This window comes from Aurantiacibacter rhizosphaerae, from assembly GCF_009807005.1.
GTDB classification, from domain to species: domain Bacteria; phylum Pseudomonadota; class Alphaproteobacteria; order Sphingomonadales; family Sphingomonadaceae; genus Alteraurantiacibacter; species Alteraurantiacibacter rhizosphaerae.
In genome coordinates, this window is sequence record NZ_WUBR01000003.1 from 167,483 (window position 1) to 398,168 (window position 230,686).

A 230,686-nucleotide genomic window follows, 5' to 3' on the forward strand; every position below is an offset into this window, starting at 1 on the left:
CGATCTGACACGGCTATACGTCGGATCGGAAGGCACGCTTGGCATCATCGTCGAGATCACGCTTCGCCTGTATCCCATTCCCGAAGCGATTTCCGCCGCGGTGTGCAGCTTCGAAACGCTGGACGGAGCGGTGGATACCGTCGTCCAGTCCATCCAATGCGGCGTTCCGCTGGCGCGGGTCGAAATCCTCGACGCGTTGCAGATGAAGGCGGTCAACGCATGGTCCAAGATGGATTACCGCGAAGCGCCGACGCTGTTCTTCGAATTTCACGGCAGCGAAAGCTTCGTCGCCGAGCAGGTGGAGACGGTAAAATCCTTGGCGCAGGACAATGGTGGCGGTGAATTCGCCTGGTCGAACCTGCCGGAAGAGCGCAACAGACTGTGGCGCGCGCGGCACGAGGCCTATTATGCGGCGGTCAATCTGCGCAAGGGTGCGATCGGATGGGCCACCGATGTCTGCGTTCCGATGAGCCGGCTTGCCGAATGCATTCGCGAAACGCATGCCGAACTGGAGAAGAGCGCGATACCCGCCACGATCCTGGGGCATGTGGGCGATGGAAACTTTCACGTCGTTTTCTCCATCGACCCCGATGCGCCGGAGGAAATGGACGAGGTCGCCGCGATCAACCAGAAGATGGTGGAGCGTGCGCTGGCAATGGACGGCACCTGCACGGGCGAACATGGCGTGGGTCTGGGCAAGCAGAACTCGCTGGTTGCCGAACTTGGTGACGCGGTTGAACAGATGCGGATGATCAAGCGGGTTTTTGACCCGCAGAACATTCTCAATCCGGGAAAGATCTTCGCGCTGTGACCACCGTTACGGCGGTGGATGCGCGGCAATCTGCGGCAGGCGAGGACACACCGCCCGCGCCGTGGAAGGCGTTGCTGATCCTTCTCGTCCTCGCTGTTGCGATGGCGGTGGGCAATATACTGCTCGGCGTTTTCAGCGCGGTGCAGGAGCAGGCGAAGGCCGAACTCGGCTTCAGCGATTTTCAGATGAGCCTGCTGAATGGCCTTGCGGTATCCATTCCGCTGGCTGCATTTGCTATCCCGGTTGGTCTGCTGGTCGATCGCAGCGTGCGCGTGCGTCTGCTGTTCTGGACTGCGGTCGCCTGGACCATCGGCACGCTGCTGACCGCCTTTGCCTACAGCATGCCATTGCTGTTCTTCGCGCGCATGCTGGGCAGCGTGGGCGCGAATATTTCCACCACGATTGCTATCTCGCTTGCCGCAGACCTGTGCCTGCCGGAAAAGCGAGGCCGATCACTGCTGTTGCTGACCATTGGCAAATATGCAGGCGCTGGCCTAGCCTTCGCGCTTGGCGGGTGGCTGCTGGGTTATTTCATCGAGAGCGGCGGTCTGATCGGACTGGCTCCGTGGCGCAGCATCCATCTTGTGCTGGGCCTAGCCAGTCTTGGGATCGTAGCCGTGCTTGCATTCCTGCGAGAGCCGAAGCGCATGGAAACGCGCGTCGGGCCGCAGGCACCGCTGCGCGAGGTGTTCCGCGAATTGCTCAGCTACTGGCGCTTCCTCGTGCCGCTGTTCATGGGGCAGATCGGCGTGCTGATGGCGGATGCCGCGGCAACAGTGTGGGCGGCACCCGTGCTGGCGCGGTCCTATAACGTTACGCCGCAGGAATTTGCCGGATGGATGGGTGCGGTCATATTCGGGGCAGGCATCCTGGGCGCGATAATCGGAGGTATCGCGGCGGACGCCGGCCATCGGACGGGCAAGCGCGGGGGCATTCTCATCGCGGCCATCATCGGCTCGATCATTGCGCTGCCTGCCGTGCTGTTTCCCCTCGCGCCCGACACGACCATGTTCGCAATCGCCCTGTTCGTATTGCTGGCGGGCGGCACTGTTACCGGACTGGTAACGGCAACTGCGCTGGCGGTGCTTTTGCCGAACGAGCTTCGCGGGCTTTCGATCGGGACTTTCCTTGCCGTTGGCGGACTGATCGCCTTTGGCGCGGCGCCTACGCTGGTGACACTGGTCAGCGGATGGCTTGGCGGGGAGGACCAGCTGCCGATGGCGCTGGCGTTGGTGGGCGGCGTCGTCAGCACCTTGGGTTGCGCCGGCTTCATCATCGCCTATCGCACGGCGCCGCAGCCTATAAGATAGGTATTGCCGACCTATCTTATAGGTGATAGCTCTCCGTTCGGAGGAGAGATCGGCAATGAAGATCGAGATTCGTGTGTCTGAAGATATGGTCAGCTATATCGGCCAGGGGCCGTTCCCCGATGGTGAGCCCATGAAGGACACGGTTGTATTCGCATTCTTTGTCACCGGGCAGCAGGGATTGCCCTGGGTCGCCTATCGCGATGCGCCGGATCTGGATGGTCTGGAAGGCAGCCAGCTCGTCTTCATGGTTCGCGCCGAGGCTTGCCAGCGGGTCTTCTCCCGTTCGCGCGGCCCGTCGGCGAACTGGCACTTGCCCGAAGCACTGCACCGCGTCGCGCTGTCGATCACCGATTGCGAGGGGCAGGGCGAAGCGAGAAAGACCCTTCGCCTTGCGCGCAGCATCGAATTGCTGTGCCAATTGCATGCGCATCTGGATGCTGGCGATCTGGTGACTGTCGATTGCGATACCGATATCACGGCGCGGGAGATTGAAAGCATCGTGCGCGCGCGCCGCATCATCGATCAACGCTGGCGCGAAAAGCTGACCATCCCCCTGTTGGCGCGCGAAGTGGGCGTGAACCGCGACAAGCTGGTCCGCCGCTTCCGCGAGGTTTATGGAGAGACCATTCACAATGCGCTGAGCGAACGGCGCCTGGATGAAGCGCGAACGCTGCTGCTATCGAGCGATCTGCCCGTATCCAGCGTGGCGCATCGATGCTCCTACATGAGTAACGCCAGTTTCACCCGTGCTTTCAGCCGCCGTTTCGGGCTTGCGCCAACAGCATTGCGCCATCAGGGGATCGCGGCATGAACAATCCGCAGATCCGCGCCGAAAAGGGCGGCCTTGTCGCCTCCGCCACCGCTGCCGTTCGCGAGTACATCAGCGAACATGGCCTGAAGGTGGGCGATAATCTGCCCAGCGAAGGCAGTTTCGCAAGCGAGGTGGGCGTCAGCAGACCCGTGATGCGAGAGGCGTTCCACGCGCTGTCGGCACTGAAGGTGATCGATGTTGGCAATGGCCGTCGGGCACGCGTGGCGGCCATTGATGGCTCGGTGATGGGGTCTTCCATCAGCCACGCGATCAGCACGTCGCAGGTTAAACTTTCAGACGTCTGGGAAGTGCGCCGCACGCTGGAATTGCGCACCGCCGAATTGGCGGCAAATCGCCGCAGCGAGGAACAGGCCGATACGATCCTGTCCTCTGCACACGCGCTTTCGCTCAGCCGGGACGACCGATCACGCACCGCATCCGACACCCAGTTTCACCAGGCTATCGCACTGGCGAGCGGCAACCAGCTTTACTACCAGATCGTGCGTTCTTTCGAACAGATGATGGAAGTGGCGATCCCGAAAGCCTGGGCGGGCCGCAAGACCGAGGAAGAGCACAGCGAAACTCTGAGGCTGCACATGGCAGTTGCCGAAGCGATCGCGGATCAGCAGCCCGACAAGGCAAGACAGGCGATGGAGGCGCATTTCGCGCGCTCTATCGGAGATTTGTTTTCCAGGGACGCGTAGGGCCGCCCGGCTTCGCAGATGGCGAAGCGCAAATATGTGGCGGTTACTGGCCGCCCCACCACACCCAGATGAACAGTGCTGCCAGCACCCATTCGCCAACAGCGGCAATCAGAATGCCGCGACCGGCCCGGCGCGCGAGATATTCGAACAGGCCCAGGAAACCCAATATCGCGATCGCGCCCGCCATTACCAGACATACGGCCGAGCGGAAATCCGAAGGCGCTGCATCGCGCGCCAAGAAAAACACCAGCCCAAGGGCGAGGTAGACCACTCCGAGACGGCGAAACAGGATCACCGCGCCATCGCTGACCTCGATACCCCATTCGCGCAACATGCCTGCGCCGCCGAAGATGAAGCGCAGGCCCAGAAGGCTGCCGGCCACCGTCATCACCCAGGCCATAATGTGAAAAGTCATTGCCGCATTCCCCATCCAAGCCTGCAAGTATCAGGCGTAGTCGTACGCTAATGAACCATTTCGCTCAAGCGATCAACTCGCATGGGAAGCGGCGCTCAATCGGCGGGGGAGTTTACAGCACCTCGTCTTCATCCAGCATGGGGTCGGCAAAGGCGGCCTCTTCAAACTGGTTCAGCCTGCGCGCGGCGGTTTCCACCCTACGCACCTCTGCCACATGCATCAGCGCGTCACCCTGGTTGACGACGGGCAGGTTGGTCTTGCCGATGATCACGCCATCCATCTGCGCGCGTACCTTGAAATCCACATCGCCGAACGGGTCTGACACCATGCCCACAATTTCATCAGCCATCACCAGATCGCCGGCCTTCTTGCGGGTGCGGAAGATGCCGCCTTCGGGTGCGCGCAGCCAGCTAGACCGGCTGGATCGCACGGGATCGGCGGCAGGCTTCATACCTGCGGCAGGCGCGCTCATGCCCAGATGCGCCATCACGCGCATGATGCCCTTCACGCCCACGCGGATGGCAAACTCGTCAAACCGCAAGGCCTCGCCTGCTTCGTAAAGGAGGACATCGGTGCCTTCCTTCAGGGCGGTTTCGCGCAGCGTGCTTGGCCTGAGGGGCGCGGTCAATATCGCGGGCGCGCCAAAGGCCATGGCCAATTCCTCTGCCTTGGGCCGATCCTTGCAGATGCGGATTTGCGGCAGATTGGTGCGGTGAACGGCGGCAGAGTGCAAATCGATGCCGTAATCGCTGCGGCAGATGATTTCCCTGGTGAACACGCTGGCCAGTTGCGCGGCCAGCGATCCCGATGCCGATCCGGGGAAAGAGCGATTGAGATCGCGGCGATCAGGCAGGTAACGCTGGTGCTGCACAAATCCGAATACGTTCACCACCGGGATGCAGATCAACGTTCCTGACAGGGATCGTGCGCGCACCTTGCCCAGCAATCGGCGGATGATTTCCACCCCCACGATCTCATCCCCGTGCACGCCAGCGCTGACGAACAGCGTGGGGCCGGGCTTTGCCCCGTGCAGCACGCGGATCGGAAGCGATATTTCCGTATGGGTGGACAGCCTGCTGATCGGCAGTTCCACGGTCGCCATCTTGCCGCGCGGAATGGATCGATCGGCCAGGATAAAGGGATCGCGCGCTTCCTGCCCGGCACCTGCAGAAGTTGTGTTATCCCTTCCCACGGGTCTTCGTCTTTCCGGGCACAGCGTTTTCCTCGATGAACTTGATGATCATGCTGGCGATGTCCTTGTCCGTGGCGTTCTCGATACCCTCAAGGCCAGGTGACGAATTCACCTCCATGATCACCGGCCCGTGATTGGATCGCAGCAGGTCCACGCCGCAGACGTTCAGCCCCATCGCCTTGGCCGCACGTACCGCGGTGGAACGTTCTTCCGGCGTGATCTTGATAAGTTGCGCGGTGCCGCCGCGATGCAGATTGCTGCGAAATTCACCCTCGGCGCCTTGGCGTTTCATCGCCGCCACAACCTTGCCGCCCACCACCAGGCAACGGATGTCTGACCCGCCCGCTTCCTTGATGAACTCCTGCACCATGATGGCGATATTCGCGCCGCGGAAAGCCTCGATAATCGACGCCCCGCCTTTCAGCGTTTCGGCCAGCACCACGCCGATGCCCTGCGTGCCTTCCAGCAGCTTGATCACCACGGGCGGTCCATTTACCGCCTTGATGATTTCCTCCGCCGCCTTGGGATCGTTGGCATAGGATGTCAGCGGCAGTCCCAGCCCGTATTTCGCCATGATCTGCGTGGATCGCAGCTTGTCCCTACTGCGCCCGATGGCCACGCTTTCATTGAGGGGCCACACGCCGCCCATTTCAAACTGGCGCAGCACGGCAAGACCATAGGCCGTGATGGAGGCACCGATGCGCGGGATCACCGCGTCATATCCGCTCAGCGTTTCTCCCTTGTACATCACGGTGGGGCGATGGCTGGCGATATTCACGGTGCAGCGCGTGGTGTTGAGAATATCCAGCTCGTGCCCACGGGCCTCTGCGGCTTCTTTCATCCGCTTGTGCGAATAGAGATTCGGGTTGCGTGCAAGCATTGCGATCTTCATTCGAATTACTCCTGGTTCAAGCCTGGCGGCTTTTGATTTTGTGGGCGTCCGGCGTCTGCAGCCATGAGTGGCCGCTATCGACAAGGAAACGGCGCCGTAAAGAGGTGCGACCGATCAGCATCGGAAATTTCATCTCGGACCGGTCGGCAAGGCTGATGTCGGTGCGGATCTGCGTGTCACCGATTTGCAGCTGCGTCTTGATGACATAGCGGCTTTGCGTCTCTCCGTTTGAACTGGTGATGCCGCGAATATCGACGTGAACGGCTTCGCATTGATGACGAACGCCATCCCAATCGACGGCGAACTGGACGAAACGCTGCCCGTCCCGCTCAAATTCATCCAGCACATGGGCATGGAGCGACGATGTGCGCGCGCCGGTATCGATCTTGGCCGGGATGCCGGACAGTCCCAGCTCTGGCAGGCCGACAAGCTCGCGCCAGCCGACGACGGGTTTGGGCTTTATCTTACGAATGAATCGCGTCCTTCAGATGGCCGTGTTGCATCGGGGTGTTTTCTCGATTTGCGCCCCTTGTCGCACAATCCTTGCGCATCTTCCATGCGAGAGGGCATGGCGTGGCGATGTATCAGTTTGCGCGGGCAAGCACGCCCGAATTCTCTATGTGCCGCTATATGTCCGGCAGCGATTGCTCTGCAAAGCCCCAGCCGGACAACGTCTTGCTGCTGGCGCGGTCCTGCAGGCGTTTCGCATCGTCGATGGAGAAGGGCTGCGTGTTGTCCATCTTCTTCAACTCGTTCCAGCCGATCGGCACCGCCACGGGCGCGCCGGAGCGGGCGCGGGCGGAATAGGGCAGTACGGCGGTGCTGCCGCGCTGGTTGCGCAGCCAGTCGATGAAGATCTTACCCTTGCGCTTCGCCTTGCTCATGGTGGCGGTGAAGCGATCCGGCTCTGCAAGGCTCATCGCCTCGGCAAAGCGGCGGGAAAAATCCTTGTGCGCCTCCCATGAATGGCCCGGGACAAGCGGCACCACCACGTGCACGCCCTTGCCGCCAGACAGCATGGCAAAGCTGACCAGCCCGATATCGGAAAGCCGCGCCCTGATGTCGCGCGCGGCCGATTTCACATCGTCGAAGTCCAGCCCCTCGTCCGGGTCCAGATCGAACACCATGCGATCCGGCAGTTCCACGTCATCGGTTCTCGATCCCCAGCCGTGAAATTCGATCGTGCCCATCTGCACGCATTGCAGGATGCCGCGCGCATCCTCGATATAGAGGTAGTCCTCGGTCCCGCCGTCCTTCTCCTTGATCGGCACGCTGTGCACGCCATCGCCGAACGCGCCGCTATCGTGTTTCTGAAAGAAGCATTTCTTCGCTCTTCCCTGCGGACAGCGCACCAAGCTGGCAGGACGGCGCGCGGCGAACGGCAGCATGATCGGCGCGACGGCCTCGTAATAATCGGCCAGCTGCCCCTTGGTCTGACCGCTATCAGGAAAGACGACTCGGTCCCGGCTGGAGATCTTAACCTCCGCTTCCGCCTTCGGGGTGCTGGACGGTTTCTCCGGCTTCACGGCGCTGGCAGGCTTGTCCGCGCGCAGGCCTAGATAGCTGCCGTGACGGATGTTTCCGTCTGCTGTAAATTCGGCAAAGCCCACTTCGGCCACCAGCTTGGGCGTCAGCCATGTTACGCCGCGCGCATCGGCTTTTGTCACCTCGACGGGAGCAGTCTTGCGCTCAAGGCGCCGCATCTTGGCGGCCAGCGAATCCATTTCCTCCTCGGTAAAGCCGGTGCCCACGCGGCCTTTGTAAACCAGCTCGTCGCCCTCGTGCTGCGCCATCAGCAGGGAGGCGAAGGGACGGCCCTTGGCGGAGCTATCCTTCAAGCCGACGATCACGAATTCCTGCCGCCGGGTGCATTTCACCTTCACCCAGCTTTTTGATCGGGAATGGCGATAGGGTGCGTCCATCTTTTTCGAGATGATGCCCTCCTGTCCCGCGCTGCACATGGCGTCGAACAGCTTCTCGCCTGCGCCGATAACGTGATCCGCCAGATGAACAGGCGGCTCTGCGTTTGCCAGCAGTGCCTCCAACCTCTCCTTGCGCTCTATATTCGTAACCTTGGCCAGATCGTCCCTTGCAAGCTCCAGCAGATCGAAGGCGTGGAAGGCCAGCTTGTCGGATTTGGACTGGCTGCCGTGGCCGCGTTTCAGCACCTGTTGCAGGGTGGAGAAATCGGGATTGCCCTTCGCATCATAGGCGATGATCTCGCCATCTATCAGGCAGGCGGGCAGGTCCATCGCGGCGATAGCGTCTACCAGCGGTGCGAATTTCTCCGTCCAGTCCTTCCCGCTGCGGGTGTAGACGCGCACCTTGTCACCGCTGACCGCGATCATGGCGCGGTATCCGTCGAACTTTATCTCGTGCATCCAGCCATTGCCGGTGGGCACATCATCCACCAGCGTGGCGAGCTGCGGCTTGCGGAATTTGGGCAGCGCCGCCGATTTGCTTCTGCGGGCCGGTTTAGCCTTGGTGGCATTGCGGGCAGATGCCTTTTCCATCTGCGCAAGGAAGGCATCGTCCTTCTTGCCTGCCAGCGGATATTCGCCGTCCTTATCAGCCGCGATTTCGGCCATGGATCGACCGGTCAGCACGCTGGTGAGTTCGCGCTCGACCAGCGCGTCACCCCCTTCGGCATGCTCATCCTGCAATTTGCGCAGCAGCCAGTTCTCGCGCTTTTCGCCGGGCTTCTTCTTCAGACGGATCAGCAGCCATTCGCCCTTCATTCGCTCCCCTTCGAGGATGAAATGCAGATGGCCCTTGTCGATATCGCTGGCGCTCTTGCCCTTGATCGGAGCCCAGCGCCCGCGATCCCATAGCATGATGGTGCCACCACCATATTCGCCCTTGGGGATGGTCCCCTCGAATTCGGCATAGGACATGGGGTGGTCTTCGGTGCGCACCGCCAGCCGCTTTATATCGGGATCGGGGGAGGGTCCCTTGGTGACGGTCCAGCTTTTCAGCACCCCGTCTATCTCCAGCCGCAAGTCCCAGTGCAGCCGCGTTGCATCGTGTTTCTGGACGATGAAAAGGTCGCCGCTCTTGCTGCTTTGCGCCTTGCCCGATGGTTCGGGCGTCTTTTTGAAATCGCGCTTGGCGTTATAGGTTGCAAGCGGATCGTCGGCCTTGCGCTTGCTGGCCATGTCAGGCGGATTTCTTGCGCTTAGCTGCGGTTTTCTTCGCCGGCTTCTTCTCGCCGACGGATTTCTTCAGCGCGGCCATCAGGTCAATCACGTTGCCGCCCGAAGCGCTGTCAGGATCGTCGACATCCTCGATAATGGCTTTCTTGCTCTTGGACTTCGCTTTTTTGTCGATCAGCTTGCGCAACGCATCGGCATAGCGATCCTCAAACTCGCTGGCATCGAAGGGGGCGCTCCGGTCGTCGATCAGCGTTGTGGCAAGGTCGAGCAGTTCCTTCTTCGGCTTGCTCTCGTCGATTTCGCTGAAGAACTCCTGCCCCTTGCGAACCTCGTCGGCGTAGCGCAGCGTTTCCATCAGCAGGCCTTTCCCGCACGGCCGGATCGCCACCAGTTTCTCGCTGCCGCGCATCGACAATTGCCCCAGCGCCACCTTTTTCGACTTTCGCAGCGCCTCTCGCAACACGACGAAGGCCTCCTCGGCCAGGTCGTCCTTGGGCGCGATGTAATAGGGTTTTTCGAAGTAGAGCGGGTCAATCTCGCAAGTGTCGACGAACTGCACCAGCTCGAGCGTCTTCTTGCTCTCGATCTTTACGGCTTCGATCTCTTCTTCTTCCAGAAGCACGTATTCACCCTTGGAAATCTCGTATCCCTTGATGATCTCATCGCGATCGATGGGGCCGATGCCTTCCACCACCTTCTCGTATGAAACCCGCTTTCCGCTGGGTTCGTGGATCTGGTTGAAACGGATTTTCGCACCCGATTTGGATGCAGAAAAAACCTCCACCGGGATCGATACGAGGGCAAGCCTGATCTGACCCTGCCAATATGCACGTGCCGCCATTTCTCACCTCCGTTTGGACAATCAGCGTTTATCGCCGCATTTCGTTTCGCGCTCCACGGCAAAATGACCGTGGCAGTACCGGAACATCGCGCCTGCTTATCCGTTATTCGGGCAAAGGAGATTCACATGATTGGTAAGCTTATTGGCGCCGGCGTTGGCGCAGCACTCGGCAAGGAAACCCGCAAGATCGGTGGCCCGACCGGCGCAATTCTTGGCGCGGTCGCCGTTCCATTGGTAACCCGCCTGCGCATTCCGGCACTGCTGGCACTGGCCGGCGGCGGCTATCTGGCAAAGCGCTTGGCGGACAAGTCCACGGCGCCCGCTGCGCCGACGACGCCGACGACCCCAGCGGTCTGATAAAACACCATTGATTTCGAGAAGGGCGGTCCGTGTGGCCGCCCTTTTCATATGTGCGGCAATACTGCGCGGCGCGGCATCGGCCCGTTGAGAAGCGGAGGCTCTCGCTTGCACGCCGCGCCCCCTGTTCCTACGTCGGTTCCTCAATCAGCGAATCGAGACAATCCATGACCACCCATCGCACCCGCATGCTCATCATCGGCTCAGGCCCCGCAGGCTATTCCGCTGCCATTTACGGCGCGCGTGCGGGGATGGAGCCGATCGTCGTGCAGGGCCTGCAGCCCGGCGGCCAGCTGACCATCACCACCGACGTGGAGAACTATCCCGGCTTTGCCGACGTGATCCAGGGCCCGTGGCTGATGGAGCAGATGCAGAAGCAGGCAGAGCATGTTGGGACCCGCATGATGTGGGACACCATCGTGGACGTGGACATGGAAGGCGGATCGCCGTTCACCGCAACCGGTGACAGCGGCGATCAATATGTGGGCGATGTGCTGGTGATCGCCACCGGCGCGCAGGCAAAATGGCTTGGCGTTCCGGGGGAGCAGGAACTGGGCGGCAAGGGCGTGTCCGCCTGCGCCACGTGTGACGGGTTCTTCTATCGCGGCAAGAAGGTGGCCGTGATCGGCGGCGGCAACACCGCCGTGGAAGAGGCGCTGTACCTCACCAACCATTCCGACGATGTGACGTTGATCCACCGCCGTGATGAATTGCGCAGCGAGAAGATCCTGCAGGAACGCCTGTTCAAGTCCGACAAGATCTCCACCCTCTGGAACAAGTCGGTGGAGCGGTTTGTGGCGGGTGAAAACGGCGCGCTTGGCAAGCTGGAACTGGTGGACACGGTGACCGGCGAAAAGAGCGAGCTGGAAGTGGACGGCGCATTCGTTGCCATCGGCCACGCCCCTTCGACAGAGCTGTTCAAGGGCAAGCTGCCGATGGACGATGGCGGCTATCTGCTGGTGGAACCGGGCACGCCAAAAACAGAGATTCCCGGCGTGTTTGCCTGCGGCGACGTGATGGATCACACCTATCGCCAGGCGGTGACGGCGGCTGGCACCGGCTGCATGGCCGCGCTTGATGCCGAACGCTTCCTCGCCACGCTGGAGTTTGCCGAAAAGGAAGCCGAAGCGGCGGAATAATTCCGCAGCGAAAACCCGCGGCTAGAACGTCGGTTAGAACTGGGAAAAGTCGGGCGCGCGCTTTTCCATGAAGGCTGTGAAGGCCTCGCGCGCCTCTGCACTTTGCAGGCGCTGCGCGAAAATCTCGATCTCCGCTTCCATCTTGGCGGCCACGAGGCCGGGATCACGCATCAACGTCTTGCTGGCCTGAACCGCGCCCGGTGGTAGCGCCGCGATGCGGGCCGCAGCCTTTGCGACGCTTCCTTCAAGATCGGCGTTTGCCACAACCTCATTGGCCAGCCCGCACGCAAGCGCATCGCTGGCTTCCATCCGCTCTCCCATCGCCAACATCGCGAAGGCGCGCTGGTGGCCAATGGCAACGGGCAGCAGCAGGCTGGAGGCAGCCTCTGGCACCAGGCCCAGCGTGGTGAAAGGCGTGCTCAGCTTCGCGTCCTGCGCCAACACCACGTAATCGCAATGCAGCAGCATGGTGGTGCCGATGCCCACGGCATGACCTTGCACCCCTGCCAGCAGCGGCTTTGTAAAACTGCCGAGCAGGCGGATAAAGCGGAAGACATTCGCCTCTCCGACATTTCCCGATGATTTCAGAAAATCGCCGATGTCGTTGCCCGCGCAGAACAGGTCGCCCGCACCGCGGATGACGACTGCCCGAACGGCAGCGTCTCGTTCGGCGCTCTCCATGGCATCGGCCAGCGCGCCATACATTGCATCGGTGAGGGCATTCTTCTTGTCCGGCCGGTTCATCAGCAGCGTCAGCACGCCGCCATCCTGCGTGATATCTACAGTGCCGCTCATGCCCGTCTCCTATTCGTGATCGTGCCGCCCGAAATCGGGCCGTGCATCGTCCTGCCCCTGTTCCACGATCCGCCGCCGGATAGCACGGGTTTTCGAGAATTGGTCGAACATCATCTCGCCGTCGCCGGCCCTGATCGCCTCTCGCATCAATGCCAGATCGCCCAGAAAGCGATCAAGCATGTCGAGCACCGCGTCGCGGTTGTTCAGGAAAACATCGCGCCACATCACAGGGTCACTGGCGGCAATGCGGGTGAAATCGCGGAAACCACCGGCGGAATATTTGATCACCTCGCCCCGCGTCACCTCTTCCAGATCGCTGGCGGTGCCCACGATGGTGTAGGCGATGAGGTGGGGGATGTGGCTGGTTACGGCCAGCACCAGATCGTGATGCTTCGCATCCATGATCTCTACCGTCGATCCCAGACCCTGCCAGAACGACTTCAGATTGGCGATCTGGCCTTCTGCCGCGCCATCGGGCGGGGTGATGATGCACCAGCGCTGATGAAACAGGCTGGAAAAGCCTGCGTCCGGCCCGGATTCCTCCGTGCCCGCAACGGGGTGCGCGGGGATGATCGTGTGATCGGGCAGGGCCTTTGCCAGGCTTTGTGAGACACTCAGCTTGGAAGAACCGACGTCGCTGATAACCGCTTCTGGTAAAAGGCCGGGGGCAAAAGCCTTTGCCGCGGCATCCATCGCGCCCACGGGCACGCACAGGATGACGAGATCGGCATCGCGCACAGCCTCCACCGGGTCATCCGCGATGGTGCCGCACAGATTGCGCGCCCGCGCCCGCTCACGAACCGCAGGATCGGCATCGTAACCTGTGGTTTTCACATCGGGCAGGTGCGCTTCCACGGCCAAGCCGATGGACCCGCCCAGCAGCCCGAGGCCGATGATGGCAACATGCTGGAAGCTCATCGTGCGGCCTCACACAGTTGGCGCAGTGTCTCTGCAATTTCGGCCATCTGCCGGTCCGTTCCGATGGTGATGCGCAGCGCATGGGGCAGGCCCTGACTAGGGAGGTGCCGCACCGCATATCCCGCCTGCGCAATCCCGCGCAGCGCGGCATCGGCAGTCAGCGCGCCTTCGAAAAGCACCAGCAGGAAATTCGCTTCGCTCGGCAATGCGCGCAGGCCGTGATTGCCTAGCGCCTCTATCGCCGTGGCAAAGCGGGCGCGGGCGGCGGCGTTATGCGTGCGGCTGCTGTCTACGAAAGACTGGTCTTCCAGCGCCGCGATGGCCGTGCGTTGGCCGCTGGTGGTGACGTTGAACGGTCCGCGCAGGCGGTTCAGGGCATCCACCAGATGCGGCGCGCCGGTGCCCCAGCCAATCCGTTCCCCCGCAAGCCCATAAGCCTTCGAAAAGGTGCGCGTTACCAGCACGTTATCTTGCGTGGCGGCAAGTTCCAGCCCGCCATCGTCATCCGCGGCATCGACATATTCGGCATAGGCCTGATCCACCACCAACAGCACATCGGGTGCCAGCCCGGCATGCAGGCGCGCGACTTCTGCGCGGGGCAGGAATGTGCCCGTTGGGTTGTTGGGATTGTCCAGCAGCACCACTTTCGTGCGCGGGGTGACGCTGGCCAGCATGGCATCCACCGATGCAGCGTAATCGTGATCCTCGGCCAGAACGTGATCCGCCCCCACCTTTTGCGCCAGCAGCGGGTAAAGCGAGAAGGCGAAGCGCGAGAACAGGATCTCGTCACCGACGCCGGCAAAGGCCTGCACCGCGCAGTTCAGCAATTCGCCGGAGCCTGTGCCGCATACGATGCGCGCAGGGTCAATGCCGTGCACCTTGCCGATGGTTTCACGCAGCAGCGTGGCATCGGGATCGGGATAGCCTGCGGGCGAGGCCACCTCGGCTAGCGCGTCCATCGCCTTGGGCGAGCAACCCAGCGGGTTCTCGTTGGCGGAAAGCTTGACCAGCGGCTTGCCGTCGTCTCCCGCGCTCTTGCCCGGCACATAGGCGTGGATCGCCTCGATATAGGGCTTCATCTGCGGGCGGGAGCTTGGGGGCATGGTCGAAGTCTCGTCAGTTGCGAAAGCGCGCATAGCTGCCCTTTGCAGCGATTGACAGCCCGCGATTGACACGCGCGCAAGCGACGCCCAAGTCCGCAGGCCGAGATCATGGCCACAACAACCGCAATAGACTTCCGCACCCTCACGCTGGACGCGCCGTTGCCACTGGACAGCGGGCGCGCGCTGGCGGGTGTGGAAATGGCGTATGAAACCTATGGTGAACTGGCGGCGGACAAGTCCAACGCCGTGCTGGTGTGCCATGCGTTGACGGGGGACCAGTTCGTGGCGGGCACCAACCCCGTTACCGGCAAGCCCGGCTGGTGGGAACGCATGGTCGGCCCGGGCAAGCCGATCGACACGGATCGCTTCCACGTGATCTGCGCCAATGTGATCGGCAGTTGCCTTGGCTCCACCGGCCCTGCCAGCGCGGGTCCGGACGGGCAGCCCTATGCAATGGAATTCCCGGTCATCACCATTCGCGACATGGTGCGCGCGCAGATGGCCATGCTGGATGCGCTGGGCATCGGGCGGCTGCACGCCGTGGTGGGCGGATCGATGGGCGGGATGCAGGCCTTGTCCTGCGCGGCCAACTTCCCGGAACGCACGGACCGTGTGCTGGCCATTGCCACCACCGCGCGCCATTCCGCGCAGAACATCGCCTTTCACGAGATGGGGCGACAGGCCATCATGGCGGACCCTAACTGGCAGGGCGGCAATTATTACGCTGGCGAAACGCCTGCAAAGGGGCTGGCCGTGGCGCGCATGGCCGCGCACATCACCTACCTATCCGAAGAAGGGCTGACCGAGAAATTCGGCCGCCGCCTGCAGGACAGGGACGCCAAGAGCTTCGGCTTCGATGCCGATTTCCAGGTGGAAAGCTATCTGCGCTATCAGGGCCTCAGCTTCACCGATCGCTTCGATGCCAACAGCTATCTCTACATCACCCGCGCAATGGATTATTTCGATCTGGCGGAGGAGCATGGCGGATTGCTGGCCGATGCATTTCGCGGCGCGAAGGACACGCGTTTCTGCCTCGTCAGCTTCGACACAGACTGGCTTTATACCACTGCCGATATGCGCGAAGTGGTGCACGCGCTGAATGCCGTTGCGGCACCTGTCAGCTTTGTGGAACTCAGCGCACCATATGGCCACGACAGCTTCCTGCTGGATGTGCCAGCGCTGGACCGGGTGGTGAAGGGGTTCCTGGTATGAGCGCGCTGCGCCCCGATCTTGCCAAAATCGCCTATATGGTGCCCGCAAGTTCCCGCGTGCTGGATGTCGGCTGCGGGGAAGGGGACCTGATGGAAGTCCTGCAACTGCAAAAACAATGCGATGCGCGCGGGATGGAAATCGATGCCGAACAGGTGGCAAAGGCCGTTTCGCGCGGGCTTTCCGTGGTGCAGGGTGATGCCAATCGCGATCTTGCAGATTATCCCAATGGCGCGTTCGACGTTGCCGTGCTGAGCCAGACCCTGCAGACCGCGCAGCGCCCCGACTGGCTGCTGGAACAGCTTTTGCGCGTTGGGCGGGAGGCTTTTGTCAGCTTCCCCAATTTCGCCTATTGGCGCATGCGCCTGTCGCTGCTGCGCAATGGCCGTATGCCGATCTCTCGGCACCTGCCGGGCAGCTGGTATGAAACCGCCAATATCCACCATCTGACCATTGCCGATTTCCGCGAATTCCTGTCGCAGCGCGGGGTGAACATCAGTGGCAGCTGGTTTTTTGCCGATGGCCGGGAAATAGGCGGACGCAACGCAAACTGGCGCGCCGAACACGCAGTCTTCCAGTTGAGTCGTTAGCCCCTGTCGTTAAGCGGCGGCGCGTGCGCGCTCCCGTTCGCGTTCTGCCTGCCGCGCGGCTTCGCGGCCTGCCGATGGATCCCCATCCACGCAAACGCGATTGCGGCCGGAATTCTTCGCCAGGTAAAGCGCCATGTCAGCCGTTTGCAGGGCAACGCGCAGCGGGGTGAACCTGCCGTATGCAGCGATGCCGAAACTGGCGGTGATCACGTGATCGTCCGTCAGTTCTACCAGGCGCAGCGTCATCAATTCGCGGCGCAATTGCTCTGCGTGGCGGCGCGCCATCTCTACGTCTGCGCCCGGCAGCCAGATGGCAAACTCCTCCCCGCCGATGCGGGCAGGCTGGCCCATGCAATCCAGCAGGCTGGCAACCGCGCGGATCACCGCGTCGCCTGCCGCATGGCCGTACTGATCGTTGATGCGCTTGAAATTGTCGATATCGCAGATCACCAGTGAGCCACTGCCACGATCGGGCTGGTTTGCCATTGTCTCAAAGGCGCGGCGATTGGGCAGGTTCGTGAGGAAATCATGCTCCGCCCGCATGCGATAAAGGTGCAGGGAATCGGTCACCAGGCGGGTGATTGTCAGCAGCACGACCGCGGGCACTAAAATCGCGAACAGGAAGACGAGAATGTCCTGCAGATCCTGACGCGAAAAATCGGCAAATGGCACATCCCGTCCCACCAGCACCGGAAATACAGGAATGCGCAGGATATAGATCGCACTTACCAACGTAAGGGCGCAGATCAAGGCGGTATCAATCTGGTCCCCGCGCCTGCCTGCCCGCTGCACGGCGATGACGGCCCTCATCATCGCTGCGGCACCTGCAAGCTGGGACGGCAAGAATTGCAGCACATGCGGCACCGGCAGCTGCAGCAGCGCCAATGAGGTAAGGATCGCAGCGCCGCAAATGGCGAAAAATGTGCGGCTGGAGCGCCTCTGGCCGTAGGCGATACGCACCGACTCGCCGACGCAGACATAGGACAGCACAACTGTCGCCGTGGTCACCCACAGGTCTAGCTGGGTGATGCTGTTATCCTTCAGCGCCAGGCTTTCTATAATGCCGAACAACAGCGCTACGCCCATCCAGATCAGCGCCGCATGTCGTTGTAATGATGCACAGATTACGGCGCAGAATACGCACAGTCCTGCCACAAGTGCAGTCATCGCGAAGATTGCGCTCACGGTCATGATTAGGGGCGGCCTGGCAGTTGCATGGCCCACAGCCATAGAGACGCGAGGTAAAAACTCGTTAAATTCTAAAAATCTATTGCAATATTTCTTTTAGAACGCCGCGAGACCTGATCCCGCCAGTGCGGAAAGTGATATTGCCGGCAACATCCCCAGCAGGCTGGCCGAAAGAAATGCGCGGGCGCCGATCGGCGTGGCCGCGCAGCCAGCGGTGACGATCACGTTGGGAAGTCCGCCGATCCTTGCGCCCACCACATACAGCGGGCCGCGGCGTCCAAGATGATCCTGAATGCCATCCATGCGCGCGCCAAACCGACGGCGCAGGCGCGGCCCCAACCAGCGGCGGGAGGCGAGGAACAGCAAATGCGTGCCGATGGTGACGCCAAGTGCCACCACCAATATTCCGGCAATGCCAAGCACCAGACCGCTGAGGAACGACATGGTGTTCACCGCGCCGGGAACCGACATGGCAACCAGTGAGGCGGTGACCGCTGCGAGGATTGCGGGGAGTGCGAACGGGCCAGCCGGCATTGCTGCCAGGCTATCCAGCATGGCCATCGGAAAGATCGATGAAATCAGCGCGTCCACATAGAACTGACGCAGGTTCATGGTTCGGGTTCCCGATGCGACCGGATGTTGCGCAAAAGCGTTGCGCCGTTGCAACACTTGTCAGCGCGTGTCTGACCCATCGTTGACGCACAGCACGCTGTCTTCACGCGCCAGGCACCACAGGCTTAGGCCCGCCGCACGTGCACGGTCCACCGCCATGCTGGTGGGCAATGATATGGTGACAAGCCGCGTCGCGCCCGCGCGCACGGCCTTCTCCACGATCTCGTAAGAACACCGCGCGCTGGAGAGGATGTAGCCTTCGGCCGCATCCTGGGATGCATGCGCCATGGCGCCCACCAGCTTGTCCATCGCGTTATGCCGGCCAACATCTTCGCGGGCGTGCAGGATGGTGCCGTCCAGCGTGCAGAAGGCGGCGGCATGGGCAGCGCCTGTCTCACGGGTCAAAGGCTGGTGATCGCGCAAGGTGCCCAGCGCGGCGAAAATCGCTTGCGGGTCCAGCGTGTGATGCCGTGCAACCGGCGGCAGGGGCTTGCTGACCGCTTCAAGGTTCTCGATCCCGCACAAGCCGCAGCTTGATTCCGCCACTCGCGTGCGAACGCGATCGGTCAGTTTTTCTATGCCCAGCCCGGTCAATTGCGCTCGCGCGATCCAGCCATGCTCCACCTCCACCACGGCGATGTCGTCGATATCGGCGGGAGTTTTCGCCAGCCCTTCGGTCAGCGCAAAGCCGCGCGCGAAATCTTCCAGATCGTGCGGGCTGGCCATCATCACAGCATAGGAGAGGCCGTTATATTCCAGGGCAACAGGCACTTCAGGAACCCATGCCCGCTCCAAAGAGCGCGTGGTTCCGTCCGCCCCGAACTGTAGCGGCTTATCCGGCATCCGAATTGTGCAGCCCGCCCGCCTTGGAAAAATCGGTGGCGCGGGTTTGCGAACCGGGGTGCGCGCCTTGGGCCAGCTGCTCGATGGCTTGGGCGGCAATCGGGTCCAGCCCGCTGCGATCGCCGGTGAATATGCATTGCTTCATCCGCGGATCCCAGAAGCTTTCGATATGGTCTGCCGTGGCCAGCACCGCCTTGTCGTGCCCGATGGCGACGAAGTTCTTGGCGATCTGGTTGGCAAAGCGCGTCAGCGTTTCGAGCTGGCTCTTGCTCATTCCGCCGGCTCCATCGTGTCTTCACCCGCAATGCGGCGGCTGCGTTCGCTGAGTTCCTGGTAGTCTTCCTGCCAGTCCGTCGGCCCGTTGCTGGGCATCACCTGCACCGCCGTCACCTTGTATTCCGGGCAGTTGGTGGCCCAGTCGGAGTAATCGGTGGTGACGACGTTGGCCTGCGTCGCAGGGTGGTGGAAGGTGGTGTAGACAACGCCGGGTGCCACGCGATCGGTTACCTTCACACGCAGGGTCGTTTCGCCTGTGCGGCTGGCAAGCTTCGTCCAGTCGCCATCCTTCAGGCCGCGGTTTTCGGCATCTGCGGGGTGCATTTCCAGCAGGTCCTCCTCATGCCACACGGTGTTGGCCGTGCGCCGCGTCTGCGCGCCGACGTTATACTGGCTGAGGATGCGGCCCGTGGTCAGCAGCAGCGGGAAGCGCGGGCCGGTTTTCTCATCGGTGGGGACGTAATCCGTCACCACGAACAGGCCCTTGCCGCGCACGAAGCCTTCCATGTGCATCACGGGCGATCCATCCGGATGCGTCTCGTTCACCGGCCATTGCACGCTGCCGCGTTCCTGCAGCATGTCCCAGCTTACGCCGGCAAAGCTGCCGGTAAGGCGCGCGATTTCGTCCAGGATTTCGCTCGGATGCTCGTACTGCCACTCCGCGCCCAGCGCGTTGGCCAGCAACTGCGTGACTTCCCAGTCCTCATAGCCATTGGCCGGTTCCATCACCTTGCGCACCGGCTGGATGCGGCGCTCGGCATTGGTGAAGGTGCCGTTCTTCTCCAGGAAGGTGGAGCCGGGCAGGAAGACGTGGGCGTAATTCGCCGTCTCGTTCAGGAAGAGATCGTGCACGATCACGCAGTCCATCGCGGAAAGGCCATCGGCCACGTGCTGCGTGTTGGGATCGGATTGCAGGATATCCTCGCCCTGGATGTAGATCGCCTTGAAGGTGCCATCCACGGCGGCATCCAGCATGTTGTTGATGCGCAGGCCGGGGTTGGGATCGAGCGAAACGCCCCAGTCCTTCTCGAACATTTCACGCGTCACGCTATCGGACAGGTGTCGATAGCCGGGCAGTTCGTGCGGGAAGCTGCCCATGTCGCAGGCGCCCTGCACGTTGTTCTGGCCGCGCAGCGGGTTCACGCCCACACCCTTGCGGCCGATATTGCCGGTGACCATCGCCAGATTGGCAATCGCCATCACGGTGGATGAACCTTGCGAATGCTCTGTCACGCCAAGGCCGTAATAGATCGCGCCATTGCCGCCGGTGGCATAAAGCCGCGCGGCGGCGCGCAGATCGTCGGCAGGAACGCGGGTTACAGGCTCCAGCGTTTCGGGGCTGTGGCGTTCGTCGGAAACGAAGCGCGCCCATTCCTCATAGGCATCGACTTCGCAGCGTTCCTCGATGAACTTGCGGTTCTCCAGCCCCTCCGTAACGATGACATGCGCCATCGCGGTGAGCACGGCGACATTGGTGCCGGGCTGCAAGGGCAGGTGATGCGCGGCTTCCACATGCGGGGTGCGCACAAGATCAATCCGGCGCGGATCGATCACGATCAGCTTGGCACCTTCACGCAGGCGCTTTTTCAGGCGGCTGGCGAACACGGGGTGGCCGTCTGTCGGGTTGGCGCCGATAACCAGCGCCACATCGGTGTGCTGCACGCTGTCGAAATCCTGCGTGCCGGCACTGGTGCCGAACGTCGTCTTCAGGCCATAGCCTGTGGGCGAGTGACAAACGCGCGCGCAGGTATCGACATTGTTTGCGCCGAAAACGGAGCGGATCAGCTTCTGCACGAGGAAGGTTTCCTCGTTCGTGCAACGGCTGGAGGTAATGCCGCCCAGCGCGCCTGCGCCGTGCTGTTCCTTGATGCCCTTGATCTTGTTGCTGGTGAATTCCAGTGCCTCTTCCCAGGTCACTTCACGCCAGGGCTGATCGATGCTGTCGCGTACCATGGGCGATGTGATGCGATCCTGGTGGTTGGCATAGCCATAGGCGAAGCGGCCCTTCACACAGCTGTGGCCGCGATTGGCCTTGCCATCCTTGTAGGGCACCATGCGCACCAGCTGCTCTCCGCGCAGTTCGGCGCGGAAGGTGCAGCCCACGCCGCAATAGGCGCAGGTGGTAACGACGCTGCGTTCGGGCAGTCCGATTTCCTTGACGCTCTTTTCCTGCAGGGTGGCCGTGGGGCAGGCCTGCACGCAGGCGCCGCAGCTTACGCATTCGCTGGAGAGGAAGTTGTCTTCCTCCTGCCCGGCGGAAACCATGCTGGCAAAACCGCGCCCGTCGATGGTGAGGGCAAAGGTGCCCTGCACTTCGTTACAGGCGCGCACACAGCGCGAGCAGACGATGCACTTGCTGGCATCGAAGCTGAAATAGGGGTTGGACGTGTCCGTCGGCACTTCCAGGTGGTTTGCACCTTCGTAGCCGTAGCGCACATCGCGCAGGCCCACGGCTGCGGCCTCGTCCTGCAATTCGCAGTCGCCATTGGCGGAGCAGGTGAGGCAGTCCAGCGGGTGATCGGAGATATACAGCTCCATCACGCCCTTGCGCAGCTTTTCCAGCCGCGGGGTCTGCGTTTTTACCACCATGCCTTCGCTTACCGGCGTGGTGCAGCTGGCAGGCGTGCCACGCGCGCCCTCGATCTCTACCAGGCACAGGCGGCAGGAACCGAAGGATTTCACATTGTCGGTGGCGCACAGCTTGGGGATGTGGCCGCCTGTTTCGGTAGCGGCGCGCATCACGCTGGTGCCTGCGGGCACGGTGGTTTTGCGACCATCGATGGTCAGCGTGACCTGCTGTTTCGACTCCACTGCCGGAGTGCCGAAATCCTTAGGGGCTTCATATCCCATTACTATCGCTCCATCGCCGCAAGATCTGCGGGTGTGTTGATGTTTGCTGGCGCATCATCGCTCTTCACGGCCCGCGCCCTGGCGGCCTTTGCGAATGCGAGCATCGAATGGCGTCCTTCACTCTGGAGGATGGCCGAAACGACGGATGCGTTGTTGCTTTTCCAATGCCCGATAACGGGCTGCGTTTCAAGATAAGCCGGGGCCGGCGAAAGATCCGATAAGAGCGTTGCGGGCAGAGCGACAGAATCGACCCCGCAGGTCAGCACGCTGTCATAACCCTCGGCCTCGGCATGGCGCAGTGCACCGGCAATGCCGCCGAGTGGGCCCATGTCAGACCTTGGCCAGTCGGGAACGGTAGGGGCGGGTGCGGTCTCTCGCCCCACCACGATCACATCGTCGCAAAAGCCCGAAAGCGTCTCCACCGCGCGCGCGATCAGCGTGCGACCGTCGAGCTCGGCCAGCGCCTTGTCGGTGCCGAAACGAGAGGACTTGCCGCCTGCAAGGACCGCGCCCAAAATCATCCCGCGTTTTCCGGCAGGGCTTGTTCAACCAGTTCGGGGTTGCGGGTGAAATCTTCGGGCCATTGGCGCAGCGCGCTCATCACGGGGTAGGGCGTGAAGCCGCCCAGTGCGCAAAGCGAGCCGAACTTCATCGTTTCGCAAAGGTCTGTCAGCAGGCCGATTTCATCGCCTGCATCGCGGCCCTTGTCCTTTGGCGCGTTGTGCATTTGCGGGGCCAGCTCGATCCGGTCACGCTTGCGCCCGCCTTCGCGAATACGATCGAGAATTTCCACGCCGCGCACCGCGCCGATGCGGCAGGGCGTGCACTTGCCGCAGCTTTCGACAGAGCAGAACTCCATCGCAAAGCGCGCCATCTCCAGCATGTCTGCCGTATCGTCGAACACGGTGATGCCGCCGTGGCCGATCAGGGCTTCGGATGCAGTGAACTCTTCATAGTCGAACTGGATGTCGAACTGGTCTGGGTGAATGTAGGCACCCAGCGGGCCGCCAACCTGCACGGCCTTTACCGGGCGACCCGATGCCGTGCCGCCGCCGATCTGGTTGACCAGATCGTCCAGCGTCACGCCGAAGCCGACTTCGTAAAGGCCGCCGTGCTTGATATTGCCGGCCAACTGGATCGGCATGGTGCCGCGCGAACGGCCAAAGCCTGCATCCTTGTATTCGTCCGCCCCGCCTTCGTTCAGGATATGCGGCACGGCCTGCAGGCTGAGCACGTTGTTCACCACGGTGGGCTTGCCAAGGAAGCCTTCCAGCGCAGGCAGCGGCGGCTTGGCGCGCACTTCGCCGCGCTTGCCTTCCAGGCTGTTGAGCAGCGAGGTTTCCTCGCCGCAGACATAAGCGCCGGCACCCACGCGCACTTCGCATTTGAACGGCGCGATGATGTCTGTGCACAGTTCCAGTGCGGCGTTCAGCTTGCGGATGGCATCGGGATATTCGCTGCGCAGGTAGATATAGCCCTGTGTCGCGCCCACCGCCTCGCCAGCGATGGCCATGCCTTCGATAAGCGCGAAGGGATCGCCTTCCATCGCCATGCGATCGGCAAAGGTGCCGCTGTCGCCTTCGTCGGCATTGCACACGATGTATTTCTGCGGGCCTTCGGCTTTCATCACCGTGTCCCACTTGATGCCCGTGGGAAAACCTGCGCCGCCGCGGCCGCGCAGGCCGGAGTGCTTGACCTCTTCCACGATCTTTTCAGGTCCGATCTGGCGGGCACGCTTCAGGCCCGCCCAGCCGCCGGTCGCCTCGTAATCCTCAAGGCTGAGGGGGCGGGTCTTGCCAGCGCGCTTGAAGGTGATGCGCGTTTGCGTGGCGATGAAGGGATGATCCTCGATAACGCCGATGGACTTGTCGCTTGTGCCGTCCAGAATGGCATCGACGTCGTCCAGCGTGGCAGGGCCGAAGCCTTTTCCGTCGATTTCCACCATGGGCTCCAGCCAGTGCATGCCCCAGCTGGAGGTACGATGGACTTCGCAGCCCTTCTTCGCGAAAGCGTCTGCCAGCCTGTCTGCGCCGCCTGCGCGGGCAAGGGCATCGTCGGAAATGCGAACCAGCGTCATGCGTTTTCTACCAGGTTGGTGATCGCCTGTTCATCCAGGCGGATATGAAGGTCATCGCCCGTGCGCGCGGCGGGGCCGGCGCTGCACAGGCCAAGGCAATAGACGGTGGAGATGCGCACGCGCTCTCCGGCGGCGCTGCTGGCCGTGTCGATCAGCTTTTCCACGCCGCGCGCCTTGCACGCCTCCGCCCGGCAGATCTGCACGTGCGGCCGCGCATCAGGGGTGGGCAGGTAATCGTGATAGAAGGTGACAACGCCGTGCACGTCCGCGCGGCTGAGGTTCAGCCCCTTGGCGATCAGCGCCTCGCTTTCTGCATCCACGCAGCCAAGCTCTTCCTGCACATCGTTCAGGATCGGCAGCAGCGGGCCTTCGCGGTGGTGATGGCGGGCGATGATTTCGCCCAGGATTTCGCTATTGTCGCTCATGCTTTCAGCCTTTCAGCGTGCCATTTCACATGCTCTGCGATGAAGGTGCTGACGAAGAAGTAGGAGTGATCATACCCTTCCTGCATCACGATCTTCGCGTTCATGCCGGCTTCGCGCACCGCGTCTTCCAGCAGCCAGGTCTTCAGTTCATCGTCGAGGAAATTGTCTGCGCGGCCCTGTTCCACCAGCAGGTGATCGATCCGCGCGCCATCCTCGATAAGGGCGCAGGCATCATATTCGCGCCACGCATCACGATCATCGCCCAGATAGTTCGACAGCGCCTTTTCGCCCCACGGGCAATTCATCGGGCTGACGATGGGGGAGAACGCACTGGTGGAGCGGAAACGATCCGGGTTGCGCAACGATACCGTCAGCGCGCCGTGCCCGCCCATGGAATGGCCGGAGATGGACTGGCGATCCATGTCGACATCGAAGTTCTCCGCCACGAGAGCGGGCAGTTCTTCCTCGATATAGCGGCGCATCTGGAAATGCTGGGACCAGGGGGCCTGCGTAGCGTTGACATAGAAGCCCGCGCCTTGGCCGAAATCATAGGCTTCGTCATCGGGCACACCTTCTCCGCGCGGGGAGGTGTCGGGACAGATGAAGATCACGCCATGTTCGGCACATGCCTTGTGATAATGGCATTTGATCATCGCGTTTTCATGCGTGCAGGTAAGGCCGGAGAGCCACCACAGCACGGGCAGCTTCTCGCCCTCGCGATGCTCCGGTTGATAAACCGCGAAGGTCATCGGCGTGCCGGTGGACGTGCTCTCATGCTTGTAGACGCCCTGATTGCCGCCGAAGCACTTCGTTTCGCTGACGGTTTCGATAGTCATGCTTCCGCTCCCGTCATGCCACGCGCTTGAGAGCGCACAGCTTGTGACCGTCGGGATCGCGAAGGTAGGCGAGGTACAGCTTCACATCGCCCATCTGGCGCAGGCCCGGCGGGTCTTCGATTGCGGTGCCACCAGCCTTCACGCCGGCCGCGTGCCAGGCGTCGGCCTGCTCTTCACTCTCCATGGCAAAACCGATGGTGGATCCATTCGCCACGCTGGCCGCATCTCCGTCGATCGGCTTCGTCACCAGGAAGGATGCACCGTTGTGGACGTAATGAACACGACCCTTGGGATCGATACGGCCAGGCTCACCCCCGATCGCCGTGAACAGCGCGTCATAGAAGGTCTTCGATTTCTCAAGGTCGTTCGATCCGACCATCATGTGGCTGTACATTGTGTTCAGTCCTCAACATTCGTTGTGAAGGCGCAAAGCTTGTTGCCTACGGGATCGCGCAGATAAGCTCCGTATAGCTTGTTTTCGCCCATATCGCGGCGGCCCGGCGCGCCTTCGTCACTGCCGCCATTGGCAAGGCCCGCTGCGTGCCAGCTATTCACCTGATCCTGCGTATCGGCGGAAAGGCCGATCGTGCCACCGTTGGCAAAGGTCGCAGGCTCACCATTGCGGGGTGGCTGGACGGAGAAGAAGCCCGACTGGTACGATCCGTAATAGGACGCCTCACCCGACCTGCCGCCCTCGATGCCGATGGCCGCGAAGGTGGCATCGTAGAAGTGTGCCGAAGCCGCGGGATCGTCAGTGCCGACCACGATATGGGTGAACATGCTCATGCCTGAGCGATCAGGCGTTTTCGTTAGGAGCGAATGCGCAAATCTTGTTGCCATCGGGATCGCGCAGATAGGCGCCATACATCTGGCCGGGGCTGTTCTCGCGAATTCCGGGAGCACCTTCATCCGTGCCGCCATTGGCCAGACCAGCAGCGTGCCAGGCATTCACCTCGTCATAGCTCTTGGCTTTCAGGCCCAGCGTCGCGCCGTTGGAAGGGTTGGCGGTTTCGCCATTGGCGGGTTTGCCCACGGCAACGGCGCCGCCTTCGTTGGCGTAGATGGTGGCGTGCGGCAGTTCGTTCACCGGGTTCACGCCGATGGCGCCCATCGTGGCGTTGTAGAACTGGCGTGATTTTTCGACATCATTGGTGCCGAGAAATACGTGATTGAGCATGGTGAAAGTCCTCTCTCTTATGGGCGCGCAACATCGCAGACCGCATTGCGCGATTCTTCTGTTTCATCACATAGCCGAATTTTTCGGTCTTGTGAAAGAGTGAATGTCCCGAAGGCCGGTTTTAGCTTGGGCCAGCCTTCGGGAAATATGGAATGTGCCCGTCAGTAGACGACCACGGAGCGGATGCTTTCGCCCGAATGCATCAGGTCAAAGCCCTTGTTGATCTCTTCCAGGGTAAGCTGGTGGGTGATCATGGGATCGATGTCGATCTTGCCGTTCATGTACCAGTCCACGATCTTTGGCACATCGGTGCGGCCCTTGGCCCCGCCGAACGCGGTGCCGCGCCAGTTGCGGCCCGTCACAAGCTGGAAGGGGCGCGTCTCGATCGTCTTGCCGGCTTCCGCCACGCCGATGATGATGCTGGTACCCCATCCCTTGTGGCAGGATTCCAGCGCCTGACGCATCACATCGGTATTGCCGGTGCAGTCGAAGGTGTAGTCCGCCCCGCCATCCAGCATTTCCACCAGGTGCGCCACCACATCGCCGACCTCTTTCGGGTTGACGAAATCGGTCATGCCGAACTTCTCGCCCCATTCCTTCTTGGAATTGTTGATGTCGACGCCAACGATGCGATCCGCGCCTGCCATCTTCGCGCCCTGGATCACGTTCAGGCCAATACCGCCAAGGCCGAACACCACCACGTTATCACCCGGCTGAACCTTTGCCGTGTTGGTGACAGCGCCCACGCCCGTCGTCACGCCGCAGCCGATATAGCAGCTGGTTTCAAACGGTGCATCAGTCCGGATCTTGGCCACGGCGATTTCGGGCAGTACCGTGAAGTTGGAGAAGGTGGAGCAGCCCATGTAGTGGTAGATCGTCTCTCCCTTGTACGAGAAACGGCTGGTGCCGTCCGGCATCAGGCCCCTGCCCTGCGTTTCGCGAATGGCGCTGCACAGGTTGGTTTTGCCCGACAGACACATCTTACACTGGCGACATTCCGGCGTGTAGAGCGGGATCACGTGATCGTCCGGCTTCACGCTGGTGACGCCGGACCCAACCTCCCGCACGATGCCGGCGCCTTCGTGGCCCAGCACCGAAGGGAACAGTCCCTCGGAATCCAGGCCGTCCAGCGTGTAGGCATCCGTGTGGCAAATGCCGGTGGCCATGATTTCCACCAGCACTTCACCCTCTTTCGGGCCTTCGAGGTCAAGCTCGACAATTTCGAGCGGCTTCTTGGCTTCGAATGCAACGGCGGCACGGGTCTTCATCAGGCATTGTCCTTCGTCGGGATGGAATCAGTGGTTACAGGCGCGGCAACAAGATCGTCACCTTCACGCTCTGGCAGCATCAGGAACAGCACGAGCGAGACAATCGATCCCATCGCCATGATCGTTGATACCACCAGCAACTCGTCATTCCCCAGCCACGCGAACAGGGCGCCTGCGATAAGCGGACTGCCAGCTGCGCCGAAGCGACCGATGCCCAGCACGAAGCCGGTGCCCGTGGCGCGGGCATAGGCGGGGAAACCGCGCGCAAAGGCGGCGTAGTAGCCGCTGATCGCGGCATTGGTGAAGAAGCCGGTCAGCACCGTCGCCCACTGCCAGCCGCTGAGGCTATCGCGGCCAAAGCCGAATGAGACCACCATGACGGAACCGATCAGCAGCATCAGCGCAGTCGGCCACCTGATGCCAAAGCGCGCCATCACGAAGCCGAACAGCGCACTGCCGAGGAAACCGCCGACATTGGCGAAGGTCAGCACCGTTGCGGCCGTGCTGGGGGCATAGCCGGGCGGGTAGTCGGCCACGATCTGCACGGCGAATTTCAGGATATAATAGAAAGTGATGGTGTGGAACATGTAGCCGAACGCCAGCAGCAGCGTGACCGGGCGAAGCTGCGGGTTGGACAGGATGTCCGTTACCTTGGGCTTGTTCTCGTCCGTCGACATCGGCGGCAGCGCCTCGATCGGCGGCTTGCCGAATGCCGCCAGCGTCTTGTTGGTGCCTTCAAGATTGCCCTTGCCGGCCTGGTATGCAGCCGTTTCCGGCACCACCAGCATCACCACGGGGATCAGCGCCGCCGTTACGATGGCGCCAAAATCAAACACGCCGCGCCAGCCATAGGTATCCAGCAGCCATTCCGACGCGGCGATGCCGCCCAGGATAGCGCCCAGCGGATAGCCTGCGACGTAGATTGCAATCGCGGCCTTGCGCCATTTGCTGTTCGTGCTTTCCGCAGTCACGGCATTGGTGGCGGCCAGCATGCCGCCGATGCCGATGCCGGTGATGAAGCGAAAGATGATCAACGGGGTCACGCCATTGGCATGGCCAGCCATCCACATGCCGCCAGCCATCAGCAAAAGGCAGGCGATCATGGTGTTCTTGCGACCGAACTTGTCCGCCGCGCCGCCCAGCAGCACAGAGCCAAAGCCCATGCCAACCAGCTCTGCCGACAGCACGACGCCCAGCGCCGCACGCTCAATTCCCCATTCAGCCGAAATGCCCGGCGCGGCAAAGGCGCTGGAAAGCACATCGAACCCGTCGAGCGCATTGAGCAGCACCATGAGGACGACAACCGCCCATTGACGCCAGTTCATTTCGGTATTGTTGATCACGTTAATGGGGTTCGCGCCCCCACCTGCTGGTCCGGCCATATTGACTTTGTCCTCTCCTCGGAAAGCCCCTATTCGTGGATTCTTTCAAGCATTTCCACCAGTTTCTCGACTTCTTGCGGTGTGAAGCGGCCTTTTAGCCATGCCTCATGCTCCGCAATGCTATTTTTCGCCTGCTCCAGCGCTGCCTCGCCTTCGGGCGTAAGATGAAGCGCCTGCTTGCGCCCATCGCTGCTGGATCGCTCTCGCCGCAGATAGCCGCGCGCTTGCAGGCGATTGATAATCGTCATCGTCGTGGCCCGGTCCATCCGCAGCCGACCACCCAGCTCGATCTGCGCGACGCCGGGGTTTTCTCCCACCAGCCACAACACGCTGACCTGTTTCTGCGTCAGGTCCAGCCCCGTGAAGGTTTCCGTGAAATGGCGGTAGACCGCGCCGTGCGCCAGGCGGATGTGGAAGCCCACAATGCCATCAAGCTGCCCGAACTCCGGCGTGTCGTCTGCGTCGTTTCTGGCTTTTTCACTCATCAATACGGACTGGTCCAATGTGGCGCTCTGGTTTGGCTTGCGAATTTGTTAGTAGAGCATACAATTATCCGCAAGGAGAGGACAAAAATGGCACAGTTTCCAGATACCCCAAGTTTCACGGGGTTCAACAAGCCGAGCCGGATCGAGGCCGACATCGCCGATCTTCAGCACGAGGGAGAAATCCCTGCGGAACTGGATGGCGCATTCTTTCGCGTGCAGCCCGATCCGCAGTTTCCTCCGCGCATGCAGGATGACATTTCCTTCAACGGCGACGGGATGATCACGCGTTTTCACTTTCACGATGGCCAGTGCGACTTTCGCCAGCGCTGGGCGCAGACGGACAAATGGAAGCTGGAAAACGCGGCGGGCAAGGCGCTGTTCGGCGCCTATCGCAACCCCCTCACCGATGATGAAAGCGTGAAGGGCAAGGTGCGCGGCACCGCCAACACCAACGCCTTTCTCTATGGTGGGAAGCTATGGGCGCTGAAGGAAGATAGCCCCGCGCTGGTGATGGACCCGGCCACGATGGAAACGCAGGGTTACGAAACCTTCGACGGCAAGATGACCGGCGAGACTTTCACCGCGCATCCCAAGGTGGATCCCGAAACCGGCAACATGGTGGCCATAGGCTATGCCGCCAGCGGCCTGCACACCGATGATGTGACCTATTACGAGATCAATCCCGATGGCGAACTGGTGCGCGAGGAATGGTTCAAGGTGCCATACTATTGCATGATGCATGATTTCGCGATCACGCCCGATTACCTGGTGCTCCATATCGTGCCCAGCACCGGCAGCTGGGACCAGCTGGAACAGGGCAAGCCCGCCTTCATGTTCGACACCACGCGAGAAGTTTACCTGGGTATCATCCCCCGCCGCGACGGATTGCGTAACGAGGATATCCGCTGGTTCAAGCGTGATAACTGCTTTGCCAGCCACGTGATGAATGCCTGGCAGGATGGCACGAAGATCCATTTCGTGACGCCGGAATCGAAGAACAATTTCTTCCCCTTCTTCCCCGATATGCACGGGGCCGAGTTCAACCCTGCCGAAGCCATGACGAAGCTGACGCAGTGGACCGTGGACATGGCCAGCAATGGGGAAGATTTCGATTCCGTTGAAGTCCTGACCGATACCGTCAGCGAATTTCCGCGCATCGATGAGCGCTTCATCGGGCAGCAGAACCGCTACACCTGGGGCTTGGAAATGGACATGAGCCGCCCGATGGACGGCGAAGCGCGATCGGCTGGCGGTGCGCCCATGAACTGCCTGTTCCTGCGAGACATGGAGACAGGGGCGGAGCAGCATTGGTGGGCGGGGCCAAGCAGCACGCTGCAGGAACCTTGCTTCATCCCGCGCTCTGCCGATGCGCCCGAAGGCGATGGCTGGGTTGTGCAGGTCTGCAATCGCATTACCGAGCACCGCAGCGATCTGCTGGTGTTCGATGCCCTGGATATCGAGAAAGGCCCGATTGCGACGGTGCATCTGCCGTTTCGTTTGCGTTTCGGCCTGCATGGAAATTTCGCCCGCAGTGAAGATGTGGGCCTTGTAAAAGAGAAAGAAGCAGTATGATCCGCATGACTTTGACGGCGCTGTCCGCAGCAGCCGTGCTTGGCATGGCCTCTCCCGCAACAGCGCAGGATGCGGCCAGCGTGGCCGATACTCAGGCCGCGCCAAAGGAGGCCTGGCAGGAATGGGACGTGGCCGAAGGCTGCCGCGGCCTTGCTCCACTGGACGATGCGCCGCAGGGTGAGGCGCTGAACTATCGCGTTCCTTCGCCCGCCACCGTCGCCATGCGGCGCCAGTTGCTGAACCCGCAGGTGAATTCCTTCACCTTCCGGGAGGCTGACGAGGTATTTGCAAACCGCCCCGTTCCCGCTGCCGATGCGCCGCGCACCTGGACCGAAGCGGAAGGCTTCACCATGCCCGGCGATTATCAGAAGTTCGCCTACGATACCCACACCGATGCGCTGATGGTGGTGCGCGATGGCAAGATCCTGTTCGAGGATTACCGCAACCGCTTCGATCCCGAACAGCGGCACACCGGCTTCTCCATGTCGAAGACCATCATCGCCATGCTGGTGGGCCAGGCGCTGGACCGGGGCGAGATCGCCTCCATCGACGATCTGGCCACGGACTACTGGCCTGCGCTGAAAGGCGGCGGCTATGATGGCGTGACGATCCGCAACCTGCTGGAAATGCGATCCGGCGCGGATATCGAGGAACGCTACGATTTCGGGGATAACCCCAGCCTGGCGGGCTGCATCCACGATACCGCCATTGTGCTGAACCGCGCGCGCTTTGCCGATTTCGCCATCGATGTGGGACGCCGCAGCGCACCGGGTGCCGAATTCAACTACGCCACTCTGGATACCGCCGTCCTCGGGCGGATTCTGGAAGAGGTGAGCGGCAAGCCACTGGAGCAGATTACGCAGGAGCGTTTGTGGCAGCCTGTCGGCGCGCAGCGAGAGGCTTTCTGGCTGGCCGATGGACCGCCCGGCACCGGACGTGCATTGGCCGGCATGGGCTTCAACGCCACATTGCGCGATTTCGGCCTGCTGGGTCAGCTGTTGCTGGACAATGGCGTGGCGGACGGTGTGCAGGTGCTGCCCGAAGGATGGGTAAAGCAGATGACGACGATGCGCCCGCTCGATCCGGAAACCCCGTTTCCCGGCTACGCCTACCAGACCTGGAAACTGGGTGATGAGCCCGATGCGTATTCCGCCGTGGGCCTTGCCGGGCAGTATATCTATGTCCACCCGCAAACCCGCACGGTAATCGTGAAGCTGAGCCATTACCCGCCGGCGGCCGATCTGGCAGGCGAAGTGGCCGATTATTTCGCCATGGTGGCTAACACCCCAATGGAGAGCAGCGCGCCCTGACCTGCAGGCAATTGCCTGCAATATCGCGCTGGGACCGGCTGCTAATCCAGTTCCACGAAGGTGCCGCTATCGGCATCCCACGCGAATGCGCAGCCGGGTGGGGAATCGATCAGGTAAAGCCAGCCGTTGTTTGAATTGAGCACCTTGCCGAGGGCAATGTATTGCGGATGCGCATCAGCTTGCGCATCCGCATCAATGGCATCCTGCGTGCCGCGAATACGCCAGCCGCTGTCAGGGTAGGCATCACCCTCGCACGTCATGTCGGGCTCCTCGCGATAGAGGTAGTCGATATGGCTGCGGCCATCCAGCACGCACTGATCGACAAAGCACCTGTCCCAATATGTGCGAACTGCCGGAACGGTGACGCGGGGCCTGTCCTTGCGGAAGGCCGTGCCGATGGCGTGGGATAGCGGCACCGTAACGCGGTCACCCTCGCGGATCAGGGCCATGCTGGCCGGCTGATTGTCCAGCGTGCCGGTAACCATCCCATCCTGCACGGATTCGATCAGGACCCACATACGCTCCGCCGAATATTCGGGATCGCCCTCGGTCTGCCGGAAGATCAGCTTTATCCCGTCCCCCTGCTGCACCGCTGCCAGTTCATCGGCATGAGGCAGGAAGAAGGTGTAGGGGCTGGCCGCTGCAATCGGGCGCGGATCATTGATGGCAATCCCGGGTGGCAACATCAGATCAGTCATCGCGCCACCATAGCACCAACTGGTTGACGTTTTATCCTGTGTATGGCGTCTCTTCGCATCAAGAGAGAGGAGAGCTGCGATGATCCAGCCTGGATTGGAATTTGTCTACGAAGCGCATGGAGATCTGGAGCCGCCACGGCAGATTGGGGAAACCTATGACGGCAGCCGCCGCATCATTCCCATCATCGGCGGCGGGCGGGTGGAAGGCCCGAAAATTTCAGGCAGACTGGTGGGCAACTCCGCCGATTGGCAGCAGACCCGTAGTGATGGCGTAACCGTCGCAGATGCCCTTTATGCGATAGAGACGGACGATGGCGTGCTGATCCAGATCCGCAACCGGGGTCTGAGGCACGGCCCGCCCGAGGTGATGCAGCGGCTGGTTGCGGGCGAAGATGTCGATCCCTCGGAATATTATTTTCGCACCGTGCCGGAATTCATCGCGCCTGTTGGCGACTATGAATGGCTCAACCGGTCGATCTTCGTCTGCTCCGGCGCGCGATATGCCAATTCCATCAGACTGTGGGTGTGGCGTGTAACCTGATCGCCTGAAGGAGCAGTTCGAACAAAAACGGCGCGGGAGGGCAAACTTCCCGCCCCGTTTTGTTTTGGGCATAGAAAAAGGGCGGCCCTTTCGAGCCGCCCCCTTCTTTTCCGTTCGGAAAGTCCGGCGCGAGGCCGGAGTGTATTACCAGGTAACCTGGAAACCAGCGCGCGCGCCGACTTCGCCTTCGTCGAAGCCGATGCCGACACCGCCGGTGAAGGCGGCATTGTCGCTGATGCGGGCAGCAAAGCTGGCCGAACCGGCAACGCGGTCATTGTAGTAGCCAAAGCCACCGGCCAGGCCGAAGCTGTCGGTCGGCATCAGGACAGGCGATTCCATCGACAGTGCCATGGCGACACCTTCGTTGGCTTCACGAACGCCCTGCGCATTCTGCGATGCGAGGTCGAACAGCGTTGCCGTCTGGCCCTGCAGTGCGCCGATTGCCGAAGCGTTGGCAGCGATGTTGCCAGAGTTGACACCGATAGCCGCAGTGTTGGCCAGAACATCCGAGTTCAGCGCCAGGCCGGCAGTGCCAGCCGTGGTGGAGAGACCCAGAGTGCCGTTAGCGTCAGAGGTCACGAAAGTGATCGGACCTGCCTGCGAAGCGGTGCTGGCATCGAGGCTTGCAACAACGACCTGGCCGTCATTGGCGGCCACGGCGCCTGCGCCGATTGCTACCGAGTTTGCACCCGAAGCCACAGCAGCGTTACCCAGTGCGGTGGAGTTTACGCCGGTTGCATCGGTGTTTTCACCGATGGCCGTTGCACCCTGTGCCGTGGCAACAGCAAAGTGACCGAAGGCAGCCGAACGAGCGCCGCTTGCGGTTGCGCCGTAGCCGTATGCCGAGGCAGCAGCTGCCGAAGCGACCGACTGCGCACCCGTGGTAACGGAACGCGCACCGGAAGCCTGTGCATCGTTACCGATGGCGATGGAGCTGGAGCCGGATGCATCGGTGTTTTCACCAAGTGCGGTCGATTCAGCACCGCCAGCTACTGCGAAGTAACCCAGAGCCGTGGCGCGTTCGCCGGTTGCACTCGACTGATAGCCGATTGCGGTGGTTGCAGCCATGGTTGCCTCTGCACGAGCACCAAGTGCCGTGGAGAAGACGCCGGATGCATCGACATTCTCACCGATAGCCGTGGAACGTTCGCCCGAAGCCACTGCGAAGTAGCCAAGCGAGGTTGAGCGTTCGCCGGTGGAGCTGGACTGATAGCCAACTGCGGTGGTTGCAGCCATGGTCGCTTCCGAACGGGCACCAAGTGCCGTGGAGAAGACGCCGGATGCATCGACATTCTCACCGACAGCCGTAGCCAGCTCGCCCGAAGCTACAGCGAAGTAGCCAAGCGAGGTTGCACGTTCGCCGGTGGAGCTGGACTGGTAACCAACTGCGGTTGAAGCGCCGCCAGTGGCTTCGGCGCTGGCGCCAAGAGCCGTGGTGAACACGTCGGTTGCCTGCGCGTCGTTACCGGCTGCCAGCGAACCCTGGCCAGTTGCATCGACGTTTTCGCCAAGACCGGTGGAACGGTCGCCCGAAGCCACAGCGAAGTAACCAAGAGCGGTTGCACGATCGCCGGTTGCGCTCGATTCATAGCCGAGCGCAGTCGCTGCAGCAGACGTTGCTTCTGCGTTGCGACCAAGGGCAGAGGTGAACGCGCCGTTGGCGATTGCGCCATCACCCACAGCAACCGAACCGGTGCCGGAAGCTTCGGAGACGCGACCAACTGCAGTCGAGAAATCAGCAGAGGCGTCCGACTGCCAGCCGAAAGCCTGCGAGCCGAGGCCCGATGCGTTGGATTCTGCACCCACGGCGGTGGAGTGGAAGCCAGAGGAAACGGCGCTTTCGCCGATTGCCGTTGCATCTTCGTCAGTTGCCTGAGCGTTGAAGCCGACAGCAGTCGAAGTCAGAGCAGTTGCAGTGGCCGACTGGCCGTATGCACTGGACTGGAAGCCGCTGGCGGAAGCCTGACGGCCCGTTGCGGTCGACTGGTCACCGGTTGCAGAAGCCTGCCAGCCGAATGCCTGTGCACCAACGCCGGAAGCGACGGATTCTGCACCCACGGAGGTGGAGTGGAAGCCCGAAGCAACAGCAGTCTGGCCGATTGCTACGGCATCTTCATCGGATGCAACGGCATCGCGGCCGATTGCAACGGAGTCGAGGCCGCTTGCGCTTGCCTGGAAGCCGCCTGCGAACGACTGATCGCCTGAAGCGTCAGATGACTGGCCATATGCACTGGACTGGAAGCCGCTGGCGGAAGCCTGACGGCCCGTTGCGGTCGACTGGTCACCGGTTGCAGAAGCCTGCCAACCGAATGCCTGTGCACCAACGCCGGAAGCGATGGATTCTGCACCCACGGAGGTGGAGTGGAAGCCCGAAGCAACGGCGCTCTGACCGATGGCCACAGCATCTTCATCAAGTGCCTGCGCATTGTTACCGCTTGCTACGCTGTCTACGCCGGAAGCGTTGGCGTTGACGCCCGTTGCGGTCGCGCCGACAGCACTAGCGATAGAGCCCGCACCGAAAGCAGAGGCATTGTTTGCACTTGCCGATGCAGTTTCGCCGAAAGCGGACGAAGCATCGCCGGTAGCACTTGCTGCGCCGCCGAATGCGTTTGCACCACTTCCAGTTGCGGAGGAATTATCGCCGAAAGCATTCGACGCAAAATTTGTAGCAGTCGCGTTGATACCGAATGCGTTGGAGGAGCTGCCAGATGCCGTGGCGCCATTACCAACGGCTGTGGCGAAATCACCCGTGGCAGAGGCATCGGTGCCAACTGCGGTGGAGCTTAAACCCGTTGCCGTGGCGTTCGTACCGCAAGCAAGCGTATCGGTGCCGCCGCTGGTTGCGCCGCCGGTGGTGTCCACACCAGTGGTGGCGGTGCCATCATCGTTCGTGTCGAGCAGGCACTCTTCTGCAGAGGCAGCGTTCGGCGTCGCGCCGACCATTGCAACCGTAGCGATGGCAAGGCCCGAAGCGCCGAGGGCCATCATGGTTGCCTTGCCGAATGTATTGTCTGAACCCTGGGTTCGCGAATTACTCATTAATTCCTCCTGTTGATAGAACCGGGCCGAAATCCTGGGATTAAGACGAGCAGAAGGGGTTCGATTGTCCTGCAGACAGGCTCCCCAATTGCACGCCTTGATCCCCCGATCGCAGCGGTTGCCCGATTCTGGGCAGATGCCTTGCTAGTGGATTTTTAGAATTTTGCATGCCTTAAATGAAGAAAACCACAGAAAAAGTGTGGTATACGGGGGTATGAGATAGCGAAAATGTCCGGTTAATGGCGGTGAAAGGATGGTTACATTCGGGTGAACGATATCAATTGATACGCAAGTCAACCAATGTCGGCCCATCGCAATCGAAGCTCCAGCGAAGCGCCGCATCCAGATCGTCAATCGAATCAACCATGCGGGCAGAGACACCCTGGCCGCTCGCCAACTTCACGAAATCCAGCCCTGTAAGATCGCAGCCGGGAACGTGGTTCATGCCGAACTCGCCTGAAAACCCGGTCAATGCAGCATAGGCCGCATTGTTCATCACCAGAAAGCTGACCGGCAGATTTTCCTGAAACGCGGTGAACAATCCCTGGATCGTGTACATCGATGCCCCATCGCCCAGTATGGCGATCACCTTGTCATACTGCGCCATGGCAACACCCAGCGCGCCGGGGAGGGAGTAACCCAGCCCGCCGCTGGCGCATGTATAAAACCCGCCCTGGCGGGTAATGGGCAGCGTCCCGTGCTGCGAGCCGCGCGAAGTTGGGGATTCTTCCACGATAACAGAGCTTTCGGGGCGAAGCGCTGCAATCCGGGTGAGCACGTAGGCGGCAGACATCTCCGCCTCTGGCGTCAGCAATTTGTGCGTGGGGCCGGTATAATCGCGCTGGTTGGTCCGCTCTGCCAGCTGCGCCAGCCCTTCATTCACATCGCCCAGCACGCCGCCGCCGCCTGGCAGATTGGCGAGGTGCTGCGGATCGTCGGACAGCGCCATCAGCTTTGCGTGCGTCGGCCAGTGCGGACCTTCGCCCTCCACGTGATAGGTGAACACCGGCGCCCCGGCGACGAGGATCGCATCGAATGGGTCAAGCGCGTCGCGGATCTGATCGCGCCAGGCATTCAGGAAGCCGGCGAATTGCGGATGATCTTCCGGGAAGGTTTCGCGCGCGGCATAGGGCGCGGCAAACACGGCGCAGCCCGCTTTCTCTGCCAGCGCGATGGCGCAATGCCATCCATCGCAATTGGCGACGCCCGTTCCCAGCACCAGCGCCGGGCGCTCCGCCTCGTCCAGAAGGGTGGCGAGCCGTTCGATCCCGGTGGCGGAGGGGATGGTGAGCGCATCGATATCGGGCAGGCCCGGCATCTCGCATTCCCTGTCCCAGTCATCCACGGGGATGGATACGAACACCGGCCCCATCGGCGGGGTAAGCGCGGTGATGAAGGCGCGGATCAGGGCCAGCGGCACATCCTGCGCGCGGGCAGGCTCCACCGAGTATTTCACGTAAGGGCGCGGAAATTCGCTGGGCCTTTCGGCGTAGAGGAACGGGTCGAACGGCAGGATGGATCGCGCCTGCTGCCCTGCCGTCACCACGACGGGGGCGTTATTCTTCCACGCGGTGAACAGATTGCCCAGCGAATGTCCGGTGCCCGCTGCGCTGTGCAGGTTTACCAGTGCGGGCTTGCGGCCGGCGCGGGCGTAGCCATCGGCCATGCCCACCACCACCGCCTCGTTCAATCCCATCACATAGGGGAAGGGCAGGCCCTTCAGCATCGGCAGTTCGGTGGATCCGGGATTGCCGAACAATCGATCCACGCCGAAATGTTCGAACACTGCAAACGCAGCCTCACGCACCGTTACCATCGCTTCAAACCTCCTCACCGCCGCGCCGGGCACGATCCAGCACGCTGTCTTCGTCACGGCGATAGCGCAGCAGCACGATAACCAACAGCACAACGATGATCGGGGCGACCCAGTTGATGGTGATGATGGCGCTGGCCAGATCGCCGCCATTGCGATCAGACACGATGCCTACGACATAGGGGCCAAGGCCCTGGCCCAGCAGCGTCATGATGACGAGGTAGGTGGAAAAGATGATCCCACGCATGCGCGGCAGCACCAGCCCCAGCAGCAGGGTGTAGAGCGGCGGCAGCCACAAGGTCAGGATGATGCTGTAAACGGCATAGCGCAGATAGAAATCGGTGGTGGTCTCTGCGCTGAAGGTCCAGATGCCGAAGAACGGCGAGATGCCGAGCGACAACAATACCAGCACGATCATCCCCCGCCCGCCCAGCTTCTTGCCCAGAAAATCCGTCAGCGGCCCGGCCAGCAATGCGCCGATCGTTGCCAGCAATGCCGACAGCAGGCCGAACTGTACGCCAGCCTCTGCCGTCGTCAGGCCGAAATGGCGGATCAGCAGGGACGGGGTGAAACCCATGATACCGTAATTGATGGCGGTCTGCAGTCCGCCTGCCACCATCAGCATGATCAGCGACGGGTTCAGCGCCACGTGGAAGGTGGGCTTGTCCGTCAGCTTGAAGCTTTGAAACAGGTTGAGCACCACGAACGCGCCAAAGCCGAACACACCCCACTGCAACACATGCGGATTGAGCGAGAAGCTGCCGAAATCAAGCATGGGCCGCGGCGAGAAGACGCCGGTGACCGTTACCATGAAGGTGCAGAAGGTCAGGATCACCGCCAGCCCGCCAAGATTGATGAGCCATTGGCGGGCGCCTGCATCCCTGCGCCACAGGAAGAACCAATTGCTGCCCGGCGTCACCGCGCCCAGCACGCCAGCACTGGCCTTGAACGGGGCGGGGTCTTTCTTGCTGGTGATGCCCTCCATAGCGCCGCGCTCCGGCTCGCGCAGCTTGTAGATCAGGTAAGCCAGTGGAAAGCCGGGAAGGGAGGCGACGAGGAAGGCGAATTGCCAGCCGGAAAAGCCCAGCGGCGCGGCGGTACCGGATGGATAGCGCAGATCCCACCACTCCGCCACGATCCCGCCCAGCGCCATGGAAAGGCCCAGTCCCAGCGCAAGGCCAACGCCAAGGCCGCCCATGGCCAGGCCACGGCGGCTTTTGGGCAGGCTGTCGAACAGGATGGAATTGGCAGCGGGCTGCGTTGCGCCTTCGCCAATGCCCACGCCGATGCGAGAGATTGCCAGCAGGGTGAAACCTGATGCGAAGGCAGCAAGGCCCGCAAAGAAGGACCACGCCGCAAGGCAGATTGCCAGCAGCCTGGTGCGCACCCAGCCATCCACCAACCGGCCCAGCGGTAGGGAGAACAGCGCATAGAACAACGCGAACACCGTGCCATACAGCAGGCCCATCTCTGCATCGCCAATGCCCAGATCGGTGCGGATATCATGCGCCAGAATGGAAAGGATCTGCCGATCCAGCAGGCTCATCATCTGCGCCGATGACATCAGGACAATGGCATGCCAGCCATATTTACTGATGCGGTCACTGCCACTACCGCTGGATGGCGGCGCTGCAGGCGCGACCGGCGCGCCAGCGGCATTGCCTGCGGCGGGCGGCGCGGATTGGGGAGTATCGCTCACAGGCTGAACAATACCTCTGCATTGGTCTGGAAGAACTTGCGCTTTGCCGTGTCGCTGATGTCCATCGCGTCCAGCAGGCGCACCTCGTCGGGCACGTATTGGTAGGGATAGTCCATGGCATACAGCACGCGGTCTTCGCCCATCACCTCCATCATCAGCTTGATGCTGGCGGGGGAGGGCAGGCCGCTGTTGGTGCCCCACACATTGTTGCGCAGGTAATGATGCAGGCTGTGCTGCAGGGGTTTGAGCCGTTCATACCGCTGCGAACGTACACCGGCGTTGAACATGTAATTCAGCCGGTCGATCCAGAAGGGCAGGCCTTCCGCGCCATGGCCCAGCACAAGCTGGAGCGAGGGGTAGCGATCGAACACGCCCGTGGTCAGCAGGCGCAGCGCGTGGAAACTCGTTTCCATCGCAAAGCCGAAGATCGCCCCTTCAAGGCCTGCATCCACCATGGTGCCCACCATTTCATCGGGCGGGCCTTGGGGATGGATATACAGCGGGATGTCCATCTCTGCGCAGGTGCGCAGGATGGGATCGAATTGCTCTTCATCCAGGTAATGGCCGTGCGTGTGGCTGTTCACCTGCACACCGGCAAAGCCCAGCTCTTCCTTGCCGCGCTTCAGTTCTGCGGCCGACCATTCCGGGTCCTGCGGGCAGATCGCCGTCATGCCGATGAAGCGGTCAGGATACTTCTCGCACGCCGCGGCCAGGTGATCATTGGCACGGGCAGCGATGCCGCGCGCTTCCTCCACATCATGCAGCGATTGCACGCCGGGACTGGTCAGCGCCAGCACTGCCTTGTCGATACCGGCATCGTCCATCGCGGCAAGACGAAGCTCGCCAAGGTCCAGCAACCGCTCGCGAATGAATGTGGTGCGTTCGCTGGGGGAGGTTCCGTAGAAGCCCCATAGCGAAACGGTGCCCTTGTCGGCGCGGCCTTCCTTCACCAGCCGCAGGATGGCTTCCATCTGCTCCTGCGTGGCGAAGGCTTCCTCTGTCGCGATCCGCAAATAGCCATGCTGGCCGCCGGTCTTCAGTTCTTTCGTCATGCGCTTTTCCTCTCCCGTCAGGCGCGGATATCTATCCTTCGTGCACGGTCTTCACGACCATGCAGGCTTTCACGCCTTCCGGCCCGTCTTCGCTGCCGTGGCCAGACCATTGCACGCCCTGGAACGGTGCATCGGGCCCTGCAATCATGTGGCTGTTGATGCCCATCATGCCCACTTCCACCTCGTCCGCCAGGCGGCGCTGGCGCTGGGCATCATTGGTCCATGCATAACCCGCCAGGCCGTAGGGCAGGCGGTTCGCCTCGGCGATCATGTCGTCTTCGTTCTTGTACGGATTGATCAGCGCCAGCGGGCCGAAGGGTTCCTCGTTCATAACCTCTGCATCCAGCGGGATTTCAGAAAGCACGGTGGGCTGGAAGAAATAGCCCTGGTTGCCGATGCGTTCACCGCCGGTGTTCAGCGTGGCGCCCTTGGCCTTTGCATTGGCGACGAATTTCTCCATCGCATCCGGGCGGCGCGCATTGGCCATCGGGCCCATCTGCGTGCCATCTTCCAGTCCGTTGCCCACCTTGATGGCGCCCATGCGTTCGGCCATGCCATCACGGAATTTCTCGAACACATTTTCCTGCACGATGAAGCGGGTGGGCGAAACGCACACCTGCCCGGCATTGCGCGTCTTGCCCATGGAGGCGGTGGCCAGTGCCTTTTCCATATCGGCATCGTCGAACACCAGCACCGGACCGTGGCCGCCCAGTTCCATCGTCGTGCGGATCATGTTGTCCGCCGCCAGCTTGGCCAGATGCTTGCCCACCACGGTGGAGCCAGTGAAGGACAGTTTACGGATGATCGGGCTTGATAGCAGGTGGCGGCTCACCTCGTCCGGCACACCGAACACGGCCTGCGCCACTTCCTTTGGCAGCCCTGCATCATACAGGCATTGCAGGATGCCCAGCGCCGATGCGGGCGTTTCCTCGGCGCTTTTCAGGATGATGGAACAGCCCGCCGCAACGGCAGCGGCCAGCTTGCGGCTGGGATTGCCAATGGGGAAGTTCCACGGCGCGAAGGCGGCGATGGGGCCAACTGGTTCCCACCGCACCACGCTGCGCTGGCCAACGGGGCGCACCAGTTCACGGCCATACAGGCGCTGGCACTCGCCCGCGGCAAAATCGAACCATCCGGCAGATGCCATGCATTCGATCTTCGTTTCGGCCACCGGCTTACCCTCTTCCATCGTGGCGATGCGGGCCAGATCGTCTGCGCGTTCTCTGATCAGGGACGCTGCCTTGTGCAGCACGGCGGCGCGCTGCGTTGCCGGGGTGTAGCGCCAGATATTGTAGCCGCGCTGCGCCGTTTCCAGCGCGCGGTCCAGATCGCTGGCATCGGCCAGCGGCAATTCGGCCAGCGTTTCGCCGGTTACGGGATTGACGACATCGAAGGTGCGCCGGCCACCGCCAGACACCTGTTCGCCATCGATAACCATGTGGAGGGCGGGATATTGGGTCATTCTATCGCTCCGTCACCCCGGCGCGGGCCGGGGGGTGGTTTGGGTTTGCTGGGAAAATCCGTCCGTTGCTGGCTGATGCCGGACATCAGCCGCTTTGCCATTTCGCGGCGCAAATGCGCTTTTTACGTCAGCTCCCCAGCCTTGCCATGGTGGCGACAGGGGGTGCTTCGGACATTACGACTCTCCCAATTCGTATGTTATGCTTACAATTGCGGAGGCACGCGGATAGAGTCAACGAGATTGAGATGAGGGAGATGATTTTGCCTGTATATAACGCAAGCTATGCGCAGGACCGCGCCGAAATCGAAGACCTGATGGCGCGCTATCTGTTCGCCATGGACTGGAATGATTTTGACACTTACGCCGATTGCTTCACGCCCGATGGCGTCCTCGATTACGCCAAGGGCACCACGGTCGGGCGTGAGAATATCCGCGAGGAAGCCCGCGAGTTCAAGGAACGGGTGGGCACCATCTACAAGGATGTCGACGGCAATCCCGCCGTGTTGCGCCACCTGCTGACGCAAAGCGTGATCCGCATCGAGGGCGACCGCGCCTGGCACACCGGCATGTGGTTCGAGATGGCCAATGACGGCCCGAGAATGGACGATGGCGGACGGCTGACGCCCACCGTCGGCACTTTCGGCACTTATGAGGATGAGTTGGTGCGCGTGGATGGGGAATGGAAATTTTCCCGGCGCAACATCCGCAATGAATTTCTCGGCGGCCGTGAATCGTCAAAGGAAAATCCCGTCGCGGTGATGGATCGCAAGGCGGAAGGCGCAGGTTAAGGAAACGGCGTTTATGGGTGGCGGCATGATCCGTCTTGCAACCGCTCTCGCCCTGCTGGCCGCCCCCGTGATGGCCATTCCCGCCATCGCCGCCGCGCAAACCCCGCCGCCCCAGCTCAACCTGGATCAGCGCATGCTGCTGCGCTGTTCGGCGGCGTTCGCCATGATCAGCTTCGGGCAGGAGAACGGCAATGCCGAGGCCATGCAATATCCGACGATGGAAAAGCGCGGGCGCGAATTCTTCGTGCGGGCCTCTGCCAGGGTGATGGACGAGGCCGGGCTGGATCGCAGCCAGATCGAGGCGGCGCTTTCTGCAGAGGCGCAGGATCTGGTGGACACCAACACCTTGGAAGAGGTGATGCCAGCCTGCCTCACACTTTTGCCCGCAGAATAATTTTCGCCACGCGCCAGCGATGCTGGACCCCGATGCCTGCTTGCGGCATTAGCAACAGGTAAGCATGTGGCAACTCTATCACTTCCCCCTGTGCCCCTTCAGCCGCAAGGTGCAGCTGGTGCTTTCCGAGAAGAAAGTGCCCTTCACCCTGCAGCTTGCGTACCCGTGGGAAAATGACGACCAGTTCCATGCGCTGAACCCGGCGGGCAAGACCCCGGTTCTGCATAACCCGGAGAAAAGCCTGGTGCTGATGGATAGCCAGGCAATCTGCGAGTATTTCGAGGAAACCGAGAGCAAGAGCCCGATGATGCCCGGCTCTGCCGCTGCTCGCGCAGAAATCCGCCGCCTCACCGCGCTGTTCGACGGCGGGCTGTATGGCGATGTTACCGAACCGCTGATCTACGAGAAGATGAAGAAGCGCCTGATCCTGCGGCAATCGCCGGACAGTGGCACTTTGCGGGCTGCCATGCGGCTGACGCATGAACATCTCGATTATCTGGACTGGCTGATCGACAATCGCCGCTGGCTGGGCGGTGCGCAGTTGAGCCTGGCGGATTTCACCGCCGCAGCGCAGCTTTCCGTGATCGATTATCTGGGCGGCATAGACTGGTCCGGCCATGATCAGTCGCACGGCTGGTATCGCGTGATGAAAAGCCGCCCCAGCTTTGCCCCGCTGTTGAGCCAGAAGATGGTGGGCCTGCCCGCGCCAAGACATTATTCCGACGTAAATGCGTAGTTTGTTGGGCCCTCAAGCACCGGGCGCAGGCCGTGCGGCCTGCTTGGCTTTCCTCGCATAAGCTCGGACGCGCAGCCGCGCTTGCGGTCGCTTATCGCGACCGATCATCTCGCGTTGCCTTGAAGGATGGCCAAGAAACGGTCCGCGCCTAGCGGACTGCAAGGCCGACCGGCCGCCCGCAGGTGCCGCGCAGCGAAGCGGAGCGATTAGCACCGAGGACGAAGCCGCGGAGGCGGCTTCAAAAAACATACATTCAAACCCCCAGTGCCCGGCCTTGCGGTTCGAGGCTTGCGAACCGATATAGTTACGGAAAGCCAATCCTGCGCGAAAGATCGATCACATGGTGATCGCAAGGGCAATCGCCCGCCCGCAGGTGCCGCGCAGCGTAGCGGAGCGAACAGCACCGAGGACGCTCGTGCGGAGGCGCGAGCGAAAGGAAAGAAATGCCAGACAAGACCAACCTTACCGAAGCCGAATGGCGCGAGAAGCTGACGCCGGAGCAATATCGCGTGCTGCGCGAAGCCGGGACGGAACGTGCTTTCACCGGCAAGTATGAAAAGAACAAGGCGGAAGGCGAATATAAATGCGCCGGTTGCGGACAGCCCCTGTTTGAAAGCGATGCCAAGTATGACAGCGGTTCTGGCTGGCCCAGCTTCACCGCGCCGGCAGACCAGCAGGCTGTTGAAGTGAACAAGGATGAAAGCCACGGCATGGTGCGCACCGAAGTGGTGTGCAGCAATTGCGCGGGCCATCTGGGCCACGTTTTCCCGGACGGTCCCGGCCCGGAAGGCCTGCGATATTGCATCAATTCTGCCGCGCTGCAGTTCGAACCGGAGGATAAAGCGGGCGATTGAGCGTGTTGCCCGTTCACGCTGGATTATGAATGCCCTATGCATTCAGCTTCCGGATTGAATGACGCGCATTAACTGGCGCGCTAACGCAGGAATCTGACGGTTCATGGCCAGACGCGGGGGCAACGGCTCCAACAAAAGAGGAACCCGGTCGGCCCGCGCCGCATCGCAGGCGCGCGGTCGCGGCTATGGATCGGGCGGCTGGCAGGGCTTTCTCTGGCGCTGGACCAAGCGTCTGGCTCTCACTGGCGTGCTGGTGGCGGTGCTGGCCGTTATCGGCGTGGGCACGGCGGTATTCTTTGCCTCGCGATCCCTCCCTTCCTATGCCAGCCTGCGCGAAAGCCAGACCGGCCAGACCATTCTTGTGCGCGCCCGCGATGGCACGCAGATCGTGGAGCTCGGCCCCAGTTACGGGCAATGGCTATCGGCGGATGAAATCCCCGCGGTGATGAAACAGGCTATGGTTTCTGTTGAGGACCACCGCTTCAATTCGCATTTCGGCGTCGACCCGATGGGCCTTGCCCGCGCCGTGTTCAACGCCCTGTCGGAAGATCGGCAGGTCAGCGCCACATCCACCATTACGCAGCAGCTGGCGCGCAACGTCTTCCTCAATTCCAATCGCACGCTGGATCGCAAGGTGCGCGAAGCGATCCTGGCGATGGCGCTGGAATGGCGCTTCTCGAAAGAGCAGATCCTCGAGCTTTATCTCAACAAGGTGTATTTCGGCGGCGGCGCCTATGGCATCGATTCTGCCAGCCGCAAGTTCTTCAGCCATTCGGCCCGCGATCTCAGCCTGGAAGAAGCCGCGATTATTGCCGGGCTGGTGAAGGCGCCCAGCCGCTACTCCCCTACTGCCGATGTCGATGCCGCGGTCAGCCGCGCGAATGTGGTGGTGGCGCAGATGGTGAAATACGGCGGGCTTGACCCGGCAGTGGCGCGGCAGGTGAATGTGGACGCGGTGAAGCTGGCCCAGACGGAGGGGCAGAACTCCATCCGCTATTTCACCGATTGGGCCTTGCCCCAGCTGGACCTGCTGCTGCCCAACGGCACGTTCGAACCGATTGAGGTGTGGACCACGCTGGACGTGGGCATGCAGCGCGCGGCCACCACGGCCATAAAGTCCAACGTACCGGGCGAGGCGCAGGGTGCGCTGGTCAGCCTGGACCGGGACGGGGCGATTCTGGCGCTGGTGGGCGGCACCGATTACGTGACATCCAACTATAACCGCGCCACCGATGCGATGCGGCAGCCCGGTTCATCGTGGAAGCTGTTCGTTTATCTTGCCGCGCTGGAGGCTGGCTATACGCCGGATGACCGCGTGCAGGACGTGCCGGTTACGATCAACGACTGGAGCCCGCGCAATTCCGGCGGCACCTATGCTGGCGAAATCGACGTGCGGTCCGCCTTCGCCTATTCCAAGAACACCGTGGCTGCGCAGCTGGGTAACGAAGTGGGCTTCTCGAATGTTGCCAGCATGGCGCGCCGTTTCGGCATCACCACGCCGATCAGCACCTATCCTGCCATGGTGCTGGGCTCCTCCGAAGTGCGGCTCATAGACATGGTGCGCGCCTTTGCCGCGGTTTCCGCAGGCGGGCGATCGATTGAGCCCTATGGCATTTTGCGCGTGACCACCGCTGATGGCAGCGAGCTTTACCGCCACCGCGAAGGCCGCGCCTACACTCTCGTGCCCGATTACGTGGCGGCTGGCATTACGGACCTGTTGCAGACGGCGGTTGCCACCGGCACCGGGCGCGCGGCGCAGATCGGCCGGCCCGTGGCGGGCAAGACGGGCACCACCAGTTCCAACCGCGATGGCTATTTCGTGGGCTTTTCCAGCGGCATCACCACGGGCGTGTGGATGGGCCGGGACGATAATGGCCGCGTTGCCGCCTTGCAGGGCGGACGTGCGCCTGCGCAGGCTTTCGCCGCCTATATGCGCTATGCCGTGAAAGACAGGCCGGTGGAGGAATTCGATACCGATCTGAAGCTGCCGGAATGGCAGTTGGAGCCGGATGACGAGTATTATTACGGCGATAATGACGATTATTATTTCTACATCGACGAGCAGGGCAATCTTGTGGACCCCAGCGGCGATCAGGGCCGCTATGGCGAAGGCTTCGATGTTGAAGGAGAAGGGCCGAACGTGGTGCGCGATCCGCTTGATCCGCGCGGGATGCAGCCGCAGTCGCAATCGCAGTCGCAGTCGCAGCCAGCACCGTCTCCCACCCCGCGGCCTACTGCGCGAAGGGCTGAACCTCCGCAGGCGGCCAGCGACGATTTCCTGGAGCAGGCGACCGGCAGGGACCTGCCGCGCGACGATAGGCGGCAGAACAACCGCCCCGCACAGGGCGTGCTGAACGAACAGCGATAATCAGATTAGGGATGGGCCTGCTGTCAGGCTTTGGCGGCCAAGGTTGGGACCCCCCGGCAGGATTGGCTCTCAGGCCGTAGCCCTTGCACCATCACCGCAAATGAAACCGGCCTCTCCATCCATAGGACGAAGAGGCCGGATCAGTTTTAGTTGTCCATGAAGCGGACGGGCAGCGACTGTGTCGCACCCTGGCGTGAACGCACGCGCAGTAGCACGGCTTCGCGGCCATCGTCCTGCACATCCTGCAGCACGGATTCCAGATCCTCCACGCTGCTGATTGCGCGGCCATTGGCGGAAAGGATCATCACGCCGCGCGACAGGCCGCGACGCGCCGCATCCGATGTGGGCGCAACGGCCAGGATAGCCAGGCCCTTCGTATCGGCGGGCTGGCCCAGCTGCCGAGCGATCTGCGGCGTGATTTCCACGGCCTGGATGCCCAGCAGGCTTTCCATCACCCCGTTGCCCGCATCGGGCACGGGCGGCGTTGGCGCGTCTTCTTCATCGCCCTGGAACATATTCTGCTGCATCAGCTCTTCATCGCTGGGGCGGCGGCCCACGGTCAGGTTCACGCGGCTGCGCGAGCCATTGCGGATGTAGGTGAGGGGCACGGTGGTGCCCGGCTCGATATTGGCGACGATGCGCGACAGGGTGTTGTCGGGCGTAACGTCCTGACCATTGACCGAGATCACCACATCGCCCGCCTGAAGGCCGGCATCCTCGGCAGCTTCGCCGGGCTGAACGCCCTGCACCAGCTCGCCAATGCCATCCTCGATGCCCAGCGCCTCGGCAATATCCTCATCCACCGGCTGGATCTGCACGCCCAGATAGCCGCGCATGATCTCCTCGCCATTGATCAGTGCCTGCACGATGGGGGCAGCATCTTCTGCCGGAATGGCAAGGCCGATGCCCACGCTGCCGCCGGAGGGTGAGAGGATGGCATTGTTGATGCCGATAACATTGCCCTGCATATCGAACAGCGGGCCGCCGGAGTTGCCGCGGTTGATCGCGGCGTCGGTCTGGATGAAACGGTCAAACGCGCCGCCCTGCCCGGTGGAGCGGGATACGGCGGAAACGATGCCGCTGGTTACCGTGCCGCCAAGGCCGAAGGGGTTGCCGATGGCGATCACCCAGTCACCCACGCGCGCCTGCGCGCTGTCACCGAAGTTGACGAAGGGGAACGGCTCTGCGCGCTGGATTTTCAGCACGGCGAGATCCGAGCTTGGGTCCGTGCCGACAACCTCGGCGAGATATTCCGTGCCGTTGGGCAGGGTTACCGTCACCTCTTCAAGCTGCGCACGCTGATCTGGCGAGACAACGTGATTGTTGGTGACCACGTAGCCATCGGCAGAAACGATGAAGCCCGAACCCAGCGAAGTCGCCTCCCGCGTTTGCGGGCCACCGCCGCCGCGGCGACGGTTGAAGAACTGGCCGAAGGGCGTGCCTTCGAACGGGTTCTGCGCCTGCGGAATGGTGATGGACTGGCGGGTGGAGATGTTCACCACCGCCGGTTGCAGGGCTGCTGTCAGGTCAGCAAAGCTGGCGGGGGCACCGGCCACGGGCACGGTGTTCTGGATCTGGATACGATCGTTCTGCGCGACTTGCGCACCGGCGGGGTAGCCGGTCATCAGCGAGATTGCGGCCCCGCCTACAAGCAGGGCCGAAGTGATACCGTAGGAATAGCGCACTGGCTTCACGTCCTTTTATCCTTTGTCTTTTCGAGGCCCCTCTCATGCTGTTCGCACGAGGGCCCGATTTGGTTCCACCCCATTCGCAATATCCAGCGTAGAGCGGCTGAACACGCGTTTAACGACAACTGTAATCGACCCGCCGGCGGCGGATCAGTTACCACCCCCGCGGAACTGCCGCAGATATTCGTTGTCGGGGCTCATGATGATCGCGCTTTCACCGTCTCCTGATGAGAAGGTGGTGCGGTACGACTGCATGGCCCGGAAGAAATCGTAGAAGCCGGGGTCCTGGTTATAGGCCTCGGCATAGATCTGCGCGGCTTCCGCCTCGGATTCGGCGCGGATGATCTGCGCATCGCGGCGGCCGCCTGCACGGATCGTCTCGGCCTCTTCCTCACGGTCTGAACGCATGCGGTTGAAAGCAGCCTGAAGCGGCGTGCCCACGGGCAGGTCAGCCTGCTTGATCCGCACGTCCAATACCTGCGCCCCGTAATTGCGGGCCTCGTCATCCAGCGTGTCACGGATGTTGGTCATCGCATTGCCGCGTTCAGGGGTCAGCAGGCTGGCGAATGTGCGCCGGCCCAGTTCCTGCCGCAGTTCCGATGTCAGGATCGGTTCAAGCTGGTTGCGCAGCTGATCTTCACTACCGGCGCGCTGGACGAACAATACCGGATCGAAGATGCGATAGCGGGCATAGGCATTCACCTGCAGACGCTGCTGATCATTTGAGAGAACGGTCTCGTCCTCCATGTCCAGCGACAGGATGCGGCGATCCACCATCTGCACCCGTTCGATGATCGGGATGCGCCAGCTGACGCCGGCCCCTGTATCGGTAAAATCGGCAGCCGGATCGAAGCGGTTGATCACGCGCACCGGTTCACCTGTGCGGACCACGACGGCCTGCTGCGTTTCCGGAACGATGACGACAGAGCTGACGATCACAACCAGCAGCACGATCAGGGCGATGAAAACAGCTTTATAGCGCTCCCACATGTTACTGGCCCTCCGGCTGGGCAGGGCCGACGGTCAAGGTCGGGCCCTGGCTGGCGCGCGAACGGCGCTGCACTTCGGGAAGCGGCAGATACGGCGTTACGCCATCGGTTTCGATAATGGTCTTGTCGGTGTCGCGCAGGACGCCCTCCATTGTCTCGTAATAAAGCCTGCGCCGTGTCACTTCGGGGGCGAGGCGATATTGTGAGTAGATCTCGTTGAACTCGGCGGCACTACCTTGGGCAGAGGCCAGCAATTGCTGCTCGTACCGGCGTGCTTCGTTCAGGCTGCGCTCCCTATCCTGACGCGCGGCAAGCACATCGTTAAAGGCATCGATCACCTGCTGCGGCGCTTCTGTACGCGCGATGTCAACGCCCTGCACATTGATACCGGCCTGATAGGCATCGAGGATGGTCTGCATGCGAGCGCGCACGCGGATCTGCACCGTTTCACGTCCGGCACCTGACAGCACTGTGTCGAGATCGTTCTCTGCCACGGCGGCACGCATCGCCGCCTCTGCCACTTCGCGCAACGTCTCGTTGGGGTCTTCCAGCTCGAACTTGTACTGCACCAGATCCTTGATGTTCCAGCGCACCAGATAGGACAGGTCGACCAGGCTCTGGTCCCCTGTCAGGATCAGGTTTTCAGCGCCATCGCCAATCGTTTCACGGCGGATCTGGCTGACGTTCTCGATATCAACGGTTTGCAGCGGCCATGGTGCGGTAAACTCTGTACCGGGGTTGAGCGTGCGGTAATATTTGCCGCCCAGCCACGTCACCACGCCCTGTTCGCGCGGCTGCACGAAATGGATCGAGGTGGCGAAAATCCAGATGGCAAGGATCGCGACCAGCGCAATCGGGAACCAGCTGCCCCCGCCGGGACGCTGAGGAATGCGGAAGTTCGGCCCGCCGGGGCCACCGCCGCTGCGCCGCGGGCCTTCGGGACCGCGGTTCTTGAAGATGTCTTCTATATTGGCGCTGCGGCGCGGACGATCAGAACCGCCGCCCGATCCACCACCCGGCAGCCAGGGATTGCGCGGACCGCGCGGCGGCGGCGCATCATCGCCACTGCCATCGCTGCCCGGAACATCGCCGCCAGAACCCGATCCGCCGTCGTCCCCGCCATCGGAGCCGCCTGAGGGCTTGCCCCAGGGATTGCGCTTACCAGCCATTGCCAGGCCGAACCTTTCGAAAAACCCACCCATAAATGTCATGCCATTATCTATAGGAACGCTTTGCGCAAAAAACAGGGGGTTTGCAGCCAATATTGCTGACCTTGTGCGCAAGAGCGGCTAGCAGTCGCATCCATGAGCAGTGAAGCAGCAGTCAAATCCGCCATCCCGGCCGAACTTTCCGGCATGGTGCGGTCCGTCAAACTTGTGGACGGGGTCGCCACGATCGTGGCCGATGCCAGCGGCCTTGGCCGCAGCGCGGCCACGCAATTGCAGGGGGAGCTGGAACAGGCCGTGGGCGCGGTGGAAGGCGTGAACGAGGTTCGCGTGGCGCTGATGGCGGACAAGGTATCGCGCAAGATCATCGCCGTCGGCTCTGGCAAGGGCGGCGTGGGCAAATCCACGCTCACCACCAATATCGCGGTGGCGCTGGCGAACCAGGGTATGAAGGTGGGCGTGGTGGACGCCGATATCTACGGCCCTTCGCAGCCATTGTTGCTGGGCACCGCGAATGAAAAGGTCCGGGCAGAGGACAAGGTGCTGATCCCCACGCAAAGCGAATTTGGCGTGAAGGTGCTGTCGATGGGCCAGTTGATAGAGCAGGGCAAGGCGATTGCCTGGCGCGGCCCGATGGTGGGGCAGGCGTTGGCGCAGCTGATGGAAGCGGACTGGGGCGATACAGAGCTTCTGATCGTGGACCTGCCGCCGGGCACGGGCGATGTGCAGTTGACGATGCTGCAGAAGTTCAAGCCGGATGGCGCGGTGATCGTCTCCACCCCGCAGGACCTGGCCCTGATCGATGCAACGCGGGCGATAGACCTGTTCAGGCAGGCGCAGGTGCCAGTTGTGGGGCTGGTGGAGAATATGGCCGGCTATCTCTGCCCCGAATGCGGCGCTGTCAGCAATCCGTTCGGCCAGGGCGGGACGGAGGCCGCAGCGCAGGCCATGGGCGTGCCTTTCATGGGCCGTGTGCCACTTGCCATAGAGATCCGCGTGGCCAGCGATACCGGCCAGCCGCCTGCTGCCAATGATACGCAGCACGGCCCCTATTTCGCCGGGATCGCTGCGCAGCTTGGCGAATTTCTCGGCACGGTAAAGGGCTGAGCGGCATGCAGGTTTCGCGGCGCGGATTGCTGGCCGGGGCCGCGATTGGCGGCGGGCTGTTGATCGCCTGGAACCTGTCTCCGCGCAGCTTTGCCAACCCGCTGGCGGCGGGCGAGGGAGAGATCGTCGTCGATGCCTGGCTGAAGATTGCCAGCGACGGCGTGATCACCGTGGCCGTGCCGCAGCTGGAGATGGGGCAGGGCGTCACCACAGTGCTGCCGCAGATCGTGGCGATGGAGATGGGGGCGGACTGGCGGCAGGTGGCGGTGGAGCCTGCGCCCGTAAGCGGTGCCTATGCCAATGTCCCGCTGGCCGCCCATTGGGCGCCGCTGTGGGGCCCGCTGATCCCTGAACTGTCCGATGAACCAGACGATCTGCTGCTGCGCAACTGGGCGCAGGACAAACGCTTTACCGTCACGGCGGATGGCACCACGCTGGCTGCCTATGAACAGCCCTGCCGCGATGCCGGGGCCGCGGCGCGGGCCATGCTGGCCATGGCAGCAGGAGAGCGGTGGGACGTGCCGTGGGATCAGTGCCGCGCGGAAAACGGCGTGATCTACCACGATGAACACGCGGCCAGCTTTGCCGAACTGGCGATGGATGCAGCGCGGTTCGATCCGCCCGACCCGCCGCCGCTGAAACCCGAAGCCCCGTTCGAACCTGCGCCGATCGCGGGCATTGAGGGCACCGATATAGCACCCGCCTATCCCCGGCTGGACCTGCCATCCAAGGTGGACGGCAGCCACGTGTTTGCAGGCGATGTGCGATTGCCGGGCATGGTCTACGCCGCCATCCGGCATGGCCCGCAGAACAAATCCGAATTGCTGGAATTCGATGCCGGCCTGGCGCGCGGGCAACGCGGGCTGATCCAGCTGGTGCGGGGCAAGCGCTGGCTGGCGGCAATTGCCGATAACTGGTGGTCTGCCGAGCAGGCGCTGCAGGCCATCGCCCCGCGCTTTGCGGTGGAGCGGCCGGTGAACAGCCCTGCCATTGCAGAGGCGCTGGCCCGCCACCTGGACGATGGGCCGGGCACGGTATTCGAAACGCGCGGCACAGGGATCGATGGGTACACGCCCACCATGGCGCGCAAATATGATGTCTCACCCGGCGTCCATGCCACCATCGAGACCGCCACCGCCACTGCGCGCCTGCTGGACGGCACGCTGGAACTGTGGCTGCCGACCCAGGCGCCCGAATTCGCGCGCAGGGCGGCGGCTAAGGCGCTGGGTATCAGCGTGGGCAAGGTGGTGCTTTATCCCGTGTCCGCTGGCGGCAGTTTCGACAGGCGGCTGCAAAGCGAGATCGCCATTCAGGTCGCCTTGCTGGCAAGAGAGGCGGGGCGTCCGGTGCAGCTGACATGGTCACGCTGGCAGGAACAGGTCGCCAGCTTCCCGCGCCCGCCCGCCGCCGGATTGATGGCGGCAGAAACCGATAACGAAGGCAATATCCGCACCCTGCGCGCCCGCGTGGCCAGCCCGCCCACCATGCGTGAATTCGGCCGCCGCCTGTTCGATAACGAGGTGAGCTGGGCCGCTATCGACGGGCTGGAGGGGGAGGCGGATCCCTTCGCGGTGTCGGGCCTTGCCGGGCCATATGGCGTGCCCAATCTTTCCGTGGAGCATGCGCCCGTCACCGCCATGCTGCCCACCGCGCCCATGCGCGGGCAGGCCGATGGCTACACTTGTTTCATGCGCGAAAGCTTTATCGATGAATTGGCGGAAAGGTATTTTCGCGAACCGATGAGCTATCGCATCGCGATGCTGGGGCAGGATCCGGGCATGGCCGAATGCCTGCAACGCGCCGCGCGTCTGGCATCCTGGGATGGCGGCAGGCCCGGCAGCGGGCAGGGTATCGCCTGCCATCGCATGCATCTTGGCACGGCAACCGGACGCATCGCGCTGGTGGCAGAGGCCGGCGCGGGCGAAGGCGGCGTGCGCGCCCGGCGGCTGTTCGCTTGCGTCGACATTGGCCGCATCGTCAATCGCGACATTGCCCTGCAACAGATTGAGGGCGGGCTGGTTTTCGGCCTCGCCATGGCGCTGGGCTGCTCCACCGATTATTCCGACGGACTGCCCACGCATCAGCGCCTTTCCGCGCTGGCCATGCCCACTTTGGCCGATTGTCCGCAGATCAATATCGAGCTGGTGCAAAGCGATGCCGAACCATTCGATCCGGGCGAGATCGGCGTGCCGCCCGTGGCACCCGCGCTGGCCAATGCCTTTGCCAGTGCAACAGGGGTTCGCCTGCGCCGCCTTCCCCTGCTATCGGCGCTACCATGAACAGGAATAGGCCATGACCTGGCAGCCCCAGCAGCTTCCCGCAGACCACCCGCCCGTCAACAGCGGCAAGATCGGTGTGCTGATCGTCAATCTCGGCACGCCGGAGGCGGCAGAGACTGGCGCGGTGCGCCGTTACCTGGGAGAATTCCTGTCAGACCGGCGCGTGATCGAAATTCCGGCGATTGCCTGGCAACCGATCCTGCGCGGCATCATCCTGAATACGCGGCCAAAGAAAAGCGCGGCTGCCTATCGGGAGGTGTGGACGGACAAGGGATCGCCGCTGGCCGCCATCACCGCCGATCAGGCCGCTGGCCTGCAGGATCGACTGGGCGAGAGCGCGATGGTGGAATGGGGCATGCGCTATGGGGAGCCTTCGATCCCCCGGCAGTTGCAGAAACTGATGGATGCCGGGTGCGAGCGTATTCTGCTGGCCCCGCTCTATCCGCAATATTGCGCCGCCACCACGGCCACCGTGGTGGACAAGGCGGCGGAATGGCTGGGCGAGAAACGCTGGCAGGCCAGCCTGCGCACGCTGCCGCCATATCATGACGATCCTGCCTATATCGATGCGCTGGCCGCCGATATCAGCCGGCAGCTGGATGCGCTGGATTTCACGCCAGAAGTGCTGCTGCTGTCCTTCCACGGCATGCCGAAGCGCACGCTTGAACTGGGCGATCCCTATCACTGCCACTGCCGCAAGACGGCGCGCCTGCTGGAAGAGAAAATGGCGCGCAGTGATCTGCGCATGGTCACCACCTTCCAAAGCCGCTTTGGCCCGGCAAAATGGTTGACGCCTGCGACGGACACCACGCTGGAGGAAGAGGCGGCGAAAGGCACGAAGCGGCTGGCCATCGCGGCGCCGGGCTTCTCTGCCGATTGCCTGGAAACGCTGGAAGAGCTGGCGATTCGCGGCAAGGAGCAATTCATGGAAGCAGGGGGCGAACAATTTGCCACCTTATCCTGCCTCAACACCAGCGATGCGGGGATGACCATGCTGGAGGCGATCATCCGGCGCGAACTGGGTGGCTGGATCTAGAAATCGATGGCGATGCCGTCCTTCACCCAATCGCCGTAACGCGTGGGGCTGAGCTTTTCTTCCACTACGTTCGCCTCCGGCTTGGGCGGTGGATTGTTGCTCCAGTAGGCGGGCTTTTCAAAGCTTTCGGGTCGCTTGGTCGCTCTTTTCATAGTGCCGTGTAACATGGGCGCTCTGGCGCGAAGGTGCAACTGGCCCTAGGGGCATGTCATGGCCAAGACCCCCGGATTACTCCCGCGCCGCGCTGCGCTCAAAATGCTCGATGCCGTGCTGCGCCGTGGCGATACGCTGGAACAGGCGGGCGGGGCGGCCAATGGCCTCTCCAGCTTTTCCGACCGCGCACTGGCAAAGGCGCTGGCGAGCGAAGTGCTGCGCTGGCTGGTGGATCTGGATGCGCTGATCGACGGCGCCACGAAAAACCCGCTGCCCGATGATGCCAAGGCGCGCATGGTTCTGCGCATCATGCTGGCGGGCTGGCTGCGGCTGGAAACCCCGCCGCATGCCGTGGTTGCCACCGCGCTGCCATTGCTGGTGGGAGGGCCAAAGCGGCTGGCGCATGGCGTGTTCGCCACGCTGACGCGGGGGGAGGCGACCCTGCCCGATGTGCCCACCTTGCCGGAGGCTGTGACGCTGCGCTGGGGCGAAGGCACAAACTACGATCTTGGCGCGATTGCTGCCGGTATCGCCGCGCCGCCGCCGCTGGACCTGCGGCTGAAATCGCCCGAACTGACGGCGGAAATTGCCGAGCGTCTGCAGGCAACCAGCCTGGCACCAGGCCATCTGCGCCTGGCGCGCGGTGCGTCTGTCTCCGATCTTCCAGGATATGACGAGGGCAGCTGGTGGGTGCAGGATCTGGCCGCCACGATCCCGGCCAGCCTGCTGGGCACTGGCGACGGGCCAGAGGGACAGATGCGCGTGCTGGACATCGCCGCTGCGCCGGGTGGCAAGACGATGCAACTGGCCGCTGCGGGCTGGGACGTTACCGCACTCGATGTCCATCCCAAGCGCATGCTGCGCCTGCGGGAAAACCTTGCGCGCGTGGGCCTTTCCGCAAACACCGTGATTGCTGATGCGCTGGAGTGGGAGCCGGAGGAGAAATTCGACGCGATCCTGCTGGATGCGCCCTGCACGGCCACGGGCACCTGCCGCCGCCATCCCGAAGTGATCCACCGTATCTCGGAACGCCAGATTGCCGAGATGGCCACGCTGCAATCCGCCGTGCTAAAGCGCGCATCCGGCTGGCTGAAACCGGGCGGCACGCTGGTCTACGCCGTCTGCTCCATGGAGCAGGGCGAGGGTGAGGATATTGCCGCAAGTTGCACGCTGACGCCTGCACCGATCAGGGCAGAGGAGCTTCCCGCAGGCCTGCAGCCGCGCGGCGATGGCTGGCTGCGCACCGATCCCGGAATGCTGCCCGATGCAGATGGGCTGGACGGGTTTTTCATCGCTCGCTTCACGGCCTGAGAGGGTCGCTCTCTCGCCACAAGCTGCTTTGCGGATATGGTTAACAGCCGGCGGTCTTGCATGGCCCGCATTCCGGTCAGGCGCGCTTTCACCGTCAAGGTGGCGGGTTAACTCAACCTTGCTTTAGGTTTGCAAGCTCTGGCTCAAGACCGGGCGCGCCATCTAATTTTCACGGTTGCGAAAAAGTGACCCGCCCGTACCATTTCAACAATCGTCTTGTCGTTGCCCCGGAAGGCTGACGGACAGGACGATCTGACTATACAGGTCCGGGGCGCGCAGTTCTGAGCGCCCCGGACTGCTATAAATCGAACAGCCTAGCTCTTCACCTTGTCGGCAAAGCTCTTGCGCAGCTTCATCAGCTTGGGCGGGATCACGGCCATGCAATAGGGGTTTCGCTGGCCTTCGCCCTCCCAATATTCCTGGTGGTAATCCTCTGCCGGATACCATGTGCCGCTTTCGATCGTGGTCACGGCCTTGCCATCGTGGCTTTCGTTCCAGCGCGCGATGGCGGCTTCGGCCTCTGCCTTCTGTTCGTCTGACATCGGGAAGATCGCGCTGCGATATTGCGTGCCCACGTCGTTGCCCTGCCGGTTCAGCTGGCTGGGATCATGCGTGCCCATGAACATGTCGAGGATTTCGGGCAAGGTTACCGTGTCTGTATCGAAGGTGACCTTCACGCCCTCTGCATGGCCGGTGTTGCCGGTGCAGATTTCCTTGTAGGTCGGGTTCTCGGTGGTGCCGCCGATATATCCGCTTTCGACGCTTTCCACGCCGATCACATCCTTGAAAACCGCTTCGGTGCACCAGAAGCACCCGCCTGCGACAATTACTGTCTCGCTCATATTCAAAACTCCTTCTTGCCTCTAACGGCTTGCAGGCGAGATGGGGGCCCTAAGTCCGCTTGTCATCTCCCCCATGCATCCTAAAGTGCCGCAAAGATTTCATTCCGGGAGAAATATCAGTGCGTCTTACCAGTCATTTGGCCCCTCTTTTCGCCGTTGCAGCCTTCGCGGTTTCCGCGCCTGCGCTGGCCGAGCATCACATGGCGCCATCGCTGGAGGACGTGCTGGCGATGGACATGCGCGCCGACGATGCGCCGCGTGACGCATATCGCCATCCGGTTGAGACGCTGGAATTCTTCCAGGTGGAACCTGGCATGACGGTGGTGGAATACGGCCCCGGCGGCGGCTGGTACACCCGCGTGCTGGCCCCGTGGATCGCAGCGCACGGCACCTATTACGCTGTTGATGGCGATAGCGACCAGCGCAGCTTTTCCAGCCGGGCCGCTGAAGGTCGCACGAAAAGCTGGCCCGAAACCTTCCCTGGCGTGGCCGCCGGATGGACGGGCGTGGATGCTGACAAGATCGTGGCCTTTGAAAGCGACGAAGCGCCAGAGGGCGTGGCAGGGACGGTGGACCGCATACTGGTGTTCCGCGCACTGCATGGATTGCTGAACGGCAATCGCGCGGACAGCGAACTGCGCAACATGCGCAGCCTGCTGGCCGATGATGGCATGGTGGGCGTTGTGCAGCACCGCGCAAAAGCAGATGCGCCGTGGTCCTATGCCAATGGCTCCAACGGCTATCTGAAGCAGGACGATGTGGTGGCGCTGTTCGCGCTGAACGGGTTCGAGCTGGTCGACAGTTCGGAAGTAAACGCCAACCCGGACGATCCCGCCAATTGGGATGGCGGCGTGTGGACGCTGCCGCCGGTGCTGCGGTACGGCGAAGACGATCGCGCGCGCTATGATGCCATCGGTGAAAGTGACCGTATGACCCTATTGTTCAAAAAGGCCGACTGATGCGTATTCTCACCTCCCTTGCCGCCATCGCGATCGCGGCCTCCGCTCCCGCTTATGCCCAGCAGCAACAGCAACAGCAGGAGGAGGAATCCACCGGCCAGCAGATCTTGCGCGGCGTGCTGAATGTTCTGGGCGGCGGCCAGCAACAGAACCAGCCGCAGGCCCAGCCGCAAACCTTGCCCGTGCAAGGGCAGACCTCCAGCATCGACAGCGTGTTGCAGCATCCCCGCCGCGCGGAAGACCGTGCGCGCGACGCCTATCGCAATCCGGCGCAGACGCTGAACTTCTTCCGCGTGGAACCGGGCATGACCGTGGTGGATTATATGCCCGCTGGCGGCTGGTACTCGCGCGTGCTGATCCCCTATCTGGGGAGGGAGGGCAATTACATCGGCCTCAACCCTGAATTGCATCCCGAATTGACGGGGTATTGGGATATGTACCGCAATGCCTCCTCCCGCATTCCCGCCGATGCGCGGCAGTGGGTGGGGATGGACGGCGCGCGGGTCTACGGCCTCAACACCGATGACGATATGGCCAGCTTTGCCGGCAGTGCAGACCGTGTGCTGATCTTCCGCGAAGTGCACAACATGCGCCGTTTCGGCTGGTTTCACGATTCGATGATGGCCATCCGCACGCTGCTGAAGGACGATGGCCTTGTCGGCGTGGTGCAACACCGCGCCAGCCAGAACGCACCTGTCGAATACACCCTTGGCGACAATGGCTATCAGCGGCAGGAGGACGTGATCCGCCTGTTTGCCGCCTATGGCTTTGAACTGGTTTCCGCTGCGGAGATCAACGCCAACCCGCGCGATCCGGCCAATTGGAACGGCGGCGTGTGGAGCCTGCCGCCCAGCTATCGCGGCGCGGATGAAGGCAGCGCAGAGCGTGCCCGCCGGGCTGAAATCGGCGAGAGTGACAGGATGACGTTGCTGTTCCGCAAGGTGAATTGATGCGGGCGGCACTGGTTACGGCCAGCGCGCTGGTCCTCGCCGCCTGCACGCCTGAGGCTCAGCCGGTCGAGCCTGCCGCAACGGAGACGGCGTCGACTATGCCGCTGCCAGTCGTCGAAATCGAATCGGTTATGCAGGATAGCGCGACCGGCTGGAACGAGGGCGACATGGATCGCTTTCTGGCGATCTATTCCGATGCGCCGGACACCAGTTTCGTAGGTTCGGGCGGCCTGATGCGCGGCAAGGATGCGATGGAAGATCGCTACCGCGAAGCCTACGACTGGTCTCAGCCGGGCCCGGCCGAGCGGGGTGTGCTGACATTCGAAACCGAAGACATCCGCGCCCTTGGTGAACGCCACGCCCTTTACATCGGGCGGTACATCCTAACCTATCCCGATGGCCGCGAACCGGCAACGGGCTTCACCAGCCTAGTTTTCGCGCGCGAACCGGGCGGATGGAAGATCGTGGCAGACCATAGCTCGTAAATCCGGCGTTCAGCCACGAACGGCTTATTCCCCATGTGATATATTATAACATGGGGAATAAGCCGATGAAGATATTGCCGATTTGCCTGCTGACCAGCGCCCTCGCGCTCTCCGCCTGCGGGGATACCGTGTACGATCCGCGCGGCGTGGAAAAGGCCGAAACTCTGTTGTCGGTCAGCGCCAGCGGACAGGCCGATACCCGCCCTGACGAAGCACAATTCAGCGCAGGCGTGCAGAATTGGGCCAGCAATGCGGAGGCCGCATCGTCCGAAACGCAGGAAGACATCGCCGAAATAGTCGCCGCCCTGCGCGAATTGGGCATTGCAGAGGATGACATTCAAACCAGCGCCGTGAACGTCCAGCGGATCGACTGGGGAGACAGGCGCGGCCAGTTCCAGGCATCCAACACCCTCTCCGTCCGCGTGCGCGATATCGAAAAGGCCGGCGCTGCCGTTACCGCCGTGACGGGCGTGGGTGCTAATATCGTATCCGGCCCGGATCTGCGCATGTCCGATCCCGAAGCCGCCGCCAACACCGCCTATGCCAATGCCTATGCCGCGGCGATGTCTCGCGCAGAGGCCTATGCCGATGCCGCGGGCATGGAGGTCAGCCGCGTTCTCTACATTCGCGATGCGGGCGGACAGCAGGGCAATCGCTGGCTGGCAGGCGCGCAGGCCACCGCGATGGATGCGGCCATGCCTGCCCCGCCGGTCAGCGTGGCGCCGGTGGTCCGCACGCAGGCAGCGACAGCGCCGCAGAACGAGTCGGCCACGATCATGCCCGGCCAGACCACCAGCTCCGTCACCGTGCAGGTGGATTTCGCGCTGGTGGAGAAATAGTCCTCTTGTAGAGAAATCGGCAGGCCAGTAACGCCAGCAGCATGAGCACACTGACTGTCGCCGCGCTGCAACTGGCCCTTTCCCGCGAAGACGAGAGCGAGAATATCGCCGCCGTTTCCGATCTGGTGGCCGAGGCCGCAGGGCAGGGCGCGCAGGTGATCCTGCCGCCCGAACTGTTCTCCGGCCCCTATTTCTGCCGGGAGGAGAAGGACGAGTTTTTCGCCCTTGCCCGCCCCACGGCCGAGCACCCTTCCGTCATCGCCATGCAGGCGCTGGCAAAGAAGCTGGGCGTGGCCATCCCCACCAGCTTTTTCGAGCGGGACGAGCACCACTATTACAACACGCTGGCGATGATTGACGCCGATGGCGAGATCATGGGCACATACCGCAAAAGCCACATCCCGGATGGGCCGGGGTATGAGGAGAAATTCTATTTCCGCCCCGGCAATGACGGGTTCAAGGTGTGGGACGTGTTTGGCGCGCGCATCGGCATCGGCATCTGCTGGGATCAGTGGTATCCCGAAACCGCGCGTTGCCTGGCGCTGAAGGGCGCGCAGGTGCTGTTCTACCCCACCGCCATCGGTTCTGAACCCAAGGATGCGGAGATGGACACCAGCCGCATGTGGCGCCGCGCGATGATCGGCCATGCGGTGTCCAACTGCATGCCCGTGGTCGCCGCCAACCGCATTGGCCATGAAGGCAGCCAGGAGGAAGGCACCAGCTTTTACGGCCACAGCTTCATTGCCGATGAATGGGGCGACCTGCTGGCCGAATATGGCGCAGCGGAAACGGGCGTGCTGACGGCAAAGCTGGATCTGGCCGCCGCGCGCCAGCATCGCGCCAGCTGGGGCTTCTTCCGCGATCGCCGCCCGCAGCTTTACGGTCGCATTGCAGAGGACATTTGACCGGGCCGCATCACTATCTGATCGCGCTGGGCAGTAACCAGCGCATGGCCGGCGTGGGCGGACCGCGCGCCGTGCTGCATCACGCCATCGCCCTGATGGAGAAGGCAGGCTTTGTCATCGATGCGGTCGCGCCCATCATCGCCAGCCGACCCGTTGGCCCTTCGCAAAGGACCTATGCCAATGGTGCATTGGTGGCGACCACCGATCTTGTGCCGGAGCAGGCGCTGGCAGCCCTTCAGAAGATCGAGAGGGATTGCGGCAGGCAGCGCCGCGGCCAGCGCTGGCGCGCGCGCCCGCTGGACCTCGATATCGTGCTGTGGAGCGGCGGCGTATTCGATGCGCCAGAGCTGAAAATCCCCCACACACTGTTTCGCGAAAGGGACTTCGTCCTCGGCCCTGCAGCGGCCATCGCCCCCGATTGGCGGGACCCGTTGACGGGGCGCACGCTAAAACAACTCCATGCCCGCTTGACCCGCAACCGCCCCGCCCCTAGGTGAGCGCCCGCAGCCATTCGCGCTGTCACCCCGTGGGGGCCCTTAGCTCAGTCGGTAGAGCAACTGACTTTTAATCAGTAGGTCGCTGGTTCGAACCCAGCAGGGCTCACCACCTTATTTCCCGCCATCCTGCCCTTTTGCGGCAAACAGGAACACCGCCAGCCCCAGCGTTGTGATGGCGGCGGTAACGAAGAATGTCGCGCCGTAGCCGAAGCTTTCGATAACCTGGCCCGATGCCCCGGCCATGGTCGATCTTCCGAAATTCGGGATCGCCATCATAACAGCGAACTGGCTGGCCGCGACCGCCGGATTGCTCAGCATCATTCCCCACGCGATCATCAGGATGGTTATCAGGGTGACGGTGACGGTCTGCACGATGAAGATCGTCATGAAAATCGTATTGCCTTCCCATGCGGAAAAGGTTGTGCCAGCTATCAATGCGGCCACGATCAGGACGAGGCTGGCGACAACGGTCAGTCGAACGATGCCGCACCATTTGATGAGCAGGCCCGTAAACACGATCCCCAACAACCCGGCGCCTAGCATGACCGCCGAACCAAAGGTGCTGTAACCGTCGCTGGACCAGCCCAGCTCCTTCACCGCCAGGGTGGGGCCGACGCTTTCGATCTGTACCCATGTTACCATCATCAGGAAGAAAGCGAGGAGATAGACGACGATCCGCACCTTCGCCAGCGAGCCGACAACCGCCTTGAGCATCGGCCACCACCCGTCCTGCCGCAAGGCCTCACATTCGGCGGAGGGGGATCCGCTGGTCCACGGCATCAGCCGTTCGCCCGGACGCTCTCGAAACAGGCCTACGATGATGGACGGCACTGCCACAAGGATCGCAAAGGCGAATGCAGTCGCCGCCATGCCGCCGCTCAGGACAAGCTGCCCACCGATATAGCCGGTCACCGCGAAGCCGACGCCTTGCGAGCCCATCATGCATCCGTTGATCGCACCGCGTTCCTCTATTGGCACGAGATCGATGGTCATGCCGTCTACGGCAACATCGTTGAAGATCGCGCAAACGTTCAGCGCGAAACAGAAGCTGCCAAGCAGGGCAATTTCGCTGGCATCGGGGGCCGATATGGCAAGCATGATCAGCACGGCGACCATGGCGGCCTGTGCGAGCAGGATCCATGCCCGCCGCCGTCCCATCGGGCGATAGGCATAGCGGTCCATGAACAGGCCGGCCAAGGGCTTCATCGCCCAGGGCAGCGTTGCGAAGCCGATAAAAGCGCCCACTTCCAGCGCGCTGGCTCCGTTGGCCGCAAACCATGGCGGCAGGACGATCATGGACAGGCCGACCGGCACGCCCTGCATGAAATACAGGATCATCGTGGCGGCAAAGCGAAGTGGCTTGTTTTCGACCATCGATGGCCATGCGCGCTGCGCCCGGCCATCGATGGTCATTGCTGCGTTTTTCATCTGGAAGTCCCCCCAACTTCGTTGATGTGCGATAGCCGGGCCCAGTAACGGGCCCAGTGACGGGCCCAGTCACGAGCCTGGTGATCGGGGCGCATGCCCCCGCTTCCGCCGCGATCACCGGTCCGCACGGCTATCGGAGCCGGATTATTCTGGCTTCATCCTAAGCTCGCGCAGCAAATATTCTCCGGTGATTTCCCGCAGGTCGGGATAGACCGTGGCGGTAATTTCCTCGTTTTCCAGCTTGTTGGCCTCGCCCCATTCGCGCATGAAAGCTTCGTAGCGCGCCTTGTTCGGGGCAAGATCGGCCGTGTTGGCAAAGCGGACGACCAGTAGCAGGTTGAAATCGCCACTCGCGGGAAGGTCGCTGACGTAGATGGCGTAGCTTTCAATGTGCCCCATCTCCTTGCTCATCTCATTCGTGGTGACCCAGGTCTTGCGCAGGCCCTCCAGGTAATGGTCCATCATATTGGCGTTGACCTTCACGGTCGTGACGGATGAAACCGAGTCGCTCACCGTGTAATCGGTGTACGGCTCAAGCTGCGCCATTGCCGGTGTGGCGAAGCCGGCCAGTGCGATTGTCGTGACGATTTTTGCGAAATTCTTCATGGTTGCAGTCCCCCTGTTTCAGGGCTGGCTTGAGATCGTTCACACGATGTTGAAGCCGGCCTGCCAGCGGTATCGTTCACCTTCGCACCGGCTGTCCTTAAAGAATCCTGATGGAAATATGAGGTGTTTGAGAGTGCAGGAGAATTTCTGCAAATTGGCGTCACGCGGCGCGTGATCAACCTGCCTGGCTGTCCCATATGGCGCCCAGCGCGCTAACCATGTCATCCCCGGAAGGATCGCTGCCGAACCAGTAGATCATCCGGTCGACCAAAAACCGGAAGTCCGCCATCGTGTAATCGGGGGCAATGAGCCTGATCCGGTCGATCACGCGCCTCGCCTCGTCATCCCGTCCGGCAAAGGCCAGCGCGGCGGCCAGCGTCACCAGATTGAGGCTGTAATCGGGATTGCGCTCGTCACATTCACGATAGGCCGCGATAGCCGCATCGACATTGCCCAACCGTATTTCGCAATGCCCGCGATAATGCGCCCACACGGCATAGCGCGGATGATGCGGCGCGCGCGCCTCTGCCGTTTCGATCATCGCGAGACCTTCGCGATTGCCATGCAGCCAGCAGTGCTGCCAGCCAAGCACGGCCAGCGTGTGAGGGTTGTTGGGATCGCGCTCCACCGCGCGGGTAAGATTGCGCACCGCAAGACGAGCATTGCCCATCATGGTGGCGGTGATCCCCGCCGCGGCCAGCACATCAGGATCGTCCGGCGCGAAGGATATGGCGGTTTCCACGTGCCGCTTCGCCTGGGCAAAGGCCTGCGAAGGATTATCGTCGAACTTGCTGGTGACGTTCTGCGTCAATTGCACGGCCAGCGCCGCGTGCACGGCGGCATCATCGGGCTGCAAGGTCACGGCACGGTCCAGCAGCTGGACAATCTCCTGCGCCGTGGACCGGTTGTAGTTAAGCCGCAGGTTCTCCGCCCTTTGCACCAGTTGATAGGCGTTGAGCTGGAACTGGCGGCGGCTCTGCAATTCCCGGGCGTGGGACACGACCAGTGCACTTGCCGTAGATGTCGATACGTCGAGGACGATCTTGTCCTGCACTTCGAAAAATTGATCGAGCGTGCTTTCAATCCGCTCCGCCCAGACCTGCGTATTGCCCACCCCGTCCATCAGTGCCGTGCGCAGCTGAAATTCATCGCCGCGCCGTTGCAGCGATCCACTCACCACATAGCGCACCCCAAGGCTGGCGGCGATGTCGGGCAGGGATGCGCTGCCCTCGTCAATCGCGAGCGCCGAACTGTAGGCGGCCACGTGCAGCCGCGGCACGCGTGACAGCAGCATGGTGAGATCGCGGGTGATACCGTCGGCCAGAAAGGCATCTTCCGGCATGCCCGACATGTTCTGAAACGGCAGCACCCCTACCGAGAAATCGCCAGAGCATTGATAGCGGGGAAGCGCTTCACTGTCCTCGGCCCGGCGCTCTTGCCCAGCCTCGGATCGCCGGGTTTCGGCCACCAGCGCATAGCCGCGTTTCCAGATTGTGGTGATGTAGGGCGCGTTCGTTTTATCGGCATTGAAGATTGCGCGCAGTATCGAGATCGCGCGGGTCAGACTTTCATCCGCACCCGGATTGAAGAACCAGACATGTTCGATCAGCTGATCACGGGTCACGACCTTGCCTGCATGCTCGATCAGGAACATCAGGACGTCCATGATCAGCGGCTCGATCTGATGCGGCTTACCATCGCGCCAAATACAATTGCGATCGGGGTCGACGTTGAACGCGCCGACCATCCAATCCCCGCCCCCGCGAGCGGAATCAGTGTATTTACTGACTTCGGCTTTCAAAGAATGTCTCTCCCCCGATACATTCACTGATGATTGAAAAAGCGCCCCATGCTGCAAATTTTATTGCCGGGACAGGTTCGTCCTGCTCCGCGACATTTCCATCCGGTGTTTTGCGTAAAGCTTTCTTCCACAAATGCCGCCCTTGCGCAATCAGGGCGGGCTGACGCCGGCGGTCAGCTTCGTTGTGCGGCAAGCGCTTCCATCACGCGGGCCAGAGCCTGTCCGGCAGGGTCTTCTTCCTGCAGCAGGGCGTAGCTACCCGTAAGCCACAGCGCGCAGTGGCCATGCACCGTGGCAATCAGGGACCGCACGAGGCGGCGGGTGGAGGCGTCTTCGGGCTGCCCCAGCCAGCGCGTAACCTCTGCATCGACGATACCGGTCAGCTCTTCGCGCGCTGTCTCATCCGCCTTGGCAACCGCGTTGGTGCGGTCAATACGGTGGTCGTAAATCGCCATCCACGCGTTGCGGTTGCTGTCGGCAAAGGCGAAATAGGCGCGCACCAGGGCCGCGATCCGCGCGTCGCCATCGCCGGTTTCATCGGCAAGGGCGCTTTGCAGACAGGCGCTCCATTTGCGGAAGGTGTGGCTGTTGATCGCGATCAGATAGCCATCCAGCCCGCCGAACACATTATAGATGGTTCCCACGGAATAGCCTGCGCGCCGCGCGGCCTCCCTTGCAGAGAATTTGGCGAAGCCGCGTTCGGCCATCACTTCATGCCCGCGCGAAACCAGCAGGTCGTGAAGCTCATCAGGAGTGTGATCGGATCGCCGTCCCATACACGTCTGTTAACCGACAAATTGAACGTTGTCTAATTTTTAATTGAACATCGTTTAATTGTATGGGACTGTGTATTCGATTCGATAAGGGAAGGACTGTGGTGTTCAGCAATTTCGCAATCTCTGGCTGGGGCGCGTATCGTCCGCGCGGAGTGGTCACATCGGCGCAGCTTGATCTTCGGCATGGCCATGTTGCAGGCTGGACCGAAGGCGAATTCGGCATCGCATCGCGCCACGTTGCCGCCGCTGACGAGACGACATCGATGATGGCCGCAAGCGCCTGCCGCGCGGCGCTGGACTGCGCGGGGTGGGGCGATGCACTGCCCGATGTGATCATCGGTGGCTGCGGCGTCATGGAACAGCCGATCCCCTCCACCGCGGTGCTGGTGCAGGATCAGCTTGGGCTTGGCCGTTCGGGCGTGCCCTGTTTCGACGTCAACCAGACCTGCCTGTCCTTCGTTGCTGCGCTGGATGTGGCGGCAACCGGAATCTCGGCGGGTCGCTGGCAGCGTGCGCTGGTGTTCGCCAGCGATATCGCTTCGGCAGGGCTTGATCCGGCGGTTCCGAAAACCCGTTCCATCTTCGGAGACGGGGCAGCGGCTGTTGCGATTGAGGCCGCAACGGATGGCGCGCGCGGCATGTTGAGCTGCGCCACTGTCACTCACGGCGCGCATCACTCGCTTGCCCAATTGCGCGCAGGCGGCACAAGGTTGCGCGTCAGCGAAGGCTATGATGCGCTGGTCGCCGGATCGCGCTTCGAGATGGACGCCTTTGGAATATTCAAGGCGGCGGCCAAGGCGCTGCCCGGTGTGATAGACCGCGCACTGGCGGATGCCGGGGTGACGCGGGATGAGCTGGCCTGCGTCATCTGCCATCAGGCAAGCGCGCCGGGGGTGGAGCATGTGCAGCGCCTGTTTGCGCCGATTGGAGACCGGGTGATCAACCTGTTCTCTACCCACGGCAATCAGATCGCTGCCTCCATCCCCACCGTGCTGGCCCATGCGCTGGAAAGCGGCAAAGCCGGGCCGGGTGACGCGATCCTGCTGCTGGGCACGGCGGCGGGCATCAGCGCCACGGCCGTGGTGATCCGCCTGTGACGGCGCGGCGCATTCTCATCACCGGGGCGACCGGCGGCTTGGGCCATGCGCTGGTGCAAGAGGCCATGGGCCGCGGCGCCGTGGTGCGCGCTACCGGACGCCAGACAGGTGTGGGCGCGGGGCTGTCCGCGCTTGGCGCCCAATTCGTGCGATGCGATCTAACTGCGCCTGATGCGGATCTTGCTGCGCTGCTATCCGGCTGTGACAGCGTGATCCACGCCGCTGCGCTGTCTGCCAGCTGGGGGCGGGAGGCGGACTTCATCGCCGCCAATATCACGGCCACGCGGCGGCTGCTGGATGCGGCCCGCGTGGCGAGGGTGACGCGCTTCGTCTTCGTATCCTCCCCCAGCATATTCGCACAACTGGCCGATCAGGTTCAGATCGGCGAATATCATCCGCCTGCCGCCCGCCCGCTGAATGCCTATGCCCGCACGAAGCTTGCTGCAGAACGCATGGTGCTGGCCGCTTGTGACGAAAGGATGGCGACCTGCGCGATCCGCCCCCGCGCGCTTGTGGGGCAGGGCGACAGGGTGATCCTTCCGCGTCTTGCACAGCTTGCCAGCCGCAATCGCATGCCCTTGCCGCGCGGCGGGGCTGCGCTGATCGAGCTGACTGACCTGCGCGATGCGGCCTGGGCGATCTGCGAGGCAGAGGCGCGCACGCCTGCGCTTGGCGGACGGGCACTCAACATCTCCGGCGGCAAGCCGATTGCGGTGCGCGATCTGGCGCTGCGTCTGGCCGCCGCACTGGGGAAAAGTCCGCGCCTCGTTCCCGTTCCGCTGCTGCTGGCGCGGCAATTGGCGCATGTTGCGCAGACTGTCGCCAGTATCACGGGCGCGCAGCAGGAGCCTGTGCTGACCCGCTATACCCTGGCGACGCTCGCCTATTCACAAACCTTCGATCTTGCGCCCGCGCAGCGGCGGCTGGGTTATCAGCCGCAGCATGATGCGGTTGAAACCCTGCTTGGCGAAGCGCGGCGGATGGCGTCAGTGGGAGGCGCGGCATGATCCGTGTCGGCCTGCAATGGATTGCGCGCGGCGCGTGCACTCACCCAGAGGTGATGACAATCAGCGGCGGCAGTCTGTGCGCCGTGGAATTTCCGGCCATGGTCGGCGTGATCCGCCATCCCACCCGCGGGATGTTCCTGTTCGATACGGGCTATGACCCCGCCTTCATCGCCGCGACCCGGCCATTTCCTGAACGGCTTTACCGCTGGACCACGCCCGTGCGCATCGGTGAGGATGCAGAATGGCAGACCTGGCTTGCTGCACATGACATTGCTGAGAGCGAGATCGCGGGCACAATCATCTCGCACTTCCACGGCGATCACGTGGCAGGGCTGGGGAACCTTGCGCATGTGCCTGTGTACTGCGCGCGCGCGGGTCTTTCCCAGCTGCGCAGTTCGGGACGGTTTGCAAGGGTGAGGCGCGGGCTGCTGGCGGCGCTGGTGCCGCCTGAGGTGGATACGCAGGCGCGCTTTTTCGAAGATGCGCCCGCGTGCCAGCTTCCATCCGCCTTTGCGCCATTCAGGGAAGCGCGCGACATTCTTGGCGATGGCTCTCTGCTGGCGGTGGAGCTGCCCGGCCATTGCGCGGGCCATTGGGGCCTCGCCCTGATTACAGAGGCGGGGCAGCCTGTGCTGCTGGCGGCGGACGCGGTATGGTCTGGCCAGTCAATCACGCAGCATCGGCCCCCGCCGCGCATCACCACCGCGCTGCTGGGCGATACCCGACGCTATCGCCAGACTCTCGACCTTCTCAGCCGCGCGTCGAAGAATAATGGAGAGCTGGCAATCCTGCCCTCTCATTGTGCGGCCAGCGCAAGAAAATTCAGCGCAACCGGTGACAATGACGCAGGTTAGCCGGATCATCGCAGCATGGTGGCGCACGCGCCGCGCGATGCGTCGGTCTCCGGCGGCGCTGGCTGCGGGCCGCGCAAGGGCGTGGGCGGCGCTGCAACCTGCGCTGGCCCGCACACCTGCGTTGGCGAGTTTTACAGGTGGCGAGATAGAGGACTTTCCCATCACCGACATCGCCGATGTGCGCCGTGACTATGGCCTGTGGAACAGCCTTGGCCTGTCAGATGCCACACTGCGCGCCATGGCCAATGCTGCCGAGGACGGGGCGGCTGCTTCGCCGACCGCTCTTTCGGCAGGGTGGTCAACCGGTAGCAGCGGCGGGGCGCGCGGGCTTTTCGTGGCAAGCCCGGCAGAGCGCGCCGAATATATCGGCCAGAGCCTTGCCCGTCTGCTTCCCGCGCGCGCGATGTTGCGCCGCCAGCGAATTGCCCTTTACCTGAGGGCGGGCAACGCGCTTTACAGCGATGCTGGGCGCGGGCGGTTTGCCTTTCGTCACCTGCCGTTGGGCGCGCCGCTGGCAGAGACGATTGACGAACTTCAGGCCTTTGCGTCCACCATCCTGATCGCGCCGCCTCACCGCCTTATCGCGCTTGCCGAGGCAGGGGTGCGCCTGCCAGCCTTGCGCCACCTCTTCTGCGGCAGCGAGCCGATCAGCGCGGCGGAGCGCGCCTTTATTGCAGACCGGCTGGGACATGCCCCGCGCGCGATCTATCAGGCGACCGAGGGTTTTCTTGGCGCGGAATGCGCGCAGGGGCGGCTGCATCTCAACGATCATGTGCTGGCGATTGAGCTGGAGCCGGTGGCAGGCACGCCGGGAGTTCGCCCGATCATCACGGATTTGAAGCGCACCAGTCAGCCCGTCGTGCGCCTGCGTGGAGACGATTATCTGGAGCTTGATCCGCGTGTCTGCCCCTGCGGCTTTGCGGGCAGAGTAATCGCGCCTGTTGAGGGGCGGATCGCCGATATCTGGCCGGGCGAGGCAGGACCAGTCACCCCGCCGCAGATCGTCGCTGCGGTGGAGCGCCTGCTGGGCGCAGGGCACCGCTGGCAGGCGGTGGGCCGGACGGCGAAAGCAGTGCTGCGGGTTGCGCCGGAATGCCCGCCCGCGCTGGCAAGTGATGCCGCGGATGCGCTGTCTGCCTGCGTGGCAAGGCCTGTCACTGTGCAACAGGATTTGCCTGAATGGAGCGGACCGAAGCGGCGCAAGGTGATGTGGGCCGATGCATAGGCGCGTTCTCATCACCGGCGCACGCGCAGCCGCCGCGCTGGATCTGGCGCGCGACTTCAATGCTGCGGGTTGGCAGGTGCACTTGGCAGACAGTCGGCCGGTGCGCATGGCCCGCTGGTCATGCCTTGCGTTGCATCATCACGAATACCCGCCACCAATAGAACAGCGTGAGGCCTTTCGCGCCAGCATTCTTGCACTGATGGAAAGAGAAGTAATCGACCTTGTCGTGCCCACCTGTGAGGAGGTGTTCCATCTGGCCGCCCCTTCGCTCCACGCGCAGCTTGGCGCGCGGTTGTTCGCAACTGATCTGGCGAGGCTGCGACAGCTGCATGACAAGTTCGCCTTCGCCAGTGCCTGCCGGGAATGGGGCCTGCCAATTCCCGAAAGTCACCTGCTGACACACGCTACCGATGTCGCGCGTTTTGCCCCTGCGGCGCAGGACTGGGTGTTCAAGCCATGCTTCACCCGCTTCGGCAATGCCGCGCTGATCGGCCCCACCTCGCAGATGCTTGCGCAAATTGCACCCACGCCGGATGTGCCGTGGCTGGCGCAGCGGCGCGTATCGGGCGATGAAGCGTGTTTCTATGCCGTCGCGCATCGCGGAAAACTCGTGGCCTTTGCCGCCTACAAATCCGGCTGGCGACTGGATGGCGGGGCAAGCTATGCCTTTGAACCGCTTTGCGGTTCTCGCCAGCAGGCCTTGCGCGATATTGCCGAGCGGCTGGCGCTGCGCGCGGATATTCACGGCCAATTCGCCTGCGATGCTATTTTCGATGCCGCGGGGCAGCCGTTCCTGATCGAGTGCAATCCCCGCGCCACCAGCGGGGTTCACCTGCTGGCCGGCGATGGCGCGCTGGCCCGCGCTATCGGTGAAGGTGTCAGCTGCCCTGCGCAAAACTGCTGCCCGGCCTATCTTGGCCCGGCAATGCTGGCCTATGGCCTGCCCCATGCGCTGCGTCGGGCGCGGTTGGGGGAGTGGTTCAGGCTGCTTCGCAATGGACGCGATGCGATTGGCCGCGCGGGCGACCGCTTGCCAATGCTTGGTGCGGTGGCAGATGCCGCCGGGTTCTTCCGTGATGGCCGCAAGCATTCTATCTCCACCACCGCGGCCACCACCCGCGACATCGCCTGGAACGGAGAGGACCTGGACTGATGAGCTTTCCTTCCGCAGTGCGCGATGCCTGGCACATGGTTGCCCTGTCCCGCGACGTGGGTGCAGGCACAGTGCGCAAGGTGACACTGTGCGACACGCCCATCGCGCTGTTCCGCAATGATCGTGACCTCGGCGCCCTGATCGACCGCTGCCCCCATCGCAATTACCCACTATCGGAGGGGCGCGTTCATCGCGGCGCGCTGGAATGCCCGTACCACGGCTGGCGCTTTGCCCCGGACGGCGCGTGTGCCGCAGTGCCCGGCTGCGCGGTTGAAACGGCGGATGACACGCGCCTCAGGGCCGATGCGCTGCGAGTGGCGGAGAGGCATGGTGCGATCTTCGTGACACTGTCCGACACCGCGCCTGCAGAACCGCCTCTGCCGCCCGATTTCGGCAACCCCGATCTCGATCATTTCTGGTGGCAGCAGGGCACCTGGGAAGGCCGCGCGTTCGATGCCATCGAGAACGTGATGGACCCGTTCCACACCAACCATCTGCACCACGGCTTCATCCGCCGCCGGGACAGGCGATTGCCGGTTGATCTTGTGGTGACGAGCCACGGCGACGGGATCGACATGGCGATAGAGCAGACCCAGCCCGACCTCGGCCTGATGTCGCGCTTCCTTGAACGGGACCGGCAGCGCAGCGTTTCCCGATATTACCCGCCCACCACGGTGCAGGCCCGCTGGGAAGGGCAGACGCGGCTGACCCTGTGCGTGACGGCGATCTTCACGCCTGCAACGCAGACCACCTTCACGCCCTTTGCGCGCTTTTCCACGCCCAGGGGGCTTGCTCCCGGCTGGCTGAAACAGGCCGCGATCCGCATGTTTCTTGCCCCCGTGGTGGCGCAGGATCGCCGGGCGCTGGCGCTGCAGCACGGCGTGATTACGCGCTTTGGAAATCCGCAATTCACCTCCGGCCCCGGCGATATTCTCGGCAATCGCCTGCACCGATTGTGGCGGGGGGAGGTGCTGGAGCGCGGTCAGGATGCCAAGGTGCGCGCGCATCTTTAGCGCATTGTTCTGATCCAGCGGCCTTACATGGGCGCTCCGACAAAAATCCGCTCTTTTCACGCGCGGCGTCTGCTTCGTTCGTTGAAAACACTTTATAATCTTTTGCGCGGTAATACTGCATTTGCATCAAGGGCTTGTGCCTGCGAAGCAATTCGCTAGCACCCCGGTGCAATTGATTTCGCCTGTTGCTGGAAATTTTGGAGCGCTCGTCCCTTTTACAGGGCAACAACGGTGCCGCTCTCTGGAGAAGACATGACCGAGAAAGTCCTGGAAACCACACTCGAAGTTCTGAAGGAGGACGCCGAAGGCCTCCTGATGGAATGGATCGATCAGGCGGACGAAGACGGTGCCAAGCGCAGCGATCTTTTCTCCGAAAGAGAAGAGCGCGATCAGGCTGCCAGCATGCTGCGCGCATTCCGGCTGGGCGTGCGGGACACCTCTCGCGAGGGCGATTTTGACCTGCGTGACGAACACTGGGCCGATCTGCGTGGCATCCTTTCGGAAATCACGCATGAGCGGGTGGAGCGCGGCGTTCTTCCGGGCGAGATGGCCGCGCTTGTCCTTGCGCTGAAAACCCCGCTGTTCGGACGTTTGACGGATAAGCTGGTAGGCCAGCCGGATCGGTTGATCGAAGAAGTGCTGATCGTGTCTAAAGCGATTGATGCCTTCGCCCTCTACACCAACGAAGTGTTCATCGCAGAGCGTGAGCAGATTATCGAGCGCCAGCGTGACGAGATGCTGGAGCTTTCCACCCCGGTGGTGGAACTGTGGGACAAGGTTCTCACCCTGCCGCTGATCGGCACGCTGGACAGCATGCGCGCGCAGGAGGTGATGGAAAGCCTGCTGCAAGCCATCGTGGAGCGGCAGGCCGAGGTTGTAATCGTGGATATCACCGGCGTTAAGACGGTTGATACGCAAGTTGCGCAGCACCTGCTGCGTACGGCAGCCGCGGTGCGCCTGATGGGCGCGCGCTGCATCATCAGCGGTATCAGCCCCAAGATCGCGCAGACCATGGTGGAACTGGGCGTTGATGTTGGTGAAGTGCGCACGCGCTCTTCCATCAAGAACGCGCTGACCGATGCGCTGACGTCTGTCGGCGTGGCGATCCGGCCTATCGAGCGTAACCAGCGGTCCGGCGCATGAACGCGGCCGCAATCTATGCGGTCGAAGGCGTTCTCCTTGTCTCGATAACATCCGATATCACGGACAGTGACATTATCGAGCTGCAGGAACACCTTTCCAATCGCATCGCCGAAAGCGAGACGCGCGGCGTGGTGGTGGATATCTCCGCGCTGGAAATCGTCGATACCTTCGTTGGCCGCATCCTTGCGCAGCTGACGGCGATTGCGCGCCTGCTGGATGCGGAAACCTATGTGGTGGGAATGCGGCCTGCCGTGGCCATGACTCTTGTCGAGCTGGGCATGTACCTGCCTGACAATCACACGGCCCTTACGCTGGATCACGCGCTGGAAAAGATTCGCAGCGCAAGGTCGGCCAATGGCATTTCCCGGCGGGCGTAAAATCGCGACCATAGAATTGCGAACGGACCGGGATGTTTCCCGCGCACGTTCGCGTGTCAGCGATATCATGAAATCCAAGGGCAGCCGCGATCTGATGATCACCCGGTTCGTTACCGCCGTCAGCGAGATTGCGCGCAACGCCATCATCCATGGCCAAGGCGGGCGCATGTCCGTTTTCGAATTGCCCGATGCACGCCTGATCGGCGTGGAATGCGTGGACGAGGGGCAGGGCATCGACGACATCGAACTGGCGCTGGGCGATGGTTATTCCACCCGCAAGAACAGCCTGGGGCGCGGATTGGGGGGAGCCAAACGGCTCGCCAAGACTTTCACTATCACAAGCGCGCCCGGCAAGGGGACTGTCGTGCGCATGATAGGAATGTGCACCACGCGATGATCGGCTGGCTGAAAATTGAAGAATCGAGCGCGGTTGCAGAAGCCCGCCGTCGTGCGCGGCGCACGGCCAGTGCCCTTGGGTTCAATTCGACCAAGGTAGAGCATGTCGCTATCGTCGCTTCCGAGATTGCACAGAACGTCCTTCGCCATGGGGGCGGCGGCCTGTTGCTGGTGCAAGTGTTTGGCGCGCCTTCGCTGGAGCGGTTGCACCTGCTGGGCGTAGACACTGGCCCCGGCATCACGCGCGTCGATCGCATGCTGAAAGATGGCGAGACGACGAAGCGATCCATGGGCACTGGCCTTGGCGCGATCAAGCGATTGAGCGACCGCATTGATATAGACACTTCCCCGGCGGGCACGGTTGTCGCTGCCGAATTCTTAAGAACACCCATGCCGCCGAAAAGCGCGGCTGACCACGCGGGGCTGCGCATTGCCTATCCCGGCGAACGGCGCTGCGGCGATGCCATTGCCGTAAGATCGGGCGATGGCGTGTGCCTGTATCTGCTATGCGATGGGCTGGGCCACGGCCCGAATGCGGCCACTGCGGCAGATGCAGCGAAGCGGGCCTTCATGGCCGCTAAGGGCAGCGATCCATCGCGTTTGCTGATGGAAGTGGGCGAAGGGCTGGCCGGAACGCGCGGCGCGGTGGCCGCAGTGGTGGCGGTGAACCACACCGAAAAGCGCATGGATTACGCCGCTGTCGGAAATATCAGCACACTCGTCTGGCAGGATCGCAAGGTGCAGCGGCTGTCCGTGCGTGACGGCCTTTTGGGCGGGCGGGTCACCACCCCGCATTGCGAGACTATCACCCTGTCCGATGATGCCGTGATCGTGATGCACTCCGATGGATTGGCCACCATGCGCGGCCTTGCGGAAAGGGTAGCCCTGCTGGACCGCAGCGCACCTGTGATCGCCGCCCGATTGTTGAGCGATACCGAACGCAAGCGTGACGATGCCTCCATCATTGTGGCCCGATTGCATGCTGGAAGGACATTCTAGGATGGAAATCGTCAGCGTAAGGATCGGGGTAGAGGCGGATATTCCGCGGGTCCGGCAGGTAAGCGATGTGATCGCGCGCAGCTTCTCTTTTGAAAATTTTGCCCGAACCCGCATGATCACCGCCATCCTGGAAATCACCCGCAACGCCTTGCAGCATGGCAGGGGCGGCAGGGCGTATTTCCAGGCAGAGCGCAAGGCCGAACATACCTGGCTGAAAGTGGTGGTGGAAGACCAGGGAGACGGGCTTCCGGACGACAGCGTCTTTGTAAAAAGCAGGCGGCCTTTCCGGGCTAACCTTTCCCAATCGCGCGGCATGGGGCTGGGCCTCACAGGCGTGCAAAGCCTGGCCGACAGCTTTGATCTTAGATCCTCCAAGGAAGGCACTACGGCCGAGCTGGCATTCCAGACATCGGTGCCTGCCAGAGAGCTGGAAAGCCGGGTTGAGGATGTACGAGAGAAACTGGGCGACCTGAGCGCGACCGATCCCGTTGCAGAACTTTCGCGCCAGAACCGTGAACTGGCCGAGGCCATGGCGGAACGCGAACTGTTGATTGACGAGGTGCATCATCGCACGGGCAACAATCTGTCGCTCATCATCAGCTTCATCCAGCTGAGCAAGCGCAATGCCAAGGAAGAGGAAACGCGGGAGGCCATGGCCCAGCTTGAGGCCCGCGTTCATTCCGTCGCCAAGGTCCATCAGGAATTGCAGCGCGCCCATCTGGGCGAACGGATTTCGCTGTTGCCCCTGCTGGAAAATGTCGCGCGCCACGCGCAGGATGCCTTTTCCAACCCGGAATTCGACATCAGCATCTCCGTGTTTGGAGACAATGCCAATGTCGTTGGTGCAGCCGCCATTGATCTTGGCCTGATCGTGAACGAACTGGTCACCAATTCCTACAAGCATGCCTTTGCAGGGCGGCAGCAGGGCAAGGTGCAGATCGCGTTCGAGCGCGGCCCCGATGATGAATATTGGGAGCTTTCCGTGCAGGACGACGGTGGCGGCATTCCAGAGGACATGAAGCCGGAACGATCGGATTCGCTGGGCTGGCGTATGGTCCGGGCGATGGCCACGCGCCATGCTGGCAAGATTACCACAAGCGGTGAAAAGGGCTTCCGCACTTCCATCAAGTTCCCGCCGGAATTCGCCAGCGCGGGCAGGGATACTTCGGGCAGCGCCTCCTCTGCAGAGTAAAGCGCGCGGTCTTGCTCGCCTTTGCGGGCTGATCACCGCCGGAATGTTCCAAAATGGAAGACAATTCGGCACCTGCTTGCAATCCCGACTGTTATCGGCATCATTTGGTGCATGGGGGATTTTTCAAGAAAAGGCCTGCTTATAGGCTACGCAAGCGTCGTGCTTCTGTCGCTGGTTCCGTTTGTTGTTCTGGCAATTGCAAACGTGCCAATTGTCGATGTCGGTACGCCGCCATATGCGGTGTTTGCGATTGCGATTGCCGTGGTCCTGATCGTCCTTCGCCCGCTATGGCTTGTGGCACGCCTGCATCCCGAGCCCATTCGGCAACTGGGCAGGGATCTTCTCAACTATGCGCCCTGGCTCCTCACCTCCGGCATTACCCTTCTGGCCATAGCCGAAACGGTGGAGGGGGCGCTGTCGATCAAGCAGGCCATTCCCTACCTCAACCCCTTCTGGGCGGATGCTGCCCTGATACGGATCGACCGAATCCTGTTTTTCGGTCACGATGCCTGGCAGGCGACCCACGCCGTGCTCCCATCCGGCGGCACGCAGGTGATCGATTGGCTTTATGCCATCTGGCACCCCGTGAAAGTGGCATTCTGCATGGCCATGATCCTCTCTTTCGACAGGCGGCTACAGCTCCAGGCGGTGTTGAGTTTCCAACTGTCCTGGCTGCTGCTGGGGAATTTGACGGCCGTTTCGCTTTCCTCGGTTGGGCCGGTATTCTTCTCCCACTTCTGGGGCCGCGATGATTTCGCGCCGCTGATTGCGCAATTGCATGAAGGTAATGCCAGTCGCAATCTCTTCCGCCAGATATCTGCTGGAAGCGCAGGGCACGAATGCGTTTGCCGGAGGCATTTCTGCGATGCCATCCATGCATGTTGCCATCGCAGTGCTGGTTGCGCTTTTCCTGAAAGAGCGCCTGCCGTCCTTGCAATGGATCGGCTGGGTCTTTGCCGCGATCATGTATTTCGGATCGATCCACCTTGGCTACCACTACGCGACTGACGGCATTGTTTCGGCAGTGGGCGTCATATTTATCTGGAAGATGACGAGCCTGTATCTCGCGTGGCTGGCGCGCCTGTCGCCTGCGCCATCCAGCGGAACTGCGGATGCATTGGCGGCCAGGTAGCGGTAAGTATTCAGAATATCTAAAACTATGAAATTGCAGAAGTTTGGATGGCTGAAGGGTCTATTTCTTCAAACTTGCAAGATCGACTGAAAGATAGTTCTGCAATCGTAAAAAAATCATTCGAACAGACCCATAATCAATCCTGTGTGATGCTGTTGCAGGGGTGCCCGATTACGCGATCTTTGTATTTTGCTTTCAAGTTGTCTATCAGTTGCTTGGGGGCAAATAAAGTATGGCAACAGCTACGTTTTTCGTAATCAAGTCTGACCAGCTTATTGCGCTCAATTATCTGCCAGATGTGTGTCCTGTGCCCGTGTCAGCGGAGTGGATAGACCGCGGCACGGACCGCAACCTGTCGCCATCGCGGGTGGAGCAATTGCTGCGCACCTACCATCGCAAGGATCCATCCCCCAGCGTCCTCAGGCTGCGCGAAACCGCAGGAATCCGCGCCATCTTTGGCATCGAGCACGAAAGAAACCTGTTCGCGCGTGCCTTTGCAGATGCCTGCGCGCGGCAGGAGGCGGACCGGCAGCGGTTCCTGACAGCCATCTATCCCGCAATTGCCGACGCACAGCAGGCCGTGGATGCCTTGGTGAATGCGGGCGTGGATCAGGATGCGATCGCCATGCTGTGGAACGCGAACCGGTATATGGACCCAGATCTCGCCCTGCCGGCAGGGCACAGCAAGGGCAGGGTGATCGGCAATGTTTCAGCCGGTGGTCTGGCCGCTGCCGCACTGGGGACGGCGATACTCATCGTGCCGGGCATCGGCCCTGTGGCGGTTGCCGGTGCCGCCGTGGCTTCCGCCCTCAGCTCTGTCGCCACCGCCAGCGGGATTATCGGTGCAACAGGCGCCGCCATGGCCACCATGCTCAGCGACGATGATGTGGAGGATGTGGCCGCAAACCACCTGGAAGAGCAGCTGCGCCGCGGCCGGATATTCGTATCGGTCGACAAGGAGCGATGCGGTGTGACGAGTGACACGGTCGGCTGGCTGCTGGAAACAACAGGGGGATGGCTGGTTTAACAGACTGACACAGTGCGATTTGATGCAAGGTCTGCTCTGATAATTCATGCCTTCTAACCTGATCTTTACCAATAGTGCCAATAGTTACGGCATGACTTTCAAGCGACTGAACTTCATCCGACTGATCCTGCGATCCGCTGCTGTATTGCTGGCGCTGAACGAAATCCGCGGGCTGGTGCTGGCAGCGCCGGTTTTTTACGCAATGTATGAAGCGGGCGGTTCGCTGATGGCGATCTGGCTTGGGATTTCATCCCTTCTTGGCATTGCGCTCTCGGTGATAATCCCGATGTTCGCGCTCAAGAAGATAGAGGCGAAGCTGCAACCGGCCTCGACCTGATTATTCGCCGCAAATCATAGCGCCGTTCGACCGGCGCAAGTGGCGGCATCCAACCCTGCAAAAACTGGCTGCGATTCGCGATTCGATCACGGCAGTGAAAAGCCGAATCACGATTCGCTTTTGCCCACCCAGAACTGCTCCAGGCTGGAACACAATAAATCATGGTTACCGCGCCGTTAACCAACGGCGTTAGTTCTTTGCCAGAATAACTAATTGCAAATTGGAGATATTTTTTAACCGAATTAAGTTTCCTTGCTTTGGAAACCGATTCTCACGACGATTGTGTGGTCAGAGGGGGCAAGCACTCCGGACCAGAACTGAGCTGAGGTTTTAATTGAAACCATTAGCACAGGGGGCTGGTCGCAGGGGTTCTACCTCGGGCGTCGACGGTAACCGGAAATAGATGCTGGGCCGCCGGATAGAACAACTGAAAAGTGAGATGACTGATGAAAACTTTCCTGAAAAACTTCATTGCTGACGAAGCTGGCGCATCTGCTGCCGAATATGCCCTGATCATCGCCGTCGTCGGCGTTGGTATCGGTGCTGCGGCCCTTATTCTGGGCGCCAACGTTGAAGAGGCCATTGGTAACGCTGCAAACGACGTTAACGAATGTAACAATGCTTCTGGTGCTGCTGGTACGTGGTCCACTGCTTCGACTTGCTAATGTCGAGTTAAAAGCGGCCCCTGTGATAATTTGACTCGCAGGGGCCGCTTTAATGCTATAGTTTTAAGACTATCCACTTTCTGGGGGGAAAGTCATGGGGGCGCGAAATTTCGCCATTCTGGCGATTGCAATCGTACTTGGCGTTTTTGCCGTAATAATGGCCAATGCCTGGTTTTCCGGCGTTGAAGAACGTCAGGAACGCGTTGCAGAAGAACAGCAGTTAACGCGGATCGTGGTGGCAACGCAGCCACTTGAATTCGGTTCTGCGCTGACACCTGAAAATTTGCGGATGCAGAATTTTCCTGCCGGATCGGTTCCCGCAGGCGCTTTCAATTCCATTGAGGCTGCCATGCAGGGCGGCCGCGTGGCGCTTCGCCCGATCGTTCCGGGAGAACCGGTGCTGGCAGACAAGGTCAGCGGTTCAGGCGGCCGGGCGGTTCTTTCCACCCTGTTGCCCGATGGCATGCGCGCCGTCTCCATTCCCGTTTCCGCGGTCACCGGTGTTTCCGGCTTTGTGAGGCCGGGCGACATCGTCGACATCCTGTTGACGCGGCAAATTCCGGGCCTTGGGGCAACCCAGCAAGACCAGATGGTGGATATCGTTATGGAGGGCGTACAGGTCCTCGCTATCGACCAGATGGCCACGCAGGCCGAAGGGTCCGAAGCGCCGCAGGTTGGCAACACGGCCGTGGTGCAGGTGGATCAGTTCGGTGCCCAGAAACTGGTGCTGGCAAACCGCGTCGGACAGCTGAGCCTGGTCTTGCGCAATGTCGAGAACCAGGAGCCCGGCCCGATGCTGACGGTAACGTCGCGCGATCTGGGTGATCCCAGCATTTACCTGGCCGGACGCCAGACGCCGCCACCCGCCGACAGCCGTCCCGCACCGCAGATCGTTTATGCGCAAGCTCCGGCTCCCGCTCCGGCGGCAGCGCGGCCTGCGGCCCCGCCGCGTCCTTCCGGACCGAGCATGTCGGTCATTCGTGGCACCGACTCCACAGAATATCCCGTTGGCCGCCTGGGAGGGCAGTGAGATGCGCAATTTGAAAGCCCTGCTCGCCTTCGCCATGATGACGGCGACATTCTCCGCCACTCCGGCACTGGCGCAATATACCGACGATGGCGGGCTGCATGCCGGTGAACTGGTGGTTCCGGTGAACAAGAGCCAGGTCGTCACCGCGAACGATCGCATCGAGCGGGCGATGATCGGTAACGCCGAAATCGCCGATGTGCTGCCGATTTCGGATCGTTCGATCTATGTGCTGGGCAAATCGCTCGGCACCACCAGCCTGACTTTGTACGACCGGAACAACCGCGTGATTGCGGTGATGGATATCTCCGTCGGGCCAGATGTCGACGGCATGCGGCGCCAGCTGGACGAATTGATGCCTGGCCAGGCGATCGAGGTTGGCCTGTCCAACGGTTCGCTGGTGCTTTCGGGTTCCGTCAACGATGCCGGCGCGGCGGACCGTGCCATGCGCCTTGCCAGTGCCTTTGCCGGTGACAATGTCATCAATCTTCTGGGCATGGGCAGCAGCCAGCAGATCATGCTGGAAGTCCGCTTTGCCGAGGTCAGCCGCAATATTGGCGAATCCTTGGGCGTCAGCGGTTTTGGACTCAGCGATGGTGGCAAATTTGGCGCAGCCGTGGGCAATGGCGCCGGAGCCTTCCCCATCAACGAAGGGGCCACTTCCAGCCTTGAGTCCTTGCAACTCGGTTCAATCACCGATGCATTCGGCGTGTTTGGCGCACTGTTTGAACTGGGCGATGTCAGCGTGGAGGCGTATCTCGATACGCTGGAGCGCAACGGCATGTCGCGCACGCTGGCGGAACCGACGCTGGTTGCCCTGTCCGGCGAAAGTGCATCCTTCCTGGCGGGCGGAGAATTTCCTGTCCCCGTCTCGCAAAGCAATGGCACCGGCGACGGCGGCAATGCCATCACCGTTCTGTTCAAGCCCTTCGGCGTCAGCCTGGCCTTCACGCCCACCGTTCTTGGCAACGGCGTGATCAACCTGGTGGTAGAGCCGGAGGTCAGCTCGATCGATCCCAGCGCCTCTGTCACCATCAACGGGCTGACCGTTCCGGGTCTGCAGACGCGCCGGGCGCGAACCACGCTGGAAGTGCGCGATGGCGAAAGCTTTGCCATTGCCGGGCTGCTGCGTGACGAAACGCAGGCAACCACGAACCAGCTGCCGCTGCTTGGCTCCTTGCCGATCATCGGATCGCTGTTCCGCTCCACCAGCTATCAACGTGGTGAAACCGAATTGCTGATCGTGGTCACGCCGCGACTGGTGCAGCCGATCCGCCCGGATCAGGTGCGCCTGCCCACGGATCGCGTGCCGTCGCCCGATGTGGTGGACGTGCTGCTGAACGGCGATGTCTATCAGCCAAGAGAGCTGCCGGCAGCTTCGCCAACACTCGAAAGCAATGGATCGGAAGGCGCGGATTATGAATATTAAGCCACTCGCCACGCTCACCCTGTCAGCCAGTCTGCTGGCCGGTTGCGCAAGCACCTACAGCGCGCAGTCGGGCATTCTGGATCCGGAGGATTTCGGGGAAGCCAACCGGCAGACCTATGCCGCGATGATCGTGAACCCAGATCCTGTTTACACCGAACCGATGGAAACAAGCGCGCAATCCGCCGCTGATGCGGTGGAGCGCGTGCGTGAGCGCGAGGTCATCGTGACCACTGCCGAGGATACCACCTCGATCAGCGGCGGCGGCGGTGGCGGCGGAGGTCGTTAAGCGAGAACGAACCATGCCCCGACGATCTGCCTTTCTATCCGACGAACGTGGCGCTGTTGCAGCAACTTATGCGATTGCCATTACCGGACTGATCATCGTTGCTGGTGCGGCCTTTGATTACAACCGCGTGATGGCGCTCGATTCAGAGCTTCAGACAGCGGCAGACCATGCGGCGCTGGGCGCTGTTACGCAGCTGGACAAGAAGAACGGTGCCTGCGCCCGCGCCGGAAATGCGGCGGTAGAACTGCTGAGCAATATCACCCTGCTTTCCAACACCGATACCGGCAATACCATCACGGTAAACGGCGGCACCACCATCGGCATTAGTGATGACGCCTGCACGGATTTTACCGGCATCACCTTCTATCAGGACGAGAACAAGGTCAACGTCGCCACGACGGATGCGGAGGCCAAGTTCGTCGAGGTGAATGTGGATGTGCGCGCAGCGCGCTTTGCCTTTACCGCGATTGGCGGATTGCTGGGTGCCGATGCCGGGGGCAGGGCGATGGCAGGGATCGGTTCGGCCATCTGCAAGGTGCCGCCCCTGATGATGTGCAATCCGAACGAGTCGACGGACCCTGATTTCAACGTGGCCAATTACGTGGGCAAGGGCATTCGCCTGGTTGCCAATGTCAATGGCGGCGGCGGGGTCACGGCGGATGAAGAGGCAGGATCTTATGGCCCCGGCGTGTTCGGTTACCTTGAGACGGGCGCCGGAAGCGGGGCGATAAATACTGCCAAGACTCTTGGCCGTGCGGCGTTGCCCGGCGATTGCGTGTCTATCGAAGGCGCCGATGTGAAACCGGGTCAGCAGGTCAGCGTGCTAGATGCCCTGAACACCAGGTTCGGCATTTACGCCAATGGCCTGAACAACGCCTGCGGTACGAATAATGAACTGTGCCCGCCATCCGACAATGCACGTATCGACCTTCTCAATGCCATTCCCGGTGGTAGCGGTGGCGGTGGCGGTGGCGGTGGCGGTGGCGGCGGCGGCGGTGGTGGTGGTGGTGGTGGCGGTGGCCCGGCACCGAACTGCGCCATTCAGAATAACGGCTTTACCGTCGGCGATAATCCCTATCGCCCCATCTCGCCAACAGCGGACCTTGACGCCAGCGTTCCACTCGATCCGATGGGTTATCCGCGCGACAAGTGCCATGCCGTAAGCCAGGATGGCGTGTGCACCGGCAATGGCAACGCCCGCGTGGGTGACGGCAATTGGGATCGCAATGCCTATTACCGCTCCAACGGTTACGGCGCGATACCGGGAACATGGTCGAACTACGGCTATCCCGAATTGCTTAATCGCACTTTGCCAACGCGGTATCAGCAGTACCGCTATGAGTATGAAAACCGTGCAACGATGCTGGCCGCGCGCACGGTTCCGGGATACCGGCAACAGGGCACGCCGCTTTGCACGCCGCCGGCGGGCATTGCGCCGGGCAGTTCGCCCGATCGCCGCGTGCTCAGCATTGCTGTGATCAATTGCAACGCAGAAGAAGTCGGTGCCAGCACCACCGATGCCGACATCGGTGAGTTCGTGGATGTCTTCCTGGTGGAGCCGACCGCACGCCGCAGCTTCAACAGCACTCAATACACGCGCAACAGCGATGTCTATGTCGAGGTTATCGGACGCACCCTGATCGGTGGCGGCGGTGGTGGCGGTGGTGGCGCGCTGCAATCCGTGCGTCGAGACAAGCCCTACCTGGTCGAATGATGGCAGTGCTTCGCAATCTTCTTGGCGATACCCGTGCCGCTGCCGCTGCGGAGATGGCGCTGATCCTGCCCATGGCTTTCGTGCTGATCTTCACCACGATGGAAGGCGGCTATTACTTTCAGACAGAGCACAAGGCGATCAAATATGTGCGCGAAGGCGCGCGCTACGCCGCGCGTCAGAACTTTTCCAATTATGATTGTTCCGGTGGCGGTGCATTGGCCACAGGATCGGCAAACATGCAATCAGCCGTGCAGCAGGTTACGGTTTATGGCCGTCCGCTGGGGGCAAACGAAACCCCGCCGCGCGCCCGCATTGCCGATTGGCAAACCAGCGATGTGAACATCATCGTCACCTGCGATGCCGGTTATGGCACCGGCCTGTATGCAGGAACGCCCGATGTAAAGGCGCCGGTGGTGCTGGTGTCCACCCGGTTCGATTACACGCCGATCCTGGGCATGCTGGGCTTTGACATCAGGAATATCGACGTGGTCGCCCAGGCAGAAGCATCGGTGGCCGGGATATGATCGCGCTGCTGCGCCTTTGCCGCAATCAGCGGGCAAGCTCTGCCGCGGAATTCGCGCTGGTGCTGCCTGTATTCCTGCTGCTGCTTCTGGGTACGATCGACGTTGGCCGATACATGTGGAACGTCGGCCAGCTTGAAAAAGCCACGCAGATGGGCACGCGCTATGCCGTGGTGACGGATATGGTTGCCAGCGACCTGTTCGATTACAGCTTCGCCACCAGCGGCAATATCGAACAAGGCACAGTGGTGCCGCAATCAAGCTTTCCGGGCATCAGCTGTTCGTCCAACGGCACAGCCGTCAGCTGCACGTGCCTTTCCGGTGGAACCTGCGCCTTCGGCACGACGGCGGATGCGACAGCCTTTAACAGAATCGTGGACCGGATGGCCGTGCTCTATCGCGGGATTACGCCAGGCGATGTGACGGTGGACTATACATGGTCCGGCCTAGGCTATTCGGGCGATCCCAATGGCTCCGACGTCGATCCTATCGTCACCGTCAGGGTCAGCAATCAACAATTCAAACCGCTCACGCTTGGCACACTCCAGAATTTGGGGCTGCCAGGCACCAGCCATTCGTTGACTATGGAAGACGGTCAGGGATCGCTGGGGAACTAGGGCGGATAACGTGATGAAGGATATATTGAACCTCTCTGCCACAAAGGCCGTCGGCAAGGCGCCGAGAACCACCATCATCGCAAGCCCGATGTGGGTCGATGGGGCTGCCCCTGTCTCGTCCGCACTGGTCCGCGATCTGAAGATCCACGCGCTTGGCCCCGAAGAGGAGGTGAGCCGGGAGGAGCTGCGCGATTGCGAACTGCTGATCGTGGAGGTGGACGCAAATTATCACGCCTCGCTGGATCGGCTGGCCGCGATCAAGCGCATGCGGCCCGATCTGGCCATCATGGCGGCGGTGCAGAATGCCGATATGCCGCTGATGCGCACCTTGCTGCGCCATGGCGTTTCGGATGCGGTTGCCCTGCCGTTCGACAGTGAGGAGCTGACCTCCGAAATCATCAATATCGGTGCGCGGCTGGCGGAAAATACGCAGGTGCCGCTGGCGCCTTCCGTTTCCTTCGTGGGCGCGCTGGGCCGTTCGGGCACCACCGCCATCATGGTGCATCTGGCAAACGCCCTTGTGGCGCGCAGCGAGCATCCCATTCGCTGCTGCCTGATCGATCTTGATCTGCAATCGGGGCATCTTGCGGGCCACACCAATGTGGACACCAACCGTTCCATCCTGGGCCTTCTGGATGCGGAGGAGCGGGTGGATCAGGACATGATCCGCAACGTCGCCACCAAGAGCAAGGATGGCATCTACGTCATCCCCTCACCCCCGGAAATTCTCCCGATCGAACAGGTCGACACCGATCAGCTGCTGCGCATCGTGGAGCTGGCGCGGGCAGAGTTCGATCTGGTTTTCATTGATCTGCCGTCTGCATGGACAAGCTGGTCTCTTTCCGTCGCGGCGGAATCGGACAGCACGATAATGGTGGTGCGGCAGGATCTTGATCACCTGCGGCAGGCAAAACGGTGTTTCGGCCTGTTCCGCGAAGTCGGCATCCCAAACAACAAGGTGAAGGTGATCGTCAATCGCGCGACAAAGGGCATGTTCAAGAGCATTTCGCTGCAGGACGTGGCCGATACCGTGGGTTTTGAAGTCATGGCGGCGATCAGGGAAGATCGCGGCGAACTGTCGCACGCCATTGACGAGGGCAAGCTGGTGACAGCGATTTCGCGCCGCAATGTATTCGCGCAGGACATCGATGCCATTGCCGCGCGCTTTGAACAGGCAACAGGGGATGGCGGGCGATGAAGTGGTCACTGAAGAATTCTAATTCCGCATCAGCGCCAGCCCCGGCGGAAGATCTGCCGCCGGTGGTGGAGGAGCCAGGGGAAACAGCACCCCCGCCAGCACCAGCGAAGAAGACCGCCCATGCGCAAGTGGCCACGGGCCGCAGTGCCAACCGCATGCTGGATATCAAGGTGGGTATTCACCACGCCCTGCTTGATCGCATCAACCTCAGCTCGCTCGACAAGATTTCGCGCGAGGAACTGCGTAGCGGCATTGGTGAGATCGTTGCCGAACTGCTGATCGAAAAGGACGAGATCCTCAACCGCAACGAGCGCGAGGCACTGGTCAACGATGTGCTGGACGAATTGTTCGGCCTCGGCCCGCTTGAGCCGCTGCTGCAGGACGAGGATGTTACCGATATCCTGGTGAACGGGCCGAAGAACGTCTTCGTCGAACGGTTCGGCATGCTGGAAAAGGTGCGGACCGAATTCAAGGATGAGCGGCATCTGATGCGCATCATCCAGAAAATCGTTAGCGCGGTGGGTCGCCGGGTGGATGAAAGCTCTCCCTTCGTCGATGCGCGCCTGGCAGACGGATCGCGTGTGAACGCAATCGTGGCGCCGCTGGCAATCGATGGCTCGCTGCTGTCCATCCGCAAATTCGCGAAGAAGAAGATCGGTATAGAGCGGCTGGTGGAGCTGGGTTCCATGCCTGAACCCATGGCAGAGGTGCTGTCCGCCGTGGTGAAATCCCGGCGCAACGTCCTGATCTCGGGCGGCACCGGCTCCGGCAAGACGACCATGCTGAATGCCTTGTCCTCCTATATCGACAAGGATCACCGCATCGTGACGATCGAGGACAGTGCGGAGTTGCAATTGCAGCAGGACCATGTCGCGCGGCTGGAAACACGGCCCGCCAATATCGAGGGGCGCGGCGAGGTGACGCAGCGCGATCTGGTGAAGAACGCACTGCGCATGCGGCCTGATCGCATCATCGTGGGCGAAGTGCGCGCCGGTGAAGCCTTTGACATGCTGCAGGCGATGAACACCGGCCACGATGGATCGATGACCACCATCCACGCCAACACCGCACGCGATTCCCTGTCGCGGCTGGAACAGATGATCGGCATGAGCGGCATCGATATCACATCCAAGTCCAGCCGTGCGCAGATCGCCTCTGCCATCAATGTGGTGCTGCAGGTGGGCCGCCTGTCGGACGGGCGGCGCAAGGTTCTCAGCCTGTCGGAAATCACCGGCATGGAAGGCGATGTCGTCACCATGCAGGATATCTTCCAGTTCCGCATTCGCGACCGCACCGAAGACGGCAAGGTCATCGGAGATCACGAGGCCACCGGCATCAGGCCCAAATTCCTCGAACACGCGAAATCCGCAGGCATCAATCTGCCGGCAGAGCTTTTCCGCCCCGATTTGAGGATTTCGTAGAGATGCTCGACACATTCATCAGGATTGCACTGCTGCTGGCGATTTTCGCTTCGATCTTTCTGGTCAGCCAGCTGGCGCTGAATTTCTTCTGGAAACAGAACTCGCACAAGCGGGCGGTGAACAAGCGCCTCTCCATGATCAAGACCGGTATGGAGCGGGACCAGGTCGTCGCCATGCTGCGCAAAAACCAGCCGCAGGAGATGGAAAACCTGCCCGGCATCATCCGGCGGCCAGTTCTTTCGCTGCAACGAACCATCGCCAGTTCCGGCGTGCCGTTTACAATCATGCAGGTGCAGATGGCCATGGCCACGGCAGTGCTGGGCATCTTCGCCCTGCTGCTGCTGTTGATCGCCACCAGCGACGTTGTGGCATCAGCTGGCGTTCTGCTGATGGCAGTCGTGATGTCCTGCTGCATCGGCATTCTGCTGCCGGTGATGATATTGTCGATGATGGCAACGCGGCGCAGGCGGCGGGTGGAACAGCAGTTTCCCATTGCGCTGGACGTGTTCGTTCGGGCGCTCAAAGCCGGCCATCCCATCGCCTCCGCGCTCACCATTCTGACGCAGGAGATGGAAGATCCCATCGGCAGCGAATTTGGCCTGGTGTCGGATGAAATTTCCTATGGCGCCGACCTGACCGATGCCCTTACCGAGATGGCGGAACGCTGGGACCTTGATGATATCCGCATGTTCGTGGTGTCGCTTACCGTGCAGAACGAAACGGGCGGCAATCTGGCAGAGATCCTGGAAAATCTTTCCACCGTCATCCGTGCGCGCGCTTCGCTGTTCCTGAAGGTGCGGGCGCTGAGTTCGGAAGGCCGGATGACCGGCTGGCTGCTTACCGCCCTGCCGATTTTCGCCTTTGTCGGCATGTTCAGCGTGAACCCTGAATTCTATTTCAGTGTCGCGGAAGAACAGTCCTTCATAATCGGCTTCGTCGGGCTGATGGTGATGTACCTGCTGGGCTTCATCATGATCCGCAAAATGATCGACATAAAGGTCTGATATGCTGGAACAGATCCTCGCCAGCGCCATCCTGCGTTCCGCCCTGCTGATCGGGCTTTTCGTCCTCGTGGTGGTCGCCAGCTTTTCCGCCATGGCCTATTACAACAGGCGCAGCGCCATTCGCGGAGGCTTGCTGAAAATCCGCGACGATGTGGTGTTTGAAGAGCGTAAGCCGCCATCCCACAAGGAAGAAAATGCGTCGGCGTGGTCTAACATTGTCGATGCGGTGGAGCGGGCCGGGCTGCACCTTGGTGATAGCAAGGATCAACGCCTGAGAGAGCGGCTGGTGGCTGCGGGCTATACCTCGCCTTCCGCGCCCCGCGTCTATACTCTGGTGCGGCTGGCGCTCATCTTCGTTCTGCCGGGGCTGTATCTGCTGGTCGCGCTGACGAGGCCGGAGCCTCCCGGTTTTCTGGCGCTGTATATCTTCGGCTCCCTACTGGGGCTGATGGGTCTCTTTCTCCCGTCGCTTTTCGTGCAGGCCAAGGCAGACCGCCGGCGTGAGACGATCGTGAACGGTTTTCCCGATGCGCTGGACCTGATGCTGGTGTGCATGGAAGCAGGGCTGGGTGTGGAGGCCGCGATTGATCGCGTTGCGCGTGAGATGGCCTCCTCCCATCCGCTGGTTGCCACATTGCTGGGCACGGCGGTTCTGCAACTTCGCGCTGGCGCAACCCGGCAGGAGGCGTTTCGCCGCATGGCCGATGCCGCAGGCGTGGATGAAATCCGCAGCTTCACCACGCTTCTGGTGCAGTCGGACAAGCTGGGCACCTCGGTATCCTCCACACTGCGGGTTTATGCCGAGGAAATGCGAGAGAAACGCCGCATGCGTGCGGAAGAGAAAGCGCACAGGCTGCCCGTTTTGATATCCATACCGCTGGTGGTGTTCATGCTGCCGACGATGATCGGGGTCGTGATGCTGCCTGCTGCGATCCGAATGATGCGGGACATCTTCCCGATGATGACCGGCTGAAAAAGATAGGGGGATAGAAAATGCGTAAGGGATCACTCATCCTTGTGGTGGCGGCAGCGACAATGTCGCTGAGCGGATGCCAGCTGTTTTCACCGGGGCACGGCAATTCCTTGCAGGCCACGCAGACCCAGCCGGACATGGCCAGCTATTTCGATCAGCGCCTTGCCGATGGCAGGCGGCACCTGCAGGCCGGGCGGCTGTCCCATGCGATCACCGCGTACCGGCAGGCATCCTACAGCGCGGATCACACTGCCCGCGCGCATAACGGGCTGGCAATCGCGTTCGACAAGCTGGGCCGACGCGATCTGGCTGAACATTATTTCGCCTCCGCCATGGCGCTGGCCCCCGATGACGCGATGATCGCGCGCAACGTTGCCCGTTTCGATTCCTCCGCAGTGAATACCGATGAGGTAGAGATGGCCGTGCTCGCCGCGCAGCAGGCTGCGCCAAAGGCGGATTCATTCGATCAGGCAGGATCGATTGCGACAGATGGCGCGACAGCGCGCACGCATGGCCTAGTGCGAGCACGCGATGGCGGCATCGTACTGGGCGTGGCTGATTCCACTGCTCCGGTGGCGACAATGGCAGCGGCGTCTGTCAGGAAAGAAAGGCCTGCCGTGGTGCATGTGGGGCGCGCTGCTCCGGCCACACAGACTGCGCAGGCCAATGTCGAGGAGCGGGCTGGCTACCCTGTCAGGGTGCATATTGCAGAGGCGCCCGCCGAATATCCGGTGCGGGTGCAGATCGGCAAGAACTCTGGCCGTACAAGCGTGAAACTGGAAGATCGGCGCGGGCCGCCGAACGGGCGCACCACCACGATCCGCATTTCATCCCCGCGCGGATAAGGCATCGTGGAGCTTATTGGCGCTCTGGTCCTCGCCGCGTTCGCGTGCGTGGCGGCAATCTGGGACATTCGCAGCCGCAGGATACCCAACTGGCTGAACCTGTGTGTTCTGGTGGGCGGTATCATCATGATCGCGGTCAACTGGTCCACGGCTGAACCGCTATCCCACCTCATGCATTTTGGCCTGGCGCTGGCAGGAGCAATGCTGCTTTTCGCGCTGGGTCTCTGGGGCGGTGGCGATGCGAAGTTTTATGCCGCCACGGCAATTTGGTTCAGCCTCGGCAAGGCACTGACCTTCCTGATCGTGACAGCGGCAGCAGGCGCAATCGTCGTCATCGCCACCGGGCTGATTTCAACCGCGATGAAGAAGAAGGGTTGGCGCAAGGAAATCCCCTATGGCGTGGCCATAGCAACCGGCGCCATCGTGACCGCTTTCGTGTAAGCGCCGCCGCGTAGTCTTCCCTTTAATGCAGGTTCGGGCGCAGCCAGCGTTCGGCGGTTTCCACATCCATGGAGCGGCGCGCCGCGTAATCGGCTAGCTGGTCTTCCCCAATCCGCGCCACGCCGAAATACTGGCTGTCGGGATGGCCAAAGTAAAAGCCGCTCACCGCTGCCGTGGGAAGCATGGCCTGGCTTTCCGTCAGTGTAAGCCCCGCATTGGCATTTGCATCCAGCAGATCGAACAGCACGGGCTTCAGCGTGTGATCGGGGCATGCGGGATAGCCGGGGGCGGGGCGGATGCCTTTGTAATTCTCCCGGATCAAATCCTCGTTCGACAGCGCTTCTTGCGGGGCATAGCCCCACAGATCGGTGCGCACGTGCTGATGCACTCGCTCTGCCAGGGCTTCCGCGAAACGGTCTGCCAGTGCCTTCAACAGGATGTCGGAATAGTCGTCCGTATCCATTGCAAAGCGGGCAAGGTGGCGTTCAATGCCGTGGATGCCGACGGCGAAACCGCCGATCCAGTCGCCTTGCGGATCGATGAAGTCAGAAAGGCAGAAATTGGCGCGGTCGCGGCTTTTCTTCACCTGCTGGCGCAGGAACGGCAGCAGCGTGTCATCGTCCAGTACCACGTCATCCTCCACTGCCTTGCACGGCCAGAAGCCGCAGACGGCGCGCGCCGTCAGCCAGTTTTCATCGATGATGCGATCCAGCATATCCTGCGCATCGGCAAACAGGCTGCGCGCGCTTTCGCCCACCACCGGGTCCTGAAGGATGGCCGGATATGTGCCGGCCAGTTCCCACGCGCTGAAGAACGGCGTCCAGTCGATGGTTTCGCGAAGGTCCGCCAGGTCCCACGCGTCAAACACATGCACGCCCGGCTTTGCGGGCGCCGCGGGCTTCTGACTGAAATCGGCCATGAAGCGATTGGCGCGCGCATCGGCCAGCGGGTGCAGGGCGGAACCTGTCTTGCCCGCACGGCTGACGCGTACCTTTTCATGTTCCGCCGCGGTCTTTTCGACAAAGGCATCCTTCTGCGTGTCAGACAGCAAATTGCTGGCCACGCCCACGGCGCGGCTGGCATCCAGCACGTGGATCACCGGCCCATCATAGGCAGGATCGATGCGCAGCGCAGTGTGCACCTTGCTGGTGGTGGCCCCGCCGATCAGCAATGGCAGATCCATCTCGGCCCGCTGCATTTCCTGCGCTACCGTCACCATCTCATCCAGTGACGGGGTGATGAGGCCGGACAGGCCTATGATATCCGCGCCTTCCGCCTTCGCGGTTTCGATGATCTTCGTCCACGGCGTCATCACGCCAAGGTCGATCACCTCGTAACCATTGCACTGCAGCACCACGCCCACGATGTTCTTGCCGATATCGTGCACGTCGCCCTTCACCGTGGCCATCACGATCTTGCCCGCGCTGCGCGAATTCGCGGTCTTCTCTTCCTCGATAAACGGGATGAGATGGGCCACGGCCTTTTTCATCACGCGCGCCGATTTCACCACCTGCGGCAGGAACATCTTGCCCGATCCGAACAGGTCGCCAACCACGTTCATGCCGTCCATCAGCGGGCCTTCGATCACCTCGATCGTGCGCCCCTCGCGCGCGGCGATTTCCAGCCGCGCTTCCTCGGTATCGGCGACGACATGCGTGTCGATCCCCTTCACCAGCGCATGTTCCAGCCGCCGCGTTACGGGCCAGCCGCGCCATTCCGCCTCCTGCTTCTCATCCTCTCGCGATTTGCCGCGATAGCTTTCAGCCAGAGCGATCAGCCGCTCTGTTGCATCGGGGCGGCGGCACAGGATCACATCCTCGCACGCCTCGCGCAGTTGCGGGTCCAGCATGTCATACACGTCCAGCTGTCCGGCGTTGACGATGGCCATATCCAGCCCGGCGGGAATGGCGTGGAACAGGAAGACAGAGTGCATGGCGCGGCGCACCGTTTCATTGCCGCGAAAGCTGAAGGAGAGATTAGACAATCCGCCAGAGCAATGCACATGCGGGCACGCTTCGCGGATTTCCGCCACCGCCTCGATAAAATCCAGGGCATAGCGATCATGCTCTTCCATGCCCGTGGCAACGGCGAAGATATTGGGATCGAAGATGATGTCTTCAGCGGGAAATCCGGCCTCCGTCAGGATGCGATAGGCGCGGGAACAGATTTCGACCTTGCGCTCCTTCGTATCGGCCTGGCCGGTTTCGTCGAAAGCCATCACGACGACGGAAGCGCCGTAATCCATGCATTTCGTCGCCTGCTCCAGGAATTGCTCCTCACCTTCCTTCAGGCTGATGGAATTGACGATGGGCTTGCCCGACACGCATTTCAGCCCGGCTTCGATCACGTCCCACTTGGAACTGTCGATCATCGTGGGCACGCGGGCGATATCGGGTTCTGCGGCCAGCAGGCGCAGGAAGGTGGTCATTGCCTCCTCGGAATCCAGCAGCCCTTCATCCATGTTCACATCGATGATCTGCGCGCCGTTTTCCACCTGCTGCCGCGCAACCTCCACTGCCGCGGGGTAATCGCCTTCCAGGATCAGTTTCTTGAAGCGGGCGGATCCGGTGACATTGGTCCGCTCGCCAATATTGACGAAACGCGCCGTTGGCGCACCAATGGTCGCGGTGTCTTGATCGAGATTGCTCATGTCAGGCAGCTACCGTGAAGGGTTCAAGCCCTGCCAGCCGGGTGGCAGGTTGCACGTCCGGAATGGTGCGGGGGGCCACGCCGCGCACGGCATCGGCGATGGCGGCGATATGTTCGGGGGTGGAGCCGCAGCAGCCGCCAAGGATATTCGCATGTCCGCCCGTGGCCCAGCCGGACAGTTTCTGCGCCGTTGTTTCAGGAGGCTCGTCATACTCGCCAAGTTCATTGGGCAGGCCGGCGTTGGGGTAGGCCAGCACCAGGCTTTCGCTGATCTTGCCCAGTTCCTGCACATAGGGGCGCAATTGTTCCGCGCCAAAGGAACAGTTCAGCCCCACCGCCAGCGGCTTTGCATGGCGGACGGAATACCAGAACGCCTCCACCGTATGGCCGGAGAGATTGCGGCCTGAAAGGTCCGTCAACGTCATCGAAAGGGCAATAGGAATTTCCCGGCCCAGCTCGCGTTCCAGCGCGCGCACGGCGAAGATCGCGGCCTTGGCGTTCAGCGTGTCGAATATCGTCTCCACCAGGATCAGATCCGCGCCGCCTTCTATCAGGGCGGCGGCCTGATCGCGGTAGACATCGGCCAGGAAGTCAAAGCCGATTTCGCGATATCCGGGGTCCTCCACATTGGGGGACAGGGTCAGTGTCTTGTTGGTTGGCCCGATGGCGCCGGCCACGAAGCGCGGGTTGCCGTCTTTCTCTTCCGCCTCGTCCGCCGCCTGCCGGGCGATGCGGGCAGAGGCGAGGTTGATCTGTTGCACCATGTCCTGCGCTGCGTAATCGGCTTGGCTGATGCGATTGGCGGAGAAGGTATTGGTGGATACGATGTCCGATCCCGCATCCAGATATGCAGTGGTGATCGTACGGATGATATCGGGCCGGGTCAGGGCCAGAATATCATTGTTGCCCGCCTGCGATGCGGAGAGGCCAAGATCGCCTGCAAAATCGGCCTCGCCCAGCTTTTCCTGCTGGATCATGGTGCCAAAGGCGCCGTCGAACAACAGGATGCGTTTGGCGGCCTGCGCCAGCAATGTTTCGCGAATGCTCATGCCGCGGCCTCCACCCGGGCCGGAACGCGCAGGCCCATGAGGTGGCAGATCGCCTCGATCTGTTCGGCGCGGTTTAGCGTGTAGAAGTGAAATTCACGCATGCCGCCTTCGTAAAGCTTGCGGCACAGTTCGGCGGTCGTCGCGATGGACACCGCTTTTCGCGTTTCAGGGTGATCGTCCAGCCCTTCGAAAACCGCCTTCATCGGCGCGGGGATCTGCGCGCCGCATGCGCCGGCGAATTTGCAGGTTTGCGCGAAATTGGTGATCGGCAGGATGCCGGGCACGATCGGAGCATCGATGCCGGCGGCCACGGCGCGGTCCCGAAACCGCAGGCAGGCATCGGCAGAGAAGAAGAACTGCGTGATCGCGCGCGTTGCGCCTGCATCCAGCTTCCGCTTCAGATTGTCGAGATCGTGCTGCGCGCTTTGCGCGTCGGGATGCACTTCGGGATAGGCGGCCACGGAAATCTCGAAATCGGCAAGTTTGCGCAGGCCCGCCACAAGCTCCGCCGCATTGGCATAGCCTTGCGGATGCGCGGTGAACGGCTGGCCCGGTTCGCCTCCATCGCCGCGCAGGGCCACAATATGGCGGATACCTGAGGCGTGGAACTGCATGGCCATGTCATCCACCTGGTCCCGGCTGGCATCCACGCAGGTAAGATGCGCGGCGACGGGCGCAGAGCCTTCGTCCACCAGCTTGCGGATGGCGGCAAGGCTGCGTTCGCGGGTGGAGCCGCCTGCGCCATAGGTCATCGAAACGAAGGATGGCGCAAAGGCCGAAAGCCGCTGCGACGTGCGCGCCAGCAGGTTTTCCGCCTTGCTGGTGGCAGGCGGAAAATATTCGAACGATACGGCGATATCGCCCGGCATGGCGGCAATCGATCCCGGTGTGTCAGCCGCATTGGTCGAGGGCGTGAAACTGTTCATTACGCGAAGTCTTCCTGCAAGTTCGCGCGCTTTGTGCACTGCAAGATTACAGATATCAAGATATCTTTATATCAGCATGGCAAAGAGGTTCTGGTTACGATTGCACATATAATGAAACGCGCATAGGCGTGGTGCGATGAGGATCGAACCTGTCGTCAACGCCCTTGCGGACAGCACAAGGCTGCGCATCATGCGCCTGCTGGAACAGCTGGAACTGGCCGTGGGAGAGCTTGCCCACGTGCTGGGGCAAAGCCAGCCGCGCGTATCGCGCCATGTTGCGATCCTGTCTGACAGCGGGCTGGCGCAGCGTCGCCGCGAAGGCAGCTGGGCCTTTGTCCGCAAGGCCGTGTTCCTGCAATCTGACAATGCGATAAACGCCGCCGTAGCGCATCTGCTGGACGGGGCGGAGGCAGAGGATGCAGAATTTGCCGCGCAGTGCGCAGAGGATCGCCGCCGCCTCGCCGCGATCCGATCCATGCGGGAAGAAAGCGCGAAAGCATTCTTCGCCAGCCATGCGAATGAATGGGACCAGCTGCGCGCGCTACTCAGCCCGTCGGAGAATGTGGAAGCGGCCATGCTGGATGCGCTGGGTGATGCGCCGCTGGGTCGCCTGCTGGATATCGGCACGGGCACGGGCCGCATCGCGGAACTGCTGTCAGATCGTGCAGAGCACGTGGTGGGGCTGGATCGAAGCCCCGAAATGCTGCGTCTGGCAAGAGCGCGGCTGCAGCATCTTTCCGCCGCGCGGTGGGAATTGGTGCAGGGGGATTTCTATGCGCTGGGCTTTGTGGACGAGACTTTCGACACCGTCATCCTGCACCAGGTGCTGCATTATGCGCAGGAACCCGCCTACGCCATCAGGGAGGCCGCGCGCGTTTGCCGCAAGGGTGGGCGGCTGGTGATCGTGGATCTGGCCGCGCATGAGAACGATGATCTGCGCAAACGCCACGCCCATGTTCGCCTTGGCTTTGCGGAGGAACAGATGAAAGGCTTTCTGGCGGAAAATGGCCTTTCCTATGCCCTCCATTCCGCACTGGAGGGCGATGCGCTGACCACGAAGGTGTGGGTCGCGCAGAAAGACTGCTGATCGGCGCAGCCGATATGAGGATGCGAATTGAGCATTTCTGCCTAAGCGCCCTCGGACTATTTTGCACTTGCGAGCGTTGTTCACTTGCGCGAATGCTTCGCCATGCGAAGTCTGCTAGGTGCAACTACCTAAACCAATCAACACCTTGCGAAAACCATTCTTCGCGCATGGTCCGGCCAATCTAAGGTAACGAAATTTGACGCAGCACCAGTCACTCGAAGATGGCCGTTCCGGCAATCTACCGGCGCGGCGGGAGTTTTCCGACCTTTCCGAAGCGCGTGACCTTGGCAATGAACCGCGCGATCCCAGGAACGAGTTTTCACCCATCCCGACCAGCAGCATCTGGTCGATCATCTGGGCGCGCAAGCTGTGGCTGCTGGGCGCGGCGATTATCGGCCTTCTGCTGGCGCTGGGCTATTCCTTCCTGCAAACACCGCTGTACCGTTCCACCAGCACGATAGAGCTCAATGCCCCCACCGCGCCGGTTACGGCCAGCGGCTCCGGCGTGAACGAGACAGCTGCGCCGCCGCCGACGGATGAGGAATATCTGGATACGCAGGTTGGCATATTGCGCAGCCGCGCGCTGGCGGAACGCGTGGTGCAGGATCTTGAACTGGTTCCGCCTGCTGCAGATGGCCAGCCGCGCACCGTTGCAGCCATTGCCAGCGAGATTGCGGACGGCCTTTCTGTCGACACGACCGAAAACAGCCGGATCATCGAACTAAGCTACGTCTCGCCCGATGCGGGTCGGGCGGCGCACCTCGTGAACGGGTTTGCCAATTCCTACATCCAGCTGGCGCTGGACCGGAAGTATGATGCCACTGTCGCCGCGCGCGACTTTCTGGAAAAGCGGATAGATACCGTTCGTGAAGAGATGAACGGGGCAGAGCGGGACCTGGTGCGATATGCGCAGGCAAACGGCATCATCCTGCTGGGCGGCGAGGGCGGGGAAAGCGCCGGCAGCGGCAACAGCCTGACCGGCAATACGCTGACATCCATCAACGCAGCACTGGCCGAGGCGCAGCAGAAACGCATCACGGCAGAGCAGCGCTTTCGCCAGGCAAGCTCAATCGGTGAAACCAACACCAGCACCGCGGCCCTGCGGCAGGAACTGGCCAGCGTGAAGGCGGAATACGAGGAAAAGTCCACCTAGCTGCAGGAAAGCTTTCCTGAAATGGTGCGCCTCAAATCCCGCATCGATGAGCTGAACCGGCAGATATCTTCCGAAGCCGGTCGCTCTGTCGCGGCCCTGCGCGCGGAATATGAAGCCGCGCTGGCAGAGGAAAAATCGCTGCGTACCCGCGTCAATCAGCTCAGCTCTGCCGCGCTGAGCGAGCGCGGGGAATCCATTCAATATAATATCCTGCAACGCGAATTCGATACCAAGCGGGCCTTGTACGATGCGCTGATGGGCCGATACAACGAGATGAGCGTTGCCGCAGGTGTGGGTGCCGCGCAGGCGGCGATCGTGGATAGCGGGCAGGTTTCCGCGCAGCCCTATTCCCCCAACACCATCCTCAACGCGATCATTGGCATGTTGGCGGGCCTGCTGCTGGGCGCCATCGCGGCCATCGTGTGGGATCGCTTCACCAACACCATCAAGACCAAGGAAGACGTAAAGCAGAAGCTGAAGCTGACGGCTTTCGGGGCGATCCCGAAGAAGGACAAGAAGGTGGAGCTGAGCGACGAGCTGGCCGATCCGCATTCAGAGATCTACGAAGCCTATGCCCACCTGCGATCGACCTTGCAGCTTTCAACGATTGGCGGCTTCCCCAAGACGCTGCTTGTAACCAGCGCGAACCCCGAAGAGGGCAAGTCCACCACCAGTTACAGCCTGGCCGTGCAACTGGCGACGGTGGGCAAGCGCGTGCTGCTGATCGATGCGGACATGCGCAAACCCACATTCTCGGTCGATCAGTACCCCGATATCGGCCTTTCCAGCCTGCTGACGATCAGCGGCGTGCCCCGCGACCATATTCTGCAAACATCACAGCCCGGCCTGTTCCTGATGCCAAGCGGGCCGCATCCGGCCAATCCGGCAGACATTCTCGTGCCATCCCGGCTGAAGGGGATACTGACGGATCTGGCGCCGCATTTCGACATGATCGTGATCGATGCACCGCCTACGCTTGGCTTTGCCGATGCAATGCTGCTGGGTTCGGTTTGCGAAGGCACGCTGTTCGCCGTGGAAAGCGGCAAGACGCGGACGCGCGCCGCGCTGACGGCGGTCAATCAGTTACAAATGTCCGGTGTACGGCTGCTGGGCGCGGTGCTGACGAAGGCGGCGGTTTCAGCCGAGGAATACAGCTACAGCTATCGTTATTACCGACAGGCGGTGGCGGACAACAATCCGCGCCGCGCGCTGATAGAGGCGCTGTCCGATCGCGACGATCCGGACGGTGATTGGCACAAGGCTGACCTCTAGGGCCGATCTCTGTGGCCGACCTGTAACTCCCAACCCAAAGGCTGGGCGCAAACCTAGCCCGGCTGGTCGATGATGATCGTGGCGCTGGCTGCTTTTGGATCGCGCATGGTGCCGCGACGCCCGATTTCGCTCACCTTGCCATCTTTGATCGTCAGCACCCGGTCCGCCAGTGCCAGCATCGCGCGCCGATGCGATACGATGATGGTGGTGCAGCCGATCTGGCCCAGGCGATGCGCCTCAACGAAGGCGGCCTCGTCCTCCGGTGTGAAATGCGATGTCGCTTCATCCAGCACCAGTATGGATGGCTCTGCCAGCAGCGCGCGGGCGATTGCCAGACGCTGGCGCTGACTGCCGGACAGGGCTACGCCGCGATTCCCGATCTGCGTGCGGTATCCGTTGGGAAGCTGCATGATAAAGTCATGCGCCTGCGCCAGCTTGCAGGCACGCTGCACATCCGCTTGGGAAAAGCCGGACTGCCGCATCGTCAGATTATCGAGGACAGTGCCGTCCTGAAGCAGGGGATGCTGCGGCACATAGCCGATCTGACGCCGCAATTGCTGCAAATTCATCTGCGCGATGTCGCATCCGTCGATCTTGATGCGGCCATTACGCGGCTGATACAGTGCCAGCAGCAGGGCAAGGATCGTGCTTTTCCCGGCTCCATTCTCGCCCGCCAGCACCACGGTTTCGCCAGCCTCTATATCGAATTGCGCCCCGCGCAGCACCTCTTGCTGACCGGGATAGCCGAACCACACATTGCTGAAACTGATCCAGCCGGCGCACGAAGTTTCCAGCAAAGGCATGGCATATCCCGGCTCCGCTGCCTTGGCCAGAACGTGGTTCAGCCGCTCCAGCGATCCCCTGGCCATGCTGACCCGGCCCATGAAGCGCGATGATGTATGCATCGCATAAACCAGCAGCCCGACATACAGCACGAAGGTAAAGAACGCAGCCGGGTTCGCCTGCCCAATGCCCAGCCGCTGATGCGCCAACAGCAGGAGGAACAGGCTGCCCAGCCCGGCGATCAGCATGATTGCAGGGGTCAGGACGGCGATGACCTTGCGCCGGCGCAGCTTCAGGCGGCGCAGCTTCTCGATCACCTGGCGATAGCCGACAAGGGCGCTGTCTTCACTGGCGAAAGCCTTGGCCGCGGGAAGCATTTCCAGATTGCTCTCGGCTGCGGCGAACACCTCCGCCTCGGCGATCTGGATCTTGATGGAAAGCCCCCTAAGCTCACGCCCGATCAGCCTTTGCAGCATAAAGCACATGGGCAGCAGCACCATCGCCAGCAATGCCATCGCCTGATCGATCTGGAACAATGCCACCGCAGCACCGATGCCCGCCAGCAGCGCGGTGGGCGTGGCGGCGAGAAAGCGCGTCAGCAAGATGCCGAAAAGAGAGAATTCCGAGGTTAGCAGGGCCAGCAGATCACCCTGCTGCTTACGGTCGAGATAGGCCATGGGCAGGCGCTGCACATGGGCAAAGATATCGCCCTTGAACGCAGCTTCTATTCTAGTGCCAACGGCGGCGCTGGTTATCGCGCAGGCCATTTGCATGATGGCAAGAACGCATAGTCCCCCGGTCAGAAGCAGTGCGCTGGACAGGGCATTGCTGCCGTCTCCTGCCTGCGCCGCGCCCAGCAGTTCACCGAGCAACTGGCCAGTGATCCACGGCAGGGACAGTAAGGCGGCGGCGCAGGCCAGCGACAGGAATGCGACCAGCAGAAGCGACCCTCGATAGGGCCGCGCATAGGTCAGCAGCGCTTTGAATCCCATCGTAAGTCCCGCCAATACCCAGGCCAGGGCGCAAGGACTGCGCCGTGCCCGGTGATCTTGCGCCAGACTCAAGCAGATGATGATGGGGCGATCAAGCCGCGGGATTAATTATGGCGGGCCAATCCTCGGTTTAGAGGGCGACCAAAGTGGAGCGGGCTAGGCCACCATCTTCTGCGCAGTTTGCGCCACCTTTTCCGGGCGAACCGGTTTTCCGAGGAAGCAGGAATCCTTCAAATCCGGATGGCTGGCCTGCAGATCGCTGTATCCGGTCAGAAAGCAGAAGGGCACGCCATCGCGTTTCAGACGGGCGGCAAAGTCATAGGAATTCGTGCCATTGCCCAGGTTGATATCAAGGAAAGCTGCATCGGGGCGGTTTAGCGCGACATGCGCGTCAGCTTCCTCAACAGTGCAGAACGGGCCTGCAATCGCAAACCCTTCCGATTCCAGATGCTCTGCCAGGGCCAAGGCGACCATGAACTCGTCATCAAGCAATAATATGGTGGGGCTTGCGGTCATTATGCCGAGGGTCCGGCATCACTGCGCGACTGGAGCGGGAAAGATACCGTCCATTCAATGCCATCTTCGTTGAATGCCAAGTTTGCCCCCCCTTGAAGATCCGGACCGATAATCTTCTCCAACAACAATGATCCAAAACCGGTCTGGTTCCGCTCCGGCTCGCTTACCGGCGGGCCACCGTGTTCCTTCCATGTCATCACGACGGTGCTGCCATCCTCGACCTGCGTTGTCAGCGTGACCGTGCCCTTCTCGTTCGTCAGCGCACCGTGCTTTGCGGCATTGGTGGCAAGTTCGTGGAAGGCCAGCGTGAGTGAAAGCATTTGCTTGGATGTCAGAAGCGGATCATCGCCTTCCAGCCTTATGCGGCTGGATTCGTCTTCAATATAGGGCTCTATTTCCGACTTCAGCATCTGGCTGACGCGCGCGCCCTTCCAGTCTTCTGCAGTCAATAGATCATGCGTACGTGAAATGGCCTGCAGGCGATCGCGCAGGGTGGCGATGAAGCCTTCCAGATCGGTGGCCCGCCGGGATGAAAACTGCACGATGGCCAATGTGGTTGCCATTGAGTTTTTCACGCGGTGCTGCAGTTCGTGCAACAACAGATATTGCTGTTCCTGCGCCTCCTTGCGCGTGGTGATATCCTGCACCGTACCGAGGAAGGAGATCACCTTTCCAACATCGTCCATGCGCGGGCGGCCGTGAGCGGCTATCCAGCGCATCTCGCCATCGGCGCGGCAGACGCGGCATTCGAATTCCCAGTCCTCCCGCGCGCTGGCCGCCTTGTCGAAGGCATCCCGCACCAAGGCGCGATCATCGTCCAGAACATGATCCAGGAAGATATGCAGGTTCCATTCCTCGATCTTTTTGTCATATCCGAAGATCCTGTCATGCAGGAGCGAGGTTTCCGCGTTCTTATCATCGAGGCACAGCTCCCACGCGCCCAGTTCGCTGGTTTCCAGCGCGAAGTTCAGCCTGGCTTCGCTTTCCTCCAGATCGCGCTGCAGGGTCTTCTGCTCGGTGACTTCTGTAACGCAGCAGCCCACGGCGAAAACCTCGCCCTCTGCGCTCAGGACGGGGAAATAGTCGACCACCCAATCCCGCTCTATATCGGGTTGCGCAGGTGTGGTGCCATGCAATTGAATACCCAGCGCCGGCTTGCCAGTGGCGAGCACCTGCTTCTGGATATCGCGAATATCCTCGTCGATTTCGGGGAGGAGTTCGCCCTGCTTCTTGCCGATATGATCGGCGACCGGGAAACCGTTGATCTGTGCCAGCCGATCATTGATGCGCAGCCAGCGCAGATCCCTGTCCACCAGGCACAGGCCCACGGGCGTCGTGCGGTAAAGGGTTTCCAGCTCTGCATATTGCTTGGCCAGCATCTCGGCATTCTCGGCGATCTGCCTTTCGAACCGCTTGCGTTCGGTAATGTCGAAAAAGGTCAGTACGCAGCCATCGATCCGGTCGTCGGTACGACGATAGGGGCGGATGCGCATGAGGAATGTTTCCTCGGTCGCCTCTATCCGCACTTCGCGTTCCAACGGTTGCAGGGTTTCGGTAACCCGTGCGGCGTCTGCCTCCAGGTCATCATAGCTGACCTGCCATTTCAATTCGTTGATATTACGGCCGATATCCCGCTCCCGCACGCCGAACAGCCGCCGCGATGCCGGGGTATAGCGGCGCAGCTTCAGGTGCTGATCAAGGAAAACCGTTGCGATATCGGTGCTGTCGAAAAGGTTTTTCAAATCCGAATTGACGGCCAGCAACTGCCGGTTATTTTCGCTCAACTCGGCGTTGACGGTTTCCAGTTCCTCGTTGATCGATTGCAATTCCTCGCGCGAGGTTTCCAGCTCCTCGTTCGAGCTTTGCAGCTCCTCGTTCATCGACAACAGCTCTTCGTTGGAGCTTTTCAGTTCCTGTTCGGTCGTCTCGTAACTGGCCATGGTGCTGGACAATTGCTGTCGCACCGTGGTCAATTCGCGTTCGATCCAGTCGCGCTCCTCGTCACTGCGATCCGCGCTCGATCCTGTCAGTTTGGACGCATCCTGCATGCGCACAGGTTGCAGCGTGACCAGCAGGCTTCCTTCCGCAAAGGGCAGGGGCCGCGCCTCTACATCCACCACTTCCGGGTCGCCATCGGCTGACAGAACGACGTTGGGGGTGCAGCAAACCCGGCCCAGCTGCCGCGCCTCTGTAATCGTGTTGCGAACCGGCAAGCGCAGGTCGCGCATCAGGAACTGTTCGATCGCGGATGATGGCTGGCCCTGATTGGGGCTGATGTACCGGCTCATCGGTTCGGACAGATAGCTGATCTCGTCACTGGAGTTGATCACGGCAAAGGGTGCCGCGCTTTGCCGTGCGAAAAAGGTCAGCACCTGGTTTTCAAAACTGTGATCCAGCGTCACGGGCTGGGTTGGCGAAGGGGTTGCGGCCCTTCCCAGTCGCCGTTCGCGCCGCGTGCCGCCCATGGCCGACATCGGCAGCGAAGAAAACGCCGCGGGCTCCGCATCGTTGCGTTTGAAGAGCCGCGCTTCGCGATCGATGGTGTGGAAGAAGCGTTCCTGTTTTCCCAGCGATTCCGATGGGCCGATGAACAGGAAGCCGCCCTGTTTCAGCGCATAGTGGAAGCGCGGGAAGATCGTTTGCTGCACATCGGCGTTCAGATAGATCAGCAGGTTGCGACAGGATATCAGGTCCAGTCGGGAGAACGGCGGATCCTGCAGCAAATTATGCGGGGCAAAGATGCAGCGTTCGCGAAGCAGCGGCTTCACCTGGAATGCGCCGTCTTCCCCTGTAAAAAAGCGGTCGCGCCGCTCTGGCGAAATTTCCGCCACCTGGCTTGCGGGATATATCCCCTCCCGCGCATGGCGCAGCGCGGATGCATCGATATCCGTGCCGAAGATCTGCCACTGCCGATTGTCGCCAGTGGCTTCCATCGCTTCGGACAGCAGCATCGCGATCGTATAGGCTTCCTCCCCCGTTGAACAGCCGGGAACCCAGATGCGGAAGGCATCCTGGTCCCCGTCCAGCAGCGGCAGGATCGCCTCCTGGTTCAGCTTTGCAAAAGCCTCTTCATCGCGGAAGAAGCGGGTGACCCCGATCAGGAAATCCTGCAGCAGCAGGCCGCGCTCCTGCGGATCGTCGCGCAGCCGCTTCTTGAAATCACTCACGCTGACATCGCGTGTCACCATCATGCGGCGTTCTATGCGGCGGATCAGCGTGCCGGGCTTGTATTCGCTGAAATCCAGCCCGTCCTCATCATCCATCGCTTCCAGGATTTCGGGCAGACTGTCCGCAATATCCTCCCGAAGCTTGGCAGTGCCATCCACCGTCAGCACCTGATCGCGGTGGCGCACGATATCGATCAGGCGTTCGGGAATGCGGCGCGGCGGCAGGGTGAAATCAACGAGGCCCGTGGCCGCCGCACTATCCGGCATTCCGGGGAATTGCGCGCTGTCGCTTTTCTGCACGATGGCAAATCCGCCCGCCGCCTTCACCGCACGAACGCCCAGCGTGCCGTCGGTGCCGGTGCCGGACAGGATAACGGCAAAGGCCTGCGCGCCCTTGTCTTCCGCCAGCGATTCCAGGAACTTGTCTATCGGGGTGCGCAGGGCCTGTGACGGATCGCGATCATGCAGGTACAGTATGTCGTGCTGGGTCGTTACCCACGGGCCGGACGGCAGCACATAGATGGTGTCTGCCTGCGCCCTCATGCCATCTTCGATTTTCTTGATCGGCAGCTGGGTATGATTGGCCAGCAGCTGATCCATCATGGAGACGTGATCGGGCGAGAGATGCTGCACGATGACATAGGCGATGCCGCTGTTCGACGGAATCGCGCCCACCAGCTCGTTCAAAGCCTCCAGCCCGCCGGCAGATGCGCCTATGCCGACGATGGGAAGCCCGAGGTTCGCGTCTTCGTCGGATTCGCTCATAAACGTCCTAAAAAGCTGCCTGATGCAAGTTAAAGCAGGGCAAGGTCAGCAAAGTTCCGCAAAGTTCCGCTGAAAAAATCCGCCGAGTGCAAAATAATGGCGCCAGCGCGTGTATGTAATGGCGAAATCGTATCCCTGACGGACATCTATGTCGATACCGCATTACGACTGATGTCGTTCGCAGCCAGCCCGAAGCGACTTCGCCCTATTCGGCAGGCGTCACCATCGCCAGCAGGGCGAAACTGGCCAGCCAGTGAGAGCCCATGTAGTCACCATCCACCGCCTCTATCGAAGACGCAAAATGCCTTTCGGCGGATGCGCGCAGCCGCGCCGCGCGGGCATCATCGCCAAGGGCGCTGGCGATGGCGCGTAATGCCCATGCGCGGCTAAGGTTGAGCCCGTCCAGATGCGCCATCTTGCCGTCGCTGGGATCGGTTACGCGCACAGGGTTGCAGGCATCGTCCAGCCAGCCGCCTTCGGGCAGCACGCGGCCAAACCATGCCACGAAATCGTGCAGCGGCAATATGCGCTGCATCAGCAGGCTGACCGACAATATCGGCGAGAGGAACGAGTCCCCGCCAATGTCCCACCCGCTATATTCCGGCAGATCACGGAAATGGGCGATGGCGTAATCCGTGATCAGCTCGCGCAGGTCAGGATCGAAAACGCCCGCCCATTCCCGCGACAGGGTGAGCGCGAAGGCGGTGTTGAAATGCGTGCCGGTGGTGATCGGATGGGCCAGGCGCGGCAGGTAATCGTGAAAACCGGCGGCGAAATGGCGGGCCAGCGGCTCCAGCATGCTGGCCCATTCGCGGGCTTCATGGCGGCTGGCCTCCAAATGGAGATAGAGCAGCCAGGCCCAGCCATAGGGCCGCTCAAACCCGCGCGATTCCGGGCGCTGCGCATAGGCGAGTTCGGCAGCCAGCTTGTCAGCCGTGAAAGTCTCATTTGCCAGCGCATCGATTTGCGCAGCTTCCGGCATATCGGGGTGAAGGCGGCGCAGGGTCAGCAGCGTCCACCAGCTATGCACGCAGCTGTGCCAGTCGAAACTGCCGTAAAAGGCGGGGTGCAGTTCGCGCGGCGTCTGCGCATCGCCATCGCTGGCCATTACGTGATCCAGCTTGTTGGGATATTCCTGCCCCACATGGCCCAGCGCGGTGCGGGCAAAGCGGCGGGCGGCTGCCTCGTCCAGATGCCTCATGACGCGCTGCCATAGGCGCCGCCACCCGGCGTGCGGATCACGATCACGTCGCCCGGTTTCATGTCGGCAGCGCCCGTGGCGCCAAGGTTCAGCTGCGAGCCATCCTCGCGCATCACCAGCGTTTCACCGGGCAGGGCATCGCCGCCGCCTGCAATGCCGCGCGGTGCCACTGTGCGGCGATTGGCGAGAATTTGCGCCTGCATCGGTTGCAGGAAACGGATGACCCGCTCCACCCCTTCGCCGCCATGCCATTTTCCTTTCCCGCCAGAGCCGCTGCGAATGGCGAACCGCTCCACCTGCACGGGCAGGCGGGTTTCCAGCACCTCTGGATCGGTGAGGCGAGAATTGGTCATGTTGGTTTGAACAGCATCAGTGCCGTGGTGGCCGTCTCCCGCACCGGAGCCACCGGCGATCGTCTCGTAATATTGCCGCGTCTCGTCACCGAAAGTGAAGTTGTTCATCGTGCCTTGCGCCGGGGCCAGCGCGCCCAGCGCGGCGAAAATGGCATCGGTCACGACCTGGCTCGTCTCCACATTGCCCGCCACCACTGCGGCAGGCGGCTGGGGTGCCAGCATGGAGCCTTCGGGCACCACGATCTCTACCGGGCGCAAACAGCCATCGTTTAGCGGAATATCGTCGTCGATCAGGCAACGCAGGCAATACAGCACCGCGGCGCGCGTGATCGCGGCGGGCGCGTTGAAATTATTGCCAAGCTGGTCACTCGTGCCGGTGAAATCGAAGCGCGCCGTTTGCGCCTCTGCATCAATGTCGACTGACACGGAAACCTCCGCGCCATTGTCCATCGCATAGGTGAAGCTACCCGGCTTCAAGCATTGCACTAGCGTCCGCACGGCGGCCTCCCCATGATCCAGCGCGTGGCCCATATAGGCGTTCAGAACGTCGCGCCCATGCTCCTCTGCCGCATCGCCCAGCAGGTCTGACCCGCGGGCACAGGCGGCCAGTTGCGCCTTCAGGTCCGAAATATTGCGATCGGGGTTGCGGGCCGGGTATGCGCCAGCGGTCAGGGCCGCGCGCAGTTCCGCCTCGCAAAAGCGCCCCTCGTCCACCAGCAGCACATCGTCGAGGCGAATGCCTTCCTGCTCTATACTGGTGCTGTCCGGCGGCATGGAGCCGGGTGCGGTGCCGCCGATATCGGCATGGTGCCCGCGCGCCGCGACGAAGGCATCGGGCTGCGCGCTTTCGGCAGAAAGGAATGTCGGCACGATCACCGTCACATCGGGCAGGTGGGTGCCCCCGGCGTAGGGATCGTTGAGACAGTAAGCATCGCCGCGCCTTATGCCGCGCTCGCTGCCAGCGCGATTGTCCACGATGCGGCGGATGCTGGCGGACATGGAGCCCAGATGCACCGGGATGTGCGGCGCATTGGCGATCAGCGCACCTTCGCCATCGAATAGCGCGCAGGAGAAATCCAGCCGCTCCTTGATGTTCACGCTGCTGGCCGTGCTTTCCAGCACCACGCCCATCTCCTCCGCCACGGCCATGAACATGTTGTTGAAGATGGCGAGGCGGATGGGGTCGACATCAGTTCCCGCAGCCTGCGCATGTTCGCGCGGCGCGATGCGGGTGAGGATCAGCGATCCTTCCTCGGCCAGCGTGGCACGCCAGCCCGCCTCCACGATGGTGGTGGAACCTGTATCGGGGATCATCGCCGGGCCATCCAGATGGTCTCCGGGTGTCAGCGATCCGCGCTGCTGCACAGCGCTCTGCGTCGCCAGCCCGCCGCTGGTGCCGCGCCCCTCCACGCTCAGCGCTTCCAGCACGATGGGTGCATCCTCGTCAGACCAGCCGAAGCGGCGGCGGTGTTCTTCGCGGAAACGCGCGTCGGCATCATCGCCCAATGGCAGGTCCAGCGTGGTGTCGCTGCCCTCGAAACGCAGGCGCATGCGGGGGATGAGATCGACATGGTCCTCCGCAATGCCCTGCGCGATAAGATCTTGCCTCACCGTGTCTTGCAGGCTCGTCAGCGCTTGCGAATAATCCTGCGTCAGCGGGCGCACCACGCCTGCCTCTCGCATGGAAACCACCGGGGCAAGGCCGATGCCATAGGCGCTCAGCATGCCGGCCAGCGGGTGAACCAGCACGGTTTCGATGCCCAGTTCGTCCGCCACGCGGCAGGCGAATTGTCCGCCCGCGCCGCCAAAGCAGGCCAGCGCATGGGTGGTAACGTCATGGCCGCGTGCGGTGGAGATGGTGCGGATGGCGTTGGCCATCTCGTCCACGGCAAGGGTGAGGAAGCCTTCGGCCAGTTCCTCTGCGCTCATCGGTTCGGGAAGCTGCGCGATGATTGCGTCAATTCGCGCGCGCGATGCCGCGGGGTCCAGCGGTTGATCGCCTTCGGGGCCGAAGACCTTGGGAAACTGCGCGGGGTCGATCCGGCCCAGCACCAGGTTGCAATCGGTCACCGTCAGCGGGCCGCCCTTGCGATAGCAGGCGGGGCCGGGATCGGCGCCCGCGCTGGCCGGGCCAACGCGCAGGGATTGCCCGTCAAACCGGCATACAGAACCGCCGCCCGCCGCCACGGTGTGAACCTGCATCATGGGTGCGGCGATGCGGATGCCTGCCACCACGCTGTCTCCGGTACGCTCGTACTCGCCCGCATAGTGGCACACATCGGTGCTGGTGCCGCCCATGTCGAAGCCGATGAGCCGGTCATACCCCAGCGCCTGCGCCGTCTCCACCATGCCCACCACGCCGCCTGCCGGGCCGGACAGCACGGCATCCTTGCCGCGAAAAACGCGGGCATCGGCCAGCCCGCCGTTCGACTGCATGAAGCGCAGCGAGCCATGATCGGGCAGGCGCGCAGCGAGTTGATCGACATATTGGCGGATTACCGGCGACAGATAGGCATCCGCCACGCTGGTATCCCCGCGCGGCACCAGCTTGATAAGGGGGGACACCTCGTGACTGACGCTGACCTGGGTGAAGCCGATATCGCGGGCAATTGCGGCCAGCTTTGCCTCGTGTTCCTGATATTGCCAGCCGTGCATCAGCACGATGGCCAGCGCTTCGAAACCGTCGTCGCGCAGCGCCTGAAGATCGGCCCGCGCTGCATCCTCGTCCAGCGGCAGCAGCACCGTGCCATCGGCGCCCACGCGCTCTGCGATTTCGATGGTGCGGCTCTCCAGCCGTTCGGGCTTCACGATGTGGCGGGCGAAGATATCGGGCCGCGCCTGATTGCCGATCTTCAGCGCGTCTGCATGGCCCGCGGTGATGGCCAGCGCCACGCGTTCCCCCTGCCGTTCCAGCAGGGCATTGGTGGCAATGGTGGTGCCGATGCGCAGTTCGGCTATCGGCCCCGCGCCATGCTGCGCCATCAGCCGCCGCACGGCCTCGCTCGCCGCATCGGGATATTGTTCGGGATTGCTGGACAGCAGCTTTGCGGTGACGATTTCACCGGCGGGCGTCTGCGCCACGACATCGGTGAAAGTGCCGCCGCGATCAATGGCGAAGCGATAGGATGCGTTCATGCCAGCCTATCTAGGCGCGCTGCGCCCGCAAGCAAACGTCATCCATCTCGCAAGGCCTCGTCATAAATGGTGACGACGGGGAAATCGGGATTGCGGATCGTGCAGTCAATCAGGAACTGCTCCACGATATCGCGGCGGGGATCGGCTGCGGCGGGGCGGCGAAACAGCATCATCCTCCACATCACCAGCGGCATCAGCTCCACCACATATTTGCGCGCTTCGGGACGCAGCATGGTGTTGGAGAACGGCGCCACGGCAACGCCGCGTTCCAGCATGGCGCTCATCACATCATAATATTGCGAATGCCCCACGATCTTTCGCGGGCGAATACCGCTGCTTGCCAGCCAGGAACGCGAATCCCGCTCATGCTTGCTGCCCGCTGGCGGCAGCACGAATGGCAGTTCGCTCACTTCCTCGGCGGTAAGCGGAAGAGTCTTGCCCTTTGCGAGATCGCGGTGGCCGTAGATCCCGCCATCCACCAGCGCGAGCGATTTCAACTCGGCCGGTTCCTCATACCCGTCGCGAAGGTTGATCAGCGCAAAGTCGAACCCGCCTTTGCGCAGGATGCGCGCAATATCGGGCGTGGGGGGATGGGTTTCGAAATCCAGTTCTATCTGCGGGTAGGATGAAAAGAACCGATCCAGCTTCTGGCGGATATAGAAGTCGAACATGCCCTGGCCCACCAGCAGGCGCAGGGTGATCGGCCTCTCGATGTCTCCGCCGCTGCTCTTGTGCGCGGCCAGAACCTGCGCGGCGTGGGCAAAGTCCTCCAGATCCGTTTCGAACGCGCGCCCCTCCGGCGTCAGCACGGGTTTGCGGCCCGATTTCCTTTCGAACAGGGTGAGGCCAAGCTGTTCCTCCAGCACTTTCAGCTGGTTGCTGACGGATGCCTGCGAGATGCCCAGCTGTTCTGCACTTGTGCGAAAGCTGCTGGTCTCCGCCAGATGCGCGAAAATCTCCAGCTGGCGCAGTGTGAAAGGTAGACCTGAAATAATCACTCGCAACTAAAGCCATAATCGGCAGGTTATGGCAAGCTATCACATTGCGATGCGTTGCTTTTGCGCGCGCCGGGGCAGAAAATCGCTGCACAAAAATAAAAACCTTGAGGGAGGATATATGGTTTTGGGCAATGATGGCGCTCGTGCGCGTATCGTGAAGTACACCCTGGCAAGCGGAGCCAGCGCGCTGGCTCTGGCGCTTTCGGCAACCGCCACACTGGCGCAGGATGGCGCCGATCAGCAAGATGACCAGCCGATCATCGTTACAGGTTCGCGCATCCAGTCCGATGGTATGCAGGCCCCCGTTCCCGTCACCGTCGTCGGAGCGGAAGAGCTGGAGGCGCTGGCCCCCGGCGCGCTGATCAGCGGCGTTTCCGAGCTGCCGCAGTTCCTGGGTAATGAGACGCCCAACAGCGGCGGCGCCTATTTCTCCCGCTCCGGCTTTGGCACGCTGAACCTGCGCGGCCTTGGCATCAACCGCACGCTGACCTTGCTGAATGGCCGCCGCGTGCCGTCCAGCAGCGCCTTTGGCGGGGTGGATATCAACCTCTTCCCCGAAGCTGTGATCAGCTCTGTCGAAACCACCACCGGCGGCGCATCCGCGGCCTATGGGTCGGACGCCGTGGCAGGCGTGGTCAACTTCACCATCGACACCAACTTCACCGGGCTGGAACTGAGCGCACAGGCCGGCATCACCGATCGCGGCGATGGCGAGAATTACGAGATTTCCGGATCTTTCGGCACCGATTTTGCCGATGGGCGTGGCCAGCTGATCGTATCAGGCGGCTATTTCAAGCACGAGGGTATCTCCACCTACGAAGACCGTGACTGGTATCAGGCCGTCGGCACTTTCGGCAGCGGCACCAGCGACAACCCCTACCGCTTCGTGCCGAACACCGTTTCCGCCAATGCCAGCTTCGACGGGCGCATCTTCGCGCCCGGCACCGCGATCAACGGGCTGGAATTCAATCCCGATGGCAGCGTTGGCCCTTATCAACCCGGATCGGAAAGCCAGTTCCCCTTCGGCATTCCGCCTGCACGCACCGCAGGCGGCGGCAATGATGACCTGGGCGCGGAACTGCCCACGATCTATCCCGATCTGGAGCGGTACTCGGCCTTCGTCTATGGCGATTTCGAAATCAGCGACAGCTTCAAGGTTTTCGGCCAGTACATCTTCGGTCGTACCGAGCTGTTCCAGTACAATGTCATCCAGTCCAGCTTTGGCGGCACGCCAACCGCTCTTACCATCTTCCAGGATAACGCTTTCCTGCCGGATGACCTGCGGCAGACGATGATCGCCAACAATATCGACAGCTTCTCGCTGCGCCGTCGCGGCACGCTGAACGATGTGGGCGGCAACAGCCTGGACGATACCTTCACCCAGCATATCGGCACGGTCGGTTTTGAGTGGGATCTGGATACGGGCGGTTTCATGGATGGCTGGTCCGTCGACGGGTTCTACCAATATGGCCAGACGGAGCGCGAGTGGGGCCAGTTCGGCCTGCGGGTGGACCGCGTGTTCGCCGCGATCGATGCGGTGGATGATGGCACTGGCAACATCGTGTGCCGCACCTCGCTGTTTGGCGATGCCTTTCCGGGGTGTCAGCCGCTCAACCTGTTTGGCGAGGGCAATGCCTCGGCAGAGGCGGTGGATTACGTCACCGGGTTCGAGGCGGGCCAGAACATCAGCACGCCGCTGTTCTTTGCCGACGATGGCTTCGCCAGCGGGCGCAGCTATGACTACACCACTTCCGATCGCAAGCTGAACATCACCACCTTCGAACAGCAATTTGCCGAAATTTCCGCCGCGGGTGATATCGTGGACCTGTGGGCCGGGCCGATCGCCGGTGCATTCGGTGCATCCTACCGTCGGGATGAGGTGCTGCAGATCGTGCAGGACGTGACCAATCCGGCATCCAATTTCAGCAATCCAGATCCGCGCCCGGTCCTGTGTTCCGGCGCCGCGCCGGGCCTTCGCGGGGTGAGCGTGCCGGACTGTCTGAACACGGTCGGCGTGCAATATTCCAAGGTTTCCAACATCAAGGGCTCCTCCACCGTGTGGGAGGGTTTTGGCGAGGTGCTGCTGCCGCTGTACGACAGCGATAACTTCGGCCTCTTCGCCAACGCCGCCGTGCGATACGCGGATTATTCGGGATCGGGTGGGGTCTGGGCCTACAAGGGCGGCCTGGAAGCCGAGTTCGGCGATTTCCGCCTGCGCGGCACCTATTCGCGGGACGTTCGCGCGGGTAACCTGTCGGAGCGGTTCGATCGCACCGGCGGCTCTGCCACGATTACCGACGTGCGCGATGGCCAGACGGTAACGGTCACCATCTTCTCCGGCGGTAACCCGGCGGTGCAACCTGAGGAGGCCGATACCTACACCATCGGCGCGGTGTACCAGCCCAGCTTCGTGCCCGGCCTGTCACTGTCGCTGGATTATTACGACATCACCATCGATGGGGCCATCGGCCAGGTGGGCACGCAGGGCATCGTCAGCGGCTGCTTCAACGACAATGTGCAGTCCTTCTGTGATCTGATCACTGTGAACCCGAACACCGATGCGCTGGTGCTGGTGGGCGATATCTTCATCAATATCGATACTGCCACGGCGCGCGGCCTGGATTTCGAAGGCAGCTACGACACCGATGTATCGCTGTTCGGCGGGGACGAATCGCTCAATGCGCGGCTGTTCTCCGCATGGCTGTTCGAACGCACCGAAACCAATGGCGGGCAGACCTTCGATCTTGCTGGGCAGACCGGTGCACGGCAGATTTCCGGCACTTATGAAAGCCTGCCGGACTTCCGCGTGACGGCCAGCCTTGGCTATCGCAACGGCGGCCTCTCCACGCGGGTTGGCGTGCGCCACCTTGGTGAAGGCATCCAGGACGTGTGCGGATTGCAGGACGATGCCTATTGCCCGGCGGGCCAGCAGGTCTTCATCGAAGACAACAAGGTGGATGCGGTGACCTATGTCGACCTTCGACTGGGTTACGATTTCGAACTGGGCGATAGCGAGCTGGAAGTGTTCGGCACGGTTACCAACCTGTTCGATCAGGATCCGCCGCTGACGCCGTCCTACAGCCCGTTCCTCGGCTATTCGACGCAGCAAAACCCGGCCATCTATGACATTCTTGGCCGTCGCTATACGGTGGGCGTCAAACTGAAGATGTAGGCGGCTCACCACCGGGTTGCGGGGCCGGCTTACCTCCCTGGCGAACGGCCCCGCAGCTTTAAATTAGGATCGAATTGAAAAGGGTGCAAACGTGGCTGATACACTGGATTTCAATAAACTGACGCGGCGCGGCGCCATGGGCGTGGCAGGGGCTGCAACGCTGGCGGTAACGGTGCCGGGATTGGCGCACACGCCGGGTCGCAAGCCCAACTTCCTGTTCATCATGGCAGACGACCTGGGCTGGGCAGACCTGTCGTGTTACGGCAGGCAAGAGTATGAGACGCCGGTGCTGGACGGGCTGGCGGCGCAAGGACTGAAGTTCAACCACGGCTATGCCAATTCTGCCGTGTGCTCTGCCACCCGCGTCGGCCTGATAACCGGGCGCTACCAGTACCGCGTGCGTGTTGGGCTGGACGAACCGCTGCAGACGGCGGGTGTCGGGCTGGAGCCGGATCATCCCACGCTGCCATCGCTGCTGAAGGCGCAGGGCTATCACACCGCGCTGGTGGGGAAGTGGCACCTTGGCCTGCTGCCCGATTATGGCCCGCTGAAAAGCGGCTATGACGAATTCTGGGGCAATCGCGGCGGCGGGGTGGATTATTTCACCCACCGCGTGGCGGGCCAGGAAGACCTGTGGGATGGCGACGTGCTGATCGAGGAGGTCGGCTATTACACCGATATGCTGGCCGATCGCTCCATCGAATTTCTCGATGCGCGCGCGAAAGAGCCGGACACCCCATGGCTGTTGTCGCTCCACTTCACCGCGCCGCACTGGCCGTGGGAAGGCAACAATGCCGAAGGCCGCGCCGAAAGCGCCCGCATCGCAAGAGAGGGCAGCACCTTGGATGACGACCATCTCGACATCTACCATTACGATGGCGGCAGCCTGGAAACCTATGCCGAGATGGTGACCAGCCTCGATGCCAATATCGGCCGGGTTCTGGCGCGCATTGCGCAGCTGGGCATGGAACAGGATACGGTGGTGGTTTTCACCTCTGACAATGGCGGCGAACGCTTCAGCTACAACTGGCCTTTCACCGGCATCAAGACAGAGCTGCTGGAGGGCGGCATGCGCGTGCCCCTGATCGTGAAGTGGCCCGGACTGACCCTTCCCGGAACCGAGACGGACGTGCCCGCACTGTCGATGGATTTCCTGCCCACCTTCCTGGCGGCCGCAGGCGGTGCGCCGGATCCTGCCTATCCCGCAGACGGGAAGGACCTGCGCCCCGTGCTGGCGGGCGGCACCTTGCCGGAACGCACGCTGTACTGGCGCTTCGTCGCAAAGGATCAGAAGGCGGCCCGCCGCGGGGAATACAAATATCTCTCCATCAACGGCGAGGAATATCTCTTCAACGTGATCGAAGACCCGCGCGAACGCGCCAATTTGCGCGGCCGCATGCCAGAAAAATTCGCGGAGCTGAAATCGGCCTTCAACGACTGGAACTCCGGAATGTTGAGCTCGCCCGACGCCCGGACCTATCGCTTCACCCCGCGCGAACTGGCAGACCATTTCGGCTGGGACGGCTGAGGCCAGAGAGCCTGCTTCAATGCTAAGGAAAAACCCCGTAAGCCGCTGCGGCCTGCGGGGTTTTTTGCGCGTCAAAACAGCGCATGGCGGATTGGCGCAATCGGCCTGCCACGCTAGGGGGGCGGTGAAAGGGAAGTCCGATGGCCGCAACCGCCTATGGCACGAAAAAGCGCCTGAACTGGAAGCTGATCGTGCTGATCCTCCTGTTCCACCTCGCCGGGCTTTATGCCCTGGCGCGCCTGCTGGCGCCCGAATTTACGGCCAGCGTCATGGAACAGGCCACCTCCATCGTCACGGTTACTGTCTCTACTTACGAGGTAGAACCGCCGGAGGTGGAGCCGAGCATCGCCCCGCCGCAGCCGGACGAGGGCGCAGCGGCGGAGGCCGGGAAGGAGGCCGTTGCAAGAGAAGTGGTGGCCCCGCCGCAGCCTCTTCCACGTCCCAGCCCCGCGCCGCGCGCATCATCCACCGGCACGGCCAATACCTCTGGCGCTGCAGACAGCGGGGAGGGGACCGGCGCAGGCGGCGCGGGCGATGGCACCGGCAGCGGGCGCAGCGGATCGGGGCAGGGCGGTGCAGTGGCCGTCGGCCCATCCGTGGCATCGGGCGAGTTGAACGAGGCACGCGACTTCCCCATTCCCGAAGGCGGCAGGGGAACGCGCCTTGGCAAATCGGTGACCGTGCATTTCATCGTCACCACCGATGGCCGCGCGCGCAATTGCAGCGTCGCCAGTTCGGGCGTGGATGCCGCCACCACGGCGCGCGTCTGCCCGCTGGTGATGGAGCGCATCCGCTTCAACCCCGCAACCACGCGCGATGGCACTGCGGTGGAGGCGCGCTATGGCTACCGCGTCGATTTCAGGGCCCGGGGCTAGCAATAAGCTTGCGCTGGGCGGCTGAATTTCACACTGCGGGGGCAGCGGCGCACGCCTCTGGCCACGCAGCCGCAAGGCCAGGTTAGAGCAGTATCTGCCGCTGGTGACCGGCGCGGCAGAGCAATAGGAGCAGGTTTGATGGACGGCATGATCGCACAAACCATTCAGCTGGCGCTGGCGCCGGTTTTCGTGCTGGTGGCAATCGCCAGCATCATGAACCCGCTATCCGTGCGCCTGGGCCGGGTGGTGGATCGCAGCCGCGAATTGCAACGCCTGCATCCGGAAACGGAGGGCGAGGAGCACGACAATATCGTGCGAGAGGCAAGATCACTGGACCAGCGCATCGCCATCATCGGCCACGCGTTCCTGCTGCTGGTAACGTCCGGCCTGTTTATCGGTTTGACGGTGGTTCTGCTGTTTCTGGAAGAATTCGCCGGTATCGGGCTGACCGGGGTCGCCGCCGGGGCATTCATCATCGCGGTGTCGCTGTTGATGTGGGCCCTGCTGATGTTCCTGCGCGAAACGCGCGAGGCAACACGGGTGCTGCGCATCCCCGAAATGTACCTGGAAAAGGATCGTCAGCTTTAATCCGCCGGCGGTGCCAGCATCCGCTGCCCCTGCTCCCGGATGGCAGCATCGATCATCGGCTGCAGAAAGCCCAGCGCGGGCGGCAGCAGCATGTGGAAGATCACCTTGTCATCCTCCACATCGATATGCCCGGTAATCAGCTGACCCATCGCGTTGATCGACATGGTCATGCGATCTTCGCTGGGCCAGTTGGTCTGGATATCGGCCATACCACCGGGAATATTGTCACCGATCTTGTGGCTGTTTTCAGCAAGACGACGGCGCACTTCCTCGCGGCCAAGGTTGTGCGGGATTTCGATATCCATCAATTGTCCTTTTCGTGCGGTGGAGGAAGTGAAGCATCCTCTCCGCCATATTTGTAATCGAGGTAGCGGTTCTTGATCGCCAGATCATCCAGCGAACCTTCCGCCAATTGACGGGTAACGTGGTCTATTTCCTTGCTGATCTTGCCTAGGCTGTCGACAAGCTGCGCATCGGGAGACGAACCGGCGCGTTCTTCCCGGCGTAGGTTGTCGGGTATCTTGCGATAGGAATCAATGGTTTCGGGCAGATATTCGCCCACCAGCTTGCGTGTTTCGGCCGCTGCGGGATGTGCAGGATCGACATGCTCCAACTGCTTGCCCAGCGCATCCAGCTGGACGCCCAGATCGTCCACCAGCCGCACGGCGGGTGGGGGCAGGGCGGGGCGCTGGCCTTCCAGCCACAGCTCCGTGCGCTGCACCAGCTGCTTTGCATCCTGCGTGCGCGAGAGCGAGGCGCGGTCCGGGATGCGGACCTTGGGATAATTGGCAAAGATGAAGGCGGCGGCGATTATGGCGAAGAAAGCCACCATTACGCCGGCAAAGCCGATCCCGTTCAGGATCATGCCGGCAACGCTGGCCGCCATGAAGATGGCCAGCACCGCGGCACCGAAATAGCCCGCGCGCTTCAGCAGGTTTTTCGTCTTCACCTGCTTCGATCCGCGGCCGATGGAATTGCCGGACAACCGGTGCCGCCCGCCATTCTGATTGTCACGCAGCAGGGCGCGGCTTTCAGACAGGATGCGGTCGCTCTGGCGTGTGAGGTCTTCGGCCATCAGCCCTTCCCGCTCAACCTTCCCACTCAACCTTCCAGGCTCAGCAGGCCTGTGTTGTTCACCTGCGTTGCGGCCTGTGCCTGCCCTTCGGCACGGGCGATATAGCCGCGCGATTTCTCCACTTCGGAGGAGAGCGTGTCGACCGTCTGCTTCATGGAATCGAGCGCGCGCAGCTTGAAGCTGTCCACTTCGTCCATGGTGTCGTAGATATTCTGGAAGGCGCGTTGCAGCGTTTCCATGGGGATGGTGCTGCTGGCGGCCTGTTCGTGGATCTGCGCGGTGTTATCGCGCAGCATCTGGCCGGTGGAATCAATGATGCCCGCCGTCGTCTGGTTCAGCGCGGTGATCTGGCCCAGCACCAGCTTCTGGTTGGTCATCGCCTGCGCCACGGTTACGGCAGTGCGCAATGCGCCCACGGTGGTGGTGCTTGCGCGGTCCACGCCCTTCACCAGTTCCACATTGTTCTTCTTCACCAGGTCCAGCGCCAGATAGCCCTGCACGCTGACCGCCATCTGCGTCAGCAGATCCTGCGTGCGCTGGCGAACGTAGAACAGCGCGGTTTCGCGAATGGCCTTGGCCTTTTCAGGATCGGTGGCGTCCAGTTCTACCGCCTTCTCCTCCAGTTCGGAATCCAGCGTCTTGGCGATGTGGATCATCTGCTCCAGATTGCCCATCGCTTCCCACAGCTTCTGCCGCTCCACATCGATGGCGGCATTGTCCATCAGCAACTCGTCCTTGCCGCTGGATAGGCGCGCCAGAATTGACTGGATGTGCCCCTGGGCGGATGTGTAGCTGTCGAAATAGTTCTTCAGCTTATTGCCGAAGGGAATGATGCCGAGGAACTTGCGGCCCGTCATCTTGCCCTTGCGGCCGGGATCCAGATCCTCAACCGTGCGGCGAAGCTCGGTCAGGTCGGCACCCACGCCGCTTTCCTGATCCATCGCGCGCACCGGGCGATCCAGAAAACGGTTGGACATCTGGCTGGCGGCCATGATTTCCTTGCGGCCCATATTGGTGATCTGGTCCACCTTCTTGCCGAAATCGGGCGATTTCGCATCCAGCGCCACCAGCTCGTTCACGAAGCCATCGACCTTTTCCTGCAGCGCGCTCTTCTTCTCCTCGCTGACGGGCACCAGCCCGGCTGCCTGCGCAGGCGCCACGGTTGGCACCGGATCGGGCGGCGTCAGATCAAGAGCATTCGCTGTCTTGGTTGTGGTTTCGTTCGTGCTGGCCATTTGCCTTCAATTCCCTCTTTGCCTGTCTCGGCACATATTACTGTATTAGGCATGCAAGACACGCGTTTCAAGTTTTGCCGCCAATCTCGTTTTACGCTGGCGAGTTTCCGCGATAATGATGCGCAATGCAATCAGAACCCACTTCGGACGCTGCGGTATCTGCCTCTACCGCCCAGCCAGATAATTCTTCCACGACTTCCGCCCGACCCACGAGGGGATTTGCCGAGGTTCTGGCCACTTTTCGCGGCTGGTGGGGCCATGATGTTACCGGCACTGTGGATCAGATCGCGGTAATCGAAAAGCGGCGCAGCGAGGGGCAGCTTTCCGCGCGATACCTGCTGATGGTGTCGATGTCGGCAGGGATTGCCATCCTTGGCCTGCTGTTATCCTCTCCTGCGGTGGTGATCGGCGCCATGCTGCTGTCGCCGCTGATGGACCCGATCATGGGCGTGGGTTTCGCGCTTGCGACGGGCGATTTCAAATGGCTGCGGCAATCGGGCAAATCGCTGGCGATCGGCACGCTGTTCGCCATCGTGTTCTGCGCCCTGATCGTGGTGATCTCTCCGCTGCAGACCGTCACCAGCGAGATTGCCGCGCGCACCCGGCCCAACCTGTTTGATCTGGCGGTGGCCTTCTTTTCGGCCGTGGCGGGCGCCTATGCCATGATCCGCGGGCGAGAGGGCACGATCGTGGGCGTGGCCATCGCCACCGCCTTGATGCCGCCGCTGGCCGTGGTGGGCTTTGGCCTTGCGACCTTGAATGGCACGGTGTTCTGGGGCAGCCTGTTCCTGTTCATCACCAACCTTACCGCCATCGCGCTGACGGCAACGGCGATGGCGCGCATCTATGGCTTTTCCACCAGCCTTTCCGAAAAGCAGACGCAGTGGCAGGCGATCCTGATCTTTGCCGCTTTCGTGGCTCTCGCCATTCCGCTGTTCCTTTCCCTGCGGCAGATCGTGTGGGAATCGCAGGCGACCCGGCAGGCAAGCAATGTGGTGATGGAAGTTTTCGGCGGGCGCGCCACCGTCTCTCAATTGGAGCCGAGCTTCGAAACGGACCCGATGCAGGTAACCGCCACCGTGCTGACGCCGGAAATCATCGGTGATGCGGAAAGCAGGGCGCAGGCCTTGCTCAGCCGCCAGCTCGATCGACCCGTTGAGGTTTCGCTTACCCAGCTGCGCGTCGGCACCAGCGCACAAGCCGCGGAAGAAGCGCAATTGGCGCGGGCCCGCGCGCAGGAACGCGATGCGCTGGAACAGGCACGCAATATCGCGGACAGGCTCTCTCTGCTGGCAGGCGTGCCGGTGGAAGAGGTTACCGTGGATCGTGATCGGCGCCGCGCCCTGGTGACGGCAAAGCCGCTGGATGGCGCCACGATGGATGCCTATGCCGAACTGGAGCGCCGTATCGATGCGACGGAGCCTGAATGGGACATCCGCCTGACCCCGCCGGTGCGGCCTCTGCCGCCAATCACCTTCGAACAGGTGCCGGCCGAGGGGGATGAGCCTGCACGCTGGGCGATGACCGCGCAGGGCGCACGGGCAGTGGCGCTGGCCGCATGGGCGCAAAACCGCCTTGGCCTGCCGATCACGGTCAGCGGTTCTGCCGAAGCCGTTGCCATCGTGCGCAATGCCTTCTCCCACCACAACCTCTCCGTCACCACGCGGGAGAGCGGGAACGGCTATGCGCCGGTAACGGTTAGCTGGTCACCACAAGGGAGCGACTGATCCATGACTGACATGCCTGCCGAACTCACCGTCCTGGCGCTGGCGGGCATATTGCTGCTGGTGCACATCTTCACCGCCACCCATTTCAAGACCAAGCAATACGGCATCGAATGGAACATGGGCGCGCGTGATGAAAACACGCAGCCCCTGAACGAAATCGCCGGCCGGCTTGACCGGGCCCGCGGCAACTTCCTGGAAACCCTGCCGCTGGCAGTCATCGCGCTGGGCGGCGTGGTGCTGGCCGGCAAGGCGAGCGACCTTACCGCCACCGCCGCATGGGTGTGGCTGGGCGCGCGATTGGTATATCTGCCGCTGTACTGGGTAGGCGTGCCAAAGGTACGGACCTATGTCTGAGCCGTCAGCCTGCTGGCACTGCTGTTCGTGCTGGGCGTGTTGCTGCTGGGCTGAGGCCTAGGCCCTAGCTGAACGTCACGCAGCAACGTCGATCGGTTCGATCTCGCCCGATAGATACAGCTTCTTTGCCTTGGCCCTGCTCAGCTTGCCCGATGACGTGCGCGGCAGGGTGCGTGGAGGCACCAGTTCCACTACGCAGTTCATGCCGGTGACAGACCGAACCTTATCGGCGATCTGATCGCGCAGCTTCACCCGCTCATCGGGGTCAGACACGCGGCAATGCACCAGCACGGCGGGCGCTTCCTCGCCATTCTCCGTCTCGACAGAGAAGGCGGCGATATCGCCGTGGTTGAAGCCTGCCAGCTGTTCCACCGCCCATTCGATATCCTGCGGCCAATGGTTCTTGCCGTTGATGATGATCATGTCCTTGGCGCGGCCCACGATGAACAGGTAATCATCGGCCAGATAGCCCATGTCACCGGTGTCCAGCCAATCGCCCTTGCCATCATCGCTGGGCACCAGGCATTCCTTCGTCGCTTCCTCGTTACGGAAATAGGAATGCATGACGCTGGGGCCGCGGCACCAGACCTTGCCGATCTGGTGATCGCCCTTGGCCGCGCCGTTTTCGCCGCGGATTTCCACTTCCATGTCCTGCAACGGCTTCCCGCAGTTCACGATGGCGCGATAGCGGGCGGGGCGCGAAAGATCGCGGCGGGTACCGGAAAGGCGCTCCTCCTCGACCAGTTCTACGCGAATGCCTTCACCCGGCGGCATCACGGTGACGGCCAGCGTCGCCTCTGCCAGGCCATAGCTGGGGGTGAAGGCGCTCGCCTCGAACCCGGCATCGGCAAAGGCGTTGACGAAGTTCTGCATCACATCGGGCCGGATCATGTCCGCGCCATTGCCGGCGAGGCGCCAGCGCGACAGGTCGAAACGTTCGGCCACGTTGGTCTGGCTGGAAACGCGGCGCGCGCAAATGTCATAGCCAAAGGTGGGTGAATAGCTGAGCGTCTCACCCTTGTTCCGGCTGATCAGATCGAGCCATGCCAGCGGACGGCGGGCAAAATGCTCTGTCTTGAGGTAATCCACGCTTACCTGGTTGGCGATAAGCGACAGGAAGCAGCCCACCAGGCCCATGTCGTGATACCACGGCAGCCAGCTTACCACGCGGTCGTTATAGCCGATGTCCATGCTGTCTGCATGGCCGAACAGGTTGTGCAGCAAAGCCTTGTGCGTCACCGCCACCCCGGTGGGGAAACGGGTGGAGCCGCTGGAATATTGCAGATAGCAGATATCGTCCGGGCTGGCTTCGGGCAGGGTGACTTCTGCCGCGTCCATTTCAGCAAATGTGGCCCAGTCGATGCCCTTGCAGCCCTGCCGCTCTGCCGCGGCGGATGCCATTTCGGCGATCTCCGGCGGATAAAGCAGAACCTTGGGGTCGGAGCTTTGCAGCTGCACCGAAAGCTGGTCGATATAGCTTTCCTTGCCGCCAAATGTGGTGGGCAGGGGCAGCGGGACGGGCCAGGCCCCGGCATAGATGCAGGCGCAGAACAGGGCAGCGAACTCGGGGCCGGTTTCAGCCACCAGTGCCACGCGATCGTCCTTTCCAATGCCCATCGCGACAAGGCGATAGGCATCGTCAACCGCATCTTTACGCATTTCGGAATAGGGATAGACGCGCTGCAATGCGCCGCGCATATCGTGGAAGTTCAGGCCCTTTTCACTGCGCGCGGCATAATCGATCGCCTCGTTAAACGTGGCGAAATCGGATCTGCGCCGGGGCAGTGAACAGTCATTGGGCGTAGGTGTGAGGTCAGTCATAAGTGCTTTGGGTTACCCCTTATCGCGCGCGCTTGTGGCGCCTCCCGAATAGCAATCGCGGCGCCGACAATTGCATCGACACCGCGTCAATCTTTCCCATTTGACAGGAAGTGTGGCACGAATAAGGCCGATGGACCGCAATTCACAAGCGCGAAAACGCCCGAACCGGCAGAAAAAACCACTCGACGCAGAACGGTTCGAGGAGATGGCGCTCGCCTACGTGGCGCGTTTCGCTACCAGCGCCGCCAAGCTGGAGCGGTATTTGCAGCGAAAATTACGAGAGCGCGGCTGGCAGGAAGGCGTGGAGGAGCCGGACATTCCCGCCATGGTCAATCGCTATGTCGAACGCGGATATGTGGACGATGCCGTCTATGCCCGTGCCAAGGCGGGTGACCTGCTGCGGCGCGGCTATGGCGGACGGCGGGTGAAGCAGGCGCTGGGAGAGGCCGGCATCGGCGAAAGCGTGGCAGATGATGTCGCCCCCGCCGAACACACGGCCCGCACCGCCGCAGCGCATCTTGCGCGAAAGCGCCGCTTTGGCCCATTTGCTGTCGATCCCACTGACAGGGAAAAGCGCGAGAAACAGATTGCCGCGATGCTGCGGGCAGGCCACACGTTCGATCATGTTCGCGCCGTGCTGGATGCGAATGATGAGAACAGCGTAATTGAGTGGGTAGAGGAAGCCCGCGAGAAAACCGGAGACTGGGACGCATGATCACTTCGCGCAAATGGATGATGGCATTGGGCGCTGTTCTGGCAGGGGCGCTGGCCGCATGTTCGCCGCAAGCCGCAGAGCAGGTGCCCGAACCCACCGGCGGCACATTCTCCACGCATCCCGAATCAGGGCTGGAAGTGGTTCCAGTGACCGTGACGACCGATGATGCGACCCACACCTTCATGGCCGAAATGGCAGATACCGCAGAGGCGCAGCGCCGCGGCCTGATGTTCCGCACCGAAATGGGCGCGAACGAGGGGATGATCTTCCCCTATGACACGCCTGACAACCTCGGCTTCTGGATGCGCAACACCGTGCTGCCGCTGGATATCATCTTCATCGGCCCGGATAAGCGCATCCTGAATATCGCAGAAGGCGTGCCGTATAACGAAACCAGCGTCACCTCGGACGGGCTGGCCATCGCCGTGCTGGAACTGCACTGGGGCAGGGCCGAAGAACTGGGCATCGGGGCCGGCGATCTGGTGGAGTGGTAGGCAGCGCAGCCCGCCCCTACGCTGCGCACTGCAAACAGCAAGCGAATCAATCCAAGCCTATTGGCGATCCGCTTCGGAGGCGCTAATGGCGCGGGCATGAGTTTTCTTGGCAAGATCTTCACCTGGTGGAACGGTGCCACCATCGGCACCTCGCTGTGGTCCGCGCGCAATGGTGAGCACGTGGGCACCGATGCGCAGGGCAACACCTATTTCCGTTCCAAGAACGTGAAAGACGGCCAGCGTGAACGTCGCTGGGTGATCTACGAAGGCGCCAATGATGCCAGCCGCGTGCCATCCGAATGGCATGGCTGGCTGCACGGATCTTACGATGCCCTGCCGGAAAGCCACCTTCCCCCGTCGAAGATCTGGGAAGTGGATTACACCCCCAACGCCACAGGCAGCGACACGCGATACCTTCCCGCAGGCGCGCTGGAGCGCGGCGGAAAGCGCGCGGCCGCCACCGGCGATTACGAAGCCTGGACGCCGGACGCGTGAGGCTGGCCGTAGCCGCCCTGACGGCGCTGGTGCTTACGGGGTCGCTGGCAGGCTGCGACAAATCCGCGCCGGAGCCTGAAGCGCAGTCTACCGAGGTGCCGGAAGAACTGGTGAGCGAACCGATGCCCGACCTCGGCGATATCGAGGTGATCGGCACGCCGATGGAAGAACGCGTGGCCACCCTTGGCCTCATCAACAAGCGCAACAATATCTCGCGCGATATCGAGATCAGCCCCGGCGAATCGCGGCGTGTGGACGATGTGATCGTGCGCCTGTCCGCCTGTGAGCGCACCGCGCCGTGGGAAAGCCCGGCGGAAACCGGCGCTTTCGTGCAGGTGTTTGTCAACGATGTGCGCAATCCCGATCAGGACCCGGAATTCCTGCGCGTATTTTCAGGCTGGCTGTTCAAGAACTCGCCCAGCCTCAACGTGGTGGAACACCCGATCTACGATGTATGGGTGAAGGATTGCGCGATGAGCTTCCCTGGTGAGGAAGAAGACGCCGCCTGATTCACCAGGTCGATGGCTTGCGGCAGGCTGCACAGCGGCTGCGCCGCGCAGGCCCGCGCCAGCATTTCCTGATAATCATCGCGCGTAATCTCCACCGCGCCCAGGGAGGCGAGGTGCCCTGTCATGAACTGGCAATCCAGCAGCATGAAGCCCGCCCGCCGCATCAGCGCCACCAGCCACGCCAGCGCCACCTTGCTGGCATTATCCGCCCTGCTGAACATGCTTTCTCCGCAGAAAACCCGCTCGAACGAAACGCCGTAAAGGCCGCCCACCAGCCGATCATCCAGCCAGCATTCCACGGAATGGGCGTGCCCCTGCGCGTGAAGATTGTGATAGCTGGCGGCGATGGCATGGCTGATCCACGTGCCGCTGGTGCCTTCATCCGGGTCTGGTCGCGGCTGGGCGCAGGCTTCCACCACTGCCGGGAAATCGGCGTCCATCGTAATACGGTAACGATCCTGCTTCATCAGCTTTGCCAGCGATCGGGAGCAGTGAAAGCCATCCAGCGGCAAAATTGCCCTGCGCCGGGGCTCCACCCAGAAAACCTCATCATCATCGCGCGAATCGGCCATCGGGAAGATCCCTGTGCGATAGGCCAGCAACAGCACTTCGGGCGGAATCAGCTTCGGGGAGGGCGCGTGCATATCGCGGGCATAGCAAAGCTGCATGATTGCGTCGCTTGCGATTGTGCGTCTTGCCATCGCCAAAGCTTCGATATAGAGGGCGCGTTTCCTGCAGGGGTGTAGCTCAGTTGGTAGAGCATCGGTCTCCAAAACCGAGGGCCCACGGTTCGAGTCCGTGCACCCCTGCCATTTTTCTTCCATCGTCGCACTATCACGCCTTGCGGCCAAGTTGCTGTGCTTTCAGCAAGAATCTTTGCCTGGGTGGAAGGCGGTATTAACCGTCAAAATGCCTCTCGACTGAACTTGATGGGGAACCGGTTCACCGTTTCGAAGGTTTAAACCCCCAACTAGGCATTTTTCAGGAGTTGGACATGGCAAGATTATTCCGCAGCAGCCGCCCCGACAGCTGGAGCAGTCCGCGATCCTATTCGGACGCGACCTATCGCGCGATGTCGCACGGCAAGATCCTGCCAATGGAAGAGCCGGGCTTCTTCGCCAAGCTGTTCAACCGCTACTAGCTTACTGCTACTGGCCCACCGCTACTGGGGCGGATCAGACACAAAAAGGGGCCGGAGAGCATATGCTTTCCGGCCCCTTTTTGTTGCCCGGTCTCCGCAGCACCAGCGATTGGTGCAGCGAAGCTGAGGCCTGTTCCTATCAGTATTCCTCCGGCTCTTCCGGGGTTTCCGCTGTGTGAGTTGGGCCAGCGTCGCGCTCTCCGCGTGCCAGCTTGAACACCACGCCGGACAGCAGGGCAAGCGCCAGCAAGTTGGGCAGGGCCATGGCCGCGTTGGAAATATCGCCCATGCGCCATACCAGCGTCAGGTCCAGCGTGGAGCCCAGATAGATCACCACGCACCACAATACGCGCCAGATCATGTGCAGCACCTTTTCCCCTGCGCGGGAGGAGCCCGGCGTGCGATCATAGATGAAGGTGATCGCGCGCTCTCCGTAATAGCTCCACGTCAGCAGGGTGGTGAACACGAACAGGATCAGCGCGATACTGGCGATCAGCGTGCCAAGGGGAACGCCGATGATCTGGAAAGGAAACGCCGCGGCAAAGGCGCCGCTGGTCATGGCGAAGCCTTGAAGGTCAGAATTCCACGCATGGCGCACCACTTCGTCGCCAGCTGTAAAATTGCCTTCCACCGTCAGCATCACCAGCGCCGTCATGGTGCAGATCACGATGGTATCGATGAAAGTGCCCAGCATCGCCATGCGGCCCTGCTGCTGCGGATCGTTGGTTTGTGCCACGGCATGCGCGATCGGGGTGGAACCTTGCCCAGCCTCGTTCGAGAACAGGCCGCGTGCCACGCCGGCGCGGATGGCCAGCATGATCGCCGCACCGGCAAAGCCGCCGGTGGCTGCCTGCGGGTTGAACGCGCCATCAAAGATCAGGGCGAAGGTTTCCGGCAGGTCACCGAAGTTCAGGATAAGCGCGATCACGGCCATCAGGATGTATGCAGCGGCCATGAAGGGGATAACCTTCTCCGCCACGCTGCCGATAGACTTGATGCCGCCGATGATCACGATGAACACGAGGATCGCGGTCACCGCGCCGCCAACCCATTCCTCGATACCGAACAGTTCGTTCATGCCATCGGCAATGGCGTTGGCCTGGATGGAATTGCCCGTCACCAGCGCGCTGAACAGCGTGCCGATGCAGAACAGGATGGCGAGCCAGGTCCATTTCTTGCCCAGGCCCATCATGATGTAGGTCATCGGGCCGCCGCGATAGACGCCGTCCGATGTCGTTTCACGATACCGGATCGCCAGCGAACCCTCGGCAAAGGCCAGCGCCATGCCAATGAGCGCGGTGATCCACATCCAGAAGATCGCGCCCGGTCCGCCCAGTGCGATGGCGGTTGCAACGCCGGCAAGATTGCCCGTGCCCACCTGCCCGGAAAGTGCGGTGGAAAGCGCAGCGAAAGGCGAAATCTCGCCGCTGCCAGAACCCTTGCGACCGGCAAACAGCCCCTTGAAGGCGCTGCCCAGTTTGACGATGGGATAGAAGCGCAGGCCGATCATGATCCACATGCCGATACCCAGCAGAATCAACGTCATCGGCGGGATTGGCTGGCCGCCGATGGAAAGCCAGGCAAGCGGTTCTCCATTCCACGTGCCGCCCCAGATGAAATCCGAAATATTCGTTACCCTGTCGATCAGGCTGAACGATCCGTCTTGTGCTGCCACGTGGCGACCCCTTGCATGAATGCTTTCCCTTGAAGGCCAAGTGCTAATGCGCGCAGGGCCTGCTGCAAAGCCCTTATGTTGCATTTGTAACCGATCCGATGGCCTTTGGCTGATGCGGGGCAGGGTGCCGGAAGGGGGCGCCTGGCAACAAAGTGAGGCAAGTCTTGCCAATCCGGAAGCTGCGCCCTAAATAGCCAACCGTCTTCCGACATTGGAAACTTCGCAGCCCCTCCCGGACACACAGCCCGGGGCGGCGAGAAGCCCTACCCGGAAGAGACGTTACGAGTTTCATTGTTAAAAGAGCGACGGACCACCATGGCCGAACAGACACCCAAGGAAACCAAAGCAACGAAGTCCAAGACTTCGCCTGGCGAATTCATTCGCCAGGTGCGTTCGGAAACATCCAAGGTGGTGTGGCCCAGCCGCGAGGAGACGGTGCGCACCGCGATCTTCGTCTTCATCCTGGTGCTTATCCTGTCGCTGTTCTTCCTCGGCGTCGATTCGCTGTTCGGCGCGGTCGTTCGCTGGTTGCTGACGCTGCTGTAAAAAGCGCTCCGCAAGCCCCAAGGTTCAGGTTAGAAAAGAGAAGTTTCATGGCAGCCCGCTGGTACATCATCCATGCTTATTCCGGTTTCGAGAACAAGGTGCGCGACGCGATCCTTTCCGAAGCCGAACGCCTTGGCCTGTCCGAAGGCGTGGAAGAGGTGGAAGTGCCCACCGAAACCGTGACCGAGATCAAGCGCGGCAAGAAGGTTCAGACAGAACGCAAGTTCATGCCCGGCTATGTGCTGGCCAAGCTGAACATGACGGACGATGTCTATCACCTAGTGAAAAACACCCCGAAGGTGACGGGCTTTTTGGGTAACAACAACAAGCCGCAGGCCATTTCCGAAAAGGAAGCCGCGCGCTATTTCGGCGGCGTGGAAGAAGCCAAGTCCGCACCCAAGAAAGATATCCAGGTCGATTACGAAATCGGCGATCAGGTCAAGGTTCTGGAAGGCCCCTTCGCCAGCTTCAACGGCGTGGTGGAAGAGCTGGATTTCGACAAGGCCAAGGTCAAGGTTTCCGTATCCATTTTCGGCCGCGCAACGCCCGTGGAACTGGATTTCGAGCAGGTCGAACTGGTCAAGTAAAGCGCAGGCGGCGCTGCGCCGCCGCATTCTGCGGACCTGCATTTAGCTGGCATGCACCCAGTTGGGTGTCTGCCCAAGCATTGGCAGGACTATTTCTTAGACTTGCCCTTGCCCTTGCCCATGCCTTTGCCCTGCATCGCGGCAAGTTCGGCCTCGATGGCGCTTTCCTGTTCCAGCCGCGCGATTTCCTCATCGACATTGGCAGGCACAGGATCGGCCGCACGTGATGTGGTGAAGTCGATTCGCTGTTCCATTGCCTCTACGCGGTCCAGCCTCCCGTCTGCACGGGTGGGCCTCGACGGCGCGGTGCAAGCTTTCGCACTTGGCGCTGGCATTGCGTCCAGCCGAGCCAACGTGTCTTCCCGCTTGGCCTCAAGCTCTGCGATGGCGCTGTCGATCCGGGCAACTTCGGCGCGCGTTTCTTCGGCCTCGGCTTGCAGTTCGGCGGCCAGCTTGCGCTCGCTTTCGCGCGTCAGCAGGGCAGAACGCGCCAAATCCTGACGCCCCTTGTCCACGGCCAGTTTCGCCTTGCCGGTCCTTTCTTCGGCCACGTCAGCCTTGGCCTTCGCGGCAGCTTCCAACCGGTCTGCATCGCGGTGGGTTTTCGTGCGTTCACCTTGCAGGGCAACGAGTTCGTCCTCGATCTCGCTCCGCAGGAGCAGCATCAATTTGCGCGGGTCGGTCGCCTTGTCGAGCATGCTTTCCACATTGCTGCTGAGCAACTGGCCTGCGCGCCTTACCTGTCCGAACATCTGCACTGCTCCATTATTACCGTGCCTTGCCAATGGCATACAGGTCTTAAGGAATAGTGCCGGTCAGGCCCCTACCCCCCGTACAGGCCCAGCTTGCTGGCATAGGCGAGGCTCATCATGATCGTATCGACTGCGGCATGTGCGATGATGACGGCCCAAAGGTTTCCGCCGCAGCGATTGCGTATCCAGCCGAACAATAGGCCCACGCAGGCCGTTACCGCCATGCCGCCCATGCCCTGATAGGCGTGAGGCAGGCCGAACATCAGCGCCTGTACCACCAGCACCGCCCCGCTGCGCCCGCGCAGGCCGGGCAGGCGTTCCAGCCGATCCATCAGGAAGCCGCGATACAGCACTTCCTCTCCAAACCCGGCGGCGAAGATGGCGACGCCCACAACCCATAGCGCGAACAGCGCGGGGCTTTCGGTAACAAGCTCAAGGACAAAAGTCGGGTCCGGCGCGCCAAGGCCGATGGCTTCCGTCACCCATGCGCCCAGGGTGAAGATGGCGATGGTGCCGCCCGTGCCCAGCGCCGCCCAGCCAAGCGTGGCGCGCCAGTTTACGGGCGCCTCCAGCCGAAAAGCCTCCGCCACGCGGCCTTCACGCCGCAGCCATAGCCAGGCAACGAATATGCCGACGATGGCGCTGGCGATCACAGTGGACGCGACAAGGGCGGAGCCGAGCTGTGGCTGGGGCGCCCCGGCGCCGGGGTTCTGGGCCGCGGTCATCACCATGTCGATAATGGCCGGTATCGCGGGCAGGATGCTGGCCACGATATAGGCCGCCGCCACGGAGAAGAACTGCATGACGAAGCGGAACCAGCTGATCGGCGCCTTCACCCCTGAGAATGGGGGCGGGGGATCGTCACTGAAGATGCTGGCCTGCTTTTCCATTGTCTTTCCCCGCTGCGTTGCAAAGATGTGTCGCGCAGCGGGCCGCGATGCAAGCGGGACGCGCCAGTTTCCGACAGCGGTGTATTGATGCGGTACATCGGGGTGTCTTCCCCTCGATGTCGTATGCTGATGTAGGGACATGCGAACCGCGCGCTGAAGGCTTGCTTTTCGCCGCAAAGCAGCTATGTGCGCGCCTTCCCAGCTTCAGCTTGGAAATCCGCGCGGGAGCCGGTCTTCGGATCGGCGCTTTACCGCTTAACATGAGCCCTTGGTGCCTGCACCGGGGCGATAGTGAGAACAGGAGGCCACCATGGCCAAGAAGATCGAAGGTTACATCAACCTTCAGGTGCCAGCCGGCGCCGCCAACCCGTCCCCCCCGATCGGCCCTGCGCTGGGTCAGCGCGGCGTGAATATCATGGAATTCTGCAAGGCCTTCAACGCCGCCACGCAGGACATGGAAAAGAACGCCCCGATCCCCACCAAGATCACCGTCTACGCAGACCGTTCGTTCACCTTCGTGACGAAGACGCCGCCTGCAAGCTTCCTGATCAAGAAGGCGATGAAGATCAAATCCGGCTCCAAGGAACCGGGCAAGGACATCATCGGCTCCATCAAGAAGTCGCAGCTGGCCGAGATCGCTGAAACCAAGATGGCTGACCTTAACGCGAACGACGTTGACCAGGCCGTGAAGATCATCGCCGGTTCCGCCCGTTCGATGGGCATCGAAGTGGTGGAGGGCTAAGACCATGGCAAAGCAGACCAAGAAGCAGAAGCAGGTCGCACAGCTCGATAACGAGAAGCTGTACACCGTTGATGAAGCCATCGCCACGCTGCGCGAGCACAAGGCCAAGTTCGACGAAACCGTCGAAGTTGCCATGAACCTGGGCGTTGACCCGCGTCACGCAGACCAGATGGTGCGCGGCATGGTGTCGCTGCCGGGTGGCACGGGCAAGGACGTGAAGGTTGCCGTGTTCGCACGTGGCGACAATGCTGAGAAGGCCACTGCCGCCGGTGCCGACAAGGTTGGCGCCGAAGACCTGATGGAAGACATGCAGAACGGCAATCTGGATTATGACCGCGTGATCGCCACGCCGGACATGATGGGCGTTGTTGGCCGTCTGGGTAAGGTGCTGGGTCCCAAGGGCCTGATGCCGAACCCCAAGCTGGGCACCGTCACTCCCAACGTGGAACAGGCCGTGAAGGACGCCAAGGGCGGCCAGATCGAATTCCGCGTCGAGAAGATGGGCATCATCCACTCCGGCATCGGCAAGCTGTCGTTCTCCGACGACAAGCTGAAGGAAAACTTCGAAGCGATGACCCAGGCAATCGTGAAGGCGAAGCCGACGGGTGCCAAGGGCAAGTATGTGAAGAAGGTCTCCTTGACCTCCACCATGGGGCCCGGCCTGAAGATCGACCTTGCCGAGGTTGAAGGCGCCTGATCCAGGGCTAGCCTTTAAACGCGAATTTCGAGGGGCCGGGGAAGCAATTCTCCGGCCCTTTTTGCACGCGCCGCTGGCGTGGATTGGCGTTCAGGAAGCAGGTTCAGTGCTTCTTAGTGCCGGGAGGGCCCGCGCGGCCAAGCTATTGCTATCAGGCGCTTTCTTTTCCGCCTTTTCCAAAATCCGCAGAATTACTGATCCTGTTGGAAGTAAAGGCAGTATCTATTGTAATCATCTGAAACTTCTGTTCACATCACTTGTCGAGTCGGCGTGGCCACCGATGGTTCACGCGACCGCTTCAACAAAGGGGACGTTGATCATGAACCGCGCTTTCATCGCAAGACTTGCTGGCTCCATCTCGATAACCGCCGCTTCGGTCGCTCTTGCCCATTCCGCCCAGGCACAGGTGGTGACATCGGCGGGAGACTTGCGCGTGGTGGACGAATCCGGCGTTGTGGTGACGGATGGGATAGACCTTTTGCTGCCCCCGCCCGATGGCGCGTATGATAGTACGGTGGATGTCACCGGCGTTGGCCAGATGGTGACCAAGCCAGACCCCAATTCCTTTGCCATCGGCCTTTGCACCGGCACGCTGATCAACCCGCGCACCGTGATTTTCGCCGCGCACTGCGTCAACGATAACCCGGCCGAAAGCTATGGCGCGGCCAGTGGCGGCACGCCCATCAGCTTTGGCTTCAGCGCCAACAACCGCCCCGGCTTGATCGAGTGGATCGGCCTTGGCGCGTCCGAGCCGTTCCAGACCAACACCGATCTCAACATCTTCAATGTGGAGCAGATCTGGTACGATGAACGCTCCCTCGAACTGGGCTTCCTGGAAGCGGACGTGGCGCTGGCAACGCTGGATACCCATGCCGATGGTATCCCCACCTGGACCATGTTGTTCTCTCCCCTTACCGAGGAAACGCATGTCCTGATCAATGGCTATGGCCGCAACGGCACCGGTATCACCGGCTCTGCCAATGGCGTGGATTTCCGCCGCCGCATCGCGGAGAATGTCGTCTCGGTCCTCGGATCACTGGAGGATCGCAACGACTGGCTGTTTGGCGAAGGCGATTACGGCCTGCCGCAAAACCTTTACATGACCGATTTCGACAGCCCCGGCGGAGAGATCACCTACGACCCCGCCACCGGCAATTTCGACTTCGATGTGTTCAACGGCGGCGCCCTGCCGCGCGAAGGCTCTACCGCGGGCGGCGATTCGGGCGGGCCGCTGATTGCGGACGAGCTGTTCGATAAGCCGGTGATCCTGGGTGTATTGTCTGGCGGCTCCCGCTTTTTCGGCGCGCAGCCCTCTTCCAGCTATGGCACGCACAGCTTTTACCAGCCGCTGTTCATGTTCTGGGAATCCATCGTTGCCAACAACAGCTATGCCTATGTCAGCGCCAAGGCGGGCACGGCCAACTGGAGCAACCCGAACCACTGGGTGCAGACCATGGACCCCAACTATGCCATCGCGGTGAATGGAGAGCTGGAGAACGCGCTGCCCGGCTTCGAAGAACCCGGCGTAACAGGAGAGACGCCGCAGTTCGGCGAAATCTGCTTCCTTACGGATTGCACCGATCTGGCGGATGAAAGCGTGCCGCTGGACAGCAGCGGCCCCAACAGCGTTTATGTGCCCGGCGGCCCCGGCACCACGGGCTTTGTGCCCGATAACGTGGTGGGAGACCCGTCGCGCGGGATCAAGGCGCGCTATTACGAAGTCACGCTGGATGCGCCCGGCACCACGATCCTTTCGAATGATCGCACGATCGATCGACTCAACATCGGCGGACAGGCCGCGCTGCTGATCCGCAACAACGGCGATTTGTTCGTGTGGGGCGATTACACGCAAACCGGCGGGCTGCTGAATGTCGATGGCAATCTGCGTACCGGAGAAGCCTTCATCAACGCAGGCTTCCTCAGCGGATCGGGCACTTTCGATCCCACCTATCTCACCGTGGCACAGGGCATCATCGCCCCCGGCGATCTGGGCAAAGCGGGCACTTTGACGATTGCCGGCGATGTCATCCTCTCCAGCGCGGCCGTGACCATCTTCGACGTGTTCAAGAACAAGGCCGATAGCCTGGCCATCATCGGCGATGCCGACAATTCCGGCATCGCATCGCTTGGCGGCCTGGCCGTGTTCAACATTGGCACGGGTGGGCAGGCTCCGCGTTGGGGAGACAGCTTTACCGTCGTCACCGCCGAGGGCGGCGTGGATCGCGGTTTTGACGATATCGCGGCCACGGGTTCCGGCATTCTTTATCCCGAACTGACCTATGGCGATTTCGATGTGGTCGCGGAAATCAAGGCAGGCTCCTTCGTCAATTACCTGTCGAACAGCGGCGTCAGCGATCAATATGCGCTGGCTTTCGGCAGTGCTTTCGACAGCTTGCGCCTGTCCAACTATGCCGATCTTTCCGGCGTGTTCGGCGCGATAGACGTTATGGCGGTGAGCGATCTGACCGCCACCTTCAGCGCCAATTCGGTGTCTGCCACGGGCGATCTTTCCGTGTCTGATGAACGGCAGGGCAGCTATGTTCGCAATCTGGTGGGGGATCGTCTGTCGATGCTGGGCCAGCGGCAGAACGCAGGCCGCATCCACCTGTCCGGCTCCACCAGGGGCTTTACCAACAGCGACGATCTTTCGCCCGCTGCCGCATCGCAAATGTCCTTCGCCAGCAATTATCGCGGCGGCAGTCTGCAGGGCCTGGTGCTGCCCGACAACATCAGCGGCTTCATGTCCGTGGGATATGATCGCAAGAACGAGCTTGGCGGAGATGCGCAGCTGGATTCCAGCGGCACGTGGAACATGGCGATGGGCCTGGAAATGGCCGTGGACGGCAAGACGGTGGTAGGCTCTGCGCTGGGCTATTCTCGCGGGCAACGCCAGATGGCCGGCACGCTGGCTTCGCTGGATACCAACCAGCTGGCCCTTTACGGCAGCCACCAGCTTGGCGGCGGCATCTATGTTGGCGGGCAGGCATCGTTTGCCTTCACGAAGCTGGACGCCAGCAGCCGAATGGATGGAGTAGGAGCCAATTTCGCGGTCGACAGCAACACCGCATCCTACGCGGCCGATATCGAGCTGGGCTACAACCACCAGATGGGCGGCGTCACCGTAACGCCGCGCACGCGCATCGGTTATTCCAGCTACTCTGTCGACGGGTTCCAGGATCGGCGGGCGCAGTTCGCCATGGCAATCGACGGTGTTTCGCGCGCAGGCGTGGACTGGCGCACCGGCCTGAAGCTGAGCGGGGAAGAAGGCCTGGGCTTTGCCAGCGACTGGACCATCCAGCCTGAGATCCAGGCCGATTACGTGCACCGTCTCAGCGGCAACAGCACCAATATCGATCTGCATTTCCTGGAGGCAACCAATGTGAACCTGAACCTGCCGGTGAACCTGCACGATGCATCATATGGTGAACTGCGCGGCGGGGTGAATTTCACCAACGGCGCGGTGTCCATCGGTGCCGCCGTGGAGGCGCGCATGGCACAGGAATATTATCGCGACGATCGCGCGGTGGTGAACTTCAGCTTCAATTTCTGACGCTGCAGCCAGCAATGGCCACTACGAAAGGGGGGCGGGGAAACCTGCTCCCCTTTTTTATGGGCTGACGATCAGATGCCGCCGGGCGTGAAATCGCGGCCCGTTTCGGCCAGCGCTTCGCACAAGGTATCCACCGCGCTTTCCAGCACATCCCTGCTGGTGGAACGGATCACGAAATTCGCGCCGGTGCGCCCTTCGCGGAAGAAGGGATAGCTGCCGATCTGGCACCCCTCGTGCGCCTTTTCGACTTCGCGCAGGATCTCTGCCACTTCGCTTTCGGCGGTCCAGCAGCCCACCGTCTCCACCATCAGCGGCGCGCCGCCTTCCAGCTGCCCGGTCAACCCGTGCAGCATTTGCGCGGTGATTGCGGGCACTCCTGCCATCAGGAAGATATTGCCGTGGCGAATGCCGGGCGCGCCCGACATGGCATTGGGAATAAGGTCCGCCCCGTCCGGCACGCGCGCCATGCGCAGGCGCGCATCGTTCAGGCCGCCGGGCTTGTCCTTGTAATAATCCTCCAGCATGGCGCGGGCCTGCGGATGGATCACCACGTCCACTCCCAGAGCAGCGGCAATGGCGTCCACGGTGATATCGTCATGCGTGGGGCCGATACCGCCAGTGGTGAACAGGTAATCATATGCGGTCCGCAGGGCGTTTACCGCCCCGGCGATGGCATCCATGTCATCGGCCACCACGCGCACCTCTGCCAGGCGGATACCCTGCACCTGCAGCCAGCTGGCGATCTGCGCGATGTTCTTGTCGGCGGTGCGGCCAGACAGGATCTCGTCACCGATCACCACCAGACCGGCGGTCCAGACCTTTTCATTGTTCATGCTCATTCGGCTGCGATCTTCTCATGAGAGGAGGCAAAGGTGTCCTGCGTTGCCGGGGGAGCCTTGCGCATCTGCAGAACGCCATCGGCCACGGGGCGCTGGCGGAAATCGAAGCGGTCCTGAAGATAGTTGTGCGCCAGCGTCCACGGCCTTTCCGCCGCAACCTTGGGCATCATGCTCTTCGCGCGGTTGAGATAGCCTGATGTATAATCCCACGGCTCCACGGGTTCGGGCTCTTCTGACGGCAACAGCACAGGCTCGGCAATATCGGCACCGCGCTGGCTCATCGTGTTCAGCACCTCGCACGCATATTGCGCGTTGCAATCTGCCCGCAAGGTCCAGCTGGCATTGAGATAGCCGAACACGAAGCTGAGGTTGGGCAGGTTGGAGAACATGGTGCCGCGATAGAAATAGTGATCGGACCATTCCACCGGCGCCCCGTCCTTCGAAACCTCCACCTTGCCGGCCAGCGTCAGCCGCAGGCCTGTGGCCGTGATCACCACGTCGGCAGGCAGATATTCGCCCGATTGCAGCTTCACACCGCCCGCATCGAAACCGGCGATGTGATCGGTGACGACCTGCGCCTTTTCCGATTTGAGCGCCTCGAACAGATCGCCATCGGGCACCAGGCACAGGCGCTGTTTCCATGGGGTATAGGGCGGCTCGAAATGCTTGGGATCGTATTTTTCGCCAAGATGCTCTTGTGTCATGTTGCGCAGCATCTGGGACAGTTTTTCCGGTCTGTGGCGAGACAGGCTGAAGAAAAAGCTGCGCAATGCGATGTTTTTCCACCGGGTCAGGCGATAGGCGAGGGCTTCGGGAAACCAGCGCTGGAAACGCTTGTTCCACTTGTCCTGCCGAGGGCCTGCGCCCATCCACGTGGGCGTGCGCTGCAACATGGTGACGCTTTTCGCATCGTTAGCCATGGCAGGCACCAGCGTTACGGCGGTGGCGCCCGATCCGATGACCACCACGCGTTTTCCCGCGTGATCGAATTCCTCTGGCCAGAACTGCGGATGGATCACTTCGCCTGCAAACTGATCGATGCCGGTGATCTGCGCATCGTGCGGATTGTCATAATCGTAATACCCGCTGGCAAAATAGAGCCAGCGCGCCGTGGTGACAGTTTGCCCGCCATCGCTGCCCCGCGCGGTGATCGTCCATCGCGCGGTCAGCGTATCCCAGTCGGCAGACAGCACTTCCTGGTCAAAGCGGATGTGTTCGCGAATGCTGCGCTCATCCACGGTGCGATTGAGATATTCGAGGATGTTCTGCCCATCGGCAATGGAATCCTCATGCTTCCACGGCTGGAAGCTGAAGCCCAGCGTGTGCATATCTGAATCCGAACGCACGCCGGGATATCGGAACAGGTCCCAGGTGCCGCCGACCTGGCCGCGCCGCTCCAGGATCGTATAGCTTCGATCGGGGCACATCATGCCCAGATGCGCGGCCATGGAAATGCCAGAGATACCCGCTCCGATAATGCAGACGTCGATATCGGGTGGGTTCATGAGGCACGCTTTCTAGTTCGGATTATTTCCTGAACCTGTGAACATAGTGCGTGAAGGCGCATCGGCATAGTCACTGTCCGATGAACTGTTTCCCACCATGGCTGCGCGCGCGGCCTGCACCGTGTTGGCCAGCAGGCAGGCGATCGTCATCGGGCCAACGCCGCCGGGCACGGGGGTGACGGCGGCAGCGTGCTGCACCTCGTCAAACTTGATGTCGCCCACCAGCTTGGTCTTGCCGTCCTCTGTTTCCTGACGGGTGATGCCCACGTCGATCAGCACGGCTCCATCCTTTACCCAGTGGCCCTTCACCAGTTCCGGCGCGCCTGCCGCGGCAACGATCACGTCGGCCTTGCGGCAGATTTCGGGCAGGCCGTGGGTGTAGATATGGGTGACGGTGACGGTCGCCTCTGCATCCAGCAGCAAATTGGCCACGGGCTTGCCCACGATATTGGACTTGCCGATCACCACCACGTCCTTGCCGGTAAGATCGGGGATCACCGAATGGATCAGCATCATCACGCCCAGCGGGGTGCAGGGCACGATGCCGCCCGTGCCGGTGGACAATCGGCCCACGTTGACAGGGTGAAAGCCATCCACGTCCTTTTCAGGAGAGATGGAGCGCAGCACCAGCCGCGTATCGATATGGTCGGGCAGCGGCACCTGGCACAGGATGCCGTGCACGGCGCTATCCTTGTTCAGCGTATCGATCAGCGCCAGCAGATCGTCCTGCGAAGTGTCGGCGGGCAGGCGATGCTCGGTGGACTTGATGCCAACCTTTTCGCAGGCCTTGATCTTTCGCCGGACGTAAACCTCGCTGGCGGGATCTTCTCCCACCAGGATCACGGTCAGGCCGGGGGCAGGGTGCCCTGCCTCCACCAATGCGTCGACTTCGGCCTTGGTCGTCTCGTCCAGCTGGCGCGCGATTGCGCGGCCATCGATAATCTCTGCCATAACCCGGCAAAACTCCTGCTTATGTTATTCGAATACGACCGTGCGGTCGCCGTTCAGGAATACCCTGTCTTCCAGATGCGCGCGCACGGCCTTGGCCAGCACGCGGCGTTCCACGTCGCGCCCCTTGGCCACGAGATCGTCCGGGCTTTCGGTGTGGCTGACGTTTTCCACGTCCTGCGCGATGATCGGCCCCTCGTCCAGATCGTCCGTCACGTAATGGCTGGTGGCGCCAATCATCTTCACCCCGCGCTTGTAGGCCTGGTGATAGGGTTTGGCGCCCTTGAAGCCCGGCAGGAAGGAGTGGTGGATATTGATGCACATGCCGGAAAGATGTTTCGACATCTCGTCCGAAAAGATCTGCATATACCGCGCCAGCACCACCAGATCGGCACCCGTTTCCTTCACGATGCGGCGCACTTCGGCCTCTTGCTTGGGCTTCGTGTCCTTGGTGATGGGCAGGTGGTGATAGGGGATATCGCCAATCAGCGACGTGGTGAGCTTTTCGCGCGGGTGGTTGGAGATGATCGCGGGCACCTCCATGTTAATTTCGCCGATGCGCATGCGATACAAAAGGTCACCCAGGCAGTGATCGAACGCGCTCACCATCAGCACGACCTTGGGCACCCAGCCGGGTTCGCGCAGATCCCACTCCATCTCGAAATTCTCGGCGATGGAGGCGAAGGCTTCGCGCAAGGAACCGATATCATTGGCCTGCGGATCGAACACCAGCCGCATGAAAAAGCGGCCGGTGCGGCGATCCGAGAACTGCTGCGCTTCCTCGATAATGCAATCGCGATCCGCCGTGAACGCCGTCACCCGCGCGGAAATACCGGTGCGGATCGGGCAGGAAAGGCGGAGGGTCGCGGTGCTCATGACGGGTTCCTTGCTGATATGCCTCTTACTGATGCCGGGCGTCGTAATCATTGATCCATTCGGCAGACGCGGTCAGCGCGCCGAAGGGATAGAAATGCAGACGAACGCGGCCATGCCGCTCGGTCAGCTTTTCTTCAAGGTTGCCGACAAGTTTGTCCGGACCGGCCTTGCCCACCAGATTGGTGATCGAAACGCCGTATTTCTTCATCACGCTGGCGCTGGCACCCACGCCGCAACGCTTGGCAAAGCCCAGCAGCCGCTTGATACCGGCGGGGCCGGGCACGCCAAGGCGCACGGGCACATCGATGCCGCGTTCGCGCATATCGGCCAGCCATTCCACGATGGCATCATCGTCGAAAGCGAACTGCGTCACGACCAGCGGCACCATGCCATGGGCGGTGATGGCATCCAGCTTGCGCTGCATCCATACCCACAGATCATCACGAGAGACATTGGGGTGGCCTTCGGGATGGCCGCCCACGCCGATCACTTCATATCCGTATTTTTCCAGCAGGCCGGTCTCGATGATCTGCAGCGAATCCTCGAACGGGCCTTCCGGCTCCGGCGGGTCACCTGCGATCACGAAGATGCGTTTCGCCTGGGCGCGCTGGGCGGTTTCGCGAAGGTAGTAGTCCAGTTCCTCATGCGACTTGATGCGGCGCGCAGAGACGTGGGCAATGGGTTCGAAGCCCAGTTCGCGCACCACGCATGATGCCTCGATACGCTGCTCTATCTCTTCACCGGGCAGGAAGGTGACGGCGATCTGCGTATCCGGGCGGATCAGCGGCGCGGCTTCGCGCAGGCCATCGATTTCCTTGGCGGTCATTTCAAGCGAATAGCCGTCGACCATGTTGCCCATCGGCTTTTCCCAATTGGGATGGATCGCTGCGTAGGACATTGTCTGCTCTCCTCTCTGGCCGCGGGACCTTACTTGCACGGGGTCCACTGTCGGCAATGCGTGTTGATTGACAAACCCCCTAGCGCATGACGATAAATTCGTATAGACGAAATTTTCAAGAACGCGAAGAAATTGAGTGGATGCCGCCGAAATGCTGATGTTCCTGCCAGGCCTGATCTGCGATTCGCGCATGTATGCGCCGCAACAGTCCGCCTTCCCCGATGCAATCGTGGTGGATGGCTATGGCATGGCGGATTCGCTGGCAGAGATGGCGCGCATCGCGCTGGCGCAGGCGGATGAGCGCGGCGCTGAAAAGCTGGATGTGTTCGGCCATTCCATGGGCGGCCGCGTGGCGATGGAAGTCGTACGGCTGGCTCCGCACCGCGTGCGCAGGCTGGCGCTGGTATCCACCGGCATCCATCCGGTTGGAGAGAACGAACCTGCCAAGCGGGCAGAGCTGCAGAAGATCGGCTATGACAATGGCTTTGAAACCCTGGTGGACACCTGGCTGCCGCCGATGGTGGCTGATGCCAATCGTGACACGCCCGAATATGCGGTGATGCGCGAGATGTGCCTGTCCAAGGGGCAGGCCATGTTCGACGCGCAGATCAAGGCGCTGCTGGGCCGTCCGCCGTTCGATGATCTGCTGGCCCGGCTGACATGCCCCACGCTGGTGATGACGGGCGAACTGGATGCCTGGGCGCCGCCATCACAGCATGAAACCATCGCCAGCAAGCTTGCCAATTCGCACCTGGTGATCGTGCCGGGTGCCGGGCACATGATCCAGCTGGAAGCGCCCGATGCCGTGAACAGGGCCGTGTCGGACTGGCTGGCAATGCCCGCCGATGGCTGATTTCACCAAGAATTCTGTTTGAACAAACTTCCTTAGGAGAGGACCTGAAATATGAGTGACCAGAACCTTCAGCAAAAGCTGGACGCACAAGGCGACGTTGTCGAATTCCTGCGCAACCAGCAGGTTGGCCCCAATGCCTATCCCGGCGTTCCGGCCGAATATTCCAACTGGCGCAAGGAACAGAAGGGCTGGGCCGATACCTGCGTTCTGTTCAACCAGAGCTATCACATGGTGGAACTGTATGTCCGCGGCCCTGATGCCATGGCGCTGCTGGAATATACCGCAATCAACAGCTTCAAGAACTTTGCCGTCAACAAGGCGAAGCAATACGTGCCCGTCACGCCCGATGGCTATGTGATCGGCGACGTGATCCTGTTCTACCTCGACGAAAACGAATTCAGCCTGGTGGGTCGCGCCCCGGCAATCGAGTGGGTGGAATTCCACGCACAATATCCCAAGCCCGATGGCAGCAAGTGGGACGTAACCGTCGAACGTGACGAGCGTACCGCGATGCGCAGCGACGGTGTTCGCAAGAACTACCGCTTCCAGCTGCAGGGCCCCAACGCCATGAAGACGCTGGGAAAGGCGATGGGCCAGACCCCGCCTGACCTCAAGTTCTTCAACATGGCCCATATCGACATTGCCGGTAAGGATGTGATCGCCCTTCGCCACGGCATGGCCGGCCAGCCGGGTTACGAACTGTTTGGCCCATGGGAAGATTACAAGGCCGTGCATTCCGCACTGGTGGAAGCTGGCAAGGACTTCGGCCTGGAACTGGTGGGCGGCCGCGCCTATTCCTCCAACACCCTGGAATCCGGCTGGCTGCCTTCGCCGCTGCCGGCATTCTACACCGGCGACAGCCAGATGATGAAGGACTACCGCGCCTGGGCTTCGGGCAAGTCCTACGCCGGCATGTGCTCCATCGGCGGCAGCCACGTTCCCGACAGCATCGAGGGCTATTACCTCACGCCGTGGGACATCGGCTATGGCCACATCGTGAAGTTCGATCATGACTTCGTGGGCCGTGAAGCGCTGGAGAAGATGAAGGACCAGAAGCACAAGCAGAAGGTCACGCTGGCACTGGACGATGAAAGCGTCAGCCGTACCATGTCCTCCATGTTTGCCGAGGGTGGCCGTGCCAAGTACTTCGAATTCCCCAGCGCGGTTTATGCCATGCACCCCTTCGACACGGTGAAGAACGCCGATGGCAAGGAAATCGGCGTATCCACCTGGATTGGCTATTCGTCTAACGAGGGCAAGATGCTCAGCCTCGCCATGATCGATCCCGATGAGGTCGAAATGGGCAAGGAAGTCACGCTGGTGTGGGGTGAGCCCGACGGCGGCACCTCCAAGCCCACCGTGGAGCCGCATGAGCAGACTGAGATCAAGGCCATCATCAGCCCTGTTCCCTATTCCAATGTCGCCCGCACCGGCTATGCCGACAGCTGGCGTGCAACGGGCGTTGGTGCTAACGCCTGACACGAGGTTCCTTGGGAGAGGAGAAAGGGCGGCTCGCGCAAGCGGGTCGCCCTTTTGCTTGCGGGGAGGACGTATCTTGCGCCATGTGTGCCGCATGCCGATCCGATTGCTGATAGCCCTTTCCGCCCTGCTGCTTCCTGCCCCGCTGCTGGCCGAAGATAGTGATGCCACGCTGGAGGGGCACTGGGCCTTCCGTATCGACGAGGCGACGATCTTCGTCTTCGCGCTGGACGAGCAGGAGGCAGGCGGCTGGGAAGGCAGCTGGACCCGGCCCGAAACCATCACCAGCAATGGCACGGTGTTCCGCGATATGAGCGGGCAGGAAATTGTCGCTCCAATTGAAACCGCACTGCGGCGCAATGCGGTGCAGCTGACGTTTGCGGGGCCCAAGGCCGATGGGCGGCGCGATATCCTGCAGTTCCGCCAGACGGGCGAGAACGAGGCGCAGCTAAGCTATTACGGCATACCGGGCGATCCCTATCCGCTGATCCGGGTGCAAGCGGACACGGGGCTGGGGCCGTTCGATGAAGCGCGAATCTATGACCGTGACAATGCGATCACGCAGGCGGAATATGTTGCGCAGGCAGTGGAGCCAGAGCCGGTTGCGGAGGCCGAGCCGGAGATTGTTGCCGCTCCTGTTCTGGAGAGCGAGGCCGAGATGATGGCAGAGGTGGATTCCGAAGGCGAGGCTGAAGCGGCTCCGGAAAGCCCGCGTATAGGCGCCGATTTTCTCGACGGTATCTAGGGATGGGCGTTAGGCGAAGGGCCTAGCCGCCTTCAAGCAGCGCGGCAGATTTCTTCAATAGGTCGCGCACGCGCGCTTCGGTGGCGGCATCCGCCCGCACTTTTGGCATGGCGACGGAGATCGATCCCACGGGATTGCCGTCTATCATCACGACGCGCGCAATCCCTTCGATCCCGCGGGAGAATTCCTCGTTCGTGGTGGCAAAGCCGGTTTCGCGCGACTGGGCGATCTGCGCGCGCAGCGTGGCCTCGTCCGTCACCGTGTCGGGGGTGAAGTTTTCCCGCACGGTTTCGGCAAAATAGCGGTCCAGATCCTCTTCCGGCAGCGCGGCCAGCAGCACCTTGCCCGCCGCCAGCGCATGCATCGGCAGGCGTTGCCCGCTGGGCACGGAATAGCGCAGCGCCTGTTCGCTGCTCTCGGTGACGATAGCCTCTATCTCCCACCCTTCGCGGATAAAGAAACTAGTGGTTTCATCCAACTGCATGCGCAGCGTTCGCACCAGCGGGGCGGCGCGATCTCTCAACGTGTAATTGCCGCCCGTTGTCTGCAAACGCGCCAGACCCGGCCCGGCGGAATAGCGCCTGCCCTGCCGTTCCAGGTAATCACGTTCCACCAGGGTGGACAGCAGGTATGATAGGCTGGACACGGGGATGGCCAGCGCGGTGGCGATTTCCTGCGCTACCAGCGGGCGATCATGCGCCACGACATATTCGATGATGTCGAGCGTCCGCGTTGCCGATTTTACCTGGCTGTTCTGCGCTGGGTTCTTCGTGGTAGCCTCGGCCATACCCAAGCTATTTCATATATACGAAAATTACGCAAGAGTGAAAATGCGGGGCCTCAGCGTAGGTTTTCGTCCGCAATATCTGCGCCGTCTCGCAGGGCCTGCAGCTTCGCCCAGGCCACCTTCGGATCGATCTTGCCATATCCCGCAAAGGTGCCGAAACCGCAATCCGTGCTGGCGATCACCCGGTCCTTGCCCACGATATTGGCAAAGCGTTCGATACGCTGCGCGATCAGCTGCGGCGTTTCAACATAGTTGGAACAGGTATCCACCAGTCCGGGTGCCAGCACCTTCTCTGCGGGCAGATCAGCCTTGGCCCACACGGCCCATTCATGCTCGTGACGCGGATTGGCGGCTTCGAACAGGATCGTGGCTGGCCGCGCGGACAGCACGACATCGAGGATGGTTTCCAGCGGAATGTCGTGCGTGTGCGGGCCTTCGTAATTGCCCCAGCACACGTGCATACGCATCATCTCCGGCGCGATGTTGGCGGTCGCTTCGTTCAGGGCATCAACATTGGCGCGGATCGCGGAGAGGAATTCAGCCTCGCTCATATCCTGATAGCCCGTGTGGCGGCTCATCGCGAGGTCGGGGCAATCCAGCTGCAATTGCAAACCGGCATCCACGATCGTCTCGTATTCAGGCCGCATCGCGGCAGCCAGATCGGCCAGATATGCCTCATGCGTGGGATAATACTGGTTCGGCTGGAACGCCGTAATCAGACCGGGCGATGCGGAGTTCAGGAATGCGCCCACACCATTGCCCTCAGCCTCCAGCGCGGTTTTGAACCGGCGGATATCGTCATGCAGCGGCTGCAGGTTCACCAGTTCCACCTTGTCGATGGCGCTGGCGCGGGTGAATTCCTGGCTGCCCATGATGTGAGACAGCTTCTTTGCCAGTTCCGGCACCTCTGCCAGATCCTTCGCAGGCTTGCGCGGGGTGTGCCCGCCAAAGCCGGACAGACGTTCTATGATGTAGGTGGAATAGCCAACCTTGCCCAGTTCGCCATCGCTTACCACGGATACGCCCGCTGCCACCTGCTGGCGCACGGCCTGCGTCACGGCATCCTGCACCACACGGTCAAATTCTTCCGCGTCGTATGGTTCGCCCTTGTCACGTGCCAGCAGCAGGGGGACGAGATTGCGTGCGCGCGGCAGGCTGCCGACGTGGCTTGTCTTGATCACCTGGAATTCTCCCTAGGGAACGATGGCGCAGCCGACGCTGGCGATCTTTCCGTCTTTCATGTGGTAGTGAATGTACTGGCGCATTTCCTGCACCTCTCCGGCGGTAACCGGGAAAAACTGCTGCATGCCGCGCGAATCCAGCTCCTCTCGCGTCAAGTCCTTGATCCCTTCGAGGCGGATCAGGCCCTCCACCGCGACCAGCTCTGGCGAGGAGGCGAATTTCTCCACCGTCACGGTTTCGCGCACATATTTGTGCAGGAAGCTGTAGAATTCGCGCAGCTGCTCTCGCGTGCGGATTTCGATGCCGAAAAAGGCCATCTGCGGATTTTCGGCATAGAAATCGAACACCGCATCATAATCGCGCGCGTTGAAGGCGGCGGCGTAACGATCGTAATCTTCGCGGTTCATGCAAATCCCTCCATTGCCTCTCACCTTAACGATCGTTAGAATTCCTGCAACAGGAAGAGGAGAGGGTATGAGCCGCACGCCGCAAGAAGAGGCGAACCTGGCGCTGGTGGTGGCGATGTTCGAAAACGTGTTGGTGCCGCTCAATAGCGCCCGCGTGGATGAATACATCGCAGAGGATTACATCCAGCATCACCAGAACGTGGAGCCGGGACGAGAGGCGCTGAAAGGCTTTCTGGATTGGGCTGCAAGCCAGCCCGGAGAGGCCGAGCAGATTTTGCACCGCGCCTTCGTGGACGGCGATCACGTTACGCTGCATTATCACGTGATCCGGCATGACGGTGATCCCGGCTTCGCGGTGATGGACATCTTCCGTGTCGAGAACGGCAAGATCGCCGAGCATTGGGACGTGATGCAAGACATCAATCCCGATCGCCTCAACCCGCTGTCTCCATTCTGAGGGTCTGGCCATGAGATTTCAGAACAAGATCGTCCTCGTCCTTGGCGGCAATTCCGGTATGGGGCTGGCAGCGGCGCAAAGCTTTGCTGCGGAAGGCGCAAAGGTCCACCTGACGGGCCGCGATCAGCGAACCATCGACAGCGCCGTTGCCAGTATCGACGGCGCGACGGGGTACCAGTCCGACATTGCCGATCCTGCCGCCACGCAGGCGGTGGTGCAGGCGATCGAGGAGGCCGATGGCCGCATCGACGTGCTCTATATCAACGCCGGCGTTGGCGGCTTTGCCCCCTTGCGCGATATCACCGAGGATGCGTGGGATCACACCCATGCCATCAATCTGCGCGGCTGCGTGTTCGCATTGCAAAAGGCCGTGCGCATCATGGGGAAGGGCGGCTCTGTCGTCGTCACCGGCAGCATTGGTGCGCATGGCGCGCTGGAAGGCAATGGCGCCTATGCTGCGGCCAAGGCGGGCCTGTTCATGGCGATGAAGGTGTTTGCAAAGGAACTGGTGGCAGAGGGTATACGCGTCAACGTCGTCAGCCCCGGCCCCATCGATACCCCGCTGCTCTATCGCAATCCTGGCATGACCGATGATCAGGTGGCGGGCCTGAAGGACATGATGATTGCCAACATCCCGATGAAGCGCATGGGCGAGGCGGACGAGGTGGCGAAAGCCGTGCTGTTCCTTGCCAGCGATGATGCCAGCTTCATTTCGGGCGCCAACCTGTTCGTCGATGGCGGACTTATCGAACTGGGATAGACATGACCGACTTCAGCGACACAACGCCGTTTACCGCACCTTTCAGCGAACTGGACAATCCACGCATGGAGTTCGTGATGGAGGTGCGGCTGACCTTTCCGGAGGTTTATTCCATCACTCCGCATCCCAATGGCGGCATGCGCAGCGCGGTGCTGGTGAAGGGCGGCACGTTCGAAGGACCGCATCTGAAAGGCCACGCCGTTCCCGGATCAGGGGGCGATTACGCCTATTTCCGGCCTGACGATGTGGCTGTGTTCGATGCGCGTTATCTGCTGGAGGAAGATGATGGCACCATCATCCTGCTCCACAACAAGGGTTTTCTCTGGGGCCGCCAGCCTGACACCATGCAGCGCCTGCGCGACTGGGCCTTTGCCGATGGTGAGCCGGTGCCCCATCCCGAATACTATCTACGCGGAAACCCCACCTTCGAATGCGCGGTGGGCAAGCATGACTGGCTGACCAAGCATGTTTTCATCGGCGTGGGCGAGCGCAAGAGCGACGGCAATTGCCTGAGGTACTACGCGCTGACCTGATTCCATTGCATTTTCCCAGCCGTGCCCGACACTTAGCTGGAAAGTATTAGAGAATACGGCATTTGGTCTGTATAAGGGGCCACCGCGACCATTCGCTTTTGGCCGCAGACTGGGGTGCTGCAGCATGTACAGACTGGCTGGTTTCGATGTGCCCCGGCGCTTTGACGCGCCGATTGTCCGCGTGCTTGTGCAATGTCTGTTCGGCCTTGGTTGCACGCTGGCGATGATCGGCTTTCGCAGTTTCCTGGATGTGTGGGCGGCAACGGCGGGTCCTTTCGCGCTGGTTTATCCCACCGTTCTGATCGCCACGTTGTATGGCCATCTGAAGGCCGGCATCGTGACCTATGTCACCAGTTTCCTGTGGGCCTGGTATTTCGTGCTGCCGACCGTCCACGGCTTTACCTTCGAAGTTGCGACCGATCCTTCGCGCGTGGTGATAAATGGCGCCGCGGTGCTGGTGGTCATGCTGTTTGCCGAAAGCTTCCGCCGCGCGGTGGTGACGGCGATCGACCAGCGCGACGAGCAGATTGCACGTGCCACCATGCTGCAGCAGGAACTGGAGCATCGCACGAAGAACAATTTCGCATTGGCTGCCAGTCTGCTGGAAATGCAGAAGCGCCGCGAACAGCTTCCCGAAGTAATCTCTGCGCTGGAGCAGGCCATTGCCCGCATCCATTCCTTCTCCTCCGCCTATTCGAATCTGGCGCTGACGCAGGGTGAGGGGGCGATGGTGGCCATGCAGGATTATCTGGCCGACGTCGTTGACCGTGTTACGCGGGGAGCGTTCATGGACAATGTCAGGGTAGAGGTGGAGATCGATAGCGATACGCATCACATGCCCCGCGAAGTTGCCGTTGCCATTGGCCTCTTCACGAATGAGGCGCTGACCAATTGCGCCAAATACGCGTTCCCGAATGGGCGCGACGGGAATGTGAAGGTAAAGTTCACCGGCGCCAGCGATAACTGGTCCCTTGCAATCGATGATGATGGCATCGGCACCGCCGGGGTCAGCGCGGAATCAACCGGTATCGGGGAACGCCTGTTTGCCGCCTTCGCCCAGCAGGCAGGCGCGCAATACCACGTGGAAGCCACACCCAGCGGGCGCTCTCTCCGGCTTGCCAGCCAGGGACTGAACTAAGGCGCACCAGATCTATCGGCACCGTGCGGTGCCGCGATCACCCCTTGCGGCAGCTGTTCTCCAATTTAGCGCGGCTTACCCATGTACCATGAACCTGGCTGCGCAGCGGCCTGCCGGTTTTTATCGTGGCGATGGCACCGGCCTCGATATTGTCTGCTTCCACCACCCACAGCTCGCTAGAATAGTCGGACGGGTCGCCTGCGCCAGGAGGGCCGTTGGGCAGGTCTATCATGCACAGCAACCAGCCGCCGTGGCCTGCATCCGGCGATGGCACATGCGCGGGTTCGCTGATGGCGGCACCCGGCGGCGTTTCCATCATCGCCAGCTGGCCAGTGGTGGGATCGATCCGCAGCAGCGCGTTGAAATTGGCGCCCACCGGACCTCCCAGCATCGGCGGACCTTTCGCCTGCGGGTTCATGCTGAGATACCACGCTCGGCCATAAGGGCGGCCCTGCGCTGCATCCTCAACCCGGCACAAATCACCCGGAGGGCCAAGCGGCTGCTGCGCGATGGCCAGCTCATCCGCGCTCATGTCCACGCTCCACCGGGTCAGCGCGCCGCCGATTTCCTGCTGCGGGATATCGATGCCGCCCGCCTCGCGCATGAAGCCAAAGGCGTTGGTATCGCTGAGGCACAGGTCCACATGCACCGTGTCGCCATCCTCGAAGGCGTTTACCTCGTGAAAGCAGGATACGCCCTTAGGCCCCTCTATCCACACCATTTCCGATACGTCGCCATATCGGGGCATGATGCCAAGATAGCTGGGCTTGTCCTGGTGATGAGCCCAATGCGCGCCACCTTCCTTCAGCCGGTCCAGATCGGCCAGCGTGGGGAAGATCGGGAAAATCGCGTAATTCTCCGTGATCACGAAATCATGGATGGTGGAGCAATAGGGTTGATCGAACCATTGCTCCTTCACCAGATTGCCGTCCTTGTCCGCGATGCAATAGGCGACATCCAGGCTGCACAATCCGGCGGCCTGGTAACCGAAGAAGAACATCTCTCCCGTCTCCGGGTCGATGCGTGGATGGGCGGTGAAAGTCTCCGATTTCAGCTTGCCCTCATAATCCCAGCGCCCCTCTGTCGCCAGCGTGTGCGGGTTCACCTCGTATCCGCGCCCGTCCTCCTTGGTCATGAACAGGCGGCCTGCGTGCCAGACGGGGGTGGTGTTGGCGAGCGTGCGATCCATGCCTTCCGCCGCCGGATCATCGGTGAAGGGGTTGCGATAACGGCCAAACAGCGCGCGGCCCGCCTCCTTCTCCGCCAGATAGCGCTGGGTTTCGACATATTTGATGCTGAAATCCACCTTTCCACCGGCAAAGCTGAAGGCCGAGATCATGCCATCGTGGTTCAGCGCGATATCATCTTCGAACATGGGATCTTGCGCGTTATCGGGCACGGCGCGGAAGAAGGTGCCGTCAATTGCGGCAGGGATTTCTCCGTGAACTTCCAGGTCCTGCAACTTGTATTCTTGCTGCCGCGGAGTATTCGTGCCGATGAAATGGATGGTCTGCGGAAACGCGCCCATGATTTTTACCTCTTCCCGTGATTCTTGCGGTAACGCTAACGTTTGTTACAATGAGTGCAAGACCGCATCCAGGGTTTGAGGATCGAAGTGGGAGTATGCGGATGAGTGGAAAAGCCAGCCTTCACGGAAGCGAAACCGGCGAGGTGGTGCTGCTGCACCGCCTGCTGAAGCTGACGAATAGGCTGATGGCGCCATTCTCCACCCATCTTGCCCACCGATACAAGATCAGCGTGAACGAATTTCGCCTGTTGATGACGGTGGGCGCGCTGGGCCGCACCGCCAGTCACGAGGTGGCCGATCTGACGGGTGTGAACGCGATGAGCATCAGCCGCGCGGTGGCCACCCTGCAAAAGCACGGGCGCATCGTGGTGGAGCGGGACGAGAGCAACAAGCGCCGCAAGTGGCTGAGCCTGACCGACGAGGGAAAGCGCCTGTACGAGATCATGCGCCCGCAATCGGAAACCGTGGCGCATTACCTGTTCGGCAAGCTGGAGCCTACCGAACTGGAAGGCTTCGCCAGTATCGTGGAACGCCTTATAGAGCGGCTGGATGCAGAGGACGAGGATGGCAATTCCGTCTTCCTCGAACGCACGAAACCGGCGGAGTGAGCATGACCGAGGAACAGCGCCGCGCGATCGAGGCCGATGTAACGCGCCTGATCCATGAATATGTTTGGGCGAATGACGCGCAGGATTGGCAGCGGTGCGCAGCGCTCTACACCGAAGATGCCGTGTTCCGGCGGCCCAGCGGCGGTGATCCCGTGCTGGGGCGCGATGCGATCCTCGCCAGCTTCACCGCGCGTGCGCCCCGTGCTCAGCGGCACGTGATGGCCAATACGCTGGTTGACCTGGTGAGCGAGAGCGAGGCGAGGGCGAAATCGGTGATCGTGCTCTACATGGGCGATGCCAGCGATGATGGCCTGCCGGTGCAGGATGCCAAGTCTCCGCTGATCGGCACGTTTGAGGATCGCTGCGTGCTGACAGGCGATGGCTGGCGCTTTGCGGAGCGGACCGGCGGGCTGGATTTCCGGCCTTAGCCGACAGGCCTATCCGCCTGCGCTTCCACCACTTCGCGCCGTTTCAGCGCAGCAGGCACCAGCAGGGCAATTGCAACGCAGGCAAGGGCCGGTATCGCGGCGACGCCTAGGAAGTCTTTAGGCGCGACAGAGGTTGCGAGCATCCATCCCCCCAGTGGCGGACCGGCAAATGCCCCAAGCCGTGCCACCAGCACGCCTACGCCCACGGCGCTTGAAAGCATGCGGGCGGGGAACAGATATGCAGCCAGGCCCGGCAGCACCATGCCGCCTGCATTGGCCCCGCCAACGCCCACCATCAGCAGCAGCGTCCAGCGGGTCTGGTCTGGCGCCGTCAGCCAGATCGCCGCGAAGCTTGCTGCCATCGATCCGAACAGCAGCACTAGCGTCAGTCGCTTGTGCCAACGGTCCAGCAGCAGGCTGGCGGCAATGCCAATGCCAAGGCCCGCCAGATTGGCGACCCCTGTAACGCGCGCCGCGGCGTCCAAGGTCATGCCGGCACCCGGCAGCACCGTGGGCAGCCAGCTGTTCAGCAGGTAGAGATTGCACGCATTGAAGGCGAGCAGCGCGGCGAACACGGCAAAGGGAAAGACCCACGGCGATTTGAACAAGGCGAGTTGCGGCAGCGGCTCCTTCGCCGCTTTCTCCTCAGTACCTTCGGTATCGCCGAAGCCGGGTATGCCCGGATGGAGGATCGGCCAGAGTGCAATGGCGAGAATAATGGCGAAGGCACCGGGCACAAGGAACAGCCCCTCCCAGCCCAGCAGGTCCACGATTTCGGGGGCCAGCAGACCGGCCAGCGCAAGGCCGATGGGAATGCCGGCGGAAACCACCGCCATGATGGTTGCGCGCAGGCGCGGTGGCGCAAGCTCGGCGGACAAGGCGCTGACATTGGGCAGGCATGCGCCCAGCGCTAGACCGGTCAGCAATCGCCAGACAAGGAAGCCGGTAATGCTGGTAGCGCTGGCCGTGCCAAGCGTGGACAACCCCGTGACGAGGCAACCAAGCACGATAAGTGTGCGCCGCCCGAAACGATCACCCAAAGGTGCGATCAGCGCGCCGCCTGCGCCAAGCCCGATCAGCAGGGCAGTAAAGACCCAACCGAATCCGGCAGGATCGAGGCCCAACGCCCCCTCCAGCCGGGGTACGGCCAGCGCCATGGCGGCGATATCAAAGCCTTCCATGACGAAAATACCGCCCAGCAGGACGAGCGAGACAATGCTGCGGCCGTTCATGTGCGGTCCTCCGCAATCCGATCAGGCAACACGGTGCAATCCTTCCCCGCCCGACAATGCCTCGTCCCGCCCGTCCCACGGGCTTGGCATGCGATAGGGCACGGTGAGGAAATTGGCCTCCACCTGTTCAATCGCACCGTCGCGGATGCGGAAGGCTTCGGCCAGGTAATAGCTATGCGGGCGGCGCACCGGGCTGCTGGCTTTGGTGCCGTCGGTCAGCTCGTACTCTCCCAGCCTGCCCGAATGATCGATGAAGCCATAGGCCAGCACGATGCCGCGTTCGGTATCCACCAGTGGAAAGCGGCGGGCGCGCAGATCGTCATCATAGCGATACCAGCCCAGCGCGAACTGCTCCTCGCAGCCAAGACGCGCCACGGGCAGGGGGAAGTCTTCGTTATTGGTGGTCTGCACGCCGTTTTCCACGCGGTTGCAATGCGGCCAGAACTTCGTGTTGATCGTGCCGTCGTTGCGCTCGATCGTTTCGAAATAGCCATCGGCCACGCGCACCAGTTCTTCCCGGCTGGAACGCGCCTCGTCCGCCACCAGCGCCTCCATCACGCGCTTTCGATCAAATCGCTGCGGTCCGAAGGGGAAACCCTCGTCCTTGTTGCGCGCCACCACGGTTTCGATACCGACGATCTGATCGCCCGATATTTCCAGCCGGATGCAGGCCGGGTTCAGCGCATCTGTCTCCTCCACCGCGGTGAACACGGCCACCTGTCCGCGCGCGGCTTCGGCAAAGCGAAGATCGTAATCATGTTTCGCAGTGATCGTGTTCCACAGCCCATCGCCCACCGATAGCGCCACGTTATTCTCGGTGTTGAACGCATGCGGCGCTATTGGCGCGAGCGAGGGATCCTTCGTCGACAGCGCTGCCAGATAAGCGTCCAGCACGGTATAAAGATCACTACGAGACGCCACGGCCTTCTCCCTCACCCTCAATGCCACTGTTATAACAGGGGTCTCTTGACTCAAGGCCCTGCTAGCTGAAAAGTAACGATCGTTAAAGTCGCGTTGGCAGGCAAGGAGGCAGAACCCTTGCTCGCGGCGCGTGGGAGAGGAAGTATAGACTATGGCGGAAACACCGCTACCACCGGGATTATCGGCCATGCGGCTGGATGCCGCGCGCGTTGCGCTGGAGCAGGCATTGGGGGCATCGAAGGTTTTCTTCAAGCTTCTGGATCAGCGATCCTATCAGGACAAGTTCGCGGTGGACGATGCCGCGCACCATCCCGCCGGTGCCGTTGCGCCCGATACGGTGGAGGAAATTCAGGCGGTGGTGCAGATCGCCAATGAATACCGCCTGCCGATCTTCCCCATCGCGCGCGGAAAGAACCTGGGATACGGCGGCACTGCGCCCGTGCTGGCTGGCAGCGTGGTGCTCGATCTGTCGCGCATGAAGAAGATCGAGTTCGACGAGGAAATGGGCACCGTGCTGCTGGAGCCGGGCGTGGGTTTCTACGACCTCTACGATTACATCCAGCGCAACAACCTGCCCTACTGGCTATCCACCCCCGGCAACAGCTGGGGCAGCGTGATGGGCAACGCGCTGGATCGCGGCGTTGGCTACACGCCCTATGGCGAGCACACGAAGAACATCTGCGGGCTGGAGGTGGTGCTGGCCAATGGTGAGGTGGTGCGCACCGGCATGGGCGCTTTCACCGATGCGCCGACATGGCAGGCCTATCCCTTCGGCTTTGGTCCGGGTTGGGACCAGATGTTCGTACAGTCCAACTTCGGCATCGTCACCAAGATGGGCATGTGGCTGATGCCGGAGCCGGAAAGCCTGATGGGCATGGATGTCGAGTTTGACCGGCCCGAAGATCTGAAGGTGATGATCGATACCATCGCCCCGCTGCGCCGCGAACGCCTGCTGACCCAGTCACCTAGCATCGGCAACTGGATGCGCGCCGCCGCCGTGCTGACCACGCGCGACCAGTGGACCGACGAGCCGGGAGCGATTTCGGATTCGGTGATCGACGCGATCCGCAAGCAGTTCAACATCGGCTGGTGGGGCGTATCCCTGCGCCTTTACGGGCGGGAGGACGTGAACAAGGCGGCTTACAAGGTGCTGGAGGAGGCCATGGGCAATGCCGGGCCGATGGCGATCAAGCCCACCAGCTGGCGCAAGGGCGAGCCGCTGGAATATACCGGCTGGACAGGCACGCCGATGACCTTCCCGATGCAGAACGTGAACTGGTATGGCGGGCGCGGCGGGCACATCGGTTTCTCGCCCATCATCCCGCAGGATGGCGACAAGGCGCTGGCGCAGTTCCGCCGCACCTATGCGCGCTATCAGGAATACGGGATGGATTATCAGGGCAGCTTCGCGTTCGGCGAGCGGCACATGACCAATGTGAACGCGATGATCTTCAACAAGGACGATCCGCAGATGATGGCAAAGGTCGATCCGTTCTTCCGCACCTTGGTGGCCGATGCGAAGGAGCATGGTTACGGCGAATATCGCACCCATCTGGATTACATGGACCTCGTGGCAGACAGCTATGACTTTAACGGCGGATCGCTGAACCGGATGAACGAGGCGGTGAAGGACGCGCTCGACCCCAACGGCATTATCGCGCCGGGCAAGAGCGGTATCTGGGGCAGCGCCTACAGGCAGGAGCGGCAAGCGTGAGAGAGATCGGCATGAAACGCATCGGATTGATCGCAGGCGCCATGGCCCTGGCCGGATGCGCAGGGGTAGCACTGGCCCAGAGCGCGGCCGGCATTGACGACGAGACGGAAGCCGCCGCCGAAAGGCAAGGCGGCCCGCTGCCCATGCCGCAACCTGTCACCATGGCACAGCGGCCCAACGCGACGGGCGGAGAGGCGCTGTATGTCGAATATTGCGCCATGTGCCACACGGCCAACGGCATGGGCACGGGCCTTCTTGCCCGCCGCCGCGACGATGCCTTGCTGGAAGAGCGCGGCGATCTGGCCGCGGCCTTCGTGGTGGTGGCCGCGCGCAACGGCATCGGCAATATGCCCGCCATCCCGCGCGGCGAGGTTTCGGACGCTGACCTGCAGGCAATTGGCGAATATCTTGCCGCCGGTCCGCATGAGGTGACGCCATGAAAGTAACCCGCAGAGCCGTGATCGCCGGTGCCATAACTATTCCCGCCATCGCGGGGCTGGGCAGTTTTGCGCTTTCGCAGGGTAACGGCGGGCCGCTGGCCGGAGTCTACGATCCTGGCCTCCCTGCCGGAAAGCGCCTCGCCAGCATGCTGCGCGATGCGGGCCGCGGCGCGCGCGCGGTGGAGGGGGACCGTATCCGGCTGGCCCGCGAATTGTTTGCCGAAAAGCCCCCGCTGTTGGCGGGCGTAACGCGATCTGCCGATGCGCTGCTGTTTGCCGAAGTGGGGGCGGAAGAAGGCTATGACCTGAAGCTGGAACTGCGCGGCAACCGCCACGGCTGCTCCGGCAACAGCTGCTACGCGGAATGGAATCCGCTCAGCCGCCAGATGGTGGGCGCAGGGCCGGATTGGCTGGGCGCCTTTGCGGGCTTCGTCGCCAATCCCTCATCCCCCGTGCCGATGGATGGCGGCGCGGGTGACGAGGCGATGTCGACGGCCTGGCTGCTGGTGCGCCGCGCCTGATTCCTATTTGCGAATGATCAGCGAATCGGGCCGCTTGCGCGGTTTCCATTCGCCGTGGCCGGGGAAGCGTTCCAGCACCTTGCCATCCCACAAACGCACGATGCGGGTCTGGAAGCGCCATTTGCCGTCCTCGCCTTTCACCGCGTGATCGTCATACCAGCCGCAGAAGCGCAGTTCGTATGGCGGCTCGTCATGGCATTCGGTGACGAAAGCGAAACCGCGCATTTTCACGCTGCCATCATCTTGCGGGAAATACTGCACCTGCGTGACGTGGTGCTGGCGGCCGGGGAAGCCGGGGGCACCCGCATAATGCGCCATCAGGCCGCGAATCCCCTCGTGACCGCGCCAGATGTCCGGGTCTTCGAACACCTCCTCGCTCATCAGGCAGTCTTCGGTAAAACATTCCACCAGCCCATCGGCATCGCCTGTATCCAGCGCCCAGCTATAGGCGGCGATCAGGTCTTGCAGGCCAAGGCGGTCTTCAATCGAAATGGTCGTCATGATCTCTCCCTCATATTGCACCAATCGTAACAGTCGTTATGATGATCGCAAGCGGCCAGCAGCCAGAATGGGCCGCAAAAGGGAGAGTTTTGTGGCAAGAATCATCGTATCCGGCGCGTCCGGCCAGTTTGGCCACGCCGCCGCCTCGCAATTGCTGGACATGGGTGAGGATGTGATCGCCCTGTCGCGCAACACCGACAAGCTGGCCGATCTGGCAGAGCGCGGCGCAGATGTGCGATCCGCCGATTTCGAAAGCCCTGACGGTTTGGAAGAAGCGATGGCCGGCGGTGAAAAACTGCTGCTGATTTCCACCACCATGGTGGGGGAGCGCCCGCGCCAGCATGGCAATGCGATCGATGCGGCCAAGGCTGCCGGTGTGAAGCACATCGTCTACACCTCCATCGTCGATGGCGGTAATCCCGATCATCCGGCGGTGGAACAGCACGATCACTGCGCAACGGAAAAGCTGCTGCGCAATTCGGGCGTTGCCTACACCATCCTCTACAACAGCCAGTATGCGGAGGCGGTGGCCACGGCGATGGCCATCCCCGCGCTGACCGCCGGATCGAAGCCCGACAATTGCGGCGACGGCAAGATCGCCTTCGTCAGCCGCGACGATTGCGTGCGCACCGCCGTTGCCGTGCTGACGCAGGAAGGGCACGAGAACACCACGATCAACGTGACCGGGCCGGAATTGCTGAGCGTGCCGAAGGCGATGGAACTGGCATCCGAAATGGCGGGCAAGCCGATCGAGATCATCCCTGTCACGGATGAGGAAATGTACGAATATTTCGATACGCTGGGCGTCGCGCGCAAGGCCGCGGACGTTGACGTGAACGGCCCGATCCCTTGGGCCAGCGAAGGCATGGTGACATTCGGCCAGGCCATTCGCGAAGGCTATTTCGACGTAAAATCCGACGCGGTGGAGCGCATCACCGGCCAGAAGCCGCGCACCCTGCGATCCGTTTTTGAACAATACAAGGGGGCATGGCCCGCATGAACCGCATCCTCGCAATCGCCGCTGTCATCGGGCTTTCCGCATGCACCGCAGCGGCTGTATCAGAGCCAGAAACCGCAACCCCGCTGGCGTTCCAGGACATGCCGCTTGGCGCGGGCGAGAACTGGGACAATCCCGGAGGCGACTGGGGCGAAAGTCATTTCTCGCGGCTGGAAACGATCAATCCCGGCAATGTCAGCCGCATGGGCCTGGCCTGGGAATACGACCTTGGCACCTCCCGCGTGCAGGAGGCGACGCCTGTAGTGATCGACGGGGTGATGTACACCTCCGGCAACCTTGGCCGCGTGTACGCGCTGAATGCCGCGACGGGCGAGGAATTGTGGACCTTCACGCCTGAGCTGGACATGCAGGTGAACCGCTTCGCCTGCTGCGATCAGGCCAATCGCGGCGTTGCCGTGAGCGGTGACAAGGTGATGGTGGCCGCGCTGGACGGCAGGCTGTGGGCACTGGACAGGGCGACGGGCGAGCCGGTGTGGAGCGTGGACACCGTGGTGGATCACACGCGCGGATACACCTCCACAGGCGCGCCCGAAGTGGCAGGCGATCTGGTGGTGATCGGCAATGGCGGCTCTGAATATGATGCGCGCGGCTATGTGACGGCATATAATATCGCCGATGGCTCGCAGGCGTGGCGGTTCTTCACGATTCCCCACGATCCCGCCGAAGGCCCGCAGGAAAACCCCGAACTGGTGCCTGCGCTGGAAACATGGTCCGAAGAAACCCGCTGGGATATCGGCGGCGGCGGGACGGCATGGGATGCCATTGTCTACGACCCGAAATTTGACCAGGTGATCGTGGGCACTGGCAATGGCGGCCCCTATCCGCAGGCAGTCCGTTCGCCCGGCGGGGGTGACAACCTGTACCTCAATTCGCTGGTGGCGCTGGACCGCGAGACGGGCCGGATGAACTGGCATTTTCAGGAAACGCCGCAGGACAATTGGGATCTCACCGCCACGCAGCCGATGATCCTCACCTCGCTGGATATCGATGGAGAGCAGCGTCCCGTCATTCTCCACACGCCGAAGAACGGCTTCTTCTTCGTGGTGGATCGCGAGAACGGATATGCCCACGCGGCCAATCCGATCGTGCGCACCAATTGGGCGGACGGCTTCGACATGGAAGCGCAGCGTCCTAACATCACCATGGAAGATGCCGATTATTCCAATGGGCCCAAGATCGTGTTTCCCGGCTCTCCTGGTGCGCGCAATTGGTATCCGGCGGCCTATGATCCCACGCGTGACACCTATTTCGCGCATGTGCTGGATATGGGGAACCTGCTGTTCCTGCCCGGACCTGTCGACAATGTGGAGCGCAAGGAAAAGGCGCTGAACGCGGGCGCTGCCATCATCTTCACCCCCGATCTGGAGGCTGCCGCCGCCACTCTGCCGCCGCCGCTGCGTGCCGCAGTGCAGGCGCAGGCCGCGTGGGAATGGGTGAAGCAGAAACCCTTTGAAAGCCAGCTGCGCGCCATCGATCCGATGACCGGTGAAACGAAATGGGCGGTGGAGCAGCTGGGCTGGCAGGATCGCAACGGCGTGCTGGCCACGCAAAGCGGCCTGGTGTTCCACGGCAATGTGGCAGGCACCGTGTTTGCGCGCGACGCCGATACCGGAGAGGCGCTGTGGAGCATCGAGACAGGCTCCACCATTATGGCCGCCCCGATGACCTACATGGTGGACGGCGTGCAATATGTGGCCGTGCAAACCGGCTGGGGCGGCGGCGGCTGGGGCTTCGTGCCCCGCTATTCCGCAGCCTATTCCAAGGGGAACGCCAACCGCATTCTCGTTTTCCGACTGGACGGCGGGCAGGTGGCAATCCCCGAAGACCTGCCGCCGCTGCAACCCGCGCCCGAACCGCCGGAACAGTTTGCAGATGCAACGCCAGAGATGATCGCGCGCGGCGCAGCCATGTTCACCGAGAATTGCACCATGTGCCATTCCAACCAGCCCCGCGCCGGGCTGCCGGACCTGCGCCGCATGAACCGCGGCATACATGGCGGCTTCCAGCAGATCGTGCGCGGCGGGCTGTTCGTCAGCCGCGGGATGCCGCAGTTCGAGGATTTGCTGAGCGAGGAGGATGTGCATGCCATCCACGCATGGCTGATCAGCGTGCAGGGCCCCTTGCGTGAGCGGGAGCTGGAGCTGCAGGAAAAAGGCCTGCCGCTCGACACGCAATCGCTGACCATTCTCTCCAACTATTGATCGCAGGAGATCCGACGATGACCCCCAATGGCGTGAACGTGAAACACCCGGACAAGCTTTTCATCGGCGGCGAATGGGTCACCCCTGCCTCCAATGAAAGCATCGAGGTGGTGAACCCGGCCAGCGAGGAGGTGGTGGCCCGCACTGCTGCCGCCGGAAACCGCGACATGGATGCCGCCGTCGCCGCCGCGCGCGATGCGTTTGACAACGGCCCGTGGCCGCGCCTTTCACCGATGGAGCGGATGGCCAAGCTGATGGAGATGGTCGATCACCTGGAAACCCGCGTGCCCGAACTGGCGGCCGCATGGTCTGCCCAGATCGGCGGCCTCGCCAGCACGGCGGGGCCGATGCATGCTGGCGGTGTGGCGGGCCTGCGCGGCATTGCCTCTCTGGGTGAACGCTTCGCCTGGGTGGAGCAGCGCCCCGGCATGGCGGTGGACACGGTTACCGTGGTTCGCGAACCTGTTGGCGTCGTCGTCGCCATCGCGCCGTGGAACGGGCCGTTCGCCATCATGGCCAACAAGGTGTTCTACGCCCTGATTGCTGGCTGCACCGTGGTGATGAAGCCTTCGCCCGAAACCCCGCTGGAAGCCTATATCATCGCCGAAGCGGCAGAGGCCGTGGGAATGCCAGCGGGCACGGTGAACCTCGTTCCTTCTGATCGGGAGGCGGCGGACCACCTGATTCACTCCACCGATATCGACAAGATCACCTTCACCGGCTCCACCGCGGCGGGCAAGCACATCGCCAGCGTAGCAGGCGGCAACATGGTGCGCGCGACGTTCGAACTGGGCGGCAAGAGCGCGGCGATCATCCGCGACGACTTTCCCATCGAGGCGGCGGCGGGAATTCTTGGCAACACCATCACCGTGATGAGCGGGCAGGTCTGCGCCATGCTGAGCCGCGCCATCGTGCCGAAGGCTCGGCATGACGAACTGGCCGAGGCCATTGCAGGCGTGATGAAGGGCGTCAAAATCGGGCACCCCGATGACGAGGATACCCAGCTTGGCCCCGTTGCCATGCACCGCCAGCTTGAGCGTATCGAGATGTATATCGAGGCAGGCAAGGCGAGCGGCGCGGACCTTGTGACCGGCGGCAAGCGGCCTGCCCACATGAACAAGGGCTATTACATGGAGCCCACGCTGTTCGCCAATGTCGATAACACGTCACGAATAGCGCAACAGGAAATCTTCGGCCCCGTGCTGTGCCTGATCCCGGCGGAGGACGAGGAAGATGCCATCCGCATCGCCAACGAAAGCGACTTCGGCCTCAACGGCAGTGTCTTCACCAATGACGCGCAAGCCGCCTACGACATCGCCCGCCGCGTGCGCACTGGCGTGGTCGGCCAGAACGGCATGCGCATGGAGTGGACCGCACCCTTCGGCGGCTTCAAGCAATCCGGCATTGGCCGCGAAGGCGGCGACGAGGGCATCCACGCCTATGTCGAGACGAAGACGATCCTGACGGATGCCGGGGTTGAGGTTTAGTACCAACTGGCGAACTGGTTCGGAGATCTGACCCCTTGCAATCGCAAGTGCATTGAGTCATTTCCGGTGTGCCGAAAATAGAGTTGCAGGTTGGTAGTTCCTGCGCCCGTCCATCGGGTTCTTCCCTGCCACGGCGTCAACCCAATTGTTTGGGAAGGCGCTGCTGTGGGTTTCGCGCCTTCCCGGCTGATGCCGAGGAAATACCATGTTCGAACTATCACTGGCCGCTCTGATCTTTGTCGCGCTTTTTACAGGGGCAGCGCTCTATATCTCTCTGGTCGAACATCCCGCGCGGCTTGTTCTGCCGGACGATCCATTGTTAGCGCAGTGGCAACCGAGCTATAGGCGGGCGTTACCGATCCAGTCCGGATTGGCTATTGCCGGCGGTTTGACGGGGCTGATCGTGTGGTACATCTCCAGCGATTGGCGATGGCTTGCCGGAAGTATCGCCATTCTCGCAAACTGGCCGTACACCTTGATCGTGATGATGCCCGCAAACAAGCGGCTGATGGCCATGGCGCAAAATCAGGCTGGCGCTGAGAGCCGGGCTTTGCTGACCCAATGGGGCAGGCAGCATGCTGTCAGAGGCGCGCTCGGCGCAGCAGCACTGGCGCTGTTCGCCTTGGGTGCTACCGGGTTATGAAGCATCTAATCAATCCCGATCGCCGCCAACAGTGCCTCGTCCAAATCCAGCGCCGTATCACCCGCCGGGAAGCCGTTCTGCTCCAGCATATAGGCTGTCACCGCCAGGTAATCCGGATCGCTGAGTGAGCCGGGTGAGCCCATCGGCATGGCGTCGCGGGTGTAGGCGAACAGTTCCGCCACGCTGCGACCGCGCCATTTGTTCATGAAGGCGACGCCGCGGATCGGGGCCGTGCCGCCTGCGCCTTGCAGGTCTGCTCCGTGGCAGGCGGCGCAGTTGGTCTGGTAGACCGCGAGGCCTGCCTGGGCTTGCGCGGCGGAGAACACGCCGTCCGACGCAGCACGGCTGAAACCGCCGATATTGCCGCCCGGTGGCGGTGCATCGGCAGAGCCCATCGCGCCTTGCGGGTTCACCTGCTCCCGCTTCGGTCCGCGGTGGCCGATGCCGGCTTCGGGTAGAGCGAAAACGAACAGCGTGTTCTGCCGCCCGTGCTGGATTTCGGGCGTAAAATTGTCGCTGAGCCAGAAGCCGGTGGAGACAGCGACATATTGCTGCCCGTCCACGGCGAAGGTGGCGGGATATCCGGTGACCGAACTGCCCACGTTCATGGACCACAACACCTCGCCGCTGCGCTGGTCCATCGCCAGCACAAAGCCCTCCGCATCGCCCGCGAACAGCAATCCGCCACCCGTGGTGAGCAGCGATTGCGTGCCCGCGCGCTGCTGATAGGTCCACTCGCTTGCCCCCGTCACCGCGTTCACCGCGTGGATCGCGCCGATCATGCCGCCTGCTTCCGGGTCCGCATAAGTGCGGCTGGCGATGCCATAGACGCCGGTATCGCCTTCGCCCGGATCGAGGGCCGACATTTCCGCACAGGTGTTGGTCAGCGGGAAATACATGGTCTGCGTCAACGGGCTGTAGGCCGGCGCGTAGTAATTTGCGCCGCCCGTGGGGCCGGGACAGATGGTGATGCTTTCGCCATAGGCGGTGGGGATCGTTTCGGGGTTCACCGTCACGCGCCCGCTCTCGCCATCGATGCTGGCCACGATATTCTGCCGCAAGGAGGGCCGCGCCCACAGGAATTTGCCCGTTTCGCGGTCCAGCGTGTAGATCACCCCGGTCTTGCCCGGCACGCCGGAGAGGGTGCGATACGTGCGGCCCGGCTGGATATCGGGCGCCATCCATTCAACGTCTGCCGGATCGGGCGCCACCTGCTGATCTATCAGCATGCGCGGGAAGGTGTGGTCCATGTCCCACTGGTCCACCAGATGCTGGTAATGCCAGACGATCTCGCCCGTCGCCACGTCCAGCGCCAGCGTGGAATTGTGATAGAGATAGGTCTCGTCATTGCCCGCCAAGCGGATTTTCGGCGTCGGCGCGCTGACGGATGTGCCCATGTAGACAAGGCCCAGTTCCGGATCGAAGCTGGGGATCATCCATGCGCCCACCTGCTGCCTGTCCTCCAGCGGCACATCGCCCCATGTCGCATCATTGGGATCGTCACCTTGCGCGATGGGGCTGGTGCGCCACACCTCCTCTCCCGTCTCGGCGTTGTGCGCGGTGATGATGCAGGCCTGCGGACCTCCCTCTGGCTGGCAGGAGCGCCCGGTGATGGCGAGACCGTTGGCGATGATCGGTCCGCTGCTCTGCTTGGCCCCCTTGTGATAATCCAGGATCTGCGTTTCCCACACCAGTTCGCCGGTGCGGGCATCCAGCGCATAAAGATAATCGTCAGCGCCGTTGCCGATGATGAGATTGCCGTAAAGCGCCACGTTGCGCGTGGTGTCATACACCGGCAGGATCTGGCCGATATCTTCGGGCAGGTCGCGGGCATAGCGCCACAGCAGCTGGCCAGATGCTGCATCGATGGCGTGGATGGTGTCGGCGGGGCCGGGGAAATACATGATCCCGTCATGCACCAGCGGCGTGCCTTCCTGGTGACCGGGATTGAGCGGCATGGCCCACACCATGCGCAGGTTTTGCACGTTGCCCGTGTTGATCTGGTCCAGCGGGGAATAGCCCCAGCTATCCAGCGTGCGCCGCCAGCTGAGCCAGTCGGCAGGATCGGGGTTCTGAATTTCCGCATCGGTAACCGGGACGAAATCCGGCACGCCCTGCGCAGATGCGGCGGTGATAACCAGCGCCGTCAGCGCGGTGCCAAGTGCAAGCTTTCCCATCCGCGCCATCTCAGTTCTCCACGCGCTGATCATTGGGATCAATCTGTGCATCTGTTTTCAGCATCGGATCCCAATGTTCGGCAATCAGCCCGTCTTCTATGCGAAAAAGATCGAACCACGTGGAGTAATAGGTGCTGCCGCTGTCATCATCCTGCGCGCGCAGGAAGGCGATGGTCACGTAATTGCCCTCTGCCATGATATGCACCATCGGCAGTTCCAGCCGATCCTCGATGGCGCGTTCCGGCCGGGTGCGGCGCACGTAATCCTGTAGGCCCGCAAGGCCCTGTTCGGCGTTGGGATTGTGCTGGATGTAGTCGGCTGCGATAAATTCGCCCGCGCGGTCTGCAAGGCCAGCTTGCAGCACGATGCGATACATGTCGTAAACCAGCCGTTTGTTCGCCTCCAGCGCGGGATCGTCGCTGGCCAGCAAAACCTCGTGATCGGCTGGCAGTTCGGGCGGCGTCGCATCTGCAGGTGCGGTTGCGGCGGCTTGTGCCGTCGCCATGCTGCTGCAGCCTGTCAGCAAGATGGCAGCCGTGACAGTGATAATCGAACGCATAAAACCCTCCCTCTGGCACCAGTGATGCCAAAGCCGGGGTGACGCGACAAGCTTTCCCCGTTAAGGCGCCGGACAAAATCAATTCGGATACTGTTACCCATGAAATATCTCCTGCTTGCCAGCGCTGCCACCGCGCTTCTCACCTCACCTGCGGCCGCGCAGGACAGAGAAGATGAAAACGTGATCGTCGTGCTGGGCGAAGGGCTGCCCGATACGCCCGGCGTGCCCGCCTATTCCGTGGTGGAGCTGGAGCGGGAGCAGATCGTCAACACCGGCTCCGGCACGTTTGAGGATGCACTGGCGAATGTGGCGGGCTTCCAGCAATTCCGCCGTTCCGACAGCCGCAGCTCCAACCCCACGGCGCAGGGCGCCACCTTGCGCGCATTGGGCGGCAATGCCTCCAGCCGGGCGCTGGTGCTGCTGGACGGCGTGCCGATGACCGATCCGTTCTTCGGCTATGTACCCTTCAATGCCATCGCGCCTGAACGGCTTTCTTCCATCCGCGTAACGCGTGGCGGCGGCTCAGGCCCGTTCGGTTCGGGCGCGCTGGCTGGCGTGGTCGAGGTTCAGAGCGCCAATGCGCAGGAACTGGGGCTGGTGAATGCACAGGCGCTGGTGAACGATCGCGGCGGCACGCAGGCCTCGCTGACTGCTGCGCCTTCATGGGACGGGGGCTATGCCGTGGCCAGCGGGCGCTGGGACAGGGGCAAGGGCTTCTTCACCACGCCGGAGGCGGACCGCGTGCCCGCCACCGCGCGCGCCGCCTACGACAGTTGGTCTGCCAGCGGGCGCATCGTGCAGCAACTGGGTGAGGATCTCGAAGTCCAGCTTCGCGGCCTTGCGTTCGAGGACAATCGCACGCTGCGCTTCGAGGGCGCAGACAGCCGCATTCGCGGTGAGGACGTATCGCTGCGCGTGGTGTCGCGCGGGGACTGGCAGGTGGACGCGCTGGCCTATGCCCAGTGGCGCAATTTCAGCAACGTGGTGATCTCGTCCACCCGCTTTGTGAAGGTGTTGGACCAGAAGGATACGCCCGCCACGGGCCTTGGCGGCAAGATAGAGGTGCGCCCGCCTGTTGGAGATAACCACACGCTGCGCATCGGTGCCGATTACCGCCGCAGCGACGGCGATCTTTTCGAAGACAGCTTTTCCGCCTTTTCCGGGAATTTGACCGAGAACCGCTTTGCAGGCGGCACGAACACGGACCTTGGGTTCTTCATCGATCATGACTGGACCTACGGCCCGATCACGCTGACAGGCGGGCTGCGCGCCGATCGCTACACCATAAAGGACGGTTTCTATCGCGCCCTTGCCGCCGATGGCGCGGTGATTACGGACGACACCTATGCCGACCGTTCCGATTGGGAAATCACCTGGCGTGCAGGCGCGAGGGTGCAGATCGACCGCGCCCTCACCATGCGCGCCGCGGCCTACAGCGGGTTTCGCCTGCCCACCATCAACGAGCTTTACCGCCCCTTCGTGGTTTTCCCCGTGGTAACGCAGGCAAATGCCGCCTTGGAGCCGGAGCGGCTGGAAGGCTGGGAGCTGGGCATGGACTGGCAGGCCGCCGATTTCATGACGCTGTCTGCCACCTTCTTTGACAACAAGGTGGAGAACGCCATCGCCAATGTGACGCTGCAGCCCAATTTGCGCCAGCGCCGCAATCTGGATGCGATCGATGCGCAAGGGCTGGAAGTGGCCACCGCGCTGGACTTCGGCCAGTTCGATTTTACCGGCACACTGGTGTTCACCGCGCCGGAGATCGAAGGCACCGGCCCCGCCAGCGTGCTGGACGGCAATCTGCCGCCGCAAACGCCCACCTTCGCCGCCAGCGCAACGGCCAGCTGGCAGCCGGTGGACGGTGCGGTGCTGGCCGCCACTTTGCGCCATGTCGGCAAGCAGTTCGAAAGCGATCAGGAAACAGAGCCATTGCCCGCTACCACCACGGTGGACCTGTTCGCGCAGGTGCCGCTGTTTGGTCAGTTGTCGGGCGTGGCGCGGGTGGAAAACCTGCTGGATGAAACAGTCGTCACCCGCAACAGCGGCGGTGCCATCGATATCGGCGCGCCGCAGACGTTCTGGATAGGGCTGCGTTACGGGTTCTGATAGCCAAGGCCGAAACCCCGACCTAGGCTGACCATCGAAGGGGAGAGATAGATGGGCAAGCTGGACGTCATCAACCCGCGCACGGGCGAGGCGGATCACGCGATCACGCCCGCCACGCGCGAAGAGATTGCCGGGAAGGCCGCCGCCTTGCGCGCGGCGCAGCCTGCGTGGGAGGCGATGGGCGTTGAGGCCCGCTGCGGCGTGATGGCGCGCTGGCTGGGCGCGGTAAAGGCGCGCGCCGCCGACATCGGGGAGGCCGATGCGCATGACACGGGCGGCTGCCACACCAGCTATCTGCAGGGCTTCATCACCATGGGCAATATCGGCGGCTGGCTGGAGGATGCGCCAAAGGCCTTTGCCGCGCTGGATTACGATGCATTGAGCCCATCCATGCCATCCGTGCGCGTGCAATCGCAGGTGGTGGCCTATCCGCTGGTGGGCGTGATCTCGCCCTGGAATGCGCCGCTGATGCTGGCCCTGCTGGATGCCGTGCCCGCGCTTTTTGCAGGTTGCTCGGTGTTGCTCAAACCCTCCGAAGTCACGCCGCGCGTGATCGAAACATTGTTCGAAACAGTGCGCGAGGTGCCGGAACTTGCGGCGGTGTTCGACTACGTGGCCGGTGCGGGCGATGTGGGCCAGGCGGTGATAGATCAGGCGGACACCATCTGCTTCACAGGCTCCGTTCCTACGGGTCGCAAGGTGGCGGTGGCCTGTGCCGAGCGGCTGATTCCCTGCCACTTGGAACTGGGCGGGAAAGACCCGTGCATCGTTACCGAAAGCGCCGATCTGGAGCGTGCCGTCACGGCCGTGCTGCGCGGCGCGGTCTATGCCACGGGGCAGGTCTGCTATTCGGTGGAGCGGGTGTATGTGCACCGTGCCATCCACGATGATTTCGTCGCGCGGCTGGTTGAGAAAGCGCAGGACGTCCGCCTCAACGCCGACAATCCGCGCGCCGGCCATATCGGCCCCTTCACCCATGGCCCGCAGGCAGACATCGTTGCAGCGCATATTGCCGAGGCCGTAGCCAAGGGCGCGAAGGTGGAATGCGGCGGAGAGATCGAGGAGATTGGCGGCGGACGCTACCTGCGGCCAACCGTGCTGACGGGCGTTACGCATGACATGGCAATCATGCGGCAAGAAACCTTCGGCCCCTGCATCCCGGTGATGGCATTTGCCGATACTGATGAGGCTGTTCGCCTTGCCAATGATACGCACTTCGGCCTCACCGCCAGCGTGATCGCAGGCAGCGAGGAGGAGGCAGAGGCTATCGGGCGGCGGCTGAATGCGGGCGGTATCTTTTTGCAGGATACCTTCCTCACCTTTGCCAAATCCCGCACATTCGGCAGCGACAGCTTCGGCTGGTCCGGCCACGGCTCCCCGCGCATCGGGCCTGAAAGCCTGCGCCGTTTCCTGCGCCGCAAGAGCCTGCTGACGCAGACGGGCGAGGTGGCTGATATTCAGGATGATCATCACCTGGGGAACGCGTCATGAAGATCACCGCAGCACTTTCAGGCCGGGGCGGGGACGCGCCGCAGTTGGTGGAACTGGAACAGGAAGCCCCGCGCGCTGGCGAGATGCGGATCAGGCTTGTCGCCACCGGCATCTGCCACACCGATTTGCACGAGCACCCCGGCAGGCATTCCCCGCAACCCATCGTGCTGGGCCACGAAGGCGCAGGCGTGGTGGAGGAACTGGGCGAGGGCGTGAGCGGCTTTGCCGTGGGCGATCACGTGATCCTGTCCGGCAGCAGCTGCGGCAATTGTCCGTCCTGCCTTGCCGGGCGGCCCACCTATTGCGACCTTGCCATGCCGCTGTGCTTCGGCGGCAAGCGGCTGGATGGATCCACCGCTCTTTGCGAAGGCGATGCAAGCATCCATTCTCATTTCTTCGGCCAGTCCAGCTTTGCCACCCACGCCATCGTGCCGCAGCGCACGGCGGTGAAGATGGCGAAGGACCTGCCGCTGGAAATGCTCGGCCCGCTGGGCTGCGGCGTGGTGACGGGCGCGGGCGGCGTGATCGAGGCGCTGAAGGTTGGCTTTGGCGATACCATTGCGGTGCTGGGAACGGGCGGCGTGGGCCTGTCCGCGGTCATGGCGGCGCGCCTGGTGGGCGCGAAAAGGATCGTGGCGGTAGACCTGTCTGACGAGCGTTTGGAATTGGCCCGCGAATTCGGCGCGACCGATTGTTTTCGCGGCGATCAGGATGATCTGGCCGACGCGATCCGCACGGTGACGGGGCGCGGCGTGAATTTCACCTTCAACACCACGAACACGCCCGCCGTCCACACGCTGGCGCTGGAGGTGCTGGCGATGAACGGCACCGCCGGTTTCGTGGCCGCGCCGCGCGGGGAATGGGCGCCGCAGATGTTCGGCATGCTGGCAGGGGGGCGCCAGCTTCGCGGCATCTTGGGCGGCGATGCCAATCCGCGCACCTTCCTGCCGCAGCTTGCCGAATATTGGCGACAGGGCGATCTGCCGTTTGACCGGATGCTGAAATTCTATCCCTTTAGCCAGATCGAAACCGCATGGGCCGATGCCGCCAGCGGCGCTGCGATCAAGCCCGTCCTGCTGATGGAGAACCATGATGACGCCTGACCTGCGCGCGAAAATCGAAGCGCTCGGCAATGATCTCTCGTCGGAAATGCTGGGCGGAACGCAGGCCATGATGTCTGCGATCAATAACGGCATGGCGGCAGGCACCGATGTGACGCGCGATCTAGCCTACGGGCCAGACGAGCGCCACCGGCTGGACGTTTTTACCCAAGGCTCTCCCGCTGGCGCGCCGGTGCTGGTCTATGTCCACGGTGGTGGTTTTGTGATGGGGGACAAGCACACCGAGGGTTCTGCCTTCTATTCCAACATCGGCGATTTTGCCGCGCGGATGGGCTGGGTGGGCGTGACCATGACCTATCGCCTGGCTCCCGCTCACCGCTTCCCCAGCGGCGTGGAGGACATGACGCTATTCGTCGACTGGCTGCGTGACAACATCGGCCAGCATGGCGGCGATCCCGCGAAGATCGTGCTGATGGGCCAGAGCGCCGGGGCCAGCCACATCGCCAACTACCTGGCGCATGCAAGCGACCATGCGAAAGGCATGGCGGGCGCCGCATTCCTCAGCGGCATCTACGACGTTGGCACCTGCGCGCACAATGATTTCAACAAGGCCTATTACGGAGAGGAAACCTCAGGCTGGGGCGCGGCATCCGCGCTCGCAGGCTTGCTGACCTCCGAAGTGCCGATGCAGTTCAGCGTCGCCGAGTTCGATCCCGATGATTTCCAGAAACAGGCCGCGCAGCTGGTGGAGCAATGGATGGCCAGCAAAGGCCGCCTGCCCGAAATGCATTACCTTTCAGGCCACAACCACCTGACGCCGGGCCTCTCCATCGGCAGCAGCCAGCAGGAAACGGAGCGGATGGTGGCAGGCTTCGTTCAGCGCGTGACGGGCTAGGGCGAAATCCCTATCGCGGCACCCAGCAGCCGTGAAAAGCCATCGGCATTGCAAAGGGCAGCTTGATCGTGGCGATCGGCGGGCGGCTTACATCATTGCCGTCCAGCACCAGCAGGTCCGCGCGCTTTTCCTCGAACCGGTCGACCACGGTGAGGATGAAGCCGTCACCTTCCGGAGCATCGACGCTGCGTGGCACGAAGACTGGTTCCTGCGAGGCGGCACCGACAAGTTCGTGCACCCGCAATTCGCCTGTGTCCCACATGATCTGGCCCACGCCCATCTGCGGAAAATCGCGCAGCGCGAAATAGCCTGTGGTGTGTTTTTGCATGGCGAAGCGGTCATCGATCCTCGGCATATCGCCTAGTGCGCCTTCCACGGGTTGCAGGCTGACAGCCTCGTCATCCGGCTTTGACAGGTCAAAGATGATGCGCGTGATCTGCGTGATCGTTTCAGGCATGGCGGGGAAGCGCCCGCTCTTGTCCGCGAAAAAGCTGAAGCAGTTTCCGGGGGAGGCGGGGGTGTCGATGATCACCTTGTCGCCATCGGTATAGGCATTCATCACATGGCCCATCACCAAGCCGGGAATGTCGAACCAGCGCATGTCACGCGCGGGATCGCCATCGCGCGGCACCACGCCCCACTTGCCGGGCAGGTCGGGATCGTATTGGTAATATGGCCCGCCATCGCGCAGGCGCGCATCGTCCGCCACCAGCGGCATGATCGGAAAAACCAGATGCTCGCGCGTTACGCCCCAGTCGTGGCTCAGCCCGGGATAGGGCGTGTCGAACATCTGTTCGCGGATCAGCTTTCCGTCCTTGTCGAAGACATGCAGGCTGGCCCTCGTATCCGGCTCCCCCTCTGCAAAAACGCCGTAGCTCCACCATTCGCCCGTCACCGGGTCGATCTTGGGATGGGCGGTCAGCGCGGTGGATTGAAGCGCGCCGAAATCGCCGACGCCCACCGTTTCCAGCGTTTCAAGATCGATCTCGTAGGGATGCGAATCCTCGCGCAGGGCGAACAGCTTTCCGTGATGCTCGAAGGCGAAGGTGTTGCCGGTGTTATCGCGCTGCGGCAGGTTGGATACGCTGGGATCGTCCGTATGCCTGTTGCGATAATGGCCGTACAGCCGTCGCCGTGCGTTGCGCTCTGCCTTCAGCCGCTCGGTCTGCACATAGCGGCTGCGGAAGGAGACATGGCCCTCCTCGAAATGGAAGGCGCTGATCATGCCATCGCCATTCAGGATAATGTCATCCTCGAGGCTGGGATATTGCCGGTCCCCGCCGCTGCGATAATAGGAGCCTTGCAGTTCGGGCGGGATCTCTCCCTCCACCTCGCATTCGAAGACATCCGCCTCGAAACGCATGGGCTTGCGTTCCTGCAGGCCAAAGCTGGCAAAGGTGTGAAATACTTCCGGCATTGCTCTCTCCTGTGTAGGACATAGTCAACGCGAAGCTACGCAAAAGTGCAAGGGGACAATGATGAGTGAATGTTGGCCGGATGGCGTGCCGCAGATAATGCCCGCGCAGGATCGCGCGGAAATAGAAGAATTGTTCGCCAGATATGCATGGGGGATAGACCTGGCGGACGAGGAACAGGCGATAGCCACCTTCGCCCGCGATGCGGAATTCGATCACCTGTGGCAGGGGCGGGTGAAGGGCCACGATGCCATTCGCGAGAACCTGCGCAGCCTGTGGTACGATCGCCAGCACTGGTGGTATGGCCGCCAGCACATCATGAACCAGTTCATCATGGACCCGCGGCCAGAGGGTGCCCGCGTGCGCTGCTTCTTCCAGATCCTGCAATGGAATGCCGACTATCGCACCAATTTCGTGTTCGGCATCGGCACGCGCGACGATCGGCTGATCAGGGAAGACGGGCGCTGGAAATTCTGGCGCCTGACGGTGAACGCCTGGACGGAGGTGGACCAGGTGCCGTGGAAGGGAGAGCGCAAGCTGCCGCAGCGCCCGCCCTATCGCAGCGATCCTGCCGATACGCGCCCGTTTGACGAACAGACGCATGATGCGTTTGACGACGGGAAATAGGGCGGCAGCCGCCTAGGCGGAATGGCCGTTTACATCGCCCACGGTCATCTCATGCTTCAGGCCAAGCCAGTCGGCCAGATTGGCAAGTTCGGTTTCCACCGTGTCCGCCATCATATGCGCGCGGCTTTCATCGAAGCGCAGGACCAGTGTATCGCCCTCGCGCCGCAATGTGCTGCTGAGCAGGGAAATCCGCGTGCCTGCCCCGATCCGGCGGCACAGCCTGTTGGCCAGCCCCCAGGCGGAGGCGCGGTGCAACTGGTCTTCATCGGCCATACGCAGATATTCCGGCACGATCTTGGGCTGGGCGCAGCTTGCCCGCAGGCATTGCGCGATCATGGCCCGGCCCGTGTGATCTAGGCCGACCCAGCGTTTTTCCAGCGCCCAGTCCGTGGAGTGCTGGATGCGCATGTTGGGCTCTATCCGCGCGGTTGCCGCTGCCAGCATGGTGGCAGCCAGGCGAATGCGCTCGCTACCCCTGTTGCGTCCGTCCACAGCTTCCGCCGTCCACGCCGCCTCCAGCGTGGCATTGGTGATATCCGCACCGCGCGGCGTGGCGAAATGGGTGACGGCGGTCAGCAACGGGTCCTGATCGCGGGCAATCGTGCTGAGGGCGGAAAACAGCACGCCTTCGCGCAGGCCCCATGCCGAGATCACGATAGCTTCGGGCTTAAATTCACGCAGCATCACGCGCAGCATGGCCGCCGCATCCGGCAATCCGGCGGCGCGGTTGGACGATATGCCGGGAATGGAGGACAGCGCATCGGGATCGGCCTTGGCCAGCTTCTTGGCGACCTTGTCCGCCTCCCCCGCCGTTAGGCAGAAGGCTTGCGGATCCTGTATCGGATATTGGGCATTGTGCATGGCATAATTGGCCAGCGCCCGCCACGTGCCGCCGACAAGGTACAGCGGGCCTTCCTGCTGGCTGGCAAAGCCTGCGGGCTGCAGCTGCTTCCTGATAGCCTTGGCGAATTTCTCATCGCCGCTTTCGCGAATGGCGGGCAGGCGCAGCGTGCCAAGCGGCAGGCTGATCCCGTCGTGGCAATCGCCCTTTTCAATGGCGACAAGTTCAAGGCTGCCACCACCCAGATCGGCCACCACGCCCTTTGCGCCGGGAAATGCGCCGATGACGCCAAAGGCTGAAATCGTCGCCTCTTCCACGCCGCTCAGCACCCTCGGCTCCAGCCCCAGCGCGCGCACCTTCTTGATGAATTTCGCCCCGTTGCTGGCATCGCGTGCGGCGGCGGTGGCGACGGTGGTGATATCGCTGATGCCCAGATCGCGCAGGATCGCGGCAAAGCGGGCCAGCCCTGCCAGCGCCATATTCTCCGCTTCCTTGGGAATGGCACCGGTTTCAGCCAGATCGCGGCCAAGCCGCGCGGTGACTTTCTCGTTCAGCCATACATTGGGCGCGCGCTTCGGCCCGGAATACACCACCAGGCGAACGGTATTGGAGCCAATATCGATGACGCCGCGATCGGGCACTTCGATGTGCGCATTGCCGCGCTTTGCCGCGGGTGCGGTCATACCGCTCCCTTGCGCAGGGCAAGTTTTGGAATGCGATCATCCTTCAGCGCGCCGCCGCGACCGGATAGGGAGGGATTTGTCATGAAGTAATCGTGGCAGTTGAAGCCATCGCCCTCAACCCCCGGATCGCTTTCCACCCGCTCGTATTCCCCCGTTTCGCCGTCCAGCAGCCAGCTTTGCTCCGTATCCAGCAGGTTGGCGAGCAGCACTTGTTCCAGGATCTGGTCGTGCACCGTCTCATTCGTGATGGGCACCAGCGCCTCGACTCGGCGATAGAGGTTACGGTCCATCATGTCGGCGCTGGAGATATAGACCTTCGCCTTGTCGCTGGGCAGGATCTCGCCATTGCCGAAGGCGTAGATGCGGCTGTGTTCCAGGAAGCGCCCGATGATCGATTTGACGGTGATATTGTCGGACAGGCCGGGAACGCCGGGCCGCAGGCAGCAGATGCCCCGGCACACCAGCACCACCTGCACACCGGCCTGGCTGGCCTCGTACAATTTATCGATCACGCGCTTTTCGGTGATCTGGTTCACCTTCCACCAGATCGTGGCGGGCTGACCCGCTCTTGCCAGTTCAATCTCCCGCTCGATATCCGCCAGCAGCGTGTCCAGCAGGTTGAGCGGGGATATGGCCAGCTTCTCCATCGCCTGCGGCTCCACATAGCCGGTGATGAAGTTGAACAGTTTCGACGCATCGCGCCCGATGGCGGGATCGGCGGTGAAGTAGCTGAGATCGGTATAGATCTTGGTGGTGACGGGGTGGTAATTCCCGGTGCCGAAATGGCAGTAGGTGCGATAACCGCCTTCCTCCTGCCGCACGACCATGCTGATCTTGGCGTGGGTTTTCCAGTCGATAAAGCCGTAGATCACCTGCACCCCGGCGCGCTCCAGTTCGCCCGCCCATTTCAGGTTTTGCTCTTCGTCGAAACGGGCTTTCAGCTCCACCACGGCGGTGACGGATTTGCCGTTTTCCGCCGCCTGGGTCAGCGCGTTGACCACCTGCGATTGCTGGCCCGCACGATACAGCGCCTGCTTTATGGAAATGACGTTGGGATCATTGGCCGCTTGCCGCAGGAAATCCACCACCACCTCGAAACTTTCGTAGGGGTGATGGATCACGATGTCCTTTTCCTGCACGGCGGCGAACACATCGCCATCATGCTCCATCACCCGTTCCGGATAGCGCGGCGAATAAGGCGTGAACTTCAGGTCTGGCCTATCCTCTTTCACCACCTCCTCCAGCCCGGCGATGCCCAGCATGCCCTCGGTCTTGGTGATGAAGGCCTGCTCTAGCTCCAGCTTGTCGCGCAGCATATCTTCCGCGTTGGGATCGAAGCTTTCGTCGATCTCCAGCATGATGACCTGGCCGCGGCGGCGGCGCTGGATGGCGCTGCGGAAATAGCGGACAAGATCCTCCGCATCTTCCTCGATTTCAATATCGCTGTCGCGCAGCACGCGGAACACGCCATCGCCGGTGATATCGAAACCGGGAAACATCAGCGTGGCATAGCGGCATACCAGCCGCTCCACCGCCACATAGATCGCCTGATCGCCCGGAATGCGCACGAAACGCGGCAGGGCGCTGGGGATCAGCACCATCTCCACCAGCTGGCTGCCGTCTTCCTTGCGCTTCAGATTGAACAATGCGCCAAGGCCGCGATTGGCAACGAAGGGGAAGGGATGCGCCGGGTCGATCGCCTGCGGCGTGATCACCGGCATGATGTGATCGAGGAAATATTGCCGCAGCCATTCCTCGGCCTCGGCATCCAGCCTGTCCTCACCCTTGATATGGATGCCCTGTTCGGCCAGCAGCGGATGCAGCTGTTTCAGGATGGCTTGCTGGCGTTCTTCCAGCTCGCGGTATTTATCTCGCGTGGCGACGAGCTGCTGCTTTGGCGTGCGCCCGTCCAGCGACATTTCGGCAACCCCGCTGCGCACCTGCCCCACAAGGCCGGCGACACGGATCATCATGAATTCATCAAGATTGCTGCCGGAAATAGACAGGAACCGCAGCCGTTCCAGCAGGGGGTAGGAACTGCGCGCAGCCTCCGCCAGAACGCGCTCGTTGAATGACAGCCACGACATCTCGCGGTTGAAATAGCGCTCTTCGGGCGCGAAGCTTTCGAGGTCGATCCCGGCGTCTGCCTGTGTGTCCGGGGTTGTCGGGGCGGTGCTCATTGCGCCTCAAACGCTCCTGCTGGCCTGTCTGTGATACTGGTGTGCGAACGGCGATGGGTTGTCATGGAAATAGCGCCGGATGGCGGCAATCAGTTCCACGTCTCCACCAGATCGCTGGCACGGGTAATCGCGGCAATTCCGCGCTTCCCCTCCGCGCGCTTCAGCTGAACGATCACGTCAATCACGCTGGCGGCATAGGATATGGTGTCTGAGCGGGAGAGGCCGATGCCCGTCTGCATGACCATCAGGCTCAACTGTTCCAGCGCGCCGCGCAGGCTGTTGGCATGGATGGTGGAGAAACTGCCCGGATGGCCGGTGTTGATCGCCCGCAGGAAGGAGACGCTTTCCGCCCCGCGCAATTCACCCAGCACGATGCGATCGGGGCGCAGGCGCAGCGCCGATTGCAGCAATTCGTTGGAGGTGACCTTGGCCTCCCCCAGTTCACCCTTCACCGCCACCAGGCCCACGGCATTGGCGCCGGGAAATTTCAGTTCCGGCGTATCTTCCACCAGAACCACGCGCTCGTCCCGCGGGATTTCGCCCAGCATGGCATTGAGGAAGGTGGTCTTGCCGGTGCTGGTGCCGCCGGAAATCAGGATGGTCTTCTTGGCGCGGATCGCGGCGCGCAGGAAATCGATGGGCTGCACCTGCGGATCGGGCATGTCGGCCTCGCTATCCTGCAACAATGGCCCGGTGTCATAGGCATCCAGTGGCAGATCCAGCCGGCGGTGGCGGCGGATGGCCATGGCCCAGTGCTTGCGCGTGGCGGGCGGGCCGCAGAACTGGATGCGCGCGCCATCGGGCAGGGTTGCGCCCAGCAGCGGATGTTCGCGATTGATGCCCTGGTGGCTGATGCGCGCCACCTGTTCGGCCAGGCGCTGCACCAGCTTGTCGTCTATCGTATCAAGCGCGATGCGTTGCATGCCGGGAGTGGCGGCATCCTCCACCCACATTTCCCCCGGCTTGTTCACCAGTATCTCGGTTACGGTGTCGCGCTCCAGCCATTCCCGAAACGGCGCGAGATAGGCATCGAGATACACCGATCCGCTGGCCACCTTGGGCGCGTCCGCTGGCGGCCCAGCCATAGGCGGGGCTGCGGCCTTGCTGGCGGTTGTCTTACCGGCAGGGTCTTCCCCAAGGTGATGGATCTCGGCTGACATGCGGGCCGCTCAATTAACCTTCGGGGCCTGGCTGAAATCCAGATCGCGCGCGGTATAGACGCGGATCGGTTCACCCATGCGCACGCGCACGGTGGGCGGCCGCTGGCCATCCTGCTGCAATGCGGTGTTGGCGGCATTCTGCCCGCCGCCCAGCACGATGGATGCGCCGCCGCTGGCAACGGTGGTCAGCCCGCCAATCACGGACAGCAGCATGGCCGAACCGAAGCGGCTGAAGAAGTGGTTGTCCACTTCTCCAGCAAGGCCGGCGGTGCCATCGAAGCTGGTGGCCGGGCTTTGCAGCGATACCGTCACGCCATCGGGGCGGATCACCCGCTGCCAGATGACATAGGCACGGCGCTGGCCCGCCTGCAGGCCGGACTGGTATTGCCCGACAAGGCGGCTGGAACGCGGGATCAGCACGCTGCTGCCATCGAAGGATCGGACATCCTGGCTCACCACGGCGCGCACGAAGCCGGGCACATCGGTGTTGATGGCGGTTTCCAGGATCGCCGGGATCATGGTGCCCTGCGTTACCGTGGTGGCCGGGTTCACATCCTGCGTTGCGACAGCGGGGCCGCCGCCGACACCGCCGATGCGGGCGGCAAATTCATTGGCCGCTCCGCTGCCGGGGGTGACTGCACCGCCGGGGGTGGATGCCTCTGCAGCCGCGGCATTGGCCGCAGCGGCGCGTGGCGCGACCCCGCCATCGAAAACGAGGGTGGGCGAGGAATAGGGATTGGTGGCCGGGCCATAGGCGGCGTTGGTATTCGGTGCGCGAGACAGCACGGGGCTGGGCGCAGGGTCAGACATGGGCTGCACCCCGGCATTGGCGCTGGGCAGGCCATCGGCGGGCATCGGCGCCATTGCCACTGGCGCGGGCGGCGGCGCGGGTGCTGCGGCCTCCGCCGCGGCCTGCTGATCATCCGTGCGGCTGGCGTTCAGCCCCCACAATGTGGCCGCGCCCAGCAAGGCGACGAAGCCGACACCTGCCAGCAGGCCCAGCGTATCGCGGCTGCCCTTGCGATTGGCCACAGCGGGGTAGGACGTACGGCTGGCAAGGTCGATAACCTCGGTCGTCTCGTCATCGCGCGGGTCCACGTCATTGGCGTGGGCGGCGTTCTTTTCGGGCAGTCGCATGGCAAGTTTCATATGCGTATCTCCAATTCGCCGTTCAGGCGCCCTGCTGGGCGGTGCCATCGGCATTCACTGCGCCGACGGGGCCTTGGTTCACCAGCATGGCGGCATCATCGCCGGAACGCAGGATGATCTCGCTGGGCACGATATCCAGCACGATCGTATCCCCGCGCACGGCGAAGTTTACAGGGCCTTCGCTACCCTCGTGATCTTTCACCAATATGGCAGGCATGGGCTGGCCAGATGGCCATGCCAGGAATGTGGCTGTGCCATCGTCGTAAATCCGTTCCGGCAGCAGCGCACGATCACCGCTGGTGGCCCAATCGAAATTCAGCGTGGTGGGATCCAGCACGGCGTAATCATCATTCGCAGCGGCCAGTTCCACGGCATTGGCGCGCCCACCGGGATCAGCCGAGGCGAGGGCGGTATCCTCCACCGGTTCCACCTCCACTGGATAGGTGAAGGTGAGCACATACAGCGGGGTGCGATTGGCCGGGTTGGCCACCAGATCGAACAGATAGGTGTGGCGATTGGTCACCACCGTCATATTGGTGGCAGCGCGCGGCTCCAGCGGCTTTACGAACAACAGGTTGGCGCGGCGATTGGGCGTGACCTGCCAGCTGGTGGAATCGCCGATGGCAACGTTTTCGATCGCTTCCCCATCGCCGAACTGGATGGTGGATTGCACATTCACCTTGCCCTCGATCCGCACCACCTGGGTGGAATCATAGAGCCGTTCCTGAAGGCGCGGGTCCTGCGCTGTGGCAGGTGCGGCAATCAGGGTGGAAGCAAGGAGGAGCGCAGCAAGGCTGGCGCGGATCATGACAATTTCTCCGAAGTTCGAACGGGCGCAGATTTGAAGCGGCTGCCAATGCCGCGGGCGCGGGAAGGGGCAGCGGTGCCGCTGCGCGATTGATCACTGTGGCCGCCCTGCACGATGCGGGTATCGCGGCCACCGCTTGTGCTGCCGGTATCATTGGCGGCGGCGGGCGTGTTTGCCGTAACGCGGATATCGCGTGCGGGCGGCGGGGTGGACTGGGCCGCGCGGTCGCGGGCGCTGGTGGCGGTGAGTGCTTGTGAAGGCGGCGCAGCAGCGGGCGCGGAATAGGCGGTGTTGGCGCCGCCGCGTTCATCCGCACGCGCGCTTTGCGACAGGCCGAACACGCTCCACCCGGCCACCATCGTCGTGGCGACTTTCAGCACCATGAACATCAGCGCCAGATGCACCGCACCGATCATGAAGAATGCCATCGCGGGGCGCACGTCGATCTGGCCCGGCGTGCTCATCAGGCTGGAGAGGACCGGTATCGCCAGTTCCAGCATCAGCGATCCGCCCAGCACCGCGAACAGCGGGGCCAGCGCCATCAGCACCACGCCCTTCAGCCAGCCGACGAACAGGCCGCGCGTGCCATCGAACAGCGCCAGCAGGATGAAGATGGGACCAAGGCCCATCAGGATGGCCAGTGCGATCTTGCACGTGGCCAGCACGCCAACCGTGCCCAGCAGCAGCATGGTGCCGCCCGACCATAGCAGGCCCGGCGGGGAGAAGAGGGAAGTGTCATTGGCCATGGCATCGCCGCCCGATGCCTCCATCAGCGACAGCATCACCACGTCCAGCTTGTCTGCAAAAATGATGGTGGCGGACCCGTCCGTACCCATCAGCACGGTGGCGATCTGATCGGGCGCGCCCACGGCAAGGTTCCAGAACACGCTTTGAAACGCCACCCAGCTGGTGGCAAAGGTGATCACCAGCACCAGCGTAACCATGCGCGGCGTCAGCGATGACAGGCCCAGCCGCGTGCGCCCGGTGATCATGCCAAAGCCGAGGAACGCGATCCACAGCGTCAGCAATATGGTGAGCGCGGGGCCAAAGCTGCCTTCCGCGCTGAACAGGCGATTGAACGCGGCCTGCGCCATTTCCGACGCAGCGCAATCCACCCCGCGCAGGGACGCGCCGATACCGGCACCCACGCCCTCCATGGCGCGCATGCATTGGGCAGACGCGGCGCTCATTCGGCGGCCTGCCAGTTGAAATCATCGTCTTCCAAGGGCTGCGCGCTGCCAGGCCATGGCCTGTTGGTGAGCGCGGGATACCATTGCGCAGGATCATCGCCTACCGCTTCGCGCAGCAGGTCCAGCCGGCGCACGCTGCTTTCACGGCCGGAGAGCATGGTGAGGACCTCCGGCGCGCCGGAAAGATCCAGCCGCACGACGACGCTGGCATCGGGCTGGCGGACAAGGAAACAGCGGCTGTGTGCGGGCAGCGACTTGATCAGCGCCAGCTCATGCTCTGTCAGGCCGAAGCCGTCGCAGTAATCCTCTGCCCGTGCGCGGGCGTTGGGCATGAAGACCATCGTCGCCGTCTGCTCCACCAGCGCGGTGGAAATCTTGCTGTCCAGCGCATCGCGCGCCGATTGCGTGGCAAAGCCGACCAGCGCATTGCGCTTACGCAGTGTCTTCAGCCAATCCCGGATGCGGGCTGCAAACACCTCGTCATCCAGCGCCTTCCACCCTTCGTCGATCAGCACCATCGTGGGCTGGCCGTCCAGCCGTTCGTCAATGCGGTGGAACAGGTACATCATCACAGGCGTGCGCAGCTTGGGATTTTCCAGCAGCGCGGTCATGTCGAAACCCATCACGCGGGTGGACAGGTCCAGCTTGTCGACATCGTTATCGAACAGCCAGCCGTGCTCGCCATCCTCGATCCAGGCAGACAGGCGGTCTGCCAGATCGCCGGGCTGGGGACGTTTCGCGCCCGATACCAGCTCCTTGAAATAGCGCAGGCGCCGCAGCGATGGATCATTGGCATAGGCCGCGTCTACCGCCGCCGCGATGGTGGCGCTTTCCTCCGGCCCCTCCGCCTTCAACACGACAGTCAGCCAATCGCGCAGGAAACCGCGGTTGGCAGGCGTATCGGGCAGGGCCAGCGGGTTGAACCCGGTCGGCTCTCCCGAACGGATGCGATCATAGGTGCCGCCGATGCCGCGAATGAACAGCTCTGCGCCGCGATCCTTGTCGAACAGGATGGTGCGCGGATTGAACTTCTGCGCCTGCGCGGCGAGGAAATTCATCACCACGGTCTTGCCTGAACCCGACGGCCCGATGACGGAGAAATTGCCCAGGTCGCCGTGGTGAAAATTGAAGAAGAACGGCGTCGAACTGGTGGTTTGCAGCAGGGTCACCGCCTCGCCCCAGTGGTTGCCATCGGCCTGTCCCAGCGCAAAGCCATGTAGCGAACCGAAGCTGGCCATATTGGCTGTGCTGATCATGGCGCGGCGCACGACGTAGTGCTCGTTACCGGGGAACTGGCCCCAGAAGGCAGGCTCCAGATTGGTATCCTCGCGCACGGCAATCGCGCCGGTATCGGCCAGGCTGGCAGCGACAGAGGCGGTGGCATCGTCCAGCCGTTCCAGATTGCGTTCGCGTACCAGCACGGTGAGGTGGTGATCGCCGAATGCGACGGAGCCCGCGCCAAGCTCGTCCCGCGCGGCCATCATCTCGGCGCGCTCTGACTGGGCTTCCTCGTCCGCGCTTTTCAGGCGGCGAATGGCGAGGTCGATCTTCTCCCGCGCGGTCTGCCGTTCTTCGGGCGCAAAGCTTTCCGTCACGATCATTTCGTAAGGCAGGCGCAGCATGCCATCCAGCAGGCCGGGGCTGGTGGCGTCGGGATAATCCTTCAGGCTGAGGATGGAGGCGAAATCCGCCCCGCCCGATCCACGCAGCTCCATGGCATCCAGGCCGAAGCTGGCACGGCGATAGGGCAGCATCAGGCCGATATCGGTGTCCTCTTCCGGGCGGCGCACCGGGCGCATCTCGCCATTATACAGCGCGCTGAGCAGTTCCAGCACTTCATTGTTCGTGTTGCCCGATGGGCCGACATAATCGCCCAGCGGCTGCGCCCCGTAATCGCCAAGGCTGGCGGAAAGCGCCTGCAAGGCCGCGCGCAGCGATCGCAGATCCTTGGGATCGACCTCGTGCTCTGTATCCTTGCGGCGCAGCATCTTGCTGGCCTTTTCGGCAAGGCCCGCCTTGCCCCGTGCAGGGCGGCGCACCAGCGTGACGAACTGATCGTTCACGAACAGGGAACCGGAGGAAAGCTTCTCTCTCCAGCGCGCATCAATATGGGCGGACAGCGGATCTTCAAATCCGGCTTCCAGCTCCACGCTCACACGGCGGCGGATCACGTGGTGATACATGACGAACCGCGCATCCAGATTGCTGCGCAGCATCACTTCGCGCGTTTGCGCATGGGCATTCAGGGCATCGGTATCTTCGGTTTCGAACAGCAGGCCAGGCACCTGCAGTGCGGCCATCAGCGAACCATCGCGCAGCAGCATGACATTCTGATCAACCAGTCGCGCATAGGACAGGCGCTCACCGGCGTGCGCTTCCTTGGCGCTCCAGGCTGCGGCTCCCAGTCGCCATTTGGGCCACTTGGTTTTCATGTCTTTACTCCATGCCACCCATTTGCAGGCGGCGGTTCGCTTTCGCCCGGACCGTTTTACAAGGTCAGGCGGTGTAGCTGTTGCAGCCCCAGCGGCTGTAATTCTTCACTCGCGGGCATTTGCTGACCTTGGTCAGCCACAGATCGAAAATGCGCGGTTCCCGCAGGCAGGCGAAATAGCCGATCACGTGCATGATGATGGGGATCGGCAGGATCCACAGGCTCTTCAGGATCAGAAACGCCTCTGTCGTCACCAGCGCATTGATGATGAAATAGTTGAACGTCACGCCCGCAAACATCTGCGGGCGGGTCAGCGCGCGATGAACGGGGTGGCGGATCAGTTGCATTGCGGGGCCCTTACCCTGCCGCGCCCTGGATGCCCGCCACGATGGAGGCAGCGCCAAAGATGATGAAACAGCCCAGGATCACCGTCGCGCCAAAGCGCCAGTTCATTCGCCCCGTCAGCATCATGAAGCCCACGGCCGCCACGGCCATCACCGCAACGGCGGTGGCCACGCTGCCCAGCAGGGTGTTCTGCATCCAGCCAAGGGCGTTGTTGATCGGGCCGGACCCTGCGGGATCCTGCGCATAGGCAGCCGAAGGCGCGATCAGCACTGCAACAGCGGCGGCAAGGCGGTAGAAAGCAAGCATTGTCAGTCGGAACTCCGGGAATGGTCGGACAGGCGGCCCATGATCGCAGCGACATAGACCTGTGTTTCTCTAATACGCGGGATACCGCCGGATCGGATCACCCGACCGGGGCCGGCGTTGTAGGCGGCCAGCGCCTTTTCCAGATCGCCGTCGAACCGGTCCAGCTGCTCTCTCAGGTAGCGTGCGCCCCCTTCAAGATTGGCAAGCGGATCGTCGGGATCGACGCCAAGATCGCGGGCGGTGCCCGGCATAAGCTGCGCCAGGCCCCGCGCACCGGCGGGGGAAACGGCATCTGCGCGCCAGCGGCTTTCCTGCCACACCACCGCTTCCAGCAGGGCGGGCGACAGGTCAAACCGATGCGCCAGATCGGCAACATAGGCGGCGTAGGCTGCGGGTATGGCGGATGAATGGCGCAAGGTGTCGGCCACCGCGCCTTCCGGCACCAGCGCCATGGCGTGCTCGGGAATTTCGGTAATGGGGGTAGGCGGGAGGATTGCATTCATTCCAACGCGTTCCACTGGACCTGCGATCCACTGGGCATCGCCAGCGGCGGATACCTCCAGCACATCCGCCTGCGCGGGCTGCGCGCAGAGGCCGGCCAAAGCCAGCGCAAATGTGGATGTGCCAAAACGCAGAATCATCAAACCCTCCAAGGCCGCCCCAATGCGTACAACAAATGACAACGGCATGACAGTCCGGGCTAAACCTCACCATTGTGCAGTCGCTGTGCGAACCCTTTCTAAGGCGCGCAGCAAAAAGCCCGGAAAGCCGATGCCTTCCGGGCTGTTGTCACGTTATTCGCGCCGGGGCATCCACAGGCCCCTAAATAGAAGTAGCTGAACCGGCGATTATTCCGCTGAGCTATCCAGCGACGACAGCGCCAGCCGCGCGGCGCGGCGGGAATCGATCCAGTCGCCATTCGCCAGTTCCAGTTCGTACCGGTCCTCGCTGTTGATGGCATCGCGGTAAGCCTGCTGCGCCAACTGGTATTCTCCCACCGCAGCATAGGCTGCGCCAAGGTTGATCAGCAGCGCGGGATCGCTGGGGTTTTCCGCCCGTGCCTGCTCCAGCTGGGCGATGGCCGTGCGCGCTTTGCCCGAAACCAGCGCATCATACTCAACATCGCGGGTTTCGATATCAGGCGTGGTGGTGGCGGCCGTGGGGCCGGCCTGCGCCAGCATGAGAAATGCCAGGGTAGCGGTTGCAAACATCGTCTTCTCCCAAAGTTCGTTGAATGCAATTTGCGCGCATCACGGCCCTATCGCAACAAAATCGTCATCTTGTCACAAAAGCGCAATATTCGGCCATGGCAAAAGTTTTTGCACGTTAAATCAATCGGATAATCGCAATGTGACAATCGGTCACACGAAACCGTAACACGGTCGCCAAAGTGTCATTTGCCAAGCCTAGCCGTCCCCTTGCGACATCGCATTCGCATTTTCTGATTCTCGGTTTTTGAGGGGACCGCTCGCTGTGACTACTTTTTCTCGCTCTTTGATCCTTGGTTGTTCCGTTCTGGCGCTGGCCGCCTGCGGACCCGATGAGATCGCTTCGCCCGGCACCGGCGGCAATGTGACGATCAACAACGGCACGCCGACACCATCGCCCACCGCAACGCCCACGCCCACCACATCCCTGATCACGCCAGCGGGTGGCTGCCCCACGATTGCCGATTCCCAGGGCCTGACGGACGAGGGCACCATCAGCAACTCTGCCGGGGACGAGTGGCGCGTGTGCGCAACGCCGCTGCGCTTCAACGCCTCCTCCACCCTGCCGCAGATAGACGGCCTGCTGTATCGCCTGCCCGGCCAGGTTAACGTGGGCACCGATGGCGGCCCCGCTGCAGACAATAGCGACGGCCTTTCCGATACCAATGTCGAACTGACCATCGAGCCGGGCGTGATCATCTACGCCGCCGGTTCTTCCTTCCTGAACGTGACGCGCGGCAACTCCATCGATGCCAACGGCACGGCAGACAAGCCGATCATCTTCACCAGCCGCGACAATATCGTTGGCCTCAACAACGCCAACTCCTCCGGCCAGTGGGGCGGTGTGGTGCTTTCGGGCCGCGCGCCGATAACCGACTGTTTCGAAGCGCTGGCAACGCCCGGCACGGTGGATTGCGAACGCCAGGTGGAAGGCGCGTCCGACCCCAGCTTCTTCGGCGGCAACGATCCTTCCGATTCCTCCGGCTCGCTCAGCTATGTGCAGATCCGCTATTCGGGCTTCGTCCTTTCGGGCGACAATGAACTGCAGTCGCTCACCACGGGTGGCACCGGATCGGGCACCACGCTCCACCACATCCAGTCGGTCAACTCCTCCGACGATGGCGTGGAATTCTTCGGCGGCATCGTGAACATCAGCAACCTGATCGTGGCCGGTGCGGAAGACGATTCGCTCGACACCGATACGGGCGTGAAGGCCAATATGCAGTACGTCCTGGCCGCGCAGCGCGACGGCATTGGCGACGCGATTATCGAGGCCGATTCCAACAACGGACTGGAAGACCAGACCCCGCGCCAGAACACCAGGGTCAGCAACTTCACCTTCATCCAGCGCAAGGCGGATGACCAGGTGGTGCGGATCCGTGGCGGCGCGGATTACAGCCTTTCGAACGGCGTGATCTTCGATGCCACCGGCGCCACGCCGTGTATCCGCATCGACACACCCGAAGCCGTTCGCGCAGCCAATGCCGGCCTCGACGATGTCGGCCCACCGGAATTCAACTCGGTAGCCCTCGATTGCGCCACCGATTTCCGCGACGGCAGCGGCGTGACCGCAGCAGAAGCCGAAGCAATCTTCGATAGCGGAACGGGCAATGACAAGGCCTACACCCACACGATTGCGAACGGTTACCTGAACGGTGCCAATGAAGATGGCTACACGCCGATCTTCGATGCAACCGCGCTGTCGAGCTTCTTCGATACCGTCACCTACATCGGTGCGGTTTCGGCTTCGGACGACTGGACGCAGGGCTGGACCTGCGATTCCGCGGCGGTCTCCTTCGGCAACAACACCGGTGCCTGCACCGAAATTCCGGCTTTGTAACGGTGATGGCGGGGAGGGGGCACATCGCCTCCTCCCCGCTTCACACTGCGGGCCGTGCTGCCCGCCTTCAATCTGTTAATCGACTCATGAGGGGGTCATACCAATGACAACTGGCAAGCGGCTGGCGGGGCTGCTCTTGCTCACCACCGCGCTCTCCATTCCGGGCGCGGCATTTGCCCAGGCAACATCCGGCAGCGCGCTGTCTCCTACTGAGGAGGATGTGGAGCGCGATGATCTGCTGGATGAAAATCCGGAGCAGATGCCGGAAGAGATCGAAGAAACCGATATCTCGGTTCCGGGTGGCTCCATCATCGTGACCGGGCGTATCAATCGTGACCCCACGCGCAATTCCTCCCAAGTCGTCAGCGTGCTTTCGACAGAACAGATCGCGCGTACGGGTGAGGGGGATATCGCCGGTGCACTGAACCGCGTAACGGGGCTTTCGGTACAGGGGCAGGGCTTTGTCTATGTGCGCGGCCTTGGCGATCGCTATTCGCTGGCGCTGCTGAACGGCCTGCCGCTGCCATCGCCGCAGCCGCTCAGCCGCGTGGTGCCGCTGGATATCTTCCCCACCAGCGTGGTGTCATCCAGCCTGGTGCAGAAAACCTATTCCGCCAATTTCCCCGGTGAATTCGGCGGCGGCGTGATCAATCTCACCACCCGCGCCATTCCCGATGAAAGCTTTTTGGAAGTCAGCGGCGGCATCAGCGGCAATACCGAAACCACGTTCCACAATGGCCTTGCCTATTATGGGTCCGACTTTGACTGGTTCGGTTTCGACGATGGCACGCGCGATGTACCGCCCGCCCTGCAGAACTATTTCGATAGCGGCATCAGGCTGAGCGATATTCCGCTGGACGCCTCGCAGAACTTCAACGATGCGCCATTCACCCAGCTCGACATTGGCAAGCAGCTGGGCAATCCCAACCTGATCCTGCTGCAGAAGATCGGGGATATTCCGGTCAACTGGTCTGCCGGTATTACCGCGGGCCATTCGCTGGATGTTTTTGGTGACGGCCTGTTGGGCATCGTGGCCACCGCCTCTGTCAGCAACAGCTGGCGCACGCGCGACATTACCAAGCAATCCATCCTCGCCGATTTCACGCTGGATAGCGATTTCAACGATCTGGTGACGGATAACCGCGTGCTGGTGAATGCGCTGCTGGGCTTTGGCCTGGAGGTGGGCGATCATAAGTTCCGCTGGACCAATCTGTTCATCCGCGACAGTTCGAAACTTGCGCGCCTTTCGCGGGGTGAGGATTTCCAGGATAACGACAGTATTCAGCAGCAGCAGACCGCATTTTTCGAACGCCAGCTGATCGATACGCAGCTGGTGGCCGAAATGGAGTTTGGCGATCTGGGCGTGGACCTGCGCGGCGGCTATGCCCGCACGGATCGCGAAGCGCCGTATGAATACACCTTCACCTATGTGCGCGATAATGCGCAAGGGGCCCTGAGCGACCAGTTCATCAACGTGCTGGACCGGCAGACGGGCGATGCTTCCGTGGTGTTCTCCGATCTTCAGGAAGAGCTTTACGCAGGCGGCATCGATCTGAGCTATCCGGTGTTCGACAATCTGGGGCTGACGGTGGGCTATGCCTATTCCGATACGGATCGCTATTCCGAACGGCGCGAATTCCTGTTCAACGCGCCCACCAGCTTCCCCGATGCCGTGGGCCTGTTGCGACCCGATCTGCTGCTGGGCGATGCCATTCTGGACGCCTTCGATGTGGGGCTGATCGAATCCACGCAGAACGATCCCGCCTTCGCCTCCGCACTGACGGTGCATGCCGCTTACGGCAAGATCAACTGGGAGCCTGTGCTGGGCGTGATCCTGGATCTGGGCGTGCGGTATGAAACTGCCGATCAGACGGTGGACCCGGTGGATGTGTTCAACACGCCCATCGGTTCTGGCAGCAGCACCGCGCTCAGCAATGAGTACTGGCTGCCCGCCGCCACGCTGACGGTGGAGCCGATGGAGAACCTGCAATTGCGTGCCAACGCCTCCACGACATTGGCGCGCCCGCAATTTCGTGAACTGATTTTCCAGACCTATTATGACCCCGAAACGAACCGCCAGTTCAACGGCAACCCCTTCCTGGTCGACAGCGAGCTGACCAATTTCGAACTGCGCGGGGAATATTACTTCGGCGGCGGAGACAGGGTTTCGCTGGCCGGTTTCTACAAGGAAATCGACAAGCCGATCGAGGCATTCTCCAGCTTCTCCGACAATGCGCAGCTCACCAGCTTTGCCAACGCGCCCAGTGCCGTGCTGTGGGGTGTGGAAGCGGATCTGCAATACACCTTCGATCTCTACAATCTGGGCGGCTTTTTCGAAACGAAAGAGCTGCTGCTGATCAGCAACTACACCTACACCAATTCCGAAATATCGGTGGTGGACGGCGATATCACGCGCCTGTTCCCCGGCGGTGATACGCCGGCATCCAACCTGTTCGTGGACGGTGTGCCGCTGACCGGGCAATCCGATCACCTGGTGAATTTCCAGCTGAGCTTTGAAGATACAGAGCGCCTTCAACAGTTCAGCGTGCTGTTGAATTACGCCAGCGAGCGTGTGACCAGTCGCGGTACGTCCGGCCTGCCGGATATCCTCGAAGACCCCGGCCTCACCGTGGATCTGGTGGCGCGGCATGGCTTTGATCTGATGAGCAATGAGGTTGAGCTTAAGCTGGAAGCGCGCAACATTTTTGGCCGGCCGAACGAGGAATATCAGACGGACGGGACAAACAGGGCAGAGATCAACAGCTACGAACGCGGAACGAAGCTGTCCGCATCGCTCTCCTTCACATTCTGACGGCAACTAACGGCGCGAGAAAAGCGGCCTCTCACCTTGGGTGAGGGGCCGTTTTCGCGTCTGGCGATGGAGCAAATCAGATCAGGTCGAGCACATAGCCCTTGCCATGCACGGTGCGCAGCAATTGCTCCGCCCCCACATCGCGCAGCCCCTGGCGCAGGCGCTTGATCCACACATCCACGGTGCGCAGGTAATCGGGGTCACCATCCTTGCCTAGCGCATCCACCAGTTCCTGGCGCGACAACACGCGATTGGGATTTTCGGCCATGAAGCGCAGCACGCGAAATTCATTGGGCCGCAGATCGATCAGATCGCCATCCCAGCGCGCCTGTTCACCCGCGACATTGATCTGCAGATCGCCAAATTCCAGCATCTGCGGCTGGTTGACGCAATGACGCTGCGCAAACAGCGCCAGCACCCTGTCCAGCATGCCTTGTCGGCCCAGCGGTCCAACTGCGTAATCATCGGCACCGGCCTTCAACGCACGGCGGCGATCTTCGGGATCGTCCTCCTCTAGCACCATCGTGATATGCGCCTCGCTCATCCGCGGATCGGCGCGCAGGCGGCGGATCATTTCCAGGCCGGACAGCCTATCCATCACCCAGTCCACGAACACCCAGGCATTGCCGTTCGCCAGCGACAATGGCCCGTCCGGCGTCAGCGCGGCGAAGCGGAACACGGCGCTGCCATGCTCGAAATCCGCAAAGCGCGCCGCTTCGCTATTGGTCGTGAAAATGCTGATGCGGTCCATTCGCCACTGCCCGGTTGTTTCAGCCTGACAATTGGCAAGCCAGCATGACCGGTCTGTGACAAAGGCGCGGCAATTCGCACCAATTCAGACAGTGGCACCAGCGCGATCAGGCGATGGGCGGAGCGGGGCAGTACTTGCTCAGATAATCACGATGGGCGGGCATGTGCTGAACCAGGAACCGGATGGATTTCTCGATCTCGTCCAGCTCGCTCTTGGTGGCGGCCATATCCAGCGTTTCGGCCATCGCGTTATGGCCCTTCATGTCTATTCCCTGGCCCATCATGACCGCCGCCCAGCTGGTTTCGGTGAACAGCTCGTCCTCCTCCCGGAAGATCTGGCCCGTCTCCTGAAACAGCGCGACGCGTTCGGTCAGGCTGTCGGGCACGCTCATGTTGCGGCAGTAATTCCAGAACTCGGAATCGTCGCGCGTCGTGGTGTTGTAATGCAGGATCAGGAAATCGCGGATGCGGCGGTATTCGGTGCCGGTCAAGCGATTGAAGGTTTCGCGCTGCGCATCGGTGATGCCGTCCAGCGACAGCACCGCGATCAGCTTTGTCAGCCCTGTGTTGATGAGGTGAATTGAGGTTGATTCCAGCGGCTCCATAAAGCCTGCCGAAAGGCCCAGCGCCACCACATTGCGGTTCCAGAACTTCTTGCGCCGCCCGGTGACGAAGCGCAGGTGGTTCGGATCGGCGGTGGGCTTTCCGGCAAGGTTGCCCACCAGAATATCGGTCGCCTCGTCAGCCTCCATGAAAGCATCGCAATAGACATGGCCGTTGCCGTTGCGATGTTGCAGCGGCACCTGCCATTGCCAGCCCGCGCTGTGCGCCGTGGCGCGCGTGAAGGGTGCGGGCGGACTGCCATCGTCGCGATTGCAGGGCAGGGCGACGGCGCGATTGCACGGCAGCCAGTGGGTCCATTCCTCGTAACCTGTCTTCAGCGTCTGCTCGATCAGCAAGCCGCGAAAGCCGGAGCAGTCGATGAACAGGTCGCCCCCTATCACTTGCCCATCCTCCAGCGTGACGGAGGCGATATCGCCCGTTTCCGCATGCTGGGTGACGTCGGACACCTTGCCCTCCTGCCGCACAACGCCGCGCCCCTCTGCATATTTGCGTAGGAATGCGGCGTAGCGTCCGGCGTCGAGATGATAGGCGTAATTGATGGGCGGCAGATCCTCTCGCTTGGTATCCGCCGTGCGCGCGAACTTGCCGAAATATGCGGCCATCGTTTCTGCATTGAAGACCTGGATCGGGCGATTGTCGCCGCGCGTCTTCATGTAATGCCACACGTGGTGGAACGACATGGCGCCGATCTGATAGCCGTAATTGCCGAAAGGGTGGATGTAGCTGTCGCCCACCGCGCCCCAGTTCACGAACTGGATGCCCAGCTTGAAACTGCCTTGCGAGGCGGCCAGCATCTCTCGCTCGTCGATCTCCAGCAGCTGGTTGAAATCGACGAAGGGCGGGATCGTTGCTTCGCCCACGCCCACGGTGCCGATGGCTTCCGATTCCACCAGCGTGATGGAAAGCTCCCGCCCCTTCTTCAGCCGTGAAAGCGTGGCGGCGGCCATCCATCCGGCAGTGCCGCCGCCAACGATAACGATTTTATCGATTGCCATGGTGTTGCTCGCTAAATCCTCTCGCCAATGGTCTAGCCATGTTCGGGGCGCTGCACAAAACGGTACGAAGGTCCGTAATGTCTTGGCCCCGGCCAACCACTAATGCAAAAAAGTTACACTACCCAAGGCAAAATGTGAACGTTCATTTTTGCAGTTGTGAACGCTCACAATAATGATATGAAAAGCACATCGCGCCGTATGGGCGCCATGATTTTTGACGATATCACCTGAAAAAATTCAGGTGGATCAAAGGGGAGGCAGACAGTGTCAGCTCGAATCGAAAGCCGCATTTCATCCTTCGGCAACCGCGCTCGTGCGCTTGCCGGCGTATCGGGCGTTGCCTTGTGCATGGCCGCCAGCAACGTTGCGTTCGCGCAGGAAACTCTTGAAGAACAGCAAGAGCAGGAAGCCGGTGAAGCGGACGTCAACACCATCGTGGTGAGCGGATTTCGCGCCTCGCTGCGTTCCGCGCAGGACTTCAAGGAAAATGCCGACACCGTCGTTGACGTGATCACGGCAGAAGATGTCGGCGCGCTGCCGGATCGCTCCGTTACCGAAGCCTTGCAGCGCGTTCCCGGCGTCAACATCGGTCGTTTCGAGAAAACGTCCGACCCCGATCGCTTCTCCGTCGAGGGCACCGGCGTTATCATCCGCGGCCTGCCCTATGTGCGCAGCGAACTGAATGGCCGCGATATCTTTTCCGCCACCGGCGGCCGCAGCCTGAGCTTCGAGGATGTTTCTCCCGAACTGGTGGGCCGCGTGGAGGTGTACAAGAACACCACAGCTGACATGATCGAGGGCCAGATTGCCGGCCTGGTAAACCTTGTCACGCGCAAGCCGCTGGACAATCGCGGCCTGCATCTCGCCGGTTCGATCGAGGCCAATTATGGCGATCTGCGTGAAGAATGGTCTCCCACCTTCAACATCCTGGGCTCCAACACGTTTGACACTGGCATCGGCACCTTCGGCCTGCAGCTGTCCTATTCCTATTCCGAACTGAAGAGCCGTACCGACGCTTCGCAGGTTGCCGATCCCTGCTATCGCAATGCCGATCTTTCGGGCGGCTGTCTGCGCGTGTTCGATGTGAACTCCGGCGGTTTCGGCGATGTGCAGAATTTCACGCAGGATAACTTCCCGCCTGCAGGTTCCGTCATCGTGCCGCAATATGCAGGCGTGCGCACCACCGATCTTGATCGTGATCGCGAGGCGATTTCGGCCATCGGCCAGTTCGAGAGCAGCGACGGGCGTTTCCTCGTCACAGCGGAATATCTGCGTTCCAAGGCGCAGTTCTTCACCGAAGAGTATGCGCTGCTGGGCCGTATCGACGATGGCGTGTCTGCGCCCGATCCGCGCCCCGGCACCGATTTTACCTTCGATGAAAACGGCCTGTTCCAGACCGGCATTCTGACCGACAATGTGGGCAATGCCTATGCAACGCCGTTCGGCCTTGGCGGCATTCCGGTGGATTCCCTGCGCTTCCTGCGCGACACCGAAACGGTGACGGAAGACTATTCCGTCGATGTCTTCATGGAATTGACCGATCGCCTTCGTGTGAAATTCGAAGGCCAGATCGTGCAGTCCGATCTGCAGCGTGATTCCGTGTTCGGCGCGCTCAGCACCTGGGCGGATATCGATCTGGACCTGACGGGCAAGACGCCCAACGTGCAGTTCCTCGCCCCTCCGGGTGCGCCTGCGGATTACTTCTCCAGCGGCTTCTACACCTATTACTGGTTCGGCCTGGACAGCCGTGAGCGCAACGATGGCGAGATGTACACTCTGAGCGGCGATGTTGAATATGACATCGGCGAAGGTTTCCTGCGCAAGGCATCCTTCGGTGCGCGCTGGGCGGACCGCGATCGCACCACCCGCAACACCAATTTCAGCACCTGGGGCAACCTTTCGGCACCGTGGACGGGCCGTGGCGGCTGTGCGCCCTGGGGTGAAGGCGCGGGCTGTTTCTCCGAGGGCCCCGGCCCATTCGGCAACGGCTTTATTCCGGGCCGTTTCTACACCGGCCTTCCCGGTCAGGAATTTGCCATTGCAGGCGGCGCATTCACGGATGATTTCCCCGATGCGTCCCAGCTGCGCAATCCCTTTGGTGACAACTTCCAGCGTGGCGAGGCGGGTACGCCGATCCCCAATGGCGAAGCCTATTTCTATGGCGGGGACGATTTCCTGGCGGATTACCTTGCCGGCAAGACCGATCAGGAATGGCAGGCGATCACAGATTTCTCCATCTCGCCAGAGCGTTTCAACCTTGGCGTAAACGGCCGGTCCTACTTCAACCCGGTTACCGGAGAGACAACCGCCTGCGACATCTTCTGCCCGCCGGACATCTCCAACGTTACCGAAGTCACCAAGGCTGCCTATGCCCGCCTCGACTTCGGCCATGATTTCGACAGCGGCTGGTCGCTGGGCGGCAACATCGGCGTGCGTTACGTTGAAACCGCAGTTAGCTCCGACGCGCTGGTCGGCTTCCCGCAGGCGAACCAGTTCGACGATCCCTCCATCGGCGGGAACGGCGATGGCGTGGTGCAGGTGGCCGAGATCCAGAACCTGTGCCAAAGCCCGGTACCGGCTGGCCAGCAGCGGCTCTATTGCCAGCTGACCGGCGCTCGCCTGGCCGAATTTGCATCGCTGTTCACCGGCGAAGCTATCCCTGACGATCGCGACATCACCTTCGATCACTGGCTGCCATCCTTCAACGTGCGCTTGGACAGCGGCGATGGCTGGGTGTTCCGCGGTGCCGTTTCTAAGGGTATCTCGCGGCCTGATCTACAATTGTTCAACGCAGGCGGCGTGCTGGGCTTCAGTGGCCGGGTGGACTCCGGTCCGCTGCTCAGCCTGGATACCGGCAACCGCAACCTGCTGCCTGTTGAAGCGTGGAATTACGATCTCTCGGTTGAATGGTATTTCGACTCGGTCGGCTCCATCACTGCGGCAGGTTTCGTGAAAGACATCAGCGGCATCGTCAGCCGGGGTACGGGTGTCGTCAATTACACCAGCCCGACGGGCGTATCGCAGGACGTGATCATCAATGGCCCCGCCAACGATATCGACGGCACGCTGTACGGTGTGGAACTGGCCTATCAGCAGGTTTACGACTTCCTGCCGGGCCTGCTCAGCGGACTGGGCAGCCAGCTCACCTATACCTATGTGAATGGCGACGATTTCCCCAACCCGCTGATCTCCGGCATCGGCTCGCCTTCGGTGGCCAGCGCTGGCGCGCCGCTTAACGGCAGCCCGTTTGTAAACCAGCAGCCGCTGCAGGGCATCTCTGAGCATACCGTCAACGCGACGCTGTTCTACGAAAAGGGTCCGATCTCGCTGCGCACCGCCTACAACTGGCGCTCCGCCTTCCTCATTACACCGCGCGATGACATTTTCCCGTTCTCGCCGATTTATCAGGAAGCCACGGGCCAGCTCGATGCCTCCATCTTCTATGACCTGACGGAGAGCATCAAGGTTGGCGTCCAGGCGGTGAACCTGCTGGATGAAGTGACCGAGACATCGCAGGTCATCGATTATGACGGCACCCGCGTAACGCGCTCTGCATTCCGCAACGACCGCCGCTTTACCTTCCTCGTTCGTTTCGACTTCTAAAGTCGGAGCTCCTCCGGACGAGAGAACCAGATGGGCCCCTGCGTATCCAAACCGCAGGGGCCCATTTTCGTATCGGCGTTGCAGCTTGGGCGATTTTCTGCCTGTCTAGAATCTTGCGGGAAGGAAGCAGCATCTCATGATCAGGAATGCCTCTGCGTTACAGGCCGGTGCGGCATGTCTTGCCATGCTCCTTCCGCTGGGCGGCTGCGGCACCGATGGCGCGAGGCTCCCCTCCGCCGTGGAGGCTGCGCAATCGGAAGAGTGGCAATTGATGTGGGCCGACGAATTTGATGGCGCCGCTGTCGATAAAGACCGCTGGACCGTGGTTGAAGACTGCTGGGGCGGCGGAAATGAGGAGCGGCAATGCTACACCGCGCGGCCGCAGAACGTGGCGGTGAATGATGGAATGCTGATCATCACCGCGCGTGAAGAAGCATTCACCGGCCCTGCGTGGCCCGCAAGTTTCGGCCCCGCCGATGCCGATCCTGCCGAGACTGCGACAAAGCCCTTCACCTCCGCCAAGCTGACAACGCAAAGCCATTCCGCATGGACCTATGGCCGCTTTGAAATGCGCGCTCGCCTGCCGCAGGGGCAGGGCGTGTGGCCCGCCTTCTGGATGCTGCCCGAAGGCAGCGCATATGGCAGCTGGGCCGCATCGGGCGAGATTGACATTCTGGAGGCGGTGAACCTGGGCGTGGAATGTGAGAAATGCGAAACCGGCGGCGAGAACAGCCTGCTGGACACGCTGCATTTCGGCGGCCAATGGCCGGATAACGACTTTTTCGGCACGGAGGTTTCCATGCCTGCCATTCTGGACAATGGCTTTCACACCTATGGCGTGAACTGGGAAGAAGGGCGGTTTACCTGGACCTTCGACGGAGAGCCCTATGCCACCGCGCAGGCAAGCGACTGGTTCACCACCGCCACCAGCAACCCCGATGCGCCATTCGACAAACCATTCCACCTGATCATCAACCTTGCCGTGGGCGGCGGCCTGCCGGAGAGCCGCGGACTTGGCGGCGTGTCTGCCGCGGATTTTCCCAAGCGGATGGAGGTGGACTGGGTTCGAGTCTGGCAATGCGGCGCAGACGCGTCTAGCACGCGGGCCTGTACGGGGAATTGATTCCATGGCGCGTCGCCGACAATCGGTAACGATCAAGCATGTAGCTGCAGATGCAGGCGTTTCGCTGCAAACCGTCAGCCGCGTCATCAATAACGAGGCAAACGTCCGCCCGGAGATGAAGGCGCGGGTGCAGGCCTCCATCGACAAGCTTGGCTATGTCCCCTCCATCGCCGCGCAGAGGATGAGCGGATCGCGATCCTACCTGATCCTTGCCCTCAACGATCGGCAGCGCACGATAGAGGACTGGCGCGCCCGTGAGGGCAGCGACTGGATCGACCAAATGTTGCTGGGCGGCATGCTGAAATGCGCCGAATACGGATACCGCCTGATTTTCGAACTGGTGGATACGCACAGCGATCATATCGAGCGCGAACTGAAGGGCGCGATTGCCGCGTTGCAGCCCGATGGTGTGATCCTGACCCCGCCGCATGGTGACAACGCGCTGATCACCGGCCTGCTGGACAAGCACAAGATACCCTATGTGCGCATCGGTTCGCGCGCCAATGGCGGCGCGTTGTCGATCTCCATGGGCGATGATGCGCTGGCGCGGATGGCCACGCAGCACCTGATAGACAAGGGGCATATGCGCATCGGCTTTATCGCAGGGGCGCGCGAATATGCCGTCAGCCAGTGGCGCAAGGAAGGCTGGCTGGAGACGATGCGCGATAATGGCTTGGCGACAGACGGCCTGTGCGAACGCGGCGATTTCAGTTTCGCTTCGGGAGAGCAGGCAGCGCGCATCCTGCTGGAAAGCCGGGCGCGGCCCACGGCGATCATCGCCAGCAACGATCAGATGACGATGGCCACCAACAAGGTGGCACACGAACTGGGCCTGAAAGTGCCGGGCGACCTATCCCTGATCAGCTTTGACAACACCCCCGTGGTGCGCTTCGTGCAGCCGCCCCTGACGGCAATAGACCAACCGATTGCGGAAACCGTATCGCGCGCCGTGGAACTGCTGATCAAGTCGCAGCGCGGGGAGGAGCTTCCCCCATTGCCCCTGATCGTGGAGGGCAGCCTGGTTGAACGCAATTCGGTTGCCGCGCCGCCGAAATCGAAATGACGCAGCAGGTGGGCGCGCCGACATCGGCCGACCGCCAGAGCATGCGTTTCATGCTGCTTTATGCGCTCGCCTCCGCCGGTGGGGCGATGGCCTATATCCCATTCCTCACCATCCTTTTGCCCGTGCGGGTGGAGGCGATGGCGGGCGGCGCGCATATCAGCTGGCTGGCCTATTGCGCCTTCGTTGGCGCGGTGGCCGCCAGCCTTGCACATATCCTGTTTGGCTGGCTGTCCGACCGCACGCAAAACCGGGGTGGGTGGATTGCTGCCGGGCTGGTGCTGAGCTGCTCGATGCTATTTGCCATGACGACGGCAAGCGATCTTTCCACGCTGCTGGCGGTGCTGGTGGCCTGGCAGATCTCGCTCAACATGATGCTGGCCCCTTTGGCGGCGATGGCGGGCGATTTCGTGCCCGATCGGCAGAAGGGGCTGCTGGGCGGCCTGCTGGCATTTTCGCCCGCCATAGGCGCTGCATCGGGCGCATTGGTGACGATACCCGGATTGGCCGATGCAGATTCGCGGCTGGCCATCGTGGCCGTGCTGGTGGCGATATGCGTATTGCCCGTGCTGCTGTTCGCCCGGCCAAGGGCCTTTCCCGAATTGATGGAGCCGGTGCAGCAGCAGAGGGGCGCGCGCGATCCCCTGCCGCGCAGGCTGGTGGTGCGGATGTGGTTTGGCAGGCTGCTGGTGCAGATCGCGGAGGCTGCCCTGTTCGCCTATCTCTATATCTGGCTGCGCAGCATATCTGGCACCATACAGGACGATGACGCAGCGCAGGTGTTCACCGTCACCCTGTTCGTGGCGGTGCCGGCAACCCTGATCGTTGGCCGATGGGCTGATCGCAACAATCGGCCGATATTGCCGCTGGTGATCTGCGCCGCCGTGACGGCTGCTGCGCTGGGCGTGATGGCAACGGCCACGGCGCTGCCGCTGGCGATGATCGGCTATGGCCTCTTTGGTTTTGCATCGTCCATCTTCCTGGCCTTGCATTCGGCGCAGACATTGCGCGTGTTGCCACGGCCCCAGCATCGCGGGCGTGACCTTGGATTCTTCAATCTCACCAACACCGTGCCATCGCTGGTGATGCCCGGATTGACACTGGCGATGGTGCCGGTGTTCGGCTTTTCCGGCCTGTTTGTGCTGCTGGCCGTGCTGGTGGTGCTGGCCGCCCTGCTGCTCGCCACCGTTCCCCGACCTCAATAGGCGCTTGCCACAAGCGGAAAGGCATGTCAGAACCTTTTTTGAGAACGTTAACAATTTGCCGAGGATTGTGATGCGACTGGGTTTTGGATTGCGTGCCGGAGTGGCCCTTGCCGCTGTAAGCCTGGGGCTGGGGGCCTGTGCCACCGTGCCCACGGATACAGGCGTGCAGCAGGGTTCCGAAGTGGAAGCCACAGCAGCCGCCAGTACAGAGGATGCGGTGGTTGCCGACCTCCTGTCCCGCATGTCGCTGGAGCGCAAGATCGCCCAGCTGATCCAGCCGCAGATCAACAGCTTCACGCCTCAGGATATGGAGCGTTACCGCTTCGGCAGCTATCTGAACGGCGGCAATGGCGGACCCTATGGCGATGAATACGCGCCGGCTTCCGAATGGCTTCGCTATGCGGACGAGATGTATGATGCATCCGTGCAGCCGCTTGCCAATGGAGAGCCGGCCATTCCCACGATGTGGGGCACGGATGCCGTGCATGGCCACACCAATGTGGTGGGAGCCACGATCTTCCCGCACAATATCGCGCTGGGCGCGGCAGGCGATGCAGATCTTGTGCGCCGCATCGGCCATGCCACCGCGGTGGAGATCGAGGTTACCGGCATCGACTGGAATTTCTCCCCCACCGTCGCCGTTGCGCAGGATGATCGCTGGGGCCGGACCTACGAAAGCTACTCCGAGAACAAGGAACTGGTGGCCGCGCTGGGGGCAGCTTTGGTTGAAGGGTTGCAGGGCAATCCCGCCAATGCCGACTATCTCGGCACGGGCCGCGTTATCGCCACGGCGAAGCATTTCTTCGGCGATGGTGGCACGGATAACGGCGTGGACCAAGGCGAAGTCACCGGCGACCTTGGCGAACTCATGGAAATCCACGCCTATCCTTACCCTGCCACGATCGATGCCGGGGTGGAGGCGATCATGGCCAGTTTCAACTCCATCAATGGCCGCAAGATGCACGGCAACGAGCAATTGCTGACAGACGTGCTGCGCGGGCAGATGGGTTTTGACGGGCTGGTTGTGGGCGACTGGAACGGCCACGGGCAGGTGGCAGGATGCACCGTTACCGATTGTGCGCAATCGCTGCTGGCGGGCCTCGATATCTACATGGTGCCTGACGACTGGAAGGGCCTGATGGAAACGCTGATCGCGCAGGTTGGCGATGGCACCATTCCCATGTCCCGCGTGGACGAGGCGGCAGAGCGCGTATTGCGCGTGAAATACCGTGCCGGATTGCTGGGCGATGATGCGCAACTTCCCTCCGAACGCGGCGTTGCCGGTCGGTTCGACATGCTCGGCTCCCCCGAACATCGCGCCATCGCGCGCGAAGCCGTGGCCCGTTCGCAGGTCATCCTGAAAAACGATGGCGTGCTACCGCTGGCTGCCGGTGCAAATGTGCTGGTGGCGGGCAGCGCGGCTGACAATATCGGGCAGGCTGCTGGCGGCTGGACGCTGACATGGCAGGGCGGGCGCGAACTGGATCGCGATCTGTTCCCCAATGCTACCTCCATCTGGGAAGGGCTGGAAACCGCAATCACGGGCAATGGAGGCACGGCCACGCTTTCCGCAGACGGCAGCTTCACGCAGCGCCCGGATGTGGCCGTGGTGGTGTTCGGTGAACGCCCCTATGCCGAATTTGCCGGAGACCGCCCCGATCTTGTATTCCGCGACGAGGAAGGGCTGGAACTGTTGCGCAGCTTCCAGGCGCAGGACATTCCCACCGTGGCCGTGTTCCTTTCAGGTCGCCCGATGTGGATGAACCGCGAAATCAACGCCTCCGATGCTTTCGTGGCATCATGGCTGCCGGGCAGCGAAGGCGCGGGTGTGGCCGACATTCTCACCGGCGCGCGCCAGGCGACGGGTCGCCTCTCTTTCAACTGGCCTGCCGAATGTGAGGGAGAGCCGCTGAACAATGCCGAAGGTGCGCAATTCCCCTTCGGCTATGGCCGCGCGCTTTCCGACACCTCCTCGATCGGCACCCTGCGTGAAGATTGCGCTGCCCTGCTTGTTGGCCCGGCGCGCGAACTCTTTGCTTCGGGTCGTCTAGGCGAGGGCGTAACCGCCAATGTCGGGGCTAGCACCCTGCCGAACCTGCTGGGCAGCGGAGGCGGCGTGACCGCACGCGGGTACGACCGCAATGCCCAGGAAGATTCGCGCGAGATCGCCATGGCCGCCGGTTCCGAACTGACGCTGATGCAGGACGAGGACAGCGGCGGTGCCTACCGCATTACCTACGAAGTAATGGCACGCCCTTCCGGCCCCGTCACACTGACGACCGGCGATGGCGTGATCGACCTGACCTCGCATTTCGCCCACGCCTTCGAAAAGGGCTGGCGCGAGATGGTGATTACCGAAGCTTGTGCCGGATCGCTGGGCGAGAGCATCACCTTTGCGACGGAAGCGGACATCGCGTTCCGCATTGCCGAGGTATCGCGCACCGATTTGCCAGAAGACACTGAATGCTCTTTCTGACATCGTTGTCTTTCCCCAATGCCGCCGAGTGTGGCAGGGATTTGATTTGACGATCATACATTGATTCGCGCGGACCCGTTTTTACAAGGCGGGCTGCAACCAGGGAGAATGAAATGGCCCTAGCGCCCGATGTTTCCAGCAGCACTGATCCGCGCCCGGCGGTGGATGACGATACGCCCCCGGTAAACGCGCCGGGCCTGCAGTATTTCGTCTTTGGCCTGTTCTTTATCTTCGGCGGGATCACCTCGCTGAACGACGTACTGATCCCGAAGCTGCGCGAGCTGTTCACCCTCTCCTATACAGAGGCGATGCTGGTGCAGTTCTGCTTCTTCGCGGCCTATCTGCTGATCGGCATTCCCGGCGCGAAGCTGGTGAAGAAGATCGGCTATATGCGCGGCGCGGTGGCGGGCCTTTGTACCATGATCGTGGGCTGCCTGCTGTTCATTCCCGCCAGCCAGACGGCAACCTATGCCATCTTCCTTGGCGCCTTGTTCATCCTCGCCAGCGGCGTGGTGATCGTGCAGGTTGTGGCCAACCCGCTGATCAGCCTGCTCGGCCCGCCATCCACGTCTCACAGCCGCCTTACCTTTGCGCAGGCGTTCAACTCTCTGGGCACCACCGTCTTCCCGATCGTGGGCGCAGCCGTAATCCTGGGCAGCCTGGCGGAAATGTCAGCAGATCAGTTGGAAGGCGCTGCCTTGCAGGCATACCGCGCTGCGGAGAGTGAGGCGATCTGGCAGGGCTATCTGGGTGTTGCCGCGCTAATCGCGGTGGTGGCAGCGGCCGTATGGATGTTCCGCAACCGCCTGCCGCATGATGCGGCGCTGATGGGCGAGGGCGATCTTGTTTCATCGAAACGTTATCTGATCGGATTGGCGCTGGCTGCCATTGGCGTATTCGTCGCCATCCAGGTCAGCGGGTGGTTGGGCGTCCTCATCATTCTGCTCGCACCGGCCTATTGGCTTTACGACAACCCGCTGTTGAGGCGCACACGCTTCAGCTACGGCGCGCTGTGCATCTTTCTCTATGTGGGTGCCGAGGTTTCCATCGGGTCCATCGTCATCAACTACCTCATGCTCGAACGGGTCATGGCCGATGGCGGTCCGATCACGGCATGGCTGAATGACTTTTTCGGCGCTGAACCTGACGCAGTTGAATGGATGATCGGCCTGTACTGGGGCGGCGCGATGGTGGGCCGTTTCATCGGCTCTGCCGCCTTGCGGGTATTCAGCCCCGGCAAGATACTGGCCTTCAATGCCATCGGCGCGATAACATTAATACTGATCTCGACCAACACATCTGGCGAGCTTGCCGGCTTCACTTTGCTGGCCGTGGGCCTGATGAACTCCATCATGTTCCCCACCATCTTCTCGCTCGCATGTGAGAAGCTGGGGCCGCAGGCGGCGGACGGATCGGGGATCATCAACGTCGCCATCTTCGGTGGCGCGGTGGTGCCGCTGCTGTACGGTGTGGTGGCCGATGCCACCGGAGGAAACCTGGCGCTGGCGATGACAATTCCCATCGTCTGCTACGCCATAATCGCAGGCTTCGGCCTCTTCGCGCGTCGCCCGGCATAATCAAAAAGAAAGCCGGAAAGCGAAAAGGGCGGCAGATCGGTAAGGATCTGCCGCCCTTTTATTATGGGCATTGTGAGGAGGGCTTATTCGCCTTCCGGCCTCTGCCACGCCAGCACGGGCTTGCGCGCAGCCTGCGCCTCGTCCAGCCTTGCGCGCGGGGCGTGGTGCGGCGCGGTTTGCAACGTCTCGTCACCGGCCTTTGCGCGTTCCGCCAGGGAACGCATGGCCGTGGCGAACTGGTCCAGCACGGCCTTGCTCTCCGTCTCTGTCGGCTCCACCAGCATCGCGCCGTGCACCACCAGCGGGAAGTACATCGTCATCGGGTGGAAACCCTCATCGATCAGGCCCTTCGCCAGATCGAGCGTGGACGTCCCCTCGGCGAAGCCATGATCGCTAAACAATGCCTCGTGCATGCAGTGCCCGGCATCGCCGAAGGGTGCATCCAGCACATCATCCAGGCTGCGCAGCAGGTAGTTCGCATTCAGTACCGCATCGCCGGAGGCTTGCCGCAGACCATCCGCGCCGTGGCTGAGGATGTAGGTCAGCGCGCGGGTGAACATGCCCATCTGGCCGTGAAACGCCGTCATCCGGCCAAAGCTGCCGGGGAACTCATCGCCCACGTTTTCCTCTTCCACGAGGTGGATCTCGCCAGTGCCCGCATCCTTCGTCACGAAGGGCAGGGGTGCAAACGGAGCCAGCGCTTCTGACAGCACCACCGGGCCGGAGCCGGGGCCACCGCCGCCATGCGGGGTGGAGAACGTCTTGTGCAGATTGATGTGCATGGCATCCACGCCAAGATCGCCAGGACGCACACGGCCCATGATGGCGTTGAAATTCGCGCCGTCACAATACACCAGTCCGCCCGCATCATGCACCGCGTCCGAAATGGCTTTCATGTCGCGTTCGAACAGGCCGCAGGTGTTGGGGTTGGTGATCATCACGCCCGCCACATCGGGGCCAAGCCGCGCCTTCAGCGCCGCCAGATCCACCCGGCCATCCTTGCCAGCGGGGATATTCTCCACCTCGTAACCGGCGAAGGCCGCGGTGGCGGGATTAGTGCCGTGGGCGCTTTCAGGCACCAGCACCACCTTGCGTGCATCGCCGCGTGCTTCCAGCGCGGCACGGATGCACAATATGCCGCACAATTCGCCATGCGCGCCTGCCTTGGGGCTCATGGCAACGGCGCTCATCCCGGTCAGCTCGATCAGCCAGTGCGACAGCTCATCAATCACGCCCAGCGCGCCCTTGATCGTGTCCACGGGTTGCAGCGGATGCACATCGGCAAAGCCGGGCATGCGCGCCACCTTCTCGTTCAGGCGCGGGTTGTGCTTCATGGTGCAGCTGCCCAGCGGGAACAGGCCAAGATCGATGGCATAGTTCTGGCGGCTGAGGCGCGTGTAATGGCGCACGGTTTCCGGCTCGGAAAGGCCGGGCAGATCCATCGGCTGCTTGCGGGCAAATTTGCCCAGCCGGTTTGGCGCATCGGTGTCAGGTTCGGGCAGATCAACCCCGCAGGTATCTGGCGTGCCCAGCTCGAAGATCAGCCGTTCTTCCAGCATCAGCGCCTTGTTGCCGGTGACGGTGGGGTAGTCCGCATCGCCTGTCGCGGCGACGGGGGTGCCGGGTTTCCAGCCGCTCTGGTTCATCGTGTTCATGCCGCTTTCTCCGCGCCGATCGCCTGCTCCAGGGCGGTGGCCAAAGCCTCGATATCATCGTCCGTGTTGGTTTCCGTCACGGTGACGAGCAGACCGTTCTCGCGTCCGTCGCCATCGGGGAAAAGGCGGCCCAGCGATACGCCGGCCAGCACGCCCTTCGTCGCCAGATCGCGCACCAGTGGGCGGGTTTCAGTATCCAGCATCAGCGTGAATTCATTGAAGAACGTATCGTTCATCACTTTCACGCCGGGCACCTGCGCCAATCGATCGGCAGCGCGGCAGGCAAGGCGGTGGTTCTCCGCCGCCAGTGCCCTCAATCCCTTCTCGCCCAGCAAGGTCATGTGAACGGAAAAGGCTAGCGCACACAATCCGCTGTTGGTGCAGATGTTACTCGTCGCCTTCTCGCGCCGGATATGCTGTTCACGGGTGGAGAGGGTGAGCACGAAGCCTCGCTTGCCATCCGCGTCCACCGTTTCGCCGCAAAGCCTGCCGGGCATCTGCCGCACATGCTTGGGATTGGTGATGGCGAACAGGCCAAGATATGGACCGCCAAATTGCAGGCCCACGCCGATGGACTGGCCTTCACCCACCACGATATCCGCGCCCAGATTGCCGGGAGCCTCCAGCGCGCCAAGGGCGACAGGTTCTGTATTCACCACGATCAGCAGCGCGCCCTTTTCATGCGCGGCATCGGCGATTTTCTGAAGATCGGGGATGCGGCCCAATATGTCAGGATATTGCACCACGACGCAGCTCGTCTCGTCATCGATGCGCGCGATGATATCGTCATCGCCGGGGTTGGCGTTGGGCACGGGCAGGTCATATTCGACATGGCCCGGCGTGAAGCGCGCCATCGTCTGCGCGACAGATACGTAGTGCGGATGCACGCCGCCGCTCATCAGGATGCGGTGCCGCTTCGTGAGCCGCGCGGCCATCACGATCGCTTCCCAGCACGCGGTGGAGCCATCATACATCGATGCATTGGCAATCGCGCCGCCATAAAGGCGTGCAACCTGCGTCTGGAATTCAAACAGCATCTGCAGTGTGCCCTGCGCGATTTCGGGCTGGTAGGGCGTGTAGGCTGTCAGGAACTCGCCGCGCTGGATGATGTGATCCACGGTGGCGGGCACATGGTGGCGATAGGCCCCCGCGCCGCAGAAAAACGCCGCATCTGCAGCTGCCAGGTTCTGCTTCGAAAGCCGCCGCATGTGCTTTTCAACCGCCATCTCGCCCGCATGGGCGGGCAGGCCTTCGATGGGGCCATCCAGGTAATGCTCTGCGGGAACATCATCGAACAGCGCATCGATGGACGGGGCGCCGATCTTTTCCAGCATGGCCCCGCGGTCAATATCGGTGAGGGGGAGGTAACGCATCGGGTCAGTCCAGCCCTTCGCAGAATGCCTTGTAGGCAGCTTCGTCCATCAATCCCTCCAGCTCTGCTGTGTCCGAGATGCTCATGCGGAAGAACCAGCCCTCGTCTTCGGGGCTAGAGTTCACCAGTTCCGGCTCTTCCTCCAGCGCGGCATTGCCTTCGGTCACGGTGCCGGAAATCGGCGCGTAGACGTCGCTTGCCGCCTTCACGCTTTCGACGACGGCGGCTTCCTTGCTCTTGGCAAGTTCGGTGCCGGATTGCGGCGTTTCGACAAAGACGATGTCACCCAGCTGGGCCTGCGCGTAATCGGTGATCCCGATGGTGGCGGTGTCGCCTTCGATGTCGATCCATTCGTGTTCTTCGGTGAAATAGCGTGGCATCTCAGGCTCCTTTGCGGGCATAATTGTGGGGGACGAAGGGCAGGGAAGTGACAGTCGCGGGCAGGGATCGCCCGCGAACCTCGATGGAAAGCTGCGTGCCGATTTCGGCGTGTTCGCTGTCGATGTAGGCCATGGCGATCGGGTGGCCGAGCGTGGGCGAGAACCCGCCGCTGGTGACGGTGCCGATCATGGCATCGCCGCAATGCACCGTCGCGCCTTCGCGTGCTGGCAGCCGGCCTTCCAGTGTCAGGCCGACGCGGACCTGCGCGCTGCCATCCATCGCCAGCCGCGCCATGCAGGCATCGTGGCCGATGAAGCCGCCGCTCTCCCGACGCGATTTGGTAAGAGCAAAGCCCAGCCCCGCGCTGACGGGATCGGTTTCCTCGGTAAGGTCATGGCCGTAAAGAGGCAGCCCCGCCTCCAGCCGCAGACTGTCGCGCGCGCCGAGTCCGGCGGGCTTTACGCTATCTATTTCCAAGAGGGCATCGGCAAGCTTTGCCGCGTGGCTGGCGGGCAGGCTGATTTCAAAGCCGTCCTCCCCGGTATAGCCCGATCGCGCGATGCCGACCTCTACGCCGTTCCATTCTGCCTGCGTGCTCTGCATGAAATACAGATCATCGGTGCAGCCGGGAATAACACGCTCCAGCGCTGCGGCAGCTTCGGGGCCTTGCAGGGCGAGCAGGGCGCTGTCGGCAAGGTGGTTCATCGTGATGTCGTCCGGCAAGTGTTCGCGCAGCCAGCCGATATCGTCCCACTTCATCGCGCCGTTCACCACCAGCGTGAATGCCTCCACGCCGTCCCGGCTGGAGTTGGTCACCATCAGATCGTCCAGAATGCCGCCGCTTTCGTTCAGCAGCAGGGAATAGCGGATGTGGCCGGGTTTCAGGGAGGCAAGGCTGGCAGGCAGGATGGCTTCCAGCGCCGCACCCGCACCATCGCCGCTGACGATCAGCTGGCCCATGTGGCTGACATCGAACAGGCCGGCCTTGCTGCGCGTCCACTCGTGCTCTGCCTTGATGCCTTCATATTGGATCGGCATCTCATACCCGGCAAAGGGCACCATGCGTGCGCCGTGATCGCGGTGCCACTGGTCCAGTGGCAGCTTTTCCGGCGGCAGGTCTTCAAAATCTTGTGTTTCGCTCATCGTACAGGTTCCGGACGCGGCTTGGCAGTTCCCGAAATGCGGGACCTTTCACCACGCCCCCTCTGTCGGGAAACCTGAGAGACTTGACACCGGCCCTGCAAAACAAGGCCTGCGCTTACCCCTTCGGTGGCTTGCCGTGCTTTGTTATCGGCAAGCGCTTTCCAGAGTGCCTGAACTGATCGCGCGGTCCATTTCGCCTGAGAGTTTCCGGGGCGGTTGCTCCTTCGGCGTCCTTGACGGGAAGATGCCAAGACACTCTCCCGCGCGTCCAGCCGACCTGCATATATTTTCACATATGCGAATCGACAAGCGAGTCCCCTTTGGTGCAATGAACGGGCCCGGTCAATCGCGAAACGATGGTTTATCAGACCAAATGCAATTGGGCCCGGAAGCGACAGTTGCGCTTCCGGGCCCAGCTACAGCCGGTGGCTTCCGGCCATGTCGCTTGCGATCGCGTCTAGAAGTCGAACGAGGCGGTTACGCCAACTGTCCGGGGCTTGCCCACGCTACGCACATAGGGGCCGTTTCCGGCATAGAGTGCGGCGGGATAGTAATATTCGTCGAACAGGTTCTTGCTCCACAGCGTGACCTTCCAGGCTTCGTCGATATCGCCAAGGTAAAGGCGCGCGTTCACCACCGTGTAGGCTTCGGTATCGGCGTAAACCCCGCGTGCCACGTTGCCGCTGGTATCGTCCTTGTAATTCGCATCGAAGCCGAAGCCCAGAAGCAGCGAATTGCTGACTTCGAAATTATAGTCGACCCCGCCGTTAAGCTGCCATTGCGGTGCCTGCGCCAGCGGCAGGCCGGATGCATCGAAAGTCACCACGTTTGGCCATACGCTGGCGTTGGATACCGCATCCCATTCCTTGATCTCGGTATGCAGATAGGTTGCGCCAAGGAACAGGTTGAGGCCGTAGGTGGGGGACCATTGCATGTCGATTTCGGCACCGATGATCTCTGACTTGGGCACGTTGTCGATACCGCTGATATTGCCCACGAAGCTGACGGCCAGACCCGGCTCCTGCTTGTTGCGGTAATCATAGTAGAAGGCCGAGAGGTTGAGCTGCATGGAATCATTTAGCAGCGTGGATTTCAGCCCCACTTCATAGCTATCCAGCGTCTCTGGCTCATATGCTTCCAGCTGCGAGGTGGTGTTGGATGCAGCACCGTTGAAACCGCCGGATTTCACGCCGTGGCTGAAGGTGGCATAGGTGAGGACATCGGGCGTGATGCGGTAATCCATGCCCAGCTTGTACATCCAGCGCTTCATGCGGATCGTCTGCGTGTAATCGTGGAAGGCCTGGTTGACGTCAGGCGTGCCCAGCAGATCGAAGATATAGGTGTCGGACGTGGGGATATCGTCGATGGTGGCGCAATCGCCCGCGCTCAGCGTGGCACCGAACTGGCCGTTGATGAAGGCTGCCAGCGATCCATCGCCGGTATCATCGGTGCAGCCGGTCCAGGTGCGCTTTTCATCGGTGTAACGCAGCCCGCCGATCAGGCGCAGCCCGTCCAGCACTTCGTATTCCAAATGGACGAAGGCCGCCTTGGACGTGGTTTCCTGGTAATAATCGGTATCCAGCGCCAGCACCGGCGTGTTGTAGAACGGCGCATCCACCGCGCCGAAGACGAAGGCGGCATTGCCATAGAAGGAATCCGGCATGATGAGCTTGTAATACTCATCCACGCTGTCCCACGAATAATAGAGGCCCGCCACCCAGTTGAGCCGGCCAAATTCACCGTTCAGGCGCAATTCCTGCGAGAACACCTCGATGGCGCTTTCCTGATAGGTGTTGCTGTCAACCGAAGGGGCACCGTCGGCATCGCCATATTCGACGCGATCGAACTTGTCGTACCCGGTGAGCGAGGTGATCGAGATATCGTCGCTGAGCGGATATTCGAACTGCGCGGCAAGGTTGATAAGCTCGTTATCGCGGCGCGGGGTCACATTGCGGGTGACGCCTAGGCCATCGGTCCAGGTCGTGCTCCAGTCGGCGGCCTGGTTATCTCCGGTGGAATACCACGGCGGATCTTCGCCAGCCACGAGATAGGGAAACAGCTGGACATAGGGCAGGGCGAATTCCTCATCGCCCACAAGCGTGCCGTTATAGGTGGTGTTCGCCTTGTTTTCGGATTGATCGCGCAGATACTGCGCCTTCAGATCCAGCTGGCCTTCGCCCACATCGATGCTGAGCAATCCACGCACCGCATAGACATTCTGCCGACCCAGCGTGTCACCATCGCGTGTCAGGCTTTTCTGCCAGCCCTTGCCGGATTGGGTGGTGGTGAAGGCCAGGCGTCCGCGCACGCCATCGGCGATCGCTCCGCTCACATGGCCGTTTACATCCAGCGTTTCAAAGCTGGAGAGGCCGAGGCTGATATTGGCGTCGAGCGTTTCGGTCGGCTGGTTGCTGATATAGTTGATCTGGCCGGCAGTCGTGTTGCGGCCATAAAGATCACCCTGTGGCCCTTTCAACACCTCCACCCGCTGAAGATCGAACACCGCGCCCCGGCTCATCACGGTGTAAGGCACCGAAATGCCATCGAAATACAGGCCCACGGTGGAAGCGGCGGCGGTGGAGTAATCCTGGAAGCCGACGCCGCGCAGCGTGTAGACCGGCAGGCCCGTTGGCCCTGTGTCCGACACGGTGAGGCCGGGTGTGATCAGCGCCAGATCCCCTGCATCCTGCACGCCGCGATCCACCAGCGAATCGCCAGAGAATGCCGAAAGGGTGATGCCCACGTCATTCGCGCTCTGCTGCCGCTTCTGGGCTGTCACCACGATGGTATCGAGCGAATTTGTCCGGGCCGGTGCGGTTGCGGGTTCGTCCTCAGGTGCCGTGTCCTGCGCAAGGGCAGGGGTGGCGAGCATTGCGACAGACGCTGTGCTGGCGAGAAGGGCGGCGAGCTTTGGCTTGGGCATTTGCGTGAACATTGGATTTAATTCCTCATGTTTGAGCGGCAATATTTTTGGACATCTGAATGTCATTAAACCGTAAAACAGGCTAATCGCGGTGGAGAACGTGACAACACCTATTTGCGGTATGTGATCAATTTAACGTGATATATCACGTAATGTGGCAAATTTGGCACAGGCGCTGTTCTGTCGCGCAAAAGTGGCCGCAAATGGTGGGGTGGCCGGGGGAGGGTTATCTCCACCCGGCCTGGGGGGAACTGGTTCAGGCTCGGCCTAAAGGCCGTGAGCGGCGGCTATCTCGTCAATGATCTGCGATTGCAGCGCGTCAAAGCGCGGCTCTGGCTGCCATTGCAGGGCCAGCTCCAGGAAAGGATCTTCCACGCCGCAGCTTTCATCCGCCAGCGCCTCCACCAGCGCATGGCCGCAAAACGGCACATAGGCTTCAGCATAACCGCCTTCATGCACGCCCACCAATCGGCCTCCGCACAGGGTTTGCGCGGCCTCCACCATCGCGCGCGTCATGGCACGATAGCTTTCGCTGTGCAGTTGCATGCGCGCCAGCGGATCAACCGCAGAGCCATCGAGGCCGCTGGCGATCACGATCAATTCAGGGCGAAAACGTTCAAGCGCGGGGACCACGATCCGCTCCATCGCCGCCATGTAGGAGGCATGGCCGCCGCCCGGCAGCAGCGGGATATTGATATTGGCACCCTCGCCCTTGCCGCTGCCGCGTTCGTCCGTGCCGGAATAGCCGGGCGGGAAGCAGCGATCCTGATGCAGGGAAATGGTGAGCGTATCGGGATCTTCGTAATAGATCGTCTGCGTGCCATTGCCGTGATGCACGTCCCAATCGATAATCGCGACCCGGCCCAGCTGATGCCTGGCGCGCATCGCCTCCACCGCGATAGGGATGTTGGCCAGCAGGCAGAAGCCCATCGGCGTATCGGGCAGGCAATGGTGGCCCGGCGGTCGGGAGAGGGAATAGGCGTTCTCAATCTCGCCACGCAGCACCGCGTCCATCGCGCCTTTCGCAAGCCCGGCCGAAAGCGCGGCAATCTCGAACGATCCGGCGCCGAAGGGCGCGGTCACGCCAAGATCGCCGCCGGTCGTATCGCTCAACTGCTGGAATGCATCCAGATAGGTGGCGGGATGGATGCGCGCCATGTCCTCCCGCGTCACCGGTTCTGCAGAGCGCATGTCCAGCTTTGCCGCCAGGCCCGACACCTGGATCAGCGACAGCAGGCGACGTTTTGAATCGGGCGATTCAGCAAAGGCCGCGCCCGATGGGGGCTGCACCCATCCGCCCACCGGCATCACCAGCGCATGCATGCCGCCGGTGTGCCAGAATGTCTTTTCGTCGGTGAAGAAGCCTGTTCTCGCCATTGCTCGCCTCTTTCGTTGTGGATCAGGAAATCATGGTCTGGATATCGGTGTAGGCGTGCAGGCCCTCCTGCCCGAACTCCACGCCGATGCCGGACATCTTCGTTCCGCCGAATGGCGCATCGGGGCGGATCATGCCGTGCTGGTTGATCCACACGGTGCCGCATTCCAGGCGCTGCGCCACCGCCTTGGCAGCCTCTGTATCGCTGGACCAGACGGAGCCGCCCAGGCCGGTTTCCAGCGCATTTGCCTTGGCTATGGCATCCTCGACGTCGGAATATTTGATGATGGGCAGCACCGGGCCGAACTGCTCCTCGTCCACCAGCGGGTTGCCATTGTCGAGATCGGCGATGATGGTGAGGGGGAAGAACAATCCATCGTGTTCCCCGCCGCCCAGCAACACGCGGCCTTCCTTCGCACCGGCATCTGCCAGAGCCTTCACCTTGTCATACTGCATCCGGTTGGCGATCGGCCCCATGACCGAACCTTCGTCCAGCCCGTTGCCCATGGGAATATTGGCGGCATAGCTGACCAGCGCATCGCACACCGCGTCATACACATCCTCATGCACATACAGCCGCTTCATCGCGGCGCAGGTCTGGCCCATGTTGATAAAACCTGCCCAGAACAGCCCTTCGGCAATGGCGGCGGGATCGACATCGGGCAGCACGATGCCTGCATCGTTCCCGCCCAGTTCCAGCGTCAGGCGCTTCATCATCGGGGCGGCGGTGGCGGCAATCTTGCTGCCCGTGGCGGTAGAGCCGGTGAATATGATCTTGCGCACATCCTTGTGCGCAGACATCAGCGCGCCGAGATTGGCGGCCTTGTCATCCCCTGTCACCACGTTCACCACGCCTGCGGGCAGCACCTGGTTCATCAGTTCCACCAGCAGCAGCGTGGAAAGCGGCGTGTAGGGAGAAGGCTTCACGACCACCGTATTGCCGGTGCGGATGGCAGGCAGGATGTGCCAGGTGGCAATCAGCGCAGGCCAGTTCCACGGCGTTATCGATCCCACCACGCCAATAGGCTTGCGATGGACGGCTACATTGCCGCCGTCCCCCTCTGCCAGCGTCTGCTCCCCTGCCGCGATGCTGGAGGTGTAGCGCGCCCAGGCGGCAATTCCGCCAGCTTCGAAGCGGGAGCCGACACCGCCCAGCGGCTTTCCCTGCTCCATGGTGATCAGCCGGGCCAGTTCCTCGGCATGCTCATCCACCTTGTCCGCAATGGCGAGGCAGGCCGCCGCGCGATCGGCATCGGGCGTGGCGGCCCATGCGGGGAAGGCGGCCTTGGCTGCCGCCACTGCTGTTTCCAGATCGGCTGCGCTGGCTTGCGGCGCCTCGCCCACGATCTCGCCGGTTGCCGGATTATATACGCTGAAAGTCTCGCTTACCGGATGCTTTGCTCCGTCGATGAACATGGCGTATTCCTGATTTTCCATAGCAATCTCCAGCGATCAGCTCGCTTCTTGGGTGAGGGGGGTGGCCGGATGGCGCGTCGATTTGCGCCGCATGGCAAGAGCCGCGCCAACCAGGCCGACGGTAACAATCACATAGGGGAAGGCGTTGACCACGGGGCTGTCCGATCCGGCCAGCTGGGTAAGGTTGGTCACCACCAGCCACAGCAGCGCAATCAGGCCGATGATCGAAAGGGCAGGGGCAAGCACGGTGGCCCACAACCCGCCCGAATGCTCCGGCCCGCGGAAGAACACGATCACCGCCAGCGATACCAGCACCTGCACAGCAAGAATGCCGATCACGCCCAGCGCCGCCATCCAGGCGAACACCACGCTATAGGGGTCCTGCCCGCCCAGCATGAAGGCCAGCACGATCAGCGCAGCCATGCCGCTTTGAACGGCGCCAGCGATATAGGGAGAGCCGTGGCGGGGATGCACGCGGGTAAGGGCGCGGGGCAGAATGCCTTCGCTGCCCATGGCGTGCAGATAGCGGGCGATGGTGCTGTGGATGGAAAGAACGCAGGCAAACAGGCTGGTGATCAGCAGCACATTGGTAAGCTCTACCGCCCAGCCGCCCAGCTTTTCGGCAACGGCGTTGAAGTAGAAATTATCTAGATCCCCCAGCGCGGCGGCGGAAACCTGCGTCGGCCCGTAGAACTGCACCACGGACCAGGTGGAAAAGGCGTAGAACAGCGCGATCAGGGAGACGGCGATATAGGTGGCGCGCGGGATTGTGCGTTCCGGGTTTTCAGCCTCTCCTGCAAAGATGGTCGCCGCCTCGAACCCGATGAAGGACCCCACCACGAACACCAGCGTCACGCCCAGGCTTGGCACCAGTACGGTGTCGGGCGCGAAGGAGGTGAAGCCCAGCCCTTCCGGCCCGCCGCCCGACAGCACGATGGAAATGTTGAGCACCATCAGCACGGCAACCTCTGCCACAAGGCACAGGCCCAGAACCCGCCCGCTCAGCGCGACGTTGCGCTGGCCAAGGGCGAACACCAGCACAACGGCACCAAGCGCGCAGGCCCACCACGGCAGATCCAGCCCGAAGCGGGCAAGGGTGCCGCCAAGGAAGACGCCGAACAGCGCATAGATGGCGATCTGGATAGCGGTGTAGGTGACGATGGCGATCATCGCCCCGCCAACGCCAGCGGGCCATCCCAGCCCCTTGGCGATATAGACGTAAAAGGCCCCTGAATCGCCGACATAGCGGGTCATGGCGGTGAAGCCGGATATGAACACCAGATACAATACGCCAACCAGCACAAAGGCACCGGGCACCCCGGCGCCATTGCCGAAGGCAAAGCCGGCAGGCGTGGCCCCGATCACCGCTGCCAGCGGCGCGGCCGCGGCAATCACGAAGAACACGATGTGGGTAAGGCTGATGGAGTTCCTGGCGAGCTTTCCAGCGCCATCGCTTGCGTGGGGCGTATCGTGGGACATCAGGGTTCCTTGCTGTCAGCGCCGGCAGATCGGGCGGTGAAGCGCGAAAGACGGTAGGGGGCGGGATCGACTAGCGGGGCGTGACCGGTGGCAATATCGGCGGCGAGCTGGCCTGCGGCTGGCCCGGTGCCAAAGCCGTGGCCCGAAAACCCTGTGGCAAGGGTTAGGCCGGGCTTCGCGGCAACCTCGTCAATCACCGGATTGTTGTCCGGCGTTATATCCATCGTTCCGGCCCAGCTTTGCGCGATTTCGGCCTTGGCGAAGGCGGGCCAGGCGGCAGCGCAATTGGCCAAAGCCTCTCGCGCGATATCCGCATTGGCGTCGGGATCGGTGATGCGTGTCAGTTCAAAGGGGGATGTGCTGTCCCCGGTCCAGCGCCGCGGGCTGTTCCAGTCATCCAGAAACGGCTTACCCAGTTGATAGCGCAGCATGCCTGCCGCGTGCTTCAGCATACCCCAGTATTTCGTCCCGATCAGCAGGTGATCCAGCGTGATCGGCGCGCCCAGAGCGGCGCGGTGGGTGATGACGAAGCCGCCATCGGCATGCTTGCGGAATGAGAAGTCCGGCGCGCCCACGGCGATATCGGTCGGCCCGTCCATCGGGGCTGTGCGCAGGGCGTAGCAGATCAGCGGCAGCGTGGGGTACGCCACGCCCAGATTGTCCAGGAACCGCCGCGATCCCATGCCGCCTGCCAGGATAACGTGATCGGCCGCGATCTCGCCCCGCTCCGTCACCACGCCGCGCACCTGCCCGCCACTGGTGGAAAGGGTGCGCACCGCGCAGTTCTCGATAATTTGTGCGCCTTTTTCCATGGCGGCGCGGGCGATCATGGAACTGGCCAGCGTCGGCTCGGCATAGCCATCGCTGGGGGTGTAGACGCCGCCCTGCCAGCGCACCGTTCCGCCCGGAACCAGCGCGTCCACCTCGTCTGCGGTCAGCAGGCGGCTGTCGGGGGAGACTTCGCGCGCCGCCTCGACCCAGTTGCTGTACATTGCCATCTCAGCGTCGCTGCCAGCAACGAACATGATGCCGTTGCGGCGATAGCCAAGATCGGAGCCGACGCGTTCCGGCATTTTTGCCCACAGAGTGTCCGCCGCGGCGGCGATTGGCACATCGGCCACGGCGCGGTTGGTCTTGCGGATCCAGCCCAAATTGCGGGACGATTGTTCTGCGGCAATCCGGCCCTTTTCCAGCACCACGGCGGGTATCCCCCGCTCTGCCAAGGTGAGCGCCGCCGTCAGCCCCACGATCCCGCCGCCGATGATCGCCACGCTGGTGGAGCGCGGCATTTCCTGCGACGTGGTGACGGGGGATATGGCTGGGGCCGGCATGGGGCCTATCCTTGCCTGGGGGTGATCATGGGCATCCCTCAGCGCGCCAGCGAGACGGTTTCGGCTGGCAAATCCGCCGCGCCGCGCCAGGCCGTCACCTCGATTTCCACCTTGTAGGCATCGGATGCCATCGGCGGGCAGGTGACGGTGGTGACAGGATCGATGCCGCGAAATTTCGCGCCGTGCACTTCCATCACCGCATAGGCATCGTCTGCGGATTTCAGATACACCCGCGTCTGCACCACATCCGCCAGGCCCGAACCTACGGCTTCCAGCGCGCGCTCTATATTGGTGAAAACCTGGTGCGTCTGCTCCAGCAGGTCTTCGGGAATTTCCTGCGTGTCAGGATTGCGCCCGGCGGTGTTGGATAACAAGATCCAGTCACCCACTGCCACGGCGCGTGAATAGCTGGAAAACTCTTCCAGCTTGCTGCCGGATTTTACCCTGGTGATCTTGGTCATGGCCATTGGCTCCTGTCTCGTCGCCGCGCTCAACGCAGGACGGGTTCGTCCCACAGCTTCAGCTTGGTGCCGATGCCGCGAGCGATTGCATTGCGATAAATCTTGGTGCCCCAGGCCACGTCCTCCACCGGCATGCCGCCGACGGACAGGATGATGATTTCCTCGTCATTGTTGCGGCCCGGCGAGTCTCCGGCGCAGATCGCGCCGAGATCTTCCAGTTGGTCTTCCGTCATCTTGCCCTGCTCGATCATGTCCATGAAGCGCACGCCGATCACGGGGATATGGTTGTGGGCAGGGCGGGGAACCTCCTCGAACCAGGCCTTGTAGAGACCGATATTGTCCATCACCTTGCGGACATCGGCCTGCTCCATGCCTGCGTCGATCTCGCAATAGGCAGGCATGGACAGGAAGCAGCCAGCTTTCAGCCATTCGCGTTTGACGAGGGGATATTTCTTCGGGTCGCCCGTCTCTCCGGACGAGCAATAGGTGACGATATCCGCATCGCGGCACAGCGTTTCCAGATCGTCGACCATTTCGATTTCGGTGATCTGCGGATATTCCTCGCGCGTCCAGGCGATGAAGCCATCGATGCTCTTCTGGCTGCGGCCCAGGATTTTCAGCGTATCGATCGCGGGGCAGGTTGCCATGAACGCGGCCAGGGACGTCTTGCCCATCACGCCGGGCCCCTGCAGGCCGACGACGCGGGAATCCTTGCGCGCAAGGTGGCGCGCGCCCACTCCGGGAACGGCGCCCGTGCGATAGGCGGACAGCAGATTGGCCGACATATAGGCCAGCGGTGCGCTGGTGTCGGCATCGTTGAGGGTGAACATCAGGATTGAGCGGGGCAGCCCCTTCTCCCGATTGGCAATGTTGGAGCCGTACCATTTGACGCCCGCCGTGCCGTAATCGCCGCCCAGATAGGCGGGCATGGCCATGAAGCGCCGGTCTGCCGTTGGCTTAGGCATGGTCGGAAAGGGGGAGAATTCGGGGAATGTAATCATCGCCCCGTGGCTGTCGCTGTTGGGCCCGGCCATGCGATAATCGCCCGTGTGCAGCAGCACGAACATATCTTCGATGGTATCGACACAGTCGGCCATGTCGGTGACACCGGCTTCAATCATATCGGCTTCGTTGAGGTAGATGAAGTCGATTGCAGGAAGGTCAGTCATTTGGTCTTATCCTTGAACGCTACGATGCCCTGACAAACACTGGTTTGCACCGCGGGCGGCTCCCGCAACAAAACTTGCCACATTAACGTGAAAAGTCAACTATTGTGTTGTAACGTTGCTGCACGTGTCGCAACGGGCCTTTTACGCGTTATTTATCAACGGCTTGTGCCTGATAAACCAGCTCGCCCTCGATATATGTGCGCAGCACCGATGTGGCATGCACGGTGGTGATCGGCGCCGTCAGCGGATTGCGATCGATCAGGATCAGGTCGGCGATCTTGCCCGGTTCTATCGTGCCCACCAGTTCGCCCGACCCGTGCTGGCGCGCGCCGTTGATGGTGAAGATCTCCAGCGCTTCTGCAATGTCGATTGCCTCTGCCGCGCCGTTCACATCCTGCGGATCGCTTTCTCCCGGAATGCTTCGGGTCACCAGCGTTTCCATGGCGATCCACGGATTGGCAGAGGGGATTACCGCCCAGTCCGATCCCGCCACCACCAGCGCGCCTGTATCCAGCCCTTCGCGCACGGGCCATGTACGGTCCGCCCTTTCCATGCCGATGGCGTTTCGCACATCGGAAAGGACAGGCGTGGGGAACCACAGATAAGGCGAATATTCCAGCGTCGCCCTAAGCCCCACGGCCCGCTGAAGGTCCGCATTATCGACATAGGTCAGATGCGCCACATCGTGAGTTGGGCCACCCGGCCCATTGGCCAGCCGGGCGTGTTCGATCGCATCGAAGGCAACGCGCGCAGCCCAGTCTCCCGTGGCATGATACTTCACCGTCACGCCCATCGCATCCATGCGCGCGGTGAAATCATTCAGCTCCGCCGGGTCTAGGATCAGGAGGCCACGCGCTGGCTCTTTCACCGTGCCATCCGGTCCCGGTTCATAAGGCTGCAGCATCGCCGCCGTGTGCCCTTCGGTGGGCACGCCATCGAGGAAGGTCTTGGCGCAATCCAGCCGGAAACGCGCGCGGTCAAATTCGTGGCGGCGGTTCATATAGCTGTCGAACAGGGCGTGATCTTCGGCCTCCACCCCCCAGGGAAAGCATCCGCGAACACGCATCTGCAATTGACCGGCATCGGCCAGATCAAGATAGGCCTGCACCGAATCGGGCGCGGCCACGGCATCGGTGATAGAGGTTACGCCGTAGGACAGCAGCAGGTTCATCGCGCCGCGCATCGCTTCTGCATTGATCTCTCGCGTGATGGGCGGCGCGATCCGCTCCACCAGGCTCGTCGCCGTTTCGCGCAGCACGCCGGTGGGATTGCCGTCGCCATCGCGTTCGATCAATCCGCCCGCCGGATCGGGCGTATCGGCAGTGATGCCCGCGGCTTCCAGCGCGGCGGAATTCACCCACAATGCATGCATCGACATGTCGTTCAGCATAACGGGATTATCGGGCGATACCGCGTCCAGCAGGCTGCGATCTGGGGCGGTGTCTCCCAATGCGGCGGCGATCCATTGCCCACCTCTGATCCATTCGCCAGGCTCGGCCTCGCTTGCGCAATTGGCCACGGTGGAAAGCACCACCTCCAGCGGTGAACCCTGCTCGAACCGGCAGGAGATGAGGCTTAGCCCGCCCATCAGCGGGTGAATGTGCACGTCGTGCAATCCGGGCATCAGCGTTGCGCCATCCATGTCGACGACACCATCCGCATCGTGCGGAAGCGACAGCACGTCTTCATCGGACCCTACGGCAAGGATCACCCCGTTGCGCACGGCCACCGCCTCTGCCGTGCCATCGGGCGTCAGCACCGTGCCGTTCACGAAAACGAGATCGGCTGGCGCGGGTTCTGGCGCCTGCGTTGATGCCTGTGCCGCACCTGCCAGTACGCCGGACGCGGCCAAAAGCGCCGCCGCTGTTCCAATGCGCCGCTGTAATCGGCAAGGCAGGGCCGGGTTGGAAAGCAGCCCGCAGAAACGGGCAAGGTTCTGAACGGTAAGGGGAAAGGACATTGCGGCTCCTTGCAGAAATGCGTCTGCATCCAATCTGTGGCCTCAGCCGACGGCCCGCATCGCCCAAATGGGTGCAAAAACGGTTTACATACGTGAATATTCACCTAATCTGTCTGCGCACCAACGACGAGTCTGTAACGCGACGGAGGTCATTTCTGGAGTGATTGATACTCCGCTCATACTGTCCGGCCTATATGGCGCGGGTTATGCGCCCTCCCGGCTGGCAGAGGCGCTGGATGGCATACGGGACAGGACCGATGCCTTCTGCGCTACCCTGTACTGGTTTCGCCGCACGAATGACGGCCTTCAGATCACGCGGCAGGAAGGGTGTTCCAACACTCCGCGCCCGCTGGAAAGTGCGCGCCACCATGCCTTTGAAAATCCCCGCCTGCTTTCGGTGGTGAACCCCTATGATACGCAGGTTCAATGGCTGGAAGACAGTGCAATTCCGGCCCAGTTGCAGGATCACATCCAGCGCTGGCAGGCTATCCTTGCAAAGGTGCAGATGGGCACATTTCTGGGCGCGCGTATTGCCTGCGGGCCGCAGCACGAACTTGGCCTGGCGCTGCATGCGCGCGTTGGCGGCGGCGGCTTTGATGGTGATGCGCGCAATCTGCTGTTTGAGCTTATGCCGCATGTGCGCGAATCGATGCGGCTGCTGGAACAGGTGGAGCGGAACAATCATCAGGCGGGTGCGGTCAGCAGCGCGATAGACAGGCTGAACTGTCCGCTGCTGATCGGCGATGCTGATGGCCGCATCATGCATGTGAACACGGCTGGCAGGCAGTTGCTTCAGGATGTCGGCATGTTGCCGCAGGACAGTGCGCGGCAGATGTTTTTCGGGCAGATGGCATCTGGAAAGCTGCGGCATATCCTGCAGGCAGGCGTCGATAACAGCGGGCCGATGGAGCTGCCGGTACAGCAGCGCAGGATTCTGGTGCATGCCATGCATCTTGGTGATCACGGCCCGGCGCTGGACGAACCGGCAGCTTGCGCGCCGCGCGTGCTGCTGGCCTTCGGGGCAGAGGGTGTGACGCCCATCATGCAGACAGAGCAGGTACGGCGCTATTTCTCCATCACCCCGCGAGAGGCGGATTTGCTGGTCGGGCTGTGCAATGGCCTGGATCCTGCCAGCTATGCCAGCCAGGAAGGCATATCGATCCACACCGCGCGATCCCAGCTGAAGAACCTGATGGCCAAGATGAATGCGCGGCGCCAGTCGGACCTTGTAAGGATGACATTGTCCAGCCCAGTGGGAATATTCCAGTTTTCCAATTGACGAATACTTGCATATTCACGTTAAATCATTCTATCTGATCGCAGTCCCGATGACGGGAAACCAGCAGGAGAATGACGATGGCGCAGCGCGCAGACGTAGCAATAGTAACAGGGGCCGGCGGCGGATTGGGCGGTGCCATTGCGGCGCGGCTTATCGCTTCGGGCCTGCATGTCGTTGCCACCGATCTGTCGCAGGATGCGCTGGACGGCTTCCGGGCAGCCCACGCCCCCGATACCGATCGCTGCACCACCGCTATTCTGGACGTCACACAGAAGACGGCATTCGCGCGCGTGCTGGAAGAAGCGTGTGACACGCTCGGCTCTGTCGAGGTGCTGGTGAACTGCGCGGCGGTGACGAAGACGACGCCGCTGTTCGATATCTCGCCGGAGGAATTCAGCGCGGTGATGGATATCAACCTGCGCAGCGTGTTCCTGGGCAGCCAGGTGTTCGGCGATTACATGCGCAGCCAGGGTTATGGCCGGATCATCAACATCGCCTCTCTCGCCGCGCAAAATGGCGGCACAGCCACGGGCGGGCATTACGCCGCGTCCAAGGGCGGTATCGTGACGCTGACGAAGGTGTTCGCGCGTGAACTGGCCAAGGATGGCGTGACGGTGAATGCAATTGCGCCGGGGCCGCTGGATGTGCCGCTGCTGAGCGAGATCCTGCCCGAAGGCGCGCGGGACAAGATGCCGGACATGATCCCTGTGGGCCACCTGGGTGACCCTGCCTTTATCGGTAAACTTGCGGTGATGCTGGCATCGCGCGAAGCCTCTTCGATGACAGGCGCCACCCTTGATGCGAACGGCGGGCTGTACGTCCGCTGACAGGCGAATGGGCGCTGGCTAGGCGGCGGTGCCCTGCGGTTTCAGTGTGTGGAAGCCGCGACCGAAATACAAAAGCGGCGCATGCTCTGTTGCTATCGCCAGATCCGTCAGCCTGCCAAAAAAGACGGAGTGAGTGCCCACTTCGGTAATCTCCGACACCTCGCAATCAAGCGCGATCAGCGCGTTGCTGAGCACCGGAGAGCCGGTGATCGAGCGGTCCCACTCGGCCTTTGCGAAGCGGTCCTCTACGCAAATGCGCGGATTGGCGAACAGCATCGAGAGATCCTGGTGATGGCCGCCCAGCACGTTCAGGCACATCACCCCGTTCTGCTTTACCCGCGCATTCATGGTGGAGGTGCGGTTGATGCAGGCCAGCACGGTAGCGGGCTCATCGCTTACGCTGCACACGGCCGTGGCTGTCATGCCGTGGCGACCGCCAGGTCCATCGGTTGTGATGATGGTGACCGAAGCGGCCAGCGTGCTCATCGCCTCACGAAACAGCGTTTGATCGATCGCCATTATGCCTCTCCTTTTAAGGGGTGTGGGAATGCTATTCCGGCATCACCAGTTCACGGCCAAGGCGCGCTTCGACGCGCATATATTTCCACAGCCGGAATTCCCCCACCTCCGTGGTGCGGAACAGGTTGCAGATCGCGATGGCCGTATCGCGGTCCGCCACGTCGGCCAGGATATAGAATGTCCAGGGCCAGCCGTTGGGCGATGTGCCAACCATGGTTTCATCATCGTCGAACGTGCCCAGCACGGTAACGCCGGGCATTTCGTGGATGGTCTTCAGCATCTGGCCCGTGGCCTTCAGCACGGTGGGGATATCCGCGCCCGGAAGATCGAAGAAGTTCTGCAGCACTGCGCCGCAGAAGAGTGCGCGGATAGGTTTGGTTTCGGATGACATTGTCTTGTTCTCCGTCAGGCCCGGCTCAAGGATAGCCGGGGGTGGTTTCCTGGCCGAGCAGCACTTGCCCGGCGCTGGTGAAGGTGCCTTCGGAAAGGAAGGCATGCTGCGGCACGATCAGCGCATCCTGCAGTTGGCGACCGATCGTGCTGGCGGTGAAAATTCCGGTGGTGCCGCTGATGCGGTAAATATCGTGGCATACCTCCGCCCCGGTGCGGGCGGCGTGCGTGGCGGCAAGGCGGATCGACATGATCTCTTCGCGCGACAGATCATCGCCCGTCTCCAGCCTGGCGTAAGACCGCTCCGTGCTGTCGAAGAAATAGCAGCGCGCAGAACGCAGCTTGGCTTCTGCCTTGGCGAGATCGGCCTGCACAAATGCCCGCTTTGCAAGGGTGGGCGCGCCGGTGATGGAGCCGCGCCCCGCTGCCATGTCCATCAGGTGATCGATCGATCCGCGCGCCGCGCCCAGCGCAACAACGGCAAGAACCTGCGCGGCAAGGGCCATGGAGGGATAGCGATAAAGCGGTTCGTCGAGGCTGGATTTTCCGCCACGCACAAAGGTCCATTCTTCTGGCACGACGACCTCGCTTGCCACCATGTCGTGACTGCCGGTGCCTTTCAGCCCGTCCACGTCCCAGTTCTCTTCGATGGTGATCTTGCTGGCCGGCATTACGGCGATCAGCGGAAGGCCGCCTGTATCGTTTGCAGCTTCGCCCTTGATGCCAACGCCCACAAGATCCGCGCCGGTCGATCCGCTGCCCCAGCTCCACCGGCCGGACACCAGATAGCCGCCATCCACGCGGGGTGCGGGCTGGGGCGGGAAGATGCCGCCTGCAAAGATGACATCGGGGCCTTCTGCATACATTTTTTCCAGCGTGGAGATGGGCAATGCGGAAAGGTATGTGGCGGAGAAACCGAAGCTGGCAACCCAGGCGACGGAGGCATCGACGGCAGCGATCTTCTCGATCACCTGCATGAACTGTGCGGGGCTGATTTCCTCCCCGCCGAAACGCTTTGCAACCATGGCGCGATAGATGCCCGCGCCGCGCAGCTTCTCCACGATATCGGCGGGCAGCCGGCCCGCGGTGGTAATCTCGTCTCGGCGAGCGGGCAGTTCTGCCAGCAAGGCGTCGATCCGAGCCTGCGAAACCCCTGCCAGGTTTTCTTGATTGCTAGCCAAATCACGCATCGACACTCTCCGTCGCAAATTCATCCGTTGAACACTGATTATACATATCACGTGAATGTGCAACTATATTTTTGCAGCAGAGTTTACTCGGCCGATTGCAACCGGTGTTGGCTTGTGCTGATGAGGATGCATGGCGGGCCGCAGCAGGCGGTTGTGCGCAGTTATAAAAATAGCGAACGAACAGATCGCCAATCAGATGCGGTGGGACAACGTGGAAAATAACTACGAATTCGATTTTTCTAAATGGCCGTTCTATTGGCTTGCACGTGCTGACCGGACCTATCTGACACTGATCGAAAAGGCGTTGGCGCGCGTTGGCCTGGACGTGCCCAGCTGGCGCGTGTTGATGATATTGCACGGGCAACAGACCGCCAGCGTCAGCGAAATTTCGGAACATGCGATCGTCAAGCTGTCGACCATGACGAAGATCATCCAGCGAATGCAGGTGGAAGGTCTGGTAACCAGCGGGCCAAGCGAGGAAGATCGCCGCGTCACCATCGTGACCATCACCGAGGAAGGGGAGCGCCGCGGGCGCGATGCATGGCGCGAGTGCCAGCGTATTTCCGATCGCGTATTCTCAGACTTTACCGATGTGGAAACCCAGATCCTGGTCAGCCTGTTGCAGAAACTGTCAGGCTCCCTGCAGGAATATTAGGCCGGAGTTGCCAGCAGCGCCTTCAGCTTCACCGTCTCATCGGCCAGCAGGGCAGGGTCGATCGGCTGCCTTGTCTCCACCAGCTTCTTGCCCTGCACGAAATCGGCGGGCCGGTTCACGCTATCCAGCGCCAGCACGCGGCCCTGCTTCAGATAGACGACAGAGAACTTGCCGGTTTGCGGATCGCCCCGCAGCACTGCCTGATCATGGCCGGTGGACAGGCCCACGGTCTGCAGCTTGATGTCATACTGGTTGGACCAGAACCACGGCACCACCGCATAGGGCGCTGCATCGCCACAAATCGCGCGGGCAGCGGTATTTGCCATGTCACTGGCGTTCTGAACTGATTCAAGGCGTATCTGTGCGCCATCCGCGAAGGCATTTTCATGCAGCGCGCAATCGCCAATGGCATAGATGCCGGGCAGGCTGGTTTGGCAAAACCGGTCTACCAGCACGCCATTGCCGCATGATGCGCCCGCCGCCTGCAGCGGGGCGATGACAGGGTCGATACCGATGCCCACGATCATCGTGTCAGCCTCCAATCTGCTTTGGTCGGTCAATTCCACACCGCAGATCGCACCATCCTTGCCGTTGATGCGATGAACGCCGGTGCCAAAGCGGATATCCACGCCGCGCCCGCGATGGGCATCGGCAATGAAGTGGGAGATATCTTCGCCCGCCACGCGCGACAGCAACCGGTCAGCCATTTCCAGCAACGTTACTTCAAGGCCCAGCTTGCGCAGGACAGCCGCACCTTCAAGGCCGATATATCCGCCGCCCACCACGACGGCATGCTTCGCGCCCGCATCCACCTGCGCCATCAGCGCATCGACATCCGCGCGGCAGCGGATGGTGTGGATGCCCGCCAGATCCGCGCCGGGGCAGGCAAGCTTGCGCGCATCACCGCCTGCGGACCAGATCATGTGCTGGAAGGCGATATCTTCGCCGCTGGTCAGCGTGGCGCGTTTCGCCTGCGCATCGATTGCCGTGATTTCCTGGCCCAGCAGCAGATCGATATCCAGCTCTGCCCAATGGTCTGTCGGCCGGATCAGCAGGCGTTCGAAAGGCTTTTCCCGCGCAAGATATTCTTTCGACAGTGGCGGCCGCTCATAGGGAGGCAGGTCTTCCCGCCCCACCATCAGGACCGATCCTGCAAAACCATGCCTGCGCAGGGCCAGCGCGGCAGATGCACCGCCATGCCCGGCGCCCACGATCAGCACATCTGTTTGTTTCATTCTGCTGCGCTCCGGAAATGCAAATCAGTCGCGGATGAAATCGATCACCGCATCGGTGAATGCGTGGGGCTGTTCCACATTGGAAAGATGCGCGGCGGGGAGCATTTTTAGCGCCGCGTCCGGGATACCTTCATGCAGCGCCTCTGAATGTTCGCGCGGCGTGGCTGGATCGCTTTCTCCCCCGATCACCAGGCAGGGCACCTTCACGAGACCGAGGCTGGGGCGCATGTCCATGTCGCGGATCGCCGCGCAGCAGCCGGCGTATCCGGTCTGGCTGCCGCCAGCCAGCCGCGCCTGGAAAAGCGCCACCTTATCGGGGCGCTCCTTGCAGAAATCGGGCGTGAACCACCGCTCGGCAGAGGCCTGTGCCAGCATGGCCAGCCCTTCGCGATAGACCAGCGTGATACGCGCATCCCAGGCCGACGGCGGCCCCATATATGGGCTGGTGTTGGCAAGGATCAGCCGCTCAAACCGCTCTGGCGTGCGGATGCCAAGCCACTGGCCGGTCATCCCACCCAGCGACAGGCCGCAGAAATTGACGCGATCCAGTTCAAGCGTATCGAGCAATTCGATCACGTCCCGGCCCAACCTGTCCATCGAATAGGCGCCGCGCGGACAATCGCTGAGGCCGTGACCACGCTGGTCATATCGCAGCACGCGAAAATGCTGGCGCAGGCGCGCCATCTGCGGTTCCCACATGGACATGGCCGTGCCCAGCGAATTGGACAGCACAAGGATGGGCGCGCCATTGGCGCCATCCAGGCGAAAGTGGATCTGGCAGCCATCGCCGCAGGTTATGAATGACTGGTCCATCATGCTTTCTCGATCACCATGGCCACGCCTTGCCCCACGCCCACGCACAGGAAGGCCATGGCGTAACGTCCGCCCGAAACATGCAATTCCTGTGCCGCGCTCATCGCGATGCGCGCGCCGGACATGCCAAGCGGATGGCCCAGCGCAATCGCGCCGCCATTGGGATTGACCCGCGGATCATCGGCTTGCAGGCCAAGGTCGCGCAGCACCGCGATGGCCTGTGCGGCAAAGGCTTCATTCAGTTCCAGCACATCCAGATCGCCCAGCGAAAGCCCGGCCAGCCCCAGCGCCTTTTGCGCCGCCGCCACGGGGCCGACACCCATGATCGAAGGCGCGATGCCGCTGGCCGCGATGGCAAGGATGCGCGCGCGCGGCGTCAACCCATTGGCCTTGGCGGCGGCTTCGGAAGCGATGAACATCGCCGCCGCGCCATCGTTCAGGCCCGATGCGTTGCCCGCCGTGACGGTGCCGTCGGCCTTCACCACGGGTTTCAGCGCGGCAAGCTTTTCCAGGCTGGTGGCGCGTAAATGCTCGTCATGTTGGAAGAAGATCGGCTCTGCCTTGCGCTGCGCCACGGTTACAGGCGCTATCTCCTGGGCGAACCGGCCAGAGCTTTGCGCGCGTGCCGCCTTTTGCTGGCTGGCGAGGGCAAAGGCATCCTGCTCTTCGCGCGAAACCTGCCATTGCGCGGCCACGTTCTCGGCCGTGGTGGGCATGGTGTCGACGCCATATTGCGCCTTCATCGCGGGGTTTACGAAGCGCCAGCCAAGCGTGGTGTCCTCTATCTGCTGCGCGCGGCCAAAGGCGCTTTGTGCCTTGCCCATCACATAGGGCGCGCGCGTCATGCTTTCCGCGCCGCCCGCGATCATCAGGCCCGCATCGCCCGCGCGGATGGCCTGGGATGCCATGCCGATTGCGGAGAGGCCCGATGCACACAGGCGATTGACGGTGATGCCCGGCACCGTTTCCGGCAGACCGGCCAGCAACGCCGCCATGCGCGCGACATTGCGATTATCCTCGCCAGACTGGTTGGCACAGCCCAGAACCACATCGTCCACCCGGTCCCAGTCGACCGACGGGTTTCGCGCCGCCAGTTCGCGCAAGGGCAGGGCGGCCAGATCGTCTGCGCGGATCGATGCAAGCGCGCCGCCCAATCGGCCAATCGGGGTGCGCACGGCATCGCAGATGAAGGCCTGGCTCATGCCGCGGCCTCTTCAATACAGGTTTCGAACGGCGCGCTGACGCAGGATCGCACGTCCTCCAGTGTGACGCCGGGCGCCAGATCCACCAGTTCGAACCGCGCGGTTTTGTCTGCGCGGCTGAACACGCATTTCTCGGTGATGATCATATCCACCACGCCCTTTCCCGTCAGTGGCAGGGCGCATTGGGAAACGAACTTGGGGCTGCCATCCTTTGCGGTCAGATCCATCACCACGATGATTTTCTTCACGCCCGCGACCAGATCCATGGCGCCGCCCATGCCCTTCACCATCTTGCCCGGAATCATCCAGTTGGCGAGATCGCCGGTTTCGCTGACTTCCATCGCGCCCAGAATGGCCACGTCGATATGTCCGCCGCGGATCATCGCAAAGCTGTCTGCAGAGGAAAAGAAGCTGGAGGTGGGCAACGCGCTTACCGTCTGCTTTCCCGCATTGATCA

207 protein-coding genes, 2 tRNA genes and 1 riboswitch (2 of these 210 cut by a window edge) are annotated in these 230,686 nt (G+C 62.0%); of the genes, 106 read left to right on the top strand and 103 right to left on the bottom strand.

Annotated elements, in window-relative coordinates; all coding sequences use genetic code 11:
- The 4 genes in view from GRF63_RS13140 to GRF63_RS13155 are tightly spaced (at most 55 nt apart) and all read left to right on the top strand, a layout consistent with a single transcriptional unit that may run on beyond the window.
- Positions 1–811, top strand: the 3' portion of a protein-coding gene (locus GRF63_RS13140; RefSeq protein WP_160486510.1) for an FAD-binding oxidoreductase. It extends 605 nt beyond the left edge of the window; the window shows 811 of its 1,416 coding nt (coding positions 606–1,416); its start codon lies off the left edge, out of view; it ends in the stop codon at positions 809–811.
- Entirely contained in the window at positions 808–2,121 is a 1,314-nt protein-coding gene (locus tag GRF63_RS13145) for an MFS transporter (protein WP_337189668.1), read from the top strand. Before GRF63_RS13140 ends, GRF63_RS13145 begins: the two co-directional genes overlap by 4 nt.
- A 55-nt stretch (positions 2,122–2,176) precedes the next feature.
- Positions 2,177–2,932 carry a helix-turn-helix domain-containing protein gene (locus GRF63_RS13150; RefSeq protein ID WP_160486511.1) on the top strand — a complete coding sequence of 252 codons (756 nt, stop codon included), beginning with the start codon at positions 2,177–2,179 and terminating at the stop codon, positions 2,930–2,932.
- The gene (locus tag GRF63_RS13155) at positions 2,929–3,636 is read left to right on the top strand and encodes a FadR/GntR family transcriptional regulator (RefSeq protein ID WP_160486512.1); all 708 of its coding nucleotides are present in this window, start codon (positions 2,929–2,931) and stop codon (positions 3,634–3,636) included. The genes GRF63_RS13150 and GRF63_RS13155 overlap by 4 nt, the downstream gene beginning before the upstream one ends.
- Before the next feature lie 43 nt (positions 3,637–3,679).
- Here GRF63_RS13155 and GRF63_RS13160 read toward each other — a convergent pair whose 3' ends face one another.
- From GRF63_RS13160 to ku, 6 genes are all read right to left on the bottom strand, one after another.
- On the bottom strand, positions 3,680–4,051 hold the full coding sequence (locus tag GRF63_RS13160) for a hypothetical protein (RefSeq protein ID WP_160486513.1): 372 nt from the start codon (positions 4,049–4,051) through the stop codon (positions 3,680–3,682).
- Between the two features lie 112 nt (positions 4,052–4,163).
- Positions 4,164–5,243, bottom strand: a complete 1,080-nt coding sequence (locus GRF63_RS13165) for a succinylglutamate desuccinylase/aspartoacylase domain-containing protein (protein ID WP_202131749.1) — start codon at positions 5,241–5,243, stop codon at positions 4,164–4,166.
- Positions 5,230–6,135, bottom strand: coding sequence for a 30S ribosomal protein S6--L-glutamate ligase (gene rimK / locus GRF63_RS13170; protein ID WP_160486514.1), 906 nt, complete (start codon positions 6,133–6,135; stop codon positions 5,230–5,232). Before rimK ends, GRF63_RS13165 begins: the two co-directional genes overlap by 14 nt.
- 16 nt (positions 6,136–6,151) lie before the next feature.
- Positions 6,152–6,607, bottom strand: coding sequence for an ATP-dependent zinc protease family protein (locus tag GRF63_RS13175; RefSeq protein ID WP_337189692.1), 456 nt, complete (start codon positions 6,605–6,607; stop codon positions 6,152–6,154).
- A gap of 154 nt (positions 6,608–6,761) precedes the next feature.
- On the bottom strand, positions 6,762–9,290 hold the full coding sequence (gene ligD, locus GRF63_RS13180; RefSeq protein ID WP_160486515.1) for a DNA ligase D: 2,529 nt from the start codon (positions 9,288–9,290) through the stop codon (positions 6,762–6,764).
- A gap of 1 nt (position 9,291) precedes the next feature.
- Positions 9,292–10,128, bottom strand: a complete 837-nt coding sequence (gene ku, locus GRF63_RS13185) for a non-homologous end joining protein Ku (protein WP_160486516.1) — start codon at positions 10,126–10,128, stop codon at positions 9,292–9,294.
- A gap of 126 nt (positions 10,129–10,254) precedes the next feature.
- On the opposite strand from ku, the gene GRF63_RS13190 reads away from it, so the two are divergent.
- On the top strand, positions 10,255–10,485 hold the full coding sequence (locus tag GRF63_RS13190; protein WP_160486517.1) for a hypothetical protein: 231 nt from the start codon (positions 10,255–10,257) through the stop codon (positions 10,483–10,485).
- Between the two features lie 167 nt (positions 10,486–10,652).
- Entirely contained in the window at positions 10,653–11,624 is a 972-nt protein-coding gene (gene trxB, locus GRF63_RS13195; RefSeq protein ID WP_160486518.1) for a thioredoxin-disulfide reductase, read from the top strand.
- A 33-nt stretch (positions 11,625–11,657) separates the two neighbouring features.
- Here trxB and GRF63_RS13200 read toward each other — a convergent pair whose 3' ends face one another.
- From GRF63_RS13200 to GRF63_RS13210, 3 genes are read right to left on the bottom strand one after another with little or no spacing between them, the layout of a single operon-like run.
- Positions 11,658–12,419 (bottom strand): enoyl-CoA hydratase, encoded by a 762-nt coding sequence (locus GRF63_RS13200; RefSeq protein ID WP_160486519.1) that lies wholly within the window; start codon positions 12,417–12,419, stop codon positions 11,658–11,660.
- Positions 12,420–12,428: 9 nt separating this feature from the next.
- On the bottom strand, positions 12,429–13,337 hold the full coding sequence (locus tag GRF63_RS13205) for a prephenate/arogenate dehydrogenase family protein (RefSeq protein WP_160486520.1): 909 nt from the start codon (positions 13,335–13,337) through the stop codon (positions 12,429–12,431).
- A complete protein-coding gene (locus GRF63_RS13210) occupies positions 13,334–14,473 on the bottom strand; it encodes a pyridoxal phosphate-dependent aminotransferase (RefSeq protein WP_160486521.1) in 1,140 nt (379 codons plus the stop codon). The genes GRF63_RS13205 and GRF63_RS13210 overlap by 4 nt, the downstream gene beginning before the upstream one ends.
- Before the next feature lie 75 nt (positions 14,474–14,548).
- Between GRF63_RS13210 and metX the strand changes: the two genes are divergently transcribed.
- Both metX and metW read left to right on the top strand, forming a co-directional pair.
- Positions 14,549–15,652 carry a homoserine O-acetyltransferase MetX gene (gene metX / locus GRF63_RS13215; RefSeq protein WP_160486522.1) on the top strand — a complete coding sequence of 368 codons (1,104 nt, stop codon included), beginning with the start codon at positions 14,549–14,551 and terminating at the stop codon, positions 15,650–15,652.
- Positions 15,649–16,239 (top strand): methionine biosynthesis protein MetW, encoded by a 591-nt coding sequence (metW, locus tag GRF63_RS13220; RefSeq protein WP_160486523.1) that lies wholly within the window; start codon positions 15,649–15,651, stop codon positions 16,237–16,239. Before metX ends, metW begins: the two co-directional genes overlap by 4 nt.
- Positions 16,240–16,248: 9 nt before the next feature.
- On the opposite strand, the gene GRF63_RS13225 is transcribed toward metW, so the two are convergent.
- The 15 genes from GRF63_RS13225 to GRF63_RS13295 all read right to left on the bottom strand — a co-directional run bounded on the left by GRF63_RS13225 (position 16,249) and on the right by GRF63_RS13295 (position 29,658).
- Positions 16,249–17,430: a GGDEF domain-containing protein gene (locus GRF63_RS13225; protein ID WP_160486524.1), complete on the bottom strand. Its 1,182-nt coding sequence runs from the start codon at positions 17,428–17,430 to the stop codon at positions 16,249–16,251.
- Positions 17,431–17,523: 93 nt separating this feature from the next.
- Positions 17,524–18,039: a VTT domain-containing protein gene (locus tag GRF63_RS13230; protein WP_160486525.1), complete on the bottom strand. Its 516-nt coding sequence runs from the start codon at positions 18,037–18,039 to the stop codon at positions 17,524–17,526.
- A 60-nt stretch (positions 18,040–18,099) separates the two neighbouring features.
- Complete coding sequence (gene fdhD / locus GRF63_RS13235) at positions 18,100–18,882, bottom strand: formate dehydrogenase accessory sulfurtransferase FdhD (RefSeq protein ID WP_160486526.1); 783 nt, start codon at positions 18,880–18,882, stop codon at positions 18,100–18,102.
- A complete protein-coding gene (locus GRF63_RS13240; RefSeq protein WP_160486527.1) occupies positions 18,872–19,156 on the bottom strand; it encodes a formate dehydrogenase subunit delta in 285 nt (94 codons plus the stop codon). Before GRF63_RS13240 ends, fdhD begins: the two co-directional genes overlap by 11 nt.
- Positions 19,153–22,008, bottom strand: a complete 2,856-nt coding sequence (fdhF, locus tag GRF63_RS13245) for a formate dehydrogenase subunit alpha (protein ID WP_160486528.1) — start codon at positions 22,006–22,008, stop codon at positions 19,153–19,155. The genes GRF63_RS13240 and fdhF overlap by 4 nt, the downstream gene beginning before the upstream one ends.
- A 2-nt stretch (positions 22,009–22,010) precedes the next feature.
- A complete protein-coding gene (locus tag GRF63_RS13250) occupies positions 22,011–22,529 on the bottom strand; it encodes a molybdenum cofactor guanylyltransferase (protein ID WP_160486529.1) in 519 nt (172 codons plus the stop codon).
- Positions 22,526–24,085, bottom strand: coding sequence for an NADH-ubiquinone oxidoreductase-F iron-sulfur binding region domain-containing protein (locus GRF63_RS13255; protein WP_160486530.1), 1,560 nt, complete (start codon positions 24,083–24,085; stop codon positions 22,526–22,528). Before GRF63_RS13255 ends, GRF63_RS13250 begins: the two co-directional genes overlap by 4 nt.
- On the bottom strand, positions 24,082–24,510 hold the full coding sequence (locus tag GRF63_RS13260) for an NAD(P)H-dependent oxidoreductase subunit E (RefSeq protein WP_160486531.1): 429 nt from the start codon (positions 24,508–24,510) through the stop codon (positions 24,082–24,084). Before GRF63_RS13260 ends, GRF63_RS13255 begins: the two co-directional genes overlap by 4 nt.
- Positions 24,507–25,346, bottom strand: a complete 840-nt coding sequence (gene fghA, locus GRF63_RS13265; RefSeq protein ID WP_160486532.1) for an S-formylglutathione hydrolase — start codon at positions 25,344–25,346, stop codon at positions 24,507–24,509. Before fghA ends, GRF63_RS13260 begins: the two co-directional genes overlap by 4 nt.
- Positions 25,347–25,359: 13 nt before the next feature.
- On the bottom strand, positions 25,360–25,740 hold the full coding sequence (locus GRF63_RS13270; protein WP_160486533.1) for a VOC family protein: 381 nt from the start codon (positions 25,738–25,740) through the stop codon (positions 25,360–25,362).
- A 5-nt stretch (positions 25,741–25,745) separates the two neighbouring features.
- Complete coding sequence (locus tag GRF63_RS13275; protein WP_337189669.1) at positions 25,746–26,132, bottom strand: VOC family protein; 387 nt, start codon at positions 26,130–26,132, stop codon at positions 25,746–25,748.
- Between the two features lie 10 nt (positions 26,133–26,142).
- Positions 26,143–26,523 (bottom strand): VOC family protein, encoded by a 381-nt coding sequence (locus tag GRF63_RS13280; protein ID WP_160486534.1) that lies wholly within the window; start codon positions 26,521–26,523, stop codon positions 26,143–26,145.
- A 161-nt stretch (positions 26,524–26,684) separates the two neighbouring features.
- A complete protein-coding gene (locus GRF63_RS13285) occupies positions 26,685–27,791 on the bottom strand; it encodes an S-(hydroxymethyl)glutathione dehydrogenase/class III alcohol dehydrogenase (protein WP_160486535.1) in 1,107 nt (368 codons plus the stop codon).
- On the bottom strand, positions 27,791–29,173 hold the full coding sequence (locus GRF63_RS13290) for an MFS transporter (RefSeq protein WP_237392491.1): 1,383 nt from the start codon (positions 29,171–29,173) through the stop codon (positions 27,791–27,793). The genes GRF63_RS13285 and GRF63_RS13290 overlap by 1 nt, the downstream gene beginning before the upstream one ends.
- A 29-nt stretch (positions 29,174–29,202) precedes the next feature.
- Entirely contained in the window at positions 29,203–29,658 is a 456-nt protein-coding gene (locus GRF63_RS13295) for a Saro_0803 family transcriptional regulator (RefSeq protein WP_160486536.1), read from the bottom strand.
- A gap of 87 nt (positions 29,659–29,745) precedes the next feature.
- Between GRF63_RS13295 and GRF63_RS13300 the strand changes: the two genes are divergently transcribed.
- Together GRF63_RS13300 and GRF63_RS13305 are read left to right on the top strand one after the other, a co-directional pair.
- Positions 29,746–31,230, top strand: a complete 1,485-nt coding sequence (locus tag GRF63_RS13300; RefSeq protein ID WP_160486537.1) for a lignostilbene-alpha,beta-dioxygenase — start codon at positions 29,746–29,748, stop codon at positions 31,228–31,230.
- Positions 31,227–32,540 (top strand): serine hydrolase domain-containing protein, encoded by a 1,314-nt coding sequence (locus GRF63_RS13305; RefSeq protein ID WP_160486538.1) that lies wholly within the window; start codon positions 31,227–31,229, stop codon positions 32,538–32,540. The genes GRF63_RS13300 and GRF63_RS13305 overlap by 4 nt, the downstream gene beginning before the upstream one ends.
- A gap of 41 nt (positions 32,541–32,581) precedes the next feature.
- On the opposite strand, the gene GRF63_RS13310 is transcribed toward GRF63_RS13305, so the two are convergent.
- Positions 32,582–33,238 carry an immunity protein Imm33 domain-containing protein gene (locus GRF63_RS13310; RefSeq protein WP_160486539.1) on the bottom strand — a complete coding sequence of 219 codons (657 nt, stop codon included), beginning with the start codon at positions 33,236–33,238 and terminating at the stop codon, positions 32,582–32,584.
- Between the two features lie 79 nt (positions 33,239–33,317).
- Between GRF63_RS13310 and GRF63_RS13315 the strand changes: the two genes are divergently transcribed.
- Positions 33,318–33,779 (top strand): DUF3237 domain-containing protein, encoded by a 462-nt coding sequence (locus GRF63_RS13315; protein WP_160486540.1) that lies wholly within the window; start codon positions 33,318–33,320, stop codon positions 33,777–33,779.
- Between the two features lie 144 nt (positions 33,780–33,923).
- Here GRF63_RS13315 and GRF63_RS13320 read toward each other — a convergent pair whose 3' ends face one another.
- The 5 genes from GRF63_RS13320 to GRF63_RS13340 all read right to left on the bottom strand — a co-directional run bounded on the left by GRF63_RS13320 (position 33,924) and on the right by GRF63_RS13340 (position 42,844).
- Positions 33,924–36,818, bottom strand: a complete 2,895-nt coding sequence (locus GRF63_RS13320; protein ID WP_160486541.1) for a hypothetical protein — start codon at positions 36,816–36,818, stop codon at positions 33,924–33,926.
- 277 nt (positions 36,819–37,095) lie between these two features.
- Positions 37,096–38,691, bottom strand: a complete 1,596-nt coding sequence (mdlC, locus tag GRF63_RS13325) for a benzoylformate decarboxylase (RefSeq protein ID WP_337189670.1) — start codon at positions 38,689–38,691, stop codon at positions 37,096–37,098.
- Positions 38,639–40,330 carry an MFS transporter gene (locus GRF63_RS13330; RefSeq protein WP_337189671.1) on the bottom strand — a complete coding sequence of 564 codons (1,692 nt, stop codon included), beginning with the start codon at positions 40,328–40,330 and terminating at the stop codon, positions 38,639–38,641. The genes mdlC and GRF63_RS13330 overlap by 53 nt, the downstream gene beginning before the upstream one ends.
- A complete protein-coding gene (locus GRF63_RS13335; protein WP_160486542.1) occupies positions 40,327–41,382 on the bottom strand; it encodes an amidohydrolase family protein in 1,056 nt (351 codons plus the stop codon). Before GRF63_RS13335 ends, GRF63_RS13330 begins: the two co-directional genes overlap by 4 nt.
- Positions 41,383–41,413: 31 nt before the next feature.
- Positions 41,414–42,844 carry an NAD-dependent succinate-semialdehyde dehydrogenase gene (locus tag GRF63_RS13340; RefSeq protein ID WP_160486543.1) on the bottom strand — a complete coding sequence of 477 codons (1,431 nt, stop codon included), beginning with the start codon at positions 42,842–42,844 and terminating at the stop codon, positions 41,414–41,416.
- 260 nt (positions 42,845–43,104) lie between these two features.
- Here GRF63_RS13340 and GRF63_RS13345 point away from each other — a divergent pair, with 260 nt between their 5' ends.
- The 5 genes from GRF63_RS13345 (at position 43,105) to GRF63_RS13365 (ending at position 47,984) form a co-directional block, all read left to right on the top strand.
- Complete coding sequence (locus GRF63_RS13345; RefSeq protein ID WP_160486544.1) at positions 43,105–43,632, top strand: nuclear transport factor 2 family protein; 528 nt, start codon at positions 43,105–43,107, stop codon at positions 43,630–43,632.
- A gap of 25 nt (positions 43,633–43,657) precedes the next feature.
- Complete coding sequence (locus tag GRF63_RS13350) at positions 43,658–44,026, top strand: hypothetical protein (protein ID WP_160486545.1); 369 nt, start codon at positions 43,658–43,660, stop codon at positions 44,024–44,026.
- A gap of 64 nt (positions 44,027–44,090) precedes the next feature.
- Entirely contained in the window at positions 44,091–44,762 is a 672-nt protein-coding gene (locus GRF63_RS13355) for a glutathione S-transferase family protein (protein ID WP_160486546.1), read from the top strand.
- 443 nt (positions 44,763–45,205) lie between these two features.
- Positions 45,206–45,616 (top strand): peptide-methionine (R)-S-oxide reductase MsrB, encoded by a 411-nt coding sequence (gene msrB / locus GRF63_RS13360; protein ID WP_160486547.1) that lies wholly within the window; start codon positions 45,206–45,208, stop codon positions 45,614–45,616.
- A gap of 103 nt (positions 45,617–45,719) precedes the next feature.
- Complete coding sequence (locus tag GRF63_RS13365; RefSeq protein WP_160486548.1) at positions 45,720–47,984, top strand: transglycosylase domain-containing protein; 2,265 nt, start codon at positions 45,720–45,722, stop codon at positions 47,982–47,984.
- A gap of 146 nt (positions 47,985–48,130) precedes the next feature.
- On the opposite strand, the gene GRF63_RS13370 is transcribed toward GRF63_RS13365, so the two are convergent.
- The 3 genes from GRF63_RS13370 to hflK all read right to left on the bottom strand — a co-directional run bounded on the left by GRF63_RS13370 (position 48,131) and on the right by hflK (position 51,872).
- Positions 48,131–49,669, bottom strand: a complete 1,539-nt coding sequence (locus GRF63_RS13370) for a Do family serine endopeptidase (protein ID WP_337189693.1) — start codon at positions 49,667–49,669, stop codon at positions 48,131–48,133.
- Positions 49,670–49,822: 153 nt separating this feature from the next.
- On the bottom strand, positions 49,823–50,662 hold the full coding sequence (hflC, locus tag GRF63_RS13375) for a protease modulator HflC (protein ID WP_160486549.1): 840 nt from the start codon (positions 50,660–50,662) through the stop codon (positions 49,823–49,825).
- A gap of 1 nt (position 50,663) precedes the next feature.
- Positions 50,664–51,872, bottom strand: coding sequence for a protease modulator HflK (hflK, locus tag GRF63_RS13380; protein WP_237392492.1), 1,209 nt, complete (start codon positions 51,870–51,872; stop codon positions 50,664–50,666).
- Positions 51,873–51,965: 93 nt separating this feature from the next.
- Between hflK and GRF63_RS13385 the strand changes: the two genes are divergently transcribed.
- The 3 genes from GRF63_RS13385 to hemH are packed head-to-tail and all read left to right on the top strand — an operon-like array spanning position 51,966 to position 56,249.
- Positions 51,966–52,934 (top strand): P-loop NTPase, encoded by a 969-nt coding sequence (locus tag GRF63_RS13385; protein WP_160486550.1) that lies wholly within the window; start codon positions 51,966–51,968, stop codon positions 52,932–52,934.
- Positions 52,935–52,939: 5 nt separating this feature from the next.
- Complete coding sequence (locus GRF63_RS13390; protein WP_160486551.1) at positions 52,940–55,213, top strand: molybdopterin cofactor-binding domain-containing protein; 2,274 nt, start codon at positions 52,940–52,942, stop codon at positions 55,211–55,213.
- Between the two features lie 13 nt (positions 55,214–55,226).
- Positions 55,227–56,249 (top strand): ferrochelatase, encoded by a 1,023-nt coding sequence (gene hemH / locus GRF63_RS13395; protein ID WP_160486552.1) that lies wholly within the window; start codon positions 55,227–55,229, stop codon positions 56,247–56,249.
- On the opposite strand, the gene GRF63_RS13400 is transcribed toward hemH, so the two are convergent.
- Entirely contained in the window at positions 56,246–56,401 is a 156-nt protein-coding gene (locus GRF63_RS13400) for a DUF1674 domain-containing protein (protein WP_160486553.1), read from the bottom strand. The genes hemH and GRF63_RS13400 overlap by 4 nt on opposite strands.
- A gap of 58 nt (positions 56,402–56,459) precedes the next feature.
- Here GRF63_RS13400 and GRF63_RS13405 point away from each other — a divergent pair, with 58 nt between their 5' ends.
- Positions 56,460–57,713, top strand: coding sequence for an RsmB/NOP family class I SAM-dependent RNA methyltransferase (locus GRF63_RS13405; RefSeq protein ID WP_160486554.1), 1,254 nt, complete (start codon positions 56,460–56,462; stop codon positions 57,711–57,713).
- A 314-nt stretch (positions 57,714–58,027) separates the two neighbouring features.
- Here GRF63_RS13405 and msrA read toward each other — a convergent pair whose 3' ends face one another.
- On the bottom strand, positions 58,028–58,555 hold the full coding sequence (msrA, locus tag GRF63_RS13410) for a peptide-methionine (S)-S-oxide reductase MsrA (protein WP_160486555.1): 528 nt from the start codon (positions 58,553–58,555) through the stop codon (positions 58,028–58,030).
- A 137-nt stretch (positions 58,556–58,692) separates the two neighbouring features.
- On the opposite strand from msrA, the gene GRF63_RS13415 reads away from it, so the two are divergent.
- From GRF63_RS13415 to GRF63_RS13445, 7 genes are all read left to right on the top strand, one after another.
- On the top strand, positions 58,693–59,514 hold the full coding sequence (locus tag GRF63_RS13415; protein ID WP_160486556.1) for a class I SAM-dependent methyltransferase: 822 nt from the start codon (positions 58,693–58,695) through the stop codon (positions 59,512–59,514).
- Complete coding sequence (locus tag GRF63_RS13420; protein ID WP_160486557.1) at positions 59,514–60,464, top strand: class I SAM-dependent methyltransferase; 951 nt, start codon at positions 59,514–59,516, stop codon at positions 60,462–60,464. The genes GRF63_RS13415 and GRF63_RS13420 overlap by 1 nt, the downstream gene beginning before the upstream one ends.
- Positions 60,464–60,949, top strand: coding sequence for an SgcJ/EcaC family oxidoreductase (locus GRF63_RS13425; RefSeq protein ID WP_160486558.1), 486 nt, complete (start codon positions 60,464–60,466; stop codon positions 60,947–60,949). The genes GRF63_RS13420 and GRF63_RS13425 overlap by 1 nt, the downstream gene beginning before the upstream one ends.
- 65 nt (positions 60,950–61,014) lie before the next feature.
- The gene (locus GRF63_RS13430) at positions 61,015–61,788 is read left to right on the top strand and encodes an SIMPL domain-containing protein (RefSeq protein WP_160486559.1); all 774 of its coding nucleotides are present in this window, start codon (positions 61,015–61,017) and stop codon (positions 61,786–61,788) included.
- A gap of 41 nt (positions 61,789–61,829) precedes the next feature.
- Positions 61,830–62,693, top strand: coding sequence for an N-carbamoylputrescine amidase (gene aguB, locus GRF63_RS13435; protein WP_160486560.1), 864 nt, complete (start codon positions 61,830–61,832; stop codon positions 62,691–62,693).
- Positions 62,690–63,190, top strand: a complete 501-nt coding sequence (folK, locus tag GRF63_RS13440) for a 2-amino-4-hydroxy-6-hydroxymethyldihydropteridine diphosphokinase (RefSeq protein WP_237392493.1) — start codon at positions 62,690–62,692, stop codon at positions 63,188–63,190. The genes aguB and folK overlap by 4 nt, the downstream gene beginning before the upstream one ends.
- 33 nt (positions 63,191–63,223) lie before the next feature.
- Positions 63,224–63,299 (top strand) — tRNA-Lys (locus tag GRF63_RS13445).
- Between the two features lie 2 nt (positions 63,300–63,301).
- On the opposite strand, the gene GRF63_RS13450 is transcribed toward GRF63_RS13445, so the two are convergent.
- From GRF63_RS13450 to GRF63_RS13465, 4 genes are all read right to left on the bottom strand, one after another.
- The gene (locus GRF63_RS13450) at positions 63,302–64,618 is read right to left on the bottom strand and encodes an MFS transporter (RefSeq protein ID WP_160486561.1); all 1,317 of its coding nucleotides are present in this window, start codon (positions 64,616–64,618) and stop codon (positions 63,302–63,304) included.
- Between the two features lie 144 nt (positions 64,619–64,762).
- Positions 64,763–65,224 carry a hypothetical protein gene (locus GRF63_RS13455; protein ID WP_160486562.1) on the bottom strand — a complete coding sequence of 154 codons (462 nt, stop codon included), beginning with the start codon at positions 65,222–65,224 and terminating at the stop codon, positions 64,763–64,765.
- A gap of 175 nt (positions 65,225–65,399) precedes the next feature.
- Positions 65,400–66,971: a winged helix-turn-helix domain-containing protein gene (locus GRF63_RS13460; RefSeq protein WP_160486563.1), complete on the bottom strand. Its 1,572-nt coding sequence runs from the start codon at positions 66,969–66,971 to the stop codon at positions 65,400–65,402.
- A gap of 227 nt (positions 66,972–67,198) precedes the next feature.
- Complete coding sequence (locus GRF63_RS13465; protein WP_160486564.1) at positions 67,199–67,801, bottom strand: TetR/AcrR family transcriptional regulator; 603 nt, start codon at positions 67,799–67,801, stop codon at positions 67,199–67,201.
- Between the two features lie 101 nt (positions 67,802–67,902).
- Between GRF63_RS13465 and GRF63_RS13470 the strand changes: the two genes are divergently transcribed.
- The 27 genes from GRF63_RS13470 (at position 67,903) to GRF63_RS13605 (ending at position 92,894) form a co-directional block, all read left to right on the top strand.
- Positions 67,903–68,898, top strand: coding sequence for a 3-oxoacyl-[acyl-carrier-protein] synthase III C-terminal domain-containing protein (locus GRF63_RS13470; protein ID WP_160486565.1), 996 nt, complete (start codon positions 67,903–67,905; stop codon positions 68,896–68,898).
- A complete protein-coding gene (locus GRF63_RS13475) occupies positions 68,895–69,905 on the top strand; it encodes an NAD-dependent epimerase/dehydratase family protein (protein ID WP_160486566.1) in 1,011 nt (336 codons plus the stop codon). The genes GRF63_RS13470 and GRF63_RS13475 overlap by 4 nt, the downstream gene beginning before the upstream one ends.
- Positions 69,902–70,759, top strand: coding sequence for an MBL fold metallo-hydrolase (locus GRF63_RS13480; protein ID WP_160486567.1), 858 nt, complete (start codon positions 69,902–69,904; stop codon positions 70,757–70,759). Before GRF63_RS13475 ends, GRF63_RS13480 begins: the two co-directional genes overlap by 4 nt.
- The gene (locus tag GRF63_RS13485) at positions 70,746–71,984 is read left to right on the top strand and encodes a cell division protein FtsA (protein ID WP_160486568.1); all 1,239 of its coding nucleotides are present in this window, start codon (positions 70,746–70,748) and stop codon (positions 71,982–71,984) included. The genes GRF63_RS13480 and GRF63_RS13485 overlap by 14 nt, the downstream gene beginning before the upstream one ends.
- Positions 71,977–73,137, top strand: a complete 1,161-nt coding sequence (locus GRF63_RS13490) for an ATP-grasp domain-containing protein (RefSeq protein WP_160486569.1) — start codon at positions 71,977–71,979, stop codon at positions 73,135–73,137. Before GRF63_RS13485 ends, GRF63_RS13490 begins: the two co-directional genes overlap by 8 nt.
- Entirely contained in the window at positions 73,137–74,150 is a 1,014-nt protein-coding gene (locus GRF63_RS13495) for an aromatic ring-hydroxylating oxygenase subunit alpha (protein WP_160486570.1), read from the top strand. Before GRF63_RS13490 ends, GRF63_RS13495 begins: the two co-directional genes overlap by 1 nt.
- A gap of 252 nt (positions 74,151–74,402) precedes the next feature.
- The gene (locus GRF63_RS13500; protein WP_160486571.1) at positions 74,403–75,293 is read left to right on the top strand and encodes an STAS domain-containing protein; all 891 of its coding nucleotides are present in this window, start codon (positions 74,403–74,405) and stop codon (positions 75,291–75,293) included.
- The gene (locus GRF63_RS13505; protein ID WP_160486572.1) at positions 75,290–75,670 is read left to right on the top strand and encodes an STAS domain-containing protein; all 381 of its coding nucleotides are present in this window, start codon (positions 75,290–75,292) and stop codon (positions 75,668–75,670) included. The genes GRF63_RS13500 and GRF63_RS13505 overlap by 4 nt, the downstream gene beginning before the upstream one ends.
- Positions 75,648–76,067, top strand: coding sequence for an ATP-binding protein (locus tag GRF63_RS13510; protein ID WP_160486573.1), 420 nt, complete (start codon positions 75,648–75,650; stop codon positions 76,065–76,067). Before GRF63_RS13505 ends, GRF63_RS13510 begins: the two co-directional genes overlap by 23 nt.
- On the top strand, positions 76,052–77,065 hold the full coding sequence (locus GRF63_RS13515) for a SpoIIE family protein phosphatase (RefSeq protein ID WP_160486574.1): 1,014 nt from the start codon (positions 76,052–76,054) through the stop codon (positions 77,063–77,065). The genes GRF63_RS13510 and GRF63_RS13515 overlap by 16 nt, the downstream gene beginning before the upstream one ends.
- Before the next feature lies 1 nt (position 77,066).
- Positions 77,067–78,257, top strand: coding sequence for a sensor histidine kinase (locus tag GRF63_RS13520; protein ID WP_160486575.1), 1,191 nt, complete (start codon positions 77,067–77,069; stop codon positions 78,255–78,257).
- 874 nt (positions 78,258–79,131) lie between these two features.
- Complete coding sequence (locus tag GRF63_RS16840; protein WP_419865967.1) at positions 79,132–79,389, top strand: phosphatase PAP2 family protein; 258 nt, start codon at positions 79,132–79,134, stop codon at positions 79,387–79,389.
- A gap of 232 nt (positions 79,390–79,621) precedes the next feature.
- A complete protein-coding gene (locus GRF63_RS13535) occupies positions 79,622–80,416 on the top strand; it encodes a hypothetical protein (protein WP_160486578.1) in 795 nt (264 codons plus the stop codon).
- Between the two features lie 91 nt (positions 80,417–80,507).
- Positions 80,508–80,753 (top strand): hypothetical protein, encoded by a 246-nt coding sequence (locus GRF63_RS13540; protein WP_160486579.1) that lies wholly within the window; start codon positions 80,508–80,510, stop codon positions 80,751–80,753.
- A gap of 446 nt (positions 80,754–81,199) precedes the next feature.
- On the top strand, positions 81,200–81,418 hold the full coding sequence (locus GRF63_RS13545; protein ID WP_160486580.1) for a Flp family type IVb pilin: 219 nt from the start codon (positions 81,200–81,202) through the stop codon (positions 81,416–81,418).
- A gap of 94 nt (positions 81,419–81,512) precedes the next feature.
- On the top strand, positions 81,513–82,448 hold the full coding sequence (cpaB, locus tag GRF63_RS13550; protein ID WP_160486581.1) for a Flp pilus assembly protein CpaB: 936 nt from the start codon (positions 81,513–81,515) through the stop codon (positions 82,446–82,448).
- Position 82,449: 1 nt separating this feature from the next.
- On the top strand, positions 82,450–83,874 hold the full coding sequence (locus tag GRF63_RS13555) for a type II and III secretion system protein family protein (RefSeq protein ID WP_160486582.1): 1,425 nt from the start codon (positions 82,450–82,452) through the stop codon (positions 83,872–83,874).
- The gene (locus tag GRF63_RS13560; RefSeq protein WP_202131750.1) at positions 83,864–84,160 is read left to right on the top strand and encodes a hypothetical protein; all 297 of its coding nucleotides are present in this window, start codon (positions 83,864–83,866) and stop codon (positions 84,158–84,160) included. Before GRF63_RS13555 ends, GRF63_RS13560 begins: the two co-directional genes overlap by 11 nt.
- 13 nt (positions 84,161–84,173) lie before the next feature.
- The gene (locus GRF63_RS13565) at positions 84,174–85,874 is read left to right on the top strand and encodes a TadE/TadG family type IV pilus assembly protein (protein WP_160486583.1); all 1,701 of its coding nucleotides are present in this window, start codon (positions 84,174–84,176) and stop codon (positions 85,872–85,874) included.
- Positions 85,871–86,398, top strand: coding sequence for a TadE/TadG family type IV pilus assembly protein (locus tag GRF63_RS13570; RefSeq protein WP_160486584.1), 528 nt, complete (start codon positions 85,871–85,873; stop codon positions 86,396–86,398). The genes GRF63_RS13565 and GRF63_RS13570 overlap by 4 nt, the downstream gene beginning before the upstream one ends.
- Positions 86,395–87,012: a TadE/TadG family type IV pilus assembly protein gene (locus tag GRF63_RS13575; protein WP_160486585.1), complete on the top strand. Its 618-nt coding sequence runs from the start codon at positions 86,395–86,397 to the stop codon at positions 87,010–87,012. Before GRF63_RS13570 ends, GRF63_RS13575 begins: the two co-directional genes overlap by 4 nt.
- A 13-nt stretch (positions 87,013–87,025) precedes the next feature.
- Positions 87,026–88,210: a CpaE/TadZ family protein gene (locus GRF63_RS13580; protein ID WP_160486586.1), complete on the top strand. Its 1,185-nt coding sequence runs from the start codon at positions 87,026–87,028 to the stop codon at positions 88,208–88,210.
- Positions 88,207–89,631: a TadA family conjugal transfer-associated ATPase gene (locus GRF63_RS13585; RefSeq protein WP_160486587.1), complete on the top strand. Its 1,425-nt coding sequence runs from the start codon at positions 88,207–88,209 to the stop codon at positions 89,629–89,631. Before GRF63_RS13580 ends, GRF63_RS13585 begins: the two co-directional genes overlap by 4 nt.
- Positions 89,632–89,633: 2 nt before the next feature.
- On the top strand, positions 89,634–90,635 hold the full coding sequence (locus GRF63_RS13590) for a type II secretion system F family protein (RefSeq protein ID WP_160486588.1): 1,002 nt from the start codon (positions 89,634–89,636) through the stop codon (positions 90,633–90,635).
- Between the two features lies 1 nt (position 90,636).
- The gene (locus tag GRF63_RS13595) at positions 90,637–91,608 is read left to right on the top strand and encodes a type II secretion system F family protein (RefSeq protein ID WP_160486589.1); all 972 of its coding nucleotides are present in this window, start codon (positions 90,637–90,639) and stop codon (positions 91,606–91,608) included.
- Positions 91,609–91,628: 20 nt separating this feature from the next.
- Positions 91,629–92,453 (top strand): tetratricopeptide repeat protein, encoded by an 825-nt coding sequence (locus GRF63_RS13600; protein ID WP_160486590.1) that lies wholly within the window; start codon positions 91,629–91,631, stop codon positions 92,451–92,453.
- A gap of 6 nt (positions 92,454–92,459) precedes the next feature.
- Entirely contained in the window at positions 92,460–92,894 is a 435-nt protein-coding gene (locus tag GRF63_RS13605) for a prepilin peptidase (RefSeq protein WP_160486591.1), read from the top strand.
- 22 nt (positions 92,895–92,916) lie between these two features.
- On the opposite strand, the gene metH is transcribed toward GRF63_RS13605, so the two are convergent.
- Genes metH through metF form a run of 3 tightly spaced genes read right to left on the bottom strand, consistent with a single transcriptional unit; the run spans position 92,917 to position 97,518 of the window.
- Complete coding sequence (gene metH, locus GRF63_RS13610) at positions 92,917–95,544, bottom strand: methionine synthase (protein ID WP_160486592.1); 2,628 nt, start codon at positions 95,542–95,544, stop codon at positions 92,917–92,919.
- Position 95,545: 1 nt separating this feature from the next.
- Positions 95,546–96,592 (bottom strand): homocysteine S-methyltransferase family protein, encoded by a 1,047-nt coding sequence (locus GRF63_RS13615; RefSeq protein WP_160486593.1) that lies wholly within the window; start codon positions 96,590–96,592, stop codon positions 95,546–95,548.
- A complete protein-coding gene (metF, locus tag GRF63_RS13620; RefSeq protein WP_160486594.1) occupies positions 96,589–97,518 on the bottom strand; it encodes a methylenetetrahydrofolate reductase [NAD(P)H] in 930 nt (309 codons plus the stop codon). The genes GRF63_RS13615 and metF overlap by 4 nt, the downstream gene beginning before the upstream one ends.
- A gap of 136 nt (positions 97,519–97,654) precedes the next feature.
- Between metF and GRF63_RS13625 the strand changes: the two genes are divergently transcribed.
- From GRF63_RS13625 to GRF63_RS13635, 3 genes are all read left to right on the top strand, one after another.
- On the top strand, positions 97,655–98,605 hold the full coding sequence (locus GRF63_RS13625; RefSeq protein ID WP_160486595.1) for an ArsR/SmtB family transcription factor: 951 nt from the start codon (positions 97,655–97,657) through the stop codon (positions 98,603–98,605).
- Between the two features lie 196 nt (positions 98,606–98,801).
- Positions 98,802–99,758 carry a GumC family protein gene (locus GRF63_RS13630; protein WP_160486596.1) on the top strand — a complete coding sequence of 319 codons (957 nt, stop codon included), beginning with the start codon at positions 98,802–98,804 and terminating at the stop codon, positions 99,756–99,758.
- A gap of 21 nt (positions 99,759–99,779) precedes the next feature.
- Positions 99,780–101,030, top strand: a complete 1,251-nt coding sequence (locus GRF63_RS13635; protein WP_160486597.1) for a tyrosine-protein kinase domain-containing protein — start codon at positions 99,780–99,782, stop codon at positions 101,028–101,030.
- Between the two features lie 53 nt (positions 101,031–101,083).
- Here the strand turns inward: GRF63_RS13635 and GRF63_RS13640 are convergent, their stop codons facing one another.
- The 6 genes from GRF63_RS13640 to GRF63_RS13665 form a co-directional block, all read right to left on the bottom strand.
- Positions 101,084–102,805 carry an ABC transporter ATP-binding protein gene (locus GRF63_RS13640; protein ID WP_160486598.1) on the bottom strand — a complete coding sequence of 574 codons (1,722 nt, stop codon included), beginning with the start codon at positions 102,803–102,805 and terminating at the stop codon, positions 101,084–101,086.
- 156 nt (positions 102,806–102,961) lie between these two features.
- Positions 102,962–103,321 carry a response regulator gene (locus tag GRF63_RS13645; protein WP_160486599.1) on the bottom strand — a complete coding sequence of 120 codons (360 nt, stop codon included), beginning with the start codon at positions 103,319–103,321 and terminating at the stop codon, positions 102,962–102,964.
- A complete protein-coding gene (locus tag GRF63_RS13650; protein WP_160486600.1) occupies positions 103,321–107,253 on the bottom strand; it encodes a CheR family methyltransferase in 3,933 nt (1,310 codons plus the stop codon). The genes GRF63_RS13645 and GRF63_RS13650 overlap by 1 nt, the downstream gene beginning before the upstream one ends.
- Positions 107,254–107,458: 205 nt before the next feature.
- Entirely contained in the window at positions 107,459–108,454 is a 996-nt protein-coding gene (locus GRF63_RS13655; protein WP_160486601.1) for a DUF2891 domain-containing protein, read from the bottom strand.
- A complete protein-coding gene (locus GRF63_RS13660) occupies positions 108,451–111,942 on the bottom strand; it encodes a hydantoinase B/oxoprolinase family protein (RefSeq protein ID WP_160486602.1) in 3,492 nt (1,163 codons plus the stop codon). The genes GRF63_RS13655 and GRF63_RS13660 overlap by 4 nt, the downstream gene beginning before the upstream one ends.
- A 38-nt stretch (positions 111,943–111,980) precedes the next feature.
- Positions 111,981–112,940 (bottom strand): LysR family transcriptional regulator, encoded by a 960-nt coding sequence (locus GRF63_RS13665; protein WP_160486603.1) that lies wholly within the window; start codon positions 112,938–112,940, stop codon positions 111,981–111,983.
- 118 nt (positions 112,941–113,058) lie between these two features.
- Here GRF63_RS13665 and GRF63_RS13670 point away from each other — a divergent pair, with 118 nt between their 5' ends.
- From GRF63_RS13670 to GRF63_RS13685, 4 genes are all read left to right on the top strand, one after another.
- Positions 113,059–116,112, top strand: a complete 3,054-nt coding sequence (locus GRF63_RS13670) for a TonB-dependent receptor domain-containing protein (RefSeq protein WP_160486604.1) — start codon at positions 113,059–113,061, stop codon at positions 116,110–116,112.
- 91 nt (positions 116,113–116,203) lie between these two features.
- A complete protein-coding gene (locus tag GRF63_RS13675) occupies positions 116,204–117,640 on the top strand; it encodes a sulfatase-like hydrolase/transferase (RefSeq protein WP_337189672.1) in 1,437 nt (478 codons plus the stop codon).
- Positions 117,641–117,780: 140 nt separating this feature from the next.
- Positions 117,781–118,515 carry an energy transducer TonB gene (locus GRF63_RS13680; RefSeq protein WP_160486605.1) on the top strand — a complete coding sequence of 245 codons (735 nt, stop codon included), beginning with the start codon at positions 117,781–117,783 and terminating at the stop codon, positions 118,513–118,515.
- 138 nt (positions 118,516–118,653) lie between these two features.
- A complete protein-coding gene (locus GRF63_RS13685; protein ID WP_237392497.1) occupies positions 118,654–119,103 on the top strand; it encodes a DUF2721 domain-containing protein in 450 nt (149 codons plus the stop codon).
- Here the strand turns inward: GRF63_RS13685 and GRF63_RS13690 are convergent.
- From GRF63_RS13690 to GRF63_RS13700, 3 genes are read right to left on the bottom strand one after another with little or no spacing between them, the layout of a single operon-like run.
- Positions 119,100–119,408, bottom strand: a complete 309-nt coding sequence (locus GRF63_RS13690) for a polyhydroxyalkanoic acid system family protein (RefSeq protein WP_160486606.1) — start codon at positions 119,406–119,408, stop codon at positions 119,100–119,102. The genes GRF63_RS13685 and GRF63_RS13690 overlap by 4 nt on opposite strands.
- Positions 119,408–120,178, bottom strand: coding sequence for a hypothetical protein (locus GRF63_RS13695; RefSeq protein WP_160486607.1), 771 nt, complete (start codon positions 120,176–120,178; stop codon positions 119,408–119,410). Before GRF63_RS13695 ends, GRF63_RS13690 begins: the two co-directional genes overlap by 1 nt.
- A 26-nt stretch (positions 120,179–120,204) precedes the next feature.
- A complete protein-coding gene (locus GRF63_RS13700) occupies positions 120,205–121,413 on the bottom strand; it encodes a toxic anion resistance protein (protein ID WP_160486608.1) in 1,209 nt (402 codons plus the stop codon).
- 125 nt (positions 121,414–121,538) lie between these two features.
- Here GRF63_RS13700 and GRF63_RS13705 point away from each other — a divergent pair, with 125 nt between their 5' ends.
- Both GRF63_RS13705 and GRF63_RS13710 read left to right on the top strand, forming a co-directional pair.
- Positions 121,539–123,140 (top strand): DUF389 domain-containing protein, encoded by a 1,602-nt coding sequence (locus tag GRF63_RS13705; RefSeq protein WP_160486609.1) that lies wholly within the window; start codon positions 121,539–121,541, stop codon positions 123,138–123,140.
- Positions 123,141–123,143: 3 nt separating this feature from the next.
- Entirely contained in the window at positions 123,144–123,494 is a 351-nt protein-coding gene (locus GRF63_RS13710) for an MAPEG family protein (RefSeq protein WP_419865964.1), read from the top strand.
- A gap of 75 nt (positions 123,495–123,569) precedes the next feature.
- Here GRF63_RS13710 and GRF63_RS13715 read toward each other — a convergent pair whose 3' ends face one another.
- The gene (locus GRF63_RS13715) at positions 123,570–125,315 is read right to left on the bottom strand and encodes a fatty acyl-AMP ligase (protein WP_160486610.1); all 1,746 of its coding nucleotides are present in this window, start codon (positions 125,313–125,315) and stop codon (positions 123,570–123,572) included.
- Positions 125,316–125,445: 130 nt separating this feature from the next.
- Between GRF63_RS13715 and GRF63_RS13720 the strand changes: the two genes are divergently transcribed.
- From GRF63_RS13720 to GRF63_RS13735, 4 genes are all read left to right on the top strand, one after another.
- Complete coding sequence (locus tag GRF63_RS13720) at positions 125,446–126,030, top strand: regulatory protein RecX (RefSeq protein ID WP_160486611.1); 585 nt, start codon at positions 125,446–125,448, stop codon at positions 126,028–126,030.
- Entirely contained in the window at positions 126,027–126,524 is a 498-nt protein-coding gene (locus tag GRF63_RS13725; RefSeq protein ID WP_237392498.1) for a DUF192 domain-containing protein, read from the top strand. Before GRF63_RS13720 ends, GRF63_RS13725 begins: the two co-directional genes overlap by 4 nt.
- 96 nt (positions 126,525–126,620) lie before the next feature.
- Positions 126,621–127,019, top strand: coding sequence for an NADH:ubiquinone oxidoreductase subunit NDUFA12 (locus GRF63_RS13730; RefSeq protein WP_160486612.1), 399 nt, complete (start codon positions 126,621–126,623; stop codon positions 127,017–127,019).
- Positions 127,016–127,528, top strand: a complete 513-nt coding sequence (locus GRF63_RS13735) for a DUF2155 domain-containing protein (protein ID WP_337189673.1) — start codon at positions 127,016–127,018, stop codon at positions 127,526–127,528. Before GRF63_RS13730 ends, GRF63_RS13735 begins: the two co-directional genes overlap by 4 nt.
- Here GRF63_RS13735 and aat read toward each other — a convergent pair.
- Positions 127,465–128,229: a leucyl/phenylalanyl-tRNA--protein transferase gene (gene aat / locus GRF63_RS13740; protein ID WP_160486613.1), complete on the bottom strand. Its 765-nt coding sequence runs from the start codon at positions 128,227–128,229 to the stop codon at positions 127,465–127,467. The genes GRF63_RS13735 and aat overlap by 64 nt on opposite strands.
- A gap of 35 nt (positions 128,230–128,264) precedes the next feature.
- Between aat and GRF63_RS13745 the strand changes: the two genes are divergently transcribed.
- Both GRF63_RS13745 and GRF63_RS16445 read left to right on the top strand, forming a co-directional pair.
- Positions 128,265–128,340, top strand: a tRNA-Trp gene (locus tag GRF63_RS13745).
- 182 nt (positions 128,341–128,522) lie between these two features.
- A complete protein-coding gene (locus tag GRF63_RS16445; protein WP_202131751.1) occupies positions 128,523–128,669 on the top strand; it encodes a hypothetical protein in 147 nt (48 codons plus the stop codon).
- Positions 128,670–128,808: 139 nt separating this feature from the next.
- Here GRF63_RS16445 and GRF63_RS13750 read toward each other — a convergent pair whose 3' ends face one another.
- Positions 128,809–130,344, bottom strand: a complete 1,536-nt coding sequence (locus GRF63_RS13750; protein ID WP_160486614.1) for an amino acid carrier protein — start codon at positions 130,342–130,344, stop codon at positions 128,809–128,811.
- A gap of 315 nt (positions 130,345–130,659) precedes the next feature.
- On the opposite strand from GRF63_RS13750, the gene secE reads away from it, so the two are divergent.
- Both secE and nusG read left to right on the top strand, forming a co-directional pair.
- Complete coding sequence (secE, locus tag GRF63_RS13755; protein ID WP_160486615.1) at positions 130,660–130,890, top strand: preprotein translocase subunit SecE; 231 nt, start codon at positions 130,660–130,662, stop codon at positions 130,888–130,890.
- 47 nt (positions 130,891–130,937) lie between these two features.
- Positions 130,938–131,477: a transcription termination/antitermination protein NusG gene (nusG, locus tag GRF63_RS13760; protein ID WP_160486616.1), complete on the top strand. Its 540-nt coding sequence runs from the start codon at positions 130,938–130,940 to the stop codon at positions 131,475–131,477.
- Between the two features lie 89 nt (positions 131,478–131,566).
- Here the strand turns inward: nusG and GRF63_RS13765 are convergent, their stop codons facing one another.
- Positions 131,567–132,229: a PspA/IM30 family protein gene (locus GRF63_RS13765; RefSeq protein ID WP_160486617.1), complete on the bottom strand. Its 663-nt coding sequence runs from the start codon at positions 132,227–132,229 to the stop codon at positions 131,567–131,569.
- Positions 132,230–132,300: 71 nt separating this feature from the next.
- On the bottom strand, positions 132,301–133,119 hold the full coding sequence (locus GRF63_RS13770) for a CPBP family intramembrane glutamic endopeptidase (RefSeq protein ID WP_160486618.1): 819 nt from the start codon (positions 133,117–133,119) through the stop codon (positions 132,301–132,303).
- 310 nt (positions 133,120–133,429) lie between these two features.
- Here GRF63_RS13770 and rplK point away from each other — a divergent pair, with 310 nt between their 5' ends.
- The 3 genes from rplK to GRF63_RS13785 all read left to right on the top strand — a co-directional run bounded on the left by rplK (position 133,430) and on the right by GRF63_RS13785 (position 138,108).
- Positions 133,430–133,861, top strand: a complete 432-nt coding sequence (rplK, locus tag GRF63_RS13775; RefSeq protein WP_160486619.1) for a 50S ribosomal protein L11 — start codon at positions 133,430–133,432, stop codon at positions 133,859–133,861.
- A 4-nt stretch (positions 133,862–133,865) separates the two neighbouring features.
- Positions 133,866–134,558, top strand: coding sequence for a 50S ribosomal protein L1 (gene rplA / locus GRF63_RS13780; protein ID WP_160486620.1), 693 nt, complete (start codon positions 133,866–133,868; stop codon positions 134,556–134,558).
- A gap of 319 nt (positions 134,559–134,877) precedes the next feature.
- On the top strand, positions 134,878–138,108 hold the full coding sequence (locus GRF63_RS13785) for an autotransporter family protein (RefSeq protein ID WP_160486621.1): 3,231 nt from the start codon (positions 134,878–134,880) through the stop codon (positions 138,106–138,108).
- A 71-nt stretch (positions 138,109–138,179) separates the two neighbouring features.
- Here the strand turns inward: GRF63_RS13785 and GRF63_RS13790 are convergent, their stop codons facing one another.
- From GRF63_RS13790 to GRF63_RS13810, 5 genes are read right to left on the bottom strand one after another with little or no spacing between them, the layout of a single operon-like run.
- On the bottom strand, positions 138,180–138,947 hold the full coding sequence (locus GRF63_RS13790) for a competence/damage-inducible protein A (protein ID WP_419865965.1): 768 nt from the start codon (positions 138,945–138,947) through the stop codon (positions 138,180–138,182).
- Positions 138,944–140,452: a flavin-containing monooxygenase gene (locus GRF63_RS13795; protein WP_160486622.1), complete on the bottom strand. Its 1,509-nt coding sequence runs from the start codon at positions 140,450–140,452 to the stop codon at positions 138,944–138,946. The genes GRF63_RS13790 and GRF63_RS13795 overlap by 4 nt, the downstream gene beginning before the upstream one ends.
- Before the next feature lie 12 nt (positions 140,453–140,464).
- Entirely contained in the window at positions 140,465–141,403 is a 939-nt protein-coding gene (gene folD, locus GRF63_RS13800; protein WP_160486623.1) for a bifunctional methylenetetrahydrofolate dehydrogenase/methenyltetrahydrofolate cyclohydrolase FolD, read from the bottom strand.
- Between the two features lie 24 nt (positions 141,404–141,427).
- A complete protein-coding gene (gene purU, locus GRF63_RS13805) occupies positions 141,428–142,276 on the bottom strand; it encodes a formyltetrahydrofolate deformylase (protein WP_160486624.1) in 849 nt (282 codons plus the stop codon).
- A gap of 25 nt (positions 142,277–142,301) precedes the next feature.
- On the bottom strand, positions 142,302–143,174 hold the full coding sequence (locus GRF63_RS13810) for a methylenetetrahydrofolate reductase (RefSeq protein WP_160486625.1): 873 nt from the start codon (positions 143,172–143,174) through the stop codon (positions 142,302–142,304).
- Positions 143,175–143,310: 136 nt separating this feature from the next.
- Here GRF63_RS13810 and GRF63_RS13815 point away from each other — a divergent pair, with 136 nt between their 5' ends.
- From GRF63_RS13815 to GRF63_RS13825, 3 genes are all read left to right on the top strand, one after another.
- A complete protein-coding gene (locus tag GRF63_RS13815) occupies positions 143,311–144,027 on the top strand; it encodes an alpha/beta fold hydrolase (RefSeq protein WP_337189674.1) in 717 nt (238 codons plus the stop codon).
- Between the two features lie 51 nt (positions 144,028–144,078).
- Positions 144,079–145,506 carry a syringate O-demethylase gene (desA, locus tag GRF63_RS13820; protein ID WP_160486626.1) on the top strand — a complete coding sequence of 476 codons (1,428 nt, stop codon included), beginning with the start codon at positions 144,079–144,081 and terminating at the stop codon, positions 145,504–145,506.
- A gap of 94 nt (positions 145,507–145,600) precedes the next feature.
- Positions 145,601–146,251: a hypothetical protein gene (locus tag GRF63_RS13825; protein ID WP_160486627.1), complete on the top strand. Its 651-nt coding sequence runs from the start codon at positions 145,601–145,603 to the stop codon at positions 146,249–146,251.
- A 22-nt stretch (positions 146,252–146,273) separates the two neighbouring features.
- On the opposite strand, the gene GRF63_RS13830 is transcribed toward GRF63_RS13825, so the two are convergent.
- The 3 genes from GRF63_RS13830 to GRF63_RS13840 are packed head-to-tail and all read right to left on the bottom strand — an operon-like array spanning position 146,274 to position 148,627.
- A complete protein-coding gene (locus tag GRF63_RS13830) occupies positions 146,274–147,038 on the bottom strand; it encodes an IclR family transcriptional regulator (RefSeq protein WP_160486628.1) in 765 nt (254 codons plus the stop codon).
- 53 nt (positions 147,039–147,091) lie between these two features.
- The gene (locus GRF63_RS13835; RefSeq protein ID WP_337189675.1) at positions 147,092–148,219 is read right to left on the bottom strand and encodes a cobalamin-independent methionine synthase II family protein; all 1,128 of its coding nucleotides are present in this window, start codon (positions 148,217–148,219) and stop codon (positions 147,092–147,094) included.
- Positions 148,220–148,231: 12 nt separating this feature from the next.
- Positions 148,232–148,627, bottom strand: coding sequence for a nuclear transport factor 2 family protein (locus GRF63_RS13840; protein ID WP_160486629.1), 396 nt, complete (start codon positions 148,625–148,627; stop codon positions 148,232–148,234).
- Positions 148,628–148,694: 67 nt separating this feature from the next.
- Here GRF63_RS13840 and GRF63_RS13845 point away from each other — a divergent pair, with 67 nt between their 5' ends.
- The 4 genes from GRF63_RS13845 (at position 148,695) to GRF63_RS13860 (ending at position 151,515) form a co-directional block, all read left to right on the top strand.
- Entirely contained in the window at positions 148,695–149,084 is a 390-nt protein-coding gene (locus tag GRF63_RS13845) for a nuclear transport factor 2 family protein (protein ID WP_160486630.1), read from the top strand.
- Between the two features lie 10 nt (positions 149,085–149,094).
- Positions 149,095–149,844 (top strand): SDR family oxidoreductase, encoded by a 750-nt coding sequence (locus GRF63_RS13850; RefSeq protein ID WP_160486631.1) that lies wholly within the window; start codon positions 149,095–149,097, stop codon positions 149,842–149,844.
- A 2-nt stretch (positions 149,845–149,846) separates the two neighbouring features.
- On the top strand, positions 149,847–150,377 hold the full coding sequence (locus tag GRF63_RS13855) for a DUF3237 domain-containing protein (RefSeq protein ID WP_160486632.1): 531 nt from the start codon (positions 149,847–149,849) through the stop codon (positions 150,375–150,377).
- A gap of 124 nt (positions 150,378–150,501) precedes the next feature.
- Positions 150,502–151,515: a sensor histidine kinase gene (locus tag GRF63_RS13860; RefSeq protein WP_160486633.1), complete on the top strand. Its 1,014-nt coding sequence runs from the start codon at positions 150,502–150,504 to the stop codon at positions 151,513–151,515.
- Between the two features lie 37 nt (positions 151,516–151,552).
- Here GRF63_RS13860 and GRF63_RS13865 read toward each other — a convergent pair whose 3' ends face one another.
- Entirely contained in the window at positions 151,553–153,043 is a 1,491-nt protein-coding gene (locus tag GRF63_RS13865; RefSeq protein WP_160486634.1) for a lignostilbene-alpha,beta-dioxygenase NOV2, read from the bottom strand.
- Positions 153,044–153,144: 101 nt separating this feature from the next.
- Here GRF63_RS13865 and GRF63_RS13870 point away from each other — a divergent pair, with 101 nt between their 5' ends.
- Complete coding sequence (locus GRF63_RS13870; RefSeq protein WP_237392499.1) at positions 153,145–153,651, top strand: MarR family winged helix-turn-helix transcriptional regulator; 507 nt, start codon at positions 153,145–153,147, stop codon at positions 153,649–153,651.
- A 2-nt stretch (positions 153,652–153,653) separates the two neighbouring features.
- Positions 153,654–154,079, top strand: coding sequence for a nuclear transport factor 2 family protein (locus tag GRF63_RS13875; protein ID WP_160486636.1), 426 nt, complete (start codon positions 153,654–153,656; stop codon positions 154,077–154,079).
- Here GRF63_RS13875 and GRF63_RS13880 read toward each other — a convergent pair.
- Positions 154,076–155,311, bottom strand: coding sequence for an MFS transporter (locus GRF63_RS13880; protein ID WP_160486637.1), 1,236 nt, complete (start codon positions 155,309–155,311; stop codon positions 154,076–154,078). The genes GRF63_RS13875 and GRF63_RS13880 overlap by 4 nt on opposite strands.
- A gap of 21 nt (positions 155,312–155,332) precedes the next feature.
- Entirely contained in the window at positions 155,333–156,232 is a 900-nt protein-coding gene (locus GRF63_RS13885; protein ID WP_337189676.1) for a DUF8021 domain-containing protein, read from the bottom strand.
- Between the two features lie 151 nt (positions 156,233–156,383).
- On the opposite strand from GRF63_RS13885, the gene GRF63_RS13890 reads away from it, so the two are divergent.
- From GRF63_RS13890 to GRF63_RS13900, 3 genes are read left to right on the top strand one after another with little or no spacing between them, the layout of a single operon-like run.
- A complete protein-coding gene (locus GRF63_RS13890; protein WP_160486638.1) occupies positions 156,384–157,946 on the top strand; it encodes an FAD-binding oxidoreductase in 1,563 nt (520 codons plus the stop codon).
- On the top strand, positions 157,943–158,386 hold the full coding sequence (locus GRF63_RS13895; protein ID WP_337189677.1) for a c-type cytochrome: 444 nt from the start codon (positions 157,943–157,945) through the stop codon (positions 158,384–158,386). The genes GRF63_RS13890 and GRF63_RS13895 overlap by 4 nt, the downstream gene beginning before the upstream one ends.
- On the top strand, positions 158,383–158,907 hold the full coding sequence (locus tag GRF63_RS13900; RefSeq protein WP_160486639.1) for a hypothetical protein: 525 nt from the start codon (positions 158,383–158,385) through the stop codon (positions 158,905–158,907). Before GRF63_RS13895 ends, GRF63_RS13900 begins: the two co-directional genes overlap by 4 nt.
- A gap of 3 nt (positions 158,908–158,910) precedes the next feature.
- Here GRF63_RS13900 and GRF63_RS13905 read toward each other — a convergent pair whose 3' ends face one another.
- The gene (locus GRF63_RS13905; RefSeq protein ID WP_160486640.1) at positions 158,911–159,408 is read right to left on the bottom strand and encodes a nuclear transport factor 2 family protein; all 498 of its coding nucleotides are present in this window, start codon (positions 159,406–159,408) and stop codon (positions 158,911–158,913) included.
- Between the two features lie 91 nt (positions 159,409–159,499).
- On the opposite strand from GRF63_RS13905, the gene GRF63_RS13910 reads away from it, so the two are divergent.
- From GRF63_RS13910 to GRF63_RS13925, 4 genes are all read left to right on the top strand, one after another.
- Complete coding sequence (locus GRF63_RS13910; RefSeq protein ID WP_160486641.1) at positions 159,500–160,408, top strand: NAD(P)H-binding protein; 909 nt, start codon at positions 159,500–159,502, stop codon at positions 160,406–160,408.
- On the top strand, positions 160,405–162,627 hold the full coding sequence (locus tag GRF63_RS13915) for a PQQ-dependent dehydrogenase, methanol/ethanol family (RefSeq protein WP_237392500.1): 2,223 nt from the start codon (positions 160,405–160,407) through the stop codon (positions 162,625–162,627). The genes GRF63_RS13910 and GRF63_RS13915 overlap by 4 nt, the downstream gene beginning before the upstream one ends.
- Before the next feature lie 17 nt (positions 162,628–162,644).
- Positions 162,645–164,114 carry an aldehyde dehydrogenase gene (locus GRF63_RS13920; RefSeq protein ID WP_160486642.1) on the top strand — a complete coding sequence of 490 codons (1,470 nt, stop codon included), beginning with the start codon at positions 162,645–162,647 and terminating at the stop codon, positions 164,112–164,114.
- A gap of 205 nt (positions 164,115–164,319) precedes the next feature.
- Complete coding sequence (locus GRF63_RS13925) at positions 164,320–164,757, top strand: anthrone oxygenase family protein (RefSeq protein WP_160486643.1); 438 nt, start codon at positions 164,320–164,322, stop codon at positions 164,755–164,757.
- 5 nt (positions 164,758–164,762) lie between these two features.
- Here the strand turns inward: GRF63_RS13925 and GRF63_RS13930 are convergent, their stop codons facing one another.
- Together GRF63_RS13930 and GRF63_RS13935 are read right to left on the bottom strand one after the other, a co-directional pair.
- Positions 164,763–166,934, bottom strand: coding sequence for an outer membrane protein assembly factor BamB family protein (locus tag GRF63_RS13930; RefSeq protein WP_160486644.1), 2,172 nt, complete (start codon positions 166,932–166,934; stop codon positions 164,763–164,765).
- A gap of 10 nt (positions 166,935–166,944) precedes the next feature.
- Complete coding sequence (locus GRF63_RS13935) at positions 166,945–167,493, bottom strand: nuclear transport factor 2 family protein (protein ID WP_237392501.1); 549 nt, start codon at positions 167,491–167,493, stop codon at positions 166,945–166,947.
- Positions 167,494–167,592: 99 nt separating this feature from the next.
- Here GRF63_RS13935 and GRF63_RS13940 point away from each other — a divergent pair, with 99 nt between their 5' ends.
- The 4 genes from GRF63_RS13940 to GRF63_RS13955 are packed head-to-tail and all read left to right on the top strand — an operon-like array spanning position 167,593 to position 173,046.
- Entirely contained in the window at positions 167,593–169,599 is a 2,007-nt protein-coding gene (locus GRF63_RS13940) for a TonB-dependent receptor plug domain-containing protein (protein ID WP_160486645.1), read from the top strand.
- Between the two features lie 51 nt (positions 169,600–169,650).
- Positions 169,651–171,090, top strand: a complete 1,440-nt coding sequence (locus GRF63_RS13945) for an aldehyde dehydrogenase family protein (RefSeq protein WP_160486646.1) — start codon at positions 169,651–169,653, stop codon at positions 171,088–171,090.
- Positions 171,087–172,193 carry an NAD(P)-dependent alcohol dehydrogenase gene (locus tag GRF63_RS13950; protein WP_160486647.1) on the top strand — a complete coding sequence of 369 codons (1,107 nt, stop codon included), beginning with the start codon at positions 171,087–171,089 and terminating at the stop codon, positions 172,191–172,193. The genes GRF63_RS13945 and GRF63_RS13950 overlap by 4 nt, the downstream gene beginning before the upstream one ends.
- Positions 172,180–173,046, top strand: coding sequence for an alpha/beta hydrolase (locus tag GRF63_RS13955; protein WP_160486648.1), 867 nt, complete (start codon positions 172,180–172,182; stop codon positions 173,044–173,046). The genes GRF63_RS13950 and GRF63_RS13955 overlap by 14 nt, the downstream gene beginning before the upstream one ends.
- A gap of 10 nt (positions 173,047–173,056) precedes the next feature.
- Here GRF63_RS13955 and GRF63_RS13960 read toward each other — a convergent pair whose 3' ends face one another.
- A complete protein-coding gene (locus GRF63_RS13960) occupies positions 173,057–174,463 on the bottom strand; it encodes a carotenoid oxygenase family protein (protein WP_160486649.1) in 1,407 nt (468 codons plus the stop codon).
- A gap of 58 nt (positions 174,464–174,521) precedes the next feature.
- Between GRF63_RS13960 and GRF63_RS13965 the strand changes: the two genes are divergently transcribed.
- Positions 174,522–175,088: a nuclear transport factor 2 family protein gene (locus GRF63_RS13965; protein WP_160486650.1), complete on the top strand. Its 567-nt coding sequence runs from the start codon at positions 174,522–174,524 to the stop codon at positions 175,086–175,088.
- 12 nt (positions 175,089–175,100) lie between these two features.
- Here the strand turns inward: GRF63_RS13965 and GRF63_RS13970 are convergent, their stop codons facing one another.
- The 11 genes from GRF63_RS13970 to GRF63_RS14020 all read right to left on the bottom strand — a co-directional run bounded on the left by GRF63_RS13970 (position 175,101) and on the right by GRF63_RS14020 (position 187,392).
- The gene (locus tag GRF63_RS13970; protein ID WP_160486651.1) at positions 175,101–176,612 is read right to left on the bottom strand and encodes a Ppx/GppA family phosphatase; all 1,512 of its coding nucleotides are present in this window, start codon (positions 176,610–176,612) and stop codon (positions 175,101–175,103) included.
- Entirely contained in the window at positions 176,609–178,792 is a 2,184-nt protein-coding gene (locus tag GRF63_RS13975) for an RNA degradosome polyphosphate kinase (RefSeq protein WP_160486652.1), read from the bottom strand. Before GRF63_RS13975 ends, GRF63_RS13970 begins: the two co-directional genes overlap by 4 nt.
- Before the next feature lie 89 nt (positions 178,793–178,881).
- The gene (gene virB11, locus GRF63_RS13980) at positions 178,882–179,952 is read right to left on the bottom strand and encodes a P-type DNA transfer ATPase VirB11 (RefSeq protein WP_202131754.1); all 1,071 of its coding nucleotides are present in this window, start codon (positions 179,950–179,952) and stop codon (positions 178,882–178,884) included.
- Between the two features lie 9 nt (positions 179,953–179,961).
- Positions 179,962–181,101 (bottom strand): TrbI/VirB10 family protein, encoded by a 1,140-nt coding sequence (locus GRF63_RS13985; RefSeq protein WP_237392502.1) that lies wholly within the window; start codon positions 181,099–181,101, stop codon positions 179,962–179,964.
- Between the two features lie 22 nt (positions 181,102–181,123).
- Entirely contained in the window at positions 181,124–181,909 is a 786-nt protein-coding gene (locus GRF63_RS13990; RefSeq protein ID WP_160486653.1) for a TrbG/VirB9 family P-type conjugative transfer protein, read from the bottom strand.
- Entirely contained in the window at positions 181,906–183,099 is a 1,194-nt protein-coding gene (locus tag GRF63_RS13995; RefSeq protein ID WP_237392503.1) for a TrbL/VirB6 family protein, read from the bottom strand. Before GRF63_RS13995 ends, GRF63_RS13990 begins: the two co-directional genes overlap by 4 nt.
- A complete protein-coding gene (locus GRF63_RS14000; RefSeq protein ID WP_160486654.1) occupies positions 183,096–185,531 on the bottom strand; it encodes a VirB4 family type IV secretion/conjugal transfer ATPase in 2,436 nt (811 codons plus the stop codon). The genes GRF63_RS13995 and GRF63_RS14000 overlap by 4 nt, the downstream gene beginning before the upstream one ends.
- Before the next feature lie 64 nt (positions 185,532–185,595).
- Complete coding sequence (locus tag GRF63_RS14005) at positions 185,596–185,877, bottom strand: VirB3 family type IV secretion system protein (protein ID WP_160486655.1); 282 nt, start codon at positions 185,875–185,877, stop codon at positions 185,596–185,598.
- A gap of 10 nt (positions 185,878–185,887) precedes the next feature.
- On the bottom strand, positions 185,888–186,181 hold the full coding sequence (locus tag GRF63_RS14010; protein WP_160486656.1) for a TrbC/VirB2 family protein: 294 nt from the start codon (positions 186,179–186,181) through the stop codon (positions 185,888–185,890).
- A 2-nt stretch (positions 186,182–186,183) separates the two neighbouring features.
- Complete coding sequence (locus tag GRF63_RS14015) at positions 186,184–186,822, bottom strand: lytic transglycosylase domain-containing protein (protein WP_160486657.1); 639 nt, start codon at positions 186,820–186,822, stop codon at positions 186,184–186,186.
- A 207-nt stretch (positions 186,823–187,029) separates the two neighbouring features.
- Positions 187,030–187,392 (bottom strand): tetratricopeptide repeat protein, encoded by a 363-nt coding sequence (locus GRF63_RS14020; RefSeq protein ID WP_237392504.1) that lies wholly within the window; start codon positions 187,390–187,392, stop codon positions 187,030–187,032.
- A 262-nt stretch (positions 187,393–187,654) separates the two neighbouring features.
- Between GRF63_RS14020 and GRF63_RS14025 the strand changes: the two genes are divergently transcribed.
- On the top strand, positions 187,655–189,229 hold the full coding sequence (locus tag GRF63_RS14025; RefSeq protein WP_160486658.1) for a hypothetical protein: 1,575 nt from the start codon (positions 187,655–187,657) through the stop codon (positions 189,227–189,229).
- 103 nt (positions 189,230–189,332) lie between these two features.
- Complete coding sequence (locus tag GRF63_RS14030; RefSeq protein WP_160486659.1) at positions 189,333–192,041, top strand: TonB-dependent receptor domain-containing protein; 2,709 nt, start codon at positions 189,333–189,335, stop codon at positions 192,039–192,041.
- Positions 192,042–192,117: 76 nt separating this feature from the next.
- On the opposite strand, the gene GRF63_RS14035 is transcribed toward GRF63_RS14030, so the two are convergent.
- Both GRF63_RS14035 and GRF63_RS14040 read right to left on the bottom strand, forming a co-directional pair.
- The gene (locus GRF63_RS14035; protein WP_160486660.1) at positions 192,118–192,792 is read right to left on the bottom strand and encodes a response regulator transcription factor; all 675 of its coding nucleotides are present in this window, start codon (positions 192,790–192,792) and stop codon (positions 192,118–192,120) included.
- Between the two features lie 106 nt (positions 192,793–192,898).
- Positions 192,899–194,410, bottom strand: a complete 1,512-nt coding sequence (locus GRF63_RS14040; RefSeq protein ID WP_160486661.1) for a tryptophan halogenase family protein — start codon at positions 194,408–194,410, stop codon at positions 192,899–192,901.
- A gap of 264 nt (positions 194,411–194,674) precedes the next feature.
- Here GRF63_RS14040 and GRF63_RS14045 point away from each other — a divergent pair, with 264 nt between their 5' ends.
- The 6 genes from GRF63_RS14045 to GRF63_RS14070 all read left to right on the top strand — a co-directional run bounded on the left by GRF63_RS14045 (position 194,675) and on the right by GRF63_RS14070 (position 205,454).
- The gene (locus tag GRF63_RS14045) at positions 194,675–198,013 is read left to right on the top strand and encodes a TonB-dependent receptor (protein ID WP_337189678.1); all 3,339 of its coding nucleotides are present in this window, start codon (positions 194,675–194,677) and stop codon (positions 198,011–198,013) included.
- A 136-nt stretch (positions 198,014–198,149) separates the two neighbouring features.
- Positions 198,150–199,136 (top strand): glycoside hydrolase family 16 protein, encoded by a 987-nt coding sequence (locus GRF63_RS14050; protein WP_160486662.1) that lies wholly within the window; start codon positions 198,150–198,152, stop codon positions 199,134–199,136.
- 4 nt (positions 199,137–199,140) lie between these two features.
- On the top strand, positions 199,141–200,199 hold the full coding sequence (locus GRF63_RS14055; protein WP_160486663.1) for a LacI family DNA-binding transcriptional regulator: 1,059 nt from the start codon (positions 199,141–199,143) through the stop codon (positions 200,197–200,199).
- The gene (locus GRF63_RS14060; RefSeq protein ID WP_160486664.1) at positions 200,196–201,401 is read left to right on the top strand and encodes an MFS transporter; all 1,206 of its coding nucleotides are present in this window, start codon (positions 200,196–200,198) and stop codon (positions 201,399–201,401) included. Before GRF63_RS14055 ends, GRF63_RS14060 begins: the two co-directional genes overlap by 4 nt.
- 70 nt (positions 201,402–201,471) lie before the next feature.
- Positions 201,472–203,877 carry a glycoside hydrolase family 3 protein gene (locus GRF63_RS14065; RefSeq protein ID WP_160486665.1) on the top strand — a complete coding sequence of 802 codons (2,406 nt, stop codon included), beginning with the start codon at positions 201,472–201,474 and terminating at the stop codon, positions 203,875–203,877.
- Between the two features lie 113 nt (positions 203,878–203,990).
- Complete coding sequence (locus GRF63_RS14070) at positions 203,991–205,454, top strand: sugar MFS transporter (RefSeq protein ID WP_160486666.1); 1,464 nt, start codon at positions 203,991–203,993, stop codon at positions 205,452–205,454.
- Between the two features lie 83 nt (positions 205,455–205,537).
- Here the strand turns inward: GRF63_RS14070 and gcvPB are convergent, their stop codons facing one another.
- From gcvPB to GRF63_RS14130, 12 genes are all read right to left on the bottom strand, one after another.
- A complete protein-coding gene (gene gcvPB, locus GRF63_RS14075; RefSeq protein WP_160486667.1) occupies positions 205,538–207,109 on the bottom strand; it encodes an aminomethyl-transferring glycine dehydrogenase subunit GcvPB in 1,572 nt (523 codons plus the stop codon).
- Complete coding sequence (gene gcvPA / locus GRF63_RS14080; RefSeq protein ID WP_160486668.1) at positions 207,106–208,482, bottom strand: aminomethyl-transferring glycine dehydrogenase subunit GcvPA; 1,377 nt, start codon at positions 208,480–208,482, stop codon at positions 207,106–207,108. The genes gcvPB and gcvPA overlap by 4 nt, the downstream gene beginning before the upstream one ends.
- A 4-nt stretch (positions 208,483–208,486) precedes the next feature.
- Positions 208,487–208,861 carry a glycine cleavage system protein GcvH gene (gene gcvH, locus GRF63_RS14085; protein ID WP_160486669.1) on the bottom strand — a complete coding sequence of 125 codons (375 nt, stop codon included), beginning with the start codon at positions 208,859–208,861 and terminating at the stop codon, positions 208,487–208,489.
- 1 nt (position 208,862) lies between these two features.
- Positions 208,863–210,005 (bottom strand): glycine cleavage system aminomethyltransferase GcvT, encoded by a 1,143-nt coding sequence (gene gcvT / locus GRF63_RS14090; protein ID WP_160486670.1) that lies wholly within the window; start codon positions 210,003–210,005, stop codon positions 208,863–208,865.
- A gap of 174 nt (positions 210,006–210,179) precedes the next feature.
- A riboswitch (glycine riboswitch) is annotated at positions 210,180–210,278 on the bottom strand.
- A gap of 184 nt (positions 210,279–210,462) precedes the next feature.
- Positions 210,463–212,940: a TonB-dependent receptor gene (locus GRF63_RS14095; RefSeq protein WP_160486671.1), complete on the bottom strand. Its 2,478-nt coding sequence runs from the start codon at positions 212,938–212,940 to the stop codon at positions 210,463–210,465.
- Between the two features lie 255 nt (positions 212,941–213,195).
- Positions 213,196–214,305, bottom strand: a complete 1,110-nt coding sequence (locus GRF63_RS14100) for a class II histone deacetylase (protein WP_160486672.1) — start codon at positions 214,303–214,305, stop codon at positions 213,196–213,198.
- 22 nt (positions 214,306–214,327) lie between these two features.
- Complete coding sequence (locus GRF63_RS14105; RefSeq protein ID WP_202131755.1) at positions 214,328–215,740, bottom strand: aldehyde dehydrogenase family protein; 1,413 nt, start codon at positions 215,738–215,740, stop codon at positions 214,328–214,330.
- A 15-nt stretch (positions 215,741–215,755) separates the two neighbouring features.
- Positions 215,756–217,198 (bottom strand): APC family permease, encoded by a 1,443-nt coding sequence (locus tag GRF63_RS14110; protein WP_160486673.1) that lies wholly within the window; start codon positions 217,196–217,198, stop codon positions 215,756–215,758.
- Complete coding sequence (locus GRF63_RS14115) at positions 217,198–218,529, bottom strand: NAD(P)/FAD-dependent oxidoreductase (RefSeq protein ID WP_160486674.1); 1,332 nt, start codon at positions 218,527–218,529, stop codon at positions 217,198–217,200. The genes GRF63_RS14110 and GRF63_RS14115 overlap by 1 nt, the downstream gene beginning before the upstream one ends.
- Positions 218,530–218,567: 38 nt before the next feature.
- Positions 218,568–218,990, bottom strand: a complete 423-nt coding sequence (locus GRF63_RS14120; protein WP_160486675.1) for a RidA family protein — start codon at positions 218,988–218,990, stop codon at positions 218,568–218,570.
- A 29-nt stretch (positions 218,991–219,019) separates the two neighbouring features.
- Complete coding sequence (locus GRF63_RS14125; RefSeq protein WP_160486676.1) at positions 219,020–220,159, bottom strand: ornithine cyclodeaminase family protein; 1,140 nt, start codon at positions 220,157–220,159, stop codon at positions 219,020–219,022.
- Positions 220,160–220,307: 148 nt separating this feature from the next.
- Entirely contained in the window at positions 220,308–222,119 is a 1,812-nt protein-coding gene (locus GRF63_RS14130; RefSeq protein ID WP_160486677.1) for an amidohydrolase, read from the bottom strand.
- A 160-nt stretch (positions 222,120–222,279) separates the two neighbouring features.
- On the opposite strand from GRF63_RS14130, the gene GRF63_RS16750 reads away from it, so the two are divergent.
- Together GRF63_RS16750 and GRF63_RS14140 are read left to right on the top strand one after the other, a co-directional pair.
- Complete coding sequence (locus GRF63_RS16750) at positions 222,280–223,398, top strand: LuxR C-terminal-related transcriptional regulator (protein ID WP_160486678.1); 1,119 nt, start codon at positions 222,280–222,282, stop codon at positions 223,396–223,398.
- Between the two features lie 77 nt (positions 223,399–223,475).
- Positions 223,476–224,225, top strand: a complete 750-nt coding sequence (locus GRF63_RS14140; protein ID WP_237392505.1) for an SDR family NAD(P)-dependent oxidoreductase — start codon at positions 223,476–223,478, stop codon at positions 224,223–224,225.
- Positions 224,226–224,243: 18 nt separating this feature from the next.
- On the opposite strand, the gene GRF63_RS14145 is transcribed toward GRF63_RS14140, so the two are convergent.
- From GRF63_RS14145 to GRF63_RS14155, 3 genes are read right to left on the bottom strand one after another with little or no spacing between them, the layout of a single operon-like run.
- Positions 224,244–224,744 (bottom strand): flavin reductase family protein, encoded by a 501-nt coding sequence (locus GRF63_RS14145; RefSeq protein ID WP_160486680.1) that lies wholly within the window; start codon positions 224,742–224,744, stop codon positions 224,244–224,246.
- A gap of 31 nt (positions 224,745–224,775) precedes the next feature.
- Positions 224,776–225,135, bottom strand: coding sequence for a hypothetical protein (locus GRF63_RS14150; RefSeq protein ID WP_160486681.1), 360 nt, complete (start codon positions 225,133–225,135; stop codon positions 224,776–224,778).
- A 25-nt stretch (positions 225,136–225,160) separates the two neighbouring features.
- Positions 225,161–226,315 carry an acyl-CoA dehydrogenase family protein gene (locus tag GRF63_RS14155; RefSeq protein WP_237392506.1) on the bottom strand — a complete coding sequence of 385 codons (1,155 nt, stop codon included), beginning with the start codon at positions 226,313–226,315 and terminating at the stop codon, positions 225,161–225,163.
- Between the two features lie 205 nt (positions 226,316–226,520).
- On the opposite strand from GRF63_RS14155, the gene GRF63_RS14160 reads away from it, so the two are divergent.
- Complete coding sequence (locus tag GRF63_RS14160; protein ID WP_160486683.1) at positions 226,521–226,979, top strand: MarR family winged helix-turn-helix transcriptional regulator; 459 nt, start codon at positions 226,521–226,523, stop codon at positions 226,977–226,979.
- Here GRF63_RS14160 and GRF63_RS14165 read toward each other — a convergent pair.
- The 4 genes in view from GRF63_RS14165 to GRF63_RS14180 are tightly spaced (at most 24 nt apart) and all read right to left on the bottom strand, a layout consistent with a single transcriptional unit that may run on beyond the window.
- Positions 226,976–228,214, bottom strand: a complete 1,239-nt coding sequence (locus tag GRF63_RS14165) for an NAD(P)/FAD-dependent oxidoreductase (RefSeq protein WP_160486684.1) — start codon at positions 228,212–228,214, stop codon at positions 226,976–226,978. The two genes, GRF63_RS14160 and GRF63_RS14165, sit on opposite strands and share 4 nt — an antisense overlap.
- Before the next feature lie 24 nt (positions 228,215–228,238).
- The gene (gene pcaD, locus GRF63_RS14170) at positions 228,239–229,030 is read right to left on the bottom strand and encodes a 3-oxoadipate enol-lactonase (RefSeq protein WP_160486685.1); all 792 of its coding nucleotides are present in this window, start codon (positions 229,028–229,030) and stop codon (positions 228,239–228,241) included.
- Complete coding sequence (gene pcaF / locus GRF63_RS14175; protein ID WP_160486686.1) at positions 229,027–230,229, bottom strand: 3-oxoadipyl-CoA thiolase; 1,203 nt, start codon at positions 230,227–230,229, stop codon at positions 229,027–229,029. The genes pcaD and pcaF overlap by 4 nt, the downstream gene beginning before the upstream one ends.
- Positions 230,226–230,686: the 3' portion of a 3-oxoacid CoA-transferase subunit B gene (locus GRF63_RS14180; protein ID WP_160486687.1), read on the bottom strand. Its footprint extends 196 nt past the window's final position; 461 of the gene's 657 nt are visible here — the last part of the coding sequence; its start codon lies off the right edge, out of view — the gene reads right to left on this strand; the stop codon is at positions 230,226–230,228. The genes pcaF and GRF63_RS14180 overlap by 4 nt, the downstream gene beginning before the upstream one ends.

Coding starts and splice junctions, on each gene's coding strand:
- GRF63_RS13150 (WP_160486511.1), top strand. CDS start 2,177: ATGAAGATCGAGATTCGTGTGTCTGAAGATATGGTCAGCTATATCGGC.
- GRF63_RS13155 (WP_160486512.1), top strand. CDS start 2,929: ATGAACAATCCGCAGATCCGCGCCGAAAAGGGCGGCCTTGTCGCCTCC.
- GRF63_RS13160 (WP_160486513.1), bottom strand. CDS start 4,051: ATGACTTTTCACATTATGGCCTGGGTGATGACGGTGGCCGGCAGCCTT.
- rimK (WP_160486514.1), bottom strand. CDS start 6,135: ATGAAGATCGCAATGCTTGCACGCAACCCGAATCTCTATTCGCACAAG.
- ligD (WP_160486515.1), bottom strand. CDS start 9,290: ATGGCCAGCAAGCGCAAGGCCGACGATCCGCTTGCAACCTATAACGCC.
- ku (WP_160486516.1), bottom strand. CDS start 10,128: ATGGCGGCACGTGCATATTGGCAGGGTCAGATCAGGCTTGCCCTCGTA.
- GRF63_RS13190 (WP_160486517.1), top strand. CDS start 10,255: ATGATTGGTAAGCTTATTGGCGCCGGCGTTGGCGCAGCACTCGGCAAG.
- trxB (WP_160486518.1), top strand. CDS start 10,653: ATGACCACCCATCGCACCCGCATGCTCATCATCGGCTCAGGCCCCGCA.
- GRF63_RS13200 (WP_160486519.1), bottom strand. CDS start 12,419: ATGAGCGGCACTGTAGATATCACGCAGGATGGCGGCGTGCTGACGCTG.
- GRF63_RS13205 (WP_160486520.1), bottom strand. CDS start 13,337: ATGAGCTTCCAGCATGTTGCCATCATCGGCCTCGGGCTGCTGGGCGGG.
- GRF63_RS13210 (WP_160486521.1), bottom strand. CDS start 14,473: ATGCGCGCTTTCGCAACTGACGAGACTTCGACCATGCCCCCAAGCTCC.
- metX (WP_160486522.1), top strand. CDS start 14,549: ATGGCCACAACAACCGCAATAGACTTCCGCACCCTCACGCTGGACGCG.
- metW (WP_160486523.1), top strand. CDS start 15,649: ATGAGCGCGCTGCGCCCCGATCTTGCCAAAATCGCCTATATGGTGCCC.
- GRF63_RS13225 (WP_160486524.1), bottom strand. CDS start 17,430: ATGACCGTGAGCGCAATCTTCGCGATGACTGCACTTGTGGCAGGACTG.
- GRF63_RS13230 (WP_160486525.1), bottom strand. CDS start 18,039: ATGAACCTGCGTCAGTTCTATGTGGACGCGCTGATTTCATCGATCTTT.
- fdhD (WP_160486526.1), bottom strand. CDS start 18,882: ATGCCGGATAAGCCGCTACAGTTCGGGGCGGACGGAACCACGCGCTCT.
- GRF63_RS13240 (WP_160486527.1), bottom strand. CDS start 19,156: ATGAGCAAGAGCCAGCTCGAAACGCTGACGCGCTTTGCCAACCAGATC.
- fdhF (WP_160486528.1), bottom strand. CDS start 22,008: ATGGGATATGAAGCCCCTAAGGATTTCGGCACTCCGGCAGTGGAGTCG.
- GRF63_RS13250 (WP_160486529.1), bottom strand. CDS start 22,529: ATGATTTTGGGCGCGGTCCTTGCAGGCGGCAAGTCCTCTCGTTTCGGC.
- GRF63_RS13255 (WP_160486530.1), bottom strand. CDS start 24,085: ATGACGCTGGTTCGCATTTCCGACGATGCCCTTGCCCGCGCAGGCGGC.
- GRF63_RS13260 (WP_160486531.1), bottom strand. CDS start 24,510: ATGAGCGACAATAGCGAAATCCTGGGCGAAATCATCGCCCGCCATCAC.
- fghA (WP_160486532.1), bottom strand. CDS start 25,346: ATGACTATCGAAACCGTCAGCGAAACGAAGTGCTTCGGCGGCAATCAG.
- GRF63_RS13270 (WP_160486533.1), bottom strand. CDS start 25,740: ATGTACAGCCACATGATGGTCGGATCGAACGACCTTGAGAAATCGAAG.
- GRF63_RS13275 (WP_337189669.1), bottom strand. CDS start 26,132: ATGAGCATGTTCACCCATATCGTGGTCGGCACTGACGATCCCGCGGCT.
- GRF63_RS13280 (WP_160486534.1), bottom strand. CDS start 26,523: ATGCTCAATCACGTATTTCTCGGCACCAATGATGTCGAAAAATCACGC.
- GRF63_RS13285 (WP_160486535.1), bottom strand. CDS start 27,791: ATGAAGACCCGTGCCGCCGTTGCATTCGAAGCCAAGAAGCCGCTCGAA.
- GRF63_RS13290 (WP_237392491.1), bottom strand. CDS start 29,173: ATGGCCGGACCAGCAGGTGGGGGCGCGAACCCCATTAACGTGATCAAC.
- GRF63_RS13295 (WP_160486536.1), bottom strand. CDS start 29,658: ATGAGTGAAAAAGCCAGAAACGACGCAGACGACACGCCGGAGTTCGGG.
- GRF63_RS13300 (WP_160486537.1), top strand. CDS start 29,746: ATGGCACAGTTTCCAGATACCCCAAGTTTCACGGGGTTCAACAAGCCG.
- GRF63_RS13305 (WP_160486538.1), top strand. CDS start 31,227: ATGATCCGCATGACTTTGACGGCGCTGTCCGCAGCAGCCGTGCTTGGC.
- GRF63_RS13310 (WP_160486539.1), bottom strand. CDS start 33,238: ATGACTGATCTGATGTTGCCACCCGGGATTGCCATCAATGATCCGCGC.
- GRF63_RS13315 (WP_160486540.1), top strand. CDS start 33,318: ATGATCCAGCCTGGATTGGAATTTGTCTACGAAGCGCATGGAGATCTG.
- GRF63_RS13320 (WP_160486541.1), bottom strand. CDS start 36,818: ATGAGTAATTCGCGAACCCAGGGTTCAGACAATACATTCGGCAAGGCA.
- GRF63_RS13335 (WP_160486542.1), bottom strand. CDS start 41,382: ATGACGAAAGAACTGAAGACCGGCGGCCAGCATGGCTATTTGCGGATC.
- GRF63_RS13340 (WP_160486543.1), bottom strand. CDS start 42,844: ATGACCCAATATCCCGCCCTCCACATGGTTATCGATGGCGAACAGGTG.
- GRF63_RS13350 (WP_160486545.1), top strand. CDS start 43,658: ATGATCCGTCTTGCAACCGCTCTCGCCCTGCTGGCCGCCCCCGTGATG.
- GRF63_RS13355 (WP_160486546.1), top strand. CDS start 44,091: ATGTGGCAACTCTATCACTTCCCCCTGTGCCCCTTCAGCCGCAAGGTG.
- msrB (WP_160486547.1), top strand. CDS start 45,206: ATGCCAGACAAGACCAACCTTACCGAAGCCGAATGGCGCGAGAAGCTG.
- GRF63_RS13365 (WP_160486548.1), top strand. CDS start 45,720: ATGGCCAGACGCGGGGGCAACGGCTCCAACAAAAGAGGAACCCGGTCG.
- hflC (WP_160486549.1), bottom strand. CDS start 50,662: ATGTGGGAGCGCTATAAAGCTGTTTTCATCGCCCTGATCGTGCTGCTG.
- hflK (WP_237392492.1), bottom strand. CDS start 51,872: ATGACATTTATGGGTGGGTTTTTCGAAAGGTTCGGCCTGGCAATGGCT.
- GRF63_RS13385 (WP_160486550.1), top strand. CDS start 51,966: ATGAGCAGTGAAGCAGCAGTCAAATCCGCCATCCCGGCCGAACTTTCC.
- GRF63_RS13390 (WP_160486551.1), top strand. CDS start 52,940: ATGCAGGTTTCGCGGCGCGGATTGCTGGCCGGGGCCGCGATTGGCGGC.
- hemH (WP_160486552.1), top strand. CDS start 55,227: ATGACCTGGCAGCCCCAGCAGCTTCCCGCAGACCACCCGCCCGTCAAC.
- GRF63_RS13400 (WP_160486553.1), bottom strand. CDS start 56,401: ATGAAAAGAGCGACCAAGCGACCCGAAAGCTTTGAAAAGCCCGCCTAC.
- GRF63_RS13405 (WP_160486554.1), top strand. CDS start 56,460: ATGGCCAAGACCCCCGGATTACTCCCGCGCCGCGCTGCGCTCAAAATG.
- msrA (WP_160486555.1), bottom strand. CDS start 58,555: ATGAGCGAGACAGTAATTGTCGCAGGCGGGTGCTTCTGGTGCACCGAA.
- GRF63_RS13420 (WP_160486557.1), top strand. CDS start 59,514: ATGCGTATTCTCACCTCCCTTGCCGCCATCGCGATCGCGGCCTCCGCT.
- GRF63_RS13425 (WP_160486558.1), top strand. CDS start 60,464: ATGCGGGCGGCACTGGTTACGGCCAGCGCGCTGGTCCTCGCCGCCTGC.
- GRF63_RS13430 (WP_160486559.1), top strand. CDS start 61,015: ATGAAGATATTGCCGATTTGCCTGCTGACCAGCGCCCTCGCGCTCTCC.
- aguB (WP_160486560.1), top strand. CDS start 61,830: ATGAGCACACTGACTGTCGCCGCGCTGCAACTGGCCCTTTCCCGCGAA.
- GRF63_RS13450 (WP_160486561.1), bottom strand. CDS start 64,618: ATGAAAAACGCAGCAATGACCATCGATGGCCGGGCGCAGCGCGCATGG.
- GRF63_RS13455 (WP_160486562.1), bottom strand. CDS start 65,224: ATGAAGAATTTCGCAAAAATCGTCACGACAATCGCACTGGCCGGCTTC.
- GRF63_RS13460 (WP_160486563.1), bottom strand. CDS start 66,971: ATGGTCGGCGCGTTCAACGTCGACCCCGATCGCAATTGTATTTGGCGC.
- GRF63_RS13465 (WP_160486564.1), bottom strand. CDS start 67,801: ATGGGACGGCGATCCGATCACACTCCTGATGAGCTTCACGACCTGCTG.
- GRF63_RS13480 (WP_160486567.1), top strand. CDS start 69,902: ATGATCCGTGTCGGCCTGCAATGGATTGCGCGCGGCGCGTGCACTCAC.
- GRF63_RS13485 (WP_160486568.1), top strand. CDS start 70,746: ATGACGCAGGTTAGCCGGATCATCGCAGCATGGTGGCGCACGCGCCGC.
- GRF63_RS13490 (WP_160486569.1), top strand. CDS start 71,977: ATGCATAGGCGCGTTCTCATCACCGGCGCACGCGCAGCCGCCGCGCTG.
- GRF63_RS13495 (WP_160486570.1), top strand. CDS start 73,137: ATGAGCTTTCCTTCCGCAGTGCGCGATGCCTGGCACATGGTTGCCCTG.
- GRF63_RS13500 (WP_160486571.1), top strand. CDS start 74,403: ATGACCGAGAAAGTCCTGGAAACCACACTCGAAGTTCTGAAGGAGGAC.
- GRF63_RS13505 (WP_160486572.1), top strand. CDS start 75,290: ATGAACGCGGCCGCAATCTATGCGGTCGAAGGCGTTCTCCTTGTCTCG.
- GRF63_RS13510 (WP_160486573.1), top strand. CDS start 75,648: ATGGCATTTCCCGGCGGGCGTAAAATCGCGACCATAGAATTGCGAACG.
- GRF63_RS13520 (WP_160486575.1), top strand. CDS start 77,067: ATGGAAATCGTCAGCGTAAGGATCGGGGTAGAGGCGGATATTCCGCGG.
- GRF63_RS16840 (WP_419865967.1), top strand. CDS start 79,132: ATGCATGTTGCCATCGCAGTGCTGGTTGCGCTTTTCCTGAAAGAGCGC.
- GRF63_RS13535 (WP_160486578.1), top strand. CDS start 79,622: ATGGCAACAGCTACGTTTTTCGTAATCAAGTCTGACCAGCTTATTGCG.
- GRF63_RS13540 (WP_160486579.1), top strand. CDS start 80,508: ATGACTTTCAAGCGACTGAACTTCATCCGACTGATCCTGCGATCCGCT.
- GRF63_RS13545 (WP_160486580.1), top strand. CDS start 81,200: ATGAAAACTTTCCTGAAAAACTTCATTGCTGACGAAGCTGGCGCATCT.
- cpaB (WP_160486581.1), top strand. CDS start 81,513: ATGGGGGCGCGAAATTTCGCCATTCTGGCGATTGCAATCGTACTTGGC.
- GRF63_RS13555 (WP_160486582.1), top strand. CDS start 82,450: ATGCGCAATTTGAAAGCCCTGCTCGCCTTCGCCATGATGACGGCGACA.
- GRF63_RS13560 (WP_202131750.1), top strand. CDS start 83,864: ATGAATATTAAGCCACTCGCCACGCTCACCCTGTCAGCCAGTCTGCTG.
- GRF63_RS13565 (WP_160486583.1), top strand. CDS start 84,174: ATGCCCCGACGATCTGCCTTTCTATCCGACGAACGTGGCGCTGTTGCA.
- GRF63_RS13570 (WP_160486584.1), top strand. CDS start 85,871: ATGATGGCAGTGCTTCGCAATCTTCTTGGCGATACCCGTGCCGCTGCC.
- GRF63_RS13575 (WP_160486585.1), top strand. CDS start 86,395: ATGATCGCGCTGCTGCGCCTTTGCCGCAATCAGCGGGCAAGCTCTGCC.
- GRF63_RS13580 (WP_160486586.1), top strand. CDS start 87,026: ATGAAGGATATATTGAACCTCTCTGCCACAAAGGCCGTCGGCAAGGCG.
- GRF63_RS13585 (WP_160486587.1), top strand. CDS start 88,207: ATGAAGTGGTCACTGAAGAATTCTAATTCCGCATCAGCGCCAGCCCCG.
- GRF63_RS13590 (WP_160486588.1), top strand. CDS start 89,634: ATGCTCGACACATTCATCAGGATTGCACTGCTGCTGGCGATTTTCGCT.
- GRF63_RS13595 (WP_160486589.1), top strand. CDS start 90,637: ATGCTGGAACAGATCCTCGCCAGCGCCATCCTGCGTTCCGCCCTGCTG.
- GRF63_RS13600 (WP_160486590.1), top strand. CDS start 91,629: ATGCGTAAGGGATCACTCATCCTTGTGGTGGCGGCAGCGACAATGTCG.
- metH (WP_160486592.1), bottom strand. CDS start 95,544: ATGAGCAATCTCGATCAAGACACCGCGACCATTGGTGCGCCAACGGCG.
- GRF63_RS13615 (WP_160486593.1), bottom strand. CDS start 96,592: ATGAGCATTCGCGAAACATTGCTGGCGCAGGCCGCCAAACGCATCCTG.
- metF (WP_160486594.1), bottom strand. CDS start 97,518: ATGAACAGTTTCACGCCCTCGACCAATGCGGCTGACACACCGGGATCG.
- GRF63_RS13625 (WP_160486595.1), top strand. CDS start 97,655: ATGAGGATCGAACCTGTCGTCAACGCCCTTGCGGACAGCACAAGGCTG.
- GRF63_RS13635 (WP_160486597.1), top strand. CDS start 99,780: ATGGTGCGCCTCAAATCCCGCATCGATGAGCTGAACCGGCAGATATCT.
- GRF63_RS13640 (WP_160486598.1), bottom strand. CDS start 102,805: ATGGGATTCAAAGCGCTGCTGACCTATGCGCGGCCCTATCGAGGGTCG.
- GRF63_RS13645 (WP_160486599.1), bottom strand. CDS start 103,321: ATGACCGCAAGCCCCACCATATTATTGCTTGATGACGAGTTCATGGTC.
- GRF63_RS13650 (WP_160486600.1), bottom strand. CDS start 107,253: ATGAGCGAATCCGACGAAGACGCGAACCTCGGGCTTCCCATCGTCGGC.
- GRF63_RS13655 (WP_160486601.1), bottom strand. CDS start 108,454: ATGAGGCATCTGGACGAGGCAGCCGCCCGCCGCTTTGCCCGCACCGCG.
- GRF63_RS13660 (WP_160486602.1), bottom strand. CDS start 111,942: ATGAACGCATCCTATCGCTTCGCCATTGATCGCGGCGGCACTTTCACC.
- GRF63_RS13670 (WP_160486604.1), top strand. CDS start 113,059: ATGGTTTTGGGCAATGATGGCGCTCGTGCGCGTATCGTGAAGTACACC.
- GRF63_RS13680 (WP_160486605.1), top strand. CDS start 117,781: ATGGCCGCAACCGCCTATGGCACGAAAAAGCGCCTGAACTGGAAGCTG.
- GRF63_RS13685 (WP_237392497.1), top strand. CDS start 118,654: ATGGACGGCATGATCGCACAAACCATTCAGCTGGCGCTGGCGCCGGTT.
- GRF63_RS13690 (WP_160486606.1), bottom strand. CDS start 119,408: ATGGATATCGAAATCCCGCACAACCTTGGCCGCGAGGAAGTGCGCCGT.
- GRF63_RS13695 (WP_160486607.1), bottom strand. CDS start 120,178: ATGGCCGAAGACCTCACACGCCAGAGCGACCGCATCCTGTCTGAAAGC.
- GRF63_RS13700 (WP_160486608.1), bottom strand. CDS start 121,413: ATGGCCAGCACGAACGAAACCACAACCAAGACAGCGAATGCTCTTGAT.
- GRF63_RS13705 (WP_160486609.1), top strand. CDS start 121,539: ATGCAATCAGAACCCACTTCGGACGCTGCGGTATCTGCCTCTACCGCC.
- GRF63_RS13710 (WP_419865964.1), top strand. CDS start 123,144: ATGACTGACATGCCTGCCGAACTCACCGTCCTGGCGCTGGCGGGCATA.
- GRF63_RS13715 (WP_160486610.1), bottom strand. CDS start 125,315: ATGACTGACCTCACACCTACGCCCAATGACTGTTCACTGCCCCGGCGC.
- GRF63_RS13720 (WP_160486611.1), top strand. CDS start 125,446: ATGGACCGCAATTCACAAGCGCGAAAACGCCCGAACCGGCAGAAAAAA.
- GRF63_RS13725 (WP_237392498.1), top strand. CDS start 126,027: ATGATCACTTCGCGCAAATGGATGATGGCATTGGGCGCTGTTCTGGCA.
- GRF63_RS13730 (WP_160486612.1), top strand. CDS start 126,621: ATGAGTTTTCTTGGCAAGATCTTCACCTGGTGGAACGGTGCCACCATC.
- aat (WP_160486613.1), bottom strand. CDS start 128,229: ATGGCAAGACGCACAATCGCAAGCGACGCAATCATGCAGCTTTGCTAT.
- GRF63_RS16445 (WP_202131751.1), top strand. CDS start 128,523: ATGGCAAGATTATTCCGCAGCAGCCGCCCCGACAGCTGGAGCAGTCCG.
- secE (WP_160486615.1), top strand. CDS start 130,660: ATGGCCGAACAGACACCCAAGGAAACCAAAGCAACGAAGTCCAAGACT.
- nusG (WP_160486616.1), top strand. CDS start 130,938: ATGGCAGCCCGCTGGTACATCATCCATGCTTATTCCGGTTTCGAGAAC.
- GRF63_RS13765 (WP_160486617.1), bottom strand. CDS start 132,229: ATGTTCGGACAGGTAAGGCGCGCAGGCCAGTTGCTCAGCAGCAATGTG.
- GRF63_RS13770 (WP_160486618.1), bottom strand. CDS start 133,119: ATGGAAAAGCAGGCCAGCATCTTCAGTGACGATCCCCCGCCCCCATTC.
- rplK (WP_160486619.1), top strand. CDS start 133,430: ATGGCCAAGAAGATCGAAGGTTACATCAACCTTCAGGTGCCAGCCGGC.
- rplA (WP_160486620.1), top strand. CDS start 133,866: ATGGCAAAGCAGACCAAGAAGCAGAAGCAGGTCGCACAGCTCGATAAC.
- GRF63_RS13785 (WP_160486621.1), top strand. CDS start 134,878: ATGAACCGCGCTTTCATCGCAAGACTTGCTGGCTCCATCTCGATAACC.
- GRF63_RS13790 (WP_419865965.1), bottom strand. CDS start 138,947: ATGAGCATGAACAATGAAAAGGTCTGGACCGCCGGTCTGGTGGTGATC.
- GRF63_RS13795 (WP_160486622.1), bottom strand. CDS start 140,452: ATGAACCCACCCGATATCGACGTCTGCATTATCGGAGCGGGTATCTCT.
- folD (WP_160486623.1), bottom strand. CDS start 141,403: ATGGCAGAGATTATCGATGGCCGCGCAATCGCGCGCCAGCTGGACGAG.
- purU (WP_160486624.1), bottom strand. CDS start 142,276: ATGAGCACCGCGACCCTCCGCCTTTCCTGCCCGATCCGCACCGGTATT.
- GRF63_RS13810 (WP_160486625.1), bottom strand. CDS start 143,174: ATGTCCTACGCAGCGATCCATCCCAATTGGGAAAAGCCGATGGGCAAC.
- desA (WP_160486626.1), top strand. CDS start 144,079: ATGAGTGACCAGAACCTTCAGCAAAAGCTGGACGCACAAGGCGACGTT.
- GRF63_RS13825 (WP_160486627.1), top strand. CDS start 145,601: ATGCCGATCCGATTGCTGATAGCCCTTTCCGCCCTGCTGCTTCCTGCC.
- GRF63_RS13830 (WP_160486628.1), bottom strand. CDS start 147,038: ATGGCCGAGGCTACCACGAAGAACCCAGCGCAGAACAGCCAGGTAAAA.
- GRF63_RS13840 (WP_160486629.1), bottom strand. CDS start 148,627: ATGAACCGCGAAGATTACGATCGTTACGCCGCCGCCTTCAACGCGCGC.
- GRF63_RS13845 (WP_160486630.1), top strand. CDS start 148,695: ATGAGCCGCACGCCGCAAGAAGAGGCGAACCTGGCGCTGGTGGTGGCG.
- GRF63_RS13850 (WP_160486631.1), top strand. CDS start 149,095: ATGAGATTTCAGAACAAGATCGTCCTCGTCCTTGGCGGCAATTCCGGT.
- GRF63_RS13855 (WP_160486632.1), top strand. CDS start 149,847: ATGACCGACTTCAGCGACACAACGCCGTTTACCGCACCTTTCAGCGAA.
- GRF63_RS13860 (WP_160486633.1), top strand. CDS start 150,502: ATGTACAGACTGGCTGGTTTCGATGTGCCCCGGCGCTTTGACGCGCCG.
- GRF63_RS13865 (WP_160486634.1), bottom strand. CDS start 153,043: ATGGGCGCGTTTCCGCAGACCATCCATTTCATCGGCACGAATACTCCG.
- GRF63_RS13870 (WP_237392499.1), top strand. CDS start 153,145: ATGAGTGGAAAAGCCAGCCTTCACGGAAGCGAAACCGGCGAGGTGGTG.
- GRF63_RS13875 (WP_160486636.1), top strand. CDS start 153,654: ATGACCGAGGAACAGCGCCGCGCGATCGAGGCCGATGTAACGCGCCTG.
- GRF63_RS13880 (WP_160486637.1), bottom strand. CDS start 155,311: ATGAACGGCCGCAGCATTGTCTCGCTCGTCCTGCTGGGCGGTATTTTC.
- GRF63_RS13890 (WP_160486638.1), top strand. CDS start 156,384: ATGGCGGAAACACCGCTACCACCGGGATTATCGGCCATGCGGCTGGAT.
- GRF63_RS13900 (WP_160486639.1), top strand. CDS start 158,383: ATGAAAGTAACCCGCAGAGCCGTGATCGCCGGTGCCATAACTATTCCC.
- GRF63_RS13905 (WP_160486640.1), bottom strand. CDS start 159,408: ATGACGACCATTTCGATTGAAGACCGCCTTGGCCTGCAAGACCTGATC.
- GRF63_RS13915 (WP_237392500.1), top strand. CDS start 160,405: ATGAACCGCATCCTCGCAATCGCCGCTGTCATCGGGCTTTCCGCATGC.
- GRF63_RS13920 (WP_160486642.1), top strand. CDS start 162,645: ATGACCCCCAATGGCGTGAACGTGAAACACCCGGACAAGCTTTTCATC.
- GRF63_RS13925 (WP_160486643.1), top strand. CDS start 164,320: ATGTTCGAACTATCACTGGCCGCTCTGATCTTTGTCGCGCTTTTTACA.
- GRF63_RS13930 (WP_160486644.1), bottom strand. CDS start 166,934: ATGGGAAAGCTTGCACTTGGCACCGCGCTGACGGCGCTGGTTATCACC.
- GRF63_RS13935 (WP_237392501.1), bottom strand. CDS start 167,493: ATGCGTTCGATTATCACTGTCACGGCTGCCATCTTGCTGACAGGCTGC.
- GRF63_RS13940 (WP_160486645.1), top strand. CDS start 167,593: ATGAAATATCTCCTGCTTGCCAGCGCTGCCACCGCGCTTCTCACCTCA.
- GRF63_RS13945 (WP_160486646.1), top strand. CDS start 169,651: ATGGGCAAGCTGGACGTCATCAACCCGCGCACGGGCGAGGCGGATCAC.
- GRF63_RS13950 (WP_160486647.1), top strand. CDS start 171,087: ATGAAGATCACCGCAGCACTTTCAGGCCGGGGCGGGGACGCGCCGCAG.
- GRF63_RS13955 (WP_160486648.1), top strand. CDS start 172,180: ATGATGACGCCTGACCTGCGCGCGAAAATCGAAGCGCTCGGCAATGAT.
- GRF63_RS13960 (WP_160486649.1), bottom strand. CDS start 174,463: ATGCCGGAAGTATTTCACACCTTTGCCAGCTTTGGCCTGCAGGAACGC.
- GRF63_RS13965 (WP_160486650.1), top strand. CDS start 174,522: ATGATGAGTGAATGTTGGCCGGATGGCGTGCCGCAGATAATGCCCGCG.
- GRF63_RS13970 (WP_160486651.1), bottom strand. CDS start 176,612: ATGACCGCACCCGCGGCAAAGCGCGGCAATGCGCACATCGAAGTGCCC.
- GRF63_RS13975 (WP_160486652.1), bottom strand. CDS start 178,792: ATGAGCACCGCCCCGACAACCCCGGACACACAGGCAGACGCCGGGATC.
- virB11 (WP_202131754.1), bottom strand. CDS start 179,952: ATGTCAGCCGAGATCCATCACCTTGGGGAAGACCCTGCCGGTAAGACA.
- GRF63_RS13985 (WP_237392502.1), bottom strand. CDS start 181,101: ATGAAACTTGCCATGCGACTGCCCGAAAAGAACGCCGCCCACGCCAAT.
- GRF63_RS13990 (WP_160486653.1), bottom strand. CDS start 181,909: ATGATCCGCGCCAGCCTTGCTGCGCTCCTCCTTGCTTCCACCCTGATT.
- GRF63_RS13995 (WP_237392503.1), bottom strand. CDS start 183,099: ATGAGCGCCGCGTCTGCCCAATGCATGCGCGCCATGGAGGGCGTGGGT.
- GRF63_RS14000 (WP_160486654.1), bottom strand. CDS start 185,531: ATGAAAACCAAGTGGCCCAAATGGCGACTGGGAGCCGCAGCCTGGAGC.
- GRF63_RS14005 (WP_160486655.1), bottom strand. CDS start 185,877: ATGCAACTGATCCGCCACCCCGTTCATCGCGCGCTGACCCGCCCGCAG.
- GRF63_RS14010 (WP_160486656.1), bottom strand. CDS start 186,181: ATGCTTGCTTTCTACCGCCTTGCCGCCGCTGTTGCAGTGCTGATCGCG.
- GRF63_RS14015 (WP_160486657.1), bottom strand. CDS start 186,822: ATGATTCTGCGTTTTGGCACATCCACATTTGCGCTGGCTTTGGCCGGC.
- GRF63_RS14020 (WP_237392504.1), bottom strand. CDS start 187,392: ATGTTTGCAACCGCTACCCTGGCATTTCTCATGCTGGCGCAGGCCGGC.
- GRF63_RS14030 (WP_160486659.1), top strand. CDS start 189,333: ATGACAACTGGCAAGCGGCTGGCGGGGCTGCTCTTGCTCACCACCGCG.
- GRF63_RS14035 (WP_160486660.1), bottom strand. CDS start 192,792: ATGGACCGCATCAGCATTTTCACGACCAATAGCGAAGCGGCGCGCTTT.
- GRF63_RS14040 (WP_160486661.1), bottom strand. CDS start 194,410: ATGGCAATCGATAAAATCGTTATCGTTGGCGGCGGCACTGCCGGATGG.
- GRF63_RS14050 (WP_160486662.1), top strand. CDS start 198,150: ATGATCAGGAATGCCTCTGCGTTACAGGCCGGTGCGGCATGTCTTGCC.
- GRF63_RS14055 (WP_160486663.1), top strand. CDS start 199,141: ATGGCGCGTCGCCGACAATCGGTAACGATCAAGCATGTAGCTGCAGAT.
- GRF63_RS14060 (WP_160486664.1), top strand. CDS start 200,196: ATGACGCAGCAGGTGGGCGCGCCGACATCGGCCGACCGCCAGAGCATG.
- GRF63_RS14065 (WP_160486665.1), top strand. CDS start 201,472: ATGCGACTGGGTTTTGGATTGCGTGCCGGAGTGGCCCTTGCCGCTGTA.
- GRF63_RS14070 (WP_160486666.1), top strand. CDS start 203,991: ATGGCCCTAGCGCCCGATGTTTCCAGCAGCACTGATCCGCGCCCGGCG.
- gcvPB (WP_160486667.1), bottom strand. CDS start 207,109: ATGAACACGATGAACCAGAGCGGCTGGAAACCCGGCACCCCCGTCGCC.
- gcvPA (WP_160486668.1), bottom strand. CDS start 208,482: ATGCGTTACCTCCCCCTCACCGATATTGACCGCGGGGCCATGCTGGAA.
- gcvH (WP_160486669.1), bottom strand. CDS start 208,861: ATGCCACGCTATTTCACCGAAGAACACGAATGGATCGACATCGAAGGC.
- gcvT (WP_160486670.1), bottom strand. CDS start 210,005: ATGAGCGAAACACAAGATTTTGAAGACCTGCCGCCGGAAAAGCTGCCA.
- GRF63_RS14095 (WP_160486671.1), bottom strand. CDS start 212,940: ATGTTCACGCAAATGCCCAAGCCAAAGCTCGCCGCCCTTCTCGCCAGC.
- GRF63_RS14100 (WP_160486672.1), bottom strand. CDS start 214,305: ATGGCGAGAACAGGCTTCTTCACCGACGAAAAGACATTCTGGCACACC.
- GRF63_RS14105 (WP_202131755.1), bottom strand. CDS start 215,740: ATGGAAAATCAGGAATACGCCATGTTCATCGACGGAGCAAAGCATCCG.
- GRF63_RS14110 (WP_160486673.1), bottom strand. CDS start 217,198: ATGTCCCACGATACGCCCCACGCAAGCGATGGCGCTGGAAAGCTCGCC.
- GRF63_RS14115 (WP_160486674.1), bottom strand. CDS start 218,529: ATGCCGGCCCCAGCCATATCCCCCGTCACCACGTCGCAGGAAATGCCG.
- GRF63_RS14120 (WP_160486675.1), bottom strand. CDS start 218,990: ATGACCAAGATCACCAGGGTAAAATCCGGCAGCAAGCTGGAAGAGTTT.
- GRF63_RS14125 (WP_160486676.1), bottom strand. CDS start 220,159: ATGACTGACCTTCCTGCAATCGACTTCATCTACCTCAACGAAGCCGAT.
- GRF63_RS14130 (WP_160486677.1), bottom strand. CDS start 222,119: ATGTCCTTTCCCCTTACCGTTCAGAACCTTGCCCGTTTCTGCGGGCTG.
- GRF63_RS14140 (WP_237392505.1), top strand. CDS start 223,476: ATGGCGCAGCGCGCAGACGTAGCAATAGTAACAGGGGCCGGCGGCGGA.
- GRF63_RS14145 (WP_160486680.1), bottom strand. CDS start 224,744: ATGGCGATCGATCAAACGCTGTTTCGTGAGGCGATGAGCACGCTGGCC.
- GRF63_RS14150 (WP_160486681.1), bottom strand. CDS start 225,135: ATGTCATCCGAAACCAAACCTATCCGCGCACTCTTCTGCGGCGCAGTG.
- GRF63_RS14160 (WP_160486683.1), top strand. CDS start 226,521: ATGCGGTGGGACAACGTGGAAAATAACTACGAATTCGATTTTTCTAAA.
- GRF63_RS14165 (WP_160486684.1), bottom strand. CDS start 228,214: ATGAAACAAACAGATGTGCTGATCGTGGGCGCCGGGCATGGCGGTGCA.
- pcaD (WP_160486685.1), bottom strand. CDS start 229,030: ATGATGGACCAGTCATTCATAACCTGCGGCGATGGCTGCCAGATCCAC.
- pcaF (WP_160486686.1), bottom strand. CDS start 230,229: ATGAGCCAGGCCTTCATCTGCGATGCCGTGCGCACCCCGATTGGCCGA.